This is a genomic window from Roseobacter sp. HKCCD6576-2, from assembly GCF_013179285.1.
In the GTDB taxonomy this organism is placed as follows: Bacteria; Pseudomonadota; Alphaproteobacteria; order Rhodobacterales; family Rhodobacteraceae; genus Rhodophyticola; species Rhodophyticola oceani.
This window is the reverse complement of the sequence record NZ_WVNW01000002.1, coordinates 509,892-737,273: the sequence shown is the minus strand read 5'-3', so window position 1 is coordinate 737,273 and position 227,382 is coordinate 509,892. Positions and strand designations below refer to the sequence as shown.

General features: G+C 60.8%; 211 protein-coding genes, 3 tRNA genes and 3 pseudogenes (2 of these 217 running past the window's edge). 114 read left to right on the top strand and 103 right to left on the bottom strand.

Annotated elements, in window-relative coordinates:
• Positions 1-428 carry the 3' end of a polyphosphate kinase 2 gene (ppk2, locus tag GTF44_RS10630; RefSeq protein ID WP_171559424.1) on the top strand. 508 nt of this gene lie to the left of the window's left edge, so the window shows 428 of its 936 coding nt (coding positions 509-936); the start codon falls outside the window, past its left edge; it ends in the stop codon at positions 426-428.
• A 69-nt stretch (positions 429-497) separates the two neighbouring features.
• On the opposite strand, the gene GTF44_RS10625 is transcribed toward ppk2 (GTF44_RS10630), so the two are convergent.
• Positions 498-971 (bottom strand): hypothetical protein, encoded by a 474-nt coding sequence (locus GTF44_RS10625; protein ID WP_171559426.1) that lies wholly within the window; start codon positions 969-971, stop codon positions 498-500.
• A gap of 189 nt (positions 972-1,160) precedes the next feature.
• Between GTF44_RS10625 and GTF44_RS10620 the strand changes: the two genes are divergently transcribed.
• From GTF44_RS10620 to GTF44_RS10610, 3 genes are all read left to right on the top strand, one after another.
• Complete coding sequence (locus tag GTF44_RS10620) at positions 1,161-1,823, top strand: DUF1007 family protein (RefSeq protein ID WP_171559430.1); 663 nt, start codon at positions 1,161-1,163, stop codon at positions 1,821-1,823.
• Positions 1,808-2,698: a nickel/cobalt transporter gene (locus tag GTF44_RS10615; RefSeq protein ID WP_171559431.1), complete on the top strand. Its 891-nt coding sequence runs from the start codon at positions 1,808-1,810 to the stop codon at positions 2,696-2,698. The genes GTF44_RS10620 and GTF44_RS10615 overlap by 16 nt, the downstream gene beginning before the upstream one ends.
• A 77-nt stretch (positions 2,699-2,775) precedes the next feature.
• Positions 2,776-4,131 carry an MATE family efflux transporter gene (locus GTF44_RS10610; protein ID WP_171559435.1) on the top strand — a complete coding sequence of 452 codons (1,356 nt, stop codon included), beginning with the start codon at positions 2,776-2,778 and terminating at the stop codon, positions 4,129-4,131.
• A gap of 94 nt (positions 4,132-4,225) precedes the next feature.
• On the opposite strand, the gene GTF44_RS10605 is transcribed toward GTF44_RS10610, so the two are convergent.
• A complete protein-coding gene (locus tag GTF44_RS10605; protein ID WP_171559438.1) occupies positions 4,226-5,599 on the bottom strand; it encodes a M20/M25/M40 family metallo-hydrolase in 1,374 nt (457 codons plus the stop codon).
• A 167-nt stretch (positions 5,600-5,766) separates the two neighbouring features.
• Between GTF44_RS10605 and GTF44_RS10600 the strand changes: the two genes are divergently transcribed.
• From GTF44_RS10600 to GTF44_RS10580, 5 genes are all read left to right on the top strand, one after another.
• On the top strand, positions 5,767-6,345 hold the full coding sequence (locus GTF44_RS10600) for a 5-aminolevulic acid synthase (RefSeq protein ID WP_171559441.1): 579 nt from the start codon (positions 5,767-5,769) through the stop codon (positions 6,343-6,345).
• A 203-nt stretch (positions 6,346-6,548) separates the two neighbouring features.
• Complete coding sequence (gene hemA / locus GTF44_RS10595) at positions 6,549-7,772, top strand: 5-aminolevulinate synthase (RefSeq protein WP_171559444.1); 1,224 nt, start codon at positions 6,549-6,551, stop codon at positions 7,770-7,772.
• Between the two features lie 235 nt (positions 7,773-8,007).
• Positions 8,008-9,243, top strand: coding sequence for a helix-turn-helix domain-containing protein (locus GTF44_RS10590; RefSeq protein ID WP_367383372.1), 1,236 nt, complete (start codon positions 8,008-8,010; stop codon positions 9,241-9,243).
• Between the two features lie 82 nt (positions 9,244-9,325).
• Positions 9,326-10,468, top strand: a complete 1,143-nt coding sequence (gene ispG / locus GTF44_RS10585) for a flavodoxin-dependent (E)-4-hydroxy-3-methylbut-2-enyl-diphosphate synthase (protein ID WP_171559446.1) — start codon at positions 9,326-9,328, stop codon at positions 10,466-10,468.
• 183 nt (positions 10,469-10,651) lie between these two features.
• On the top strand, positions 10,652-11,080 hold the full coding sequence (locus tag GTF44_RS10580) for a VOC family protein (protein WP_171559449.1): 429 nt from the start codon (positions 10,652-10,654) through the stop codon (positions 11,078-11,080).
• A 72-nt stretch (positions 11,081-11,152) separates the two neighbouring features.
• Here GTF44_RS10580 and GTF44_RS10575 read toward each other — a convergent pair whose 3' ends face one another.
• Positions 11,153-12,142, bottom strand: coding sequence for a carbon-nitrogen hydrolase family protein (locus GTF44_RS10575; protein WP_171559452.1), 990 nt, complete (start codon positions 12,140-12,142; stop codon positions 11,153-11,155).
• Positions 12,143-12,286: 144 nt separating this feature from the next.
• Positions 12,287-12,439, bottom strand: coding sequence for a hypothetical protein (locus GTF44_RS10570; RefSeq protein ID WP_171559455.1), 153 nt, complete (start codon positions 12,437-12,439; stop codon positions 12,287-12,289).
• Positions 12,440-12,570: 131 nt separating this feature from the next.
• Here GTF44_RS10570 and GTF44_RS10565 point away from each other — a divergent pair, with 131 nt between their 5' ends.
• Complete coding sequence (locus GTF44_RS10565) at positions 12,571-13,983, top strand: FAD-binding oxidoreductase (protein ID WP_171559458.1); 1,413 nt, start codon at positions 12,571-12,573, stop codon at positions 13,981-13,983.
• A 27-nt stretch (positions 13,984-14,010) separates the two neighbouring features.
• Positions 14,011-14,721 carry a VIT family protein gene (locus GTF44_RS10560; RefSeq protein ID WP_171559461.1) on the top strand — a complete coding sequence of 237 codons (711 nt, stop codon included), beginning with the start codon at positions 14,011-14,013 and terminating at the stop codon, positions 14,719-14,721.
• Here GTF44_RS10560 and GTF44_RS10555 read toward each other — a convergent pair.
• Genes GTF44_RS10555 through GTF44_RS10540 form a run of 4 tightly spaced genes read right to left on the bottom strand, consistent with a single transcriptional unit; the run spans position 14,709 to position 18,499 of the window.
• Positions 14,709-15,821: an N-acetylglucosamine-6-phosphate deacetylase gene (locus GTF44_RS10555; RefSeq protein WP_171559464.1), complete on the bottom strand. Its 1,113-nt coding sequence runs from the start codon at positions 15,819-15,821 to the stop codon at positions 14,709-14,711. The two genes, GTF44_RS10560 and GTF44_RS10555, sit on opposite strands and share 13 nt — an antisense overlap.
• Positions 15,818-16,660: a BadF/BadG/BcrA/BcrD ATPase family protein gene (locus tag GTF44_RS10550; RefSeq protein ID WP_171559467.1), complete on the bottom strand. Its 843-nt coding sequence runs from the start codon at positions 16,658-16,660 to the stop codon at positions 15,818-15,820. The genes GTF44_RS10555 and GTF44_RS10550 overlap by 4 nt, the downstream gene beginning before the upstream one ends.
• Before the next feature lie 39 nt (positions 16,661-16,699).
• The gene (locus tag GTF44_RS10545; protein ID WP_171559470.1) at positions 16,700-17,779 is read right to left on the bottom strand and encodes a Gfo/Idh/MocA family protein; all 1,080 of its coding nucleotides are present in this window, start codon (positions 17,777-17,779) and stop codon (positions 16,700-16,702) included.
• 15 nt (positions 17,780-17,794) lie between these two features.
• Positions 17,795-18,499, bottom strand: coding sequence for a UTRA domain-containing protein (locus tag GTF44_RS10540; protein WP_171559472.1), 705 nt, complete (start codon positions 18,497-18,499; stop codon positions 17,795-17,797).
• A 95-nt stretch (positions 18,500-18,594) separates the two neighbouring features.
• On the opposite strand from GTF44_RS10540, the gene GTF44_RS10535 reads away from it, so the two are divergent.
• Both GTF44_RS10535 and GTF44_RS10530 read left to right on the top strand, forming a co-directional pair.
• On the top strand, positions 18,595-19,749 hold the full coding sequence (locus GTF44_RS10535; protein ID WP_171559474.1) for an LLM class flavin-dependent oxidoreductase: 1,155 nt from the start codon (positions 18,595-18,597) through the stop codon (positions 19,747-19,749).
• Positions 19,749-20,642, top strand: a complete 894-nt coding sequence (locus GTF44_RS10530) for an aldo/keto reductase family oxidoreductase (protein WP_171559477.1) — start codon at positions 19,749-19,751, stop codon at positions 20,640-20,642. The genes GTF44_RS10535 and GTF44_RS10530 overlap by 1 nt, the downstream gene beginning before the upstream one ends.
• Here the strand turns inward: GTF44_RS10530 and uxuA are convergent.
• From uxuA to GTF44_RS10490, 8 genes are all read right to left on the bottom strand, one after another.
• Complete coding sequence (uxuA, locus tag GTF44_RS10525; protein ID WP_171559480.1) at positions 20,639-21,817, bottom strand: mannonate dehydratase; 1,179 nt, start codon at positions 21,815-21,817, stop codon at positions 20,639-20,641. The genes GTF44_RS10530 and uxuA overlap by 4 nt on opposite strands.
• On the bottom strand, positions 21,814-22,899 hold the full coding sequence (locus GTF44_RS10520; RefSeq protein ID WP_367383373.1) for an ABC transporter ATP-binding protein: 1,086 nt from the start codon (positions 22,897-22,899) through the stop codon (positions 21,814-21,816). Before GTF44_RS10520 ends, uxuA begins: the two co-directional genes overlap by 4 nt.
• A complete protein-coding gene (locus GTF44_RS10515) occupies positions 22,896-23,948 on the bottom strand; it encodes a carbohydrate ABC transporter permease (RefSeq protein ID WP_171559486.1) in 1,053 nt (350 codons plus the stop codon). Before GTF44_RS10515 ends, GTF44_RS10520 begins: the two co-directional genes overlap by 4 nt.
• Before the next feature lie 66 nt (positions 23,949-24,014).
• Positions 24,015-24,983 (bottom strand): carbohydrate ABC transporter permease, encoded by a 969-nt coding sequence (locus GTF44_RS10510; protein ID WP_145208557.1) that lies wholly within the window; start codon positions 24,981-24,983, stop codon positions 24,015-24,017.
• Between the two features lie 65 nt (positions 24,984-25,048).
• Positions 25,049-26,320 carry an ABC transporter substrate-binding protein gene (locus GTF44_RS10505; RefSeq protein WP_216364970.1) on the bottom strand — a complete coding sequence of 424 codons (1,272 nt, stop codon included), beginning with the start codon at positions 26,318-26,320 and terminating at the stop codon, positions 25,049-25,051.
• A 14-nt stretch (positions 26,321-26,334) separates the two neighbouring features.
• Positions 26,335-27,441, bottom strand: a complete 1,107-nt coding sequence (locus GTF44_RS10500) for a Gfo/Idh/MocA family protein (protein ID WP_171559489.1) — start codon at positions 27,439-27,441, stop codon at positions 26,335-26,337.
• A complete protein-coding gene (locus GTF44_RS10495) occupies positions 27,438-28,445 on the bottom strand; it encodes a Gfo/Idh/MocA family protein (RefSeq protein WP_171559492.1) in 1,008 nt (335 codons plus the stop codon). The genes GTF44_RS10500 and GTF44_RS10495 overlap by 4 nt, the downstream gene beginning before the upstream one ends.
• Positions 28,442-29,497, bottom strand: coding sequence for a Gfo/Idh/MocA family protein (locus GTF44_RS10490; protein ID WP_171559495.1), 1,056 nt, complete (start codon positions 29,495-29,497; stop codon positions 28,442-28,444). Before GTF44_RS10490 ends, GTF44_RS10495 begins: the two co-directional genes overlap by 4 nt.
• A 105-nt stretch (positions 29,498-29,602) precedes the next feature.
• On the opposite strand from GTF44_RS10490, the gene GTF44_RS10485 reads away from it, so the two are divergent.
• Positions 29,603-30,319 (top strand): GntR family transcriptional regulator, encoded by a 717-nt coding sequence (locus tag GTF44_RS10485; RefSeq protein ID WP_171559498.1) that lies wholly within the window; start codon positions 29,603-29,605, stop codon positions 30,317-30,319.
• Positions 30,320-30,328: 9 nt separating this feature from the next.
• Here the strand turns inward: GTF44_RS10485 and GTF44_RS10480 are convergent, their stop codons facing one another.
• Complete coding sequence (locus GTF44_RS10480) at positions 30,329-31,234, bottom strand: S9 family peptidase (RefSeq protein ID WP_171559500.1); 906 nt, start codon at positions 31,232-31,234, stop codon at positions 30,329-30,331.
• Positions 31,235-31,272: 38 nt separating this feature from the next.
• Complete coding sequence (gene putA, locus GTF44_RS10475) at positions 31,273-34,743, bottom strand: bifunctional proline dehydrogenase/L-glutamate gamma-semialdehyde dehydrogenase PutA (RefSeq protein WP_171559503.1); 3,471 nt, start codon at positions 34,741-34,743, stop codon at positions 31,273-31,275.
• Positions 34,744-34,864: 121 nt separating this feature from the next.
• Here putA and GTF44_RS10470 point away from each other — a divergent pair, with 121 nt between their 5' ends.
• Positions 34,865-35,335: an Lrp/AsnC family transcriptional regulator gene (locus GTF44_RS10470; protein ID WP_171559507.1), complete on the top strand. Its 471-nt coding sequence runs from the start codon at positions 34,865-34,867 to the stop codon at positions 35,333-35,335.
• Here the strand turns inward: GTF44_RS10470 and GTF44_RS10465 are convergent.
• Genes GTF44_RS10465 through GTF44_RS10455 form a run of 3 tightly spaced genes read right to left on the bottom strand, consistent with a single transcriptional unit; the run spans position 35,332 to position 38,673 of the window.
• On the bottom strand, positions 35,332-36,276 hold the full coding sequence (locus tag GTF44_RS10465; RefSeq protein WP_171559510.1) for an ROK family protein: 945 nt from the start codon (positions 36,274-36,276) through the stop codon (positions 35,332-35,334). The genes GTF44_RS10470 and GTF44_RS10465 overlap by 4 nt on opposite strands.
• 41 nt (positions 36,277-36,317) lie before the next feature.
• Positions 36,318-37,628, bottom strand: a complete 1,311-nt coding sequence (locus GTF44_RS10460) for a GH1 family beta-glucosidase (protein ID WP_171559513.1) — start codon at positions 37,626-37,628, stop codon at positions 36,318-36,320.
• Positions 37,629-37,641: 13 nt separating this feature from the next.
• Positions 37,642-38,673: a substrate-binding domain-containing protein gene (locus tag GTF44_RS10455; RefSeq protein WP_171559515.1), complete on the bottom strand. Its 1,032-nt coding sequence runs from the start codon at positions 38,671-38,673 to the stop codon at positions 37,642-37,644.
• Between the two features lie 259 nt (positions 38,674-38,932).
• Between GTF44_RS10455 and GTF44_RS10450 the strand changes: the two genes are divergently transcribed.
• From GTF44_RS10450 to GTF44_RS10410, 9 genes are all read left to right on the top strand, one after another.
• Positions 38,933-40,276 carry an ABC transporter substrate-binding protein gene (locus tag GTF44_RS10450; protein ID WP_171559518.1) on the top strand — a complete coding sequence of 448 codons (1,344 nt, stop codon included), beginning with the start codon at positions 38,933-38,935 and terminating at the stop codon, positions 40,274-40,276.
• A gap of 90 nt (positions 40,277-40,366) precedes the next feature.
• Positions 40,367-41,344, top strand: coding sequence for a carbohydrate ABC transporter permease (locus tag GTF44_RS10445; protein WP_145208580.1), 978 nt, complete (start codon positions 40,367-40,369; stop codon positions 41,342-41,344).
• 14 nt (positions 41,345-41,358) lie between these two features.
• Positions 41,359-42,516, top strand: a complete 1,158-nt coding sequence (locus GTF44_RS10440) for a carbohydrate ABC transporter permease (protein ID WP_171559521.1) — start codon at positions 41,359-41,361, stop codon at positions 42,514-42,516.
• Between the two features lie 15 nt (positions 42,517-42,531).
• Positions 42,532-44,196 carry an alpha-glucosidase family protein gene (locus GTF44_RS10435; protein ID WP_171559524.1) on the top strand — a complete coding sequence of 555 codons (1,665 nt, stop codon included), beginning with the start codon at positions 42,532-42,534 and terminating at the stop codon, positions 44,194-44,196.
• A gap of 32 nt (positions 44,197-44,228) precedes the next feature.
• Complete coding sequence (locus GTF44_RS10430) at positions 44,229-45,359, top strand: ABC transporter ATP-binding protein (protein WP_171559527.1); 1,131 nt, start codon at positions 44,229-44,231, stop codon at positions 45,357-45,359.
• A 90-nt stretch (positions 45,360-45,449) separates the two neighbouring features.
• Entirely contained in the window at positions 45,450-46,211 is a 762-nt protein-coding gene (locus tag GTF44_RS10425) for an SDR family NAD(P)-dependent oxidoreductase (RefSeq protein WP_171559530.1), read from the top strand.
• Positions 46,212-46,360: 149 nt separating this feature from the next.
• The gene (gene edd / locus GTF44_RS10420; protein WP_171559533.1) at positions 46,361-48,166 is read left to right on the top strand and encodes a phosphogluconate dehydratase; all 1,806 of its coding nucleotides are present in this window, start codon (positions 46,361-46,363) and stop codon (positions 48,164-48,166) included.
• A gap of 75 nt (positions 48,167-48,241) precedes the next feature.
• Positions 48,242-48,880: a bifunctional 4-hydroxy-2-oxoglutarate aldolase/2-dehydro-3-deoxy-phosphogluconate aldolase gene (locus GTF44_RS10415; protein ID WP_171559536.1), complete on the top strand. Its 639-nt coding sequence runs from the start codon at positions 48,242-48,244 to the stop codon at positions 48,878-48,880.
• Between the two features lie 158 nt (positions 48,881-49,038).
• Positions 49,039-49,650: an outer membrane protein gene (locus tag GTF44_RS10410; protein ID WP_171559540.1), complete on the top strand. Its 612-nt coding sequence runs from the start codon at positions 49,039-49,041 to the stop codon at positions 49,648-49,650.
• Positions 49,651-49,700: 50 nt separating this feature from the next.
• Here GTF44_RS10410 and GTF44_RS10405 read toward each other — a convergent pair whose 3' ends face one another.
• From GTF44_RS10405 to GTF44_RS10395, 3 genes are read right to left on the bottom strand one after another with little or no spacing between them, the layout of a single operon-like run.
• Entirely contained in the window at positions 49,701-50,528 is an 828-nt protein-coding gene (locus GTF44_RS10405) for an isocitrate lyase/phosphoenolpyruvate mutase family protein (protein WP_171559542.1), read from the bottom strand.
• The gene (locus GTF44_RS10400; protein WP_171559544.1) at positions 50,525-51,586 is read right to left on the bottom strand and encodes a bifunctional transcriptional activator/DNA repair enzyme AdaA; all 1,062 of its coding nucleotides are present in this window, start codon (positions 51,584-51,586) and stop codon (positions 50,525-50,527) included. The genes GTF44_RS10405 and GTF44_RS10400 overlap by 4 nt, the downstream gene beginning before the upstream one ends.
• Before the next feature lie 50 nt (positions 51,587-51,636).
• Positions 51,637-52,824 (bottom strand): pyridoxal phosphate-dependent aminotransferase, encoded by a 1,188-nt coding sequence (locus tag GTF44_RS10395; protein ID WP_171559547.1) that lies wholly within the window; start codon positions 52,822-52,824, stop codon positions 51,637-51,639.
• A gap of 247 nt (positions 52,825-53,071) precedes the next feature.
• On the opposite strand from GTF44_RS10395, the gene cysS reads away from it, so the two are divergent.
• The 4 genes from cysS to GTF44_RS10375 all read left to right on the top strand — a co-directional run bounded on the left by cysS (position 53,072) and on the right by GTF44_RS10375 (position 57,865).
• Entirely contained in the window at positions 53,072-54,613 is a 1,542-nt protein-coding gene (gene cysS, locus GTF44_RS10390) for a cysteine--tRNA ligase (protein WP_171559550.1), read from the top strand.
• 42 nt (positions 54,614-54,655) lie between these two features.
• The gene (cimA, locus tag GTF44_RS10385) at positions 54,656-56,278 is read left to right on the top strand and encodes a citramalate synthase (RefSeq protein WP_171559552.1); all 1,623 of its coding nucleotides are present in this window, start codon (positions 54,656-54,658) and stop codon (positions 56,276-56,278) included.
• 106 nt (positions 56,279-56,384) lie between these two features.
• On the top strand, positions 56,385-57,098 hold the full coding sequence (locus GTF44_RS10380) for a trans-aconitate 2-methyltransferase (RefSeq protein WP_171559555.1): 714 nt from the start codon (positions 56,385-56,387) through the stop codon (positions 57,096-57,098).
• Entirely contained in the window at positions 57,095-57,865 is a 771-nt protein-coding gene (locus GTF44_RS10375; RefSeq protein ID WP_171559558.1) for a squalene/phytoene synthase family protein, read from the top strand. Before GTF44_RS10380 ends, GTF44_RS10375 begins: the two co-directional genes overlap by 4 nt.
• A gap of 57 nt (positions 57,866-57,922) precedes the next feature.
• Here GTF44_RS10375 and GTF44_RS10370 read toward each other — a convergent pair whose 3' ends face one another.
• The gene (locus GTF44_RS10370) at positions 57,923-59,152 is read right to left on the bottom strand and encodes an MFS transporter (RefSeq protein ID WP_171559561.1); all 1,230 of its coding nucleotides are present in this window, start codon (positions 59,150-59,152) and stop codon (positions 57,923-57,925) included.
• Between the two features lie 120 nt (positions 59,153-59,272).
• Here GTF44_RS10370 and GTF44_RS10365 point away from each other — a divergent pair, with 120 nt between their 5' ends.
• Positions 59,273-59,893, top strand: a complete 621-nt coding sequence (locus GTF44_RS10365; protein ID WP_171559564.1) for a DNA-3-methyladenine glycosylase — start codon at positions 59,273-59,275, stop codon at positions 59,891-59,893.
• The gene (locus GTF44_RS10360) at positions 59,890-60,558 is read left to right on the top strand and encodes an alpha/beta fold hydrolase (protein WP_171559567.1); all 669 of its coding nucleotides are present in this window, start codon (positions 59,890-59,892) and stop codon (positions 60,556-60,558) included. The genes GTF44_RS10365 and GTF44_RS10360 overlap by 4 nt, the downstream gene beginning before the upstream one ends.
• A gap of 12 nt (positions 60,559-60,570) precedes the next feature.
• On the opposite strand, the gene GTF44_RS10355 is transcribed toward GTF44_RS10360, so the two are convergent.
• Positions 60,571-60,993, bottom strand: a complete 423-nt coding sequence (locus GTF44_RS10355) for a VOC family protein (protein ID WP_216364975.1) — start codon at positions 60,991-60,993, stop codon at positions 60,571-60,573.
• A 214-nt stretch (positions 60,994-61,207) separates the two neighbouring features.
• Here GTF44_RS10355 and GTF44_RS10350 point away from each other — a divergent pair, with 214 nt between their 5' ends.
• The 5 genes from GTF44_RS10350 to pgi all read left to right on the top strand — a co-directional run bounded on the left by GTF44_RS10350 (position 61,208) and on the right by pgi (position 66,745).
• Positions 61,208-61,804, top strand: a complete 597-nt coding sequence (locus GTF44_RS10350) for an HNH endonuclease (protein ID WP_171559569.1) — start codon at positions 61,208-61,210, stop codon at positions 61,802-61,804.
• A 51-nt stretch (positions 61,805-61,855) separates the two neighbouring features.
• Positions 61,856-62,815 (top strand): agmatinase, encoded by a 960-nt coding sequence (locus GTF44_RS10345; protein ID WP_171559570.1) that lies wholly within the window; start codon positions 61,856-61,858, stop codon positions 62,813-62,815.
• 178 nt (positions 62,816-62,993) lie between these two features.
• Positions 62,994-64,445 (top strand): glucose-6-phosphate dehydrogenase, encoded by a 1,452-nt coding sequence (zwf, locus tag GTF44_RS10340; RefSeq protein WP_171559572.1) that lies wholly within the window; start codon positions 62,994-62,996, stop codon positions 64,443-64,445.
• Positions 64,442-65,116 (top strand): 6-phosphogluconolactonase, encoded by a 675-nt coding sequence (gene pgl, locus GTF44_RS10335; protein ID WP_171559573.1) that lies wholly within the window; start codon positions 64,442-64,444, stop codon positions 65,114-65,116. The genes zwf and pgl overlap by 4 nt, the downstream gene beginning before the upstream one ends.
• Before the next feature lie 21 nt (positions 65,117-65,137).
• Complete coding sequence (pgi, locus tag GTF44_RS10330) at positions 65,138-66,745, top strand: glucose-6-phosphate isomerase (protein ID WP_171559575.1); 1,608 nt, start codon at positions 65,138-65,140, stop codon at positions 66,743-66,745.
• A 15-nt stretch (positions 66,746-66,760) separates the two neighbouring features.
• On the opposite strand, the gene GTF44_RS10325 is transcribed toward pgi, so the two are convergent.
• The 6 genes from GTF44_RS10325 to GTF44_RS10300 all read right to left on the bottom strand — a co-directional run bounded on the left by GTF44_RS10325 (position 66,761) and on the right by GTF44_RS10300 (position 71,892).
• Positions 66,761-66,834: transfer RNA gene (locus GTF44_RS10325), tRNA-Gly, on the bottom strand.
• A gap of 45 nt (positions 66,835-66,879) precedes the next feature.
• The gene (locus tag GTF44_RS10320; RefSeq protein ID WP_171559577.1) at positions 66,880-67,551 is read right to left on the bottom strand and encodes a hypothetical protein; all 672 of its coding nucleotides are present in this window, start codon (positions 67,549-67,551) and stop codon (positions 66,880-66,882) included.
• A gap of 13 nt (positions 67,552-67,564) precedes the next feature.
• On the bottom strand, positions 67,565-69,616 hold the full coding sequence (locus GTF44_RS10315) for an ASKHA domain-containing protein (protein ID WP_171559579.1): 2,052 nt from the start codon (positions 69,614-69,616) through the stop codon (positions 67,565-67,567).
• 22 nt (positions 69,617-69,638) lie between these two features.
• Positions 69,639-70,604, bottom strand: coding sequence for a methyltetrahydrofolate cobalamin methyltransferase (locus GTF44_RS10310; RefSeq protein ID WP_171559581.1), 966 nt, complete (start codon positions 70,602-70,604; stop codon positions 69,639-69,641).
• A gap of 13 nt (positions 70,605-70,617) precedes the next feature.
• The gene (locus tag GTF44_RS10305) at positions 70,618-71,547 is read right to left on the bottom strand and encodes a methylenetetrahydrofolate reductase (RefSeq protein ID WP_171559583.1); all 930 of its coding nucleotides are present in this window, start codon (positions 71,545-71,547) and stop codon (positions 70,618-70,620) included.
• Positions 71,548-71,580: 33 nt separating this feature from the next.
• On the bottom strand, positions 71,581-71,892 hold the full coding sequence (locus tag GTF44_RS10300) for a virulence factor (RefSeq protein ID WP_145208648.1): 312 nt from the start codon (positions 71,890-71,892) through the stop codon (positions 71,581-71,583).
• 236 nt (positions 71,893-72,128) lie between these two features.
• Here GTF44_RS10300 and GTF44_RS10295 point away from each other — a divergent pair, with 236 nt between their 5' ends.
• From GTF44_RS10295 to GTF44_RS10275, 5 genes are all read left to right on the top strand, one after another.
• On the top strand, positions 72,129-73,286 hold the full coding sequence (locus GTF44_RS10295; protein ID WP_145208650.1) for a Ppx/GppA phosphatase family protein: 1,158 nt from the start codon (positions 72,129-72,131) through the stop codon (positions 73,284-73,286).
• A 131-nt stretch (positions 73,287-73,417) separates the two neighbouring features.
• Positions 73,418-74,140, top strand: a complete 723-nt coding sequence (locus GTF44_RS10290; protein WP_171559585.1) for an RlmE family RNA methyltransferase — start codon at positions 73,418-73,420, stop codon at positions 74,138-74,140.
• 108 nt (positions 74,141-74,248) lie between these two features.
• Entirely contained in the window at positions 74,249-75,703 is a 1,455-nt protein-coding gene (gene guaB, locus GTF44_RS10285; protein WP_171559588.1) for an IMP dehydrogenase, read from the top strand.
• A 31-nt stretch (positions 75,704-75,734) separates the two neighbouring features.
• Positions 75,735-76,907: an RsmB/NOP family class I SAM-dependent RNA methyltransferase gene (locus tag GTF44_RS10280; protein ID WP_171559590.1), complete on the top strand. Its 1,173-nt coding sequence runs from the start codon at positions 75,735-75,737 to the stop codon at positions 76,905-76,907.
• A 97-nt stretch (positions 76,908-77,004) separates the two neighbouring features.
• Positions 77,005-79,368, top strand: coding sequence for an ATP-binding protein (locus tag GTF44_RS10275; protein ID WP_367383455.1), 2,364 nt, complete (start codon positions 77,005-77,007; stop codon positions 79,366-79,368).
• A 130-nt stretch (positions 79,369-79,498) separates the two neighbouring features.
• Here GTF44_RS10275 and GTF44_RS10270 read toward each other — a convergent pair whose 3' ends face one another.
• Positions 79,499-79,741, bottom strand: a complete 243-nt coding sequence (locus tag GTF44_RS10270) for a hypothetical protein (RefSeq protein ID WP_171559594.1) — start codon at positions 79,739-79,741, stop codon at positions 79,499-79,501.
• 168 nt (positions 79,742-79,909) lie between these two features.
• On the opposite strand from GTF44_RS10270, the gene recA reads away from it, so the two are divergent.
• From recA to GTF44_RS10255, 3 genes are all read left to right on the top strand, one after another.
• Positions 79,910-80,995 (top strand): recombinase RecA, encoded by a 1,086-nt coding sequence (recA, locus tag GTF44_RS10265; protein WP_171559597.1) that lies wholly within the window; start codon positions 79,910-79,912, stop codon positions 80,993-80,995.
• 171 nt (positions 80,996-81,166) lie between these two features.
• A complete protein-coding gene (gene alaS / locus GTF44_RS10260) occupies positions 81,167-83,857 on the top strand; it encodes an alanine--tRNA ligase (protein WP_171559600.1) in 2,691 nt (896 codons plus the stop codon).
• A gap of 3 nt (positions 83,858-83,860) precedes the next feature.
• On the top strand, positions 83,861-84,151 hold the full coding sequence (locus tag GTF44_RS10255) for a DUF1330 domain-containing protein (RefSeq protein ID WP_171559603.1): 291 nt from the start codon (positions 83,861-83,863) through the stop codon (positions 84,149-84,151).
• Here GTF44_RS10255 and GTF44_RS10250 read toward each other — a convergent pair.
• Entirely contained in the window at positions 84,148-84,759 is a 612-nt protein-coding gene (locus GTF44_RS10250) for a YitT family protein (protein WP_171559605.1), read from the bottom strand. The genes GTF44_RS10255 and GTF44_RS10250 overlap by 4 nt on opposite strands.
• Before the next feature lie 40 nt (positions 84,760-84,799).
• A complete protein-coding gene (locus tag GTF44_RS10245) occupies positions 84,800-85,258 on the bottom strand; it encodes an Lrp/AsnC family transcriptional regulator (protein ID WP_145208666.1) in 459 nt (152 codons plus the stop codon).
• 120 nt (positions 85,259-85,378) lie between these two features.
• Here GTF44_RS10245 and GTF44_RS10240 point away from each other — a divergent pair, with 120 nt between their 5' ends.
• Both GTF44_RS10240 and GTF44_RS10235 read left to right on the top strand, forming a co-directional pair.
• On the top strand, positions 85,379-85,585 hold the full coding sequence (locus GTF44_RS10240; RefSeq protein ID WP_145208668.1) for a DUF6356 family protein: 207 nt from the start codon (positions 85,379-85,381) through the stop codon (positions 85,583-85,585).
• 3 nt (positions 85,586-85,588) lie between these two features.
• A complete protein-coding gene (locus tag GTF44_RS10235; protein WP_171559608.1) occupies positions 85,589-86,383 on the top strand; it encodes a class II glutamine amidotransferase in 795 nt (264 codons plus the stop codon).
• Between the two features lie 4 nt (positions 86,384-86,387).
• Here the strand turns inward: GTF44_RS10235 and GTF44_RS10230 are convergent, their stop codons facing one another.
• From GTF44_RS10230 to GTF44_RS10220, 3 genes are all read right to left on the bottom strand, one after another.
• Positions 86,388-87,767 carry a DUF3179 domain-containing protein gene (locus tag GTF44_RS10230; protein ID WP_171559611.1) on the bottom strand — a complete coding sequence of 460 codons (1,380 nt, stop codon included), beginning with the start codon at positions 87,765-87,767 and terminating at the stop codon, positions 86,388-86,390.
• Between the two features lie 101 nt (positions 87,768-87,868).
• Positions 87,869-88,204, bottom strand: coding sequence for a multidrug efflux SMR transporter (locus GTF44_RS10225; protein ID WP_171559613.1), 336 nt, complete (start codon positions 88,202-88,204; stop codon positions 87,869-87,871).
• Between the two features lie 232 nt (positions 88,205-88,436).
• Positions 88,437-89,651: an NADP-dependent isocitrate dehydrogenase gene (locus GTF44_RS10220; RefSeq protein WP_171559616.1), complete on the bottom strand. Its 1,215-nt coding sequence runs from the start codon at positions 89,649-89,651 to the stop codon at positions 88,437-88,439.
• A 634-nt stretch (positions 89,652-90,285) separates the two neighbouring features.
• Here GTF44_RS10220 and GTF44_RS10215 point away from each other — a divergent pair.
• Positions 90,286-93,414, top strand: a complete 3,129-nt coding sequence (locus GTF44_RS10215) for an Ig-like domain-containing protein (protein WP_171559619.1) — start codon at positions 90,286-90,288, stop codon at positions 93,412-93,414.
• Here GTF44_RS10215 and GTF44_RS10210 read toward each other — a convergent pair.
• Together GTF44_RS10210 and GTF44_RS10205 are read right to left on the bottom strand one after the other, a co-directional pair.
• The gene (locus tag GTF44_RS10210; protein ID WP_145208680.1) at positions 93,411-93,671 is read right to left on the bottom strand and encodes a hypothetical protein; all 261 of its coding nucleotides are present in this window, start codon (positions 93,669-93,671) and stop codon (positions 93,411-93,413) included. The genes GTF44_RS10215 and GTF44_RS10210 overlap by 4 nt on opposite strands.
• A 12-nt stretch (positions 93,672-93,683) precedes the next feature.
• Complete coding sequence (locus GTF44_RS10205) at positions 93,684-94,337, bottom strand: alpha/beta hydrolase (protein WP_145208682.1); 654 nt, start codon at positions 94,335-94,337, stop codon at positions 93,684-93,686.
• Positions 94,338-94,510: 173 nt separating this feature from the next.
• Between GTF44_RS10205 and GTF44_RS10200 the strand changes: the two genes are divergently transcribed.
• The 13 genes from GTF44_RS10200 (at position 94,511) to GTF44_RS10140 (ending at position 105,272) form a co-directional block, all read left to right on the top strand.
• Entirely contained in the window at positions 94,511-94,972 is a 462-nt protein-coding gene (locus GTF44_RS10200) for an Rrf2 family transcriptional regulator (RefSeq protein ID WP_171559622.1), read from the top strand.
• Between the two features lie 58 nt (positions 94,973-95,030).
• The gene (locus GTF44_RS10195; protein WP_171559625.1) at positions 95,031-95,411 is read left to right on the top strand and encodes a hypothetical protein; all 381 of its coding nucleotides are present in this window, start codon (positions 95,031-95,033) and stop codon (positions 95,409-95,411) included.
• Positions 95,408-96,451 carry a cysteine desulfurase family protein gene (locus tag GTF44_RS10190; RefSeq protein ID WP_171559628.1) on the top strand — a complete coding sequence of 348 codons (1,044 nt, stop codon included), beginning with the start codon at positions 95,408-95,410 and terminating at the stop codon, positions 96,449-96,451. Before GTF44_RS10195 ends, GTF44_RS10190 begins: the two co-directional genes overlap by 4 nt.
• A gap of 101 nt (positions 96,452-96,552) precedes the next feature.
• Positions 96,553-98,073: a Fe-S cluster assembly protein SufB gene (sufB, locus tag GTF44_RS10185; protein WP_171559630.1), complete on the top strand. Its 1,521-nt coding sequence runs from the start codon at positions 96,553-96,555 to the stop codon at positions 98,071-98,073.
• 117 nt (positions 98,074-98,190) lie between these two features.
• Positions 98,191-99,099, top strand: a complete 909-nt coding sequence (locus tag GTF44_RS10180) for an FkbM family methyltransferase (protein WP_171559633.1) — start codon at positions 98,191-98,193, stop codon at positions 99,097-99,099.
• Positions 99,099-99,989 carry an FkbM family methyltransferase gene (locus GTF44_RS10175; RefSeq protein WP_171559635.1) on the top strand — a complete coding sequence of 297 codons (891 nt, stop codon included), beginning with the start codon at positions 99,099-99,101 and terminating at the stop codon, positions 99,987-99,989. The genes GTF44_RS10180 and GTF44_RS10175 overlap by 1 nt, the downstream gene beginning before the upstream one ends.
• A gap of 163 nt (positions 99,990-100,152) precedes the next feature.
• Complete coding sequence (locus GTF44_RS10170; protein ID WP_145208694.1) at positions 100,153-100,464, top strand: heavy metal-binding domain-containing protein; 312 nt, start codon at positions 100,153-100,155, stop codon at positions 100,462-100,464.
• Between the two features lie 60 nt (positions 100,465-100,524).
• Positions 100,525-101,280 carry a Fe-S cluster assembly ATPase SufC gene (sufC, locus tag GTF44_RS10165; protein WP_171559637.1) on the top strand — a complete coding sequence of 252 codons (756 nt, stop codon included), beginning with the start codon at positions 100,525-100,527 and terminating at the stop codon, positions 101,278-101,280.
• Positions 101,280-102,578, top strand: coding sequence for a SufD family Fe-S cluster assembly protein (locus tag GTF44_RS10160; protein ID WP_171559639.1), 1,299 nt, complete (start codon positions 101,280-101,282; stop codon positions 102,576-102,578). The genes sufC and GTF44_RS10160 overlap by 1 nt, the downstream gene beginning before the upstream one ends.
• Before the next feature lie 3 nt (positions 102,579-102,581).
• Positions 102,582-103,079 carry a YIP1 family protein gene (locus GTF44_RS10155; protein WP_145208700.1) on the top strand — a complete coding sequence of 166 codons (498 nt, stop codon included), beginning with the start codon at positions 102,582-102,584 and terminating at the stop codon, positions 103,077-103,079.
• 1 nt (position 103,080) lies between these two features.
• Positions 103,081-103,674 (top strand): Yip1 family protein, encoded by a 594-nt coding sequence (locus GTF44_RS10150; protein ID WP_171559640.1) that lies wholly within the window; start codon positions 103,081-103,083, stop codon positions 103,672-103,674.
• Complete coding sequence (locus GTF44_RS10145; RefSeq protein WP_171559642.1) at positions 103,674-104,894, top strand: cysteine desulfurase; 1,221 nt, start codon at positions 103,674-103,676, stop codon at positions 104,892-104,894. Before GTF44_RS10150 ends, GTF44_RS10145 begins: the two co-directional genes overlap by 1 nt.
• A gap of 301 nt (positions 104,895-105,195) precedes the next feature.
• Positions 105,196-105,272: transfer RNA gene (locus tag GTF44_RS10140), tRNA-Arg, on the top strand.
• Between the two features lie 402 nt (positions 105,273-105,674).
• On the opposite strand, the gene GTF44_RS10135 is transcribed toward GTF44_RS10140, so the two are convergent.
• The 3 genes from GTF44_RS10135 to GTF44_RS10125 all read right to left on the bottom strand — a co-directional run bounded on the left by GTF44_RS10135 (position 105,675) and on the right by GTF44_RS10125 (position 107,984).
• A complete protein-coding gene (locus GTF44_RS10135) occupies positions 105,675-106,121 on the bottom strand; it encodes an SgcJ/EcaC family oxidoreductase (protein ID WP_171559644.1) in 447 nt (148 codons plus the stop codon).
• Between the two features lie 53 nt (positions 106,122-106,174).
• On the bottom strand, positions 106,175-107,065 hold the full coding sequence (locus GTF44_RS10130) for an NmrA/HSCARG family protein (protein WP_171559645.1): 891 nt from the start codon (positions 107,063-107,065) through the stop codon (positions 106,175-106,177).
• A 97-nt stretch (positions 107,066-107,162) separates the two neighbouring features.
• Positions 107,163-107,984, bottom strand: a complete 822-nt coding sequence (locus GTF44_RS10125) for a LysR family transcriptional regulator (RefSeq protein ID WP_171559646.1) — start codon at positions 107,982-107,984, stop codon at positions 107,163-107,165.
• 139 nt (positions 107,985-108,123) lie between these two features.
• On the opposite strand from GTF44_RS10125, the gene GTF44_RS10120 reads away from it, so the two are divergent.
• Complete coding sequence (locus GTF44_RS10120) at positions 108,124-109,419, top strand: MATE family efflux transporter (protein ID WP_367383374.1); 1,296 nt, start codon at positions 108,124-108,126, stop codon at positions 109,417-109,419.
• 457 nt (positions 109,420-109,876) lie between these two features.
• Here GTF44_RS10120 and GTF44_RS10115 read toward each other — a convergent pair whose 3' ends face one another.
• From GTF44_RS10115 to GTF44_RS10105, 3 genes are all read right to left on the bottom strand, one after another.
• On the bottom strand, positions 109,877-110,338 hold the full coding sequence (locus tag GTF44_RS10115; protein WP_171559648.1) for a GNAT family N-acetyltransferase: 462 nt from the start codon (positions 110,336-110,338) through the stop codon (positions 109,877-109,879).
• 90 nt (positions 110,339-110,428) lie between these two features.
• The gene (locus GTF44_RS10110; protein ID WP_171559649.1) at positions 110,429-110,857 is read right to left on the bottom strand and encodes a GNAT family N-acetyltransferase; all 429 of its coding nucleotides are present in this window, start codon (positions 110,855-110,857) and stop codon (positions 110,429-110,431) included.
• A gap of 30 nt (positions 110,858-110,887) precedes the next feature.
• The gene (locus GTF44_RS10105) at positions 110,888-111,865 is read right to left on the bottom strand and encodes a LysR substrate-binding domain-containing protein (protein ID WP_171559651.1); all 978 of its coding nucleotides are present in this window, start codon (positions 111,863-111,865) and stop codon (positions 110,888-110,890) included.
• Positions 111,866-111,949: 84 nt separating this feature from the next.
• On the opposite strand from GTF44_RS10105, the gene GTF44_RS10100 reads away from it, so the two are divergent.
• From GTF44_RS10100 to GTF44_RS22535, 3 genes are read left to right on the top strand one after another with little or no spacing between them, the layout of a single operon-like run.
• A complete protein-coding gene (locus tag GTF44_RS10100) occupies positions 111,950-113,497 on the top strand; it encodes an MFS transporter (protein WP_171559653.1) in 1,548 nt (515 codons plus the stop codon).
• Positions 113,494-113,868 (top strand): nuclear transport factor 2 family protein, encoded by a 375-nt coding sequence (locus tag GTF44_RS10095; protein WP_171559655.1) that lies wholly within the window; start codon positions 113,494-113,496, stop codon positions 113,866-113,868. The genes GTF44_RS10100 and GTF44_RS10095 overlap by 4 nt, the downstream gene beginning before the upstream one ends.
• Positions 113,762-114,835 (top strand): LysR family transcriptional regulator, encoded by a 1,074-nt coding sequence (locus GTF44_RS22535; RefSeq protein ID WP_367383454.1) that lies wholly within the window; start codon positions 113,762-113,764, stop codon positions 114,833-114,835. The genes GTF44_RS10095 and GTF44_RS22535 overlap by 107 nt, the downstream gene beginning before the upstream one ends.
• Here GTF44_RS22535 and GTF44_RS10085 read toward each other — a convergent pair.
• From GTF44_RS10085 to GTF44_RS10045, 9 genes and pseudogenes are all read right to left on the bottom strand, one after another.
• Entirely contained in the window at positions 114,747-115,004 is a 258-nt protein-coding gene (locus tag GTF44_RS10085; RefSeq protein WP_171559659.1) for a DUF2274 domain-containing protein, read from the bottom strand. The genes GTF44_RS22535 and GTF44_RS10085 overlap by 89 nt on opposite strands.
• 3 nt (positions 115,005-115,007) lie before the next feature.
• On the bottom strand, positions 115,008-116,225 hold the full coding sequence (locus GTF44_RS10080) for a TrbI/VirB10 family protein (RefSeq protein ID WP_171559662.1): 1,218 nt from the start codon (positions 116,223-116,225) through the stop codon (positions 115,008-115,010).
• Positions 116,222-117,247: a P-type conjugative transfer protein TrbG gene (trbG, locus tag GTF44_RS10075; protein WP_171559877.1), complete on the bottom strand. Its 1,026-nt coding sequence runs from the start codon at positions 117,245-117,247 to the stop codon at positions 116,222-116,224. The genes GTF44_RS10080 and trbG overlap by 4 nt, the downstream gene beginning before the upstream one ends.
• Positions 117,244-117,843, bottom strand: a pseudogene (gene trbF / locus GTF44_RS10070) (conjugal transfer protein TrbF); the annotation flags it as partial. The pseudogene trbF and the gene trbG, both read right to left, overlap by 4 nt.
• Positions 117,836-119,638, bottom strand: a pseudogene (trbE, locus tag GTF44_RS10065) (conjugal transfer protein TrbE); the annotation flags it as partial. The pseudogenes trbE and trbF, both read right to left, overlap by 8 nt.
• 4 nt (positions 119,639-119,642) lie before the next feature.
• A complete protein-coding gene (locus tag GTF44_RS10060; protein WP_171559665.1) occupies positions 119,643-119,912 on the bottom strand; it encodes a VirB3 family type IV secretion system protein in 270 nt (89 codons plus the stop codon).
• Positions 119,912-120,208: a TrbC/VirB2 family protein gene (locus tag GTF44_RS10055; protein ID WP_367383377.1), complete on the bottom strand. Its 297-nt coding sequence runs from the start codon at positions 120,206-120,208 to the stop codon at positions 119,912-119,914. The genes GTF44_RS10060 and GTF44_RS10055 overlap by 1 nt, the downstream gene beginning before the upstream one ends.
• Positions 120,209-120,240: 32 nt before the next feature.
• Positions 120,241-121,212 (bottom strand): P-type conjugative transfer ATPase TrbB, encoded by a 972-nt coding sequence (trbB, locus tag GTF44_RS10050; protein ID WP_171559671.1) that lies wholly within the window; start codon positions 121,210-121,212, stop codon positions 120,241-120,243.
• 181 nt (positions 121,213-121,393) lie between these two features.
• Entirely contained in the window at positions 121,394-121,897 is a 504-nt protein-coding gene (locus GTF44_RS10045; protein WP_171559673.1) for an Lrp/AsnC family transcriptional regulator, read from the bottom strand.
• A gap of 98 nt (positions 121,898-121,995) precedes the next feature.
• Here GTF44_RS10045 and GTF44_RS10040 point away from each other — a divergent pair, with 98 nt between their 5' ends.
• Entirely contained in the window at positions 121,996-122,928 is a 933-nt protein-coding gene (locus GTF44_RS10040) for a DMT family transporter (RefSeq protein ID WP_171559677.1), read from the top strand.
• 31 nt (positions 122,929-122,959) lie between these two features.
• On the opposite strand, the pseudogene GTF44_RS10035 reads toward GTF44_RS10040, so the two are convergent.
• The 7 genes and pseudogenes from GTF44_RS10035 to GTF44_RS10005 all read right to left on the bottom strand — a co-directional run.
• A pseudogene (locus GTF44_RS10035) lies at positions 122,960-123,895 on the bottom strand (type IV secretory system conjugative DNA transfer family protein); the annotation flags it as partial.
• Positions 123,896-123,917: 22 nt separating this feature from the next.
• Complete coding sequence (locus GTF44_RS10030) at positions 123,918-125,675, bottom strand: DUF3363 domain-containing protein (protein ID WP_171559680.1); 1,758 nt, start codon at positions 125,673-125,675, stop codon at positions 123,918-123,920.
• A gap of 247 nt (positions 125,676-125,922) precedes the next feature.
• Positions 125,923-126,684: a lytic transglycosylase domain-containing protein gene (locus GTF44_RS10025; protein WP_216364978.1), complete on the bottom strand. Its 762-nt coding sequence runs from the start codon at positions 126,682-126,684 to the stop codon at positions 125,923-125,925.
• A gap of 3 nt (positions 126,685-126,687) precedes the next feature.
• A complete protein-coding gene (locus GTF44_RS10020) occupies positions 126,688-127,200 on the bottom strand; it encodes a S26 family signal peptidase (RefSeq protein ID WP_171559684.1) in 513 nt (170 codons plus the stop codon).
• On the bottom strand, positions 127,197-127,661 hold the full coding sequence (locus GTF44_RS10015; RefSeq protein ID WP_171559686.1) for a DUF2840 domain-containing protein: 465 nt from the start codon (positions 127,659-127,661) through the stop codon (positions 127,197-127,199). The genes GTF44_RS10020 and GTF44_RS10015 overlap by 4 nt, the downstream gene beginning before the upstream one ends.
• The gene (locus tag GTF44_RS10010) at positions 127,658-127,942 is read right to left on the bottom strand and encodes an AlpA family transcriptional regulator (RefSeq protein WP_171559687.1); all 285 of its coding nucleotides are present in this window, start codon (positions 127,940-127,942) and stop codon (positions 127,658-127,660) included. The genes GTF44_RS10015 and GTF44_RS10010 overlap by 4 nt, the downstream gene beginning before the upstream one ends.
• A gap of 238 nt (positions 127,943-128,180) precedes the next feature.
• Positions 128,181-128,603 (bottom strand): Rrf2 family transcriptional regulator, encoded by a 423-nt coding sequence (locus GTF44_RS10005; RefSeq protein ID WP_171559690.1) that lies wholly within the window; start codon positions 128,601-128,603, stop codon positions 128,181-128,183.
• A 93-nt stretch (positions 128,604-128,696) separates the two neighbouring features.
• Between GTF44_RS10005 and GTF44_RS10000 the strand changes: the two genes are divergently transcribed.
• A complete protein-coding gene (locus tag GTF44_RS10000; protein ID WP_171559691.1) occupies positions 128,697-129,626 on the top strand; it encodes a DMT family transporter in 930 nt (309 codons plus the stop codon).
• A 100-nt stretch (positions 129,627-129,726) separates the two neighbouring features.
• On the opposite strand, the gene GTF44_RS09995 is transcribed toward GTF44_RS10000, so the two are convergent.
• Together GTF44_RS09995 and GTF44_RS09990 are read right to left on the bottom strand one after the other, a co-directional pair.
• Positions 129,727-130,140, bottom strand: coding sequence for a DUF2285 domain-containing protein (locus GTF44_RS09995; RefSeq protein ID WP_171559692.1), 414 nt, complete (start codon positions 130,138-130,140; stop codon positions 129,727-129,729).
• Positions 130,127-131,323, bottom strand: a complete 1,197-nt coding sequence (locus GTF44_RS09990; protein ID WP_171559693.1) for a DUF932 domain-containing protein — start codon at positions 131,321-131,323, stop codon at positions 130,127-130,129. The genes GTF44_RS09995 and GTF44_RS09990 overlap by 14 nt, the downstream gene beginning before the upstream one ends.
• Positions 131,324-131,821: 498 nt before the next feature.
• Here GTF44_RS09990 and GTF44_RS09985 point away from each other — a divergent pair, with 498 nt between their 5' ends.
• From GTF44_RS09985 to GTF44_RS09975, 3 genes are read left to right on the top strand one after another with little or no spacing between them, the layout of a single operon-like run.
• Positions 131,822-132,208 (top strand): helix-turn-helix domain-containing protein, encoded by a 387-nt coding sequence (locus tag GTF44_RS09985; RefSeq protein WP_171567784.1) that lies wholly within the window; start codon positions 131,822-131,824, stop codon positions 132,206-132,208.
• A complete protein-coding gene (locus tag GTF44_RS09980; protein WP_171559695.1) occupies positions 132,208-133,437 on the top strand; it encodes a type II toxin-antitoxin system HipA family toxin in 1,230 nt (409 codons plus the stop codon). Before GTF44_RS09985 ends, GTF44_RS09980 begins: the two co-directional genes overlap by 1 nt.
• A complete protein-coding gene (locus tag GTF44_RS09975; protein ID WP_171559697.1) occupies positions 133,430-134,338 on the top strand; it encodes a hypothetical protein in 909 nt (302 codons plus the stop codon). Before GTF44_RS09980 ends, GTF44_RS09975 begins: the two co-directional genes overlap by 8 nt.
• Positions 134,339-134,569: 231 nt before the next feature.
• Here GTF44_RS09975 and GTF44_RS09970 read toward each other — a convergent pair whose 3' ends face one another.
• Positions 134,570-135,748, bottom strand: a complete 1,179-nt coding sequence (locus tag GTF44_RS09970) for a cysteine desulfurase family protein (RefSeq protein ID WP_171559699.1) — start codon at positions 135,746-135,748, stop codon at positions 134,570-134,572.
• A 153-nt stretch (positions 135,749-135,901) separates the two neighbouring features.
• On the opposite strand from GTF44_RS09970, the gene GTF44_RS09965 reads away from it, so the two are divergent.
• From GTF44_RS09965 to GTF44_RS09930, 8 genes are all read left to right on the top strand, one after another.
• Complete coding sequence (locus GTF44_RS09965) at positions 135,902-136,858, top strand: DUF4007 family protein (RefSeq protein ID WP_171559701.1); 957 nt, start codon at positions 135,902-135,904, stop codon at positions 136,856-136,858.
• Positions 136,859-137,001: 143 nt separating this feature from the next.
• Entirely contained in the window at positions 137,002-140,250 is a 3,249-nt protein-coding gene (locus GTF44_RS09960) for a hypothetical protein (RefSeq protein ID WP_216364979.1), read from the top strand.
• Complete coding sequence (locus GTF44_RS09955) at positions 140,243-140,782, top strand: hypothetical protein (protein WP_171559703.1); 540 nt, start codon at positions 140,243-140,245, stop codon at positions 140,780-140,782. The genes GTF44_RS09960 and GTF44_RS09955 overlap by 8 nt, the downstream gene beginning before the upstream one ends.
• Positions 140,775-141,416, top strand: a complete 642-nt coding sequence (locus tag GTF44_RS09950) for a class I SAM-dependent methyltransferase (protein WP_171559723.1) — start codon at positions 140,775-140,777, stop codon at positions 141,414-141,416. The genes GTF44_RS09955 and GTF44_RS09950 overlap by 8 nt, the downstream gene beginning before the upstream one ends.
• Positions 141,409-142,251, top strand: coding sequence for a phosphoadenosine phosphosulfate reductase family protein (locus tag GTF44_RS09945; protein ID WP_171559726.1), 843 nt, complete (start codon positions 141,409-141,411; stop codon positions 142,249-142,251). The genes GTF44_RS09950 and GTF44_RS09945 overlap by 8 nt, the downstream gene beginning before the upstream one ends.
• Positions 142,252-142,324: 73 nt before the next feature.
• Complete coding sequence (locus GTF44_RS09940; protein WP_171559728.1) at positions 142,325-144,133, top strand: ATP-binding protein; 1,809 nt, start codon at positions 142,325-142,327, stop codon at positions 144,131-144,133.
• The gene (locus GTF44_RS09935) at positions 144,133-145,761 is read left to right on the top strand and encodes a hypothetical protein (RefSeq protein WP_171559731.1); all 1,629 of its coding nucleotides are present in this window, start codon (positions 144,133-144,135) and stop codon (positions 145,759-145,761) included. Before GTF44_RS09940 ends, GTF44_RS09935 begins: the two co-directional genes overlap by 1 nt.
• Positions 145,762-145,768: 7 nt before the next feature.
• On the top strand, positions 145,769-151,153 hold the full coding sequence (locus GTF44_RS09930) for an FtsK/SpoIIIE domain-containing protein (protein ID WP_171559734.1): 5,385 nt from the start codon (positions 145,769-145,771) through the stop codon (positions 151,151-151,153).
• 16 nt (positions 151,154-151,169) lie between these two features.
• On the opposite strand, the gene GTF44_RS09925 is transcribed toward GTF44_RS09930, so the two are convergent.
• Complete coding sequence (locus GTF44_RS09925; protein ID WP_171559737.1) at positions 151,170-152,492, bottom strand: site-specific integrase; 1,323 nt, start codon at positions 152,490-152,492, stop codon at positions 151,170-151,172.
• A gap of 423 nt (positions 152,493-152,915) precedes the next feature.
• Between GTF44_RS09925 and GTF44_RS09920 the strand changes: the two genes are divergently transcribed.
• Complete coding sequence (locus GTF44_RS09920; RefSeq protein WP_171559740.1) at positions 152,916-155,702, top strand: DUF2339 domain-containing protein; 2,787 nt, start codon at positions 152,916-152,918, stop codon at positions 155,700-155,702.
• A gap of 17 nt (positions 155,703-155,719) precedes the next feature.
• Here GTF44_RS09920 and msrA read toward each other — a convergent pair whose 3' ends face one another.
• The 3 genes from msrA to GTF44_RS09905 form a co-directional block, all read right to left on the bottom strand.
• Positions 155,720-156,229, bottom strand: a complete 510-nt coding sequence (gene msrA / locus GTF44_RS09915) for a peptide-methionine (S)-S-oxide reductase MsrA (RefSeq protein ID WP_171559742.1) — start codon at positions 156,227-156,229, stop codon at positions 155,720-155,722.
• Complete coding sequence (gene msrB / locus GTF44_RS09910) at positions 156,226-156,675, bottom strand: peptide-methionine (R)-S-oxide reductase MsrB (protein ID WP_145208737.1); 450 nt, start codon at positions 156,673-156,675, stop codon at positions 156,226-156,228. Before msrB ends, msrA begins: the two co-directional genes overlap by 4 nt.
• A gap of 126 nt (positions 156,676-156,801) precedes the next feature.
• Positions 156,802-157,362, bottom strand: coding sequence for a DUF882 domain-containing protein (locus GTF44_RS09905; RefSeq protein ID WP_171559745.1), 561 nt, complete (start codon positions 157,360-157,362; stop codon positions 156,802-156,804).
• Positions 157,363-157,752: 390 nt separating this feature from the next.
• Here GTF44_RS09905 and GTF44_RS09900 point away from each other — a divergent pair, with 390 nt between their 5' ends.
• Genes GTF44_RS09900 through GTF44_RS09885 form a run of 4 tightly spaced genes read left to right on the top strand, consistent with a single transcriptional unit; the run spans position 157,753 to position 161,976 of the window.
• Positions 157,753-159,336: a murein L,D-transpeptidase gene (locus tag GTF44_RS09900; RefSeq protein WP_253261206.1), complete on the top strand. Its 1,584-nt coding sequence runs from the start codon at positions 157,753-157,755 to the stop codon at positions 159,334-159,336.
• Positions 159,337-159,371: 35 nt separating this feature from the next.
• The gene (locus GTF44_RS09895) at positions 159,372-160,466 is read left to right on the top strand and encodes a UDP-3-O-(3-hydroxymyristoyl)glucosamine N-acyltransferase (RefSeq protein WP_171559750.1); all 1,095 of its coding nucleotides are present in this window, start codon (positions 159,372-159,374) and stop codon (positions 160,464-160,466) included.
• 38 nt (positions 160,467-160,504) lie between these two features.
• Positions 160,505-160,768, top strand: a complete 264-nt coding sequence (locus tag GTF44_RS09890) for an acyl carrier protein (protein ID WP_145208745.1) — start codon at positions 160,505-160,507, stop codon at positions 160,766-160,768.
• Positions 160,765-161,976: a beta-ketoacyl synthase gene (locus tag GTF44_RS09885; RefSeq protein ID WP_171559753.1), complete on the top strand. Its 1,212-nt coding sequence runs from the start codon at positions 160,765-160,767 to the stop codon at positions 161,974-161,976. The genes GTF44_RS09890 and GTF44_RS09885 overlap by 4 nt, the downstream gene beginning before the upstream one ends.
• Positions 161,977-162,024: 48 nt before the next feature.
• On the opposite strand, the gene GTF44_RS09880 is transcribed toward GTF44_RS09885, so the two are convergent.
• Positions 162,025-162,675 carry an invasion associated locus B family protein gene (locus tag GTF44_RS09880; RefSeq protein ID WP_171559756.1) on the bottom strand — a complete coding sequence of 217 codons (651 nt, stop codon included), beginning with the start codon at positions 162,673-162,675 and terminating at the stop codon, positions 162,025-162,027.
• A gap of 419 nt (positions 162,676-163,094) precedes the next feature.
• Here GTF44_RS09880 and GTF44_RS09875 point away from each other — a divergent pair, with 419 nt between their 5' ends.
• From GTF44_RS09875 to GTF44_RS09855, 5 genes are all read left to right on the top strand, one after another.
• On the top strand, positions 163,095-164,657 hold the full coding sequence (locus GTF44_RS09875; protein ID WP_171559759.1) for a helicase HerA-like domain-containing protein: 1,563 nt from the start codon (positions 163,095-163,097) through the stop codon (positions 164,655-164,657).
• A 12-nt stretch (positions 164,658-164,669) separates the two neighbouring features.
• Positions 164,670-165,104 (top strand): RidA family protein, encoded by a 435-nt coding sequence (locus GTF44_RS09870; RefSeq protein WP_171559762.1) that lies wholly within the window; start codon positions 164,670-164,672, stop codon positions 165,102-165,104.
• Between the two features lie 94 nt (positions 165,105-165,198).
• Positions 165,199-167,181 (top strand): heme lyase CcmF/NrfE family subunit, encoded by a 1,983-nt coding sequence (locus GTF44_RS09865; protein WP_171559765.1) that lies wholly within the window; start codon positions 165,199-165,201, stop codon positions 167,179-167,181.
• Positions 167,178-167,636, top strand: coding sequence for a cytochrome c-type biogenesis protein (locus tag GTF44_RS09860; protein WP_145208756.1), 459 nt, complete (start codon positions 167,178-167,180; stop codon positions 167,634-167,636). The genes GTF44_RS09865 and GTF44_RS09860 overlap by 4 nt, the downstream gene beginning before the upstream one ends.
• A 72-nt stretch (positions 167,637-167,708) precedes the next feature.
• Positions 167,709-168,485: an enoyl-CoA hydratase-related protein gene (locus GTF44_RS09855; RefSeq protein ID WP_171559768.1), complete on the top strand. Its 777-nt coding sequence runs from the start codon at positions 167,709-167,711 to the stop codon at positions 168,483-168,485.
• A 43-nt stretch (positions 168,486-168,528) separates the two neighbouring features.
• Here the strand turns inward: GTF44_RS09855 and GTF44_RS09850 are convergent, their stop codons facing one another.
• The 6 genes from GTF44_RS09850 to GTF44_RS09825 all read right to left on the bottom strand — a co-directional run bounded on the left by GTF44_RS09850 (position 168,529) and on the right by GTF44_RS09825 (position 174,089).
• Positions 168,529-169,827, bottom strand: coding sequence for a branched-chain amino acid ABC transporter permease (locus GTF44_RS09850; RefSeq protein ID WP_171559884.1), 1,299 nt, complete (start codon positions 169,825-169,827; stop codon positions 168,529-168,531).
• Between the two features lie 5 nt (positions 169,828-169,832).
• Positions 169,833-170,843 (bottom strand): branched-chain amino acid ABC transporter permease, encoded by a 1,011-nt coding sequence (locus tag GTF44_RS09845; protein WP_171559771.1) that lies wholly within the window; start codon positions 170,841-170,843, stop codon positions 169,833-169,835.
• Positions 170,844-170,847: 4 nt separating this feature from the next.
• The gene (locus GTF44_RS09840; protein ID WP_171559773.1) at positions 170,848-171,204 is read right to left on the bottom strand and encodes a hypothetical protein; all 357 of its coding nucleotides are present in this window, start codon (positions 171,202-171,204) and stop codon (positions 170,848-170,850) included.
• A gap of 2 nt (positions 171,205-171,206) precedes the next feature.
• The gene (locus GTF44_RS09835) at positions 171,207-172,040 is read right to left on the bottom strand and encodes an ABC transporter ATP-binding protein (RefSeq protein WP_171559776.1); all 834 of its coding nucleotides are present in this window, start codon (positions 172,038-172,040) and stop codon (positions 171,207-171,209) included.
• On the bottom strand, positions 172,037-172,816 hold the full coding sequence (locus GTF44_RS09830; RefSeq protein WP_171559779.1) for an ABC transporter ATP-binding protein: 780 nt from the start codon (positions 172,814-172,816) through the stop codon (positions 172,037-172,039). Before GTF44_RS09830 ends, GTF44_RS09835 begins: the two co-directional genes overlap by 4 nt.
• 76 nt (positions 172,817-172,892) lie before the next feature.
• Positions 172,893-174,089 (bottom strand): ABC transporter substrate-binding protein, encoded by a 1,197-nt coding sequence (locus tag GTF44_RS09825; RefSeq protein WP_145208768.1) that lies wholly within the window; start codon positions 174,087-174,089, stop codon positions 172,893-172,895.
• A 198-nt stretch (positions 174,090-174,287) separates the two neighbouring features.
• Between GTF44_RS09825 and GTF44_RS09820 the strand changes: the two genes are divergently transcribed.
• On the top strand, positions 174,288-175,388 hold the full coding sequence (locus tag GTF44_RS09820; protein WP_171559785.1) for a PQQ-dependent sugar dehydrogenase: 1,101 nt from the start codon (positions 174,288-174,290) through the stop codon (positions 175,386-175,388).
• Between the two features lie 69 nt (positions 175,389-175,457).
• Here the strand turns inward: GTF44_RS09820 and GTF44_RS09815 are convergent, their stop codons facing one another.
• The 4 genes from GTF44_RS09815 to GTF44_RS09800 form a co-directional block, all read right to left on the bottom strand.
• Positions 175,458-175,955 (bottom strand): ureidoglycolate lyase, encoded by a 498-nt coding sequence (locus tag GTF44_RS09815; protein WP_171559788.1) that lies wholly within the window; start codon positions 175,953-175,955, stop codon positions 175,458-175,460.
• Positions 175,952-176,773 (bottom strand): bifunctional allantoicase/(S)-ureidoglycine aminohydrolase, encoded by an 822-nt coding sequence (locus GTF44_RS09810; protein WP_171559791.1) that lies wholly within the window; start codon positions 176,771-176,773, stop codon positions 175,952-175,954. The genes GTF44_RS09815 and GTF44_RS09810 overlap by 4 nt, the downstream gene beginning before the upstream one ends.
• Positions 176,770-178,197 carry an allantoinase PuuE gene (puuE, locus tag GTF44_RS09805; RefSeq protein ID WP_171559793.1) on the bottom strand — a complete coding sequence of 476 codons (1,428 nt, stop codon included), beginning with the start codon at positions 178,195-178,197 and terminating at the stop codon, positions 176,770-176,772. Before puuE ends, GTF44_RS09810 begins: the two co-directional genes overlap by 4 nt.
• A 61-nt stretch (positions 178,198-178,258) precedes the next feature.
• Entirely contained in the window at positions 178,259-179,647 is a 1,389-nt protein-coding gene (locus GTF44_RS09800; protein ID WP_171559797.1) for a uracil-xanthine permease family protein, read from the bottom strand.
• A gap of 137 nt (positions 179,648-179,784) precedes the next feature.
• Here GTF44_RS09800 and uraH point away from each other — a divergent pair, with 137 nt between their 5' ends.
• From uraH to der, 6 genes are all read left to right on the top strand, one after another.
• A complete protein-coding gene (gene uraH, locus GTF44_RS09795) occupies positions 179,785-180,138 on the top strand; it encodes a hydroxyisourate hydrolase (protein ID WP_171559800.1) in 354 nt (117 codons plus the stop codon).
• On the top strand, positions 180,139-181,371 hold the full coding sequence (locus GTF44_RS09790) for a urate hydroxylase PuuD (RefSeq protein ID WP_171559803.1): 1,233 nt from the start codon (positions 180,139-180,141) through the stop codon (positions 181,369-181,371). It begins immediately after the preceding gene.
• A 16-nt stretch (positions 181,372-181,387) separates the two neighbouring features.
• Positions 181,388-182,149, top strand: a complete 762-nt coding sequence (locus GTF44_RS09785; RefSeq protein WP_171559805.1) for an HpcH/HpaI aldolase/citrate lyase family protein — start codon at positions 181,388-181,390, stop codon at positions 182,147-182,149.
• Positions 182,150-183,190, top strand: coding sequence for a hypothetical protein (locus GTF44_RS09780; RefSeq protein WP_171559807.1), 1,041 nt, complete (start codon positions 182,150-182,152; stop codon positions 183,188-183,190).
• On the top strand, positions 183,187-183,636 hold the full coding sequence (locus GTF44_RS09775; RefSeq protein WP_171559810.1) for a YaiI/YqxD family protein: 450 nt from the start codon (positions 183,187-183,189) through the stop codon (positions 183,634-183,636). Before GTF44_RS09780 ends, GTF44_RS09775 begins: the two co-directional genes overlap by 4 nt.
• 85 nt (positions 183,637-183,721) lie before the next feature.
• Complete coding sequence (der, locus tag GTF44_RS09770; protein WP_171559809.1) at positions 183,722-185,173, top strand: ribosome biogenesis GTPase Der; 1,452 nt, start codon at positions 183,722-183,724, stop codon at positions 185,171-185,173.
• Between the two features lie 75 nt (positions 185,174-185,248).
• Here der and grxD read toward each other — a convergent pair whose 3' ends face one another.
• The 5 genes from grxD to GTF44_RS09745 all read right to left on the bottom strand — a co-directional run bounded on the left by grxD (position 185,249) and on the right by GTF44_RS09745 (position 189,754).
• Positions 185,249-185,608, bottom strand: a complete 360-nt coding sequence (gene grxD / locus GTF44_RS09765; RefSeq protein ID WP_171559806.1) for a Grx4 family monothiol glutaredoxin — start codon at positions 185,606-185,608, stop codon at positions 185,249-185,251.
• A gap of 14 nt (positions 185,609-185,622) precedes the next feature.
• The gene (locus tag GTF44_RS09760; RefSeq protein WP_171559804.1) at positions 185,623-185,859 is read right to left on the bottom strand and encodes a BolA/IbaG family iron-sulfur metabolism protein; all 237 of its coding nucleotides are present in this window, start codon (positions 185,857-185,859) and stop codon (positions 185,623-185,625) included.
• Positions 185,860-185,951: 92 nt separating this feature from the next.
• Positions 185,952-188,111 carry a phosphoribosylformylglycinamidine synthase subunit PurL gene (purL, locus tag GTF44_RS09755; RefSeq protein WP_171559802.1) on the bottom strand — a complete coding sequence of 720 codons (2,160 nt, stop codon included), beginning with the start codon at positions 188,109-188,111 and terminating at the stop codon, positions 185,952-185,954.
• On the bottom strand, positions 188,081-188,650 hold the full coding sequence (locus tag GTF44_RS09750; protein WP_253261207.1) for a GNAT family N-acetyltransferase: 570 nt from the start codon (positions 188,648-188,650) through the stop codon (positions 188,081-188,083). Before GTF44_RS09750 ends, purL begins: the two co-directional genes overlap by 31 nt.
• Before the next feature lie 189 nt (positions 188,651-188,839).
• Positions 188,840-189,754, bottom strand: coding sequence for a LysR family transcriptional regulator (locus GTF44_RS09745; RefSeq protein WP_171559799.1), 915 nt, complete (start codon positions 189,752-189,754; stop codon positions 188,840-188,842).
• Between the two features lie 171 nt (positions 189,755-189,925).
• Here GTF44_RS09745 and GTF44_RS09740 point away from each other — a divergent pair, with 171 nt between their 5' ends.
• Positions 189,926-193,333 (top strand): indolepyruvate ferredoxin oxidoreductase family protein, encoded by a 3,408-nt coding sequence (locus GTF44_RS09740; protein ID WP_171559796.1) that lies wholly within the window; start codon positions 189,926-189,928, stop codon positions 193,331-193,333.
• Between the two features lie 88 nt (positions 193,334-193,421).
• On the opposite strand, the gene GTF44_RS09735 is transcribed toward GTF44_RS09740, so the two are convergent.
• From GTF44_RS09735 to mazG, 9 genes are all read right to left on the bottom strand, one after another.
• Positions 193,422-194,039, bottom strand: a complete 618-nt coding sequence (locus tag GTF44_RS09735; RefSeq protein ID WP_171559794.1) for a TetR/AcrR family transcriptional regulator — start codon at positions 194,037-194,039, stop codon at positions 193,422-193,424.
• Positions 194,032-194,913 (bottom strand): polyphosphate kinase 2, encoded by an 882-nt coding sequence (gene ppk2, locus GTF44_RS09730; protein WP_145208809.1) that lies wholly within the window; start codon positions 194,911-194,913, stop codon positions 194,032-194,034. Before ppk2 (GTF44_RS09730) ends, GTF44_RS09735 begins: the two co-directional genes overlap by 8 nt.
• Before the next feature lie 54 nt (positions 194,914-194,967).
• On the bottom strand, positions 194,968-195,822 hold the full coding sequence (locus GTF44_RS09725) for an alpha/beta fold hydrolase (protein WP_171559792.1): 855 nt from the start codon (positions 195,820-195,822) through the stop codon (positions 194,968-194,970).
• Positions 195,823-195,874: 52 nt separating this feature from the next.
• Entirely contained in the window at positions 195,875-196,798 is a 924-nt protein-coding gene (gene metA / locus GTF44_RS09720; protein ID WP_171559789.1) for a homoserine O-succinyltransferase, read from the bottom strand.
• 36 nt (positions 196,799-196,834) lie between these two features.
• Positions 196,835-197,707, bottom strand: coding sequence for an ATPase (locus tag GTF44_RS09715; RefSeq protein ID WP_171559887.1), 873 nt, complete (start codon positions 197,705-197,707; stop codon positions 196,835-196,837).
• 62 nt (positions 197,708-197,769) lie between these two features.
• A complete protein-coding gene (locus GTF44_RS09710; RefSeq protein WP_171559786.1) occupies positions 197,770-198,693 on the bottom strand; it encodes a DMT family transporter in 924 nt (307 codons plus the stop codon).
• 104 nt (positions 198,694-198,797) lie between these two features.
• On the bottom strand, positions 198,798-199,799 hold the full coding sequence (locus GTF44_RS09705) for an OmpP1/FadL family transporter (RefSeq protein WP_171559783.1): 1,002 nt from the start codon (positions 199,797-199,799) through the stop codon (positions 198,798-198,800).
• 226 nt (positions 199,800-200,025) lie between these two features.
• Positions 200,026-200,928 carry a DMT family transporter gene (locus GTF44_RS09700; RefSeq protein ID WP_171559781.1) on the bottom strand — a complete coding sequence of 301 codons (903 nt, stop codon included), beginning with the start codon at positions 200,926-200,928 and terminating at the stop codon, positions 200,026-200,028.
• A gap of 77 nt (positions 200,929-201,005) precedes the next feature.
• On the bottom strand, positions 201,006-201,824 hold the full coding sequence (gene mazG, locus GTF44_RS09695; RefSeq protein WP_171559778.1) for a nucleoside triphosphate pyrophosphohydrolase: 819 nt from the start codon (positions 201,822-201,824) through the stop codon (positions 201,006-201,008).
• Between the two features lie 66 nt (positions 201,825-201,890).
• On the opposite strand from mazG, the gene GTF44_RS09690 reads away from it, so the two are divergent.
• Positions 201,891-203,054: a M20 aminoacylase family protein gene (locus tag GTF44_RS09690; protein ID WP_171559775.1), complete on the top strand. Its 1,164-nt coding sequence runs from the start codon at positions 201,891-201,893 to the stop codon at positions 203,052-203,054.
• 227 nt (positions 203,055-203,281) lie between these two features.
• On the opposite strand, the gene GTF44_RS22530 is transcribed toward GTF44_RS09690, so the two are convergent.
• On the bottom strand, positions 203,282-203,419 hold the full coding sequence (locus GTF44_RS22530; protein ID WP_367383460.1) for a hypothetical protein: 138 nt from the start codon (positions 203,417-203,419) through the stop codon (positions 203,282-203,284).
• Between GTF44_RS22530 and GTF44_RS09685 the strand changes: the two genes are divergently transcribed.
• The gene (locus tag GTF44_RS09685) at positions 203,354-203,530 is read left to right on the top strand and encodes a YjhX family toxin (protein WP_367383457.1); all 177 of its coding nucleotides are present in this window, start codon (positions 203,354-203,356) and stop codon (positions 203,528-203,530) included. The genes GTF44_RS22530 and GTF44_RS09685 overlap by 66 nt on opposite strands.
• Positions 203,531-203,566: 36 nt before the next feature.
• Positions 203,567-204,031 carry a GNAT family N-acetyltransferase gene (locus tag GTF44_RS09680; RefSeq protein WP_216364980.1) on the top strand — a complete coding sequence of 155 codons (465 nt, stop codon included), beginning with the start codon at positions 203,567-203,569 and terminating at the stop codon, positions 204,029-204,031.
• 72 nt (positions 204,032-204,103) lie between these two features.
• Here the strand turns inward: GTF44_RS09680 and GTF44_RS09675 are convergent, their stop codons facing one another.
• Positions 204,104-204,610: a flavin reductase family protein gene (locus GTF44_RS09675; protein WP_171559772.1), complete on the bottom strand. Its 507-nt coding sequence runs from the start codon at positions 204,608-204,610 to the stop codon at positions 204,104-204,106.
• A 133-nt stretch (positions 204,611-204,743) separates the two neighbouring features.
• Here GTF44_RS09675 and speB point away from each other — a divergent pair, with 133 nt between their 5' ends.
• The 7 genes from speB (at position 204,744) to GTF44_RS09640 (ending at position 210,334) form a co-directional block, all read left to right on the top strand.
• A complete protein-coding gene (gene speB, locus GTF44_RS09670) occupies positions 204,744-205,709 on the top strand; it encodes an agmatinase (protein ID WP_171559769.1) in 966 nt (321 codons plus the stop codon).
• Between the two features lie 97 nt (positions 205,710-205,806).
• Positions 205,807-206,721: a lysophospholipid acyltransferase family protein gene (locus GTF44_RS09665; protein WP_171559890.1), complete on the top strand. Its 915-nt coding sequence runs from the start codon at positions 205,807-205,809 to the stop codon at positions 206,719-206,721.
• A gap of 7 nt (positions 206,722-206,728) precedes the next feature.
• On the top strand, positions 206,729-207,544 hold the full coding sequence (locus GTF44_RS09660; protein ID WP_171559766.1) for a glutamate racemase: 816 nt from the start codon (positions 206,729-206,731) through the stop codon (positions 207,542-207,544).
• Between the two features lie 106 nt (positions 207,545-207,650).
• Positions 207,651-208,679, top strand: a complete 1,029-nt coding sequence (gene argC, locus GTF44_RS09655) for an N-acetyl-gamma-glutamyl-phosphate reductase (RefSeq protein WP_171559763.1) — start codon at positions 207,651-207,653, stop codon at positions 208,677-208,679.
• Between the two features lie 13 nt (positions 208,680-208,692).
• A complete protein-coding gene (gene ccmE, locus GTF44_RS09650) occupies positions 208,693-209,139 on the top strand; it encodes a cytochrome c maturation protein CcmE (RefSeq protein WP_171559760.1) in 447 nt (148 codons plus the stop codon).
• A 95-nt stretch (positions 209,140-209,234) separates the two neighbouring features.
• Positions 209,235-209,846 carry a holin-associated N-acetylmuramidase gene (locus GTF44_RS09645; RefSeq protein WP_171559757.1) on the top strand — a complete coding sequence of 204 codons (612 nt, stop codon included), beginning with the start codon at positions 209,235-209,237 and terminating at the stop codon, positions 209,844-209,846.
• Positions 209,837-210,334: a holin family protein gene (locus tag GTF44_RS09640; RefSeq protein ID WP_171559754.1), complete on the top strand. Its 498-nt coding sequence runs from the start codon at positions 209,837-209,839 to the stop codon at positions 210,332-210,334. Before GTF44_RS09645 ends, GTF44_RS09640 begins: the two co-directional genes overlap by 10 nt.
• A gap of 1 nt (position 210,335) precedes the next feature.
• On the opposite strand, the gene GTF44_RS09635 is transcribed toward GTF44_RS09640, so the two are convergent.
• From GTF44_RS09635 to GTF44_RS09625, 3 genes are all read right to left on the bottom strand, one after another.
• Positions 210,336-211,721, bottom strand: a complete 1,386-nt coding sequence (locus GTF44_RS09635) for a M20 family metallopeptidase (RefSeq protein WP_171559751.1) — start codon at positions 211,719-211,721, stop codon at positions 210,336-210,338.
• A gap of 94 nt (positions 211,722-211,815) precedes the next feature.
• Positions 211,816-213,021: a serine hydrolase gene (locus tag GTF44_RS09630; protein ID WP_171559748.1), complete on the bottom strand. Its 1,206-nt coding sequence runs from the start codon at positions 213,019-213,021 to the stop codon at positions 211,816-211,818.
• 118 nt (positions 213,022-213,139) lie between these two features.
• The gene (locus tag GTF44_RS09625; RefSeq protein ID WP_171559744.1) at positions 213,140-213,436 is read right to left on the bottom strand and encodes a hypothetical protein; all 297 of its coding nucleotides are present in this window, start codon (positions 213,434-213,436) and stop codon (positions 213,140-213,142) included.
• Positions 213,437-213,492: 56 nt separating this feature from the next.
• Here GTF44_RS09625 and GTF44_RS09620 point away from each other — a divergent pair, with 56 nt between their 5' ends.
• The gene (locus GTF44_RS09620; protein WP_171559741.1) at positions 213,493-214,248 is read left to right on the top strand and encodes a VOC family protein; all 756 of its coding nucleotides are present in this window, start codon (positions 213,493-213,495) and stop codon (positions 214,246-214,248) included.
• 157 nt (positions 214,249-214,405) lie between these two features.
• Here GTF44_RS09620 and GTF44_RS09615 read toward each other — a convergent pair whose 3' ends face one another.
• The 3 genes from GTF44_RS09615 to GTF44_RS09605 all read right to left on the bottom strand — a co-directional run bounded on the left by GTF44_RS09615 (position 214,406) and on the right by GTF44_RS09605 (position 218,700).
• The gene (locus tag GTF44_RS09615; RefSeq protein ID WP_171559738.1) at positions 214,406-214,921 is read right to left on the bottom strand and encodes an invasion associated locus B family protein; all 516 of its coding nucleotides are present in this window, start codon (positions 214,919-214,921) and stop codon (positions 214,406-214,408) included.
• A gap of 101 nt (positions 214,922-215,022) precedes the next feature.
• Positions 215,023-218,007, bottom strand: coding sequence for an autotransporter outer membrane beta-barrel domain-containing protein (locus GTF44_RS09610; RefSeq protein ID WP_171559735.1), 2,985 nt, complete (start codon positions 218,005-218,007; stop codon positions 215,023-215,025).
• A 603-nt stretch (positions 218,008-218,610) separates the two neighbouring features.
• Positions 218,611-218,700: transfer RNA gene (locus tag GTF44_RS09605), tRNA-Ser, on the bottom strand.
• A 217-nt stretch (positions 218,701-218,917) separates the two neighbouring features.
• On the opposite strand from GTF44_RS09605, the gene GTF44_RS09600 reads away from it, so the two are divergent.
• From GTF44_RS09600 to GTF44_RS09565, 8 genes are all read left to right on the top strand, one after another.
• Positions 218,918-219,808 (top strand): DUF2059 domain-containing protein, encoded by an 891-nt coding sequence (locus GTF44_RS09600; protein WP_171559733.1) that lies wholly within the window; start codon positions 218,918-218,920, stop codon positions 219,806-219,808.
• 233 nt (positions 219,809-220,041) lie between these two features.
• Complete coding sequence (locus GTF44_RS09595; protein ID WP_171559892.1) at positions 220,042-220,716, top strand: 50S ribosomal protein L21; 675 nt, start codon at positions 220,042-220,044, stop codon at positions 220,714-220,716.
• A gap of 12 nt (positions 220,717-220,728) precedes the next feature.
• On the top strand, positions 220,729-220,998 hold the full coding sequence (gene rpmA / locus GTF44_RS09590; protein ID WP_145208850.1) for a 50S ribosomal protein L27: 270 nt from the start codon (positions 220,729-220,731) through the stop codon (positions 220,996-220,998).
• Positions 220,999-221,162: 164 nt separating this feature from the next.
• Entirely contained in the window at positions 221,163-221,702 is a 540-nt protein-coding gene (locus GTF44_RS09585; RefSeq protein ID WP_171559730.1) for a GNAT family N-acetyltransferase, read from the top strand.
• Between the two features lie 87 nt (positions 221,703-221,789).
• Positions 221,790-222,824: a GTPase ObgE gene (gene obgE / locus GTF44_RS09580; protein WP_171559727.1), complete on the top strand. Its 1,035-nt coding sequence runs from the start codon at positions 221,790-221,792 to the stop codon at positions 222,822-222,824.
• On the top strand, positions 222,812-223,930 hold the full coding sequence (proB, locus tag GTF44_RS09575; protein WP_171559724.1) for a glutamate 5-kinase: 1,119 nt from the start codon (positions 222,812-222,814) through the stop codon (positions 223,928-223,930). The genes obgE and proB overlap by 13 nt, the downstream gene beginning before the upstream one ends.
• 67 nt (positions 223,931-223,997) lie before the next feature.
• Positions 223,998-225,266, top strand: coding sequence for a glutamate-5-semialdehyde dehydrogenase (locus GTF44_RS09570; protein WP_171559722.1), 1,269 nt, complete (start codon positions 223,998-224,000; stop codon positions 225,264-225,266).
• Between the two features lie 69 nt (positions 225,267-225,335).
• The gene (locus tag GTF44_RS09565; RefSeq protein ID WP_171559720.1) at positions 225,336-226,523 is read left to right on the top strand and encodes a PLP-dependent aspartate aminotransferase family protein; all 1,188 of its coding nucleotides are present in this window, start codon (positions 225,336-225,338) and stop codon (positions 226,521-226,523) included.
• Here GTF44_RS09565 and GTF44_RS09560 read toward each other — a convergent pair.
• Complete coding sequence (locus GTF44_RS09560; RefSeq protein ID WP_171559719.1) at positions 226,520-226,924, bottom strand: hypothetical protein; 405 nt, start codon at positions 226,922-226,924, stop codon at positions 226,520-226,522. The genes GTF44_RS09565 and GTF44_RS09560 overlap by 4 nt on opposite strands.
• Positions 226,925-227,184: 260 nt before the next feature.
• Here GTF44_RS09560 and GTF44_RS09555 point away from each other — a divergent pair, with 260 nt between their 5' ends.
• Positions 227,185-227,382: the 5' end (the start) of an ATP-binding protein gene (locus GTF44_RS09555; RefSeq protein WP_171559717.1), read on the top strand. The gene runs 849 nt beyond the window's last position; the window shows 198 of its 1,047 coding nt (coding positions 1-198); the start codon lies at positions 227,185-227,187; its stop codon lies beyond the right edge, outside the window.

Sequence of the window (227,382 nt, the reverse complement as noted above, 5' to 3'; positions counted from 1 at the left end):
CGGAGCTCGAACGGATGTTGGTGCGCTCCGGGATCAAGCTCTACAAATACTGGTTCTCGGTGACGCAAGAAGAGCAACGCGCGCGGTTTGCCAGCCGGGCCGACGATCCGCTCAAGCGCTGGAAGTTGAGCCCGATTGATAAGGCGAGCTTGGACAAATGGGCGGATTACACCGAGGCGAAAGAGGCGATGTTCTTCTACACCGACACCGCCGATGCGCCCTGGACGGTGATTAAGTCAAACGACAAGAAACGCGCGCGGATCAACTGCATGCTGCATTTTCTCGACAGCTTGGACTACCCGGACAAAGACCTGCGGATTGCCCATGCGCCGGATCCTCTGATCGTTGGGCAAGCGGCGCATGTGATCCACAATGCAGACCATATCCTGGGCACCTCGCTGCACCCCGATAAGCGGTATAAGAGCTAAACCAGCCGTATCAACACAAGAAAGGGCGGCTATTTGGCCGCCCCCATGATCTTTTGGCAAATGGGTGTGTCAGACGTCGGTTCCGCCCGAGGGGTCGGTTCCGATTCCGAAATGCTCGAAAAGCACCGCATCATCGACGATGTTCCGCTGATGCGCGACAGAGGCGATCGCCTGAAGCGCTGCCTCTTCTTGCGCGGTTAGGGTGCCCGCGATCTTTTCCGGAATTCCGGCTTCCAATGCGGCGATGATATCGCCATTCATCAGTTCATTTGCAGCGTTAAACAGGTCACCGGCCTGTTCTTCGGTCAGAGTACCGGCTTGGTAAAAGTCCTCGAAATCGGCCGAGGTGAACTGCACGAAGTCATCGCTCAGTTGCTGATTTCGGAGTTGTGCCTCGAGCCGGGACGACACATCGCCGATCGTGCTGTCGAGAACATCCGTCGTCGCAATCGCCATAGAGACAGCCGCGGCAGACAGGACCACCCAGTCAACTGAGATGGCGCCACTGTCTTCTTCCAGAAATTGTCTAAGATATTCAGACATTTTTCCATACCTCGCGACGTAAAAGTGCGATTCTCTTATGGGCTGCGAACTGGGCGTAATTGTGACCAATTGGGGGCCGATCTGACAACAATGCTTAGATATTGTTCACATTTGTGCTGGCGGCGAGAGTTGGCTCAAGGGCGCACGGAGTGGTTGCGATCTCTGCGATCTCAGACCTATATCGCTGGCATGGTGCGACGTATCTTGCAGTTTCTGGCGCTTGCCGCGGGCTTTTGGGCCGCACCACCGCCCGCACAGGCGCATCCGCACATCTTTATCGATGCAGGGCTAGAGTTGATACATGATCTCTCTGGCTCTTTGGTCGAGGTGCGGGTGACGTGGCGCTATGATGAGCTCTATTCGCTCCTCTTGCTGCAAGATTATGGTTTAGACCAAGATTTCGATGGGGCTCTGACTGAGACCGAGATTGCGGATACTCTTGGTTTCGATCTGAACTGGGGCGCCGGCTTTGAAGGGGGGCTCACCTTGATATCCGGCGGGCAGATGCTGGAGATCGGCGCGCCAGCACCGGTTTCGTTGATCCTGACTGAGACCGGACAGTTAGAGACCGTCCATCGCAGGCTTGTTTTTGGCGCAGCACCAAACCCTTCGCTCGAAGCCGCGATCTATGATCCGGAGTTCTACATCGCCTTTGAAATGACCTTACCAATGCAGGTCATCGGGCGCGATGGGTGCGCGGCCGAGCTTGTCCGGGCCGATCTCGATGCGGCCTATGCCGTTTTGCAAGAAGAGATAGAGCGAATTGGTGGCGCGGTCTCGGCAGAGGACAACTTTCCCGCTGTTGGAGCGATATTTGCGGATCGGGTTGTGGTGACATGCGCGGCGGACTGATCTGGCTTGCCATCGTCTTGGCCCTCGGGCTGGCTGCGCTGTTCCTGACCGGCGCCGATGATGCGCTTTATCGCTGGGCCTTAGCCGAGCAGCGCGACACGCAAAACGGCCTGGCCCGGGCGCTCCGCGCCTTGCGGGCTGGCGAGCCAGGGGCGTTGATCGCCTTTACCGGGCTTTGCTTCGCCTATGGGTTTTTTCATGCCGCTGGGCCGGGTCATGGCAAGATTCTGATCGGCGGCTATGGCGCGGCGCGGCGGGTTGGGCTGTGGCGGCTCTCCGGCATCGCGCTTCTGTCGAGCCTCGCGCAAGCCTTGACCGCGATTATACTGGTCGGCGCGGGTCTTTGGCTTTTGGGCTGGGGCCGCGAGCGGATGACGGGCCTGGCGGATGAGACATTTGCGCCGCTCAGTTTTGCACTGATCGCGCTGGTGGGGCTCTGGCTTGCCTGGCGCGGCGCGCGCGGGCTGATCCAGCGAGGCCATGCCCACACGCCAGGAACGGATGGCACTCGCAGCACCTGCGGTCATACCCACGCCCCGGATGCCGACGCGCTCAGCCAGGCCACAAGTTGGCGCGATGTGGCGATGTTGGTGGGCGCGGTGGCGATCCGGCCCTGCACCGGGGCGCTCTTCATCTTGATCCTGACTGCGCAGATGGGGATTTTCCCCATCGGAGTAGCCGGGGCCTTTGCCATGGGGCTGGGCACGGCCAGCGTCACGGTCGCCGTGGCGATCGCGGCGGTGACCCTCCGCGAAGGGGCGTTGGCAAGCCTGCCGGGCGGTGCTGCCATCGCCCGGGCACAGCCGCTTCTTGAACTCGGCGTCGGCCTGATTGTCGCGCTCTTGGCGGGCAGCTTGGCGCTGCAGGCGCTCTAGCCCAAGCGGTCCCATTCGGCCCGCGCGTTTCGTGACGTCTTGGCAAGCCTGATCTGGCCAGATAAGCCAGTCTGATCATGTCCCCGTTCCGCACTCATATGCGCGCCACCCTGGCGCTTGGCTTACCCCTGATCGGCAGCCAATTGGCCCAGACCTCAATCGGTCTGACCGATACGATCATGGTGGGTTGGTATGGCGTGCCGGAACTGGCCGCTGTCGCTCTGGGAGCCAGCTATTTCCATATCGTGCTGATTATCGGCATGGGGTTTGCGCTGGCGGTGATGCCGATGGTGGCCGCCGCGGTGGCCAATGACGACAAGACCCAGGCCCGGCGGGTGACCCGAATGGGCCTTTGGCTCGCCGCGATTTTCAGCGCGCTCAGCCTGCCGCTCTTTTGGTTCTCCGGCGCGCTTCTGCTGGCGCTTGGCCAAGAGCCGCAAGTGGCTGCCGATGCGCAGGATTATTTGCGGATTGCGGGCGGGGCGATTGGCTTTGCGGTGATGTTCATGGTGCTGCGCAGCCATCTCTCGGCATTGGAGCACACCAAAGTAGTGCTTTGGGCGACCCTTGCGGCGGTTCTGCTCAATGCCGGGCTGAATTGGGTGCTGATCTTCGGCAACCTGGGCGCGCCTGAACTGGGCCTGCGCGGCGCGGCCTTTGCCTCGCTTGGCACCCATGGGCTGATGTTCTTGGTCTTGGCGCTCTATGCGGCGTATGCCAAAGGTGTCGCCAACTACGACCTCTTCGCGCGGCTTTGGCGCCCGGATTGGGAGGCGTTTGGCCAGGTGTTCCGTCTCGGCTGGCCGATCGGGCTGACGCTGCTCTCCGAGGGCGGGTTGTTCATGGCGACGATGATCATGATGGGCTGGATCGGCGCGTTGGAGCTGGCGGCCCATGGCGTCGCGCTGCAGATCGTGTCGACAACCTTCATGGTGCATGTCGGGTTGAGCTCGGCGGCGACGGTGCGCGCGGGCCATGCCTGGGGGCGGGGTGATATCCCCAATCTCCGTCACGCGGCCAAGGCGGCTTTGATCCTCTCGGCGGTTATGGTCGGGATCACCATCGCGCTTTTCCTGAGTTTCCCGGGTCCACTCATGTCCCTCTTCGTCGATCCGATGGATCCGTTGCGGCCGCAGATCATCGCCATCGGCACCTCGCTTCTGGTCGTGGCCTGCCTGTTCCAACTGGCAGATGCGGCGCAGGTCATGGCGCTTGGCCTGCTCCGAGGCGTGCAGGACACCAAGCTGCCGATGTTCTATGCCGTCGTCAGTTATTGGCTGGTCGGCATCCCGTCGAGCTATCTCTTCGGTTTCACGCTCAATATGGGCGGGGTCGGTATCTGGCTCGGCCTGGTGGTCGGTCTTGTCCTGGCGGGCGGTCTGATGATGGCGCGGTTCTGGCGTGGACCCGCACGGTTGGCATCACCAGCCTGACGCCTCAAGCGAAAAAGACGCCAAGGGCAGGTCGTCACCGTGCCACTTGGCGCCCATGTATCGCGTGGCGCGCGACCAGCGCGCCTCCGCTGGGTTACTTTGCAAGACCGCCCAAGATGCGCGCCCAGGCCCGAATGCCACGATGGAAGCTCTCCAAATCGTATTTCTCATTCGGCGAATGCACGGCGTCATCATCTTTGCCAAACCCGGCCAGAAGGGCATCCATGCCCAGATAGGTTTTGAAATACCCCGCGACCGGGATCGACCCGCCGCAGCCGATATAGGCCGCCGGTTTCGGCCACTCCGCCGACAGGGCGCTCAAAGCCACATCGAAAGCCGGGTGGCTGGTATCCATATGTCCGGCGGGGGAGGCGCCATGATCGGTAAACTCCACCTCACAATCGGCGGGCAATTGCTCCGTCACCCAGGCCCGGAAACTCTCGCGCAGCTTATGCGGGTCCTGACCGCTGACCAGCCGGAAGCTGACCTTCGCATGGGCTTCAGAGGGCAGCACGGTTTTAAACCCGTCGCCGGTATAGCCGCCCCAGATCCCGTTGATCTCCGCCGTGGGGCGGGACCAGATCATCTCAAGCCCCGAGCGTCCGGCTTCCCCCGCCGGGTCCGACAGGCCAACCGGGCCCAAGAAACCGCCCGCGTCAAAGCCAAGCCCGTCCCACTGTGCTTTCAGCTCGGGCGTCAACTCCGCCACATCATCATAGAAGCCGGGCACCTGGATCACGCCATTCTCGTCATGCAGATTGGACAGCACATCGCTCAACGCCCGGATTGGGTTCATCGCGATGCCGCCATACATGCCCGAATGCAGATCGATCCGTGGGCCGGTGACCGTGATCTCCTCGCCCAGAAGCCCGCGCAACTGCGTCACGATGGCGGGGGTCTCCGCATCGAACAGCCCGGTGTCGCAGATCAGCGCGATATCTGCTGTCAACTCCTCGGCATTCTCTTCCAGGAAAGGGATCAGGGAGGGTGAGCCGCTTTCTTCTTCCCCTTCGAAGAAGATCGTCACCTTGGCGGGCAGGGTGCCGGTCTCCGCTTTCCATGCGCGGCAGGCTTCGACAAAGGTCATCAACTGGCCTTTGTCATCCGCCGCGCCCCGGCCACGGATCACCTTGCCATTTGGCGTTTCTTCGATGGCGGGCTCAAAGGGCGGTTTGTGCCACAGGTCGAGCGGGTCCACCGGCTGCACATCGTAGTGGCCGTAAAACAAGACATGTGGGCCGTCGCCCCCACCATGGGCCACGACCATCGGGTGGCCAGGTGTAGGCCGCACGGAGGCGTCCAATCCCAATCCGGTTAGTTCGGTCACCAGCCATTCCGCCGCCGCTTGGCAATCTGCGTCAAACGCCGGATCGGTTGAGATCGAGGGGATCCGCAGAAGCTCCATCAACCGCCCTGTGGCCTGATCCAGATCGCTGTCGATCCGCGCCAATACTGCATCCAATGACATTGGGTGTCCTTTCCATAAAACCGGGATTGCCGCGAACTCTACGCTCCGCTGACGGGATGTCCAGCGGTTGCCCGGGGCGGGGGAAGCCGCTACATGGAGAGACCGTGACGTTTGGGGGTTATGGCCCTTGTGGGACGTTGATTTCGGATGAGCAGAAGGAGAGGGTGATGCGCGCGATTGTTGGAGCTTTGGCCTTGGTGGGGCTGACCCTGCCGGCGTTTGCGCAGGATTTGCCCACGGGCCGCGAAGCACAACGCGAGTTGTTTTCAGCGCGCGGGCCGGCGGAGGGCGTGCTTGTACCGCATGATAGCCTGAACGCTGCCGAAATCGGGCTTCTGGAAGGGGCGGTGAGCGACGGGCTGTTGCCCGATATGCTCTATTATGGCGCGCTCGCGATTGCACCTGATGCGGGGCTGGCCAATCCAAACACAACCGCCGCCGTCGGAAACTATCATGATGAAGAGGCCGCCCGCGCCGCAGCCCTCGCGCAATGTGAGGCTGGCCGCGAAGACGGGGCAGAATGTGTTGTGGTGCTGGTGGTCCGCCCGCGCGGTTGGGAGCCGGGGGCGGCGATCCAGCTCAGCGCTTCGGCCAGTGCCGTTTTGCGGGGGGACTATCGCTTTGCGGATCGCCCCAAGGTTTTCGCGATTTCGCCAAGCACCGGCGCTTGGGGCTTTGGGCCGACCGACGAAGCGGCCAATTTAGATTGCGGAGTCGCGGATTGCCGTGCAATTATCGCCAATTAACGGCCCAGATACAGCCATGGGTTGATTCAAATCAAAGTGGGTTGCGCGGCAATTTGTAACTTGGCGAAGACAGCCCCACCGCAGTATCAGCGGTAAGACAGAAATGGCCGTTCGCGAAGGGGCGGCGCAAACAGACAGCCAGCGTCTTTTGGCCCAGGGGACCGGGGAAGGTACCTCCCGGGGGTCAAAGAAGGAGACAGCCAGTGAACTACGATACCGCGCTTGATACGGCCCTGAACCGTTTGCATGAGGAGGGCCGCTACCGGACCTTCATTGATATCGAGCGGAAGCGCGGTCAGTTCCCGCATGCGGTTTGGAACCGGCCCGACGGCACCAAGCAGGATATCACCGTCTGGTGCGGCAATGATTATCTCGGCATGGGGCAGCACCCGGTTGTTCTGAATGCGATGAAAGAAGCCTTGGACGCGACTGGCGCGGGCTCAGGCGGCACGCGGAACATCTCGGGCACCACAGTTTACCACAAACGGCTTGAGGCCGAACTGGCCGATCTGCATCAGAAAGAGGCCGCGCTGATCTTCACCTCGGCTTACATCGCCAATGACGCGACTTTAAGCACGCTGCCCAAGCTCTTCCCGGGTATGATTATTTACTCCGATGCGCTGAACCATGCCTCGATGATTGAGGGTGTGCGCCGCAATGGCGGTGCGAAACGGATTTTCCGCCATAACGACGTCGCGCATCTGCGCGAGTTGATGGCGGCCGATGATCCGGCGGCCCCGAAGCTGATCGCGTTCGAATCGATCTATTCGATGGATGGCGATTTTGGCCCAATTGAAGAGATCTGCGATCTGGCCGATGAATTTGGGGCGCTGACCTATCTGGATGAGGTGCATGCTGTGGGCATGTATGGTCCGCGCGGTGCAGGCGTGGCGGAACGGGACGGGTTGATGGACCGTCTGGACATCATCAACGGGACCCTGGGTAAGGCATTTGGCGTGATGGGCGGCTATATCGCTGCGTCTGCGAAAATGTGCGACGCGATCAGGTCTTACGCGCCGGGCTTCATCTTCACCACCTCGATCCCACCGGCGATCGCCGCGGGCGCGGCGGCATCGGTCAAGCATCTGAAAACCGATCAGGCGCGCCGCGATATGCAGCAAGAGCGCGCCAAGGTGTTGAAACTCCGTCTGAAAGCCATGGGCCTGCCGATCATCGATCACGGCTCCCATATCGTGCCGGTGATCGTCGGCGATCCCGTTCATACGAAGAAAATCTCGGATATGTTGCTGGCCGATTACGGGATTTATGTGCAGCCGATCAACTATCCGACCGTGCCACGTGGCACCGAGCGTTTGCGCTTCACGCCATCGCCGGTTCATGACCCCAAAATGCTGGATGGTCTGGTTCGTGCGATGGATGGGTTGTGGAGCCATTGCGCCCTCAATCGATCCGAGTTGAGCGCCTAAGATCCCGATCAGAACGCGCCTTCACCCGGGTCCCGGCTTGGGTGGATTGCATGCCCACAGTTAGGGCGCGCCCGTTATGCGCTGAATTACGCCGACAGTGATGCTGCGTTAACCGCTAGTGCACAGAGTTTTGCTATTGTGGTAAGGTGCCCGCCAAGTTGAGTGGTTTTGGGGAATCACTCTTTTGGGGATGACGGGCTGTTACAGCAAATCTGGCCACATACAGGCGAGTTACGTGGACCAGCATAAAAAACGGGGCAAGGCCAGTATGGGCCAAAACAGGGCAGAGGATCGGGTACAGGCTGTACCGTTCGAGGAGCTAGCCGCCCTCGAGGTCCCCCTGGGCGATCTGTTGCGCGGCGAACGCGCGACCCTCGGCAAATCTCTTCTTGATGTGGAACGTGAGCTAAAAATCAAGGCCGCCTATATCGCGGCCATTGAAAATGGCGATCTGTCCGCCTTTTCCTCGCAAGGGTTTATCGCAGGTTATGTCCGATCTTACGCGCGCTATCTGTCGCTCGATCCAGAATGGACCTTTGACCGGTTCTGCGGCGAAAGCGGGTTTTCAGGTGTGCACGGGTTTTCCGCACGTCAAGCGGTTGAGGCCAAACGCTCCTTGGCAGAGGCGCCGGGGCGGATCGACCCCAATGATGTGATCAAAGTAGCGCGGGTGTCGTTCACCCCGGAACGTGAGCGCCTCTTCTCCAATATCGAACCGGGCGCGCTTGGCTCCGTTTTGGTGCTGGTGGCGCTGGTTGCGGGCATTGGGTACGGGGCCTGGGCCGTATTGCAGGATGTGCAGCGGCTGCAATTTGCACCCGTGGAGCAGGCACCCGACACATTGGCTCAACTTGATGCACTTGGCGGCGCGGCCCCAGATGGCACGTTTGGCACGGGCTTGCCCGACGATGCAGCCACATCCCTTCCCAGGGCGGATGCGTTGGATCGGCTGTATCGCCCTCAGGCATTGGATATGCCCGTGATGACACCGCGCGACCAGCCCTTGGCAACGCTGGATCCCGATGAAGTTGGCGCATTGGCCCCGCCCGTGAATCGTCTCGCTGGCGCTGCTGCACCGGTCGAAGAGCTGCTTCCGGGCAGTGCTGTGCAAGTCACCGAGCGGACCGAGGATCAGGTTGTGCTTTTCGCGGTGCGCCCGTCTTGGGTGCGTGTGACCTCGGCCAGCGGCACCGTCATCTTCGAAGGGACGCTCGACGCTGGTGACAGCTATGAACTGCCGATCTCGGAGGTGCCGCCGACGCTGCGCGCGGGTAATTCCGGTTCGCTCTACTTTGCAGTCAACGGCGTGACGATGGGGCCCGCCGGGCCCGGGACCTCTGTCGCACGCGACGTGGTGCTTTCGGCGGATGCAATCTCAGACAGCTATGTCATAGCAGATGCCACAACAGACCCGGACCTGGCGGAAGTGGCCGCTCTGGTACTCAGCCCGGAGCCCGCTGTCGAGGAATGATGCCGCAGGCCGTTGTGCCTCTGCGCCCGTCGCTCTATCTACCCAAAGAGAGACAGTCCTTCTGACCGGAGCCGCGCAGCCCATGTCGCATAACCCGATCCGCCCGTGGCGCAATATCGACCGCCGGAAAAGCCGCCAGATCCATGTGGGAAATGTGCCCGTCGGTGGTGATGCGCCGATTTCCGTGCAGACGATGACCAACACGCTGACCACGGATATCAAAGGCACCATCGCGCAGGTGCAGGCCTGCGCCGAGGCGGGGGCCGATATTGTCCGCGTGTCGGTGCCCGACGAGGACAGTTCCAAAGCTCTGAAAGAGATCGTGCGCGAAAGCCCGGTGCCAATCGTCGCCGACATTCATTTCCATTACAAACGCGGCATCGAGAGCGCTATGGCGGGCGCGGCATGTCTCCGGATCAATCCCGGCAATATTGGTGACGAGACCCGCGTGAAAGAGGTGATCAAAGCGGCCCGTGACCATAACTGTTCGATTCGGATCGGGGTGAACGCTGGCTCCCTCGAAAAGCACTTGCTGGAGAAATATGGCGAGCCATGCCCCGATGCGATGATCGAAAGCGGGCTCGACCATATCAAGATCTTGGAAGACAACGATTTCTTTGAGTTCAAGATCTCTTGCAAAGCCTCCGATGTCTTTATGGCCGCCGCCGCCTATCAGGGCCTGGCTGAGGCGACCGACGCGCCAATCCATTTGGGCATCACGGAGGCGGGTGGCCTCATGTCCGGCACGATCAAATCGGCGATTGGGCTGGGCAGCCTGCTTTGGATGGGCATTGGCGATACGATGCGGGTGAGCCTTTCGGCCGATCCGGTGGAAGAGGTGAAAGTCGGCTTTGAGATGCTGAAAGCGCTCGGCCTGCGTCATCGCGGCGTGAACATCATCTCCTGTCCTTCCTGTGCACGGCAAGGTTTCGACGTGATCAGAACCGTCGAGACGCTCGAAAAGCGGCTCGAGCATATTAAGACGCCGATGAGCCTCTCGATCATTGGCTGTGTTGTGAACGGTCCGGGTGAAGCGCTGATGACTGATGTCGGCTTTACCGGCGGAGGGGCTGGGTCGGGCATGGTCTATCTGGCTGGCGCGCAAAGCCACAAGCTGTCCAACGATCAGATGGTTGAGCACATCGTCGAACAGGTCGAGAAGAAGGCCGCTGAGTTGGATGCCGAGCGGGCCGCAGAAGAGGCCGCGAGCAAGGCGGCGGAATAGCGCATCGTCCAGCGAGACTTATACTGGTAACGCGTGAGCCAGCTTTTCGGGCCGCAGAGGACCGCTCAATGGCAAGCCGTTGAGAGAAGCCGTGTTGCCCGGGTTTTGGACGTTTCAATTGTCCTCGCCCAGACCGGACCGCCAAGGCACACTAAGACGCCCAATTTCGTTTGGAGAATGACCATGGAATCCGTTGAACTGCATCGTGGCCGCCTCATCGACCACGTCCAACTCGTCGTCCGCGACTTCGCGGCGAGCCGGGAATTTTACACCGCTGTTCTGGACGTCTTGGACATTCCCATTGTCGATATGGCCGATGACGTCTTTTTTGCCGACGAGTTGGTCGTATCCTCGGCTGAGAGCCCTGCCGCGCTCGGCGCGTTGACCGGGAGGCACCACTTGGCGTTCCAGGCGAAAGACCGCGCCACGGTCGATGCCTTTTACGGCGCGGCGCTGGCCCATGGCGGGCGCGATAACGGCACCCCCGGCGAGCGGGCCTATCACCCGGGGTACTACGCGGCTTTCGTGCTCGACCCCGACGGAAACAACATCGAGGCCGTCTACCATGGCCCCGCACAGCGAAGTGCGCCATCGGTGGTCATCGGCTTTTAACGAGCAACCGATCATGTCTGAGTGATCGGCAGTAAATCCCGCCAAACGGGGCCGTCGGTGAAATGACAGACCTTAGTCGTCAAATCGAACCGGGCGCTGCCGGGTTCGATTCACGTTGAGTTGCAAGATATCTGGCCGTGCATAATGCCCAGATTGATCGAGGTTCTGCCGTTCGCCGCGGACGACGCCTGCGTCGATTTCGGCCACGATCAGGGCCTCCTCATCCACAACCGGATCAACCAACACTGTGCCATCCGGGGCCACAATCGTGCTGCCGCCGTTCGAGATCACATCGCCACCCGCCGCCACGATCTCGTCTCGGGCAAGCGTATCCTCGGGCAGGTCCGACACCCGCAGCAATCCACTGGCCGCGATCACATAAGACCGGCTTTCTTTGGCGATGAACACGGGCAGATCGCAGGTGTTATGGAGACCGCCGGGCCAGACACTCACATGCAAGCTCTCACCTTGCGCATAAAGCGCTGAGCGCGCAAGCGGCAACCAGTTTTCGTAGCAATTCAGCCCGCCCACACGGAACGGGCCGAGATCATGGACCCTTAACCCATGACCGTCGCCAGAGGCCCAGGCCAGCCGTTCTTCATAGGTCGGGTGCAGCTTGCGATGGACAGAGCCGATCTGCCCATCCGGCCCGATATAAACCAGCGTACAATAAAGGCTATGGCCGCCGCGATCCGGTGCGCGCTCCATCACGCCCAGATAGATCGCGATCTGCCGTTCGGCGGCCAAGGCACAAAGCGGCTCGAGATCGCCGCGCTCAATCACCACGCCCTGATCGACATAATGGGCATAGATCGCCTTCTGCTTCGGGTCATTGAAGCGCGCGCCATCCGTGCGCTCTATCCAAACCGGATAGCCCGGCACCAGAGCCTCGCCAAAGACGACGAGATCGCAACCCGCATCGGCGGCCTCCGTCGTCGCAGCCATCACTTTCTCCAACGTCGCCGCGCGGTTCAGCCATATGGGCGCGATCTGCGCGATCCCAACCGCGAGCCGGTCGCTTTCATGTCCGTCTGGTCTGATCTCGGAACGGATGATCTTCATGCCGGTGGCTCCCCTGTTGCGAAGAGCCGCTTATCATGGGGTAGGGCGCCGAAAAAGGGGCAGCCCGAAGAGCCACCCCTGATCGTCATGAAACTGGGTTGTACCGCGGGCAATCCACGGGTCGCGTAAGACACCTTCTGATCGTCAGGGGCCGACCCCCATCTTCTGCCGGGGGCCGCGCGGATGGGGGACAGTGCGGTTGATCCCGGCTAGGGCAGGCTCCCGCATCGGGAAGGTCAGGCGGGTGCAGAAAGTGTCGACCTCGAATGTGACGGCTGCGCGACAGAGGGACGACATGCACGTGATTTTCCGGATTAGATATCGGAGACTGGTGGACAATGGGTCGCTCCCATCCGGTCCACCGCCAATTGCCTCGCCCAAACCCGCCCGCTAATCTGTGCGTGGATTTCTTCGGGAAGGATCTGGCGATGGCCATTTTGGCGGATATGCCCCGCAATGAGGCGGGGATTGCCACCGCGCTCGGCATCTTGGCGCAACGGTTCGGGCCGCGGTTCGAGACCGGACAGGCGATGCGCGAGCAGCACGGCCACACAACGACTTGGCTCCGGAATCAGCCGCCCGATGGCGTGGTCTTTGCGCGTTCCACCGAAGAGGTGCAGGAGATCATGCGGGTTTGCGCCGAACATCGCGTGCCGATCATCCCATTTGGCACCGGCACCTCGCTTGAGGGCCATGTCAACGCCCCCGCAGGAGGGATCAGCGTCGATCTGAGCCAGATGGATCAGATCCTTGCCGTGAATGCCGAAGATATGGATGTGGTGATCCAGCCCGGCGTGACCCGGAAGGCGCTGAACACGCATCTGCGCGATACCGGGCTGTTCTTCCCCATCGATCCGGGCGCGGATGCCTCGCTTGGCGGCATGGCGGCGACCAATGCCAGCGGCACCAACGCGGTGCGCTATGGCACGATGAAGGACAATGTGCTGGCCCTGAAAGCGGTGTTGCCGTCCGGGGAGGTGCTCAAAACCGCCGCGCGAGCTCGGAAGACCTCCGCAGGGTATGACCTGACCCGCCTGATGGTCGGCTCTGAGGGCACGCTTGGCCTGATCACCGAGCTGACGCTGCGTTTGCAGGGCATCCCCGAGGCGATCTCAGCGGCGACATGTTCTTTTCCGAGCGTTGAGGCGGCGTGCAACACGGTGATCGCGACGATCCAGTTCGGCCTGCCGGTGGCGCGGATCGAGCTTTTGGATGCCCTGACGGTGAAAGCCGTAAATGCCTATTCCAAGCTCAGCTTGCCCGAGACGCCGCTGCTGCTGGTGGAGTTTCACGGCTCGCCGGCCGGTGTTGCGGAACAGGCCGCGAGTTTTGGCGAGATCGCCGAAGACTTTGGCGGCCATGATTTCCAAGCCACGACGCGCGAGGAAGACCGCAACAAACTTTGGCAAGCCCGTCATGATGCGTATTGGGCGAGCCTCGGCTTGCGCCCTGGGGCCAAAGGCATTTCGACCGATGTCTGCGTGCCGGTCAGCCGCCTGGCCGATTGCGTCACGGCGGCGCAAGCGAAAACCGCCGAAATGGGTTTTGTCGCGCCTGTCGTGGGCCATGTGGGGGATGGGAATTTCCACGTCCTCCTGCTGATCGATATGGAGGACAGCGCCGAAATTGCGCGGGCCGAGAACTTCGTCGGCTGGCTGAACGATCTGGCGATTTCGATGGACGGGACCTGCACCGGCGAACATGGGATCGGCCAGGGCAAAGCGCCCTATCTTGTAAAAGAACTCGGCGCCCCCGCGATGGAGGTCATGGCGGGGATCAAAGCCGGGATCGACCCGCTGAACATCCTCAACCCGGGTAAGATCGGCCTCCCGAACCCGTAAATCACCCTCGCCAGCCAAAGAGCCAGCATGCCACACGCGCCAGAGTATTCCGCTCACAAAGAACCGCATCTCTCGGGCCGGTCCGGCTGGCTCCGCGCCGCTGTGATGGGGGCGAATGATGGCATCCTGTCGACGGCCTCCTTGATTGTCGGGGTCGCCGCTGGCGGTGCGGACCGGGTGGAGATGATTTTGGCGGGTGTCGCCGGGATGGTTGCAGGCGCGATGAGCATGGCAGCGGGGGAATATGTCTCCGTCTCCTCCCAAGCGGATGTGGAACGCGCCGACATCGCACGCGAGAAGGCCGAGTTGACCCGCAATCCGGACGGCGAGCTGCGCGAGTTGGAAGCGATCTATGAAGAGCGGGGCCTGAGCCAGGCACTGGCGGCGCGCGTCGCGCAAGAATTGACCCAAGCCGATGCGCTTGGCACCCATCTGCGCGATGAGATCGGGCTGACAGATCTGTCGCCACCGCGGCCGTTGCAAGCGGCGTTAGTCTCCGCTTTGACCTTCGCTTTGGGCGCAGCCGTGCCTCTGACTGTCTCCGCGATCAGCCCGATTGCTTCGGTCTTACCGCTGGTCGGCGGCGCAACCTTGGTCGCTTTGGCAATACTTGGTGCGCTTGGGGCTCATGCGGGCGGGGCGCCGAAATTGCGCGCGGCAGGGCGGGTGATGCTTTGGGGCGTTCTGGCGATGGCGGCGACGTCGGCAATTGGTGCGCTGGTCGGTCAGGCGCTGTGATCGTGGGGCCTGAAGAAGATCGCTTCGCCATTGTCAAAGCTTGTGATCCCATCAGCATCTGAGACGCAGAACTGCGCGCGAGTACCATCGGCAATCCGGGCCGGCGCGCCGGTCAGAAGACGCCAAGGCCGATCAAATGCGAATGGTAGCGTGTCCACGGGCGGGCGATTCAGCACCTGGGCCAGATACATCACGCTATCAAGCAGGCTGGTATCGGCACCGGCCAATGTACCATCCGCCAGGGTCAGGCGCCCCTCCCGCCGCTGAATCGCCCGACCGTTCAACTGAAAACGGGTTACATCGGTTCCCGCAACGGCCATCGCATCGCTGACAAGCATCAAAGCATCGGGACGGGCGCGGGCCGCCAGACGCAAGCAGGCGTCATGCACATGATGCCCATCCGCGATCAGCCCAAAGGCCTCCGCCCGGTCCAGTGCGGCCCCGACCAGCCCCGGGGCCCGATGATGCACCCCCGACATCGCATTATAGAGATGCGTCGCCATCCGCCCGCCGGCGTCGAAGGCGGCGATCGCCATGTCATAATCGCAAGCGCTATGCCCGAGCGAGACGGTGATGCCAGCCTCAGCTAAGGCGCTGATCTGTGGCAAGCTGACCTGCTCAGGCGCGAGCGTGATCATCAAACTTCCAAGCCGTGCTTTCGCGTCAAGATACAGCGACAGATCGGCCTCGGTCATCGGTCGAAGCTTTGCCGGATCATGCGCGCCAGGCACCGCCAAATGCGGCCCCTCTAGATGCAGGCCCAACAGCCCTGGCTCATCCGCCATCGCCTGTGCCGTTAGGTCGATCACCCGCGCCGTTACCTCCATGCTGTCCGAAATTAGCGTCGGGAGGATAAAACCCGTGCCAAGCCTGCGATGCGCGGCCATGATCCGGCGGATATCGGCGGCGCTTTGGCAATCGCCCAGCATCAGACCATCGCCACCATTCACCTGGAGATCCACCAATCCGGGGAAGACGGTTTTCGCTCCGGGGATCGCCACACTCTGGCTGATGCTGGCCACATGGCCATCGGCGATTTCGATATCGACGCCTTTGCGCCAGCCGTCGCCGTCAAGAATATTCACGCCTTTCAGGATCATGGCAGCGCGGCCGCCATTGCCAATGCGCCATCCAATGCGGTGTCTTTGGGCGCAACCAGGCTCACGCGGAGGGGCTCCGGTAGAAAGGGAGTCAGCGCTTGGCCAAACCCACCCGCGATGACCAGGGGCGCACCGGTTTCATGACCCAGATCTTCCAGGCCCCGGCTGATCTCCGCCATCGTTTCGGAGAGGAGCTGTTGCCCGGTTCCGGTTTCGGCATGGTCCAACACCAAGGGCGCAAGCGCCGCATAATCGCTTGGGTCCGCATCTTGCAGTGTGAGCAGCGGGTGTGGGGCCAGCCGTACCATCACGACCTCCGACAGCGCATCTGTGGCCATCCGGCCCTCGCTGGCCTGCAAGCTCACGGCAACCAAACGCCGCCCGAGCCAAGCGCCCGAGGCTTCATCGCCAAGCTGAAACCCCCAACCGCCGAGATGGGTCACCGTCTCGCCCGCCTTGCGGATGAAAAACGACCCTGTGCCAAGACTGACCAAGGTGCCATCCGCCCCGTCAAACGCGCCATGAAGCGCGGTGACGCTGTCATCGACGATCTGCGCGGGGAAGGGCAGGCGGGCAGCCAGATCCTTGGCCAATTCTGGCAAGCGGCAGCCTGCGATCCCGGCGCAAATCCGGGCGCGGGGCAAAACCGCGCGGGTCAATCCAGCTTGAGATAAGCCGCGGCCCAGTGTTTCCGACAGTTCGATGGCGGCTCCGGCGGGGTCGGTGAACGCATTGGCCGGCCCGCCATTGACCCGCATCACCCCGCCACCGGGCAAACGAATGGCCACGCGGCAGCCGCTGCCGCCGCCATCGATCCCTATGGTGATCCGCGCTCTCATATCCGGCAATCTATGCGGGCCAAAGGGTCTCCGCCAGTCTTAGAGCGTTACAACCCGCGCCTCGCGCGCCGCCTCTTGCGCCGCAAGCCCCATGCGGACGGCGGCGATCCCGTCGCTCAGGCTGACCGCCGGCGCTGTGCCGTCCTGGGCCGCTGCCAAAAACAACTGGTGTTGATAAAAGGTTGCGCCGTTATGGTCACCTGCGTCAAGCAAGGTTGGATCGACGGGGATTTCCATCTCGCGCGGGCCTTGCGGAGCACGTGGGCTGACGATGACTTTCGGGGTTGGGGCCGGTCCCAAATGAGTGGGCCAGAACCGCCCGGGGCCGGGCACAAGCGCTTCGATCTTGCCGGTTGGCCCAATTGCGGAAAGCTCCTCTTGATAGCGCGCGCCTTCTGCGAACATGCATAATTCCAACATGCCCCGCGCGCCGTTGTCAAAATCGACGATCACATAGCCGCTGTCCCAGATGTCTGGGGTCATACCCTGATATTGTTCGCTCAAATGGTTCAGGACCTGTCCTGCGCTGGCCATGACGCGCACCGGTTCAGCGCCGAGGGTCACCCGCATCAAATCAAAGAAATGGCAGCATTTTTCGACCATCGTGCCGCCGGTTTTCTGGTTGAAGCGGTTCCAATCTCCGACCTTCTCCAAGAAGGGGAACCGATGCTCGCGAATGCTCAACATCGATACGCCGCCGGTCTCCCGCTCGGCCAAATCGAGGAACTTCGCGATTGGCGGCATATAGCGATATTCCAACGCCACCCAAATCAGCGCGCCATAGCTCTGTTCCAACCGTTTCAATCGGGGCAGTTCTGCCGGATCAGTATAGACGGGCTTCTCGACCAGAACCGGTAGGGCGCGGGTCGCTGCAATCTCCTCAAGCTGCGCCAGGTGTTGATAATTCGGCGTGGCAATCACCACGACATCCACATCGTCCCGCGCCACCAATTCGGAGATACTGTCGCAAGCGAAAGCGTCGGGAACCAAACCCAAAGCCTGCGCCCGCATGCCCGGGTCCGGCTCGACAATCGCGCGCACCTCACAATCGCCCAGAAGGCGGATGTTGCGGATATGCTCTTGCCCCATCATGCCGCAGCCAATGATGCCGTATCTCATAGTCGTGTCTTTCTGCTAGCTGATCCGTGCGACGTAGCATGCACGGCTTGTGTTCACCCAAGAGCGAGAAAACTCGATGGGGTCATTGGCTTGGCTCCAGGTTCGACGTGCCACCAAACAGGCTGGCGCGCCGGAGGGCAGGCCAATCTCGTCCGGGGTCCAATCCGGTGCCGTATCGACGCCCACCCGATCCTCAGCCCGGAGGATCGCGAGTTTCAAGGTCTCGCGGTAGTAGAGATAGAGCGATTGGCTGAGCTCGTCGGCGGCGAGTGTTTCGGTAAATCGCCCGTCGAGCCAAATCTCCTCGGCCGAGACCGGTTGCCGGTTGAGCGACCTGACCCGCCGAATGCGCCAGGCGAACGGGGTGTCGCTGCCCAGATCGGGGATATTGTCTGGTTTCGCTTCCCGCGACACGTCCAGTACGCGCGCTGTTGGAAAGCCGCCGCCTTCCAGCAGTTCCAGACGGAAAAGCGCGTAGACGCCCCCAATCTCGCCATTCGCACGGATCGTGTTGCCCGACCCTTGGCGCCGCTCAAGCAGCTTGCGGGTCTCCAATTCGGCTAACGCCTTGCGCAGGGTCATGACCGATACACCATGCTCGGCGGCCATCTCGCGCTCGGGCGGCAGGCGCTGCCCATCGGCCAAGCGCCCCGCCGCGATGTCGCGGATCAGCATCTCGCTGATTTGCAAATACGCCGGAAGCGCGCCGGGCTCGGTCACCTCTCACGCCCTCCCGCGTGGAAATTGATATAGCATTGATCTACTCTAAAGCGAGTGCTACGCAAGACAAAACTGCGCATCCGGGGAGGATAAAGATGACAGTTGTGCCCGTGACATCCGCCGATTTGGACGCCGCCGAGGTCTCTTGGTTCGCCGCGCTTTGTTCCGATGATTATCAGTTTCTGGGCGTGCCCGATGGTGATCTGCGCTCATCGTGGGCGCATTGCTCGTCGATCCTGAAGGAGGCGGAGGCGCAAGGCTTCCGCAATATCCTATGCCCGTCGAGCTATCAGGTGGGCCAAGATACCCTCAGCTTTGTCGCGGGCTGTGCCCCGATCACGGATCGGATCAACATGTTGGCCGCGGTGCGTTGCGGCGAGATGCAGCCGATCATGCTGGCCCGCACCATCGCCACGCTGGACCATATGCTGGAGGGGCGGCTGACGGTGAACATCATCTCCTCGGATTTCCCCGGCGAGGTGGCCGAAAGCGGGTTCCGCTATCAACGCTCGCGTGAAGTGGTGGAGATTCTGAAACAGGCTTGGACCCAAGATGAGATTAACTACGAGGGTGAAGTCTATAATTTCCAAGGCTTAACCACCGATCCGGCGCGACCCTACCAGATCGGCGGGCCACTCTTGTATTTCGGCGGGTATTCCCCGGCGGCTTTGGATCTCTGCGGGCAGCATTGCGACGTTTATCTGATGTGGCCCGAGCCGAAAGAGCAGATCGCGGAGCGGATGAAAGCCGTTAACGCGGTGGCGGAGCGCTATGACAGAACGCTCGATTATGGGCTGCGCGTGCATATGATCGTCCGCGATACCGAGGCGGAGGCCCGAGAATACGCGGAGTATCTGACCAGCAAGCTGGATGACGAATATGGCAAACTGATCCGCGACCGGGCGCATGACTCGATCTCGCTTGGGGTTGCGCATCAGGCGAGGGCCCGCGAGCTGGCGGATAAATTCGGCTATGTGGAGCCGCATCTCTGGACTGGGATCGGCAGGGCGCGGTCGGGCTGCGGCGCGGCGCTTGTCGGCTCCACCGACCAAGTGCTCTCCGAGATCGAAGCCTATCAGAAAATGGGCATCCGCGCCTTTATCTTCTCCGGCTATCCACATCTCGACGAATGCCGGCATTTCGGCGAAAAGGTGATGCCGCAGTTGAAGACCTGTTCGCTGCCGCAGGAATACGGTCGGGTGCCCAGAGAGACCCCGGCGACACCTTTGGGCGCGGGAGAGCGACGCTGATGGAACGGATAAAGCTGGCCGATGATCTGGATTTCTCGCGGTTGATCTATGGGATGTGGCGGATCGGGGATGACGCCGACACCTCGGCAGATCATGTGCAGTCCAAGGTTGAAGCCTGTCTCGCGCAGGGCATCACCACGATGGATCAGGCCGATATCTACGGCGATTACGGGGCCGAAGCGATCCTTGGCGCGGCGTTTCAAGCGGCTCCTCGCTTGCGAGATCAGGTCGAGCTGGTGACCAAATGCGATATCATCGCGCCGATTGGGAAATATGCCGACAAGCGGGTGAAATACTACGACACCTCTGCCGCGCATATCACCGGATCCGTTGAGGCGTCTTTGCAGTTGATGCAGACAGATCGGATCGATTTGCTGCTGATCCACCGGCCCGATCCGCTGATGGATCACCACGAGACCGGCAAGGCTCTGGATGGTCTGGTTCAGTCCGGCAAGGTCCGCCACGTCGGGGTATCGAATTTCAAACTGCATGACTGGACGCTGCTGCAATCGGCGATGTCCACCTCGCTAGTGACTAATCAGATCGAGGTCAGCGTGCTTTGCCATGCGCCCTTTACCAATGGCGATATCGCCTGGATGCAGGAACGGGGCATCCCGCCGATGGCCTGGTCGCCGCTGGCGGGCGGGGCGTTGTTTGGTCCCGAAGGAGCGGCGGTGCGTGCGGTTCTGGACCGGATTGGCGCGGCGCATGGTGTCGGCGCGGATGCGGTTGCCGTCGCCTGGCTCTTGGCGCATCCGGCGCGGATTATGCCTGTTCTGGGGACAAATAATCTGAATAGGATCAAGAAGATCAGCGATGCTCTTAAGGTAAACCTGGATCGCGAAACTTGGTTTGAGATTTATACGGCGGCGCTCGGGACCGAGGTGCCTTAAGACAGGGCCGCGATCACCCCGCGTAACTCTGCAAGGCCTTTCATCCGACCAATCAGCGGGTAGCCGGGTTGCGATGCGCGCCGATGGTCATCCAGCAGATCATGGCCATGATCGGGCCGCATCGGCAATTCCCAGTCGGCGCGGCCTTCGGCTTTGCGGCGATGTTCCTCGGCCAGAAGGGCGCGGAGCGTGGCAACCATATCGGTATCGCCGGCCAGATGATCGCTCTCCATGAAACTGACCCTGTCGCCATTCCCATCACGTCGCGTGTTCCGCAGATGCACAAAATGGATGCGGGACCCGAGCGTGTCGACAAAAGCGACCGGGTCAAAATCGGCCCGGACGCCAAGCGAGCCGGTGCAGAAGGTCACGCCATTGGCGGGCAGGTCGACGGCCGCCAGCACGGCGCGATAATCGGCAAGGTCGGACATCACCCGGGGCAGGCCCATCAGCGAAAAGGGCGGGTCATCGGGATGACAGCACAGGCGCAGACCAAGCCCTTCAGCAACCGGGGCGACCTCCGCCAGAAAGTCGATCAGGTTTTGGCGCAGCCGCCTGGCGTCGATCCCGGAGTAGGTGGCGAGCAGGGCGCGCACATCGTCCAAACTCCAGCTGTCATTTGCGCCGGGCAAGCCCGCAACGATGTTGTTCACCAACTGCGCACGGGCGGTGTCATCTGTCTCGGCAAAGCGCCGCGCGGCATCGGCCCGAACCGCGTCGGCGTAATCCTCCGCCGCTCCAGGGCGCGCCAGCAGATGTAGGTCGAACATCGCGAAATCGGTGAGGTCGAAGCGCATCGCCGTGCCGCCATGGGGCAGGGGCGCCCGCAGGGCGGTGCGGGTCCAGTCAAGGACCGGCATGAAATTGTAGCAGATTGTCTTAGGGCCCGTGGCGGCCAGGTTGCGCAGGCTGTCTTTGTACGCGGCGATGTGGTCACGCCAGGGGCCAGTTTGGGTTTTGATCGCCTCCGACACCGGCAGGCTTTCGACCACATCCCAGGTCAGGCCCGAGCCGGTTTCGATCTCCGCCTTCCGCCGCGCGATCTCGGCCTCAGGCCAAACCGCGCCGGACGGAATGTGATGCAGGGCCGAGACAATGCCCGCCGCGCCCGTTTGCCGGATTTCAGCAATCGAGATCGTGTCCGCCGGGCCGAACCAGCGCCAGGTCTGCCTCATGGCGCCTCGCGGAGCGTCAGGGTTGTGTCGGTGTCGAAGAGATGCACCGCGTCTGGTGCGAAGCTCAGCGCGACATTCTCGCCGGCCTGCACCTGGGTTTGGCCCGGGTTATGCACCGTCAGCCGCGTGCCATCGGCCAATTGGCCATAGAGATAGCTGTCGCTGCCGAGCTGTTCGACGGCGCGGACCTGGATATGGATCGACCCATTCGGATCGGGCAGCAGGCTGTTCGGCCGCACACCAAGCGTGACCTTCTCGCCCGCCCGATGGGCAAACCCGGTCACCGGCAGGCTGACCTCTTCGCCCGTATCCAGCGTCAGAAGCGAGCGGTCGGCGCTATGCACAACCCCGGTCATGAAGTTCATTTTCGGCGAGCCGATGAACCCGGCGACAAAGAGATTATGCGGATCGTTGAACAGGTCGAGCGGGCGGCCGAATTGCTCCAGCTCACCCAAGCGCAGCACGGCAATCTTGTCGGCCATGGTCATCGCTTCGACTTGGTCATGGGTCACATAGATCATCGTGTTGCCCAAGCGTTTATGCAGCGCCGAAATCTCTCCGCGCATATCCACGCGCAACTCCGCATCAAGATTCGAAAGCGGCTCGTCAAAGAGGAACACTTTCGGCTCGCGCACCACGGCCCGGCCAATCGCGACGCGCTGCCGCTGTCCGCCAGAGAGGTCTTTGGGGCGACGATCCAGAAGCATATCGATCTGCAACATGCCCGCCACGTCGTTGAGTTTGCTTTCGATTTCCGCGCGCGGCGTCTGGATGTTTTCCAAGCCAAAGCTGAGATTTTGGCGCACCGTCATATGCGGATAAAGCGCGTAGGATTGGAACACCATCGCCAGGCCCCGATCCGCCGCGGGGATCTTATTGACCACCTCACCGCCGATTTCGATATCGCCGGAGGTCACGCTTTCCAGCCCCGAAATCATCCTCAGAAGCGTGGATTTCCCGCAGCCCGAGGGCCCGACAAAGACGCAGAACTCGCCATGCTCGATCGAGAGATCGATGCCCTTGATCACCTCCGCCGCGCCATAGGCTTTGCGCAAGGATTTCAGCTCGATGGATGCCATCATTTCCCTCCTGTCGAGGCGATGCCGGTGGCGATGTATTTCTGCAAGAACATGAAGACCATCGCGATGGGCAGAAGTGTCAAAACGGTCATCGCCAACAGGCTGGACCAATCGGTTTGCAACTCGCCCTGGAAGGAGTTGAGCGCCAGTTGCAGGGTGAAATTCTCGGTCTGGGTCAAGACGATCAACGGCCAGAGGAAATCATTCCAGCGCCACATGATCGCAAGGATCGCCAGAACCGCGATGGCGGGTGCCGAAAGCGGCACGATGATCCGCCAGAAAATCTTCCATTCGCTGGCCTTGTCCATCCGGGCGGCGTCGAGAATCTCATCGGGGATGGTGATCATATATTGCCGAAGCAGGAAGACACCCGTGGGCGTTGCCGCGCCGGGGATAATGACACCCCATAAGCTGTTGAACATGCCCAATTCCGTCACGATCAGGAAGAGCGGCACCAAGACCACCGTCTGCGGGATCATCAATGTGCCGATGACCAGGAGCAACACCACTGTGCGTCCGCGGAACTCATATTTCGAGAGGGCGAAGGCGGCCATGGAGTTGACCAGCAGCATCAGAAGCGTCGCCGTGACGGTGATGAAGGTCGAGTTCCAGAAGAATTGCAGGAAATTGAACCGCTCAAACAGGCCCGCGTAATTCTCCCAGGCCAGGGAGACCTGTTCCACCGGCTCGCGTTGATCGATGGTCACGCGCAGCCGTTCTTCCGGGTTCGCCGGGTCGACCATCTGCGCTTGCAGACCGACGCGGCGCACCTGGGCGAGAACACGCCCCTCAAACTCGCCATCGGTCATCAAGAACAGTGGCAGCGGCTCCTCATAGCCATCCACCATCAGGGTTTCTTGCTGATAGGGCAGGAAGGTGGGCGGGAAACGCTGCAAATCCGCCTCGGTTTTGAACGAACTGAGCAGCAGCCAGATCACCGGGAAAAACATCAGGAAGACGCCCAAGGCCAGATAGCCATAGGTGATCCAATCGGTCCAATCGAGGCGGCCATTGCCGCGTGTGGCCGTCAAGAACTCCCAAACACGGCTCATGATGTGCCCTCCGATGTCGAGATACGGCCCTTGATCTGCGCCATGGCCGCGTCGCGGTTCATCTGCTCACCCATTGACATTTCTCCGGTTGACCCAGAGCTGCACCAAGGTGAGCACCACCAGCACACCGGCCACCATTAGCGAGGCGGCTGCCGCGAGGCCGAAGAGGCGCGGCGCTCCGGCGAAGCCTTCTTCATAGATGTATTGGATGATGAAGGTTGTGGCCGTGCCCGGGCCCCCGCCGGTGAAGGCAAAGACCTCATCGAAGGTTTGCACCGACCGGATTAGGGCCAGAACCAAAACCACCAGCATTGTGGGTGACAGCAACGGCAGCGTGATCCGCCGGAAGGTGCGCCACGGGCTGGCCCGGTCCATCAGCGCGGCCTCATAGACGTCGCGCGGGATCGCTTGCAGGCCCGCCAGCAAGATCAGCGTATAGAACCCCATATGCGCCCAAACCGTCAGGAACACCGTCCAGGCAAAGGCCCATTCCGCATCGATCAACCAGTTGAACCCGCCGAGGCCGGTCCAATCGAGAAACGCGTTCAACACGCCCTCGCGTTGCAAAATCCATTTCCAGATCAGCGCGACGACAACCGGCGACAGCAGCACCGGGAAGAAGAAGACCGAGCGGAAAAATCCGCGGGCCTTGATCTCGCGGTTCAAGACCAAAGCGGTCAGCAAAGAGAAGCCGACCATGAACCCGACTTGCAGCGTCACAAACCACAGCGTGTTCCACACCGCGCGCCAGAATTTATCATCGCGACAGGAGTTCGGATCGAAATGATTGGCACAATCGGCCAGTGTCGAGAAATTGCGCCCGCCCACATAAGGCCGATCCGACAAAAGCACGTTGTCGCCGCCGGTCATCGCATAGGCGATGTTCAAGATGACCGGCAGGAAGGCAAACAGGGCAAAGAGAACCAGATTGGGCAGCAAGAACACCCAGGCCAGCCGGTGGATGCCAAGCATCCGTTGCAGCGCCACCATCGGGATTTCGATGAGACGCATGATGGGGGAGATGATGCGGAGCATAGCCGTCACGCCTAGGGCAAAGGATCTCAGGCGCGGCTTGCGCGCCTGAGATCGGAGAGGAGCCGTTAGTTGGCTTCGGCCATAGCGGCCTCAAGATCGGCCACGGCGCGTTCCATGGCCTGCTCCACGGTCAACTCGCCAACGATGGCTTGGCTGACACGCTCAACCGTGATGCCAAACATCGCCCGGTTGCCGGCATAACCCTGATAGGCAAAGGCGGCTGGGGCTACATCTGGCAGATCGCCCGCGAACGCGTTCAGTGCGGCCTGAGCGGCGGGCGAGGCACCCTCATACTCAACCCCGGCACTGGCCACGCCCAAATGCGCGGGCAGGTTCGAGGTGCGCGCGGTCACTTCGGCATAGATGTCTTCCTGCGCCAGGAAGTCGATCACGGCGGCCACGGCTTCAGGATGCTCGGTCTGTTCAAACCCAACGATCCCCGCGCCACCCGGCATGCCGGAGCAGGCGCCGGCCGGGCCACAGGGGCTGCCAACCACTTGCCAGTCGAAGAAATCGCCAACCTGGTCGTTCATCCGGTTCACCTGCCAGGAGCCGGAATAATAGAAGACCAGCTCGCCATTGATGAACTCTTGCGCGGCGTCCTGATAGGTCTGACCGCCTTGGCCAGCCCAGACATCGCGCGCGATGGTGCCGTCTTCGTGCCAATCGACAAATTGCTGCACAAAGGCGGTGAAGCCGTCATCCACCAGGATCGCCTCGCCATTGTCGTCAAACAGCGCTGCACCGTAGGAAATCGCCGGGCCTGCCACGCGGTGGCCAGAGCGGTCGATCGCCATCGGGAAGTCGGTATCCGTCGCCTCAGCCACGGCACGGGCCGCCGCGGCCCAGTCTTCCCAGGTCGCATCCTCGCCCGGGATAACGACACCAGCCTGTTCAAAGAGCGTCGCGTTGACGAAGGCCCCGGTGATGGTCAGCTGGCTGTGCATCCCGTAGATACCGGCGTCGTCCGGCCCGCCGCGATACCAGCCAAGCGTGTCGCCGAAGCTGGAGGCCCAATAATCCGCATCCACATGCGGCGTCAGGTCGAGATAGTATTCATTCAAACCGCCCAGGTCGGTGACCTTAGCGATATCCGGCCCGGTACCTGCGGCCAATTGCACTGGCAGGTTCTCCAGGATCGCCTGATAGGGCACCACATCTATGGCCACAGTGATGCCCGGATTGTCGGCCTCGAACCGGCTCAAGACATCTTCGTAAACTTCGCATTCATTGCCGTCCGAGTAGCACATGAAGCGGACTTCCTGCGCCGAGGCGGCGCCGGCGAGGGTTGCAAAGCCTGCCGCCAGGGCAGTCGTCGTCAGTATCTTATGTTTCACGTTTCTAATCCTCCCTATGGAATACGCGATTGTTTGACATCGTCATTCATTCCGGTGGTGCCTTGTTCCGGCACCCAACCGGTGTAGCTTGCCGCGTTTGCGGCGAGCGGTAAAGCAATCCTTTCGCCCGAGCGGGCGGCGCTATAGATCGCGGTGACCAGTTCGATTGACCGGCGACCATCGTCTAGCGTGACCTCGCGGCCCGTATCTCCCGCGATGGCATCAGCAATCGCCGCGAAGTAACCGACAAAGCCCGATTTGATCCCGCGCAAGCCCGCGACGACCGCATCCACCTCCCCTTGGCGCGCCGGATCACGCGCCGTGAAGCTCCATGTGCCCTCCGCCGGGGCATAAGGCAGATCGCCGCTTGTCGCGGTCAGATGTTCAAAGACCAAACGCAATCGCGTGGTGTCACTCGCAGCGCCGAGCGTAATCGCGCTTGTGGCCAAGGCGCCGTTTCCAAACTGCATTGAGATCGCCGCGCAATCCTCTGTTTCTATGGCATTTACCCGCGTCGCGACCTGGGCCGAGAGCGCGGCGACAGGCCCAAAATACCGGCAGAGCAGATCGTGATTGTGGATCGCATGGCCCAGAACCGCGCCGCCACGTTCGCCCTCCCATGTCCCCCGCCAAGGCACCGCGTAATACTCCGCCCCCCGGTTCCAATGCGTCTCCAGGCTGGCGACTTGCGGCGCGCCCGCCAGCCCCGCCGCGATAAGCGCGTCCAGCGCCGCCGTGCCCGGGCCATAGCGATATTGAAAGACCGGAAACACTCGACCCGGCGCACGCGCTTCCGCCTCCGCCAGCGCATCGCAGTCCGCCAAGGAAGGCGCGATCGGCTTTTCGCAGATCACGTGTTTTCCGGCCGCAAGCGCATCCATCGCAATCGGCACATGTAGATGCGGCGGCAGGCAGATATCGATCAAATCGGTCTCGGCGTCGCGCATCACCGCATTAATATCGGTCGTGACCTCCGGCCCTGTATCGCCGCCCAGGATCGTATAGGCTCGCGCCGTGTCCAGATCGCAGATCCAGCGCACTTGGAATTGGCCGGGCAGGGCGCGATACCCTGCCAAATGCTCCCGCCCGATCCCGGCGCCGATGATCGCGACCCGGATCATGCCCGCGCCTCCGCCATCTCTTGTGCTTTCAGCCCCAGTTCCATCACTTTGAACGCATGGGCCTGCGGCATCGCGGTTTCGGTCCGATCACGGATATCGGCGGCGAGGCGTGCGAAATAGGGCAGGCCCGCATCGGAGGCATCGATATTCTCGCAGCGGGTGCCGTTCACCAAAACCAGATGGTCGGTGCCGTCGCGCCCGCCCACATCGACATATTTCCTCAGCTCAATATAGCCCTCGGTGCCCAGAATGGTCAGCCGCCCATCGCCCCAATTGGGCAGCGCATCGGGCGTGTACCAATCGACCCGGATATAGCCATGCCCCTCGGGCGCGCGGAGGGCGATCTCGCCAAAATCTTGCAAACCAGGGTCGGACGGATTGGCGAAATTCCCGACCGAAGCCAGCGTGATCTCCGCATCCGTCGCGCCGGTGAAATAGAGAAATTGGTCGATCTGATGGCTGGCGATATCCGTCAGGATGCCGCCATAAGCGTCGCGCTCGAAAAACCAATCCGGCCTGGTCGGGCGATTCAGCCGATGCGGGCCAAGCCCCACGGTTTGCACCACTTTGCCAATCGCACCCTCGGCAACCAACTCGGCGGCGCGGGTCACGCTTGGCACTTCGAACCGTTCCGAGAAATCCACCGACCAGATGCACCTGGTCTGCGCGACGCAAGCCTTGATCGCCTCCAGTTGTTCAAGCGTCGTGCAGCCCGGCTTGTCGACCATGACGTCTTTGCCCGCCTCCATCGCCGCGATGGCCAGCGCGGCACGGTCGCGCGGGATGGCCGAGATCAGGATCAGATCGATCGTTGGATCGTCGAGCAATTGCGCCTTGTCCATCGCGCGGGGCACACCTGGAAAGCGCTTGTCGAACCCGTCCAGCGTGCCCGGGTTGCCGTCGGTCCACCAGCCCACAAACTCCGCGCCCGCCACGATCATATTGCCCGCCATCCCATAGATGTGCCGGTGATCCAAACCGAGGGCTGCGAACCGTAAACTCATACATGTTCTCCGAGTGTTACAATGCGGCCCTCATGTGCGGAGAGCGTGATTGCATCGATCAACCGGTGGCTCTCTAAGGCCTGCCGTCCGGTCACCAATGGCGCGCGCGATTGGCGGAGCGCGTCGGCAAAATCTTCCAAGATACTTTGGTGCCACTCATGGGTGAAGGCCATCGGATCGGCCCCGCCGCCGGTGCTGGCCGTCGCGCCAAAGCGCTCAACCCGCCCGTCCCGCCAGGAGACGGTCAGCACGCCTTCGCCCAGATGCAGGCTCGCCCGCTCGAAATGCAGCGTGATGGTTTCCGCCGCCCCCGGAAAACTCGCGGTGGAAGCAACGAGGGACCCCGCAGCGCCATTTTCAAAGCGCAAGCCCGCGCTGGCGAAATCCTCCGCCTCCATCTGGTGGAACCGCGTGGTGGCGGTCATCGCCTGCACCTCGGCCACCGGGCCCGTGAGGCTCAGCGCCAGATCGATGGTATGGATCGCCTGACTGATCAAGACTCCGCCGCCGTCGCGTTCATAAGTGCCGCGCCCGGGTTCGTCATAGTAGGCCTGATCGCGCCACCAGGGCACCGCGATCTCCACCAGACCGAGGGGCCCGAGTGTGCCGGAGGCCACCAATTCGGTCGCTTTGAGCGACGCCGCCCGCATCCGGTGTTGAAAGACAATGCCCAGGGTCGCATCTGCCGCCTCGCAGAGGGCCACAACCGCCTCGGCTTCGGCCCCGGTCCGTGCCACGGGTTTCTCCAAGAGGATCGCTTTACCAGCTTGGGCCAGGGGCGCGATCAGCTCTGCGCGGGCATTTGGCGGCGTGACAATGATGGCCGCATCAATCTCGGCATCGTCCGCAATGGCCTGCGCATCGGCATAGATCGTTGGCCGATATCCCAATTCCGCCTCAGCCTTGGCCGCAAACGCCTCCGCACTCTCACGCCGCCGGGCGCAGATCGCGGCTAGGCGCAGGGCAGGGCGCGCATCCCGGATCGCGAGCAGATGGGTCATCGCCACCATGCCCGTGCCAATCAAAGCGATATTCAACGGGGCCGAGCCCATGCGCGCAGATCTCCCTCCCAGATCACCCCATTCCTGCACGCCCCACCGCCATTGTCAATAAACCTGTATACCGGTATGCTGGTTGCGAGGAGACAATTCAAACCGATGCCGCCCCGTAAGAACCCGCTTGATCTGACGGCGATCCCCTTCGAGGGGTTTGAGCCGTCCGGCCCGCCTGCCGATCAGATCTATGGCCATATCCGCGCGGCGATCCTGCGGATGGAAATCCCGCCCGGCAGCCTTCTCTCCGAGACCGAAGTCGGGTTGAGATTTGGCGCCAGTCGAACGCCCGTGCGCGAGGCGTTCACCCATCTGCGCGAGGCGGGGTTGATTGTAACCCGCCCGAGCCGGGGCAATTTCGTCACCCGACTGTCGGAAAGCCGCCTGCGTGAGGCGCAATTCCTGCGTGAGGCGATTGAGTTGGCGGTGGTCGCGCGGCTTTGCACGGTTGGGATGCCGGAGACATTCGTAACAGAAGCCAAGCTGAACCTCACACGGCAAGCCACTGCAATTGCGGATAACAATGATATTGAGTTTCAAGATCAGGATGACCATTTCCACGCCATTCTTGCCGAAGCAACCGGCTATCCCCGTGTGCCGATCCTTCTGGCGCAGGAGAAGACGGTATTGGATCGGCTGCGGGTCCTATCGCTGAGCGATCGGGGGCACAAAGCGCGGCTTTTGGCGGAACATGGCGATATCCTCAGTGCCGTGCGCGTGCGCGACTTGGCGCAAGCGCAAGCGGCGATGACGCACCATCTCGCCTCGGTCCTCGACCTGATCTCTGATCTGCGCGACAGCCATGGCGATTATTTCGAATAGTCGCGCCGCTTACAGCCGCCGATCCAGGAACTCCAAAACCCGTGCCCGCATCGCCGCGCTTTCCGCATGGCCAAGATCGGTCTCGATATGGGTTTCGAGCATGTCGGCAGTGCCCGCGGTTTCATAGGCCGCGACTAAATCCGCGAGGCCCGCCTCAAATGCCTCTGGCGGTGTGCTCCAATCCTGCATTCCGGCGCAAACCAGTTGTGCCCGCGGCGCGGTCAGCCCGGCGATTTGCCCCGACCGGGCGATTGTGAACAGCCCCGGAACCATCATGTAAATCCCATGCCCGTCATGGGCGCCAAGCGCCACGAGCGTCTCCAAATCAGCGAAGCAGCACATCGAGACCGTGGCTTTGACCTGCGGAGCCAAAGCGCCGAGCCACCAAGCGTGCGTGCCGCCCATCGACAGGCCCATGACGCCAAGCCGCGACTCGTCGATGTCGACCTGGGCGGCCAGCCAATTCAGACCCGCCGCGAGTTCCGCCAGCATCTGCCCAAAAAGCGGTTTGCTCGCCCAGAGACCGGCCTTCGTCCTCGCGCCTTCGCCGGGAGATGCCCGTTCTCCGAAACAGGGCATCTCCAGACACAGGGCCGCGGTGTTCTGTGCCACGAGATCGGCGGCATAGGGCGCTTGAAAGGCGGGTCGCCCGGCGATCAGTTCCTCGCGCCCGATGGTGTAGGTGTTCCCATGCGCATGGCAATAAAGCACGGCACGAACCGGCGCCGCTCCTTCTGGCGGATGCAAGAAATAGGCTGGAATGACCTCTCCCGCGGTCGTCGTCAGCTGCAGGTCGTCCAGATGCCATCCCCCGAGATCGGCGCGCGCCAGCCGCGTGGCTTCCACGATTTCTGACGTGCCGATCTGGTTCCCCAGAAGGGCGTGAATCTGGTCGATCTCGGGGGCTTCGGTCATGTTGTCAGCTAAGGCCCAAGCCGCCGCCCTTGGCAAGCCTAACCGGAGGCGGCCAGCAGGCTGGCATTGCCGCCTGCCGCTGTCGTGTCGATGCAGATATGGCGCTCCAAGATCAGGCGCGGGGCCGGGTCGGCCTCGGCGATCAGCGGGATCAACGCCCCGTCACGCCCGGCGAGCGCTTGGCGCAAGGGCCGCAACACGCCGTCTTCCGCCCAGATCACCACCGCATCGATCCCGGTCAGTTGCGCCAATATCTCAGGCGTTACAGACCCATCCAGCCCGTCCTTTACCCCCGGCGCGACGACCAGCGCCGTGTTGCTCAAATCGCCGGCGATCTGCGCCTGTTGCATCGCGGCCTCTGCCGTTGGCCCCAAGCAGAGAACCCGCCCGCGGGCATAGGTGGCCAGCCGATTTGACTCGCCCGTCGGTCCGGGCAGGTCGTTTGCCGTCAGCGGTGCGGGGTTTGGCGCGGGAAGCGCCTCCAGGGCGGCTTGGACCTCGGCCAGAGTAAGCGCACGACCAGTGCCCGCCGCCTCTTGTCTGGTATCACTGCGGGTGAAACGTGGCACGTAGTGCGGCCCACCGGCTTTCGGCCCGGTGCCAGAAAGCCCTTCGCCCCCAAACGGTTGCGAGCCGACAATCGCGCCGATCTGGTTCCGGTTCACATAGGTGTTTCCGACCTGCAATCGCGCGCAGACCGCCTGCACCCGATCATCGATCCGGCTGTGCATGCCGAAGGTCAGGCCAAAGCCCTTAGCGTTCACCGCATCCACGACGGCGTCCAACTCATCGGCGGCAAACCGCGCCACATGCAGCACAGGGCCAAACACCTCGCGTTCCAAATCCGCGATCCCGCCAGGTAGGTCGATGACGGTCGGCGGCACGAAATACCCGGTCTCTGGGGTGGGCAGGGTTTTCAATACACGCCGCCCCGCCGCGGCCTCTGCGATATGACCCTCGATATCGGCTTTGGCGTCGGCGGAAATCACTGGCCCGAGATCTGTCTTCAAGGCCCACGGGTCGCCCAGAACCAACTCATCCATCGCGCCGTAAAGCATGTTGAGGAAGGGGTCGGCGATATCCTCTTGCACATAGAGCATCCGCAGCGCGGAGCAACGTTGGCCCGCCGACTGGAACGCGGAGGTCAGGATATCCCGGATCGCCTGTTCCGGCAGCGCGGTGGAATCGACAATCATTGCGTTGAGCCCACCGGTTTCCGCGATCAGCGGCGCGGTCGGGTCCAAGTTGTCCGCCATCGCGCGGTTGATCCGTTGCGCCGTCGCGGTCGAGCCAGTGAAACAGAGGCCCGCAATGCGCGGATCGCTAGAGAGGCCCGCGCCGATCACCGATCCGGGGCCGGGCAGCAATTGCAGCGCCGCGCGCGGCACGCCCGCGTCATGCAGCAGTTGGACGGCGCGGAACGCGATGAGCGAGGTCGCCTCCGCCGGTTTGGCAATCACCCCATTGCCCGCGGCCAGCGCGGCGGCGATTTGCCCGGTGAAGATGGCCAGCGGGAAGTTCCAAGGCGAAATGCAGGCAAAGACGCCGCGCGGCGGCGCGGTGAGCGTCTCGGCCTGAGCCGCGTAATAGCGCAGGAAATCCACCGCTTCCCGCAGCTCCGCAATCGCATCCATCTGGGTCTTACCAGCCTCGCGGGCGAGCAGCGCGAACATCGCGCCGAAATGCGCCTCGTAAAGGTCGGCGGCGGCGTTGAGAGCCTTGGCGCGCGCCGCAGCAGGCGCGCTCCAGGGCATGGCATGACCAAGGGCGACCTCCAAATCAGTGTGATCGGCTTCTTGCAACTCGCCGACCCTATCAGAGGGCTGCGCCGGGTTTCTCACCTCAAGACTTGGTCCGGATGGCGCGCCCCCCGCCATGAGCGGATAGGCCTGCCAGCGGGTGGTCTGAAACGGGGTCCGCGCGGCGTCGATCTCCGCCAGATCATCGGTGTCGCGCAGGTCCCAACCCCGGGAATTGCGCCGCTCAGGTTGAAACAGGTCCGCAGGCGGGGCGACCGCCGGGTTTTCGCCGAGGGTTTCGAGGACTGAGAAAGGATCGGCGGCGACCTCTTCCGGCGCGACCGTGTCATCAAGAATCTGGTTCACGAAAGACGAGTTCGCGCCGTTTTCCAACAAGCGCCGGACCAGATAGGCCAGAAGATCGCGATGGGCGCCGACGGGTGCATAGATCCGGCAGCGGGTGGCATTGGCCTTGAGCACCTGGTCATGCAGCGCTTCGCCCATCCCGTGCAGGCGTTGAAATTCAAAGGTTTGTGGGTCATCGCTCATCTTAATGATCGCGCCAACCGTGTGGGCGTTATGGGTGGCGAATTGCGGGTAAATCCGGTCGGTCATGCCAAGCAGTTTCCCCGCACAACACAGATAGGCCGCATCCGTCGCCGCTTTGCGGGTGAAGACAGGGAAATCGGCCAGGCCCTCGACTTGTGCGCGTTTGATCTCGGTGTCCCAATAGGCCCCTTTGACAAGCCGCAGCATTATCTTCCGATCCAGCCCCTCCGCCAGAGCGTAAAGCCAATCGATCACTGCTGCGGCGCGTTTGCCATAGGCCTGGACCACCACGCCGAACCCGCCCCACCCGGCCAGCGCCTCGTCGCGCAGCACCGCCTCGATCACATCGAGCGACAGATCCAGCCGGTCGGCCTCTTCGGCGTCGATGTTAAGTCCCATCCCGGCCTCGCGTGCTTGCAAGGCGAGGCTGCGGGTGCGCGCGACCAGTTCGGACATCACGCGATCGGTCTGGCTGACCTCATAGCGGGGATGGAGCGCCGAGAGCTTGATCGAAATGCCCGGGTTGTCGCGAATATCGTCGGAGCGGCATTCCGGCGCCAGCCGTGCAATCGCCGTCTGATAGGCCGCGAAGAAGTCGTCGGCATCCGCTTGGGTCAGCGCCGCTTCTCCCAGCATATCAAAGGAATAGGTGTATCCCTTCATCTCCATCTTGGCGCCGCGTTTCAGCGCTTCATCCATCGTCTGGCCCAGAACGAATTGCTGCCCCATCTCCCGCATGGCGCGGCCCACCGCCACCCGGATCACCGGTTCCCCCAAACGGCGCACGGCCCCCCTAAGGACGCTGGCCAGACCCTCGCCATCTTGCAGCACCTTGCCGGTCAGCATCAGCGCCCAGGTCGAGGCATTGACCAGCGATGACGAGGAATTGCCCAGATGTGCGCCCCATTCCGAGGGGGCGATTTTGTCTTCGATCAGCGCGTCCATCGTCTCCGCATCGGGCACCCGCAAGAGCGCCTCGGCGAGGCACATGAGCGCGATGCCTTCCCGGGTCGAAAGCCCATATTCGGCCAGAAACACCTCCATCAAGCCTGGGGCGCTGTCCTCGCGCAGGCCGCGCACCAGGCGCGCGCCGCGCATGGCTGCGGCGGCGCGTGTGGCGGTATCAGGACCGGCCTCAGCGATCAGATCCGTCAGAACATCGGTTTCGGGGGCATGCGCCAGAGCGCGAATGCGGGTGCGGAGTGGGGCAAGCGGGGACATGGGCGGCCTCATCAAAACAGGGGTTGCCTCAGGTTACCTCGGAACTGTGCGGGCCGTCTGCCTTGACTTTTGCCTGTGGCGGGCGTTTGTCCTGAAAGTGAGCGAAGAACAGGGAAGCTGGATGTCAGATATATCGGATAGCGGGCCACTTGATGTCTTCGATCGGAAAATCCTGCGGATTCTGTCGACCGATGGGCGCATCCCGGTCACCGATCTCGCGCGGCACGTCGGCTTATCGAAAAGCCCTTGTCAGGTGCGGGTCAAACGGTTGCAAGCGCAGGGCTACATCCTGGGCTTCCGCGCGGTTTTAAACCCCGCGAAACTGAACCGGGATCACGTGGCCTTTGTCGAGGTGAAGCTGACCGACACCACCGAGGCGGCGCTTGGGGCTTTCAATACAGCGGTTCATAAGGTGCCCGAGATCGAACAATGCCATATGATCGCCGGCGCGTTCGACTATCTTCTGAAGGTGCGGACCAGCGACATGCGGGCCTATCGACGGGTCTTGGGTGAGGTGATCTCGGCCCTGCCTCATGTGGCCTCCAGCTCGACCCATGTGTCGATGGAGGCCGTGAAGGACAGCGCGTTTTAGAGATGCACCAGATGCGAGGCGCATCCCGTCAGCGCCGCATAGTCATCCGTGACCACGGCCACACCGAATTGCTGCAAAAACGGTCCGAACCGGCCTTTATCCTGCATGGCTTCGGCAAATCCGAACCGGGCGAGATAGGGCGCGAAAGCCCGGCTAACGCCGCCGACGAGATAGATCCCGGCAAAGGGCAGGTGGATCAGGGCCAAATCGCCCACCACCGTGCCCAAGAGCCGGACAAAGAGACGCGCGGTGGCTTCGGCCTGGCTGTCACCGGCCTCAAGCCCGGCCATGATTTCGGCTGCTGAGAGTTTCGTGTCATGGAGGAAGTGGTGCATGGCTTCCAGACCGCGACCGGAGAGCGCTTCTTCCACGGCGGCAAAACCATGGCTGTCCAAAAGCCGCGCCGCCAAGGCCGCGCCATCGGGGCCTTTCACCGGCAAGCTGATATGACCGCATTCCGAGGGTGGCACAAACCGGCCCATCGCGGTGTCATAGATCGGCGCGGCGTTGAAGCCGGTGCCAACGCCAACGACCAGTTTCGCTGCCTGACCGCTCACATCGGGCTGCGCCACGACGGGCGTCACCATCTCGGCGGCCAGATGGCCAATCGCGTGACCTTGGGCCTGCAAATCGTTCAAAACGGCGACTTTTTCGGAGCTCAGCACCTCCGAAAGCATCGCCCGGTCGACCCGCCAGGAGAGGTTGGTCAGCTCCGCCACACCGTCATGCACAGGGCCCGCTGCGGCGACGCAGACGCCGGCGATCTCGCCATGATCGGTGCCCGTGTCCTGAAGATAGCGCCGCAACACCTCTGCCAGATCGGTCGCCTCGCGATTGGCATAGCGCCGGACACTGTCACTATCGACAACCTTGCCGCTGGCCAGCGCCACGCGCGTATTGGTGCCGCCGATATCGGCCACAAGCGACAGGGCAGAGGGCATGGGCGGGATCCTTCGTGACGAGTCTCTGGTACGCGCGGCGTCTAGCGCCACCATTTAGCTAGCGCCTGATAAGATGCTTTCGGTGTCCGCTGCAAGCTGTCGAAGTCCACATGGACGAGGCCAAAGCGTTTGTCATAGCCCAATGCCCATTCGTAATTGTCCATCAGCGACCAGGTGAAATAACCCTTCAGCGGAACGCCCTGGGCAATTGCCTCGCGCGCGGCATCCAGATGCCGGGTCAGGTAGGCGATCCGCGCCGTATCGGGGGTGTTATGCGTGTCCGGGTTCGCCATACCGTTTTCGGTCACATAAAGCGGCAGGTCGCCGGTATAGTCCGTGGCCGTGCGGATCAGAAAGTCGCGCAGGCCTTCGGGATACACTTCCCAGCCCATCTGGGTCTTCTCCAACGGCCCATCCACCTCGCGGTAATTCGGCCAGGGCCCCGGCGCGTGATCGATCAGCTTTCGTGTGTAATAATTCAGCCCCAACCAATCCAGCGGCGCGGCAATCGTGTCGAAGTCGTCTTGCCAGCCGCGGGGCAGATGCGCGCCAAGCCCAACCAGAACCTCGGTCGGATAGCTCCGTTTGAACAAGCCGCCCAGGAAGAAGCGATTGTAAATCGCATCATAGGTTGCGGCGGCGCGCAGGGTTTCGGGCGTCTCGCGCGCCGGCTGGCTCCATTCGAAATTGCAGACCGCGCCCAGGTTCGACATGCCGAGATCCCGCATCACCTGGATCGCCTGGCCATGAGCCAGAAGTACGTGATGCATGGCGCGCGCCGTGGCGCGAACATCGCGCAGGCCTGGCGCGTGATGCCCATCAAAATGGCTGAGCCAACCGACACACCAAGGCTCGTTGATGGGCGCGGCGGACCAAACCCGGTCGCCGATCCGGCCCATGATCGTGGCGGTGAAATCGGCAAACCAACCGGCAATATCGCGGTTCCGCCAGCCGCCCAGATCGGCCAGAGCGCTTGGAAGTTCCCAGTGATAGAGCGTCGCCGCCGGTTTGATGCCGCGTTCCAGCAATCCATCGACCAACCGGTCGTAGAAATCCAGCCCGGCCTCATTCACCTGGCCGCGCCCGTCCGGTAAAACCCGCGCCCAAGAAGTCGAGAAGCGATAGGCATCAGCGCCGAGATCAGCCAGCAAATCCAGATCCGAATTCATCCGGTGGTAGTGATCGCAGGCCACGGCGCCGTTTTCGGCGCGCACAACATTGCCGGGCGTGGCGGCAAAGCTATCCCATTGCGTCGGGCCCGCGCCGCCAAAGCCATGGCCCTCGATCTGATAGGCCGAGGTGGCGGTGCCGAAAACAAAGCCTTCGGGGAAATCTGCACGGGTAAAATTCATATCACGACGTCCTTTACGCGGTGTCGACAGGGGCGGGCCCGGTGGAGCGGCCGACGGTCAATTCGGGTTCCCACAGCTCTTGGATAACGGGCTGATCGGGGCTGTTAATGAGGTTGATCAAAATCTCGGCGCAGCGTCGCCCGGCGGCGCGGATCGAGGAGCGTGTGGCGGTAAAGGCCGGCCCGTCCGCGTCATTGTTGAGGTAAGACAGCACATCGTCATGGGTGATCAGCGACACATCCCGGCCCAGCACCAAACCGCGATCGGCGACGGCCCGGCGCACCCCGACCGCAGGGATGACGGAGGAGACCAAAAACGCGGTGGGCCAGACATCGCCCGCCAGCATTTCGGTCGCCGCGCTATACCCATAGCCTTCGGTCATCACATCGGAGCGCATCCAATCGGGATTCGGTGCCAACCCACGGGCCCAAATCGCCTCACAAAACCCGGCGCGACGGCGCGCGGCGAAGTCGAGATTTTCCTGCCCGTTGATCAACGCGATGCGTTTGTGACCGAGATCGAGCAGGAAATTCGTGGCTTTGCGAAAGGCCGACAGATTGGCCACGTCAAGCCAGCTAAACCCGTCGGGCTCTTGGGTGCGGCCATGGACCAGGAAGGGCAGGCGAAGCTCCTGCAAGAGGCCAATCCGCGCGTCATTGGTTTGTGGTGATTGCACCATCACCCCATCGACGGAGCCATTGGCCGCCATTTGTCGATAGGCGCGTTCCGCTTCGCCGTCGGAGACAATCGAGAGCAGAAGGTCATAGCCCTCGCGCGCGTAAACCTCGCCAGCGCCGGCCAGAAAATCGGCGAAAATCGGGTTCACCATCTCGGCCTTGCCGGTCAACGGGATCACATGGCCGATGGTCATCGCGCGACCGGTCGCCAGGCGCCGTGCCCGCGAATTGGGCTGATAGTTGGCGGCCTGCGCAGCGGCCAAGACCCGCGCGCGGGTTTCCTCCCGCACTTCCGGATAGCCATTCAACGCCCGGCTGACCGTCGTCTGGGACAGGTTGAGCGACTCAGCCAATTGTTTGAGATTCATCGCCAATTCGGGCCTCAAAGCGCTTCGAAAACAGAGGGTAGACTAGGCGCGCCTTGCCGCGCTTGTCAAAGGTTCAAAATCCATGCGTTTTTCTGCACCTGCAAAATAGACCGTTATTTTTCAGGGGAATATGACAAGATGGATTGACTCAGGACGTCGCTTGGCGGAGGGTGCAAGAAGCTCAAAGCGCTTTGAAGATGCTTTGACGTGGAGGGATACCACGCGACCGCGACGGCGGCGCGACATTTGGGAGGTACCAATGAAACACTCACTTTACACCGGCGCGGCGATCCTGGCTTTGACTGCCGGGATGGCCCAGGCCGATGGCCATATGGTCTTCGCTCCGGGTGAGGGCGATTTTAACTGGGAGAGCTATGAAGCTTTCGCGGCGGCCCATGATCTGAGCGGCCAGACGCTGACCATGACCGGCCCTTGGACCGGGCTCGACGCAGAGTTAGTTGAAAGCGTCGCCGCCTATTTCGCCGAAGCCACCGGCGCCACCGTCCAGTATTCTGGCTCTGACAGCTTCGAACAGGATATCGTGATCGCGGCGCAGGCCAATTCCGCCCCCAATATCGCGGTCTTCCCGCAGCCTGGCCTCGCCTCCGACATGGCCGCGCGCGGTTTTCTGACGCCGCTGGCCGATGGCACCGCCGATTGGGTCCGTGACAATTACGCTGCCGGGCAGTCTTGGGTCGATCTGGGCACCTATGCCGGGCCGGACGGCGCGGATGCGCTTTATGGCTTCTTCTATAAGGTCGATGTGAAATCGCTGGTCTGGTATTCACCGGAAGCCTTTGATGAGGCAGGCTATGACATTCCCGAAAGCATGGAAGAGCTGCGTGAACTGACCGACCAGATCGTGGCCGATGGCAGCACCCCGTGGTGCATTGGCCTGGGCTCTGGCGCGGCCACGGGCTGGCCCGCGACCGACTGGGTGGAAGACATGCTGCTCCGCACCCAAGCGCCCGAGGTCTATGATGCCTGGGTCGCCAATGAGATTCCGTTCGATGATGAGCGGATCGTGGCGGCAATCGAAGAGTTCGGCAGTTTTGCCCGGAACGACGATTATGTCGTCGGCGGCGCGGCGGCCGTGGCCTCGACAGATTTCCGCGACAGCCCCGGCGGCCTCTTCTCCTTCCCGCCGGAATGCTACATGCACCGCCAGGCATCGTTCATCCCAACCTTCTTCCCAGAAGATTCGGATAGCGCGTTCTTCTACTTCCCGGCCTATGCGGGCCAAGACCTGGGCAACCCGGTTCTGGGTGCGGGCACGCTGATGGCGATCACCAATGACTCGCCGGCGGCGCAGGCCTGGATCGAGTTCGTGCAGACCCCGATCGCCCATGAAGTCTGGATGGCGCAGCAGGGCTTCCTGACGCCCCATAACGGCGTGAACACCGATCTGTTCCCGACCGATAGCCAGCGCGCGATGAACGACATCCTGCTGAACGCGACGACCTTCCGCTTCGACGGGTCCGACCTGATGCCGGGTGAGATCGGCGCGGGCGCGTTCTGGACCGGCATGGTCGACTACACCACCGGCGCGGATGCGGCTGAGGTCGCTGCCGGTATTCAGGAGCGCTGGAACTCCATCCAGTAAGGCCCTGAAGACGTAAGACATTCCCCGATCCGCACCGCGCGGGTCGGGGGCATAAAACACCCGAAAACGGGATCAGGGAGGATCTGCCCCATGTCACCACTCGTCCAAGGTGCCATCACCATCATCATCGGTGTGGGCGGCTGTATCGGCTATTTCTACTTCGCCAATATGCTGCTCGACAAAGTGATCTTCCCGGCGCGCGGCAATGATGCGGGCCGCAATATCAACCGCGCCAATCAGGTCCGCCCCTGGCTGTTCCTCTTCCCGGCGATCTTCGCGCTTGGCCTCTACCTGGTTTATCCAGTTGTCGGCTCTTTCCTGCGCTCGCTTTACAACCGGGCGGGCGACGAGTTTATCGGCTTCGGCAATTACGCCAATCTGATCGCCGATGAGGGCTTCCGCACCGCGTTCTTCAACAACTTCCTCTGGGTCCTTGTGGTGCCTGCGATGGCTACCTTCCTCGGCCTTTTGGTGGCGCAGCTGACCGACCGGCTTTCCTGGGGCAATATCGCCAAATCGCTGATCTTTATGCCGATGGCGATCTCTTTCGTCGGCGCCTCGCTGATCTGGAAATTCGTCTATGCCAATGACCCCGATATCGGGATCATCAACGCTGTGCGCGCTTCGATGGGGATGGAGAGCCTCGACCCGCTGCAAATCCCGTTTTGGAACAATTTCTTCCTGATGGTCATTCTGATCTGGATTCAAACCGGCTTTGCCATGGTGATCCTCTCGGCCGCGCTGCGAGGTATCCCTGAGGAGACTGTCGAGGCCGCGATCATTGACGGGGCGAACCCGTTCCAGGTCTTCTTCAAGATCAAGGTGCCGCAGATCATGGGCACCATCGTGGTTGTCTGGACCACGATCACCATTCTGGTGCTGAAGGTGTTCGACATCGTCTACACCATGACCGGCGGCAATTTCGGCACCGATATTTTGCCCAGTTACATGATGAGCTTCATGTTCCGCGATGATGGCCGGGCGACCGCCGTGGCCTTCGTGATCATGCTGGTGGTTCTGCCGGTGATGATCTGGAACATCGTGCAAGCGCGCAAAGAAATGCGCTGAGGGGGAGCAGAGATATGGATAGCATCGCTGGAACCAAATCCTCGCTCACCTGGGCCGTGAATATCTCGGTCGTCGTGCTGGTGGTCTTATGGCTGATTCCGACCATCGGGCTCTTGGTCTCGTCGTTCCGCGACCGGGATCAGATCTCGGCCTCGGCCTGGTGGGAGGCACCCCTGCCTGTGGAACAGGCCTATCGCCTGCGGGCCGAAGGGGAGGTTCGCCAAGATGGCGGGCTCTGGGTCATCGAGGGCAATGTCTTCGACGCCTCCGAGATGGTCGAAACCTTCCCGGCCGGGTCGGAGCATCCGCCGGTTGCCGCCTTTGGCATCACCGGGCGGGAGCCGGGCGCGACGGCAGCAGGGCAGGAAGCCGAAAACCGCGATGGCGGCACGTTGGTGGTCAATGCGGACGGCTCCTATGTCTTCACCACCAATGAAGAGCCGGGGGATCGCCCGCCAAGGATTTATGTGGTGGCCGAAACGCCGCCGGAATTCACCACGGAGAATTACAACACGGTGCTCGGCGGCGATGGTATGGGCCAGGCCTTCATCAACACGCTCACGGTGACAATCCCCGCCACGGTGATCCCGATCTTGATCGCGGCCTTCGCGGCCTATGCCCTGGCTTGGATGGATTTCCCGGGCAGGGGGCTGTTAATCGCGGCGGTGGTGGGACTCTTGGTGGTGCCCCTGCAATTGGCGCTCGTGCCACTCCTGAGCCTGCACCAGCAGGTCGGCATCGGGCAGAGCTTTGTGGGCATCTGGCTCGCCCATACGGGCTTTGGCCTGCCGCTCGCGATCTATCTGCTCCGAAATTACATGGTGGGCCTGCCGCGCGACATCATCGAAAGCGCCAAGGTCGACGGGGCGACGGATTTCCAGATCTTCACCAAAATCATTCTGCCGCTCTCGTTCCCGGCGCTGGCCAGTTTCGCGATCTTCCAGTTCCTCTGGACCTGGAATGACCTGCTGGTGGCGAAAGTCTTCCTGCCGTCCTCCGATGAAAGCTGGGTTATGACGGTCCGGATCGCCGATGACCTTCTGGGCTCGCGCGGCGGCGATTGGGGTATCTTGGCCGCTGCCGCCTTCGTGTCGATCGCCGTGCCGCTGGTCGTCTTCTTCTCAATGCAACGTTACCTGGTGCGCGGTCTCCTGGCCGGCTCCGTAAAATAAGGTCGGACGAAACGAATGAACCTGATGCAGGATCTCGCGCCGGAAACCGTGCTGGCGCATGACAAAGACTGGTGGCGCGGGGCGGTGATCTATCAGATCTACCCCCGGAGCTTCCAGGACAGCAACCATGATGGGATTGGCGATCTGACCGGCATCATTCACCGGTTGCCGCATATTGCCGATCTGGGTGTCGATGCAATCTGGATCAGCCCGTTCTTCCGTTCGCCCATGCTCGATTTCGGCTATGACGTGAGCGATTACCGCGATGTGGACCCGATGTTCGGCTCGCTTGGCGATTTCGACGCTTTGATCGCGCGCGCCCATGAGTTGGGTCTGAAAGTGCTAATCGATCTCGTGCTCAGCCACACCTCGGATCACCACGCCTGGTTCCAGCAATCCCGCGCCTCCCGCGACAACCCGAAAGCTGATTGGTATGTCTGGGCCGAGGCCAAACCCGATGGCAGCCCGCCCAACAATTGGCTGTCGATCTTTGGTGGGTCAGCCTGGGAATGGGATGGCGAGCGGATGCAGTACTACCTGCACAACTTCCTCAAGCAGCAGCCCGACCTAAACCTGCACAACACCCAGGTGCAGCAAGAACTGCTCGACGTGGCCCGCTTCTGGCTCGACCGCGGCGTTGACGGCTTCCGCCTTGATACGATCAATTTCTACTTCCACGACCCGGAATTGCGCGACAACCCTGCGTTGGCACCCGAAGCCCGCAACGCCACGATTGCGCCCGAGGTGAACCCCTATAACTGGCAAGATCACCTCTATGACAAGAACCAGCCGGAGAACCTGGAGTTCCTGCGCCGGTTCCGCGCGCTCTTGGATGAATACCCTGCCGCCACCGCCGTGGGCGAGGTGGGCGATGGCCAATATGGGCTGCAAATTCAGGCCGATTACACCTCGGGCGGCGACAAGGTGCATATGTGCTATTCGTTCGAGTTCCTCTCCGGCATCGCGCCCACCGCCGAACGGGTCGGGCAGGTGATCACCGATTATGAGGAGACCATTGGTGATGGCTGGGCCTGTTGGGCCTTCTCCAACCACGACGTTGTGCGCCACCCCTCGCGCTGGAATCTGGGCGAAGAGGCGCGGCGGCTCTATGCAGGTCTGCTGCTTTGCCTGCGCGGGTCGGTCTGCCTGTACCAGGGCGAAGAGCTTGGCCTGACCGAGGCCTATGTGTCTTATGACGATCTGCAAGACCCCTATGGCATCCGCTTCTGGCCGAAATTCAAAGGCCGCGACGGCTGCCGGACGCCGATCCCCTGGGTCAGCGACAATCAAAATGGCGGTTTTTCCGATGCGAAGCCGTGGCTGCCGATGGCGGTGGAGCATCTCAACCGCTCCGTCGCCAATCAAGAGTCCGAGCCTGGCAGTACTCTGGCCTTCTACACCGCGATGATCCGCTTCCGCCGGTCTTATCCGGTTCTGGCCAAAGGCGATTTCCGTTTTGTGGCCTCGGCGGATGGCATCGTGTCGTTCATCCGGGCGTATGAGGGCGTGCAGATCCTCTGCGCCTTCAACCTCACCGATACCTCAAAGCGGATCAACCTACCGGCGGGCGACTGGCGCGAAGACAAAGGCGCGCCGTTTGCCGCCGCATCCACCGATGACGGGGCGGTCACGCTGCCCCCATACCAAGCCTATTTCGGCGTTCAAGACAGCGCATCCTAAGCGCCGCAAAAGACAAAAGGGAGGAGACACCAATGGCCGAGCTCAAGATGACCGATGTCGCAAAGGCTTATGGCGACGTGCAGGTGCTCAGCAATATCAACCTGGAGATTGACACTGGCGAGTTGATCGTCTTTGTCGGCCCCTCCGGCTGCGGGAAATCCACGCTGCTGCGGATGGTGGCGGGGTTGGAAAAGATCACCGGCGGCGCATTGGAGATTGATGGCCAGGTGGTCAATGACGTGCCCCCGTCTGAGCGCGGCATTGCGATGGTGTTCCAATCCTATGCACTCTATCCGCATATGACGGTGCGCGATAACATGGCCTTCGCCCTGAAAATCGCCGGTAAATCTAAGGCCGAGATTGATGAGGCGGTCGAAGCCGCCGCCGAGAAGCTGCAACTCACCAATTTCCTTGACCGTTTGCCCAAGGCCCTCTCGGGCGGGCAGCGGCAGCGGGTGGCCATTGGCCGCTCCATCGTGCGAGACCCCAAGGTCTATCTCTTCGACGAGCCGCTTTCCAATCTCGACGCCGCGCTCCGCGTCGCGACCCGGATCGAGATTGCGCAACTCAAAGAGCAGATGCCCGACTCGACGATGATATATGTGACCCATGACCAGGTAGAGGCGATGACGCTGGCCTCGCGGATCGTGGTTCTGGCCGGGGGCGGGATCGCGCAAGTGGGCAGCCCGCTTGACCTTTATGAGCGTCCTAACTCGAAATTCGTCGCGCAATTCATCGGCTCCCCGGCGATGAACCTGCTTGGCGGCGAGATCGTTGGCACCGGTGAGACGACGACGCTGAAACTCAATGAGGGCGGCGGCACGATCACCTCTCATTACCCCTCCAAACCGGAAGATATGGGGGCGGTTGTTGAGGTCGGTATCCGGCCCGAGGATATGATCGAAACGGACGCCGCTGATTTCGCCTATCAGGCTCGGGTGAATATCACCGAAGCCCTGGGCGAGGTCACGCTGCTCTATTTCGAAAAATCCGCGCCGGACCATGACCCGGTGATCGGTAAGCTCGCAGGCATCCACAAAGACCTGCGCGGTCAAATGGTGAAACTCACCGCCGCGCCCGAAAAGGTGCATGTTTTCAAAGACGGCGTGTCGCTGCTCTACCGGGATCAGGGCGTGTTCTTGCCGGGCGTGCAGCCACATTAAGCGCGTCGGCGGACGCCGCCCGCGTTGAATTGACCGGCCTGCTCATTTCTTGTAACTGAACACCTGTTCAATTCTTGGGAGGGCAACGCCATGGACATTACCCAAAGCAAATCCATCGTCACCGGCGGAGCCTCGGGCCTGGGTGAGGCCTGCGTCCGGTATTTGGCCGGGCAGGGCGGGCACGTTACGATCTTCGACCTGGGTGCTGCGCGCGGCAAAGCCATCGCGGCGGAGCTGCCCGGCGTGACTTTTGTCGAAACCGACGTGACCTCGGAAGAGGGCGTGGCCAAAGCCGTTGCGGAGGCCAGCGCGGCCATGGGCGGGATCACCGCCGTGATCAACTGCGCCGGTATCGCGACGGGCGCAAAAACCGTGGGCCGCGACGGCGCGCACCCCCTGGGGCAGTTTCAGAAAACCATCGACATCAATCTCGTCGGTGCCTTCAACGTCTTGCGGCTCGCCGGTGCCGAGATGGTCAAAAACACGCCGAATGCCGATGGCGAACGTGGCGTGATCGTCAATACCGCCTCGGTCGCGGCTTTCGACGGGCAAAAGGGCCAGGCCGCTTATGCAGCCTCCAAGGCGGGCGTCGCGGGCATGTCGCTGCCGATCGCGCGGGATCTGGCCTCGCTCGGCATCCGCTGCATGGCGATCGCACCGGGGATTTTCCGCACGCCGATGCTGGAGGGTCTGGGGCAAGAGATCATGGATGGCCTTGCGGCCGATGTGATTTTCCCCAAACGCCTGGGTCAACCCGAAGAGTTCGCCCGGCTGGCCGGGTTCATCATGTCCTGCCCTTATCTGAACGGCGAAACGATCCGGCTTGACGGCGCGCTACGCATGCCCGCGTGAACACCTCCTAAAGAAACCACCGGATAGGTTACGAAAAATTCCGGATCGCCTAATTTTCGTAACCTATGGTCCGGGCTGCGGCGGAAAACCCTCTGGCACCGTTAGCGCTAACATGTTATGCAGCGCGCATCGGAACCCAGGAGCGAGTCATGCCGCTTAACGACCGCATTGCCCAGATCACAGACCGTATCGAAACCCGCTCGCGCGAGACCCGCAGGACCTATCTTGAGCGGATGCGTCGCGCCGCCGAAGACGGCCCGCGCCGGGCGCATCTGAGCTGTGGCAACCAGGCCCATGCCTATGCTGCGATGGGCGATGACAAGGGCAGCTTGGTGGCGGAACGCGCACCCAATCTGGGTATCGTGACCGCCTATAACGACATGCTCTCTGCCCACCAACCCTTTGAAACATATCCGGAAAAGATCAAGGCCGCGGCGCGGGCGGCCGGGGCCACGGCGCAGGTTGCGGGCGGCGTGCCCGCCATGTGCGATGGCGTGACCCAGGGCCAGGTCGGCATGGAGTTGAGCCTGTTTTCACGCGACGTCATCGCACTGGCCACCGGTGTCGCGCTCAGCCACAACACCTTTGACGCGGCGGTCTATCTCGGTGTCTGCGACAAGATCGTCCCCGGCTTGGTGATCGCGGCGGCCACGTTCGGCTATCTCCCCGGCATCTTCATTCCCGCAGGCCCGATGGTCTCCGGCCTGCCCAATGATGAGAAAGCCAAGGTTCGACAACAGTTTGCAGCGGGTGAAGTCGGACGCGAAACGCTGATGAGGGCCGAGATGGACAGCTATCATGGCCCCGGCACCTGCACCTTCTATGGCACGGCCAACTCCAACCAAATGTTGATGGAATTCATGGGGTTGCATCTTCCCGGCGCATCTTTCGTGAACCCCGGAACGCCGCTTCGCGAGGCGCTCACCGCTGCGGCTGCCGAACGCGTCGTCTCGATCACTGGACTCGGAAATGACTACTGCCCGGTTTGTGACATCCTCGATGAAAAAGCCTTCGTAAACGGGATCGTCGGGCTGATGGCGACCGGCGGTTCGACCAATTTGGTCATTCATCTGGTCGCCATGGCGCGCGCGGCGGGGGTGATCCTCGACTGCACGGATTTCGCCGATATCTCGGCGGCGACGCCGCTGATGGCGCGGGTTTATCCAAACGGTTTGGCCGATGTGAACCATTTCCACGCCGCAGGCGGGCTTGGCTATATGATTGGTGAGCTGCTCGATGTGGGCCTCTTGCACTCCGACACCGAAACCGTCGCAGGCACCGGGCTTCGCCGCTACACCGAAGAGCCGAAACTGAAGGACGGCGCCCTGACCTATGAAACAGGCGCGGGCGAGAGCCTGAACCCCAAAATCCTCCGCCCAGCCACCGATCCGTTTCAGGCCACCGGCGGGTTGGCCGAGCTGCGCGGCAATCTCGGGCGTGGCATCATGAAGGTGTCTGCCGTCGCGCCGGAACGCCATGTGATCGAAGCGCCTGCCATGGTTTTCGAAGATCAGGCGGATGTCAAAAAAGCCTTCCAAAACAAGGAACTCAATCGCGACGTTGTGGTCGTCATCCGATTCCAAGGTCCAAAGGCCAATGGGATGCCAGAACTGCACGCGCTGACGCCGATCCTCGCGGTCCTGCAAGACCGCGGCCACAAGGTCGCGCTGGTGACAGATGGCCGAATGTCGGGCGCGTCCGGCAAGGTGCCCTCCGCGATCCATGTCGCCCCGGAAGCGCTGGATGGCGGTCTCATCGGCAAATTGCAGACTGGCGATCTCCTCCGCGTCGACGCCACCAAAGGCACATTGGACGTCCTCACCCAAGGTGTCGCCGATCGCCCCGCTGCCACACCGGATCTCAGCGCCAACAGCCACGGGATTGGCCGCGAGATGTTCGAGATATTTCGCCAAACCGCAGGCTCCGCAACCGATGGCGCGGGCGTGGTGGTCTGATCTTCTCTGCTTTATAAATATCCCCGCCGGAGGCATCCGAAAAATGCCGCGTGCCCGAGCCGAAAGGATGATCCATTGACCCCGCAACAAGCGAGCAAGAAAGCCCGAGAAATCTGCGCCTTGGCCCCGATTGTCCCGGTGCTTGTTGTCGAAGACGCCGCGCAAGCAAGGCCCCTGGCCGAGGCGCTCGTTGCCGGCGGTTTGCCCGCGTTGGAGGTCACCCTCCGCACCCCGGCAGCGCTGGAGGTGATTGCCGAGATGGCGCAAGTGCCCGGCGGTGTCGTTGGCGCGGGCACGCTTCTGACCCCGGCGGATGTGGCGGCGGCGAAAGAGGCGGGCGCGCAGTTCGGCGTTTCGCCCGGCGCAACGGATCGGCTCCTTGCGGCCTGTGAAGAGGCCGACTTGCCGCTTCTGCCAGGTGCTGCGACAGCCAGCGAAGTGATGGCGCTTTATGAACGCGGATATGACATGCTGAAATTTTTCCCGGCGGAGGCGTCAGGCGGCGCGCCGGCGCTCAAAGCCATTGGCGCGCCTATCCCGCAGGTGAGCTTCTGTCCAACCGGCGGTGTGTCACCCAGAAACGCCCAAGACTACCTCAGTTTAGCCAATGTGATTTGCGCCGGGGGAAGCTGGGTTGCCCCAAAAGATGCGGTGACAAGGGGGGATTGGGGCCAAATCACGTCACTTGCGCGTGAGGCCGCGGCCCTCGGCTAAGGTCAGCCGAAACCCCGCAAAACTGGCGGCGAAGCCTTGCCAGATTGGCGATTTTGCCGATCTGGTTCAAAAAGATGATCGAAATCTGCATCGCTTTTGGCCCGCCGCGTCCCCAAGTTTGCCGCATCGCGCAAGACATAATGAAAAGGAGTCGCTCGATGCGTAAACGATCTCTTCTCGCTCTGCCCATGGCTGTGGCCGTGGTCGCCGGAACAGGCCCGGCCTTGGCAGGGAACCTGGAGGAACCGCAGCCGGAGCCGATGGTGGTGACCCAAGCTGCGCCGGTCTTCGCTGGCAATGACTGGACCGGGTTTTATGCCGGTGGTCAGCTTGGCTATGGCGATGTCGGCACCAGCGGCGCTGCAAACGTCGATGGAGACGGTGGCTTTGGCGGCTTGCACGCCGGCTATAACTGGGATTTCGGCAATACCGTGATCGGTGCCGAAGTTGATTATGATTTTACCGAGTTCGATTTGGATGCAGGCGCAGGCTCGATTGACGATGTCCTCCGCCTGAAATTGCGCGCCGGGTTCGATGCGGGCAATTGGCTCTACTATGGCACCGTCGGTGCGGCGCAGGCCAATGCCGAGATTGGCGGCGTCGATCGGGACGATACCGGCTGGCTCGCCGGTGCGGGCGTGGCCTATGACCTCGGCAACAACTGGTTGGTCGGTGGCGAGGTTCTCTACCATGAGTTCGAGGATTTCGACTCCACCGGCATCGACGTTGATGTGACCACGGTCAGCGCGCGTGTGTCGTATCGCTTCTGATCCAGTGTATAATCCAGGAGCGGGCGTTGGGATGACCAGCGCCCGCTTTTCTATTTGGTCGGTGCGGTGAGCATCGCGGCCAATTTCCGGCCCCCAAACCCGTTCGCCAGAGCCGAAAAATCACCGTCATCAAACATCGTAGTGGCGGCGTCATAGATTGCCCGATGGGTGACGCTGGCCAGTGCCGAACCAAGCGAGATGCGAGCCACACCAGCGGCGGCAAACGCGGCCCGGCTGACCTTGGTGTAAGGGCCGGCGGCCAGGGCGTTTACCGGCGCAGGACTCGCGGCGCAGAGCCGGGCCAGGTCTTCCATGCTTGGCGGGATCGGCGTGTAGACACAATCGGCGCCCGCCTCCGCATAGGCCAGACATCGGCGCATCGCTTCGTCCATGTCATACTGCCCGGTCAGAACGCCATCGGCCCGGGCGCAGAGCACGATATCGCGCGGCGCGGCGCGGGCGGCGGCCACAGCGGAGCGAATCCGTGCGACGGCGTCATCAAACGGGTAAGGGCTTTGCTCGGGCAGGGCGGTGTCCTCGATTGAGAGCCCGGCCAGCCCGGCCTCGACCGAGAGGCGCACCGTTTCCGCGCAGTCTTCCGGCGCATCGCCAAACCCGTTTTCGAAATCACCGGAGACCGGCAGGGGCGTGGCCGCGACCAGATCGGCGGCATGGGCCAGCGCCTCATCACGGGTGACCGTGCCGCCGTCAGGGCGGCCAAGGGTGAAAGCATGAGCGGAGGAAGAGGTGCCAATTGCCTGCGCACCCAGATCCGCCAGCATCTTGGCGCTGCCCTGGTCCCAGGCATTGGCGAGGATGAAGGGATTTCCAGGCTGATGCAGGGCTCGGAAGGCGGGGCCGGGGTCGTGACGGGTCATGGGGTCTCCTGTGGTGGGCGGGCATAACTGAGTTCGGTTTTCAGCAGTTGATCCTTGCGCCAAAGCCCGCCGCCATAGCCGGTCAGCGCGCCATCTGCCCCGGTGATCCGGTGGCAGGGGACAAGGATCGCGATGGTGTTGGCACCATTGGCGCGGGCCACGGCGCGGACGGCTTCGGGGCGGTTGAGGATCGTCGCGAGGTCGCTGTAGCTCTTCCGTGTCCCTGCCGGGATGGTTTGCAGCGCGGTCCAGACCTGTTGCTGAAAGGGCGTGCCCGGTTGGCGCAGCGGAATATCGAACCGCGCCTCTGTGCCGTCGAAGAAGCGTGTGAGCTGCGCCTCCACCTGGTCGATCACATCATTTCGCCCGAGCGCCAACCTGCCGTGGCTGTCTTTCAGAAGCCGTTGCAGCGATTTCGGCAGACCTTTGCGATCGATGAACTCGAGCAGATGTAAGGCGTGCAGACTGGCCACGGCAATCATTGGCCCAAGGGGCGTGGCAATCCAATCGGCGGTGAGGGGACCGCCGCTCCGCAGTTGACCGGGTGGCAGGCCGAGAAGCCGGGTCACGGCCTGGCGAAATGCATCGGGCGAGTCGAACCCGGCGTCGAGTTGCGCGTCGATCACCCGCCCGCCTTCCGCCAGCGTGCTGAACCCGGCGGCCAAGCGGCGATGGCGCGCCATTTCCAGAAAACTCAGACCAAAGGCGCGCTTGAAGGCCCGGCGGAGGGTGGATGGATCGACGCCCATCGCCTTGATATCCGCTTCCGACCAGCGATGCGTCGGGTTCGCTTCCAGCGCGTCGATCAAACGCGTCACCATCGGTTCTGGATGCGCCAGCGGGTTACACCGTTTGCAGGGCCGAAACCCGGCGCCGAGACAGGCGGCGGCGCTGTCGAAGAAGCGGCAATTCTCCTGCTTCGGTTTGCGGGCGGGGCAGGAGAGGCGGCAAAACACGCCGGTCGAGCTGACACCCACAAAGATTTGGCCGTCATAGGCCGGATTTCGGGTCAGCAACGCCTCATACAGCGTGTCAGAATCAGGTGTGGTCATCAGCATGGCACCACCCTAACGCGGGATATGCGGCCTTGCTGCCGGAAATCGGGCGTTTATTCCACGGCGGGGGTCGCGGCCCGGGCGGTTGCAAAGCGGATCAACCGGCTGGCCGCCTCGGCGAAGGCGTCATCTGGCAGGGTCAGCGCCACACGGATATGGCCCGCCGCGGCGTCGCCGAAGCTTTCGCCCGGCATGACGGCGATTTTCTCGGCATCGAGCAGGGCATTGGCAAAACCCTCGCCGGTCAGACCCGTGGCGCGGATATCCAGCATCGCATACATCGCGCCTTGCGCCGGGACCGCGCGGATCACCTGCTGCCCCGCCAAAAGGGCGTTCAGGATGTCGCGGCGGCGACGGAAGGGTGCGCCAATCTCAGCCTCGAATTCCGCACCCAAGGAGAGCGCGTAAAGCCCGGCATCTTGGATATAACCCGGCACGCCATAGGTCGTATGCGTCGCCAAGGTGATCAGCCGGTCGATCACCTCTGCCGGCCCCGCAACCCAACCGAGCCGCGATCCTGTCATCGCGTGGCTCTTTGAGAGCGATCCAACCACAAGCGTTCGCTCCGCCATACTGGGGAGGGCGCGCGGGCTGATATGGTGGCCATCCCAGACTTGCGTGTCATAGACCTCGTCGGAGATCAGCCAGAGGTCTTGCGCCTCGGCAACTTCCGCAATTCCGGCAATGGTATCGGGAGTGTAGACGACGCCTGTGGGGTTGTTGGGCGTGTTGATCAGCAGGCTCTGCGCGCCTTGCGCGGCCTCCATCAGCACGCCTTTCCGCGGCTGGAACCCGTCTTCGGGGCGGGCCTGCACCGGGACCGCTTCGGCACCCACGGCGCGGATCGTGCCGGGATAGGTGGCGTAATAGGGGTCGATGAAGAGCGCGCGATCCCCTTGATCGCAGGCCGCATGGTGCGACGCGAAAAGCGCGGCCTGACCGCCCGGGGTGATCAGGATGTTGTCTGGCGTGGTTGGTACGCCTGTCCGGTCGCTCAGGCGTTTGGCCACTGCCTCCCGAAGTTTCGGGATGCCGGGAACCATCGCATAACCCGTATGCCCATCCCTGGCCGAGCGGAAGATCGCTTCCAGAATTCGGGTATCGGTGCGGATGTCGTGCTCCCCAATCGTCAGCTCCAATACCTCTTCGCCCGCCGCGATCATCGCCCGGGCCCGGATGAAAAGGCCCCAGCCATCGTCTTCGGTGCCAGTGAGCGTGCGGATGCGGGTGGAGGGTTGCATCGGTATTCCTTGATCTTGGGACTCGGGCGCAGATGGGCATGGGGCAAAGCCGAAGGCAAGAGGCTTGATTCAGGTGCTCTCCGCGCGTATCACGAAGCCCATGATCAAGAAGATGACCCAGATTTGCGGGATTTGCATTCCCACCTGACATATGTCGGCGGGCCGGTCTTCTTTGTTTTCCTTACATCTTGAAGCTGCTAGGTCCGCCGGGCACCCCACGTTTGTGGACCGAAGAAGGCGAGAGTTGATGGTTGAGATCCGTCTGAAGAACACGAAAACCCGGACCGTGGAGCGGTTTGAGCCGCTCGATCCGAAGAATGTGCGGATGTATGTCTGCGGGCCGACGGTTTATGATCGGGCGCATCTGGGCAATGCCCGGCCAGTGGTGGTGTTCGACGTGCTGTTCCGGCTACTGCGCCAGGTTTATGGCGCGAATGCAGTCACTTACGTGCGGAACTTCACGGACGTGGAGGATAAGATCAACGCCCGCGCCGCCGAGACGGGGCGCCCGATTTCCGAGATCACCGAAGAGACGATTGGCTGGTATCTCGACGATATGGGCGCACTCGGCACGTTGGAGCCGACCCATATGCCGCGTGCCACCGATTACATCCAGGAAATGGTCGATATGATCGCGGATCTCGTTGCCAAGGGCCATGCCTATGAAGCTGAGGGCCATGTGCTCTTCCGGGTGCGGTCCTACGAGGCCTATGGCGCGCTGTCGGGCCGATCAGTCGATGACATGATCGCGGGCGCGCGGGTTGAGGTGGCGCCCTACAAAGAAGACCCGATGGATTTCGTGCTTTGGAAGCCGTCGACCGAGGATTTGCCTGGTTGGGACAGCCCTTGGGGTCGGGGGCGACCGGGCTGGCATATCGAATGCTCGGCCATGTCTTATGAGCTGTTGGGCGAGAGTTTCGACATCCATGGCGGCGGGATTGATCTGCAATTCCCGCACCATGAAAACGAGATCGCGCAATCGTGCTGCGCCCATCCGGGCGGCGGGTTCGCAAAGGTCTGGATGCATAATGAGATGTTGCAGGTCGAGGGCAAGAAGATGTCCAAAAGCTTGGGCAATTTCTTCACCGTGCGGGACCTGTTGGATCAGGGTGTGCCGGGCGAGGTGATCCGCTTTGTGTTCCTACACACCCATTACCGCAAGCCAATGGACTGGACCGAAAAGAAGGCGAAGGAGGCCCAGGCTACCTTGCGCAAGTGGCGAACGCTGACAGCCGGAACTGAACCTGCCGCCAGCGCTTCTGCCGTAGTCATTGATGCACTCGCTGATGATCTGAATACGGCAGGTGCCGTTACTGAGTTGTATCGGCTGGCCACTGCCGGAGATGCGGCGGGGCTGCTCGCCTCCGCTCGTCTGATGGGGCTGTTGACCGACGAGCTAGGAGCTTGGTTTGCGGCGGAGCAGGAGATCGACAAGTCTTTTTTTGCAACAGAAGTTGATGCGTTAATGGCGCTTCGAAGCGAGCTCAAGGCCATCGGAAAGGATCGGTTCAAGTTAGGTGATCGCGAGGGCGGCGAGGAAGCCTTCGCGTGGTCCGATAAGGCGCGTGAGGCATGCGAGGAATTTGGTTTCGCAATAATGGACCTGCCAGACCGTTATGAATGGGAACTGGGCCCGAAATTGCGCCGGTTCGGTATAGTTAACACAAGTCTGGGCGGTCAGGTGGTTTCCACCAAAACCAAAGCTGATCTATGGGGCGAGGTGTTGAAGCGTTTGAAAGCCTACCGTTTGAATTTGAGAAGGCACATGGAAGAGCGGGATTGGTTGTGATGGATGCAAGCCAGTTAGGGCGTTGTCTGGGGAGGGATCTTCATGTCTAAGCGCCTTTATCTCTACGACACCACACTGCGCGATGGGCAGCAAACTCAAGGCGTGCAGTTCTCGACGCCTGAAAAGATCCGCATTGCCGAAGCGCTCGATGGGCTCGGGCTTGATTATATCGAAGGCGGTTGGCCCGGTGCGAACCCAACCGATAGCGGGTTTTTTGACGCTGCTCCGAAGACCCGCGCCACGATGACCGCCTTTGGAATGACCAAACGTTCAGGGCGCTCGGCGGAGAATGACGAGGTTTTGGCGGGCGTGTTGAATGCGGGCACATCGGCGGTCTGTCTGGTGGGTAAATCCCATGTGTTTCATGTGGAAACCGCGCTTGGTATCAGTCTGGAGGAAAATCTCGACAATCTCTCGAAGAGTTTCGCACATCTGGTGGCGCAAGGCCGCGAGGCGCTGTTTGATGCGGAGCATTTCTTTGATGGCTACCGCGCCAATCCCGACTATGCGCTGTCTTGTCTGAAGGCCGCTTTGGAGGCGGGCGCCCGGTGGGTTGTGCTCTGCGACACCAATGGCGGGACCTTGCCCGAGGAAATCCACCGGGTGGTGCGCGAGGTTATCGCGGCCGGTATCCCGGGCAACAAGCTTGGTATTCATACCCATAATGACACCGAAACCGCTGTCGCCGGGAGCTTGGCCGCCGTCGATGCGGGCGCGCGGCAAATCCAAGGCACGTTGAACGGACTCGGTGAACGCTGCGGCAACGCCAATCTGACCGCGCTCATTCCGACGCTTTTGCTGAAAGAGCCTTATGCGAGCCAGTTCGAAACCGGGATCAGCGTCGACGCTTTGGAGGGTCTGACCCGGGTTAGTCGGATGCTGGACGATATCCTAAACCGGGTGCCACAACGCCAGGCGGCCTATGTCGGTGCCTCGGCCTTTGCGCATAAGGCGGGGCTGCATGCCTCGGCGATCCTAAAAGACCCGACCACCTATGAACATGTGGAGCCAGGCGTCGTCGGCAATGCCCGGATTATCCCGATGTCGAACCAGGCGGGGCAGTCGAACCTGCGCCGTCGCTTGGCCGAGGCCGGATTGGATGTGGCCAAGGACGACCCGGCGTTGCCGCGCATTTTGGAAGAGATCAAGGCGCGCGAGGATCAGGGCTATTCCTATGACACGGCGCAGGCGAGTTTTGAGCTTCTGGCGCGGCGTCAGCTTGGCCGCTTGCCGCAGTTTTTTGAGGTGGAGCGCTACCGCGTGCTCTCGGAGCGGCGGCGCAATGCCAAGGGCGGGATTGTTGTCGCCTCCGAGGCCGTCGTGACCGTGCGGGTCAAGGGCGAGAAACGCACCAGCTTTTATGAGAATGAAAACCCTGCCGAAATCCAAGATGCCGGGCCAGTGAATGCGCTGGCGCAAGCGCTTGGGCAGGATTTGGGGGTCTATCAAAGCTATATCGACGACATAAGGCTGGTCGATTTCAAAGTGCGGATCACCAATGGCGGCACCGAAGCGGTGACCCGCGTGATCATCGATAGCGAGGATGGCACAGGGCGCCGCTGGTCCACGGTGGGCGTCTCAGCCAATATCGTAGATGCGAGTTTTGAGGCGCTTTTGGACGCGATCATGTGGAAGCTGGTGCGCGATGGAGCACCGGGAGCATGAGTGTCACGAAGGTCCTGTTCGCCTTGGATCGGCGGTTTCGGTTTGACCGCATCGGGCGCGCAGGTTTGCGTGCGCGCGGCGGTGTCGTGAAGCGGTGTAAGGCGGCATGAACAGCGCGTTTTTCAAATTGCACGCGGATTTGCCGCGCGAGGGCCCGGGCGAGACGGCAGATGTGGCCTGGGCGGCGGAGATCGCGGGGATCGGACCCGACGCTCGGATTTGCGATGCGGCCTCGGGGCCGGGCGGCGATATAGGCGCGCTGCTCCGGGCTGCGCCGGAGGGGCATGTGACGGCAATTGATGCCCATGCGCCGTTCATCGAGGCGGCTCAGGCGCGGTTTCGGGACAATGCCCGGGTCCGCCTGCAGGTTGGGGATATGTCTGCCCTGAACGGACCTTTCGACCTGATCTGGTGCGCGGGCGCGGTCTATTTTTTGGGGATCGAGAATGCTCTATCGGCTTGGCGCGCGGCTTTGGCACCGGGCGGGGCGGTGGCGTTTTCGGAGCCATGTTTCTTCACCGATAATCCATCGGAGGGCGCGCAAGCCTTTTGGCAGGGCGAGGGCGTTGTTGTGCGCGATGCGGCGGGCATTGCCGATCAGATTGCGGCGACAGGGTATCAGACACTGGCGACGCGGCGGCTCTCCGATGTCGCTTGGGAGAGCTACTATCGGCCCATGGAGGCGCGGATTGCCGCGCTGAAACCCGGGGCGGAGATCGCGTTGCAAGAAGTCCTCGACGAGGCCGAGCAGGAGATTGCCGGGTGGCGCGCGCATCGGGCGGAGACCGGGTATCTTTTGTCTGTGGTGCGGCCGCTATGACATTGGATGCCTGCGCCGCATTGGTGGAACGGGCCGACCCGGACCGGTTCTTGGCAACGATGGCCGCCCCGCCCGCGGCGCGGCAGGTGCTCTTCCCACTCTACGCGTTCAATGTCGAGGTGAGCCGCGCGCCCTGGGTGACTGAGGAGCCGATGATCGCCGAGATGCGGCTGCAATTCTGGCGCGATGTGGCCGATGAGATCGAGGCAGGTAAGCCAGCGCGGGCGCATGAGGTGGTTGCGCCTTTGGCGGCGATTTTGCGGCCCGAGGATGGACGGCTGTTGGACGAACTTGCGGCGGCCCGCCGGTGGGACATCTATAAAGATGCCTTTGAGGATCAGGCGCATTTTGATGCCTATCTGAACGCGACCAGTGGCAATTTGATCTGGGCAGCGGGGCGGGCTCTGGGTGCAGACGATGCAGCAGAAGCGCCGATGCGCGACTTCGGGTTTGCGATGGGCGTGGCCGGGATGCTGCGCGCCGTGCCTGAACTGGAAGCGCGCGGGCGGGTGCCGCTTTTGGATGGCACACCGCAAGGCGTCCGCGATTTGGCCGGTCGTGGATTGGCGGCTTTGGCGGCGGCGCGGGCGCGCCGGGGGGATGTACCAAAACTGGCGCGGCCTGCGCTTTATGCGGGATGGCGGGCCGAAGCGACGTTGAAGGCCGCGCAGGATCTGCCGGAACGGGTGATCGAGGGCAAGCTGGATGAAAGTGAGTTTGCCCGGCGGGCGCGGTTGCTCTGGGTCACCAGCAGCGGACGCTGGTAACCGGAATTTTCAAAAATTCCGGCACGAATTCTTGCAAGAATTCGGCTCGCCCCAGTGTCAGGCGATTTCGCTTTGGGGACGCAGGGACAGCCAGATCAGGGCGGCACCCGCGAGGGTCAGGAACGGGATCATCGCGATATTGACGGCGGTCCAGCCCGCTTCTGCATCAACGCCAGAGGTCATCAAAATGCCGGAGGTCAGCGAGGCGACAGTGACACAGCCAAAGACCATGAAGTCATTCATGCCTTGGACGCGGCCCCGCTCTTCGGGGGCATGGGCGGATTGCAACATCGCGGTTGCGCCGATGAAGCCGAAATTCCAACCCACGCCGAGCAGGATCAGGGCACCGAAGAACTGGTAGAGTTCAACCCCGGTCAAGGCGATGACCCCGGCCCCGGCCAAGAGGAAAAGGCCGATCGCGACGATCCGGGTTGCGCCGAAGCGCGCAATCAAGTGGCCGGTGAAGAAAGAGGGGGCGAACATCGCGATCACATGCGCCGAGACGATATCGGCGGCATTGCCGGTGGTGAACCCGCAGCCAACAACGGCCAGCGGTGTTGAGGTCATCATCAGGTTCATCAGCGCATAGGCGACCATGCCGCAGATCACCGCCACAGCGATGCGTGGATCGCGCAGAAGGTCGAGCCGAGAGCGCGCCGGGGCGGCACCGGGTTTGGGTTTTGGCGGCGTCGGCAAATCCAGGAACAGGAACATCGCCATGCCGACGAGGTTGATCAATAGAGCCACGGCATAGGTGCCCATGAAAGGCACGACCGTCATATCGGTCGTGACTTTTACGAGCTGTGGACCGATCAGGGCAGAGATCAGGCCGCCGGCCATGACATAAGAGATGGCTTTGGGGCGGAAGGCTTCCGACGCGGTATCGGCGGCGGCGAAACGGTAGAACCCTTGCGCCGACATGTAGATGCCGGTGAAATAGGAGCCGATCAGGAAGATCGGGAAACTGTCGATATAAAGCCCGTAGGCCGCGACCATCGAGCCGATGGCCCCGCCGATGGCGCCAACAAAGAACCCGGTTTTCCGGCCAAAACGTTGCATCACCGACGAGAGCCACGGTGCCGTGGTCATAGACCCAAAGACGATGAGCGAAATGGGCAGGGTGGCGAGCGCCGGGGTTGGGGCGATCATCAAACCGGCCAGACCGCCGACCACAAAGATCATCGTGATCTGGCTGCCCAAGATCGCTTGGGCGGCAACCAGGACGGCCACATTGCGTTTGGCGCGGGTGTCGTCGATTAGGATGTCGGGGGCGGTCGCGTCACTCATGGCGCAATGCGTATCGCAGCGGTTGTGCGGGGTCCAGTCACATGTGAGATGTGAGAGCGTCGGAGCGAGGGGCCAGCCCCTCGCGCTCCCCGGGATATTTTTGAAGCAGAGAAGGGGCAGATGCGGATACGGGATGCAGCGGATTTAGAGCGGGGGGCGGCGGCGCTTATGCGCCTGGAGCCGCGGTTTGGGCCTGTTTTATCAGAGGTGGGCGATTTGCCTTTGCGGTTGCGCCCGGATGGGTTTGCCGCGCTGTTGAATGCGATTGTCAGCCAACAGGTGTCGACCGCCTCTGCGGCGGCGATCTGGGGCCGGATGGAGGCGGCGGGGCTGATTGACGCAGCGGCGGTGCGGGATGCAGACGATGCGGCGCTGAAGGCGGTGGGGTTGAGTCGCCCGAAGATGCGCTATGCCCGGGCACTGGCCGAGGCGGATCTGGATTATGCCGCACTTCGGGAGATGTCGCCCGCGGAGGTGGTGGCCGCGTTGGTCAGGCTGCCAGGCATTGGCCGTTGGACTGCGGAAATCTATGCGAAATTCTCGCTTGGTCATGCGGATGTGTTTGCGGCCGGCGACCTAGCGCTTCAGGAGGCCGCACGGTTGGTCTTTGACCTGGAGACGCGGCCAAGCGAGGCGGAATTGCGCGAGATGGCCGAGGCTTGGGCGCCTTGGCGCGCGGTTGCTGCGCGCGCGCTTTGGGCCTACTACCGGCTGGCAAAAGGCCGAGAGGGGATCAGGTGACACGCGTATTGGATTTTGGGCGCAAAAACGCGCAATCGGGCCAGGCCGATAGTTTGGTGATTTTCCTGCATGGCTATGGCGCCGATGGGAAGGACCTGTTGGGTTTGGCCGATCCTTTGGCGCCGCATTTGCCGAACACGGTGTTTGTTGCGCCGGATGCGCCCGAGCGTTCGGCGATGAACCCGATGGGGTTTCAGTGGTTCCCGATCCCTTGGATCGATGGATCAAGCGAGGAACAGGCCGAGGCGGGCATGGCGCGCGCGGTGGAGGATCTGGATGCATTTTTGGATGCCGTGATGGCCGAGGAAGGTGTTTCTCCAGACCGGGTGGCCTTGGTGGGGTTCAGTCAGGGCACGATGATGAGCCTGCATGTCGCGCCGCGCCGGGAGGCGGAGTTTGCCGGTGTCGTCGGCTTTTCCGGGCGGCTCCTGTCGCCGGAGACACTGGCTGACGAGGTGAAAATGACGCCGCCGGTGCTGTTGATCCATGGCGATCAGGACGATGTGGTGCCGCCGCAAAGCCTGCCCGAAGCGGCGGAGGCGTTGCAGGCAGCGGGGTTCGATGTTTATGCCCATATTATGAAGGGCACAGGCCATGGCATTGCGCCGGATGGGTTGAGCGTGGCTCTGGCCTTCTTGCGGGATCGGTTCGGGATCGAAAGCTAACGCAAAGGGCCTTTAAGGGGCCCAAAGTTTTGGCTCTGCGAACTCGATCGAGTTGCCCGCAGGGTCGCGGGTATAAAGCGAGCGCGCGCCATTCGTCCAATGAAAATCGGACTCGATCTCATGGCCCGCGGCGTCCAGCACGGCACGGATGGCGGTGATCTCTGCATCAGAAGCTGAAAAGCATACATGGCCGGGGCCAGTCGCGCCATGGGGGGGTACTGGCAGAGCGTCCGGCGCTGGTGGATGGCGCGTCTGGTCGGGATTGAAGATCAACAAGATCGTCGCGCCGACGCGAAAGAACACGTGCCGATCCCCCGCGCGCATCAAGCGGGGCAGGCCCAGGACCGTGCCATAGAACTGCTCGGCGGCATCAAGATCGTCGACATAAAGGGCGGCTTCGAGAATGCCGGAGAGCTCTGGTATGGCGTCGGTCATGGGCGCAGCGTAGCGCGCCGCCGCTTTCGATGCCAGAACCTGTGGATAACGTCACAAATCTGTCAGAGAGCGCCTGTATCTCTTTTCATGCAAACCACAGCATATTGCGGGGGTTGCCAGAGGCGGAAGCCTATATATAGTCATGACAATGCTGGAGCGGGGCGCTCGCTCTGGTGCCGAGATTGCGGCAGGCAGTGCGAGAACGGAGTCACATATGACCCTAGTTGGCGACGGCGATTTCAGGACCAGCTTCGTGAGAGAGGCAGGCGGGCTACGGCAGCACCCGGCCTTGGTTTTGAACGCTGATTATCGGCCACTTTCCTATTATCCTTTGTCGCTCTGGCCTTGGCAGGATGCGATCAAGGCGGCGTTTTTGGACCGGGTGCAGATCGTTGCGGAATATGACGAGGTGGTGCGGAGTCCGACCACGGTGATCCGAATACCCTCGGTCGTGGTGTTGAAAGACTATGTGAAACCTCAAAAGCGCGTGGCCTTCACGCGCTTTAATTTGTTTCTGCGGGATGAATTCAGCTGTCAGTATTGCGGCGGGCGGGGTGATTTGACCTTTGACCATGTGGTGCCGCGCGCCAGGGGGGGGGTGACGTCTTGGGAAAATGTGGTCGCCGCCTGCTCGCGCTGCAATCTCAAGAAGGGCTCGAAGAGCTTGCGACAGGCGGGGATGGCACTGCGCAAACCACCGCGGCAACCGGCATCGGAAGAGCTGCGCAATACGGGCCGGAAATTCCCGCCAAACCACCTGCATGAAAGCTGGCTCGATTTTCTCTATTGGGATGCCGAACTGGAGGCGTGACGGGGCCGGATCGGGCTGCTAGCGTCGGCCCGACCAAAGGAGGCGCTGCCCATGTCCGATCCGTTTTTCTCTCCCCCCTCCGGGACTGACTTGCCGCGCTATGCGGGGGTGCCGAGCTTCATGCGGTTGCCCTATCTGACGCCGGACGATCCGCGCCGGGCAGAGGTGGATATCGGGTTTTTCGGGCTGCCTTGGGACGGGGCGACGTCGAACCGGCCTGGTGCCCGGCATGGGCCGCGCGGGCTTCGCGATGCCTCGACGATGATCCGAGCGATGAACCGAGCGACCGGGCAGTTGCCTTTCGAGGCGGTGGCCTGTGCCGATCTGGGCGATGTGGCGATGAACCCGGTGGATCAGGATCAAGCCATGGGTGATGCGGAAGCGTTTGTTTCCAATATTTTAGCGCAAGACATTCGACCGATCATGGTGGGCGGTGACCATCTTTGCACGCTAACTGTTCTGCGCGCGCTCAAAGCGCAGCGGCGCGCGCCCTTTGGCCTGATCTTGCTGGACAGCCACACGGATCTTTACCCGGCCTATTTCGGGAGTGAGACGCTGACTCACGGCAACCCGTTTCGTCAGGCGGTGATTGAGGAACTGATCGACCCGAAGCGCAGCATGATGATCGGGATGCGCGGCACATCCTATAACAACGAAGATTTCGAGTTCGGCCAAGCGCATGGCCTCAAGATCGTCCCGATCGAGGCGTGTTTTGAGCGCGGATTTGATGCGGTGATGGCGGAGGCCCGTGAGATCGTGGGCGATGGCCCCACCTATGTGAGCTTTGATATCGATTTCATTGATCCGACCTATGCGCCGGGAACCGGGACGCCGGAAATCGGTGGCCCGACCAGTTTTCAGGCAGTCCAATGCGTTCGGGCGCTGCAAGGGCTTGATATTATTGGCGCTGATCTGGTCGAAGTGTCACCGCCGTTCGACCCCTCGGGGGGGACGTCTTGGGTTGGGGCCTCAATTCTGTTCGAGTTGCTCTGTGCGATGCTGCCAAAATAACCGGGCTTTGAGACAGATTTACGCGGCGCGGCCGAAAACCGCGCCTGCGCCACGCGGTGCCATTGTGATGGTGGTTGAGTTTGCTAGACTTGATGTGCCGGGGCCTGTATGAGCGGGTCTGTGGCGTAGTTAGCGCTAACATTTGCCATATCCGAGGCGGCAAACTTCAGGAGAACACATGGTTTCGCGCGTTATTCCGGTGGATCCCTTCGATCTGGTGATTTTTGGCGGCACCGGGGATTTGGCCCGGCGGAAGATCTTGCCCGGGCTGTATCGACGCTTCTGGGCCGGACAGATGCCCGAAGGCTCCCGTATCATCGGCGCAGCCCGTTCGGAGCAAGGCAGTGCCGCTTGGCGGGACTTCGCGCGCGGCGCGATTTTGGAGTTCGTCTCCAAAACGAAGCACGACACGGCCATGATCGACGCCTTCCTGGAGCGGCTGCACTATGTTCCGGTCGATGCCCGTGGTGACGGTGGCTGGAAAGAGCTGGCCGGGATGATGCGCGATGATGTGATTCAGGCGTTTTATTTCTCGGTTGGACCGGGCTTGTTTGGTGATCTGGCAGAACGTCTGCATCGCTTTAAGATCGCCTGCGAAACCTGCCGGGTTGTTGTAGAAAAACCCTTTGGCCGGGATCTTGAAACGGCCCGAGCGTTGAATGCGACCTTGGCGGCGCATTTCCAGGAAGAGCAGATTTACCGGATCGATCATTATCTTGGCAAAGAGACGGTGCAGAACCTCATGGCGGTGCGCTTTGCCAATGTGCTCTTCGAGCCGCTCTGGAACGCACAATATATCGACCATGTGCAAATCACCGTGGCCGAAGAAGTCGGCGTTGGGGGGCGGGGTGGCTACTACGACAAATCGGGCGCGATGCGCGATATGGTGCAGAACCACCTGATGCAGCTTCTTTGCCTGACGGCGATGGAGCCGCCAAGCCGGTTTGAACCCAATGCGGTGCGTGATGAGAAGCTGAAAGTGATCCGGGCGCTTGACCCGCTTGGCCAAGCCGACATCGTGTGCGGCCAATATGCGGCGGGGACGGAGCCGTCCTATCTGGAAGATGTGGACGACCCCGAGAGCCGGACCGAGAGTTTCATTGCCTTGAAGGTGCATGTGGCGAACTGGCGCTGGAACGGGACGCCATTTTACCTGCGCACGGGCAAGCGGATGAAGGCGCGGAATTCCGAGATTGTGGTACATTTCAAAGAGCCGCCGCATTCGATTTTCGATGCCGATGCGGGGAGCCGCGCCAATGTGCTCTCGATTCGTTTGCAGCCTGATGAAGGTATGGACCTGCGCGTGACGATCAAAGAGCCGGGGCCGGGCGGGATGCGCTTGGTCGATGTGCCGCTCGACATGAGCTTCGCCGATGCGTTGGGGCCAGAGGCGGCGGATGTGCCGGACGCCTATGAACGCCTGATCATGGATGTGATCCGGGGCAATCAGACGCTCTTCATGCGGGGCGATGAGGTGGAGGCGGCCTGGGCCTGGACCGATCCGATCATCGCGGAGTGGACGGATCGCGGCGACCGACCGCTGCAATACGAACCGGGGAGTGCCGGGCCGGAAGACGCGTTGATATTGTTGCACCGGGATGGGCGGCGCTGGCGGGAGATTGCACCATGAGACATCTGGTTGAATACCCTGATCGCGACATGATGATGTTGGATTTGGCGGATATGCTGGCCGGCGAGTTGGCCGATTGCCTGCGCCGCCATGAGACCGCCAGTTTCTGTGTGCCGGGCGGCTCAACGCCGGGGCCAATTTTCGACGTGTTGAGTGAGCAAGCGCTGGATTGGGACCGGGTTGCGGTGTTTCTGAATGATGAACGGTGGGTGGCTGAGGATGATCCGCGGTCGAACACAAGGCTGCTCAAAGAAAGGCTTTTGATATCAAAAGCCGCCAAGGCAAACTTGATCCCACTATACGCACCAGCCACGGCACCAGAAGATGTCATCGATACACTCGCGGTCGGATTTGAACGGCATCTGCCGATCTCGGTTCTGGTCCTCGGCATGGGAGCCGATATGCATACGGCGAGCCTTTTCCCTGGTGCGGATCGGCTGGCGGAGGCGATGGCGAGCGACGCGCCGGTCTTGATGCCGATGCGCGCCGAGGCGGCGGGCGAGCCGCGGATCACGCTCACCGCGCCGGTGCTGAACGGGGCGTTGTCGAAACATATCGTCATCTTCGGGACCGAAAAGCGCGCGGCGTTGGAGCGGGCGGCCCATCTCGACCCGATGGACGCGCCCATTCGCGCGGTCTGGTCCGATGCCACGGTACATTGGGCCGAATAGTCACATAAAGGAAGAGCGGCCATGTCGATTTGGGATGAGCTGAAGGCCCATCGTGCGGCAAAGTCCGGACGCCGGATCTTGGACTTGTTTGAGGATGAGAGCCGAGCGGAGAGCTTCTCACGGCGGAGCGATGGGTTGCTGTTCGACTTCTCCAAAACCGCGATTGATGGCGGGGCTTTTTCGCTGTTGCTGGAGTTGGCGCGGAGCGCAGAGGTGGAAGCCAAGCGCGACGCGATGTTTGCGGGGCATCGGATCAACGAGACCGAGAACCGCGCGGTGCTGCATACTGCGCTCCGCGCGCCGGGTGGCGCGATCAATGTGGATGGCCAAGATGTAATGCCGGGCGTGTTGGAGACCCGGGCGCGGATGGCGGCCTTCGCAGAGGCGGTGCGTGACGGCCGCGAAACCGGGCAGGGTGGGTCTTACACGGATGTGGTCAATATCGGCATTGGCGGCTCCGATTTGGGACCCGTGATGGCCACATTGGCGCTCGCGCCGTGGCATGATGGGCCGCGTCTGCATTACGTCTCGAACGTCGACGGGGCGCATATTCAGGATACGCTCAAGGGCCTCGATCCGGCGCGGACTTTGGTGGTTGTGGCCTCCAAGACCTTCACCACGATCGAGACCATGACCAATGCCGAAACCGCGCGCACCTGGATGGCAGAGACTGTGGTTGACCCGGCGGCGCAGTTCGTCGCTCTGTCGTCAGCCACCGAGAAAACGGGCGCCTTTGGCATTCCTACTGAACGGGTCTTTGGTTTCGAAGATTGGGTCGGGGGGCGCTATTCGCTTTGGGGGCCGATTGGGCTGGGGATCATGTTGGCCGTGGGGTCTGAGGCGTTTGAACAGATGCTGGCCGGTGGGCACGCGATGGACCGGCATTTTCGCGAGGCGGATCTGGCCGACAATCTGCCGGTGCTTCTGGCGCTGGTCGGGATTTGGCACAATCAAGTCTGCGGTTATGCGACACGCGCCGTCTTGCCGTATGAACAGCGATTGCTGCGATTGCCCGCCTATCTTCAGCAGTTGGAAATGGAGAGCAACGGCAAGCGCGTGGCGATGGATGGCAGCGATCTGGAGACCCATAGCGGGCCGGTCGTTTGGGGCGAGCCTGGGACCAATGGTCAGCATGCGTTTTATCAGTTGATCCATCAGGGCACGCGGATCGTGCCCTGCGAGTTCCTGCTTGGCATTGAGGGGCATGAACCCGAACTGGTGCATCAGCACAGGCTGCTTGCGGCCAATTGTTTGGCGCAATCGGAGGCGTTGATGCGGGGGCGCACGCTTGATGAGGCGCGCGCCTTGATGGCCGCGAAGGGGCTGGGCGGCGCAGAACTGGAACGCCAGGCCCGGCACCGGGTTTTCCCCGGGGACAGGCCCTCGACAACACTGCTCTATCCGCAGCTCACGCCGTTTGTGCTGGGCCAGATCATCGCGCTTTATGAGCACCGTGTGTTTGTCGAAGGCGTGATCCTTGGGATCAATTCCTTCGATCAATGGGGCGTGGAATTGGGCAAAGAACTGGCCGTCGCGCTGGAACCGGTTCTGGCGGGTGAGGCCAGTGGTGCCGACAAAGATGGATCAACCCAGCAACTCGCCCGGGTCTTGCGAGATGGCGGTCTTTAGCAGTTAGTGGAGATTTGGAGCGGGTAACGGGAATTGAACCCGTAACTTAAGCTTGGGAAGCTCGCGTGATACCTTTTCACCATACCCGCAGAGATGTACCGGATAAGCCGCTGACCTCGGCAGGTCAAGGGGCATCACGACAGCCAGCCCAATTGCGCCAACCCGCCCCAAGCCAGATGCCAGATTGCATAAAATCCGAGCCGCATGGACAGCATGGCCAGAAAGCCGAAACGCAGAAATATGCGTAATTGCAGCAGGTTAAAGAGCATTATGTAAGTCGCGATGAAGATGGTGATGATCGGGTCCGTTTGGGACATGCCGACTTGCATCGCCACTTCTAATGTTGCGACCGCGAGGCAGCAAAGCATCCTCCATGCGCCAGGGCTAAGCGGCCATATCAGGGCCAAAACAGCCAGAGGCAGAAGGTGGAGCGCCGTCTCCGCCAGAACCGCCATCCCGGCGTAATAAAACGGGGCGGCGGGCCATGGCACGTGCAGATCGGGCGGAAACGGGTCGGCGACAAGATCAAGGCCAATCGGCAAGAGCGCGAAACTACTGCCCATTAGCAGGAGGCGAAGATAGGGCACGGACCCGCGCGTCTGGTCGGCTCGCGCCCCGCGCCGGTTTAGTATGACGAGCGCAGTGACGCCAAGCGGTGCCAAGCCCAAGAAAACCGCCCAAGCTGGCCATGCGCCGAAGAAACGCCGGCCTGCCTCCGGGGAGGTGATCTCAACATAGCCCAAGGCCAAGCATGCGGCGGTGACGCAGATCAAATATGCCGGGAGATCGCGCGCCGCCTGTCTCATCCGTCACACCCTGTTAAGCCCGCCGCCGTCGCCTCCGCCCGCCGCCATTGCTCCCCGATTGCGCACCAGACGCGCCGAAATGCACATCCGGCAGCGGCGCGACCTTGGCGAGATCCGGGAATGGATCTGTCGCGTGTGGGATCGCGTTGGCATTGACGAAATGCTCCTGGAATTTCGGCTCCACAGCGGTTTCGATCTTGTGAATCTCGCCCACGGTCTGTTCGATCTTCTGCCGCGCCGCGCGATTGCAAAGCGCGATCCGTGCGCCATGCCCGGCGGCGTTGCCCGCGCTTGTCACCTTGTCGAGCGGCGCATCTGGGATCATGCCCAGAACCATGGCGTGTTTCGGGCTGATATGGGCCCCGAAGGCCCCGGCCAGGACCACGCGGTCGACGCGATCCACCTCAAGTTGATCCATCAACAGCCGGGCACCGGCATAAAGCGCCGATTTGGCCAGTTGGATGGCGCGAACGTCGCCTTGGGTCACCGTGATGCGTGGCCCGCCATCGGCACTGCCATCGTGGATCAGATAGGCGTTGGTGCGGCCTTCGGGCTCGGCGCGGGCCGTGCCAGTCTGTTCTGCCGATCCGATCAGGCCCGACGGGTCCAGGAGGCCCGCCATGCGCATTTCGGCCACCGCTTCGATGATGCCCGAGCCGCAAATTCCGGTTACGCCGGTGACGGCTGTCGCTTCGGCAAAGCCTGGATCGTCAGACCAAAGATCGCTGCCGATGATGCGGAACCGTGGCTCCTTGGTATCTGGGTCGATCTCGATCCGCTCAATCGCGCCGGGCGCGGCCCGTTGGCCAGAGCTGATCTGCGCCCCTTCGAAAGCCGGGCCGGTGGGAGAAGAACAGGCCAGCACCTTCTCCTTATTGCCGAGTAGAATCTCGGCATTGGTGCCAACATCGACCACCAAGACCAAATCTTCGGATTGGTTCGGGGCCTCACTCAGCGCGACGGCGGCGGCATCGGCGCCGACATGGCCCGCGATACAGGGCAGCAGGTAGACCTGTGCCTCGGCATTCAGTGCGGTGAGGTCGAGATCGCGGGCGGGCAAGGTGAGGCTGCCAGAGGTCGCCAGCGCGAAGGGGGCCTGGCCCAACTCGACCGGATCAATGCCCAAGAACAGGTGATGCATGACCGGGTTACAGACAATGACCGTTTCCATAATCAGGCTGGCGTCAATCTCGGCCTCGGCGGCGATTTCGCCGGCCAATGTGTTGATCGCCTCGCGGACCGCATTGGTCATCTCGACGTCGCCACCCGGGTTCATCATCACATAGGACACCCGGCTCATCAGGTCTTCGCCGAAGCGGATTTGTGGGTTCATCAGGCCGGAGGAGGTCCGCACTTCGCCGGTCACCAAGTCACACAGATGTGCTGCGATAGTGGTCGAGCCCAGGTCGATGGCCAACCCATAGAGACCGCCCTCATGCAAGCTGGGCCAGACATCGAGGATCATGGTTTTATCTGAGTTCGCAGGGGTATGGAGGGCGACGCTCACCTTCCACTCGCCCTTACGCAGGGCCGGTTGCAACTTGCGCAAGACGGGCAAGCCCGCAGTGACATTCTCAATCTGCCACTGCTCTCTCAGCGCGTCTTGCACGCGTTCCAGATCGCCGGATGGCTCATGCATATCCGGCTCTTGCACCTCGATCAGCACCAATCGCGTGGCCGGGTCCATTGTGATCGGTCGGGCGGAGGCCGCTTTGCGGACCACTTGCCGGTGCACTTGGCTCTCCGGAGGCACATCGATTACCGCGTCGCCCTGAAGGGTCGCTTGGCACCCGAGGCGGCGGCCCTCTTTCAACCCGCGCACGCGGTCATAGCGCTCCTCGACCGCGTTCCATTCCGAGAGAGCGGTCTCACTGACCGTGACCCCATGTTTCGGGAAATCGCCGAAGGAGGGCGCGACTTGGCATTTTGAGCAGATGCCACGCCCGCCGCAGACCGAGTCCAGGTCGACACCCAATTGCCGCGCGGCGGTCAGAATCGGCGTGCCGACCGGAAATCGACCGCGTTTGCCCGAGGGCGTGAAGATGATGAGGGGGTCCTGGGTCATAGCTGCGCCGGCTCCGTCCAGGTCACGCCCGGCGGCGTCCGCCACGCCGCCCGCCGCGCCCACCACCGGCGGACATCGCGGCCTTTGCGGCTTCGGGGAAGGGGGTGCCTTCCTTCACGGCCTCAAGCACCTTCGCAAAGCCGATCCACTTGCCGCCATTGGCGTCGTGGTTCATCAGGAAATTGGCCGCGTTCACCGCCTCCATCTCCACCGGACGGACCGGGTTCATGATCGCGCTGGTCATGCCCGCGCCAATCGCCATGGGCAGGAAGGCCGCATTGATGCCGTGCCGATTGGGCAGGCCGAAGGAGATATTTGACGCGCCGCAGGTCGTGTTCACGCCAAGCTCTTCCCGCAGTTTCTGCACCAAGGTGAAGACCTGCCGCCCGGCCGTCGCCATCGCGCCCACGGGCATCACCAACGGGTCGACCACGATGTCATGGGCCGGGATGCCAAAATCGGCGGCGCGTTCGACGATTTTCTTCGCCACGGCGAAACGGACATCGGGGTCTTCGCTGATACCGGTATCGTCGTTGGAGATCGCGACCACGGGCACGTTGTATTTCTTGACCAGCGGCAGGATCGCCTCAAGTCGATCTTCCTCTCCGGTGACAGAGTTCAGAAGCGGGCGGCCTTCGGCCAGTTCCAGGCCTTTCTCTAGCGCGCCCGGCACTGAACTGTCGATACATAGAGGAACGTCCACAAGCCCTTGAACAAGCTCGATCATCTTGCCCATAAGGGGCGGTTCGGTCTCATTCGGGTTCGGGTTGGAGTTATAGACCACGCCCGCATTGACATCGAGCACCATCGCGCCACAGGCGACCTGTTCCAGCGCGTCTTTCTCAACCGTGGAGAAGTCCCCGGCCTCAAGCTGCGCGGCCAGGATTTTGCGGCCCGTGGGGTTGATCCGCTCACCGATCACGCAGAACGGCTCATCAAAGCCGATGGTGACGGTTTTGGATTTGGACTCGAGGACGGTACGGGTCATATGGCTTCCCTGCTCAGGTGTTGGCGGGGCGGGTTGAAGCGCCCCCATTATCGATGGCCCATTGGGCGTTGGTTTTGATGCCCCCCAAGGGGAAGAAATGCACCGCCTCGATGTTGAAATCGGGCGTCGCGGCCTTGTGGGCGGCGAGTTTTGTCAGGATATCGGTCGGCTCAAACGGCAAGAGCAGCTTGGTCACGTCTTTGGCGCGTTTCTGCAGCACGTCGAGCGAGGGGCCTACGCCGCAGGCAATCGCGAACCGGATCAGTGTTTGCAGCTTGGCGGGGCCCGCGACGCCGATATGAATCGGCAGGCGAATGCCCTCGGCGGAGAGCCGGTTGGCCCAGGCGATCACTGGGTCCGCTTCGAAGGCGAATTGCGTGGCAATGGCCATCTGCGCGTCGGTGCGTTCCGAGAAGGCTTGCTTCCAGCGGAGCGCCTCCATCACCATTGCATCGCCGCCATCGGGGTCAATGTCGCGATTGCCTTCCGGGTGGCCCGCCACATGCAGGCGTTTGAACCCGGCCTTGTCGAAAAGTCCGGTTTCGATGAGTTGCATCGAGCTTTCGAACTCTCCGGCCGGTTTGGGTGGGCCACCGGCCAGAAGCAGCGCCTGATCGACGCCAGCCTCGCTTTGGTAGCGATCAATCCAATCCGACAAAATGGCTTCGTTGGCGATGATCCGGGCCGGGAAATGCGGCATGACGTTGTAGCCATCGGCCGCGAGACGGGCCGCGGTTGCGACCATATCCTCAATCGGCGTGCCTTCGATATGAGCGATATAGACCCGGGTGCCTTCCGGCAGCAGCGCGCGGAAATCTTCGACCTTTTCGGCGGTCCGCGGCATCACCTCGATGGAGTAATCCTTGAGGAATGTCTCGAGTTCCGGATTGACGGGTTTGGCCGAATCCGGTGTCGCGGGGCGTTTGAAATTCAAAAGGGCCATCAATCTCTCCCAGGGTGATGTCGGTGGCATGTGTTAGGCCGCCTTGTCGTTATCCCATCCGTCATTGGCGATCAGGGCTTTGAGCCGGTCTTGGTCATAGCTTTGGTCCAAGGTTTCGGCCTGTACCCGCGCGATCTCATCAGGGTCACCGTCGACCTCAAACGGCTCCGCCTTCCGCCAATCGGCCAGATAAGCGTCATCGTCTTTCGCACCGACCTTCATCGCGCAGCGGTCAATCGCCTGCTCGAACCGTTCGGGCAGGGGGGCTTTCGATCCGCGACGGCCTTTGCCGACGATGATCTGGGCCGGAATATCGCGCCAATAAACAATGGTGACAGCGGGCATAGGCGAATCCTCTTCTCTGCCCGTCACCATATGAGCGCAGGCCAGACCCACCGGGCCTGTTTTCGACATCAATTGGGGCCGGAGCGACCCCGGGAGAGTCCTAACGGGTTCGCGGCGCGCAGGCGAGGTGCGGGGAGGGTCATAATTCTCATGATCATCTTGAGGTGCGGCAAGAGCATTGTGAGATCGCGCGTGGATCGTTACATTTGTCGCAACTTATGAATTCGGAGGGGCCGATGTCGCGCAAGCGTCCTCACGGTGCCGGCCCGTTCCCCAGACCCGTTGCGCCGGTGACCCCGGTTTCGACCCCGCCTGTTGAACGTAACCCCGCACCCAAATCACGCCCGGATCCGGCGGATCTTTATGCTGCGCTGGATTTGGGCACCAACTCGTGTCGCATGTTGATCGCTCAACCCAAGGGCAATCAACTGCATGTGGTGGATTCCTTTTCCAAATCGGTACAGTTGGGTCAGGGTCTGGAGGCCTCGGGGCGGCTCTCGCGCAGTTCGATGGCGCGCGCGGTTGGGGCGTTGAAGATCTGCCAGCGGAAATTGGCGAAACATCATGTGCGAAGCGCGCGGCTTGTGGCGACCGAAGCCTGCCGTCGGGCGGTCAACGCGGATGATTTTATCGCCGTGGTGAAGCGCGACACGGGGCTGGAGCTGGAGATTATCGAGCCGGAGGAGGAGGCGCGTCTCGCGGTTGTCTCCTGTGCGCCTCTGGTGTCGACCCGGACCGAGCAATTGTTGGTGGTCGATATCGGCGGCGGGTCGACGGAATTGGTCTGGATCGATCTGAGCCGGGTGCCCGCCTTGGAACGGCCACGGGCGATTATGCGGCTGCATCATGGCTTCGATCACAAAGACAGTGTGTTCCCACGCGCCAAGGTGGTGGATTGGATCTCCGTGCCTTTGGGGGTGGCGACGCTGAAAGACATGTATTCGGATGTGGCGGACGATTCCGGGCGCTTTGCGTTGATGAGTTGGTATTTCGAAGAGCAATTGGCAGCGTTCTCGCCCTATGACGATGCGGCGGATCAGGCGCGCGAGGGGTTTCAGATCATCGGCACCAGCGGCACGGTGACAACCGTGGCGGCGAGCCATCTGGGTCTTCGGCGCTATGACCGGAATAAGGTGGATGGCTTGCGGATGACCTCGGATCAGATTGATACGGTCATTCAAGGCTACCTGAGCCTGGGCCCGGATGGGCGACGGCGCGACCCGCGGATCGGGCGCGACAGGCAGACGCTGATCATGTCGGGGGCGGCGATTTTGCAGGCTTTGTTGCGGGCCTGGCCGACGGACCGGTTGAGTGTGGCGGATCGGGGGCTGCGTGAGGGGTTGCTTTATGCCCAGATGTCGTCAGATGGGGTGTTGGAGGACGGACCGCTTTGAGGGATTGCGCCCGTGCCTGTGCGGCACGTCGCGGTGGGGGCGCCCGCGTCAGCCCCTAAAGGGGCCTCCATGGGCGCGGTGCCTCCGGCGGGGATATTTTTGAAGCAGAGAAGCAGGGACCTGAACGCAAGATGGCGAAGGGCACAAGCGGGCGCGGGCAGCGCGATTTACGGGTGAAGGTGAAGACGGCGCGAGGGCGGAAGCTCAGCTCGACGCTGTGGCTGGAGCGGCAATTGAACGACCCCTATGTGAAGCGGGCCCAGGCTGAGGGGTATCGCGGGCGGGCCGCGTTTAAAATCTCGGAATTGGATGACAAATATCGGTTTTTGGTTCCGGGCGCGCGGGTGGTCGATTTGGGCTGCGCGCCTGGTGGATGGTGCCAGGTGGCAGTCAAACGGGTCAATGCGCTTGGGGAGAAGCGTGGCAAAGCCGTGGGCCGTGTGATTGGGCTGGATTTGCAGGAGGTGGAGCCGATTGCGGGGGCCGAGATCCATCTGCTGGATTTCATGGAAGATGGGGCAGATGATCAGGTGAAGGCGTGGTTGGGCGGCAAGGCTGATGTGGTGATGAGCGACATGGCGGCGGCCTCTTCGGGGCACAAGCAGACAGATCATTTGCGGATCATGGCGCTTTGTGAGGCGGCGGCGGAGCTGGCCTTTGACGTGCTGGATGAGGGTGGGACTTTCGTGGCGAAAGTCCTGGCGGGGGGCGCCGAGGGCGAGTTGCAAAAGCGCCTGAAGCAGAGGTTCACGAAAGTCGCGAATGTGAAGCCGGGGGCCAGCCGTGCGGACAGTTCGGAGAAGTTTGTGGTGGCCACTGGGTTTCGAGGCCAATCGGACGAGACTGAGGACTGACGGCAGAAATCCGGGCAAACTTGCGTATCTCCCAGATTTAGGGGTTTCCCTCCGGCGCGCCCCATGAGAAAGACACGTGCCAACTGAAACTCCCGCTGGAGGTCCGAGATGGAGATTCGTGAGGCGCTTACCTTTGATGATGTGCTGTTGGTCCCTGGGGCCTCCTCCGTTCTGCCGAGCACGGCGGATACGCGTACACATGTGACCGCCTCAATCGCGCTGAACATTCCTCTTCTCAGTTCAGCGATGGATACCGTGACCGAAGCGCGGATGGCGATTGCCATGGCGCAGGCGGGTGGCATGGGGGTGATCCACCGCAATCTCGATATCGAGCAACAGGCCCGTGAAGTGCGGCGGGTGAAGCGGTTTGAGAGCGGCGTGGTCTATAATCCAATCACGCTGCGACCGGATCAAACGCTAGCCGATGCAAAAGCCTTGCAAGAGCGGTATCGGATCACCGGCTTCCCCGTGGTCGACGAAGATGGCCGGGTGATGGGTATCGTCACCAATCGCGATATGCGGTTTGCCCGCGATGATGCGACGCCGGTGCGGGTGATGATGACGGCCGAATATCTGGCGATGCTGGAGGAGCCAGCGGATTTGGACGAAGCGCGGAGCCTGATGCAGGCGCGGCGGATCGAGAAGCTGTTGGTGGTGAGCAAAGAAGGCCGCCTGACCGGGCTTTTGACGATCAAAGATATCGAGCAAGCGGTGTTGAACCCGACGGCTTGCAAGGACGAGTTGGGACGCCTCCGGGTTGCGGCGGCGACGACGGTGGGCGATGCCGGGTTTGAGCGGTCGGAGGCGCTGGTCGATGCGGGCTGCGATCTGATCGTGATCGATACGGCGCATGGGCATTCCGAGGGCGTCGGCCAGGCCGTTGAACGGGTCAAGAAGCTGTCGAACGCGGTGCAGGTTGTGGCGGGTAATGTCGCGACCGGTGAGGCGACGCGGGCTTTGATCGGGTCCGGGGCCGATGCGGTAAAGGTCGGGATTGGACCGGGATCGATCTGCACAACGCGGATCGTGGCCGGCGTCGGCGTGCCACAACTGACCGCGATCATGGATTGTGCCGAGGCGGCAGCCGCAACCGGCACACCGGTGATTGCCGATGGCGGCATCAAGTATTCGGGCGATTTTGCCAAGGCGATCGCGGCGGGGGCGCATTGCGCCATGGTCGGCTCGATGATCGCCGGGACCGATGAGAGCCCCGGAGAAGTCATTCTCTATCAAGGCCGTAGCTTCAAAAGTTACCGTGGTATGGGCTCGCTTGGTGCGATGGCCCGGGGCTCAGCAGATCGGTATTTTCAGAAAGATGCGGCCAGTGACAAACTGGTGCCCGAGGGGATCGAGGGGCAAGTGCCCTATAAAGGCAGCGCGGGCGCGGTGATCCATCAGCTTGTTGGCGGGCTCAGGGCGGCGATGGGCTATACCGGCAGCGCGACGGTTGCCGATATGCGCCAAGGCGCGCAATTCGTTCGGATCACCGGATCGGGCCTGAAAGAGAGCCATGTGCATGATGTGCAGATTACGCGTGAAAGCCCAAATTATCGTTTGGGATGAGTGTATTGTGGGCTGATCTTCGAATTCTGGCATGACACCTGCAGCCCGCTATGCTGCGGCCATTACCGTGTTGGACCGTTGGCTCGACGGGGTGCCGGCTGAGAAGGCCCTGACCGGATGGGCGAGAGGCGCGCGCTATGCCGGGTCGAAAGACCGAGCCGCGGTGCGGGATCATGTCTTTGATGTCTTGCGGATGAAGGGGCGTTGCGCCTGGCTCGGCGGGGCAGAAACAGGTCGGGGCCTGACCCTCGGGCTTCTTCGGTTGCGCGGGGAGGCGCCTGCGGAGGTGTTCACAGGTGATGGATATGCGCCGGCGGCCTTGACGCCAGAAGAACAGACGCCGCCTGCGGACGATCCAGAGATCGACCTTGATGTGCCGAATTGGCTCATGCCTGCGCTGCAAGCCCGGTTTGATCAGGATCTCCCGCGCGCGCTTGTTGAAATGGGCAAACGCGCGCCGGTCTATCTTCGTCTCAATCAGAGGAAAGCCGATGCGTTACAGGTGATTGACCGTCTGCGTTCCAGTGGTGTTGAGGCCGTCGAAAGTGCTGACTGTGCAACTGCCTTAGACGTGTGCGCGGGCGCCCGGCAACTGCGTCAGGCATCCGCCTATCTCGATGGGCTGGTGGAGATCCAAGATCTCTCGGTGCAGCGGGCGATGGGGGTCATTGATTGGCCTCTGAAAGGACGTGTCCTGGACTATTGCGCCGGGGGCGGCGGCAAGGCTTTGGCCATCGCGGCCATTTCTGACGCGGAGATTACGGTCCATGATGCCCATCCGAAGCGCATGGCAGATATCCCGGCGCGGGCGACGCGGGCAGGGGTCCGGCTGAACATGCGCGAGACAGACGCTCTCGCAGCTGAGGGTCCGTTCGATTTGGTGCTGTGTGATGTGCCCTGCTCGGGAAGTGGTACATGGCGCCGTGATCCGGAGGCAAAATGGTGCCTGACGCCGGATCGATTGGCGGAGTTGTGCCAGCTCCAGGCCGATATTTTGGAGAAGGCGGCGGCGTTGGTTCGGCGCGGAGGTCGGATCGTCTATATGACCTGCTCGCTGTTTCACGATGAGAATGAAACGCAGATCTCTGGCTTCTTGGCGCGCAATCCGGATTGGCGGCAAACGGTCCAGCATTTTGATACCCCGTTGACCGCATCGGACGGTTTTTTCGTCTCGGAGTTGACGCAGCTCTTAGAGACGCCCTAAGAATCAAGGATGTGGCGACAATGAACCGCCGATTTTAAGACCCGTTTAATTATTTGTTTGCGAAATAGGGTGTGACGAATCGGATTGGAGGTTGGCTGTGGCGGATCAGGCGGTTGTGCCCGAGAAGTTAGCTGTGCCGATTGGGGCGGCTTCGCGACAGTCGTGGTTGCTCTTCGGATTGGCAATCGTGTGTGCGGGCCTTGCCTGGTATGTGCCGTCGCAGGCTGGATCTCTAATGCTGTTCGCGGCTTCTGGCTCTATTATTGCTGTCGCGATGCTGCTGCTGCTGACATCACATTTCCAAGTGAAGCGTGATCGCCGGGCTTTGGTGCAAGCGGCAGATTTGATTGATCTTGATCCGGCCCCGTGTTTTTGCACCGATGAGTATGGGGCCATTGTGGCTCAAAATCTTTCGGCGACGGAGCGGTTCGGTGGCCGAATGGGGCAGTCAATGTCCCAGGCTCTGTCTGGCCTGTTGATCAATGCCCCCGCAGCGGTGTTTCGGCAGGAAACCGCTCTGGTGCGGGAGCGGATGGCGCGCGAAACACTCGTGACACGGCGCGGCCACGTACGCGTGACAGCGCATCGCGTCGGCAAAGGTGCCCTCTGGCGGCTGGATGAGAGTGTCGAAAGCGCTCATCGCAGTGGCGACCACATCGCGCTGCCGATGATGGTGGTCAGTCCGAATGACACGATTCTGTCGATGAATGATGCGATGCGCGACACGCTCGGGCGGCGGGCGCGGAGACTTTCCGAGGTGTTTTTGAAACTGCCTCTCGTGTCGGGGCAGAGGCGGAGCGTTCAGACTGCGACCAAGACCATCGATGTGCTCCCGGTAGAGGTCAGGGCTGTCGACGGGCGCCGCGAGGTCTACTTGCTCCCTGCGGGCGGTCAGGCCGGCATCAACGATGATGGTGTCGCCGCGCGGGCCTTTGAGGCACTGCCTGTCGCATTGCTCCATATCGGGGGCGATGGCGAGGTTCTGGCTTTCAACCAACATGCGCAGGCGCTCCTCGGCCTCACGCCTGGTGAGGGGCCTTATCTGTCGGACTTGGTCGAAGGTCTCGGACGGCCGGTCGAGGATTGGATCCGCGATACACTTGAGGAACGCATTCCGCATCGCCCAGAGGTGCTGCGTGCCAAGCGCCGGGAAGAAGACTGTTTTCTCCAAATCACGCTCGGGCGGATCGCCACTAGCAAAGGCCCGTCGCTCTTGGCCGTGCTTCACGATGCAACAGAGTTGAAAACGCTGGAACAGCAGTTTGTCCAAAGCCAAAAGATGCAGGCGATTGGCGAACTGGCGGGCGGTGTCGCCCATGACTTTAACAATCTGCTCACTGCGATCACGGGACACTGCGATCTTCTGCTCTTGCGCCATGATCAGGGTGATCCGGATTACGGTGATCTCGTTCAGATCAACCAGAACGCCAACCGCGCGGCGAGCTTGGTTGGGCAGCTACTTGCCTTCTCTCGCAAGCAGACCTTGCAGCCTGAGCTCTTGGATTTGCGAGACACGATGGGGGAGTTGACCCATCTCCTAAATCGGCTGGTTGGCGAGAAGGTTCAGCTGCACCTGTCTCATGACCCTGCGCTTTTGCCGATCCGCGCAGATCGGCGTCAACTCGATCAAGTTTTGATGAACATTGTGGTCAATGCGCGGGATGCAATGCCAGACGGTGGTGTCATCGATATCGAAACACGCATGGTTCGGTTGCCCGAGCCTTTGCGAAGGGATGAAGCAGAAGTTCCTGCCGGACAATATGTCAGCATTCGCGTCAGCGATGAGGGTGTCGGCATTGCACCAGACAAGCTAAGTCGGATTTTTGAGCCGTTTTATACGACTAAGGGTGTCGGCGAAGGTACGGGTCTGGGATTGTCCATGGTGTATGGGATTATCAAGCAGACCGGTGGCTATATCTTCGCCGATAGCACCGTGGGGCAAGGAACGACATTCACGATATACTGTCCTGCCCATGATCGACTCGCCGACGAGTTTGCGTCGCCAACAAAAGAGCGGCACATGTCGCCGGCTGAGCTCAGCGCCATAGATGCTGTCTCCGCAACCACTCAATCTGAACCGCCTGTAGTCAGCCCGACGGATGGCGTTGTCTTATTGGTCGAGGACGAAGCCCCGGTTCGGGCCTTCGCCTCCCGAGCCCTTCGGTTGCGAGGGTACACCGTTCTGGAGGCTGAAAATGCGGAAGAGGCTTTGGAAAAACTAAGAGATTCGGCCCTGGCCATCGATGTCTTTGTGACAGATGTTGTGATGCCAGGTATGGATGGGCCGAGTTGGGTTCGGGAAGCGCTCAAGAGCCGTCCGGGAGTAAAAGTGGTCTTTGTTTCGGGCTATGCCGAAGACGCGTTGGACAAGACCAGCGAAGAGATTCCCAATTCGGTTTTCTTGCCAAAGCCGTTTTCCTTGTCGGATTTGACAGAAACGGTACAGCGCCAGTTGCATTAGCGATGGTCCGCGGTCTTTCTTAGTGGCGAAGACTGTCTACCGGGTGCTCGGACCAGAGCTGAACTTACTAGCTTGCGTCAGGTGTCTTTGACGGACAATCACGGTGGTCGGCGATATCTGAACAGACTCTTCAGCTATAAAAAACGCCTCCTGTATAGGCCAGTTTCCAGCACATGATGCCCTGGTTTTCAGAGAATCCTGACAAGGTCTCGCAATGCTGGACGATGAAAACACACTTCATCCCAGTTGGGTCGAGAATCGCGGCGCTGCTATAGGCATAAGCGCCGTCTCCAACGCAGCCGTTCCGGCTTTCGGCGGGGCAAAAAGAGCACAAGTTTTGCGTCCAAAACGAGAGTAGATTGTCGTTTTGCATCAGTGTTTCTTGCGGTAACGCGTCCTTAACCCTTCTCAAGAAAGACTGGAACGCGCACGATTTTACTTGAAATGTTCTTCTTTTGTGCGCATCCATGTGCAGAACAAGAGGCGAACATAGAGCATCATTGCCGCCCCCATGGCGGTATGAAATAAGGGATCAACACTCATGGCAATGGCGAACCTTCTGGACATGACCGACCGAAAATCCGCGGATAAACAAAAAGCGCTCGACAGCGCCCTGGCCCAGATCGAACGCCAGTTCGGCAAGGGCTCGATTATGAAGCTCGGCGACGAGAATGCCGTCCAAGAGATCGAGGCGACATCGACAGGCTCGCTTGGTCTCGACATTGCGCTTGGGATTGGCGGGCTCCCGAAAGGTCGGGTCGTTGAGATTTATGGTCCGGAAAGCTCGGGCAAGACCACATTAACCCTGCACGTCGTCGCGGAGGAGCAAAAGAAGGGCGGCGTCTGCGCCTTTGTCGATGCGGAACATGCGCTTGATCCGCAATATGCGCGGAAGCTTGGCGTCGATCTGGACGAGCTGTTGATCAGTCAGCCGGACACTGGTGAACAGGCGCTGGAGATTGTCGATACATTGGTGCGCTCTGGTGCGGTAAATCTGGTGGTGGTCGACTCGGTCGCAGCGCTTACGCCGAAATCGGAACTGGAAGGCGACATGGGCGATAGCTCGGTCGGCGTTCATGCCCGCTTGATGAGTCAGGCCATGCGCAAGCTGACCGGATCGATCAGCCGGTCCAACTGCATGGTGATTTTCATCAACCAGATCAGGATGAAGATTGGCGTGATGTTTGGCAGCCCGGAGACCACGACCGGCGGCAATGCGCTGAAATTCTACTCCTCCGTCCGGCTTGATATCCGCCGCATCGGTGCACTCAAGGATCGCGACGAGGTGGTGGGCAATGCGACCCGCGTAAAAGTGGTTAAGAACAAAGTGGCGCCGCCGTTCAAACAGGTTGAGTTCGACATCATGTATGGCGAAGGCATTTCCAAAATGGGCGAGCTGCTCGATCTCGGCAACAAGGCCGGTGTGGTCGAGAAGTCCGGTTCTTGGTTCTCTTATGGTGATGAGCGCATTGGCCAGGGTCGGGAGAATGCCAAACAATTCCTGAAAGATAACCCGGCCATTGCTCTGGAAATCGAAGACAAAATCCGCGCCGCGCATGGGTTGGATTTTGACATGCCCCCCGGCAGTGCCAAAGCGAGTGCCGATGAGGACATGATCGAAGATTAATCATCCCCCGGGCGAAACGCCCGTGTGATCAGCAAAACGCTGAACCAGGAAAGGGCGCGGTGAAACCGGCGCCCTTTTCGTTTGGCGTTGGCCTATGCATAGATTGTCCTGTGGACAGTCCCCCGGCGCCTCGCTACATCCAACAGACCAGCCCTAGTAGAGACGCCCGCCATGGCCAGCCTGAACGATATTCGCAGCACTTTCCTCGACTATTTCGCCCGCAACGGGCATGAGGTTGTCGACAGCTCTCCGCTTGTCCCGCGCAATGACCCGACCCTGATGTTCGTGAACTCCGGGATGGTGCAGTTCAAGAATGTCTTCACCGGCATGGAGCACCGCGACTATACCCGCGCGACGACAAGCCAAAAATGCGTCCGCGCCGGCGGCAAGCACAATGATCTGGATAATGTCGGCTATACCGCCCGGCACCATACTTTCTTTGAAATGCTGGGGAATTTCAGCTTCGGCGATTATTTCAAGGAAGAGGCGATCCCCTATGCCTGGGAACTGATCACCAAGGACTTTGGCATCGACAAGAGCCGACTGCTGGCGACGGTGTATCATACGGATGACGAGGCCTTCGACATCTGGAAAAAGGTTGGCGTGCCGGAAGATCGGATCATCCGGATCCCGACCCATGACAATTTCTGGCAAATGGGGCCAACAGGTCCGTGCGGCCCTTGCACTGAGATTTTCTACGATCATGGTGATCATATCTGGGGTGGCCCGCCGGGAAGTCCCGAGGAAGACGGTGACCGGTTCATCGAGATCTGGAACATCGTGTTTATGCAGAATGAGCAGTTCGCCGATGGCTCGATGGTGCCGCTCGATATGCAATCGATCGATACCGGTATGGGCCTGGAACGGATCGGCGCGCTGCTCCAAGGCAAGCACGACAATTACGACACGGATTTGATGCGGAGCCTGATCGAGGCGAGCGCGCATGCGACCTCCGTTGACCCCGATGGGCCGAAAAACGTGCATCATCGGGTGATCGCGGACCATCTTCGCTCCACGTCATTTCTGATCGCCGATGGGGTGATGCCGTCGAATGAAGGGCGCGGCTATGTGCTGCGCCGGATCATGCGCCGAGCGATGCGGCACGCGCATTTGTTGGGCACGAAAGATCCGTTGATGCACCGTCTGGTGCCGGCTTTGGTGAGCCAGATGGGCCAAGCCTATCCTGAACTTGGCCGGGCGCAGGCGTTGATCACGGAAACGCTGAAACTGGAGGAAGAGCGGTTCCGGACCACGCTGGATCGCGGTTTGCGGCTGCTCGACGAGGAGTTGGGCGACCTGGCGGAAGGCGCGGACCTGCCGGGCGAGACCGCGTTCAAGCTCTATGACACCTATGGCTTCCCGCTGGATCTGACCCAGGATGCGCTGCGCGAAAAAGGGCGCGCCGTGGATACCGAGGGGTTTGATGCGGCAATGGAGGCACAGAAGGCCAAGGCGCGGGCCGCCTGGTCCGGCTCCGGCGAAACCGCAGATGCCGCGATTTGGTTCGATCTGAGCGAGACCCATGGCGCGACCGAATTCCTCGGCTATGACACCGAGACGGCGGAAGGGGTCGTCTTGTCGATTGTGTCGGATGGCAAAGAGATCGCCCAATTGGGCGAAGAGGGGGGCACGGCCTGGGTCTTGTTCAACCAGACGCCATTTTATGCCGAGGCGGGCGGCCAAGTGGGCGACCACGGCTATGTCCGCATTCTCGAAGGCACCCATGAGGCCTCGGAGATGCGCTTCACCGGCCATGTGAGTGATGTGCAGAAACGCGGCGATGGCCTGTTTGCGCATCATCTGACGGTGGATAGCGGTCATCTTGAGGTTGGCGACGCCGTTCGGCTTGAGGTGGACCACGCGCGCCGCGACACGATCCGCGCCAATCACTCCGCGACGCATCTGTTGCACGAGGCGCTCCGCCGCGCGCTTGGCGATCATGTGGCGCAGCGGGGCTCGCTGAACGCACCGGACCGGTTGCGGTTTGACTTCAGCCACTCCAAGGCGTTAACGGCGGCGGAACTGGACGCGGTGGAAGAAGAGGTCAATGCCTTCATCCGGCAGAACGCGCCGGTTGAGACGCGGATCATGACACCGGATGCCGCGCGCGATCTGGGCGCGCAGGCGCTCTTTGGTGAGAAATACGGCGACGAAGTCCGCGTCGTCTCCATGGGCATGCTGGATGGCTCGGGCAAAGGCGGTGATGGCCGGACCTATTCGATCGAGCTTTGCGGCGGCACCCATGTGCGCCAGACCGGCGATATCGGCGTGTTCGTCACGCTTGGTGACAGTGCGTCGAGTTCCGGTGTGCGCCGGATCGAGGCGCTGACCGGGGCCGCGGCGTTTGACTATCTGTCAGGGCAGGAGCGCCGTTTGGCGGAGGTTGCCTCGGTGCTGAAAGCGCCCGCAAGCGAGGTTCTGGACCGGGTGACGGCCCTGCAAGAGGAACGCAAGAGCCTGTCGAATGAGGTCGCGCAACTGCGCAAGCAATTGGCGATGGCGGGCGGCGGCGTGGCCGCGCCAGAGGTGCAAGACGTCAACGGGATCGCTTTCCACGCGCAGCTTTTGAGCGGCGTGACAGGTAAGGACTTGCCGGGTCTGATCGATGAACATAAGGCGCGGCTTGGCTCTGGTGCGGTGCTTCTGATCGCCGATGCGGGCGGCAAAGCGGCGGTCGCGGCGGGCGTGACAGATGACCTGACGGGCCGGATCAGCGCCGTTGATCTGGTGAAAGCCGCGGTGCCGGAACTGGGTGGCAAGGGCGGCGGCGGTCGTCCGGACATGGCCCAGGGCGGCGGCGCGGATGCAAGCAAGGCCGACGCCGCGATCAAGGCGGCCGAAGCCGTTCTAGAGGGAGTGTAAGAGATGCCCGGAGCGTTTTGGATTGCCCATGTGACAGTGACCGATGAGGTGGCCTATATGAAATATGCCGCACTCGCGACGGATGCGATCGCGGCCCATGGTGGCGAGTTTCTGGCCCGCGGCGGTCGCGCCGTACAAAAGGAAGGCCGCGCCCATCCGCGCAATGTAGTGGCGCGCTTCCCAAGCGTTGAGGCGGCGGAGACCTGCTATCACTCTGACATCTATCAAGAGGCGCTCAGCCATGCGCGTGGCGCGTCGGAACGGGATTTGGTGATTGTCGAGGCGCTCGACTAGCGCCCGATATACCGATCTTGGCGGTGGTTGACGCCAATCATCACGTTGACCACCACCGCACCAAGCAGTGACCAGCCGACAAGCGGCAGGGGCAGCACAAAAAGCGCGGCGGCAAAGAGGGCGATGTCGAAGCCCAGTTGCACCCATCCGGCCTGAAGCCCGACACGATCTTGCAGCCAGAGGCCCAAGACGCCGATACCGCCAAGCGACGCGCCATGACGGAAGAGCACCATCAGACCCAGTCCGGTTATTGCGCCCGCAAGAAGTGCGCCGAATGCCGGGTTTAGGTGCTCAAACGCAATCAGCCTTGGGAAGAGTTCCACCCAGATCGAGGTCATCGCCACGGCAATCGCGGTTTTGATCGTGAAACGTGGCCCAAGGCGCAGCCAGGCCAAGATGTAAAATGGCAGGTTGACCGCGAAGAACAGCAAGCCGATGGGCCAACCCGTGACATAGCTGAGCAAGACCGCGAGCCCGGCAGTCTGGCCGGTGATCAGGCCCATATGGGCCAGAAACACCAAGCCAAGCGCGCAGAGCGCGGTGCCCAGAAAGAAGGCCTGAACATCCTCGATAAGGCTGTGCGATAGGGTCTTATGCGGCTCCGTCATAGCGCGCCTGATCGCAATCCCAGGCCGCGCCGTCCATGCGTCAGAGTGGCAGGGCGGCGGTGTCTTTCAACTCTTCCATCACGAAGCTGGCGGAAACATCGCTGAGATCAACTTTCTGGATCAGCCGTTGATAGAGACGGTCGTAATCCGCCACATCCGCAACCCGCGCGCGGATCAGATAATCCAAGTCACCGGTCATCCGATAAACGCCCATGATCTCGGGCATCTCGCGAACGGCGCGGGCGAATTTGTCCAACCATTTGGCGTCGTGATGCGCGGCGTGGACTTGGATGAAGACCATCAGGCCGAGGCCCAGTTTCGCGGGATCGAGCAGAGCCACGCGCCCGGTGATGATCCCCCGCGCTTCCAGCGCACGGACCCGGCGCCAGCAGGCATTGCGTGAGAGGCCGACGCGGGTTCCCAACTCTTCCAGCGGGATATCTGCCTCGCGTTGCAGAACGCTCAAAATCTGACGATCTATCGTATCAAGTTTCTCCATGATTCGATGTATAGTGTGAAAATATCCCAATATCACGCCCTCAATCGCGACAGATTGGGAAGCAATCTCAACCACTGCATGGCAAAATCACCCTGCGAACAGAGTTTGAGGAGAGCGCCCATGATCACCCGTATCTTTTTGAGCCACCCCCGTCAGGTGGAAGAAAGCTATCTGGAACACGCCGCGTTTGCGGGCCGGTTCTCGGGCAAACTGTTTTTGGCCAGTTGCGCGGCGGCGGTCCATGCGGTGATCCCGTGTCTGTTTGAAAAAACGGCGAGCCGGATGATCGCGGATATGTATGCCAAGACGCATAATCGCGGGCAGTAATCTATGTGCCGATGGGTCGCCTATACGGGCGCGCCGGTGTTTTTGGAGGATCTCGTCTCCAGTCCCGGTCATTCGCTGATTGAGCAAAGCCAGCACGCCACGGAATGCAAGACCGAGACCAATGGCGACGGGTTCGGGCTGGCTTGGTACGACGCGCGGCCTGAGCCGGGGCTCTATCGCGATGTCTATCCGGCCTGGTCCGACACCAATCTTCGTGCGATTTGCGCCCAGGTGAAAGCGCGGCTGTTCCTGGCCCATGTGCGGGCCTCGACCGGCGCCGCGACCAGTCGGAACAACTGCCATCCCTTCGTGAAAGGGCGGTGGTCCTTTATGCATAACGGACAGATCGGCGGGTTCGAGGCGTTTCGCAAACAAGCCGATATGGCGATCCCGGATGATCTCTATAATGAGAGAAAGGGCGGGACTGATAGCGAGGTTCTGTTCTTGCTGGCGCTTGCGGCGGGGTTGGAGACGGCCCCGGGAGCGGCCATGGCCGAGGCTGTCGGTGCATTGGAGGCGATGTCGCGCGCCAAGGGGCAGGGGCCGTATATGCGGATCTCGGCGGCGTTCAGCGCTGGGGAGGCGCTTTATGCGCTGCGCTATTCCTCCGACCATATCGCGCCTTCGGTCTATTACCGCTTCAGCGACAGCCGCCAGGGATGGGCGGTCGTTTCCGAACCGCTGGAAAGCGATCAAAGCGGCTGGCAGGAGTTACAGCCCGGCCATATGGCGCGCTTCGTCGGGCGCGACGTGCAGGTCACGCCCTTCGCGCCAGTGATGCAACCGGCGGCGGCTTAGGCAGTTAGTCGCGGGCGTAAAGCTCCGACTCCGCGCCGAGATAGCCGTTCCAGGCGAACCAATAGGCGATATGACCGGCAACGCGGGGCAGGCTGCGGCCATCATCGGCTTCCAGCGCGTCTTCGGTGACGCGCCAGGTCATGCCATCATTCGATGTCAGCGTCTCGGTGTCGCCGGAGAAGGTCAGATCACCACGCTCATAGGCGCGGACGCTCCGTCGATCAGCCTCACCGATCAGCACCAAGGACGTGTCGAGCATGCCGTCGTTCAGCACCATCTGATCCGCGAATGCGTCCAGCGGCCAGGCTTTCGCGCCGCCGAATTGCCGGATGCCGAAGACATAGTCTTTCTGCAGATGTTCGGATTGGTCGACCAGTGTCGGGAACATCAGATCGTCTGAGGCGAAATAGTCGCGATAGACCACGCCGGAGCCGTAATTCCGCGAAAATCCGGTGTTGAGCGAGAGAATCTGCGTCTCGGGATTGGCCGCGCGCCAGGCCTCCCAGGTGTCGATCACCACCGGGCGCTCTCGCAGCCGGATGCCACTATCGACCAGCGGGCCAACAACAGGCTCCCCGGTGAACTGGTTCCAGAGCGAATGGGTGGCGCGGTCGAACATCAGTTTGTTGGAGCGGTAGAGAAAGCCGGAGGAGCCGAAAATGAAAGGCTCCGCCCGCGCTTCGACTTCGGTTTCGAACAGAATGCCCGCGCCGCAGAGCGTGCAATAGGCCAGTGCCACGGGGACGCCGCCGATCACCTCGTTAAACATCTCATGCCAGCCCATGATCCGAAGCGGATAGGCCCGCGCATCGCCATTGATCGAGACGCCGAAGACCAGATCGTCGGGGCGCATATACTCAGCCTCGGCGGCAGTTATGAGGTCGGGATTGTCGAGCGAGGGGATGCCATCCTTCCGCACGCCGCCCCAAGTGATTTCCTCAAATCGGATCCGCATCCGGTCGCGCTCCAGATATTCCGGGCGCAGGAAGGCCGAGAAATTCGGGTCGATTTGGAGGAAGAGCGTGCGTTTGACCTCAACGAAACTGGGATGCGGGATGACCTGTGGGTTGGCCTCCTGCCACAGCATCCAGTCAAACCAGCCGCGCCTGTCGGGCTCTCCGGTGACATGTTGCAGCGCGGCGTCGATTGCATCGGGCGAGATCGGCGTGAAACGGAGTGCCGTGATCAGCCCCGCGGCCATGTCAGGGTTGCCACGGGTGTGGATGAACTCAAGCGCGGCGATGAAGTCGCTCGGGCTGCCATAGATCAGATCGTATTGCGCCCGAAACAGCGTGTCGAACTCATCTGAGGTCTGGGCCAGAGCGGTGATCGGGGTGAGGGCCGCGCTGGCCGAGAGCGCGGAGAAATGGCGGCGGGTGAGCATGGGCCGGGTCTCCTTTGATCGGCGGGTAGCGCAATCATGCGCCCGGCTGGCTTCACATGCATCTGACGTTCGGGTGATCGCGGGTGCCTCTCGCCCGCTGCTCAGTGGACATTGGTGGAGGAAAACACATTGATCACCACGATCCCCGCGATGATCAGCGCAATGCCGACCAATGCTGCAAAATCGATCCGCGGCCCGAACCAGACCAGCCCAACCGCCGCGACCACAACAATGCCGAGCCCCGACGCTTGCGCGTAGGTAATGCCGACCGGCATGTATTTCAGCGCAAGCGTCAGGAAGTAGAACGAGCCAGCAAAGCCCAGGATAACCAAGAGAGACGGCCAGAGGCGGGTGAATTGTTCGCTCGCGTTTAGGGCCGAGATTGCGATGGTCTCGCCGATGATGGAGAGGGCGAGATAGAGGTAATGCGTGGGCATGGAGGCAAGTGCTTTCAAACGGGTGTGGGACGGGCAGGGAGAGCCGAAACGCGGGCGGCGGTAAGTGGCCTGTTGCCCGCAGCAGGTCGCGCCTCGCCAGATGGGCCTAGGGGATCGCGGCGCGTCTTGGCGGCAATAGGGCAATCCATCGGGATGAATAGAGGTGAGCTATTAAAATCAAAAAAGGCCGCCCTGGGTCGGGCGGCCTTCGATCTCTTGAAGCCTCTCCGGTTTAACCGGCGAGCGCCTTGTTCAGGTTCTCGTCGATCTTCTCCAAGAAGCCCATCGTGGTCAGCCATTTCTGATCGGGGCCGACCAGGAGGGCGAGGTCCTTGGTCATGTCACCGGCCTCGACCGTATCCACGATGACCTTCTCCAGCGTCTCGGCGAAGTTCATCAACGGCGCGTTGTCGTCCAGCTTGGCGCGGTGTTTCAGGCCACCGGTCCAGGCAAAGATCGAGGCGATCGAGTTGGTCGAGGTCTCTTTACCCGCCTGATGCTGACGATAGTGGCGGGTGACGGTGCCATGGGCCGCTTCGGCCTCCACGATCTTCCCATCGGGCGTCATCAGTTGCGAGGTCATCAGACCAAGCGAGCCGAAGCCCTGCGCGACAGTGTCGGATTGCACATCGCCATCGTAGTTCTTACAGGCCCAGACAAAGCCGCCGGACCATTTCATCGCCGCCGCTACCATGTCGTCGATCAGGCGGTGCTCATAGGTGATGCCAGCGGCTTCGAACTTCTCTTTGAACTCTTCCTCATAGACCTTCTGGAACAGCAGCATGAACTGACCGTCATACTGTTTCAGAATGGTGTTCTTGGTCGACAGATAGACAGGCCAGCCAAGCGACAGGCCATAGTTCATCGAGGCGCGGGCGAAATCCATGATCGACTGATCAAGGTTATACATCCCCATATAAACGCCCGAGGAGGGCGCCTTGAACACTTCGCGCTCATCGACCGTGCCGTCTTCGCCGACGAATTTCATCGTCAACGTGCCCGGCCCGGGGAATTTCATATCCGTCGCGCGATACTGATCGCCATAGGCGTGACGGCCGATGACAATCGGCTGCGTCCAACCCGGCACAAGACGCGGTACGTTTTTGCAGATGATCGGCGCGCGGAACACAACGCCGCCCAGGATGTTGCGGATCGTGCCATTGGGCGACCGCCACATCTGTTTCAGGCCAAACTCTTCAACGCGCGCCTCATCGGGCGTGATAGTGGCGCATTTGACGGCGACGCCGATCTCTTTGGTCTTTTCGGCGGCATCGATGGTGATCTTGTCATTGGTCGCATCGCGGCTTTCGATGCCCAGGTCGTAATAAAGCAGATCCACATCCAGATAGGGTTGGATCAGCTTCTTCTTGATGAAGTCCCAGATGATCCGGGTCATCTCATCGCCATCCATCTCGACGATGGGGTTCTCTACCTTGATCTTCGACATCTGCCGTGTCCCTCATATGTGGTGAAGCATTCGATTGCGCGCGGTCTAACGGAAACCATTGCATCTGGGAAGTGGGTATACCGATGTATACCGGCGTCGTGATGTCGCGGAGGGTTTCGCGATTGGATTATCCCGTCTCACAAACAGGATAGCGCTATCGGCAGATTAACGCTTGCTTGAGCGCCTGCGCGTCTGGTTAATTAACTCGTTGCCGTTGCGTAAGTCTCGCGTGTTTTAGCTGTTTGGCTTTTGTCGCGCCCGAGGCTCGGCAAGAGCATTATGTGAGGTGTGAGGGCCGCCCGTGAGACTGTTACCAGTATGGGCCGCAGCTTTGGCGGTGACTGTTTTCTCCGGGCTTCTGCCTGTGTTCGGACCCGACCGCGTCGAGGCGCAAGTCATTGACGCCACGTGCTCGGAGGACACCCTGTCCAGTCCAGCCATCTTCGATGGGTCGTTCCTCAGTAGGAACACTATCGTGAGACAGGACGGCGTCTGTGGCTCCTCATCGGCTTACGCAGCTTTGATTGGCCTTTCAATCGGTCGTGGAGGTGTCGGCGGTCGCTTAAGGGTTAATGTTGGTGGCGCGGATAGTCCGTTTGTATCACCAACCTGCACGAGCGCCGCCGGAGGGCCGGTGACGGGCGACGTTTTTGCCCTTGATACGCTTCATACCTGTGTCGCCGAGTTCGACTTTGGGGGCCAGAGTCATGCTTTCTCTTACACCCTTTTCGGCACGATCACCGACAATGGGAATGGCACGTTCCGTGGCACGGCCACACGTGGGGTCGCCACCTACACCCGCACCCCGCCGCCGACGCTCACTCTCGCTGTGGATGCATTTACGAACAACACGTTTGATGTGACATTGACCTCAGATGTGGCGCTAGACGGCGCGTCGATTGCGGCCAGCGATCTGACCATCACGCCGGTCGGGCTCGGCACGATATCAAACCCGGTCTCTGGTGCTCCGGTGCGGGTGTCGGACACGGAGTACAGGTTCCCGATCACTGTCGTTGGGAGGGGCGACCTCGAGTTTCGGGTTGCCGCGGGTGCAATCAACGGCGCAACCGGGCTTGCCAATACCGCGGCGTCCAACACCGCATCCACGAATACCAATGACGAGCGCCCGACCGGGGCCTTTTCAGGCTTGGCCAGCACCGTGGGGCTGGCTGGGGATCAGGTGACCATCACCTTCAACGAACCGGTTGGTCTTATCATTGAGCTTTTGACGCTGAACAATCTCCGCGCGTCGAACCTGCTAAGTGGGGACGCCCTGACCTACACCTTCGATGTCGAGCCCATTGCAGATGGCCCTGCCAGCATATTCCTGCCTGCCGGTTTGGCCGCCGATCTCGGCGGGAATAGCACTTTGGCTGTTGGGCCGATCACCACCAATGCCGTTGTCTCAAGGCCCGAGATCACCTTGGCCTCCACCCAGGTCAATGGGCCGGTCGGGCGGAGCTTCACGTTTGACATTACCCGGCCTGGTGGCGGGCGCTATCGGATTGATGGACCGGCGGGTTTTCCGGGCGAGATCACGAACTTTTCCATAACTGGCTTTGCGTCGAACCCTGCTGCGGGCCGCTTCACCATCGCGGGGGAGGGCGGCGGCGGGCCGGTGGTCGTCAGCTTCCCCGAAGGCGCCTTCACCGATGACGAATCGGGCAATCTCAGCCTTGCCTTCGCCCCCCTCGAACTTGCCAATTTCGACCTGACCGCGCCGACCCCGACGATCACCTTTGAGGGGTATGATCTGGAAAACACCTTCACGGCGCGGATCACCTGGGATGAGGATGTGACGGGGTTTGAGGCCGGGGACATTACGCCGGTGAATGCGACGCTTGGGGCTTTTGCGGCGGTGAATGCGTCGGAATACACCGTTGAGGTCACCGCGATTGACCTGTCGACCGCGCCCTCGATCAACATCGCCCCGAATGTGGCCACCGATCTGGCGGGCAATGACAACGTGGCGGCGAATGGCGTGCCGCCCGGGCCGGATGGGACCGCGCCGACACTCAGCATCATCGGGCTGCCAACGGACGGGTTTGGCGGGCCGCAGACGGTGACACTGACGTTTGATTTCGGTGAGCGGGTGTTGGGCTTTGAGAACAGCGACATCGCGGTGACTGGCGGCACGCTTGGCGCGATCTCTGGTGGGCCTCAGGTCTGGACGGCGGAACTGGATATCCTGGGCACTCAGGATGTGAGCGTGACCGTTGCGGCGGGCGCGGTGCTTGATGCCAGCGGCACGCCGAATGCCGAGACCCGCGCGGGCAGCGCCGCTGATGCCGATCCGCCCACGGTGCAGATCACTGGCGCGCCGGGCTTCCCGGGCGATCCCTACACGCTTGATATCTTGTTCTCCGAGCCGGTCGCGGGCTTCGTTCTGGGCGATATCCAGGCCTCCGGCGCGGCTGTCTCCGACTTCACCAACACATGCGGCAGTGACCCCTGCGCCAGTTTCAGCATCGTCGTGACGGCGGAGGCGGATCGGCTCTTTACCCATGCGGTGGATATCCCGGCCGGCGTCGCGCAGGATGCGGCGAGCAATGACAATCTCGCCCTGGGCTTCGCCCCGCCGTCGCCAGATGGGACAGCGGCGCTGCCGGTGATCACCGGGGTGCCGGAGGGGTTCACCGGCCCGGTCTCGGCCACGATCACCATCGATTTCGGCGAGCCGGTGGTTGGGTTTGACGGCACGGATGTGACGATCACCGGCGGCACGCTTGGCGCGCTGACCGGCGGGCCGCAGATTTGGACCGGAGAGCTCAGCGTCACCGGCGATGCCGATGCTGTTGTGAGCATCGCGGAGGCGGCGGCGCAGGATGTCACTGGCACGCCGACCGCCGCGGCCAGTGTCACCGGCGCCTTCGGCAGTTCCGATTTGGCGGCGGAGTTGATCCGGGAGTTTATGAGCGCGCGCAGTGCGGCGCTGCTTGGGTCGCAGCCGTCGGTGCGCGGCTTTCTGACGGGGCAGAGCGCGACCGGGGCGCTGGAGGTAACGCGCGGCCAAGGCACCATCTCTCTGCAGACCGGCGGGCGTGCTCCGGTTTGGGCGGCGCTGGAGGCCAGTTGGAGCGAGCTGGAGGAGGCCGAGTTGAACTACGCCTTGGCCACGCTCGGCGCGCATACCTGGCTGAGCGAGCAGGCGCTGGTGGGCGTGATGCTGCAATATGACATCGCCGAAAGCGAGGATGGCGCGGCGCGTCTGGAGGGCACCGGCTGGCTGGCGGGGCCGTATTTTGCTGCCGCTTTGGGGCCGGGGCCGGTCTATGTTGATGGCCGCTTACTCTATGGCCGGACCGACAATGAGATCAGCCCGGTGGGCACCTATACCGATGCGTTCGAGACCGAACGCTGGCTGGCGACCTTGGCGGTCTCGGGCCGGATTGAGCGGCCGCAAGTGACCTGGTTCCCGAGCCTCGAACTGGCCTGGACCGAGGACACGCAAGAGGCTTATACCGACGGCTTGTCCAACACCGTCCCGGAACAGACCGTGCGCCTGGGGGAGTTGGCCGCCGGGCTAGATTTTGAGCACGCCCTGAACCCAACCACGCTGCTGCTCGGCGGGGTCTCGGCGATTTATGCCGATAGCTCAGGCGGCAGCGCTGGGATGGACGGCGCACGCGGACGGCTTGACTTCGGCCTGCGCCATACCGGGCACGACGGGATGAGCTACGATCTCAGCGCATTCTATGATGGGCTTGGAACGCCCGACTACCGCGCCCATGGCCTCGAACTCACCTTCCGCTTCGCGTTCTAAACGGGCTTGGCCGTTTGTTCTGAATCGCCCTGCCGGGCCGCGCGGCCCTTGGCCAGTTGCTCGGCCAAAAACCGCCGCGCGCGTGCCTCGGCCATCCGAACACGAACGGCGGTCCGAAACGCCTCTTCAGTTGAGGGAGACGATGCGCCGATCACCTCCGCCACGCGGTTCGGCAGAAGATCATCATCCAATTCCTCGGCCGCCGCGATGACGTCTTTGGCCAATTTATCTGCGAGCTCATCGACAATATTGCTCATCGCGTGAGGCCTTTAGCGTGTGGTTTCCGTCAGGCGGCGGCGAACATAGGTCTGAACGCTCTCGATCATCGGGTCCATATGCGGGTCTTCGAAGAAGTGACCGGCGTTTTCCATCTCTTCATGGGTGATGGTGATGCCTTTTTGCTCATGCAGCTTGTCGACCAGGATCCGGGTATCTTGCGGCTTGGCCACGCGGTCCGAAGAGCCGTTGATGATCAGGCCCGAGGCGGGGCAGGGCGCGAGGAAGCTGAAATCATACATATTCGCCGGGGGCGAGACGCTGATGAACCCCGTGATTTCAGGTCGACGCATCAAGAGCTGCATGCCGATCCAGGCGCCAAAGGAGAAGCCCGCGACCCAGCAATGCTTTGAGTTCGGGTTCATCGACTGCAGGTAGTCGAGGGCGGAGGCAGCATCAGACAGCTCGCCGATCCCCTGATCATATTCGCCTTGGCTGCGGCCCACGCCACGGAAGTTAAACCGGAGGACGGTGAACCCCATATTGTGGAACGCGTAATGAAGGTTGTAGACCACCCGATTGTTCATCGTGCCGCCAAATTGCGGATGTGGATGCAGGATAATCGCGATTGGCGCGTCCTTGGCCTTTTGCGGGTGGTAGCGACCCTCGAGCCGACCTTCTGGGCCGGGGAAAATGACCTCGGGCATTATGCCTCCTTCATGGTGTTCGGGGTGCGGTGGCTTGACGCGGCGCCTGACGCAACCTAGAACAATTCTAAACTCCGGGCGAGCCGGACAAAACGGGTTGATGGCAGTTAAGCGCCCCGTTCGGAAAGGTCAATCTTTTGGCGTGATTTGCGTCAGTTGCGAAGGTGGCGGACATGAAACTCAGCACCAAGGGACGTTATGCAATGGTGGCCTTGGCCGATTTGGCCTTGCAGCCCGAACAAGAGCTGACCTCGCTGGCTGAGATTTCCAAGCGACAGGATATCTCGCTGCCCTATCTTGAGCAGCTCTTCGTGAAATTGCGCCGTGCGGGGTTGGTCGAGTCTGTTCGTGGTCCGGGGGGCGGGTATCGCCTGGCGAAGCCGCCATCGCATATTCGTGTCGTCGATATCTTTTCCGCAGTCGATGAAACGGTGAGTGCGATGCATACCGGGGCGGGCGCCTCAGGGGGCATTTCGGGCAGCCGGGCGCAGAGCATGACCAACCGGCTTTGGGAGAGTTTGAGCGCCCATGTCTATGTCTATCTGCATCAAACGCGGCTGTCGGATGTGGTGACCAATGAGCTGACGCCTTGCCCGGCAGTGCCAACGCTGTTCGAAGTGGTCGATGAGGCGTGAGTGAGCCGATCAACCAAGCCCCCAAGATAATCTCGGTCAATCCCGATGATCGATCTGGATGGCCGGGAGTTTGACACGCCCGTTCCGTCAGGCGGGCTTCGGCATGATGTTTGCGTCCCGCTTCAGCGATCAATCGGATCGCCGCTATATGAGCGAAGCGCATTGCCTGCTTTACATGCACCGCCGGACCGCAAGCGTTCAGCAAGCATTGGATCGTCGCGGAAATGTCTTTGGTCGGGTTTATAACATGATCACCGGCGCGAATCATCGCTATGTCATTTTGACGGGTCATGTGCTCGACACGGTTCTGCGTATCGCTGAAGAGCCTCGTTTGGATGAATGCCAGCGCAGCGGCACCTATAAGGTTCGTCTTGATGTGGCGGAAGCCTTGCTTGCGAAGTTTACCAATTACATGCAGAAGGCGGGGCATCTGCGATGAGCCGTATCTATCTCGACCACAACGCAACCATGCCGCTGCGCCCTGAGGCGCGGGCGGCGATGATTGCGGCGATGGATGTCTCGGGCAATCCGTCTTCGGTCCATGCCGAAGGGCGCGCGGCGAAGGCCGTGGTTGAAACAGCGCGCGGCCAGATCGCCGAAGCCTTTGGGGCGCAGGCCGCCGATATTGTGTTTGTCTCGAGCGCGACGGAAGCGGCGGCCTTGGCCTGCGCCGGGCGCGATCTGCGCGGATCCGCAGTTGAGCATGATGCGGTGCGGGCCTGGATCAGCGATACATTGGCCGTGGACGCCGCTGGTCATGTGAAGATTGAGGACCCGGCGCGGTCGGTCCTACAACTGGCCAATTCCGAAACGGGTATCCTGCAAGACCTGCCCGATGGGCTCGCCGTCAGCGATATGACCCAAGCCTTTGGTAAAATCCCTGTGGCCTTTGATTGGTCGGGTGTCGATATGGCGCTGATCTCGGCTCACAAGCTGGGTGGGCCAAAGGGAATCGGCGCTTTGGTCCTACGCCGGGGCCTGGATGTCGAGGCGCAGATCAAGGGCGGCGGGCAAGAGATGGGCCGCCGCTCCGGCACAGAGAATATCACTGGCATTGCTGGATTTGGGGCCGCTGCAGTGGCTGCCACACAAGATCTTGAAAATGGGGTCTGGGAAAAACTTGCCAAACTTAGAAATATTCTAGAAACAACTCTGGACCTCGGCACTAAAGAGACTATTTTTGTCGGGAAAGACGCGGATCGCCTTCCAAACACCTCCTGCATCGTGACGCCGGGCTGGAAAGGGGAGACGCAAGTGATGCAGATGGACCTGGCCGGTTTCGCGATCTCCGCGGGCTCTGCCTGTTCCAGCGGCAAGGTCAAATCCAGCACGGTTCTGCGTGCGATGGGGATGAACGAGACAGAGGCGTCCAGCGCCATTCGTGTTTCACTCGGACCGGAGACGACCGAAGAAGAGGTTTCGCGCTTTTGCGAGGCTTGGTTGAACGCCCATGCCCGGTTTCGGGCGCGGGTCGCGTAACAGGATAGAGCCATCGGCGATGTCCTTAGGAAACGGCGCGACCCGGGCATAGTGGTAAATCAGGGCGGCGCGCACCGCCCCAGGAACGAACGGGATACCCCATGACAGCACTCGACACGGATATTCGCGACGGTGTGGACCGCGAGACGGTGGAAACCGTCCAGGCCATGGGCGGCAAATACAAATACGGTTGGGAAACCGAGATCGAAATGGAATACGCGCCCAAGGGCGTGGATGAAGACATCGTGCGTCTGATCTCGGAAAAGAATGAAGAGCCGGAATGGATGACGGATTGGCGTCTGCAGGCGTTCAAGCGCTGGAGGCAGATGGATGAGCCGGAATGGGCGATGGTCCACTATCCGCCGATCGATTATCAGGATCAGTATTACTATGCGCGGCCTAAGAGCATGGAAGAGAAGCCAAAATCGCTCGATGAGGTCGATCCGAAGCTTTTGGCGACCTATGACAAGCTGGGCATTCCGCTGAAAGAACAGATGATCCTGGCCGGGGTCGAAGGCGCAGAGAACGCGCCAGCCGAGGGGCGCAAAGTCGCCGTCGACGCGGTATTCGACTCGGTGTCCGTTGGCACGACCTTCCAGAAGGAGTTGAAAGCGGCGGGCGTGATCTTCTGCTCGATCTCCGAGGCGATCAAAGAACATCCCGAGCTGGTGAAGAAATATCTCGGCTCCGTTGTGCCGATCACCGACAATTTCTTTGCGACGCTGAACAGCGCGGTCTTCTCCGACGGGTCGTTTGTCTATGTGCCGCCGGGCGTGCGCTGCCCGATGGAACTCAGCACCTATTTCCGGATCAATGCCGAGAATACCGGGCAGTTCGAACGGACACTGATCATCGCCGATAAAGGCTCTTATGTCAGCTACTTGGAAGGCTGCACCGCGCCGCAGCGTGACACGCATCAGTTGCATGCGGCTGTTGTGGAACTGGTTGCGCTGGAAGATGCGGAGATCAAGTATTCGACGGTTCAGAACTGGTATCCGGGCGATGAAGAGGGCAAAGGCGGAATCTATAATTTCGTCACCAAACGCGCCGATTGCCGTGGGGACCGCTCGAAAGTGATGTGGACGCAGGTCGAAACCGGCTCCGCGATCACTTGGAAATACCCGTCCTGCATTCTGCGCGGCGAGGGCAGCCAGGGGGAATTCTACTCCATCGCGATTGCCAACAACATGCAGCAGGCCGACACTGGCACCAAGATGATCCATTTGGGCAAGAACACCAAGTCGCGGATCGTCTCCAAGGGGATCAGCGCGGGTAAGGCGCAGAACACCTATCGCGGGTTGGTGTCGATGCATCCGAAAGCTAAAGAGGGCCGCAACTATACCCAGTGCGACAGCCTTTTGATTGGCGATCAATGCGGGGCGCATACGGTTCCGTATATCGAGGTCAAGAACAACTCCGCCCGGGTTGAGCATGAAGCGACCACCTCAAAGGTCGATGATGATCAGCTGTTCTATTGCCGTCAGCGCGGCATGGATGAAGAAGAGGCCGTGGCGCTTGTTGTGAACGGGTTCTGTAAGGAGGTGCTGCAAGCTCTGCCGATGGAATTTGCCATGGAAGCACAGCAGCTTGTCGCGATCTCTCTGGAAGGGTCGGTAGGCTAGGCCTGGGCTGAAACGCGGCTCGGACGATCAGATGAAATGGGAGCCAATCTGTTATGCAGGACCGTCGAACGACGTCGTTCGTGGTATAGGTGCTGCTGATGGCAATGGAGGGGCATAATGGCAGACAGATTGGCCAATCGCAGAACCCGATTTCTGATTGAATCCTTGGCGCTTGAGCGCCCCATGCACATTGTGGATGTGGGGGCTAATCCGTTTGGTGCTCGACCGGATTACGATCCTTTGCTGAGCCACGGGTCGGCTCAGCTTTGGGGATTTGAGCCGAACGAAAAAGCCTTCGCCGAATTGGCCTCCCTGAAAGACGAGAGCCGCACTTATCTGCCTTACGCGGTTGGCGCACCAGGCAAAGCGCGCTTCTATTCGCATAAGATTTCGACGCTGTCGTCTTTGTATAAGTTTCGGCGCGCCGCCGCGGATTTCATGGGCAAGGGGCATTGGTACAAGCGGGAGATCACAGAAATCGAGGTCGATTTGGTGTCGCTTGACGATGTTGATGAAATTCCGTCGATTGACCTGCTGAAAATGGATGTGCAGGGCGCGGAGTTGGACGTTCTCAAGGGCGGGAGAACGAAGCTCACCGAAGCGATTGCGGTGATACCCGAAGTGGCCTTCTATCAAATCTATGAAGGTCAGCCGATGCTGCGCGATGTCGACGCGGAACTCCATGAGCAGGGGTTCGTTTTGCACAAGATCCTGTTTCAGAAGCCCGCTTTGCTGCCGAGTTCACAACGCAAGCAGTTGCATCCCCGTCTTGCGGCGAGCCAATCGATTGATGGCGATGCGGTCTATATCCGCAATCTGGAAGACAAAGAAGCAGTCAGTACCGAGGCGCTGAAACGGCTCGCCCTGGCCGCTGATACCGTCTTCAAAAGCTTTGATCTTTGCCTGATGTGTCTGGATGAGCTTGTGCGCCGCGAGGCGGTCGAACGCCGGCTCCCACGAGTTTATGTGCGCAAGCTGCCTGAAGAGTTGCGGATCATGAAACCAGCGGTTGAGGCGAGCAGTTGATGGCCGGAGCAAATGCCAACCGGCGCGCGGTGTTGACCGAGGCGTTGCAGCCCTCGCGAGTGATGCGGGTGTGCGATGTGGGGGCGAACCCGCTCAGCGATCCGCCGTATAAGCCGCTGCTTAAGGCGCAGAAATGCCATGTTTATGGGTTTGAGCCGAACCCGGAGGCCTTTGACGACTTGCAAAAGGCCAAGTCGGATCATGAAACCTATTTCAAAGACGCGGTGGGTTTGCCCGGAGACCGGATTCTCCATCTGCATCCCTGGCCTGGCTTTTCGTCGCTCTACCCAATGGACCGGGCCGCGCTGAAATCCATTGGCAAAGAGAAATGGATCCGGCCTGCCAAGACCCAGGAGGTGCCGCTCCGGCCCGTGACCTTGGATATGTTGGCTGAGTTGCCGCCGATCGATCTGCTGAAGATGGATTTGCAGGGTGGTGAGTTGGAAGTTCTGCGTGGCGGCGTCGGTAAACTGTCTGAGGCCGTGGCTGTCGTGACCGAGGTGCGGTTTCATCGGATTTACGAGGGCGAACCACTCTTTGGTGATCTCGATCAAGAGCTGCGGCGCCAGGGCTTTAAGCTGCATAAGTTCATGTTCACCAAATCGGTGATGATGCCGCATGAGCACGAAGACAAGGTGCTGCGCCCGCGGATGACGAGCCAATTGCTGGACGGCGATGCGGTCTATATCCGCGATAGCGACTGGGCCGAGACGCTGAGCGATGATCAGTTGATCTATCTGGCGCTCGCCGCCGATACGGTGTTCGACAGCCCCGATATGGCGTTGTTATGCCTTGATATTCTGACCGGCCGGGATCGTCTTTCCGCAACGCTTGCCGATGTGTATATCGCCACATTCCCGGAGCATCAGCTGCGTAAGGAGGATGCGTGATGGCTCAGCCAATCCCAGTTCTGGCCCTCTCGAAGGTCGACATTTGCCTGATGCGGCCAATTAGTGGTCGTCCCCCTGCATATGCAGGGGACCCGAACGCGGCACATCTGCGTTTTGCCGATCGGATTGAACAGAGCCAAAATGACCGTGACGGAGAAACACTATGATCGTGACCACAACCCCCTCGGTCGAGGGGTATCAGATCGCCGAATATCACGGCATCGTCGTCGGCGAGGCGATCTTGGGGGCCAATGTGTTCCGGGATCTCTTTGCGGGGATCACCGATATCATCGGCGGGCGCTCGGGCGCCTATGAGCAAGAGTTGGGCAAGGCCAGGCAGGTGGCGCTTGATGAGATGCAAGATCGTGCCACGGCGCTAGGGGCCAATGCGGTGGTTGGCGTCGATCTGGATTACGAAGTGATCAACAACATGCTGATGGTTTCGGCCTCCGGCACGGCTGTGCGGCTCGGCTGAGTTGTGGGAAATCAAGGGCCATGCGCGAACGGTCCGTAACGAAAGATGGGAAGAAGAAATATGCTAGAAATCAAGAACCTGCACGTCGCTCTTGAAGAAGAGGATAAGGCGATCCTGAAAGGTGTGGACCTGACTGTAGAGGCGGGCAAGGTGCATGCGATTATGGGGCCGAACGGCTCTGGCAAATCCACGCTCAGCTATGTCTTGTCCGGTCGGGATGGCTATGAAGTCACCGACGGGGCAGCCTCGCTGGAAGGCGAGGACATTCTAGAGATGGACCCTGAAGAGCGCGCCGCCGCTGGCCTGTTCTTGGCATTCCAGTATCCCGTCGAGATCCCCGGCGTCGGCAACATGACCTTCCTGCGCACCGCGGTGAACGCACAGCGTAAGGCGCGTGGTGAAGAAGAAATGAGCGCGGCGGAGTTCCTCAAGGTGATCCGGGAGAAAGCCAAGGCGCTGAAGATCGACGCCGAGATGCTGAAACGTCCGGTCAATGTCGGCTTCTCTGGTGGTGAGAAAAAGCGCAACGAAATCCTTCAGATGGCGATGCTTGAGCCGAAAATGTGCATCCTGGACGAGACCGATTCCGGCCTCGATGTGGATGCGATGAAGCTGGTCGCCGAAGGTGTGAACGCGCTGCGCGATGCGGGCCGGGGCTTCCTGGTGATCACCCATTACCAACGCCTGCTGGATCATATCAAACCCGACGTCGTGCATATCATGGCCGATGGTCGGATCGTGAAAACCGGCGGGCCCGAGCTGGCGCTTGAGGTTGAGCAGAACGGCTATGGCGATATCTTGGCGGAGGTGGCGTAATGGCGTTGGCTGAAGCCAAAACCGACCTGACCGACGCGCGTCTGGCCGGGTTGCAGCAGCCCATCGGGGCGGGATGGGCCAATGAGGCGCGCGCCGATGCCGAAGCGCGGGTGCGGCGCATGGGCCTGCCGACCCGGCGCGACGAGTATTGGAAATTCACCAATCCGGCGACGCTGACCCAACCGTCAGCGCCCGAGGCGGCTGTGTTCGAGGGTAATGACGAGACGCCGCTTTATGACGGGATCGACCGGTTGAAACTGGTCTTTGTCGACGGAGTTTTCGACTCCGAAGCAAGCGATGACCTTGCAATGGAGGGTGTCGAAGTCGAATTGCTCTCCGATGTGCTGACCAAAGACATCCATTGGGCGAAAGATCTCTATGGTGTGCTGGAAACCCGTGGCCAAGACCCGGTGAACCGCCCGCTGGCGGCGCTAAACACGGCCTATGCCACAAATGGCGTTGTGGTCCGTGCAACCGGCAAGGCGGCCAAGCCGATCAGCTTGATCTATCTGCATCAGGCCGAGACCTCTGATGCCATCTTGCACCATCTGGTGAAAGTGGAAGAGGGGGCCGAAGTCACGATCCTGGAAAACGGGCCCGCCGCGGCGCGGTTCAACAAATGCATGGAGATCGAGATCGCCGATACCGGCACCTTCCATCATGTTCGGGCGCAGGGCCGCGATCATGAGCGCCGGGCGGTGACGCATATGTTCTCCCGCCTCGGATCGGAATCGACCTTCAAGTCTTTCACACTCACGGCCAATGGCGTGCTGACCCGGAATGAGAATATCATCGAGATTGCGGGCGATGACGCGATCGCCCATGTGGCGGGCGCGGCGCTTGGCGATGCTGCGAATGGTGCATTTCATCACGATGATACGGTCTTCATTACCCATGATGCTGAACGCTGCGAAAGCCGTCAGGTGTTCAAAAAGGTGCTCCGGAACGGGGCCGAGGGCGTCTTTCAGGGCAAAATCCTGGTCAAACAGGGCGCGCAGAAGACTGACGGGTATCAGATCAGTCAGGCGCTTCTCTTGGATGAGGACAGTAGTTTTCAGGCCAAGCCGGAGCTTGAGATTTACGCCGATGACGTCATCTGTTCGCACGGGTCCACGACCGGGGCGATTGATGAGGAGGGTCTGTTCTATCTTCGCTCGCGCGGTGTGCCGGAGGATCAGGCGACCGATCTTCTGGTGCTGGCCTTCCTGGCTGAAGCCATCGATGAGATCGAGGATGACCGTCTGCGCGAGGACATCCTGATGCGGCTGCAGCAGTGGCTGGAGCGGCGGCACGGGTAAGACATGGCGGTGACGTCCGATATTCTGCAAACCTGGCGCCGTCCGCGCCAGGTAATCCGTCGTCTCCTCGATATGGGGCGGCGGGAAGATCGGGCGTTGATCTATCTGATGCTGGCTTGCCTGCTGATCTTCGTGGCGCAATGGCCGCGGCTCCAGCGGGAAGCAATGTTGGACTCAACCGTGCCTCTGGAAGGTCTCTTGGGTGGCGCGCTGTTCGGCTGGCTCTTCGTTGCGCCAATCCTACTTTATGGGATCGGCACCCTCAGCCATCTCGCCGCCCGGTTGTTCCGCGGCCAGGGCAGCGCCTATGCTGCCCGACTGGCGCTGTTCTGGACGCTCTTAGCAACCAGCCCGGGGTTTTTGTTTCACGGGCTGATCATGGGCTTCATTGGGCCGGGCCCTGCGCAAACGCTGGTTGGGGCCGGGTTGGTCTTGGCCTTCCTCGCAATCTGGGGCATGACGCTGACCGAGGCGGAGACCGCCCCGGAAAGGCAGGCGTGAGATGACCGATATGGCGACCCTTGGCGGCTTGGTGCGATTGGCCCGCGACACGGTGCGGGACCCGCGCGAAGGTGCCGCGACGGTGTTGAGTTTCGCCCCGCCGCACCAGGCGCTTTGGCTGATGTTTGCGCTGGTGATCGTGATCACCATCATTCTCGGCTCCGTTGTCGATCTGATCACCGACCCGATCGAGGGGGCGGTCCTGGTGTTTTCGCCGGTCACGCTTGGCCTGATCCAAGGCGCGCTGCTCTTTGTGATGATCCAGGCGATCCACCATATCGGGCGGGCCTTTGGCGGAACCGGGCAGTTCCATGAGGCGCTGCTCTTGGTGATCTGGCTGCAGTTCATCTTCATCTGCGTTCAGATCATTCAGCTCGTCGCCCTGATCATCGTGCCATTTCTCGCGCCACTGATCACCATTGCCGCCATGGCCCTGTTCTTTTGGCTCTTGGTGAACTTCATTGCCGCGCTGCATGGATTTCACTCGCTTGGACAGGTCTTTGTCATGGTGATCCTCTCGATCATCGGGATTGCGTTTCTCGCCAGCGTTGCCCTGACCATTCTGGGCGTATCCGTGCCACAAGGAGGCATCTGATGTATGATGTGGAGCGCATCCGCGCTGATTTCCCGATCCTCGCGCGGGAAGTGAACGGCAAGCCGCTGGTCTATCTCGACAATGGCGCCTCGGCGCAGAAGCCGCAGGCCGTGATCGACACCATCACCCAGGCCTATTCGATGGAGTATTCCAACGTCCACCGGGGTCTGCATTACCTGAGTAACCTGGCGACCGAGAAATATGAGGCTGTGCGTGGCACCATCGCGCGGTTCTTGGGCGCGGCTGACGAACAGGAGATCGTCTTTACCTCCGGCACCACCGAAGGGATCAACCTCGTCGCCTATGGCTGGGCGATGCCACGGATGCAGGCGGGCGATGAGATCATCCTCAGTGTCGCTGAACATCACGCCAATATCGTGCCCTGGCATTTCCTGCGGAAGCGACAGGGGGTCAAGCTGGTCTGGGTCGATGTGGATGCCAATGGCGACCTCGATCCAGAGGCGGTGCTGGCGGCGATCACGCCGCGCACGAAACTGATCGCGCTGACCCATATGTCGAATGTGTTGGGCACGGTCGTCGACGTGAAATCGATTGTCGCCGGAGCGCAGGATAGGGGCGTGCCGGTATTGCTGGATGGCTCGCAATCGGCCGTGCATATGCCGGTCAATGTCGATGAGATTGGCGCCGATTTCTATGCGATTACCGGGCACAAACTCTATGGTCCCTCGGGCTCCGGGGCGATCCATATCCGCAAAGAGCGGATGGCGGAGATGCGACCGTTCCTGGGCGGTGGCGATATGATCCGAGAAGTGCATCGCGATCAGATTACCTGGAACGACCCGCCGATGAAGTTCGAGGCCGGGACGCCGGGGATTGTGCAGCAGATCGGACTTGGTGCCGCGCTCGATTACATGATGAGTATCGGCATGGACCAGATCGCGGCGCATGAAGCGGCGCTGACATCTTATGCGAGATTGCGGCTGGATGGGCTGAATTGGCTGAATGTGCAGGGAAATTCGGCGACGAAAGGCGCGATCTTCTCTTTTACGCTGAGCGGCGCGGCACATGCCCATGACATCTCAACCATTCTCGACAAGAAAGGTGTCGCCGTCCGGGCCGGCCATCATTGCGCGCAGCCATTGATGGAGCATCTGGGCGTCACGGCCACCTGTCGCGCGAGCTTTGGGATGTATAACACCGAAGCAGAGGTCGACACGCTGGTCGATGCGCTTGAACTGGCGCATGAGCTTTTCGCCTGAGTAACACGCTGAATCTGAGGTGACGACGGATCAATGGCTTCGTGCGTTTTCTCAATTCGGTCAGCCCCAGGGCGGTTCCTGATTGCAGCGCCCGACACATCTCGCTATAGGTCGCACCCAAGGCACCTGTAGCTCAGCTGGATAGAGCGCTGCCCTCCGAAGGCGGATGTCAAGTCTGGCGAAGTTTGAAGGTGCTGGAAGAAAGAAGTGACGAAACAACGGCTTGGGCGAATGTCGGGTTCGCTCTTCAAGAGGCCGAAAATCTCGCGTAAGCATGGCGTAAGCATCTCGCGAACGGTATGCACCCGTAGCTCAGCTGGATAGAGCGCCGCCCTCCGAAGGCGGAGGTCAGAGGTTCGAATCCTCTCGGGTGCGCCAATTTCCTCCATAAAATCAAAGCATTAGAAGTTTCCGCTAATTGGGAAACAGTGCTTACGCGCTGCTTACGTGGCCATTTTGCGGAAGCAAGCGGTTCACTCGGACGCGCTGAAACATCGATCAACCCGTTAAGCCTTGCTGCGCCCCTGGGTTCGAATCTCACGTGGCCCACCACCTGAGAAATGGTTCGCCACGATGCGACTGCGCGCTCGATAGCGCGCCGCCACCGCCAAAGGTTCGACTCTCATCCGGCGGGCCATGCGAGTCAATAATGCGAACTATTCATTCGCCATCGCACTACGCTAGAGATACTGCAGAGCACGATTAAGCTTGATGCTTTCAACAGGCCTCGCGACCCTTCGGTGATGCCGTGTTGAGCAACAGTGCGGAACTGAAGCCAAGTCATGACCGATAGCTGGCGGGGTGGAAGCCATCACCATCCCGGACATGGGTGTCCGCGCCTTCAACCCGGTCGGTGTTCTGGCAACTGACGATTTCGAATCCAGACGGCCCCCGCCGCGTGACCATCGAGATGACAGCCACGCGGCGGCCTGCTTCCGAGCCGCCCAAGCCCGACTGACCGTCAAGGGTCGAGACGGTGTGGACGATATGAATGTCTGTCGTGAGGTCGCGCACGGCCAGTTCAATGATCTCGACCCTGGCGTTCTGGAAGATGCGCCGGAAGCCGTAAGCATGCGCCTTGCGAATGGCCTTGCGGTTGCGCCACCACAGGCCCACGACATTGACGAAGTCGGCATCCTCGGCAAACAGAGCGCCGATGCCGTCGGCGTCACCCGCGTTCCAGCGGTCGAAAAAGGCCCGAGCAACAGCTTCTCCGCTTTCGAACATGGCTTGTTTCCTCCCGCTACGGTGGTGATCAAGGGACCGTTGCCGCTCTCCGGTCACACCGTCTTGGCTTTGGTGTCCTCACCCCAACCGGCGCTTTTCAGATAGGTCTCGAAATCCATGGCATCAGGATTGAAGCGGCGCATATAGGCAGGACCCCCATCCATACCGAACGTGTCGAAATAGCGATACATCAGCATGAGTTCCTCTCCTTGTTCGGCGACGCACTGTTCCCAGCTCATCTGCTCGTAACGCAGCGTCTGGCCGGTGATGCGCGACAGGGTCGCGGTGATCTCGTCCATGGTCGAGACGTCACCGGCGAGCGGCATGATATGTCTGGTCCAGATTTCCGGGTGCTCGAAGGCCGTAACGGCCATGGCGGCGATGTCGGCGACAGCGACCTGCCGGTAGAGCGTATCCGGCCGGATCGGATAGCGCACGACACCGCTTTCCAGGATCGCCCGTCGATCCCATTCCCAATTGTCCATGAAGGCGGCGGGCCGAAAGACGGTCCAAGGCGTATCGAGGGCGCGGACACGGGTTTCGACCTGCCATTTGCTGTCCAGATGCGGGACGGCGGTGTTGCGATCCATCGTGGAGGCACCGCTATAGACGATGTGTTCGATTCCGGACGCGGCTGCGGCTTCCGTCAGGTTGAGGCCCTGGCGCAGTTCGGCTTCGACACCGGCTTCCAAAAAGTCCTGAACCGAGAACAGCGCGCCGGCGCCGGCAAGCGCGCGATCGAGAGAGATGCGGTCTTCCAGATCGGCGCGAACCACCTCCGCGCCCTTTGCGGCCAGTTCTTGGGCGGCCGGCTTATCGGGGCTACGAGTCAGCGCGCGAACCTTATGGCCTCGCGCGAGAAGGCGTTTGGCAACGGCGCCGCCCTGTTTGCCGGTCGCGCCGGCGACGGCGATTGGACGATCGTGAACCTTGGTATTCGACATCTGACAAGCTCCCTGCATGGATGATGCGGGGAAAATAGATGTTGCAATTTAGCTTATAAGACCTTCCATCGCGCACTTGACGCGCATTATTGCAGCATTAGGGCGTAACGCGTTTCATCGTCTGGACAAAGGCCTGCACCTTGGCAGACCGGTGCAGGTCTACATGGGTCACCGCCCAGACCTGTTCGTGCCAATCGTCTTGCGCTGGCGCCAATTCAATCAGCCGCGCATTCTCGGCCATCGTCCAGGGCAGGAAACCCGCGGCGCTGCCAGCACGCACGGTGGCCCACAGAGCCGCGATGCTGTCACTGGTGATGACGATCTGCTCAGCCGGGATTGTCTCACGCATCCATTCGAAATAGGGCGTGAACGGGGCGTGACGCCCCGGTCCGGCGAACCGATTCCTATCGGTTCCAGGCCCGTACAGGCCGACCGGCAAGCGCTGGACCGGCAGGACGACATTGTCGGGGTGCCCCGGTTTGGGGCCGATGCGGAAGGCGATATCGGCTTCGCCGTATTCCAGCTTTAGCACCCGGTCGCTGCTGACCAGATGAACGCGGACGCCGTCATGTTCGCGCTGAAATACCTCGATGATCGGTAGGATCGTCGGGACCAGCACATCGACGCAGGTGACGGTGAAGACACCCGTCAGATCGCCGGCGCTCCCCTTGGCCAGTCGAAAGAGTTCACCGAATTGCGCGTCGGTCGCATCGGCGATGCGCAGCAGGTCACGGCCCAGATCGGTCGGTGAAAAGCCGCGGGCATGGCGCTGGAAGAGCTTTGCGCCGAGCGCGGTTTCCAGGGCGTCGATATGGCGAGTGACCGTTGCCCGATGCACGCCAAGCGCCTCCGCGGCGGCGCTGATAGTGCCTAGACGGGCTACCTGCGCTGCCGTTCGAATCTCGTCCCAGTTTTCCATGTCGCATCAATGCGCATATGACGCGCATTACCTAAACTTGTGAGCATTGACGTATCATTATGTAACCGGGCTCAGGATTTCAAATCGGAGCCTCCTCGTGTCCAGAAAAATCGCTTCACAGCCCGGTCGGCGAGCCATCGTGTCAGAAGGTCCACCGCTCCTGCGGCTGGCCGTCCCGGTCATCATCGGCCTGATGTCCGGGACGCTGATGGGCGTCGTCGACACGCTGATGATCGCCCCCCTCGGCACCGATGCGCTGGCGGCGATCGGTCTTGCGACGAGTGCTCTGATCATCGTCTATTCGGGTCTGTTCGGCCTGTTGTCGGTTGTTGCCGTTGCCTTGGCTCAGGCCCATGGCGCGAAGGACCAGCATGCGCTTGCGGCGCACCTGACGAGTGGGATGGTGTTGGCGACGATGGCATCACTGACGGTGGCCGGAGCAATGGTATTGGCTTTTCCAGGGTTTTCCCGGCTCACGTCATCGCCAGCGGTGCTCGACGCGCTTTTCCCATATTGGTGCGCCGTGGCGGCGATGACTGTGCCTTATGCTCTTTTCGGCGTGTTTCGCGGCCTCTACAACGCCGTCGATCGCCCTTGGGCCGCCGTATGGATCGGATTGGCCGGTGTGGCTCTCAACATCCCGCTGAACTGGCTCCTGATCTATGAGGCCGACCTGGGGCTCTTGGGTGCCGGGCTGGCAAGCTTCGCCGCCAAGAGCATAACCCTTGTGATCGCCATATGGCATTGGCGGCATGCGCCGGGCATCGCCGCTCATCGGCAGACCGCCCGCTTCAACTGGGCGTACGTGTTGCGCCATGTGAAGGAGGGTTTGCCGGTCTCTCTCGGCAGTCTCGGCGAGGGCAGCGCCTATGCCGCCACAGGGCTGATGATGGCCTTGTTCGGCGCCGTCGCACTTGCCGCAAACCAGGTCGTCCATTCCATCGGCGCGATCATGTATATGGTGCCGATGGGCATGACGGCGGCCGTTGCCATCCGCATGGGTCAGGCCGTGGGGGCCCGGGAGGTCAGCCGGTATCGCCCAATCTTTCTGGCCGCAAACGGCGTCGTTCTCGCCTGGGCGGCATTGGTGTTCGCACCACTCCTGGCCTTTCGCGATGACATTGCTGGCGCGCTCAGCACCGACCTTGAAGTCATTGCCTTGGCCGTGCCGATGTTCATGACCATGGCCTTCATCCAGTTCGCCGACGGGCTCCAGTCCATCGCCCTGGGCGCCTTGCGAGGGCAAACCGACAATCGTGTCCCGAACGCGATTACCATCTCGGTCTACTGGGCCGTCGCGCTGCCGCTCGCTTATGCCGTCGGTTTCGTCCTCGGCCTCGGCCCGAGTGGGGTTCTGGCGGGCTACGCCATCGGTGTGCTGACTTCGGCCCTGATCCTTCAGGCGCGGTTCTGGAAAAGGACGCGAGCGGCATAGGTCACAATACAGGACGTGCCAAAGCAATCAGATGATATCTTGTACACATAAACCTGTCACCAAGTCGTACTGCAAAGACAAGCCATCGCGCGCGATATCGTACAGAGACGGGCATAGGAGTATGGCGGGCCACGCGAGTCGATAACACGAACTATTCCTTCGCCATAGCACTACGATAGAGCGACCGCCCGATGCGCCCTAATGCTCAAAACTTCGAAGTTGCGCTCAATTGCCCGACGCTCACACGCTAACGGTCAACTATCTAAGCGCTTGTCGGCTTAAGCGGTTTGAAGCCCACAAAATGATTGAAGCTATCTTGGCATCGATCGCGGTCGAGCGGAGCCGGTACTCACATGTCCAGTGTCGATTACAGATCGCGCTTTGGAGTTTGCATGTTCTACTGGGAAGCGGCTTGGTCTCTGGGCATTGCGGCTGGGCAAAGCCGACCGGACGATGCTTAGAGCGTCTTCACCATGGGCTGGCTGCTCCGAATTCCGCGTATCTTTGCTTCACCCACATCCTGATAGCCCGCAGCTCGATAGAACCGATGCGCGGTGCGGGTGCTTTCCAGCCTGCTTCGGTCGTGTCCCTTCTGACGCAGATGCTCTTCCATGGCCGTGAGCACAGCCTTACTCACGCCCTGGAACCGGGCCTGAGGCGACACGTAATTCAACAGGATATCACCGCTTGTCGAGACCGCGCCGACGCCGACGATCGCCCCATCCTGTTCGGCCACCATCACGGTGACATCGGGCGCGTCGATCCAGGTTCTGACGTTGTCTGGCGTTTTGTTGGCCAACCATTGGTCGAGGGTCTCAGCATCATTTTCATGGTCTGCGACGCACAGTTTCTCGATGGATTGGCGAAGGGCATGGCAGGCCGCTTCGGCGTCTTTTTCTTCAGCTATGCGAATTCTCATGGTCAGCCCTCAACGCGACCGAATGATGAAGTCATCATTTGAAAAAATGATGCCCCGATGCCTGCGACTCCGAATGACGCCTGCGGCTTCTCACGCACGTGTTTCCATCCGGTTCCAGTCAGGGTGGAACATCGCGGGCTCATCGGCCTCACGACATTGAAAGCCCAACGACCGATAGAACGGCTCCGACCCTGCATTGGCGTGCAGGGTGACGAACGCCGTCGAATGGGCGTGTTGTGCAAGCCAGTCGAGCACATCCCGCATCAATCGACGGCCGACACCCTGGTCCTGAAACTCCGGACGCACCGCAACGTCGACGATCTCGAAGAAGATGGCACCGTCGCCGACGATGCGTGCCATGCCGATCAGGTCCTCCTGATGGTGATGGGCGGTCACACCATAAAGGGAGTTGGTCAAGCCGGCCGCGACGACCGACTCGTGCGGCGCCGACAGCCCGGCGGCAGCACAAAGCGCCAGATAGTCTTTCGGTGTGGGGACGCCTTCATGCAGTTCAATCATTGTTCAAACCTGCAGGATCTCTGTGTCCCGTCAACGCCGAAGGGCTGGCTCGGCTCCGTTTGTCACAGCGCGACCGCGAGCGTTCAGGCGGGTCAACGACACTTGTTTCTGCGCATAGCCCAGCAGCCAGGAGCGGAAGCTGCGAAGCGCTGGCCGGGTCGCGTGTTCGGGCGGGTAGGTCAGCGCATAGGTTTGAGGGATCGGCAGCGCGCGCTCGAAGGGGGCGGCGAGTACGCCGGCTTGGATGTCGTCTACAACGAGCGTGCTGACGCCGAGGGCGAGGCCGTGGCCGTGCCGTGCCGCTTCAATCGCCAAGTGGCAGGCGCCGAACTGTATGCCGTTGAGCGCGCCGAGCTGGCTCACTCCGGCGGCGCGTAGCCAGTCCTGCCAGCCGGGCATTGGCGGCTGAACCGATCCGTCGGTCACATGCAGGAGCGGCGCGTTGGTGACGGCCGCGGCATCGCCGAGCACAGCATATCGCTCGAGAAACGCTGGACTGCCCACCGCGACGAGCCGGTTCTCAAACAGGCAGTCGGTCTTGAGGGTTTGATCGGTGCTACAGCCGAAGACGATCGCCGCATCGGCGCCGTTCCGCTCCATATCCGGCGCATCGGTAGGAGTGAGCGTCAGGTGTACGTCTGGGAAGCGCTCACGAAACTTCGGCAGGCGCGGCAACAGCCAAAGGCTCGCAAAAGATGGCGGCACCAGCAGCGTCAGATGCTCTGCGCCGCACTGGCGCAGCTTGGCGACCGACATCTTCAGGCAATCGAAGCTCTCCGAAAGATCGTGCGCGATCCGTGCGCCTTCCTCGGTCAGCGTGACTGAGCGGTGGCCGCGCCTGAACAGCACGACACCCAGCTCCGCCTCCAGATTGCGGATGCGATGGCTGATCGCTGTCGGCGTCAGGCCGAGCTCGTCCGCTGCGCGCGCGAAGCTCAAGTGCCGCGCGGCCGCTTCGAAAGCCTGCAAACCATTGATTGAGGGAAGGCGATCATTTGTTTCTGGCATGAACTGATCTCATCTCATCACCGCCGATTTCAGCACAAAGCACGCTTTCAATGAACTATCTGCATCCAAGAGCGGAAAGCAAGGATGATGCAGATGGTGCTTGAACCGGTGGAACAGCGCGCAGGTATGTGGCGAGGTGGGCTGATCCTGTTCAGCGTTTGCGTCGCGGCGGTGTCGCTGACCATCGATCTGACCATCATCGGCGTCGCGCTCGATCCCATCGGCCGATCGCTCGATGCCAGCTTCGCTGAACTGCAATTTCTGATCGGCGCCTACAATGTGCCGTTCGCAGCGCTGTTGCTGATCTCCGGCGTGTTGGCCGATCGATATGGGCGGCTCAAGCTGTTCATTGTCGGCAATGTCTTGTTCGCACTGTTCGCGCTCTTTGCCGGCCTCTCGGCCAGCATGGAGACGCTCAACACCTGGCGCGCCCTGCAGGGGCTCGGCGCGGCGATGATCATGCCAGCCTGTTCGGCGCTGATCGCCCATGGCTTCCAAGGCCGCGCCCGTGCCGTCGCGTTCGGGGCCTTCGGCGCATCTTTCGGCCTGGGCACCGCCATTGGCCCGCTGATCGGCGGCATGCTGATCGAATGGCTCGACTGGCGTTGGGTGTTCTTCATCAATGTGCCGATCGCCGCCGTGATCCTGCTGGCGACCATCGGTGCGGAGGAATCCCGTGATGCAGATGCGCCGCCCGTCGACTGGCTCGGTCTCGGTTTCTTTTCACTGGGGCTGTTCGGTTTTATCTGCGCCCTGATCCTGGCCCCCGATTGGGGTTGGGCCGCTCCGGCGATGCTCGGCCTGATGGCGGTCTCGCTCTTGCTGATCGGGGGCTTTCTGGTCGTGGAGGCACGCAAGGCCGTTCCGTCCTTCGACCTTGCGCTGTTCAAGACGCCGACCTTCACCGCCGCGCAGGTGGTCCTGCCGGTCGGTGTGTCCTTCGCCTTCATCACGCTCCTGTTCTACCTGCCGTTCTACCTTCAGGGGCTCGGCGGTTTAGGCCCGATGCAGTCCGGCTTGGCGCTTCTGCCGCTCACGTTGCCCTCCTTCTTCGCGCCGTTCCTGGCGGGATGGCTGGCCGGATTCCTCTCCTTCCGGCTGATCGCAGCGGCGGGGCTCGCCATGCTCGGCGTCGGCACGCTGCTACAGTCCACGCTGACGCCCGGCGCGCCCAATCTGACCGTCTTCATCGGCATGGCGCTTGCTGGCTCCGGTGTCGGGATCGTACACGCGGTCAATGACAATCTCGCCGTCAGCACTGCGCCGCCCGGAAAGAGCGGCGTGGCAGCCGGCATGCTGCACACCATGCGGCTGTCGACCGAGACGGTCGCCATCATCGCCGCCGGCGCGATCATGGTCACACTGACGCTCAGTCAGTTGCAAGCTGTCGTTCCAGGCATCGGCGAGGACGCCGCCCGGCTGGTGGCGCGCGCCGACATTGCCGGTGCCGCCGCGCTCGTGCCGGATGCCGATGCCCGAGCCTTCACCGCCCTGGCGACCGAAACCTCGGCAGCGGCGCTGCGCTTGGTGCTCATGGGTCTCGGCACGGTGGCGATCTTATGCGCAGTGCTCGCCGCGCTGCTGATACGCCAGCGCGACATTCTCTCCCCAACCGACGAGGACACCCCATGACATCCGTCCAGACACCGGAGGACATGAGCCCTGCGCTCGCGGCCGCCTTCAATGCCCGCGATCTCGACGCCATGGCCGCGCTTTACGAGGACGAAGCCGTTCTGATCGACGAGGCGGGCGCGAAGCATCAGGGCATCGCCGCCATCAAGTCAGCGCTCAAAGACATGCTGGAGTCCGGCGGCGTCATGACCTCCTCGGCGCGCCTTGCAGTGATCGTGGGCGACATCGCCCTGTCCGGCGCCGATTGGTGGCTCGACCCAGGCGATGGAGGCGAGACGCTGGAAGGCCGTAGCCTGGAAGTGCTACGCCGCCAATCCGACGGAAGCTGGCGCTATCTCATCGATTGCCCATCCGGCTTCGACAAAGGCTAGCATGACCGACCGTGCGCCCGTTCCCTGTTTGCAGCGCATGGAGTTCTATGACCTTCGGGTCATGCTGACGGTCGCCGAACTTGGGAGCTTTCGAAAGGGAAGTCAGTTTCTGGGGATTGGTCAGTCAGCAGTATCTCGGCGCTTACAGAAGCTTGAAGACATGCTTGGCGTGTCTCTCTTTGAGCGACGCCCCGCTGGCGCTCGCCTCACAGGCGCCGGTTGGCAGTTCGCAAATCGGGTTAGGCCTTTGGTCCAAGAATTGGATGAAGCCATCCAAGCGGCTCTTGCGGCGGGTTCCGCAGGACGGGGTCATCTAAGTCTCGGACTGATCGCCTCGCTTTCCCAGGGTCTTATCCGAGAGCTTAGTGCCGACTTCATTGCACAGCACTCTGAAGTCGATCTGTCGATCATTGAAGCCGAACGTGGCGAACTTCTTACTCTGCTAAGCCATCGCCGGCTCGACGTCGTCTTGGCGTCTGGCGCGTTCGTTGGCGATGTTGGCGACAGTTTCGTTCTGACCCGAGAACCGATCCACATAGCCTTGCCAGAATCGCACCGGTTGGCGTCTCAGGTTCGGCTGTCTTGGAGCGACGTGCGGCAGGAACGTTTCGTCGTCAGCGCCACTGAGCCCGGACCAGAGATACATGATTACCTTATCGGTCGATTAGCGAAGCTCGGCCATACTCCAAACGTGACTCGGCACCGGTGCTGTCGCGAGGGAATCATGAATCTCGTCGGCTTAGGCTTAGGCTTGAGCTTGGTTGCAGACCATTGGTGCGGAGTCGCTTACCCCGGCGTCGCTTTTCGACCCATAGGACAGCCCGATGAGCGAGTTCCATTTTCGTTGTTGTGGCGCCCGGAGAACGACAATCCGGCGCTTAGGCGGTTTGTGAGCCTGGCGCGGGTCCACGCGAGGAAGGCGGCTTCTGACGGCGCTGCTTCGCAAAGGCCCGATCCGTTGCCATGAACCGCGCCAGCATGGGTGCGATCAGCTTCGCTGGTTCGAGAGTCTGGCCGGTCTCTCGGGCGAGCGCATCGGCATAAGCAACGAGATCGCGGTGGACGTCGGCGGGCAGTTCCAGCGCCACCTTTACGGGCTTGTCGTCGGGAATGGGTCCGAGCTTCAGTTTCGTCATGGCTCAACTCTCATAGGGTTCGAGGATCAGGTCGCGGGTGACCATCACACGGACTGGGAAACCGGGCCGGATGGTCAGCGTCGGCGGCACGGTGAGTTGGCGCCGCACGATCTCGTCACCGGCGCGGCCGACCGTGTCCTGCGCGCCATCCCGTATCGCTTCGGCGATCTCGTTGTCATCGTCCTGACCGAATTCGAGACCGATGTTGAGGATGGTCGCGAGACCCGCGGCGCGGAAGAGCTGGCCCCAGTGATAGTCGACGCCGTCTTCGAGCCCGGCGTAACCGGCCTCGTCGGCGCCGGGCTGGCGTTCCAGCACGATCGACCGGCCATTCGGCAGGATCAGCCTGTTCCAGACCAGGAGCACGCGGCGCTGGCCGAAGGCGACGCGGCTGTCATACTCGCCGATGAGCCGCGCACCTTGGGGAACCAGCAAGAAGCGCCCGGTCGGGCTGTCATAGATGTGCTGTGTCACCTGGGCAGTAATCTGGCCGGGCAGATCGGAGCGCAGGCCGGTCACCAGCGCGGCGGGGATCACCGCGCCGGCTTGCAGCACATAAGGGCTCACCGGATCGGTGAGACGTTCGCCGCTTGTCGTGCGCCGGTCGACGGGCTCGTCGAGAAACGCCTGTCTCTGGTCCACCGCGTCCGGTTCCGGCGCGGGCTGCGCGACCGCCGGAAACACGGTCTGCGGATCGATCCGCGGACCCGTCGGGGTGGCGATGTCGAGTGTGCTTCCATCCTGGGCCGTGCTGGAATCATGGAACAGGGTGCTGAGCCGCGCCGCCTCTTGCTCCTGCAAACGCATCTGTTCTTCCGGATCCATGGTCGGGCCCGGGGCGACCGGCGCCGCCGGGACGGGCTCGCCGCGCTCCCGCGCCGCGAGAACCGGACGCCCGAGTTCGCCAGGCAGCGGCGGACCGAGTTGCGGAACCTGGCTGTAATCCTCGGGCAGCGACAGAAGCTCGTCGGCGGTCGGCACACGATCGGTGTTGAACAATTCCGTCGGCCCTTCGCCGCGTTCGGCGTCCTGCAAGGCGACGATGAGGACTGCGCCGAGCGCCAGTCCGCCGACGGCGGCGAGGATGCCGAGGGTCTTGCGCGACAGCCGCATCACGCGCGGCGGATCGGGCCGCAGGCGCAACTCCGCGGCGATCTCCGCCTCCGGGCGCGGACGCGGCCGGACCTCCTTTTCCTCCCGGCCGTCTTGTGGGTCGCTCATGACTCGCCCCGGACTTCATGGCGGTCTGGCGTGCGCCTGACCCCATCGGTGCGGACGATGCGCACCACCTGCTGACGATCGCCAAGCCGCAGCTCGGCGGCAGCGAACAGCCGGTCGACGATGATGTAGTTGCGGCGGATGCGGTAGTTGACGAGTTGGCCTTCGCCTTCCGGCCCGATGATGAAGAGCGGCGGCATCTCGCCCTGGCCAATGCCGCGCGGGAACTCGATGAAGACCTGCCTCCTGTCGTCGAAGGCGCGGCGCGGGCGCCAGGGCGGCCGATCGCCTTCGATGCGGTAGCGGAACCGGAGACTGTCGAGGGTGATGTCGCGGCCGATCGGCAGCGTGGTTTCGGCGTCCCGGTTGTTTCGGCGCAGCGCGATCAGTTCGTCTTCCGGGTAGCGCCAGGAGACCGACGCCATATAGGCGCTCGGATGGGCTCTTAACTCAAGATGATAGGTCCGCCGGTCGGTGTTGATGACGAGATTGGTGACGATGTCGGGTCGGGTCGGCTTGACGAGGATATGCGTGCGCTGCGTGTCGCCCGAACCGCTAATCGTGTCGCCGATGATCCAGCGCGCTGTGTCGCCGGCTGCGATCGGACCATTGCCGACGAGGCTTTCGCCGGGCTGTAAGGCGATGTCCGTGACCTGTCCGGGCGACGAATAGACCTGATAGAGCGCGCCGGCGCTGTAGGGATAGAGCTGGACGGCATTGATGAAGCCGTCGCTGACGGGTTCGATGCGGGCGGCGGCGTTGGCCTCTTCGATCCACTCGGGCGGCTCGCCGGCTTCGGGTAGTGGACCGCCGTCTTCCACCGACATAAGCTGTCCGGGAAGCGGTAACGGCACGGGCCGCTCGACCACCTCGACCGGACGGGCGGGTTCAGGCAGAAGCGTCGCCTCGATCGGCGGCTCGTCATACTCGATCTGGGGCGGACGGAATGTGGAACACCCGGATAGCGCCGTTGCCGAAAGAAGGATGGCCGGTAGGACGGCAGAGTGAAGGATCTTGTTGTTCATTGGGCGCTCTCCCGTGACCAGTTGATGGCGTGAACGAAAATGCCGAGGGGATTGCTGCGCAGCCCTTCGGCGTCTCGGGGCGGCTGGACCGCGATGGTGAGGATCGCCGTCCAGCGTTCGGTCGCTGCGAGCTGGCCGTTCTGGTAACGGCGCTCGATCCAGGCGATGCGGAAGCTGTTGTCTGAGGCGCGGATGACGCTGGAAACCTCGACGGAGACCTGCGTGTCGCCGACCCGTGCAAAGGGATCGTTGACGCGAGCGTAGTCGTTCAGCGCCAGGGCGCCGCGGTCGGTGGTGAAGTCGTAGGCGCGCAGCCAGCTCTGGCGCAGCACGATCGGATCGGCCGGGACCTGCCGGACATTCTCGATGAAGCGGGCCAGGTGGAAGGCGATTTGCGGATCGGTCGGCCGATAGTCCGCGGTCGCGGGCGCCACGGCCTGGGCCTGTCCGAGTTCGTCCACCTCGACAACGTAAGGCACGATTGTGCCTTGGGTCGATTGCCAGGCCAGCGCGCCCGCAAGGCCGCCGGAGAGCGCGAGACAGCAGAAGGCCATGAGCCGCCAGTTGCGCGCCTGCACGCGCGCCGACCCCCAACGCTTCATGCTCGGCGTCAAGCAACCGGCCGAAGGGGCCGCCGATGCAATAGGGTTGCAGCGCGCGTTTGAGGTCCTGCGATTGCAGGAGCACGGACAGGCCGGTGAGCGTGCGCTCTTCGACCGGCGCGGAGGCGAGCGAGGTCAGCGCTGACCAAAGATGATCCTTGGCGGTCGGATCGATTGCGACGCCTTCTCGCCCGAGCAGACCGGCGAGCCAGTCCTGCGCCCAGCTTCGCTCGGCGGCATCGTCGATCCGCGCGAGCGGCTGCAGCGAGACTGCGTCCTCCGGGTCCAACAGAGCGCCCGCCAGATCCTCGAAATCGCCACCTATGGCGAGGGTCGCGCAGCGGATAGAGCCGCCGAAGTCGAAGGCAAAAACTTGGGCTTGGTCGTAACGGCGGAACTGTAACGCCATCAGCGCCAATAGGACGCTCTTGCCCGTGCCGGTTGGCCCGATGGCCAGCGTATGGCCGACATCGCCGACATGGGTGGAGAACCGGAACGGCGTCGAGCCTTCCGTGTCAGCGAAGAACAGCGGTGGACCGTCGAGATGATCGTTGCGCGCGGGCCCGGCCCAAACGGCAGACAACGGGATCATGTGGGCGAGGTTCAGGGTCGAGATCGGCGGCTGGCGAACATTGGCGTAGAAGTGGCCGGGCAGCGACCCGAGCCAGGCTTCGACCGCGTTCAGGGTCTCCGCCATACAGGTGAAATCACGACCCTGAACGATCTTTTCGACGGCTTTCAGCTTAGCTTCGGCGCGGCGCTCATCCTCGTCCCAGACCGTCACAGTGGCGGTGACATAGGCCGCGCCTGCAAGGTCGGCACCAAGTTCCTGCAACGCCTCGTCGGCGTCGGCAGCCTTGTTGGCGGCGTCACTGTCCATCAGCGTGGAGGCTTCGTTGGTCATCACCTCCTTGAGGATCGCGGCGATGCCCTTTCTCTTGGCGAACCATTGCCGGCGGATGCGGGTGAAGAGCTTGGCGGCGTCGGTCTTGTCGAGGCAGATGGCGCGGGTTGCCCAGCGATACTCGAACGCCTGACCGTTGAGTTCGTCGAGTAAGCCAGGCCAGGTCGCAGTCGGAAACCCAGTGATCGTCAGCGTCTTGAGATGCGAGTCCCCCAATCGAGGGGCCAGGCCGCCGACGAGATTGCAATCGGCGAGCAGCGCGTCGAGATACATGGGCGTCTCGGGAACGCGCACGCGCTGGCGCCGCGTCGAGATCGTCGAATGCAGATAGGTCAGCATCTCCCCGTCGGAGAGCCAGTTTGCTTCCGGCATGAAGCCGTCGAGTAGGCCCAGGAGGCTGTCTGTTCGGGTGACGAAGCTGATCAGATGCTCGCGCGGGTCGGCGCCGCCGTCTTCGGCGCCCTCATAGAGCCAGCGCTCGGCGCGGCTCGCATCGTCCGCCGGCGGCATCCAGACCAGCGTCAGGAAATAGGCGCTCTCGAAATGCGACCCGGCCTCTTCAAACTGCGCGCGGCGTTCGGCGTCGACCAGGGCCGAGACCGGATCGGGAAACTCTGAGAGCGGATAGTCTCGGGCGGGGAGCCGTTGCGCTTCGACGAAAACCGCCCAGCCTGAGCCGAGCCGCCGGAAGGCGCTGTTGAGGCGCCCTGCGGTCGCGACCAACTCGGCCGGTGTCGCTGAATCCAGGTCTGGTCCGCGAAACCGCGCCGTGCGCTGAAGGCTGCCATCCTTGTTAAGCACGACGCCGGGCGCGATCAGTGCGACCCAGGGCAGGAAGTCGGCGAGCTTGGACGCTTTGGAGCGATATTCGGCGAGGCGCATCATCGGCTCACACCTCGAACCAGGTCGGAAACCGGAGATGCCGGCGCGTGACGTCGACGATGTCCGGGTCACGCTTGGCAGCCCAGACCGCCAGGAGATGCCCGACCAGCCAGAGCAACAGGCCGACGATCCAGAGCCGAAGGCCCAGACCGACGGCGGCCGCCAGTGTGCCATTGGCGATGGCGATCGCCCGAGGCGCTCCGCCGAGCAGGATCGGCTCGATCAGCGCGCGGTGGACGGGAGCGTAGAAGCCGGGGATGTCCTCGCCGGGCTCCATCAGATGAGCGCTCCGCCGCCGAAGTCGAAAAAGGTCAGGAAGAAAGAAGACGCCGCAAATGCGATCGAGATGCCGAACACGATCTGCACTAACCGCCGAAAACCGCCGCTGGAATCGCCGAAGGCGAGCGTCAGCCCGGTGATGATAATGATGATCACCGCGACGATCTTGGCGACCGGCCCTTCGATAGATTCGAGGATCGCTTGCAGCGGCTCCTCCCAAGGCATGCCGGAGCCGGCCGCATAGGCGGGACCGGCGGCCAGAAAGACGCCGAGCGCGAAGGTCGCCGTATATATTGGCCAGCGTGGAGTGAGGATGGATAGTCTGGTCACGGAATGTCTCCTTCTGCGGGGTTGAGGGCGTAATCGCCTTGGGTGTCGAGGCCGGTGACGCGGGCGAGTTCGGCGAGGCGCCGGTCGGCGCCCCGGCCTGCGAGCACGGCGACGAGGTCGATGGTCTCGGCGATCAACGCACGGGGAACGGTGACCACGGCTTCCTGGATGAGTTGTTCGAGACGGCGCAGCGCGCCGACGGCGGAGCCGGCATGGATCGTCCCGACGCCGCCCGGATGACCAGTGCCCCAGGCCTTAAGGAGATCCAGCGCTTCCGATCCGCGCACCTCGCCGATGGGGATGCGGTCTGGCCGCAGCCGGAGCGATGAGCGCACGAGGTCGGAGAGTGTCGCGACACCGTCCTTGGTGCGCAGCGCGACAAGATTGGGCGTCAGGCATTGCAGTTCGCGCGTGTCTTCAATGAGGACGACCCGGTCGGAGGATTTGGCGACTTCGGCGAGCAGCGCGTTGGTCAGCGTCGTCTTGCCGGTGGATGTGCCGCCGGCGACCAGAATGTTTCGGCGTTCGGCGACCGCGATGCGAAGCGCGTCCGCTTCGGCGCCGGTCATGATCCCGGCAGCGACATAATCGTCGAGGGTGAACACCGCGACTGCGGGCTTGCGGATCGCGAAGGCCGGTCCCGCGACGACCGGCGGCAACAGGCCCTCGAACCGCTCTCCCGTCTCGGGCAGTTCGGCGGAGACACGCGGGTTGCCGGCATGCACCTCGGCGCCGACATGGTGTGCGACCAGCCGGACGATCCGTTCACCGTCGGCGGGCGCCAGTCGCTCGCCAGTGTCCGCGAGACCTTCTTTTAGACGGTCCAGCCAAAGACAGCCGTCCGGGTTGAGCATGATCTCGACAACAGCCGGGTCATCGAGCCAGGCGCCAACATGCGGCCCCAGCGCGGTGCGAAGCATGCGGGAGCCGCGCTTGATCGCTTCTGTTCTGAAAGGTTGGACGGTCATTCGCGGCCCCGCAGTTGCTTCGGGGTCAACTAAGAAGACCGCTATTGGGCGATGATCAACAGACGTGAAGGCGTAGTAGTGCCGTGGCGCGGAAGGACAGGAGTTCGGCGGATCGGTGGCATAGAGGTCGGCTTAGCGGGCTTTGCTGCCATTTGATTAGGGTCCGCTCTCAGACCCAGTACTAGAGCTCGACCAAACGCTCTTCGACCGGTGACGACTGAACAACAGACGAGTTCGTCGCACCGAACGGCACGATCCGATCGATCACGGCCTCCATCTCGGCCACGTCGCGGACATGTGCCCGCGCAACGAAGCAATCCTCGCCGGATACACGATCACAAGCGACAATCTGTGGCGTCTCCTGGATCGCTTCAATCATGTTCTTCATCTCACCTGGCAGCGGACGCGCACGGATCAGGATCGTCAGTCCGTAGCCAAGGCGGGCCGGGTCAATGCGAGCGCCGTATCCGGTGATGATGCCGACATCCTCAAGGCGCCGCACACGGTCTGCCACGCTTGGGGCGGATAGACCCACTCGGCGGGACAACTCGGCACGAGGAATGCGGGCATCCGCGCAAAGCTCGCGAAGAATCGCTGCGTCGATCTTGTCGAGGCCACTTTCTTCGGATCGAAGGCTATCGATAGATCGATCCTTCTTTTTTGCGTCTAGTTCAGTTTTTGACATAGCTGATCTCCATATCGAAGTGCTATTCTGCCTTGCATTATGGATGTATGCCAGATCAAGATCACGCAAACCCCGCTCTCGCGAACGCCTCGGGAGCCATGTCGCGCCTGTCCGAGGCCGTTCCTCCGCACGCATGGTTCGGCGTCTCCGCCGTTTTTCACTATCTCGGCCCGGCTTTCGCGGTCCTGTTGTTCCCTGTCGTCGGCGTGCTTGGTGTCGCGTGGTTCCGTATCGCGTCGGCAGCTTTGGTTTTCGCTCCCATCACGAAGCCTTTGCGTACCTTCAAGAAATCAACACCCCGCGAGTGCCTTCTTCTTCTCGCGCTTGGCGGCTGCCTCGCGGTGATGAACAGTTCTTTCTATTTGGCATTGGACCGGTTGCCGATCTCGCTGGTCGCTGCCATCGAGTTTGTCGGCACCATCGGTATCGCCCTCTGGGGCCTTCGCACCGGGCGCAACTATCTGGCCTTCGCCTTGGCCATCATAGGTGTGGCCCTTCTGATTGACGTGCCGTCGCTTCTGGCAGCAGATGGTCCTGAGCTGACTTCTGACCTTCTTGGCCTGTTCTGGGCGGTCCTGAATGGGGCGCTGTTCGTTCTCTACATCATCCTCGGCCACAAGATTTCCGAAGGTGGCGCATCGGGCGGTGTGGAACGTTTGGGCGCTGCCATGACGGCAGCCTTCATCTTCGTCATGCCCATCGGCTTCCTGCAAGCCCTCGACGCCTTCGGCGCGCCTCTGCTAGTGCTGGCAGGCATCGGCGTCGGCATCTGTTCGTCCGTCATCCCCTATGTCTGCGATCAGCTCGCGATGGCCCGTCTGCCACGCGCCAGCTTTGCGTTTCTGCTCGCTCTCTTGCCCGCGACTGCCACGATCATCGGCGTGATCGTCCTGCGCCAGATACCGAGCGCCGTGGATGTCCTGGGCGTGGTCCTCGTCATGGTCGGCGTGGCTGTGCACAAGCCCGCGCAAATGCAGTCTGCGACGGCCAAGGTGACTGATACCGATCTTTCGCCGCACCCTGGCGAATGAGCGGGTTGGGCACGACGCGAACCCTCGCCTGGGCGACGACCGGATGCGGCCGGTCGCCCAGATGCGGCGTCTTCATCATCGCGGTTAGCGTCGCCTCGATCGGTCGACGGGGATCGGAAAGGAAGGCGGCGACGTCAGCGAGCGTCTTGTCCGCCTCCGCGTAGAGGACGTGGAGGATCGCGCCGACCAGGAGCGCATGACTGGTCTTTTCCCAATGGTTCCGGCGTTCGAGCAGACCTTCGGGATCGACCAGGATGTCGGCGACGTTCTGGACGTCGCGCACTTCGCTGTCACCGCGCCGGACTTCGAGCAGTGGATTGTAGGCGGCGCTGTCGGCATTGGTCGGATCGAAGAGCAGCACGCGGCTGAAACGCGACCGCCAGCCGGCCGTGAGCTGCCAGTTCTCGCCCTTGATGTCGTGGACGATCGCTGAGCCCGGCCAGGTCAGGAGCGAGGGCACGACCAGCCCGACGCCTTTGCCCGACCGCGTGGGCGCGAAGCAGAGCACATGCTCTGGACCGTCGTGACGCAGATAGTTCCTTTCGAACCGCCCGAGGATCACGCCGTCCGGCTTCAAAAGGCTGGCCGCTGCCACGTCCTTCGTCTCGGCCCAGCGCGCAGAGCCGTAGGTGGTGATGTCGCTCGCTTCGCGGGCGCGGAGGATCGACAGGAAGATGGCGACAAGGATGGAGACGATGCCGCCCGCGCCGGCAATGATCGCGCCTTCGACGAAGACGCGTGGCGCATAAGCGTCGTACCAATACCACCACCAGAAGAAGGCGGGCGGTACGTAAACAGGCCAACCGAAAAGCGAGAACCATGGTTCGCCGAGCTCGGGTTGGAAGCCGAGCCGCCACGCTGTCCACTGGGTTGCCGTCCAGACGAAAAGCACGGCGACCAAGGCGACGATCAATATCTGTCCCCAGAGGATTGTCGTGGCGGGTGATTGCGGATCGCGTTTTGTCATGAAGGCCTCTTTTCTCGGCGGCTCAGATGGCTAGCCCGCGCTTGCGGCCGAGCGACCAGTCAACACCACCGCCCGGCGTGATGGTCCCGGTCACGCTCTGGCCAAGATGTTTTTCGAGCTGCGGCTTCCAGGGGACGAGTTCGAAGCCCAAACCGTTGTCGAGCATGGCGAAGCGGCCCGAGGCGAGATCGAGGCGCTGGCGGTATACGCCGGCGACCGTGTCGCCTTCACCGCTTTGGTGACGTTTCAATCCGGTCTCGGCTTCGAGCCTTGCGGCGACGGTCGCCAGTTCCCGCTCGCGCAACGTTTTGAGGAGGTCGCGGGCGAAGTTGATACGGTCGCCCTTGCGGGTGGCGAGACCGTCCGCCAGCAAATGATCAGCCCGCCGTTTCAGCGCCGTGGACACCTCGGCGCCGAAGCCTCCTTCGCTCAGCGGCGCCCGGTTGCGCGCAAGCTGCAAGCGATCAAGCCAAGTGGCCCCGTCGGCGGTAACCTGCGCTGCGAGCGAGAAATCGGATCGCCCAACCAGCGAAAGGCGCTGACGGCCACCGTCGCGCGCGATCCAGTTTCGTGTTTCGACAATGCCGCCGACGGGTGTGTCGCCCGTCCTCTCCAGATCGGAAATGCGCAGATGATGGACGCGGCCGTCGACCCCGTCGATGACGGCATAGGCCTCTCCCTTCAACTCGTTATGAAGGCCGCGATCGACCAGCCGGCCGAGGATCGGCTCGGAAAGCTCGGCTTGGATCGCGAAGTCAGTAAGAGGCCGCTCGACCCCGGCGCCCATCGCCCGGTGCATGGTCTTGATGATGTCGCCACGTATGGCGAGTTCGCGCAACGTGTCTTCGACGCCCGGCTTCAGCGTCCAGACAGCAGGAGCCAATTTGTCCGCGACACCCAGACGCTCCAGCGTTTGGGCTCGGCTGATCAGCCGTCGGCGCATTTCGGGGTCTCGCGGTTCCGGCGATCCAGGCCGCAGATCGGCGACCCCGGCATTGTCGTCGGCGAGGCTGCGCAAGGCTTGGTCAAGGCCGGTCCAGCGCTCGGCCTTCATCTCGGCGTCGAGCCCGGCGGCGATCTCACGCGCCGACCGTGGCCCAAGCTCCAGCGTCACCAATTCCTCGGCGCGGGAGCGGAAACCGCGGCTGATGTAATCGCGTGAGATGACGAGATCCTTGTCATCGTCCGCCTTGCCGCGCACGAGAACGTGGATATGCGGATTGTCGGTGTTCCAATGATTGACCGCGATCCAATCAAGCTTGGTCCCGACGTCGCGCTCTGCCTGGGCCATGAGATCGCGCGTGAAGGCGCGGACGTCCTCCATCGATCCAGCGTCCTCGGGCGAGACGATGAAGCGGAAATGGTGGCGGTCGTCTTCGCAGGCCGAAGCGAAAGCCCGCTCGTCGGCGGTGTCGCCGTCGCGGTCGAACATGGTCGCATTACGCCCGTCTCGGGTGACACCCTCGCGCTTCAGATAGTCAATGTGCTTCGCCAGCGGCGCCGACCGGAACCTCTGTCCGCGATGCCGGACGATCCGCGCCTTGATGACGACGCGCCGCTGTGTGCGTGAGAGCCCGCGCGTCGCCTTGACGAAGCGGCCGCGTCCGAAGCGTGAACTGCGCCCGTGCTGCCTGGGGCCGGAGAAACGATAACCGGTGTGCCCGGCCTTCTTGGCCGCGCGCATGACTTGGTTGACGAAGCTCTTCGCCTGCTGGCCGCGCGTCCCGCGATCGCGGATGCGCCCCGGCCGAATGCGCAGGTCGTTATCGCGATTGCTCATGGCGTTCGCCGCCCTAGAAAACAGGTGGCACGGTGAAAGTGCTGGAAAATCAGTAGGTAAGCGATGTGCGCGGCACTGCGGTCCTTCGCAGGGTGGGTAAAAACATCAACAACAACAACGCCGTAGCGCCAATTGGCGCGCGGCCTTTTATCTCGCCCTCCAGCCGTTGGTCGGCTCTCCGATCCCCGCACTCCACGTAAACACGCGCTGGTCCGCACCGGAGCATTCCTTAGTGCGACACAGGATTTCACGGTGAAACCTCCGCTTGGGGACCAATGAACAGTGCGTTCGGAGGTTGCGTAGGTCCTTCGTCGTCGGCACGCGATGTGCTTTCGGAGGGGGTGCCGACCGTCTCTTGATTGGGTGGTGAAGCTGTTGTTGCAGCGTCGCCGAACTGCTCAATGAAGAGCGGTGCTACACGCCAATCGGAGACGATCGGAGGCCCGTTGTCCTGCACACGCCCTGCATCCGGCCGCTCAATAAGCGGCGCGAGGCGGGCCACATAGGCGCGCGTCTCGCGCGGCAAGGGGCGACCGGTCGAGAGGTGTTCGGCGTAGCGCCCCGGCCCCGCATTATAGGCGGCGAGGAAGCCGGGTGACCCAAAGCGGTTGTACATGGCGCGCAGGTAGGCGGTGCCGGCCATGATATTGTCTCGCGGGTCGAACGGGTCGTCGCCGAGACCATGGGCAGTGGCAAGTTCGTCCCAAGTGCCGGGCATGATCTGCATCAGGCCCATCGCACCAGCCTCGCTGACGGCGCCCGGATCGCCCGCGCTTTCTGCCTGCATCACGGCACGTATCCAGCGCTCGGGAATCCCGAAACGCTGTGACGCCTCGGCAATGATCGCGTCAAGCGACGCCTGGGAGAATGCTACGGTGATGTCCGTGACGCGCGGGGTAAGCGGCTCGCTTTGAGCCATGGATGGCGTGCTTGTGAGCAGCATTGAGAGCGCGATGGTGGTGATCGTGGCAACGTGCAGGCGATGGCCGGAAAGAAGAGGAAGCGGCATGGCTCAGCCTTCCCGAATCCAGATCGGGGTCGCCTGGCCGAGAATTGTTTCCGCACCGATAGGCCCGAAATAGCGGCCGTCGAGGCTGGCCCGATGATCCGCGTTGAGGAGGAAGATCTCGCCGTCGTTGAGGATGCGGCAGCCTGCCCAGACGGGCAGCGGACGGCCGAGCCGGTCGCGCTCGTGCGCCTCGGCGACGGCCTTGACGTCTATGCGGATGCTGCTCCCGTCACGGCAAACCTCTGCCCCGGGCAGCGCGGCAATGCGCTTCAACAGTGGCGTGTCGCGACCGAGATAGCGGTTCTCGATCAACCAGGATTCAAGCGCCTTTGGTGGCCGGACGGCGACCAATGCGCCAACATCCAAGGTGTCGATCGGCGTCACGATGTAGAAACCTATCGGAACGCTCGGAGAAGGATTCCAGAGCACGAGTGGACAGTTTCTGACCACAACGGAAGCGCCGATCAGGGCGAGGCCGATGACCGTGGTGAAGAGAATGCGGGGGGAACGGATCATCTGCCGACGTCCCGTCGCATCAGCCAGGCACCATGTCTGAGCTTTGTGTAAGGACGTGGTTTGAAAGCGCCGGTCAGGCGATTGTGGACGTGTCGCCAATGGTCCGGACAGGCGTCCTCGGGAGCGATCCCGAGCGCTTCAACTTGATCGATGGCGTTGAGCGCCGGCTCGACTTTCGGCCATCCGGTGAGGCGCAGGAGGATTTCCCCGCCGGGGGTGACATGCGGGACGGTCGAATAAGGCTCGCCTGGGCTGACGGCACGCAGGATGTCGATCCGGCTTTCGACCGTGCCATAGTCGTTCGACGACCACCGCACGAAGGCGAAGACGCTTTCCGGATCGAAACCGACGGTGCTCCGGCTGCGGCTGTGAATTGTCTCTTGAGTGATGCGGCCGAAGCGGATCCAGCGCTCGATCCGGCCTTCGATCCACGTCAGATCGACGGTGGCTCGGCCGGTCATCTGTGCGTCTTGTCCGCATAGGCCGGCGCGATGGCCGCATGCCTCTTAGCGGGCAGAACCTCATCACCGGTGTCGTCAGAGGTGGACGTCTTTTCGCCGCGACCGACCCAGGCCTGCAAATCCTCAACGGCGTAAACAACGCGTCCGCCGATCTTCGAATAGCGCGGCCCGGTGCCGTAGGTGCGGTGTTTCTCCAGCGTTCGGCCGGAAAGGCCGAGAAAGCGGGCAGCTTCGGGGGTTCTGAGATAGCGCGGGGGAAGGCCGGCATTGGGATCTGGCATGAGTGCACCTCCAACGGTTGGCGAGCGCCACGGGTTGCGGCGACCTGTTGGAGGCAAGAAAAGCGGAGAAGTATCCGTTGAGGGGATGACGAGTTGGGAGCGGCGGAATCGTCACTCCTGACGACTTGGAGACGACGCGGACAAGAAATGGCGATCCAAACCGTCGTGTTTCGAACCAGCGACCGTTTGGGCCCCCGGCCTGAAAGATGTTGCGGTCGGGACGTAGCTTCGTTTTAGGTCATGGCCTGCGCAAGACAGCTCCAAGCCTGGAAATCGGCACACGCGAAAGATGGTCCGTAAGCGTGGCTTCTGCTGCGGAAAGTGCGGCATCCACTTCGGTACGAAGTTCACGTTCTACAAGGCATTGGGGCGGATTGTCGGTGCCGTCCGGGTCCGGCCGCATAAAGCGCTCTCCAAGCGCCAGGTACACATCCGTAAGGCTGATATCTTCCGGCGCGTGCGCCAACAACCAGCCTCCACGCGGGCCTTTCTCGGATACGAGAAGACCAGCTTCCCGCAAAAGCCCAAGGACGCGCCGCACGAACACCGGATTGGTTTGGTTGTGTTCGGCGATCTCTGTCGAAGTCCGCGGCTGGCGTGGCTCTGCCGCCATGTGGCCGAGCGCGTGCAATGCGAGGGACAGTCTGGAATTCCGTTTCATGACCAAAGTGTAACTTTTTCAGTTGCGGAAGTCACGCTTCCAAGATAGATCGCATATTCGCAACTGAAGAAGTTGCGAATATGAAAGCACGCTATGACCATTTCTCCCGACTTCCTTGCTGGTCCGCGCCTCGCGGTTATTGCGGCCTTGTTTTCGTTCAGCGTCGGGCCGGTCGGAGTGGTCGTCCAAAAATGGCTCGTAGCCTCATTTAGTCCTTTCCTGATTGTGGCCGTGCAGATGACGGGTGGCGCTGTCGTTCTTTGGGCCATCCGGTACTTCGCCTTTCCGAAGGCCAGTGTCTCGCGCGCAAGTATGCTGAAGGGCTTTGGCTTGGGCGTTCTGCACCCTGGCAGTTTTATGATCGTCTATACCGCGGCAAGCGGTTGGCTCGACAGTGTGACTGCCGTGCTCCTGCTCGCATTGGTCCCGGCCTTAGTCGCCATTGGCGGGCGGCTCGTGCTGAAAGAGGCGTTGCGCCCGGTCGTGTTGGTTGGCATCGCAGTCAGTCTTGCGGGCCTTGTCGTCCTCGTATCTGAGCGCGACGTGACTGGCTCTAACGAACCACTCGGTTTCCTGCTCGGCATTTTGGGTCTAGTTCTCGCGAGCGGATCGGTCATTGCGGGGCGCGCGCTGAACACCGGGGCTGTCCTGCCCTGGTTTGTTCTCGCCCCATTGCAGGTGACGGGCGCGGCTTGTGTCGCATGGCTGGGCGTGCTGGCAACGGGGACCAGCATCCATGTTTCAAGCATCGCTGAGAATGCGGGGGCTTTCCTGTACTTGGTGCTTGGCATGACCGCAGCCAGCTACTTCGCCTATAACTTCGCGCTTTCGCTCTTGCCAACACCCGCTTTAGGTTTGTTATCTGCGGCAGGTCCTGGCGTTGGGGCGCTGGCCGCAGCGATCATCTTCGCGACATCCATCGGCACTGTCGCACTTCTTGGCATAGCTGTGATACTCTTCGGTGCGGCTCTACCGTCTTTGACGGCTGTGATCGCCCGACGGAAAGCCGAACCCAATAGTTGAGAAGAGCCGGAGCGGCGTTCGCATTGTCGTCATTGGGTATTCGCTTCTTCAGTTTTTGGAACCACATTCAACGAAGCATGAATGCTGCTTAAGCTAGGATTCAGCGATCTCGGCGTGCAATCGATCGGCCTGAATTGCCGTTGAGCAGCATGCGGTAGCCGTCCTTGATCAACATGCGGCCGTGCATGGCGAGACGAGCGATCTGCGCCTTGAGCGAGCTTGTTTTCCATGGTTCTTGAGACACACGGCGGCTGCCGAAAAAAGCACTGGCGATGGTCCGATAGCTTGCGCCCTCTCGCCTCCCGTCGATGGTTCGGAGCGCGCGTTTGAGGCGTTCGCGCCGCTGGCGGGTCAATGGCGGGTCTGCGGTGTTGCCGATCAATTGAGTTCGCAGACGATGCGCGGCGGCAACTCGAACGGGCCAGTCGTCATCGATCGGGATGACAACGCTTAGCGAGTCAGACTCGATATCTGCGTCGGTTCCAACGACAACGGGACCGTCATGCAGACGCACCCAGGATCACCCATCTCAAGCGCTTCTCCATGGTGAGGCGCGCGTCCTGCTGCGGTTTCGACCGCGCGACGGCGGTGATGCCCTGCACGAAGTCGAACACGCTCTCGGGCGGACGCCCCTCCTCGGCGAGGACGGTCTCGACGATTTTCGCTGTCTCCGCCTTCGAGAAACCGCGCTTCCGCAGGAAGTCGGTGCGGTCCTCGTCGCTGCGCGCGACGATCCGTTCGCGGGCCGCGCGGATGCCCCGGATGAAAGGTTGTGGTGAGGAGTCCGCGAAGCTGGTCAAGGCCGGGGCCGCCTCGTGGGCGAAGCGGTTGGCGGCGTATTTGGAATGCCGGATCGTGATCTCCTGGAAGTCCTCGACGCCCCAGAGATTGCGGTTCTGGCACACGGCGCGGAGATAGAAGCTCGCAATGCCGAGCGTCTTCGCACCGACCTCCGAGTTCCAGCAATAGAAGCCGCGGAAGAACAGGTCGGGCGAACCGTCGGGCAGCGTGCCTGCCTCGATCGGATTCCTGTCGTCTACCAGCAACAGGAAGACGTCGCGGTCCGAGGCGTAGAGCGTGGTCGTGTCCTTGGTGACGTCGACCATCGGATTGTAGACGCCCGTCGACCAGTCGAGCACGCCCGGAACCTTCCAGCGCGTGTCGCCAACGCCGTCGCCCGCGATGCGCTGGACCGCCGAGACGAGTTCATGATCGTAGATGCGGCCATAGTCCGGGCCGGTCACAGCGCGAAGTTCTGTGCGCCCGTTGGCGACTTCCATCGTCTTGACCTGCTCGGCGCGGTGGTTGGTCAGGCCATATTGCAGATTGATGCCAGCGAGCGGCGCCGGGAGCTGACGCAGATAGGCCGCCGGGGCGCTCACCAGGCTCGCGAGCTGGCCGAAGCTCCAATGGGTCGGCGCGATGGGCGCCTCCGCGTCCGGCAGGACGAGCGCCAGCTTCTCCGGATCATCGCGATGGGCGTCGACGCGGATCGCCGCGCTCTCGACGGTTCGCGTCTTGCTCCGCTCGGCCCGGCCCTTCACCGAAGCGTAGAGCTCCGAAAGCGAGAGATACTTCTCGTCGTCGGGCCGGGAAAACCATTCGGACGATACCCGCCCATTATGCCCGCCGCGGGACACATCCACCTTGTAGCCGCCGCTCTTGGGACGGCCGTTCGTGATTTCGATTGCTGTCATGGCTTGTTCTCCATGACGGGCGGCCCGAGAGCCTCTCTCTCGACCTTCAACCCGTCACGGCGACAGCCGTGGCCCTTTTGCTCTGGCCGCCTTGCATGACATGGCGGCCTTGCGCCACACCGGCGCGCCGCGCGCCGCGTCAGGGATGGACGCCCGTCAGGGGGAAGACCCATCAGGGGCTTCCGCTTCGCCGACAGCCCGGCCCGCAGGGAGACGCCCGTCTGAAGCCTTGACTGATACAAAACCTCCTACAACAGGGCCCGGAGTTGGAGGAAAGGTATCATTCCCGCCATTAGATCGACTGCGTGGAATCGATCTTCCCAGCCGACGCTCCCAATCTGCGGGCTACAAGCTTCCAATCAGCGGTGCTGTCCGAAGCGTGTAGACAGATTTCGGACAGAAATGCCTCTGACCGCTCATCCGCCAATCACCTTGCCAATTGGGCGAAATTGCACTATCAGTCATATTTGACGGTTAAATAATGTTTGGACGTCAGATATGGCGGTTAAAGTGAACTCAGTAAGCGCACGCCGAGCCTTGGAGGCTCTGGGAGCAAATATCAAGACGGCGCGTTTGAAGCGGCGCATCTCCGTGAAAGGCTTTGCGGAGCGGATCGGCGTGTCCGAAAGCACGGTGGCCCGGCTCGAGAAAGGCGATGACGGCGTGAGCATCGGCACGCTCGCCATGGCGTGTCTCGTCCTGGGCGAGATCGACCGCATCTCAGACTTCCTGGACGCGGGCACGGATGACACCGGATTGCTGCTCGACCGGGAAAGCCTGCCCAAGCGCATTGATCGCAAGCGCACGCCGAAGTCGTCGAGCAAAGGCCAGGACAAGGTTACTCCGATCGCTGATGGCGATGACGAGGAAGGGGTCGGTTTCTGATGCCCGAGGCCATCGTCGCGCTTGGCGAAGGGAAACGGATCGTGGGGCGCCTGCGCTTTGAAAGCGACGGGCGTCGCCAGCATTCGCAGTTCGAATATGATGCGGCGTGGCTGGCGGCCGAGGATCGCTTCGCGCTCGCGCCGGGACTGCCGCTGCGCGAGGGCAGCCACTTTTCATCCGGGAAGGATGACAAGCGCTCGGCGTTACCGGGCTGCTTTGCCGATGCGGCGCCAGATTCCTGGGGGCGCGCGCTTATGACCAAGGCCTTGGGCGGCGGCCTCAGCGAGTTTGACTATCTCGTCCTGTCAGACGACCGCACGCGGCAAGGAGCGTTGCGCTTTCTGGGCGAGGACATGCAGCCGCTGTCCGATCTGATCCCGCCCATTCCCCGGCTTGTCGAACTGGAACGCCTGCGCACGCTCGCACAACGCTTCGAACAGGATCCGGGCGGGGCGGAAGAAGAAGCGCGTGATCTAGCCGGTGTCGCCGGATCGCTGGGCGGTGCGCGGCCCAAAGCCAATGTCGAAGGCAATGGGCATCTCTGGATCGCCAAATTCACGTCCGCACAGGACACCAAACCGGTCGAGCGCGCCGAAGTGGCGACCCTGAAGCTGGCGCGCATGTGCGGGCTGCGCGTGGCCGAGGCCCGGCTTGAGCTGCGCGACAGCGACAGTCCGATTGCGCTAATCCGACGGTTCGACCGCCGCGGCGACATGCGCATTCCTTATATCTCGGCGCGCACCGCGCTGGACTGGCAGAGCGAGGACGGAGGGTTCTACACCGACATCGCCGATGTCATCCGCCAGATTTCAAGCAAGCCGGTCGAGGACCTGCACGAACTCTGGCGACGGATCGTTTTCACCATCCTGGTATCGAACAGGGACGATCATCTGAAGAACCATGGGTTCATCTATGCTGGCGGCGATCGCTGGCGCTTGTCACCGGCTTTCGACATCAACCCATCGCCTTCCCGGCACCGCGTTTTGGAAACTGGCATCATCCGGGGTGGGCCGTTCGATGCGTCGATGGCGATTGCACTTGAAGCAAGCGAGTTTTTTGACTTTGCACCCACCGATGCCAGGCAGCAGACATTTCAGATGGCCGAGACGCTCGCCAACAACTGGAAGCGAACCCTGCGAGATGAAGGCGCAACGCCGGACGATCTGCGGACCTACGTGGATGCGTTTGAGCATGTCGAGGCCGAAAAAGCGCTCGAATTAGGTGGCTAAGGCGAACCATAAACTTCTTGAGAGCGTGCAAACGCTGCAACGCGAGCCCTTCTTAAAGCTCTTCAACGAGCTTGGGGAGACCGACAAGCGGGTTGGGCTAGTATCGCTGCGGGCCCATCTAACCAGATTGGCCCGTCTTTTCGGGACGCTTGGCGCGACCACGGATGACGAACATTGGAGCGGTTGCTGGTCCAATATACACATGGCTGCAGCACTGCAGGGCGTGGAAATCGACACGGATATTCATGGGGATGCTATGTGGTGTGGCCCAGCCTCTGATTTCGAGTCGGCCAAGAGTGAGGTTGTCGGTCGGTTTGTGGCGGGCCGTCTAACTTTTGAAATGGTTTTCCACGCATACGAGATCCTTGGCCAGTATTTATGTAAGAAAACCAGATCTGCGACGAGTCAGGAAATTTCGAGACGCCTGATGGCAGATGAAAGGCACCAGCCGCTTTCAGGCCTCCGATGCACAGTCATAGAGGCCATCCAACATTTACCAGTAGCTTTCGATTCGACGACGAACGACGCCCGACGTGCTATCGTCAAAGGCTCCTGGATTGGACTAGGGGCTGAGAATATTCGGCAGTTTCGAAATGCGCTCGTGCATGGAAGGCTTCAAGTGCCAGACCCATTGGATTGGGGTAAGAATGCGGAAGACCGCACCGCAGACGAGCAGTCCGAACTGTTCCGATGGCAGATCAGATTATGTCTGATGCTTATTCAGATTATGAGCTATCGAGCCGCCGGCTCGGTGATGTTGGACACGCTCAGCAACGAGTTTAGCGTCGAGGAACTCGCTTTCAGCTTGCACATACAAAGTCGACATGTCGATGACGAAGACGATCCCGACGAACCAAGTCTCGATGGCATTGAGGCAGCTCCCCGCTTTGACGGATGGTAGTCGTTTGGAGCTGTTTGAAGATAGTTGCGAGTAGTTACTCTAAATCTTCGGCTCGCGTTGATCTCTCGAATCTTGTTTTGATCCATTCAATAGACCCATCCCGCATTACTTGCAGCCAGTCATCAAGCCTCCAGGGCGCCTATAAATTCCCGCGTATTAAAGCTGAACAGGAGCTGAGTGAAGTAATATTCAGCCCATAATTTGGTCATTTTTCCAGTAAAACGTAAGAATCTACACCCTAATTTCGGAGTTGCACTGGCTTAGAGCTTGCTCGATAAGATTGACGGCATCATTGATATCACTATCGGTTGTTTGCCGCCCGATGCTGAAGCGAATAGATGAGTTTGCCTGATCTCCTGTGAGACCGATGGCGCGCAATACATGTGACGGTTCTGGAATTCCCGATGTACAAGCTGAACCGGTTGAGGCGGCAAGCTGCGGCTGCAGAAATTGCAGGATTTCCGCTGCTTCGAATCCATTGAACTGAACGTTGGCATTTCCTGGGTGACGACGATTACTTTCAGGACCATTGAGGCGAACCGGCCACGAAAGGTTATGCAATTGGTCCACAAAGTCTGAAGTTCGCCTTCTCAGCTCTCCGCGCTCACAGTCAGAACTAGTCAAGCTCACCAAGCTAACTGCTTCCGCCATTCCGACACAGAGAGGGACCGGAACCGTACCGGAGCGCAAGTTGCCTTGCTGGCCTCCTCCATAAATCTGTGGCTCGATATGAGCGTGCAAATCACGACGGACATATAGCGCACCAATACCTTTGGGACCGTAGATCTTATGAGCCGAGAGGCTTAGAAGATCTACAAGTGTGCCGATCGCACTCATTTCGATTGCGCCGGGCGCTTGCGCGCCATCGCAATGCAATAATGCACCGGACTTTCGAACAAGTTTTGAAATGGCTGGAATGTCCTGAATCGTACCGATCTCGTTGTTTACCAAAGCAATAGAGACGAGTAGGACATCTTCTGACAGCTCCTTTTCAAGGACCATAAGATCGACGAAACCCTGCGCGTCCACCGGAAGATATTGCACCTCATATCCAAGTTGCTCTCTTAGGGCGCGGCTCGCCGCGAGGACACATTTATGCTCTGTTGCTGCGATGAGGACCCGACGCCGTCTGTCGCCAGTAGCGCGGCGTCCAAGGCCAAGCAGGGCGAGATTATTTGCTTCGGTAGCGCCGGACGTGAAGATGATTTCGTCGCCGTCCGCGCCAATTAATTCGCCAATTGTCGCGGCCGCCGTTTCAACCGACTGCAATGATTCCCATCCCAGCACATGATCTGCGGAATGAGGATTTCCGAACGTCTCTGCGAAAAAAGGCGACATTTTCGCAAATACGCGAGAATCGACAGGTGTCGTTGCTTGATGGTCAAGATAGATTGTTTGGCCAATTCTCATTATTTTACAATCGCATAGACATCGTTCCAGTGGTTTTCTCGGCTGTCTCTCCGAGATTTTCAGTCTGGACGATCCCTCCAGCTTAGTTGACCCTAGCACAGAGGTTCGCCTACAGTCGACCTGGAGGGTTCATCCAGTAGGCCGGGGAGTACGATGGCGCGCGGACCGCTATTTCAAGACAGTTATAGCCCGCAGTTTTCGGGGCACGAGACTTTTCCGCTGCGTTATGGGTGGCTGAAGAAGGCCTATGACCGCGTCGCTGAGACCGAAGGCATGCCGGAGAATCGGGCGGCATGTTGGGATGATGAGGCGATCGCTCGGTTCGGTGTCGGCAAGAACATGGTCGCGTCGATGCGTCATTGGGCGAAGGCGGCGGGAATCATTGAAGAGCCAACAGTAAATAGTGTGCGCACGACCGGGCTTGGCCGATTGCTTTTCGGTGCCAGGGGGGTGGATCCCTTCATGGAGCACCCCGCAAGCCTTTGGCTTGTCCATTGGCAGCTAGCCGGCCACGCCGAAAAGACCACATGGTTCTGGGCTTTCAGCCATTACCCCGCAGTTACATTCGAACGCGAGAACTTCATGAAGAAGCTCGACCGCCTCGCCAAGGATCGGAATTGGTCACGCGTGGCGCAGGCAACGCTCAAGAACGACGTAGCCTGTTTCATCCGCACTTACGTCGCGCGGCCGCCGTCGGGCAAGGTCGGTCACGACGATGCGTTGGAATCGCCTCTCACAGAACTCGGTTTGATCAAAGCCATCGGAAAGAAGGACGGATTTCGCTTCGTGCGCGGTGCAAAGTCGAGCTTGGGCGACGGCGTGTTTACCTATGCCCTGCTCGATTTCTGGTCGCGCTATTCGGGTGCCGCGACGCTTTCCTTCGAGGCGATCGCTCATGCTCCTGGGGGCCCGGGTCGCACGTTTCTCTTTGACGAAAACGACGTCGCAGATCGGCTGGTAGGCCTCGAAGATGTGACGAGTGGAGCCTTGCGATGGTCTGAGGCCGCTGGACTCAAACAGGTCGTGCGCAACACCGAGATCGACGCTTGCGCTGCGTTGGCGTTGCTAGCGGGAGACTATGTAGAACCGGGTGCGAGGGAAGCTGCCTAATGGCTCTGAACGAGCATGTTTACATCGCACGACGATTTCTGAGGTCCATCCGCATCGACTCCGATTTGGGGGATGCCACGGCGCTTGAGGGTTTTGTCTGTCCGCAATCTTCGGCTGCTGTTCTTTCGACAATGGCACGGCATGTGTCAGAGGCAGGCCAAGGCGCCTTCACCTGGACCGGTCCTTATGGCAGCGGCAAGTCGAGCCTGGTCGTCGCTTTGAGCTCGCTGCTCAACGGTGATCCAACCCTCAAGAAGCAAGCGGCAAAGGTCTTTGGCAAGACATTGACCAAAGAGATCCACGCAGCCCTTCCCACTGGGACCAAAGGATGGCGTATCCTTCCGGTTGTCGCCCGTCGTGACAATCCGGTGACGGTGATTGGAGAAGCCGTTGGGCGTGCGGGTCTCGTATCGAGGCGTCCGCGTGGCGGTTGGACTGAAAGCAATCTCATTTCCGCCTTGACGGAGGCGGCGGCCGAAGCGCCGCGCTCGCACGGTGGCTTGCTTCTGGTCATCGACGAGATGGGCAAGTTCCTCGAAGGCGCGGCGCAGGACGGTTCGGACATCTATATCTTGCAGCAACTGGCCGAGGTCGCTTCGCGTAGCAAGGGCCGGTTTCTGATTGTCGGTGTGCTCCATCAAGCTTTCGATGAGTATGCGCATAGGCTATCGCATGAATCGCGCGATGAGTGGGCTAAGATACAGGGCCGCTTCGTCGATCTTGTGGTTGATACCGCTGGCGAAGAGCAAATCGACCTCATCTCACGAGCCATCGAAAGCGACCATCGACCGAAGCTGCCGGGTGCAATCGCGACGACTGTGGCGGCTCAAGCCCGGCGGGGACGCGCAGACGATGCGGAGCGCCTCGCTGGGATGTTGGAGGATTGCTGGCCTTTGCATCCGGTTGTCGCCTGTCTCCTGGGGCCGATTTCCCGACGTCGTTTTGGTCAGAACCAACGAAGCATTTTTGGTTTCCTGAATTCGTCGGAACCATACGGCTTTCAGGATTTTCTGCGCCAAGCCGATGATGACCAAATCTACGGACCCGAGCGGTTGTGGGACTATCTGCGAACCAATTTGGAGCCGTCAATTCTTGCTTCTCCGGATGGCCATCGTTGGGCCCTTGCTGCTGAAGCACTTGAACGCTGTGAGGCGATCGGGGGTGATGAGCGCCACATCAAGGTTCTAAAGACGATCGCTGTTGTTGATCTGTTCAAGGAACGGTCGGGCCTGGTCGCCAACTCGGAACTGCTTGGCGCATGTTTTCCCGAAATTTCGGCCAAGTCGCTCGCAAAGACATTGGAGGACCTCGACCGCTGGTCTTTTACGATCTTCAAAAAATTTCTTGATGCACGAGCAATTTTTGCCGGTAGTGATTTCGACATTGAACGCGCGGTTCTCACCGCCTTGGACGAGATCGACGAGATCGATTTTAGCGAGCTGAAGGCTCTCGCTGGTCTTCAGCCAATACTGGCCAAACGCCACTATCACGAAACAGGTGCGCTGCGGTGGTTCGACGTGAACATCGTTCCAGTGAGCGGCGTGGTCGCCTTTGCCGCAGAAACCCGTCCAGTGAATGGTGCCATTGGCCAATTCTTGCTGGCAATTCCGACGGAAGGCGAAGACGAAGGTGTGGCGGAGGAGCTTTGCCGTAAGGCTGCACGCTACAGCGATGAATGGGACTTCGTCGCTGGCATATCCAAGCGGTCTTGGGCTGTGGTTCCACTGGCTCGCGAGTTATTCGCTCTCGAAAACGTCAGCAACGATCATCCAGAGCTTCAAGGTGATGCAGTCGCAAGGCGTGAGGTTTCTGCTCGACTGGCCTCTTTGCAGGCCCTTCTTGAGACTGAGCTTAACAAAGCCTTCGACAATGCATTGTGGTTCCGAAAGAACTTCCAGCCGAAACGCTTACGCCAAGCCGATTTGAATGGCGTCGCATCTGAGCTTGCCGACACGAGGTTTAAGAAATCGCCGTGCCTGCATAACGAATTGCTTAATCGACAGAAACCGTCAAGCAATGCCATCGCGGCACAAAACAACCTTCTTCGGCGCATGGTTCTGAATGAAGGCGAGCGCCGGCTTGGAATCGAAGGTTTTCCTGCCGAAGGTGGGCTGTTTGCATCCGTCCTGGAAGCGACTGGCCTTTACGCTCAGGACGAGGACGTCTGGCGGTTCGTAGCGCCGCAGGAACCGGCTGCTGATCCCTGTCGGTTGGGTGCGATCTGGACGATGGCGACTGACTACATCCGACAGCATGCCAAACGCACAGTGGCGATATCTGAACTGTTCGAGGAATGGCGCAAACCGCCTTTTGGGGTGAAGGACGGGCTGATGCCGATCCTCGCCGTAGCCTTCATTTTGTCGCAGCGCGACCGGCTCGCTGTTTACCGTGACGGCATCTTCCGATCCAGGTTCGACGACGTGGATGTAGAGCTGCTGGCCAAGGACCCGGGTTTCATTCAATTGCGATGGATGGATCTGTCAGATGTCTCCCGCCGCCTTCTCTCGGGCATGGCGGAAGTTGTGCGGAGCCTAGATGATTCCAATGATCTCGTTCATCTTGCCCCCATCGATGTTGGGCGTGGGCTCGTTGCGATCTATGATCGGTTGCCGCAATGGACAGCGCGCACCATGCGCTTGTCGACAAACGCAGTGAAAATTCGGGATCTGTTCAAGCGCGCCCATGATCCCAACCAGTTTCTTTTCGATGACATCCCCGGAACGCTGGGAGAGGACGTAACGCTCGGCAACGAAGACGCCCTTCGACGCATCATCGGGAGCGTTCGCGATGGCTTGGGGGAGTTGGCTGCCGCATACCCGTCCATGCTTCAGCGTCTGCGTGATCTAATGCTCGCCGAACTGCAGGTCCCGAACGTGTCACCCCAATCGCTGGCTGAGCTGCGTGAGCGCGCGGAGAACATTCGCCAGTTGGCGGGCGATTTTCGACTAGATGCCTTTGTGGGTCGGTTGGCCCAGTTCGATGGCAGTGAGGAGAGTTTCGAAGGGATCGCCAGCCTCGCCGCCAACAAGCCACCTCGGGATTGGGTGGACCCCGACCTGGACCGGGCGACGGTGGAACTCGCGGAACTCGCTCAGAAGTTCCTGCGTGCTGAAACCTATGCGAGAGTCAAAGGCAGGCCCGACAAACGACATGCGATGGCGGTCGTCGTCGGTATCGATGGCCGCCCCACGCCGGTTTTGGAGGAGTTCCAGGTCGTAGAGACTGATCGAGCAGAGATTGACGTGCTAATCGCGCAAGTCAGGGACGTCCTGGAAAAATCGCAGCTTAAGCAGCGCAATGTCATCCTTGCTGCGCTGGCCGAATTGACGTCGAGCTACATGCAGGCCTCAGCCACGACCGGAACAGACGCGAGGCTGGTTCAACATGACTGACCCAAAGTCTCGCGAGGAGCTCTGCTACGTCCAGAATTTCGAGCAGTTTAGGAATCTAAATGCGCAGATGAACCACATCCCCGCGCTTGCAATGACGCTCACGGGAGGTCTTTGGTTTGGTGCCGGCGCCACTGAGAATCTTGATATCGAGATTCGGTTCGCGCTGCTCATGTTGGCCGGGTTCAGCAACCTAGCATTGATCTTGATCGTCTATCGCATTCGTGACGTTCTGGAGAGTTACCTGGAGCGCATCGAGACCTTTCATCCGTCGAGCTTCGCGGGGGGTACCCCCAAAAATCCGCGGCTGCCTTGGCTTGGCAGCTACAGCATGATTACGATTTTTTGCGTGCTCATGCTGTTGGCCGCAATGTTCTCATTCATTGGCGCATTCTGGAAATACTGGCCTTTTGAGATCTGCGTTTGGTGGGGCGTTGCTGCGCTCAGTCTTCTGTTGCTCGGCTTGTATCTTCTTATCTTCCGGCAAAGCTCGGCGAACGATCAAACAAACGCAGCTGGAGATGAGAGTGCTTAGCGTGGCTTCCGGCAGCACTGAGAGCGAAACCGATCAATACTATCAGGATCATGCGCTCGCCTACGCAGAGTCCACGCTTGGTGTGGACATGTCGGAGATTTACGGTCTCTTTCTTGGTTATTTGCCAAGGTCCGCAAAAATCCTCGACGCGGGCAGCGGTTCAGGGCGCGATACTCTTGCCTTCAAGAACCTTGGATACGATGTCGATGCGTTCGATGCGTCACCGGCACTTTGCGCATTTTCGACGCGACTGACGGGAGTGCCAGCGCGGGTTCAAACGTTCCAGGATTTTGAGTCTGAGCCCGTCTATGACGGAATTTGGGCTTGCGCCTCTCTGCTCCATGTCCAGGCGGACGAGCTGGCCGACGCAGTTTGTCGACTGGTTCGTGCGCTCAAGCCAGAAGGGGCGCTCTACATGTCTTTCAAGCATGGCTCAGGCGAGCGGCTTTCGGCAGACGGGCGCTTCTATCTCGATATGGATGAGGGTCGTTTGCGCGCCGCGGTGAACGACGTTGCCGATGCACATCTGTGTGAGATCTGGGTTTCGCATGGCGAGGGTACCCGAAGAGGTCGGGATGCATGGCTGAATGCCATTTTGGTAAGGAGTCCGGGGGCAAACAGTAATCGTGGGTAGATCCGTCTCAGAAAAACATGTTCTTGGATTGTCTGGTGGGCGCGATAGCGCCGCACTTGCCGTGTATATGCGGCAGCACCATCCTGAGCTTCAAATCGAATACTTCTTCACTGATACCGGTAAAGAGCTTCCCGAGGTCTACGAATATCTTGGTCGTCTCGAAGGGTTTTTGGGACAGCCGATTCTGCGTCTCAATCCCGATCGCGATTTCGACTTTTGGCTGAAGCAGTACAATGATTTCTTACCGTCGCCACAAACTCGCTGGTGCACACGCCAACTCAAGCTGCGGCCTTTCGAGCAATGGCTTCGGCCGATGTTGGACGATGGCGCAACAATCCACAGCTATGTGGCGATCCGGAGCGATGAAGAGTATCGGGAAGGTTATGCTTCTAAGCACGACAGGCTGATTGTCCAACTTCCATTCAAAAACGCAGGCATAGACAAGGCGGGCGTCATCGACATTCTTGATGGGGCTGGCCTCGGGCTTCCCGACTACTATTCCTGGCGGACCCGTAGCGGCTGTACCTTTTGCTTCTTCCAACAAAAGATCGAATGGGTCCGGTTGAAAGAACAACATCCGGAAGCATTCAAAGAAGCCAAGGCCTACGAGAAAGATGCGGTCGCACACGGCTCCCCTTTCACGTGGAGCCAAGGAGAATCGCTCGATGATTTAGAGCGTCCCGAACGTGTCGCGCAGATCAAGTCTGACCATGAAAAGAGAGTTGAGCGCTTGCGATCAAAAGTTCAGGCCAATCCGTTGAGAGCTGACAAGGAGCCCATTGATATTGATGATCTCTATGGGAAGGCCAAGATGTGCTTAGCTTGCCACAAATGAAGCGTGCTTATTACAGTGGAGCCAGTTCAATTTTACTGGTGGCGGTAGATCGCGCCGATGCCGCGGGGGGAAAATGGCACAGAACGAACTAGTCAATTTCCTTGCCGCCTACGGACCCACCTCAGATGGGAACAATATGTACGACGAATTCGTCGTTGCTGCGGCCGCGAAAGCCGGCGTCAATCCCATCGCCATTCCTGAGAAGCGCTCCGACGAGATTCTCAAAGACCTGACTGCGGAGCAGCCTCGCTCGGTTATCCTCACCGGCACAGCCGGTGACGGCAAAACCTACACTGCACGTAAAGTCCTCGAGGCGTTGTCGGGCAGCAGCGCGACCTGGGGGAATACGCAGGAAACATATGAGTGGGTCGATCCCAAGTCTGAACGACGCATCGTCTTCGTCAAAGACCTCAGCGAACTGGAGGCGACGAGCAAGGGAGCGGTCATCGCTCGCATGGTGGCAGCCTTCTCAGATCCGGTGTCGACTGAGCATTTTGTACTTTGTGTGAATGACGGGCACCTCCTGCGCACTTGGGAAGAACACATCAAAGGTGATCCGCGGGGCGAACGGATACTTGCAATCTTTCGGGAGCTTTTGAGGGACGATAAGGACATACCGCCTGACGGCATGGCCTTTCGGCTCATCAACATGTCCCGCACTTCGCATGCGGCTACAATCGACGCGATTATCGAGCAGGTCTGCAATCATCCTGGCTGGAACGGCTGTGCGGAGGGGTGTTCCACTCAAACTGCCGGCAGCTGCCCAATTCTTATCAATCGAGACGTCCTTTTGAAGCGGGAGAGCGCCAGCTTACGGAACCGCCTGCGTGCTCTTGTCGAAATAGCGGCAGCCGATGAAAGGCATCTCTCGATCCGTCAGATAATCATTCTGATCGTCAACGCGCTCTTGGGCGATTCCAAGAACCCTTATCAGACACCGCTGATGAATTGTGCCCGCGCTGAACAGCGTGCTGCAACTGAAGAATATCAATATACCAATCCCTACAACAACGTCTTCGGAGAGAACCACCCCGTATCCCGCCGTCTGCAGCACTCGGCATTTGCGGCCCTTTCCGAGTTCGGCATCGGATTCGAAACGAATAACTTCTTTGATGATCAGCTACTCGATGTCGATCACAACGCCATGCCAATCGACCACCCGCAATACGGCGCGGCGAGCTATCAGCGGTTGCGAGCTAACTATCGTGAGAACCCCAGCGCCCATATTCGAGACCTCCGTAATGCGCTCACGGCACAGCGTCGACGTTTGTTCTTTGAGTGGCCCGACCCAAGCAGCGATGCGAGAGAGAAAAGTCCTTGGCAGCTTACGGTCCACAGCTATGGGGACCTCTACCTTAACCTACTGAGTCTGGAAGGTGCCCGCGACGGCGACCTATTTTCGCTCACACGCCCGAAAATTATCAAAGGGCTAAACCGTGCGCTGACCGGATCCCTCACCGAGACTGCGGATCGGCTTTGGTTGACGCAGCCATCGGGCGTTTACAAGGGTGCGGACATCCCAATCCTCGTTGCCAACCCGATAGGTTGGAAGAGCAAGCCCTATTGCTTGAACCTTGAGGCGCCGAACCATCCCGGACGGCCGCCGAGCTTGGAACTCATTGCGGCGTATCCGACTAGACGGGTGCTCACGAAATTGCCTCTGACGCCGACGCTCTTCGAATATCTCATGCGCGTCCATGACGGTGCCCTTCCCATGAGCTTTTCAAACCAATGTTTCCAAGATGTCAGGAGTTTCCAGATTCGGTGTGTCGGCGCGATCCTCCATAATGAGGGAGAAGACACCCTCGATTTCAAAGCGGTCGATACCAGCGGAGAGTCTCTCGGCGAGCGTGTCATAGGTTCGTTGGGGGAAGAAGTCTGATGCTCGACACCATTGTGCAGGACACTCCCTCGCTCAAATCGAATCTTGGAGAGGATGGAAAAGGTGCTGACACCCTGATGTGGGTGCAGGAAGCCATTTTCGGGCATCGGTTCGTCGAGGAGCAGTTGCCATATATCTTGGTTCTCGAAGTCCTCGCTATCTGCCGCGTCCTTCAATTAGGGGACGATGGGCGGCACTACGAAGAAACCAGGATCTTCAATCATCCGGTAGCAGCCTCGGACGAGCATGAGAACGTCACAATTCCCATCGTGAAGTCAGTTGCTCTGAGGTATGTCCTCTTCAAGGATCGCTCGCTCGACATCGTCGCGAAAGACCCGCAGCTATCGCCGGAGGAGCGCCTCGGGGCCTGGATCACAGCCTTGAACAAGGGCTTTGCCAACGAGGTCAGGTCGGGCAGTCCGGTGAACTTCGAGTACCTGCGCTCCCGATTTGGCAACCGCTTCGACGATGCGCGCCAAGCGGTGAAGATTCTGCAGGGTCTCGAGATCGATGTCCTCAACAACCGCCGCTACACATCGCGGTTTCTTGCGCCGCGCGGTGCCAACCTTATTCTGAACGACGTTGACCAGAAATTTGTTGCCGACCGGATGTTTTTTGGCCGTGGCGGCGAGATGGTCTACCTGATGCTCAGCCGGTCGTCCCTGGCAATGGAACTGGCTCCCGTGATCGCAGAGCAGTTCTTGTCAAGCAGGGATCCGATCGATCGGATCGCGGCCAAGTTTATTCCGGATGCACCCGATCGCACAGCGGGCGGCTCTATCGGTTATCTTCCCAAACGCGAACACTCTGCCTACGAGCGGATGGCTGAAGACTGGCATGCGATACTGACACTGAAAGAACTCCCCCCTCCACAAAAGTTCGAACCGCTGTTTCGTATGACCGCGCTCAATCTAATGCGCTACTTCGCAGAGCGCGGACAGGTGGTTGCAGGAAACAGCGTCGTTGATCCTATCCCGCTCGACATGCTCGGCGGTCGAGACGCCAACCTTCGAGATGTTTCAAAGGCGTTTTTGCGTAGACACCGTCAGGTCATCGAAGACGCTGTTGAAAGCTATATCCGCAGGAAGATCGAACCGACACCGGCCTGGGAAGCGGCACTGAAACAACCGGACAATGCGATGCAGTCGACCCAAGCGCTTGAGGTCATTCAGCGTACATTCGACGCGCATCGGTGGAGCTCAAAATCCGAGAGCATTCGGTCACCAGAGGCATGGTTGGCAGCGTTTATTCATGACGCGAAGCGCCGCAGTCGGAACAACATCTCCACCATGATAACGCCGCTTGGAACCAATTCCGGGTTTGTGGTTGCTCGGCGCGGCGCCGGGACGTGGTTTGCTTCTTCCGATGACTTTCTCGAGGCATTGGTGCTTGCCGTCGTCAAACGGCCAATCACAATCTCGGATTTCCTTCAGCAATTGTACGAGCGGTACGGAATCGTTGTCGGGCCAGAGGAATCGCGCAGAGCGTTTTCGGTTCCGCCCTGCGATATCTCGTCGTTTGAGGAGAATATCAGAGCCTTTGAGCGCCGGCTGACGGGTCTGGGCTACGTCAAACGCCTTTCCGACGACTGCGCCTTTGTCTCCAACGTCTATCTTGGGTCCGAGTAGGTCGAGAATGAACACCACCACTATGATTAAAAAGGTCGACTTTGATCCGATCGCCGAGCGTGCAGACCTTGTCGGTCGGGTCGTTTGGGGAATGGTCCTTCAAGAAGCTGATCGCAAAGCAGGAAGGGTGCTGCTTCAATTGGTCGGCATGCGGCCTGAGCACCTTCTTGGCGTGGCTTCAAACTTTGCCGAGATTGAAGGCAAGTCCGTCAAGCTTGCGATCTCGACTGACATCGATGGCGATCTGACCGACCGACTTGAAGACCGCTTCAAGACTACGAAGCCAGCCGTACACTTCCGGCATCTCGATGAAGCCGAGGTGATCCTTTTTGCAGTTACAGACAGTCAGCGAGACACGGTCGGATCGAGTTTGGGGCAGGTCACTCGGCTTGATCGCAACGCCATTCAAGACAAGAGCGAGCTTTGGCTTGATGCCATCCTCGACACCCTCGGGGCGGCCTTGAAAGGCGAAGAGCAGCGTACGTGGATTCGCGCAATGCTCATCGGCCTTGATCAGTCTGGTATCACGAAAGAGCTCGATCAGTTCGCGGAATTTGTCCGCCGGTTCGTGGCTTTGAACGAACATACATTGCCTAACCGGCTTCGGTTGTCTGCTCCGGCTCTCAGGCTTCCCAGGGCTTGCTTTGGCCCCATTCCGGCTCAAGGACTGGATCAGAGGAAGTTGGTTCAGGATTTCAGGGCCATGTTCCGAACGGCTGATCGCGACCTTTCTAGTGTGCCCTACCTGTTGGACAACAAGGAGTCGCGGCTCGATGTTGATCCTGTTCTCACCTATCTGACAACCAATCGACCGGATTTCAATTCTCAAGAGGTCAAAGCAGCTGAGGCCATCGAAGCACTGATTGCCGACCGCAAGAACCTGCGGCACGGAGAGTGGCGAGAGAGCCAGGAGCAGTTTTGCGAGGCCGTCGAATGGAACGACTTTGGCAAGTCTGTTTTCGCGATCAAGGCACGCAAGAAGGCGCTGACGTTAAGTCAGCGTACCCGCGATTTCATAAGAGACGAGTATCCCGACCGTCTTGATGAAACGACGGTAACTTATCTCGAAGAGCTTGAGGCTGGCACTAATTCCCCAGAGCAGGACCAGGACTTCTTTGCGAGTTGGCAGGACCCGATCCGCACGATCAAGGACAAGAAACTCTACGAGTCCTGGCGACGCCACTTATTCACCGATGAGGTGAGAGAAGCTGACCTTCTGTCAGTGATGGTTAAAGGCATTCGGTCGCTACTCATCAAGAACGCGTCTGACGATGGCGTTATCGCATCGAACGCCATCATCAATATTAAGATCAAAAACGCAGAGAAGACGTCGGCGTGGGCTGACCTTAACCCTCGACTAGTGAATTTACTCCAGCTGGAAGGCCGACTGATTGAGAAATCGCTCGACCAGCATGTCAGGTTCGAGTTCGGCAAGTGGCTCGAGGCCAAGGGCGAGAACACCGGACAGAGTGTGCCAGCAAATCAAATTGAGTTCGAACTGCGGCTGGAAATAGATGGCGAGATAAGCCCGACACAGGTTCGGATGTTCTGGCAACCGGGACATCAAAGCATGGCCCTGAGCTGGGCAGAAGACATCGCCGAGATCAAGAAGGGCGCAGCTGGAGGACGCACACGCTACGTGGCCGCTCCGTTTGATCTCAAGCAAGGAGGTGCGGTCGGCGGAATGCCAGCATCCTTGCGCGACACCTCTAGCTTTATTGACGTCGCTGGCACCGAAAAAGGCCGGATGGCCAATCCGACCGAATACGGGGTCGATGACGACGCTTTCGAGATCATAGCGGACAGGCTCAACCGCGCCGTTGGCGCACGCACTATCGATGCGAGTGCGCGTGACGCCGTGGGCGCCGCTCTTGAAGAGTTCCGCAAAGCGTTTTCCGCGGCTCTTCTGCACCTGCACGACGATCCGTCAACGCTCTACGGGACCGATCTCATCGAAGCCCAAGCCAGCGCGTTTGGACGACTTTGTGACGTGGCCCGTGCAAAGCTCGCACATACGAACTCAGTTCGCGAAACCCTTTTGCGCCCAATCGTTGAGTTCGCGATCCTGCCTGCGAGCAATGGACTAGCAGCAATCATTCCGGCCTGGCATCCGCTTCGGCTTCTCGAACGGAAGGCCAAGGCACAGGATCTTTCCCTTTTTGTTGATCTGGCCATTCGAAACGAAAACACGTCCGTGGATGGGTTGGAACGGGCCGCTGATGAACAGCAACGCATCTTTGGACAGTGGTTTTTCCCAAAGATCGTCTCGATGGGACTTGCTCCTTTCGTGACCGTCGAGGATTGCGGCGGATACAGCCTCGCGGTTCCGGTCGACTCCAAGCTTTCGAGCGAACAGAAACTCGAGTCTACGGCGGAGATTGCGTGCAAGCAATTCATGAACGCATCGGATCGCTTTATCGAGCTTAACCCTCACGAGGAGGGAAACTTCTCGACGGCACTGTACAATGCCGATGCGGTTAGCCTCGCCGGTCTAGTGGCCAAAGAGCTCGAGAAGCGCATGAGCCAAAAGAGCCATCTTCGTGCGAGTCTGCTTATCACGCATGACAGTCCGGAGCGCCTTAGGGACGTTTATGCCAAGCAGAACACACGCTTAAGCGGAAGTAATTTGGACGAGGTCACGGAGGGATTTCTTTCACGCCTGCGGGTGGGAGTCGGCAAGGGTGGGACAGTCGAGCTCGGGCGTCGTAGCAATATAGACGTCGTTTATCTTCACGATGCCTATTATAAGCACGCAACGATGGCCTGGGAGTTTGTTGAGGGCATCTCCGAGGCGTTGCCCGAAGCGATCGACTTTCGCAACGCCGCGCTGCCTCGCAGGCGGACGGATTCGGACGCCTTGGGCAATCTCGCAACACAAGCGATTGAGGTTTACATGATGGCGTCGCGACCGCCGCGTGCGGCCGCGCAATTCACTGATCTCTGCTATGTCGCGGCAAACGATACGCGGGTAATCCCAGACGAGTCTCGGATCGTTCCGATCCAGCGTATTAATTGGGACAACCAAGACATTTCCCGGACGATCCGCCGCGCCCATGAATTGGGGGAGTGGGTCATCAGCGTAGACACGATGTCGAGCCGGCAGATGTTGGCATCGAACGGGATCAAAGTCATCCGTGACGTGCAATTGCCAGATGCTGACATGCGCGTGCTGGTATCGTCACGTGAACCCAGTCCAAATCTTGTTCGGCACTTGCGATTGGACTTCGAGTCCATGCAGGATCAATACTTGAGCCAGAATGCAGCGTCGTTGGCGCAAACTTCCATTGCAACGGTAGTCGAGGTTTGCGGGCAAAAAATCCTGTCGTCGGCGAAATCGAGAACGACTGCACGTGAGATCATGGGCCTTGCCGCGGCCACTAGCATCATCAACCTTGAAAAGACCGTGAGGGACGTTCGCCCAGTGTGGTTCTCACTGGACGACAATCAGGCGTTCTTTGGGCTTAAGGGCCGGATGGCGGACACTCTGGCATTGGCGATCCGCAAGGAAGGCGGCAGGTTCGTTGTCGCAATGACCGTTGTAGAGGCTAAATGCGTGGGGCAAGTGTCAGAGGCAATTGAATCGAAGTCAAGCCGCGACCAAGTCGCCTCAACCCTTGCGACGATTGAGGCCAATTTTGTCACGCAGAAGGACATCATGTCCAAGCGGGCTTGGGGGCGGCAGCTGCTCTTCTTGATGTCGCTTCGGCCAGACTACATTCACTTCTTCGCTGACAACTCGGAGTTGGAAGAGTTCCGGCAAGCTATTGCCGATGGAGACATCGACTATTCGGTTGATGGTCGCTCGGTCGTTGTCGTCCATGATGATGTGTCCTTGCCGGATGACATAGGAGTCCGCGCTTCGGAGAAGAATGACGCCGTTGTGCAGTACACGATCAAGCAGCGAAGCTTCTCCCAGATCATGCAGCATCTCGAAGATCCTACGACGGCTCCGGTGCCACAGTTGCCGTCGATGCCAGCGGGTCACGCCTCAGCTTTGCCCGCGCAGCGTGAGGTGGCTTCCGCTGCGCCCCCAGCATCCGACGAAAGGGCTGACGAACGATCAGCGGACTGTGACCAGTCGGTTGAACCCGAATTCGAAAACCCATCTGCAGTGGATGTCGCGACGGGGTCGGAAGTCCCTGAAGTGGATCAAACAGCGCCGGCGGTTCAGGAGATCGAACGCAATGAGGCACTACCTGCTAACCTTGAAAAGGTCCTTCGGGAAATCGCGGCACGGAAAGGTTATGGCGACCAAGTAGAAGCCGAGGCGGAGTTCGCAGATGTCACTGCAGTCAATCTTCAGGCAGCGCTTACCGATTTTGGAATGACAGCACGGTTTTCAGAGCCACGCACGATTTCGACGCCGAACGGCGTGTTGGTAGGTTTCGCGGGCCACAACACACTGACGGTATCAAAGCTCAATCAAAAATTGCTGGAGCTCAAGACAACCCACGGCCTCGACGTCACCGACATCCGAACGGGGCTCGGGCGCATCTCCCTTTTTGTGGCCACACAACAGCGAAGAGTAGTTGATCTGGCTCGGGTCTGGCTCGAAGCGGAGTGGCCGAACTCGGCGCCACGGGAAACGTCGAGTTTCCTCTTGGGACTCCGTGAGGACACCGGCGAACCACTTTGGCTGAATTTGCGCGGTGCGTTTGGGGGCAATGAAGAACATGCGCCACACACACTGATCGCTGGGGAGACTGGCAGCGGAAAGGGTGTGCTGACGCAGAACCTGCTGCTGCAGATGATCGCATTGAATGCCCCGGAAAGCCTCAAACTGTACCTGATAGATCCCAAAATGGGCGTCGATTTCCCTTGGATCAGCGATGCCCCGCATATGGCTCATGATATCATTACCGACCAGGATGAAGCTGAACAGGTTCTCAACACGATCGTCGCGGAAATGGATCGACGATATGAGCTGATCAAGGCAGAACGTGTTCCCAAAATATCTGAGTATAACGATGTCGTGCCGCCACAGGACCGACTGCCGTACATATTCGTCATTCATGATGAGATGGCCGATTGGATGGCTAGTTCCGACGAATATCGGAGGGTCATTCAGAGCACGATGACCCGTCTTGCTTCCAAAGCGCGTGCCTGTGGCATTCACGTTGTGATGGTTACACAACGAGCAGCTCAAGATGCGATCCCGCCAGGTATCCGAGACAACCTAGGGAACCGCCTAATTTTGAAGGTTGCCAGCGAGGCAGGATCGAACCTTGCGCTTGGTATGCGTGGTGCAGAACGACTGCTCGGCAAAGGGCATCTTGCCGCGAGGCTCGCTGGCGACAAACCGGCCGGGGAAGAGTACTTCGTAGCGCAGGTTCCTTTTGGATCGACCGATGAACTCGCGCGGTACGCGGAGAGCCTTTTCGATAGAGAGTGATTAGCATCCGTCGCAATTATCCTGCGGGTCTAGCCTCTGTCAGCACTTGGTGGATGGCATTCCTGCGTGTCTGCCGGTCAAGCGTGTATGTGTTTCGCCTGAACTCGACCCCTTCAAGGAGAGCTTTCACATAGCCTGAAACTGTGTCCGCGGCCATGATCAAGGTAGAATCGAGCGTGTGGACATACTTGCTCGTGACCGAACCTTTGGCATGACCGATGAGTGCGGCGATGGTGATTTCGGTGAAGCCGAGATCATTGGCGATACTGGCAAAGCTGTGCCTTAGTACATGCGGTGTGACATCCCACAGTGGTGTGTCTGCGAAGAGCTTCTTCCAGCTCTGGGGAAAGTTTCCGACTGCGTTGTCCTCACCTTGGCCGGGAAAGACATATGTTCCCTCCCGCTTCAGGCGCGCGGCCTCAAGATAGTCGATGACCGGAAGGCCAACCGGGCGCACGGAAGCGCCTTCCTTGCTGTCTCTCAGTCGCAAGCAACTGCCTTCAATATCCACCTCGCTCCATCGTAGGTTGATGATCTCGCCACGCCGACAGCCGGTCAGGGCGATGAGGCGAAGGATCTCGGCGTGGATGCCGTAGTGGCTGTCATGCTGCATGTCCTTAAGAAGTCGACCCAGCGTTCGATACTCCGCCTCGCTCAACCGCCTGTCTCGCACCTTGTATCTCGGCTTTTTGAGGCCATGAGTCGGGTTCTGGTCGATGATCCCTGCGTCGATCGCGTAAGTGAAGATGCCGCCGAGGAGACCCATCGTACGGATCGCGGTGCCAGGACCGCCCGTGACGATTGCTTTGCCACGCAACTTCTCCGTCTTCATCACGACACGCGTTTTACCGGCGATTATGTCCTTCATGAGATTGTTCATATCCGGCTTTGTGATGTCCTTGATCCTCCGCGTGCCGAGCAACGGGATGATGTGCCGGCGAATGCGACCGATGTCTGTTTCGATCGTTTTGGGCTTCTTCGGCCGTCCGCCTTTGCCAAGGATAAGGCCCGCCTCCATGTCAGCGATATATTGTTCACAAAGTTGTTTGACGGTGACGGCGCGCCTTTCCTCCGCTCTTTCCGTCGCAGGATCTTCTCCTTGCGCAATCTGCCCAAGCAGGGCCTTTGCTTCCCGCCGTGCAGTCTCCGGCGTCCAAATGCCGTGTATTCCGATCGTATATCGCCGCGAGCGACCTTTAGCTCTATACTGCAGGAGGTAGCTTCGCTTGCCGGAGGGATAGACACGAAGACCGAAACACGGCAGTTCGTCGTCCCATACGACATGGCCTTTGCTTCTTGGTGTTATGGACTCTACAAATCGTTTCGTCAGTTTGCTCATGCTCCGGTCCTTCAAAAGCCCCATTTCACGCAAGCGACACGCAAGTGAGCGGGCGGAAATCAAGGCGTATTGTCGGATAGAGACTTCGGAGCGCTGATTTGAGAAATCTAGTGTTTTCCGTTAGTTATCGTGCTCTGGCGTGCTCTATCGCGCAATTCGGAAAGGTCATTTGACCAGCTCCGAAGGCAGAGGCCAGAGGTTCGAATCCTCTCAGGTGCGCCATTACTCATACTGCGACTGTTGAGTGTGATTGCTGCCAAGGCGCGGTCACGTTGATCCCGATAGCTATTTGCTCCTAACCGCATTATGCGGCCACCGCAGCAAACCTACGGGAAACCTCCATTGCGCAAGATTAGCTCTTGTTTCGCAGGATGGAACCGCTACCCAATTGATAGATTGGTTTAATTCCTGAGCAGGTGCGTTTTGGAAGGTTTCTTTGTCCTACTCGGCTTGGTCGTTTTGGCCATTCCCTTTGCGGTCGTTTATCTCCTGGTCGCCAACGCGCGCTTGACGCGGCGGGTTGCCGATCTGGAGCGGCAATGGGCCGACCTAGACGGAGTGCCGCGCCAAAAGGATGCGGTTCCTGAGACGATGGCCGCGGACGCAGAAACGACCTCACCGGTCGCCACACCCCCTCCTGCGGATCCTGCCGAGGAGGCGGTCAAGACACCACCGGCGTCGGGCCCATGGCAGGGGGGCAGGGCGTCTCGTCCGTCGTCCCCCGATGTGCCGCCTGCATCGACGCCGCTGCCGCCAGCACCCTCCGAGCCCAAGTCGCTGTCCGCGATTGTGCGGGACAAGCGGCGAAATCGTTTCGGGGATTGGCTGAAAGAGAATTGGTTCTACGCAGTTTCCGCCCTGTCCTTGGCCTTGGCCGGTGTCTTTTTGGTGCAATACGGGATGGAGCAAGGTCTGTTGCCGCCACCTGTTCGCGTCTTGGCGGCCCTTGCGTTCGGAGCGGCCTTGATCGCCGCGGGCGAAGTGATCCGCCGACGTTATGGCGATGATGAAGCCGCCACGACGGCGTATCTCCCCTCGACCTTCTCTGGTGCGGGCATCGTGACCCTGTTTGCCGCCATTTTGTCGGCTCGCGTTCTCTATGACCTCATTGGGCCCGAGATGGCGCTGGTCGGGATGATGGCGGTTGGGGCCGTGGCCATAATACTCGGCTGGTTCTACGGTCCGCTCTTGGCGGGTGTCGGGATCATCGGTGCGATGGCCGCGCCTTTCGTGGTCGGCGGATCGAGCGAGAATCCCTCCTGGCTCTTCGGCTATTTTGCGGTGGTCACATTGGTCGGGCTCGCGGTGGATGCGATCCGGCGTTGGGCCTGGGTCACTGTGGTCTCGCTTGTGATGGCCTATGGTGCGGGGTGGATGGTGCAAGCAAGCGCTGCGCCAGTCACCACGGTGCCCTATGTGATCTATCTTGTTGGTCTGATGCTTGCGGCGATCGCGATCCCACCTTTGCGGCTCATCCCGACCCATGCCGGGGCAATGTGTTTGCAGGCGATAATCCGAGCCAGCGCCTCGTCCAAGTTCCCCGAGTTTCCGACCTATATCGTCGGCGGCGCGGTTGTTGCGAGCACGGGCTTCATCGCGCTGATCGATCAAAGTACCGCCGCCGATTTTTGGCTGATCATTAGTGTTTTGACGGTCATCACGCTTGCCCTCTTGATCTGGGCGCGGGGGGCAGAAGCCTTGGCCGATCTCGTGGCTGTTCCGGCGGTTACATTGCTCTTGATGTCCGTTGCGCAGTCCGAAGGCGGGGTGGTGAGCCGGGCCTTTCGAACCATTCCCGAAAATGCCGAAGCCGGGATGCCTTTAACCGTCACATGGTTGGTTGGGATCGCCATGCTGATCACCGCGACGTTTGGGTGGCGCGCGCTGACGGCATCGCGGTACAAAGTGATCTGGGGCGGGGCCGCAACGCTTTACGCGCCGGTCATGGCAATCCTTCTGGAGCTCACCTGGCGTCCTGCCGAGGTCATCGGTGCGTATCCGTGGGCGCTTCATGCCGCCGCGATTGCGGGGGTGATGGTCCTTCTGGCCGAGCGGTTTGCGCGGGCGGATGGCGCGGATCGATTGCGGGTGTCTTTTGCCACGCTGTCGTCGCTCGCGGCGCTGTCTTTTGCCTTTGTGATCATCTTCAGTGACGTGGCGCTGACGTTGGCCTTTGTGGTCACCGTGGTTGCTGCGGTCGCGCTTGATCGCCGGTTCAATCTGCCTCTCATGACGTGGTTCGTCACCATTGGCATCGGGGCGATTGGATATCGCTTGATTGTGGATCCGGGTCTCGACTGGGCGCGAACGGCTCCGCTCGCGGAGGTCGTCTTGGCCTATCTCGGCGCATTTGCGGGTTTCCTCGGCGGGCTTTGGCTGCTGCGCGACCGGGACAGGATGCAGATGCGCATACTGTTGGACAGCGCGGCGTGGTCCACCGGCGGCGTGCTGATCTCGCTTCTGCTCTATCGATTTGTGCGCGATGCGGCGGGTGTGGATGCGGTGACGACCCATTGGTCCGCGGGGCTTCACGCGGTCATTTGGCTTGTCTTGGCGCTTACGCAGGCGCGAAGGCTGCAACTTGGCGGCCCGTTTTATACACTGCGTCTTATCTTGGCCGGGATATTTGGCACCATTGCGGCGGCGGCAATGGTGCTCGGCATCGTGTCCTATAATCCGCTTTGGGCGGTCGGAGATGGGCGTGTCTTGGGGCCGGTCCTGATCAACTCGCTGATCCTCGGCTATCTGCTGCCCGCGCTTGTGCTTGGGTTCGGCGCTTGGCGCTTGACGTCCCTGCCGAAAAACATCCGCCTTGGGCTGGCTGCAATTGCCTTGGTGCCCGCGATGGTGTGGCTCTTTCTGGCGATCCGACATTTTTGGCAGGGCGCGGACGGCATGGCCTTGCCGGGCATGGGGCAGGGCGAGCTTTACAGTTACACCATCGTGCTGCTGGTGATCGGTGGTGGACTCTTCTACCAATCCTTGGCGCGGGGGGCTGCGTTGATGCGCCGCGCCGGGATTCTGGTCCTGGGACTCGCGATTGCAAAGGTTTTCTTGGTGGATATCTCGGGCCTTGGCGGCTTGATCCGGGTCTTCTCGCTTTTGGCACTCGGCCTGCTGCTGGCCGGGCTGGCCTGGCTCAACAGATGGGCGCAGGCGAAACATGCGCCGCGCGCTGATGACGATGACGGGGATGGGCCAGAGGTGTGACCCCCGGCCCATCTTGGTTATTCGGCCGCCGTCTCGCGACGGGGTAGGACCCAATCGGGCCGGATGAAATGGCAAGTATAGCCATGCGGAATGCGCTCCAGGTAATCCTGGTGCTCCGGCTCGGCTTCCCAGAAATCGCCGACCGGTTCGAGTTCCGTCACAACTGGCCCAGGCCAGAGACCGGAGGCGTTCACATCGGCGATGGTATCCAGCGCGACCTGCCGTTGATCCTCATCGACATAATAAATCGCGGAGCGGTAGGAGAGGCCGATATCATTGCCCTGACGGTTCAGCGTCGTTGGGTCATGGATCTGGAAGAACAGTTCCAACAACTCGCGGTAACTGACAATCGCCGGATCGTAGATAATCTCGATCCCTTCAGCATGGGTGCCGTGGTTGCGATAGGTCGCATTGGGGACGTCACCGCCGGTATACCCGACTCGCGTTTTCAAAACGCCGGGGCGCTTGCGGATCAAATCCTGCATGCCCCAGAAGCAACCACCGGCCAAAACAGCGCGCACGCTCATGCCACATCCTCCACTTGGTCGAGATAGGCGCCATAGCCTTCGGCCTCCATCTCATCGCGATGGACAAACCTGAGCGAGGCGGAATTAATGCAGTAGCGGAGGCCGCCGCGATCCTGCGGCCCGTCCGGGAAGACATGGCCCAGATGACTGTCGCCATGGGTCGAGCGCACTTCGGTCCGGATCATCCCGTGGGAGACATCGCGGAGTTCATTGATATGGGCGGTCTCGATCGGCTTGGTGAAGCTGGGCCAGCCGCAGCCGCTTTCATATTTATCAGCGGACGCAAAAAGCGGCTCACCAGAGACGATATCGACATAGATGCCGGGCTCTTTGTTGTTCAACAGCGCGCCGGTGCCCGGGCGCTCGGTCCCGTTTTCCTGTGTCACCCGATATTCTTCTGGGCTCAGCTTGGCGAGGGCCTCGTCTGTCTTAGCGTAGGCGGTCATGGGGTTCCTCCAAGTCATCGGCGTTGGGCCAAGATATGGGGGCAGGGCACGCAATGTCCAATCGTCAAACACAGAAAGGCCCCGCAAAACGGGGCCAGATCAAGGGATTGTGTTGTGAGAGACGGGTTAGCGGCCCCAGGTCCGGACCGGACCGCAATCCATATGGACGAAGTTGGACCCGGAATAGCGGCCAACGCCGCCTGCGTTACACGCTGCGGCAGCGCGGGCAATCTGGCTCACGCTGCGCGAATTGATCCGAAGATCGGCGGCTTCACCTTGCATATGGCGAGAGTTCCGCGCCACACCGCGCGACCGGGAGCGCAACATCGCATTGGTTGCTGGCGAGCGGTAGCCGGAGAGCAGGGTGTAGGGCTCGGATGTTTCCAGCAGATTATGGGCAGCGGCCATGATGTCGATCGTGCGCGTGTCGATCGTGCGGACTTCATTGCGCCGCCAGTCGCGCATATGAATGTTGATCTCGTCGAGGGCCGGGCCGACATAATCGCCATCGATCCAGTAGATCATATCGAGGCTTTCGCCGGTGCGCCCATTATACATGGCCAGTTTGCGGATATCGCCGGCGCCGCGCAGAAAGCCAAATGCATTCGCCATAACCGGTGCGGCCGTTACAGTGGTGGCCGCGAAAGCGCGCAACAACGCGCGCCGCGTAAACGCTGATTTTGTCATTGAAGTCTGTGCCCCATCTCGTCTTCTGCCCGTTCCGTCGCACATCATGCCGCTTTTTTGCGGCTATCTCGCGTATCCATCCCCACAGATGTGGTGTTCATGACACAAACGAGACAAATCTTAAAGTCTCACTCTTCCCTTTTGGCCAATTGGTCGCGGATTTCGGCGATATTTCGCCAAGCTGTGGCAGAATCGCCGTCCAATCTGCGAGGCAGCCGAGATCAATTTCGGCCGTTGCAGTCGGGGAACAGTTTTCTATGTTCTTGCTTTATTCCAAGAGGCTTGCGATTTTGTGAATAGACAGGATAAGGGCGCAGGCGGCAGGGTGGTCACGAGGGCGTGATCCGCGACACGAACAGGTATTTGATTATGATGACACGAAAATTTTCTATGACACTGACCGGTTGGATTGCAGGATTTGCCCTGCTGCTGGTCTTGGCTTTGCCGCAAAATGCGGCGGCGCATCACCACACGGCGCTTCGTCAGTCTATTGCTGAGGCGGCTTCCTCTGACGAAGCTCTGGCGGCATTCTATCGGGAGCGGAACTTCGAGCCGATTTGGACCACCAGCGACGCGGCAGAGCGGCGCAACGCACTTCTGGCGGCGCTTGATCGGGTTGAGGATCACGGGCTGCCGGCATCGCGTTATGACGCGGACCTGTTACGCCAAACCTTCCGTGACGCCACGAACCCCTATGCGCGCGGTCAGGCCGAGGTGCTCGCCTCGCACATGTTCCTGCAATACGCTCGCGATGTGCAGTCCGGTATGTTGGAGCCCGACGACGTGGTGGCCGATATCGTTAAGGATTTGCCGCGCCGCGATCCGCTGGAGCAGATCACTCAGTTCGTCTCGGCCAACCCCCATGAGTTCATCCGTGACCTGCCGCCAAGCCACCCGGAATATGTCCGCTTGATGCGCGAAAAATTGCGCCTGGAGCGCGTGTTGGGTGCCGGTGGCTGGGGGCCGACCGTACAATCCGGTGCACTTGAAATGGGCGACAGTGGTGAGGGTGTCATTGCGCTGCGCGACCGGTTGATGGCGATGGGCTATCTCGAGCGGTCCGCCACCGCGACCTATGACGGGGTGTTGCAGGCCGCCGTTCAGGCGTTCCAAGCCGATCATGGGCTGACACCAGATGGCGAGGCCGGAGCGGCCACCTTGGCCGAAATCAACGTTGGGGTTGAGACACGTCTTGGACAGATCATCCTCGCGATGGAACGGCAGCGCTGGATGAACCGCGAGCGGGGGGACCGTCATATCTTGGTCAACATCGCCGATTTCCATGCCTATGTGATTGATGGGGAGCAGGTGAGCTTTGAGACCCGGGTTGTGGTGGGCCATCGCGACAGCGATCGCCGCACGCCGGAATTCTCTGACGAGATGGATCACATCGTGATCAACCCAAGCTGGAACGTGCCGCGCTCGATCACGGTTGGCGAGTATCTGCCGCAAATGCGGGCCAACCCCGCCGCGGCGGGGCATCTGCAGCTGATGCGGGGCGGTCGTGTGGTGAGCCGCGAAGGGATCGATTTCAGCCAATACACCAACCGGAATTTCCCCTTCGATCTGCGCCAGCCACCGGGCAACAGCAATGCGCTTGGCGAAGTGAAGTTCATGTTCCCGAACCAGTGGAACATCTATCTGCATGATACGCCGTCGCGGAACCTCTTCGACCGGCAAGTGCGGGCCTATTCCCACGGTTGCGTCCGCGTGCATCGCCCCCAGGAATTGGCCTATCATCTGCTTGCCCTGCAAGAGGCCGATCCGCGGGGGTTCTATGGCCAAATCCGCGCCTCGCGGCAGGAAACCCGGGTGAATCTAGAAGACCCGGTGCCGGTGCATCTGGTCTATTGGACCGCCTGGATCACACCAGAAGGCCGGGTGAATTACCGCGATGACGTCTATGGCCGGAACGCGCTGCTCTGGCGGGCAATGCAAGACGCAGGGGTGGCGGTCCGGGCTGTCACCAGCTAAACCTCTCGCCGCACGGATTTCGTAGGGCGGCGGGCATGAGCCATACAATTAAAGAGATTGCAGCGGCGCTTGGGGCGGAAGCCTTCGGCGCCGTTGATCTTGAGGTGACCAGTTTGGCGGAGCCCACGGTGGCCGGTGCCGATCAGCTTGCCTTGGCAATGTCCGAGAAGTTCATCGACGGCTTGGCTGAAGGGCAGGCCCGCGCTGCGGTTTTGAGCGCTGGCACAGACTGGCAGGCGCTTGGCTTGCAGGCAGCGATTCTCGTGTCGCGCCCACGCTATGCCTTGGCCGGGCTGACGACAGCGATGGATGCCGGGCCGCAGATTGCGCCAGGACACCATGCAACCGCGGTCATTGATCCGAGCGCCGAGATCGGGGACGGCGCTGCGATCGGGCCCTTTGTGGTGATCGGAGCGGGAGCGACGCTCGGGGCGAACGCGAAGATCGCCGAACATGTCAGCATCGGTGCGGGCGCGGTGATTGGCGATGACGCGGTGATCCACGCAGGCGCGCGGATCGGCGCACGGGTCAGTGTTGGAGACCGGGTCTTTATCCAACCCGGCGCGGTGATTGGCGGCGACGGCTTTTCTTTTGTCACACCGGAGAAATCCACTGTCGAGACGGCGCGCGAAAGCTTGGGCAAAGCCGACGCCCCCGCCGAGGCGCAAAGCTGGACCCGTATCCACTCTCTTGGCTCCGTCACCATCGGCGATGATGTGGAGATTGGGGCCAATTCAGCGATTGATCGAGGCACGATTTCGAATACCGAAATCGGCGATGGCACCAAACTCGATAACCTGGTGCATATCGGACATAACGTGCGGATCGGGCGCGATTGTCTGATCTGTGGTCAGGTGGGCAGCGCGGGCTCGGTCGTGATTGGCGACCGCGTCGTGTTGGGCGGGCAATGTGGCCTCTCCGATAATATCACCATCGGAGATGACGTCGTCGCGGCGGGCGCCACGAAAATCTACTCAAATGTGCCTGCGGGCCGCATGTTGATGGGCGCGCCGGCGGTGAAAATGGACACGCAGGTTGAAATCTATAAAGCCATGCGCCGTTTGCCCCGCGTCATGAAGACCGTGGATGCTTTGCAGAAAGCCGTTTTCAAGCGCGACCAGAATGACTAAGTGATCGGGTGAAACCAAGACCCCGAGGGACGGAGCAGATGGCCGATAGCGTTCAAGACCAAGTGATCGCGATTATTGCGGAGCAGGCCGTGTTGGAGCCTGGCGATGTTGCTCTCGATAACTCACTCGAAGACCTGGGTATCGATAGCCTCGGCCTGGTCGAGTCGATCTTTGCGATAGAAGAAGCCTTCGATATTCAGGTGCCGTTCAATGCCAATGAGCCGGATCAGAGCGATTTCGATATTTCGAGCGTCGCGGCAATTGTGAAGGCGGTTGAGGGGCTGGTGGCCGACCAAAAATGAGACGGGTTGTCATTACCGGGCAGGGCACGATCAACGCTCTGGGGCAGGATGTGCCCTCGACACTCGAGGCCATGCGCGAAGGGCGCTGCGGCATTGCCGAGTTGGAGCTGCGCGATGTGGACCGGCTGTCGGTCAAGATTGGCGGGCAGGTCAAAGACTATGACCCCGAGGCGCTGTTCAATCGGCAGCAGATCGTTCTTTATGACCGCTTCACGCAGTTCACCTTGATCGCCACGAAAGAAGCGCTGGAGCAGTCGGGCCTCCGCTTTACCGGCGAATTGGCGGCGCGGTCGGGCGTGGTACTTGGCACGGCGGCGGGCGGTGTGAACACCTGGGATGAGAATTATCGGACCGTTTATGAAGAGGGTAAAAACCGGGTTCACCCGTTTGTCGTGCCCAAGTTGATGAACAATGCGGCGGCCAGCCATGTCAGCATGGAATACAATCTCAAAGGGCCGTCTTTCTCCGTGTCGACCGCTTGTGCGTCCTCCAACCATGCGATGGGTCAAGCGTTTCAGATGATCCGGACGGGCATTTGCGACGCGATGGTCACTGGTGGATCAGAGGCGATGTTGACCTTTGGTGGGGTCAAAGCCTGGGAAGGGTTGCGGGTGATGTCGAAAGACGCATGCCGCCCGTTCTCAGCAACGCGCAATGGGATGGTCCAAGGCGAAGGCGCCGCTGTCTTCGTCTTTGAAGAATATGAACACGCCAAGGCGCGGGGTGCCGAAATCTTGGCGGAAGTGGTTGGCTTCGCGATGACCTCGGACGCCGCCGATATCGTGATGCCGTCGAAACAAGGCGCCGCACGGGCGATTTCGGGCGCGATGCGGGATGCGAAGCTGAAGCCAGAAGATATTTGCTATATCAACGCCCACGGCACCGGAACGGCGGCCAATGACAAGACCGAATGCGCCGCCGTCGCAGATGTGTTCGGCCATCACGCCGATGAATTGATGATCTCCTCGACCAAGTCCATGCATGGCCATTTGATTGGTGGGACCGGAGCGGTTGAGCTTCTGGCCTGTGTCATGGCCTTGAAGGACGGGGTGATTGCCCCAACGATTGGCTATGAAGAGCCGGACCCGGAATGCGCGCTGGACGTTGTGCCGAATGAGGCCCGGGAGGCCAAAGTTAAGGCCGTGCTATCGAATGCCTTCGCATTTGGCGGTCTCAATGCTGTTCTGGCCCTGCGCGCGGCGCCTTAACAAAAAAGGCCCGCGCAATTGGCGGGCCTTTCGTTGATTTCAATCCTACTATTCTTGCAGCGCTTCAAACGCGGCTGATCGTTCGATCAGATCGTTATAGGCGGCGGTGAACCCCGTCAGCGAGGCGCTCAACTCCACAACCTGATCGGGAGCGGGCAGGGGCACGATGCTGACAACGGCGTTTGCACCTGCGCGGAACGCGGCAATATCAGCCTCACTGAGGCCAAGACGGACAAAACAGCCGATCTGTTGGCAGAAACTGAATGGATAGCGCTGCGCTTGGCCGCTATCGATTCTGAGCTGCAGCTGCGGCAGCAGCAACGTATCCAGCGGTGTGACAATCGTCGCGCCGGCAATGACGTTGCCCTCATCCGGGATGTCGAAGAGGTTGAACTCCGCTACGGGGTTACCGCCTTCATCGCTCAGCAACTGATACATCTGGCAGGGTTCAGGCTGCCCCTCTTCAACGCGAATGCAGCGGATTTCCCAAGCGCCATGGGTGGCGGAGATATAGGTGCTGCCGATGCCATTGGGGTCTTCCACCGGCGTGCCCAAGGACAGGCCCGTCTGCGGATCAATTGTCGGATCGGTCTCGACCGCGGCGTCTTCCGCGCCATCTGTCGCGGTGTCTTGCGAGAAGGCCGGGCCTGCAAGCACAAGGGCCAGAAGGGCGGGAATAAGGGGCAATGCGGGTTTCATTTCAACATGTCCTTTTGCAGGTTGCTCTGCGTATATCGGTGGTTGGCTAGCATGGGAAAAGGCCGCTGTCAGGGGCAAAATGTGTGCCGCGGCGGCAATGGCGCTTCAACGCCTGCACCAATAAGAAAAGGGCCCGAGTGACGAGCCCTTTCCTAGATTATTTTCTCTCCCTGTCGGACTGGCCGACGTTGTGGCGGTGACGCTAGTCCAGCAATCCTCACAGGTCAACAGCCGATATGATAGTTTTTCTATGGGCCACAATCGCAGAAAAAACCGCGCCCAACAAAGGGGCGCGGCCAGTCAACAGGGAGGAAACACATACCGCCCGTCACAGATGGGCGGGCACATCCACGAGACTGGCATCGAATGGTTAAGAATGTATTGTGATGACAGAAAAACCTTTGGGACAGGCAAGACATATGAGTGATGGCATCTTTATCGGCGGTGGCGGCACGGACTATGCCGAGCCGCAGCACCTTCTTCTGAAATACGCCAATCGCCACGGATTGATCGCCGGCGCAACGGGCACTGGCAAGACGGTCACGCTGCAAATTCTAGCCGAGATGTTTTCCGCCCAAGGCGTTCCCGTGTTTTTGTCGGATGTGAAAGGTGATCTGTCGGGCCTTGGGGCGAGCGGGACGGCGGAGTTTAAGCTGCATGAGGCGTTTACCTCGCGGGCCGAGACCATACAGTTCGCCGACTATGCCTATCGCGCGTTCCCCGTAACGTTTTGGGATCTCTATGGTCAGGCCGGTCACCCGGTGCGCACCACAGTGTCTGAGATGGGGCCGCTTTTACTGTCAAGGCTGTTGGAACTCTCCGAGGCGCAGGAGGGGGTGATGAACATCGCCTTCCGTGTGGCCGATGAGCAGAGCCTGCCGCTTTTGGACCTGAAGGATTTACAAGCGCTCCTGGTCTGGGTCGGTGAAAACCGGCAGGATTTGAGCCTGCGCTATGGCAATGTCTCCACCGCCTCGATTGGCGCGATTCAGCGGCGGCTGTTGGTGTTGGAGGGGCAGGGCGGTGATCAGCTTTTCGGCGAGCCGGCGCTGGATCTATCCGATATCTTCCTGACCGATGAGGCCGGGCATGGCCGGATCAATATCTTGACCGCCGACAAGCTGATGGGCGCCCCGCGGCTTTATGCAACCTTCCTCCTTTGGCTGTTGTCGGAGCTGTTCGAGACCCTGCCCGAGGTGGGCGATCCGGACAAACCGAAGCTGGTTTTCTTCTTCGATGAGGCCCATCTGCTGTTTGACGACGCGCCGAAAGCGCTGGTCGATAAGGTCGAGCAGGTGGCGCGTTTGATCCGCTCGAAAGGCGTGGGGGTCTATTTCATCACCCAAAACCCGGCCGATGTGCCGGAAGACATCCTGGGCCAGCTTGGCAATCGCGTGCAACACGCGCTGCGCGCCTTTACAGCAAAGGACCGGCGCGAGCTGAGGCAGGCGGCGGAGAACTATCGCGAAAACCCCGATTTCGATACGGAAGACGCGATCCGCGAGGTCGGCGTGGGCGAAGCCGTAACCTCGATGCTGGAGCGCAAAGGCATCCCCGGCGTGGTGCAACGGACCTTGATCCGCCCGCCATCGTCGCAACTTGGCCCGATTGCCGATGCGACCCGGGCTGCCCTTATGGGCATGTCGCCCGTGGCCGGCAAATATGAGGCGTCGGTGGATCGGGAAAGCGCCTTCGAGATGCTGTCGAAACGCGCCGAGGACGCCGCCAAGGAAGCCGAAGAGGCCGAGGCCAAGGAAGAAGAGACCGAGAGCGCCGCCGAGCGGGAATTCCGCGCCGGGCGACGGTATTCCGGCAGTCGGGTCAGTCGCTCAAGCGCGAAACCTGCCGCGACCCGGCGCCGCTCAAGCCGCAGCGACAGCATTGGCACGACTTTCGCCAAAAGCTTCGCCCGGCAGCTTGGCACACGATCCGGGCAGGCCCTGGTGCGGGGCGTTTTGGGCGGGCTGTTCCGAGGCCGCTGACAAGGGAGAGATATGGCCGAAAGCGTAAACCCTGACGGTATCTGGCCGCCGTTCGGCGCCTTCTCTCAGGTGGTTATCGCCGGAGAGGGGCAGGTGGTGCACCTGAAAGGCCAAGTCGCGCTTGATCAAGACGGTGAGATCGTTGGCGCGGGCGATATGGCGGAGCAGACCAAGCAGGTTCTAGAGAACATCAAGACTTTGCTGGCCTCCCTCGGTGGCCGGTTGAGCGATGTCGTTTCGCTCACCCAATACACCACCGATCTTGGCGGGTTTGTGGAGATGGGGGCGCTCCGTGCCGCCTATTTCACAGCGCCCTATCCGGTGACGACCACCGTCGAGGTTGCGGCGCTTTATCATCCCGACCTGCTGTTGGAGATCCAGGCGGTGGCCGAAATCCCAAGAGAGCGGTTTCGGCGACCCGAAGGCGCATTGCCGCTGCATGGCTGACGAAATCCCGACCCGCGACACCAACGCGCAATCCTATCCGATCTCAACGCGCTATCTATTGGCGCATCGCCCCCCGGCAGCATAAGATAGAGACATGATCGTAGAACTCGGACATTTCGCCCTCGTCTTGGCCTTCATGGTGGCCATCTTCCAAATGATCGTGCCGATGATTGGCGCCGCCCAAGGCCGACCGGGCTGGATGGCGGTGGCCGATCCCGCCGCAACGGCGCAGTTCGTGCTGACCGCGATCAGTTTCGGGGCGCTGACTTATGCGTTTGTGACCTCGGATTTCTCGCTCAGCCTTGTGGTGAACAACTCCCACACCCTGAAACCGATGATCTACAAGATCACCGGGGTTTGGGGGAATCACGAAGGCTCGTTGCTGCTTTGGGTGCTGATCCTGACACTGTTCGGTGCGATGGCGGCCTGGTTTGGCAAAGGCCTGCCGCCGACATTGCGCGCCCGGGTGTTGGCGGTGCAATCTTCCGTCGCCGTGGCGTTTTTTGCCTTTATCCTCTTCACGTCGAACCCGTTCCTGCGGCTCGAAACACCGCCGTTCAACGGTCAGGATTTGAACCCGCTTCTGCAAGACCCCGGTCTCGCGTTCCACCCGCCGTTTCTTTATCTCGGCTATGTCGGCCTCTCGATGGCCTTCTCTTTTGCCGTAGCGGCCTTGATCGAAGGCCGGGTTGATGCGGCTTGGGGCCGGTGGGTGCGGCCCTGGACGCTTGCGGCTTGGGTATTCCTCTCCATTGGCATCGGGCTCGGCTCCTGGTGGGCTTATTACGAGCTTGGTTGGGGCGGGTTCTGGTTCTGGGACCCGGTGGAGAATGCCAGTTTCATGCCATGGCTGATCTCGGCGGCGCTGCTGCATTCGGCCATCGTTGTGGAAAAGCGTGAGGCTTTGAAAAGCTGGACGATCCTTCTGGCGATCCTCGCCTTCGGCTTCTCGTTGATCGGCACGTTCATTGTGCGCTCCGGCGTGCTGACCTCGGTTCATGCTTTCGCAAATGACCCGGAGCGGGGCGTCTATATTCTCGGCATTCTGGTTGTCTTCATGGGCGGTGCGCTGCTGCTCTTTGCACTCCGCGCCGGGATTATGGAGGCGAAAGGCGTCTTCTCGACGGTCAGTCGGGAAAGCGCCTTGGTGGTCAATAACCTGCTTTTGGCGGTTTCCTGCTTCGTGGTGTTCATCGGCACGATCTGGCCCCTAATCGCAGAGATGTTCTTTGACCGGACGCTCTCCGTCGGGCCTCCCTTCTTCAACGCGGCCTTTATACCGTTTGTGATCCTCCTGGCCATCGTTTTGCCGATCGGCGCGATGCTGCCGTGGAAGCGCGGCAAGATTGGCCGGGCGATGCGCCCGTTGATCGGTGCGGCGGCCTTGGCTGTGGCGGCGGTGCTCTTCACCTATGCGATGTTTACCGGCGACTCTGCGCTTGGTCCGCTGGTCATCGGCCTCTCGGTCTGGCTGGTCGCGGGCGCTGTGGTTGATCTCTGGTCCCGCACGGGCCGGGGTGATGTTCGCAACCGCCTTTCACGGCTCACACGCCTGCCGCGCGCCGATTGGGGCAAGGCGACGGCCCATGCGGGCTTTGGCCTGACGATGTTTGGGATTGCCGCGCTGACCACTTATCAGATCGAAGATATCCGCGTGGCTCAAGAAGGCGAACCGTATCAGGTTGGCGCCTATGAGATCGAGCTTGTGGAGGTCCGTCGCCTTGAAGGTCCGAATTACCTCACGACGATGGCGACCATCCAAGTGACCGATCATGGCGAGGTGCTTGATCTGCTCTATCCCGAGCGGCGCATTTACCCGGTGGCGGGGATGCCGACGACCGAGGCCGGGATCAACAATGGCTTCACCCGCGATGTGTATGTGGTGATCGGCGATCCGCAGGAAAACGGCGGATGGGCCGTGCGAACCTATATCAAACCCTTCGCCAATTGGATCTGGGGCGGCTCGATCATTATGGCGCTTGGCGGCTTCCTCTCGCTCAGTGACCGGCGGTACCGGGTTGCGGCCGGGGCGGCGAAAGCCAAACGCGCGCCCATCGGCGGAGTACCTGCCGAATGATCCGCGTTGTCCTGCTCAGTCTCGCGCTGCTGTTGCCTTTTGCAGCTGGCGCGGTGCAGCCTGACGAAATCCTCGACGATCCGGTTCTGGAGGATCGTGCCCGGGACATCTCTGCCGGGCTGCGCTGCCTTGTGTGCCGCAATGAGAGCATCGACGAAAGCAATGCCGAGCTGGCCCGCGATCTGCGTCTCTTGGTGCGCGAACGATTGGTCGCGGGGGATAGCGATCGAGAGGTCGTCGACTTCGTCGTTGATCGTTATGGCGAATATGTTCTGTTGAACCCGCCGGCACGTGGATCGACTTTGATCCTCTGGCTCGCTGGCCCGGCGCTTCTGCTGCTCGGCCTCGGTGTTTCGATCAGTTTTTTGCGTCGCCGATCACAGGCCACGGCCCCGGATGAGGCGGCGTTGAGCGATGACGAGGCCGCGCGCCTGGCAGAGATTATGAAAGACTGACGCCGCGTTTCCGCTTTCCTGAACTGATCGGTTTGCTATGGTCCGCCGGGAATAAGGAGCGCGGAGACGGCCATGCAATACGAAACCATCACTCTAGATATCACTGACGGGATCGCGACAGTCACCCTGCGCCGCCCCGATGTGATGAATGCGCTCAACACCCAAATGCGGGCCGAGATCACCCATGCGGTGGGCAATGCGGGCAATGAGGCGCGGGTGGTTGTGTTGACGGGCGAGGGGCGGGCGTTTTGCTCCGGCCAAGATCTCGGGGATCGCGCCAATGTCGGTGACATCAATCTCGAACGGACGCTCCGCGACGAGTATATCCCGATGCTGATGGCGATCGTTGATTGCCCGGTGCCGACGATTTCCGCGGTGAATGGTACGGCCGCGGGGGCGGGGGCCAACCTGGCGCTGGCCGCCGATGTGGTGATTGCGACGGAAAGCGCGAGCTTCATTCAGGCCTTTGGCCGGATCGGCCTGATCCCTGATGCAGGGGGCACTTATGTCTTGCCGCGCCAGATCGGGATGGCCAAAGCCATGGGCGCTGCGCTTTTTGCCGAGAAGATCACCGCGCAACAGGCCAGCGATTGGGGCATGATCTGGGAAGCGGTGCCGGATGACAGCTTTGCCGCCCATTGGCAGGAACGGGCCGCTTATCTGGCCAACGGGCCAACAGTCGCGTTCAGCAAGATGAAAGAGGCGATGCAGGCGAGCTTTGGCAACACGCTCTCCGAGCAACTGCTTCTGGAAGGCAAGCTGCAAGGAGATTGCGGTCGGACCCGCGATTTCAAAGAGGGCGTGTTGGCCTTTCTCGAAAAACGCCCGGCACATTTCGAAGGCCGATAAGCTCAGGCGCGCCGGAAAACGGAAGTCTTCCGGCGCCTTGACCTTAGCGTTCTGGGATCAACCCACGGGGGCTGAACCGCAGCACCAAGAGCAGGATCAGCCCCATCGTCAACAGTCGCATATGCGCCGCGCTGTCGAGCAGATGCTCGCGCAGCCCACTGTCTTCCGCCATGCCTGCGGTAATGGTCTGCATCAGGAACAGCCCGATCGGCTCCACCTGAATCCAGAGCCACCAGATCAGGAACCCGCCGAGCACCGCGCCCCAGTTGTTGCCAGACCCGCCGACGATCACCATCACCCAGATCAGGAAGGTGAAGCGGAGCGGTTGATAGGTGCCGGGCACAAGCTGGCCATCGAGGGTGGTCATCATCGCGCCCGCGAGACCGCAGACCGCCGAGCCGAGAATGAAGATCTGTAGATGCCGGGCTTTGACATTCTTGCCCATGGCCGAGGCGGAGATCTCGTTGTCTCGGATCGCCCGCATCATCCGGCCCCAGGGCGAATTCAGCGCCTTCTCTGACAGCCAGATCAGCGCCAGAAGGACGACAATGAACAGCGCCGCATAGGCCAGCTTCACGGTGATCGTTGAGGCGGTAACGGGGTCCGACCCGACATTCTGCGCGAGCGCCAGGAAGTTCTCATTGGCCTGCAAGTCGATCTCGTAAGGCACGGGTCGGGGCAGGCCGGTGACGTTCTTCACACCACGCGCCAGCCAATCCTCGTTTTTCAGAACTGCAATGACGATCTCGGCAATGCCAAGCGTGGCGATGGCCAGATAGTCGGAGCGGAGACCCAACGCGGTCTTGCCAATGATCCAAGCCGCCCCGGCCGCCAGGAGCCCGCCCACGGGCCAGGCCAGCACCACCGGCAGTCCCAGGCCTCCGAGATACCCGGTCAAGGCTGGATCGACGCTTTCGACGGCGTCGACGCCGGCATCGAAGACCGCCCGGAAGATGAAGAACCCGGCCACAAGAATGACCGTGATCGCCAAGCCGCGCAGTCGCCCGGGCGGCATTTTGCTCCAGACCAGAATGGCGCCGACAATCGTGGCCGCGCCCAGAACAAGACCGAGCAGAACCTGAAGCCCGCCTGCGGCCCAGGCCTCATTAACCGGCGGCATGGAGACCAGAACAGCCGCAAGCCCGCCCAGGGCCACGAACCCCATAACACCAACATTGAAGAGCCCCGCATAGCCCCACTGCATATTCACGCCCAAGGCCATGATGGCCGAGATCAGCCCCATGTTGAAAATCGTCAGCGCCGTATTCCAGGATTGAACAAAGCCGGTGCCGATGAAGAGAACCCCCACCAGCCCGAAAAGCAGCATGTGTTTCGGCTCCATCGTTTTCATATCGATTTGCCTTTCATGATGCCTGTCGGTCGGAACAGAAGCACGATCAACAAGATCCCAAAGCTGACCGCGAATTTGTAGTCGGTGGACAAGAGCTGCAGCAGCCCGGCGGGTTCCCAGCCTTCCGGCGCGAGATAGCCGACCACTTTGCGGAAGGCATAGGTCACGCTGATCTCCGAGAAGGCGATCACAAACCCGCCCAGGATCGCGCCAAGCGGGTTGCCAAGCCCGCCGACAATGGCCGAGGCGAAGATCGGCAGCAGAAGCTGGAAATAGGTGAAGGGTTTGAAGCTTTTGTCGAGCCCATAGAGCACACCGGCGGTTGTCGCCAGCGCGGCCACGATCAGCCATGTATAAAGCACCACACGCTCGGGGTTGATACCAGAGAGCAGCGCCAGGTCTTCATTGTCAGAAAAGGCGCGCATACTTTTGCCGGTTCGAGTGCGGTTTAGGAACCAGAATAGAAGGGCCACGGCGATGATGGCGACGACGATGGTCAGCCCTTGCGAGGTGCGGAAGGCGAGCCCCTCGTCCAGCCCGGTCATCTCGCGGAAATTCCGCGCCGAGATGATGAAACGTTCGCCATCGGCAAAGCGTTGGTCGTCGACACCGATGATAAAGCGGACGATCCCGTTCAGGATGAACATCACGCCAAGCGAGGCGATCACATAGATGACCGGTTTGGCCTTCTGCGCCCGGTAGAACCTATAGACCACGCGGTCCGTCCCGATGAGCAACAACCCGGTGGCGGCAATCCCGATCGGCAGCGCCAGAAGCGCGGTGGGAAGCGGGCCGAGCGACACGCCCGCACCTTGCAACATCCAGGTGACGAGGATCGTGACCATTGCGCCAAACGCCATCGTGTCGCCATGGGCGAAATTGGAGAAGCGGAGGATGCCGTAGATCAGCGTCACGCCCAGAGCGCCAAGCGCAAGCTGTGCCCCGTAAGCCGTGGCCGGGATGATGACGAAATTGGCGAGCGCGACAAACGCGTTTAGGAAATCCATGGGTCTACAGGGCCTCGCAGGTTCCAAAATAGGTGACGGCCATGGCGGCGCCGTCGAAGATATGCGCCGTCATCAGCGCTGTGCTGTCGGCCTCGACCGTGACCATCTCGGCCAAGCCGGATGGCCCGGCGCTGGCATAGCTGGCAGGCAGGGTGCCTTCCGGTGTGAGCCGGGTGACGGGGGTGTCTCCTACAACACTGGACAGGAAGAGTTGCCCCTCATGGTCGGCGGCTAGGATTTCGATCTCATAGGCACTGGCCTCGCACCCATCGCCCGCGATGCACTCGACGGTGAACTCGCAGGACCACGGCTCGGCCAAGGCGGGCGCCGCAAGCGATATGAGGAGGGAGCCAAGCAGCATCCTCATCCGCCCAAGAAACTCTTGCGGACTTCAGGATCGGCGAGCAGCTCTTTGCCGGTACCGCTATACGCATTGCGGCCCTGAACCATCACATAGCCTTTATCCGCAATCTCAAGCGCTTGGCGGGCGTTTTGCTCAACCATCAGGATCGGAATACCGGTGCGGGCGACCTCAATGATCCGGTCAAAAAGTTCATCCATCACAATCGGCGAGACGCCCGCGGTCGGCTCGTCGAGCATCAAGACCTTGGGTTGGGTCATCAGCGCGCGGCCCACGGCCACTTGCTGTCGCTGGCCGCCGGAAAGCTCGCCTGCGGCCTGATAGCGCTTCTCCTTCAGGATCGGGAACAGGGTATAGACCTGCTCCATCGTGCCAGTGATGTCGTCGCGCCGAATGAAGGCGCCCATCTCAAGGTTCTCTTCGACGGTCATCGAGGTGAAAATGTTCGAGGTCTGCGGCACGAAGCCCATCCCCTTACCGACGCGCGCTTGCGGCGTCAGACCGGTGATTTCTTCCCCATCCAGCAGCACTTCGCCTTGGCGCAGGTTCAACATGCCAAAGACTGCCTTCATTGCAGTGGATTTGCCTGCGCCATTCGGGCCGACAATCACCGCAATCTCGCCGGGTTCTACGGCGATGGTGCAGCCATGCAGAATATCCGCGCCGGAGCCATAACCGCCAGTCATCGCGCGCCCTATCAGGAACGGATTGTCGCCCTCGACCGGCTGTGCGTGGCCGCCGGGTTTGACCGGATCGCCCATGCTTGGCGATGGCGGGCGGGTGATCGAGCGGTCTTTGTTGCCGCGATCTTCGTCATAAGGGTTTCCGGCGCTCATGCGGTGGCTGCCTTGTTCTTCAGACCGGTGCCCAGATAGGCTTCGATCACTTGCTCATTGGCTTTGATCTCGTCGATCGTGCCCTCGGCCAGCACGTGGCCTTCGGCCATCACGATCACCGGATCGCAGAGGCGGCCAATGAAATCCATATCATGTTCGATCATGCAGAAGGTGTAGCCACGCTCTTTATTGAGCCGCAGGATCGCATCGCCGATGGTGTTCAGAAGGGTCCGGTTCACACCCGCGCCAACCTCATCAAGGAAAACAACCTTGGCATCCACCATCATCGTGCGACCCAGTTCGAGCAGTTTCTTCTGCCCGCCGGAGACCATGCCCGCCGGATGATCGGCCAGATGTTCGATGGTCAGAAATTCGAGCACCTCGTCAGCCTTGGCTTTCAACGCGCGCTCTTCCTCGGCGATGCGTTTGCGGCCAAACCAAGTGTTCCACAAGCTTTCGCCCGACTGCCCTTCGGGGACCATCATCAGGTTTTCCCGACAGGTCATGGAACTGAACTCATGCGCGATCTGGAAGGTCCGCAAGAGACCTTTCGAGAACAGCTCATGCGGGAGAAGACCGGTGATATCTTCACCGTCCATGATCACGCGGCCAGTCGTAGGTTGAAGAACCCCTGCGATCACATTGAAAAGAGTTGTTTTTCCGGCTCCATTTGGCCCAACCAACCCGGTGATCGACCCGGTTTCGATGGTGAGTGAGGCGCCATCCACCGCGCGGAACCCGCCAAAATGCTTGTGCAGGTCTTCGACGACAATCATCTGTGCATATACCCCCAAAGAGAGCAGCCCGGATGGTTTCCGGGCTGCCCCAATCTGTATCTCAGATCAGCAAAGATCAGCGGAACTGCGCTGTGGTGATCTCGCCGCCTTGGATTTCGATCTCGCGGTAGTTGCCAGCGCTTTCGCCGGGGCCGATCAGTTCGACAGCGGAGGCACCGACATAGTCGATGTCTTCACCGGCGGCGATCAGTTCCAGTGCGCGGCCAAGCTCACCCGGCTGGATCGGCTCGCCAGGGGCGTTGGCGACATCCATCAGGTGTTCGGCATAATCCGCCGGCGTGGTCGAACCTGCGGCCTGCATGGCCAAGAGGATCAACGCGGCGGCATCATAGCTTTCCTTGGCAAACGGCGAGGTGCCGTCGAAGCCAGCTTCTTCCGCCATACCGTGGAAGATGTCCGCGCCCGCGCTGTCGGTGCCTGGATGCTGGCCGAAGGAGCCATCGATGTCGGAGCCGAAATTGTCGGTCAGCGCTTGGCTCACCATGCCGTCGGGGAAGACGAAGGTGTCAAACGCGCCGGTGTCGAGCGAGGCCTGGATGATGCCGGACCCGCCTTGGTCGACATAGCCTGCGACGACGAGAGCTGCGCCACCCGCCGAGGCGAGCGCGCCGACTTCAGCGGAGTAGTCTGCGCGGCCATCTTCATGGGCGGCGACCAAGGTGACAGTGCCACCCGCGGCCTCGAAGGCGGCGGCGAAGCTGTCCGCCAGGCCCAGGCCATAGTCGTTATTGGTGTAGGTCACGGCGACTTCATCGATGCCGCGATCCATGATCACATTGGTCATCACCTGACCCTGGCGCGCATCGGACGGCGCGGTGCGGAAGAAGAGGCCATTGTCTTCTACAGCTGAGAGCGCCGGAGAGGTGGCCGAGGGCGAGACCATGACCATGCCGTTCGGCACGGCCACATTGGACAAGATCGCCGTGGTCACGCCAGAGCAGTCAGCGCCGACAATGCCCGCGACACCATCGGCGGTGATCAGACGTTCGGCGGCGGCAGTGGCGGCGGCGGCATCGATGCAGGTCGAGTCCGCGCGGACCGAGGCGACACTCATGCCGTCCATCAGATTGCCGCTTTCGGTAACCTCGGCCATCGCCAGTTCGGCGCCATCGGCCATATGCGGGGTCAGCGATTCAATCGGACCGGTGAAGCCCAAGATCACACCCAGAGTGACGGAGTCGCCATGGCCTTCGGCGAGCGCACCAGTTGCCATGACTGCGGTGGCCGTGGAGGCCAGCAGAATTCTTTTCATATTTTTCTCCCTGTTTGGATCCGAAGATCCGGTCATGGCGAAAGATTAGTCCGGGCCAAAGCGATTGAAAAGGCGAAAAGATCGGGCGGATTGCCGGTTTCTCCACGTAAACCCGGCTGTTTCACGATCCGGAAAGCGACCTGGTATGTGGAAGGCCGAATCCTAGATCAAAGAGCAGATTTCATTTCGGAGGATATCATGCGCCATTTCTTTGCGGTTCTGTCTCTTAGCCTCGTCATGTCCACAATGGGAGAGGCCCAAACGGTGGACAGTTCCGCAGGGCCGCTGGAGATCACGCCGATTGTGACAGGGCTCGACGAGCCGTGGGCGGTTGCGTTTTTGCCGGAGGGTGGCTTTCTGGTGACCTTGCGCGGCGGCGAGATGTGGCGCTTTGCTGACGATGGATCTGTGGCGTTGGAAGGCTTGCCGCCGATCGCCGTTGACGGGCAGGGCGGGCTCTTGGATGTGATGGTGCCCCGGGACCATGCGCAATCGGGCGAGATTTTCTTCACCTTCTCGATGCCGCAAGGACGGCATGCAGGCACTGCTCTGGCGCGGGCCCGATTGCTGGAAGATCGGCTTGAAGATGTGACGGTGATCTGGGCCTTGGAGCCCGGCAGTTCCGGTGGGCGGCATTTTGGCAGTCGAATTGTCGAGGGGCGCGACGGGTATCTGTACGTGACCGTTGGCGATCGGGGGGATCGACCCTCGGCCCAGGATTTGAACGTCGAAAATGGCAGCGTGATCCGAGTGGCGCGCGATGGGTCCGTGCCGGGCGACAATCCGTTTGTGGGTCAAGCGGGGGCTCAGCCAGAGATTTGGTCCTATGGCCATCGTAATGCGCAAGGTGCGGCGTTGGACCCATCCGGGCAGCTTTGGGTCGTGGAACATGGCGCACGCGGCGGCGATGAGGTCAATCAAGTGCGGCGCGGGGCGAATTATGGCTGGCCGGTGATCGCCTATGGGCGGCATTATTCAGGCTTCAGGATCGGTGAGGGGACCGAGGCACCGGGCATGGAGCAGCCGGCGCATTATTGGGATCCGTCCATCGCGCCCTCGGGCATGGCCTTCTATGAGGGCGATTTGTTCCCTGAATGGCGGGGCGATCTGTTGGTTGGGGCCTTGGCGTTCGATTTGATCTCCCGGCTCGACCCGGATCAAGGCATGGCGGAGGTGGAGCAGATCGAAGCGCCGGAAACCTCCCGTGTGCGCGATGTACGCGTGGCCCCCGACGGCTCGATTTGGTTTTTGTCAGTGAATGATGGCGCGCTCTACCGGATGGCGCCGGTCGGGCAGTGATCCAGCGGCGCCGCTGACGCGGCATTGTCTTTCTGCGCGCCCGTGGCAATGTGAGCCCGGTTCGAGAGGTCAGGTAGGCGCGGAGATCGTGATTGGTTCGGCCAGCCAGTGTTCTTCGAGATTGTCGCCCGGGCCGATCCGGTCGATCACGGCAAAAAGCCCCGGCGCGTGAAGCGGTGTCAGCACGCCATGCCATGTGCCGCGTGCGAGATTGATACCTTGGCCCGGGTTGGTCAGAAACGCGACAGGCGTGCCCGGAACGCCTGAATCATCCGGGGCGACGATCACCAGAAACGGATGCTCTGTCATCGGCAGGAAGGCTTGGCTCCCCAAGGGATGCCGTTCCAACATGTCGAGTTCGTAGGGCAGGCTGCGCGGTTTGGCTTCAAATAGGCTGATCCCGGCTTGGCCGGATTGGAAATCGAGCGTCGCGCGGTCGTGGAACCGGCCGCAGAGCCCCTGGTTGATTAGCTTGTCCGGCGCACCGGCGGCTTCAAGCACCTCTCCGAACGGGGCGAAAGCCTCCGCAGTCAAAGGGATGACGGTGATCTGTCGTGGTGTGGTCATCGCAAGCTGAGCTTCGGATGGCGGTTGACGTCTTTGTAGAGTAGGTAGCGGAACCGGCCCGGCCCACCCGCATAACAGGCCTGCGGGCAGAAGGCGCGGAGCCACATGAAATCCCCGGCTTCCACTTCGACCCAGCTTTGATTGAGCAGGTACACGGCCTTGCCTTCGAGCACATAGAGCCCGTGTTCCATCACATGGGTTTCCGGGAAGGGGATCGCGCCGCCGGGCTCAAATGTCACGATGGTAACATGCATATCGTGGCGGAGGTCCTCGGGGTCGACGAAACGCTGCGTGCCCCAAGCCTCGTTTGTATCGGGCATGTACTGGATCGGCGTCTCGGTCTCATGGGTGACGAACGCTTCCGGTACGTCGACACCAAGGGCGGGTTCATAGGATTTCCGAATCCAATGGAAGGTCGCCGGCGCCGAACCTTGATTGGAAATTTGCCAATCAGCCCCAGGTGGCAAATAGGCATAACTGCCGGGGATCATCTCATGAGTCTGGCCCGAGATGGTCAAGGTAAAGCCGCCGGAGGTGACGAAGAGGACCGCCTGACCGTTCGGGTCGGGTTCCGGCACATCGCTGCCGCCGCCTGGGGCCAGTTCTACAATCAATTGCGCGAAGGTCTCGGCAAAGCCGGTGAGCGGGCGTGCGAGGATCCATGCGCGGGTCTTGGTCCAACCCGGCAAGGCCGATGTCACGATATCCCGCATAACACCATGCGGGATCACCGCGAAGCTTTCATGGAACTGCGCCCGCGTCGTGGTCAGCGCGGTTTGCGGCGGCAAGCTGCCGGGCGGCGTGGCGTAGTCGGTCATGGCAGAAGCCCTTTCAACCGATGCAGAGCAATGCGTTCGACCTGGGTGCAGGCTTCGGCAAATTCGGTTTCGGTGTCATTATGCAAGCGGCGCTCGAACGCGGTCATGATCGTGGTCTTGGTGTGGTCACGCACGGCGATGATAAATGGAAACCCGTGTTTCTCGACATAGGCCGTGTTGAGCCGGGTGAAGACCTCGTGCTCCGCCTCGGTCAGTGCGTCGAGCCCGGCGCTGGCTTGTTCGGCAGTGCTGTCTTCGGTCAGCCGTTTGGCAGCGGCGAGCTTACCTGCGAGATCAGGGTGGGCTTTCAAAACGTCAAGACGTTCGGTGCGCGAGGCGCTGCGGAAGACGCGGGCCATCGCGTTCGCCAGGCCAACCGCTGTGTCATGAGCAGGGCTAAGCTCCAATTCATGCGCGCGTTCTGCGACCCAAGATGAATGCTCGAATATCGCCCCATAAGTCTCTGTGAATGTGTCTTTATCCATTTCAGACGGGCGCGTGACTTGGCCGGGCGCAGGGTGGGTCGCGATCCAGTGTTCCGCGATATCGATCCGGCGGGCGAACCAAACCTCTGCATGCGATTTGGCGTAGTCTAGGAACCGTTTCAACGCCATGATCCGCCCGGGTCGCCCGATCAGTCGACAGTGCAGACCGATCGACATCATCTTGGCCGCGCCCGCCTGACCTTCGGCATAGAGCGCATCGAATGTGTCGCGCAGATAAGCTTCGAACTGATCGCCCGCATTGAAGCCTTGCGGCGTGGCAAAGCGCATATCATTGGCATCCAGCGTATAAGGAATGATCAGCTGATCGTGACCACCAAATCGGCTCCAGTACGGAAGGTCATCGGCATAACTGTCAGAGACATAAGCAAAACCTCCAGTCTCGGCGGCCAGGGCGACGGTGTTTGTCGAACACCGCCCGGTGTACCAGCCGCGTGGCGGGGTGCCGGTCACTTCGGTATGAAGACGGATCGCCTCGGCCATCTCCGCCTCTTCCGCTTCGCGCGAGAAGTCTTTGTATTCAATCCATTTTGATCCGTGGGACGCAATCTCCCACTCCGCCGCTTTCATCGCCTCGACTTGTGCCGGGGAGCGGGCGAGGGCGGTGGCAACGCCATAGACCGTGACGGGGATTTCCATCTCGGTGAACAGCCGATGCAGCCGCCAGAACCCGGCGCGCGCGCCGTATTCATAGATCGACTCCATATTCCAGTGGCGCTGCCCTGGCCACGCCGCTGCGCCAACGATCTCGGATAGGAATGCCTCGGAAGCTGGATCGCCGTGGAGGATGTTGTTTTCGCCGCCTTCCTCGTAATTCACCACGATTTGGACGGCGATCTTGGCACCTTTCGGCCAATTGCTCTTCGGTGGGATCGGGCCGTGGCCGTGCATATCCCGCGGGTAACGTGGCGTCGTCGTCATGGATCCTCCAGGTTGGTCCGGACGGTGTATGCCGAAGATCGGTGCTCCTACAAGGGGTCGGTTAGTCGGGCGCGTCTTCTTTTGGGTCGGCGCGGAGGCGTTCTGGCAGAACCAGGTTGAGAAGGATGGCGAGGGTGGCGGCGGGGACCAGGCCACTGGTCAGGAGGACGTGGACCGTCTCGGGCAAATGTTGCACGGCCTCTGGTTCCAACTCCAATCCCAGGCCGAACGATAGCGAGACCGCAAAGATCAACATGTTCCGCTGGTTCCATTTGACCTCTGAGAGGATCGAGATCCCGGCCGCCGCGACCATCCCAAACATGACGATGACGCCACCGCCTAAAACCTCTATGGGAATGGTGCGGATCACAGCGCCGACTTTCGGGATGAAGCCGCAGAGGATGAGAAAAAGCGCGCCGATGGTGACGACATGGCGGCTCATCACGCCGGTCATCGCGATGAGGCCGACATTTTGCGAGAAAGAGGTGTTGGGCAGGCTGCCGAAGACACCGGACAGGAGGGTGCCGAGTCCATTGGCGAAGGTTGCGCCGGTGATTTCGCGGTCGGTCGCTTGGCGATCGGCGCCGGTCTTGGTTATGGCTTCCACGTCGCCGACAGTCTCAACGGCAGACACAAACGCCATCAGGCAGAAACCGAGCGCCACGGCGATGGAGAACTCAACGCCATAGCGGAAGGGCTGGGGGAGGGCGAAAGCGGCGGCACTGCTCCAGCTTTCGGTGATGGCGGCTGGCGGCAGTAGGCCTGTGCCGAGCGCATAAAGATATCCGGTTAGCAGCCCGACCAAGACGGCAGAGACGGAGAAGATGCCTGGGGCGAAAAACTTGACACCCAGGGTGACCACCACGACGAGGAGCGCCGCCGACCAGCTGTGCAGATTGCCATAAGCCTCGGTTCCGATGGCGGCGGTGCCACCGGCGGCGTATTGGATCCCAATCTCCACCAGAGCCAGGCCGATCATCATGACCACCAAGCCGGTGACAAGCGGCGGCAGGGCAAAGCGGATGCGGCCAATAAAGAGACCAAGTACGATGTGGAACAGGCCGCCAACAATGATCCCGCCATAAAGGGCGGCCAGCGCGTCAACGCCGCGACCGGCAACAACCGGGATCATGATGGGCAGAAAGGCAAAACTGGTGCCTTGCAAGATTGGCAATCGCGCACCAACCGGGCCAAAGCCGATGCTTTGCATCAGCGTGGCGATACCGGCGAAAAGCATTGCCATTTGAATGAGATAAAGAAGCTCTGGCAGATCGGGCGAGCCGGACCCAAAACCGAACCCGGCCGCGCCCGCCACGATGATCGCTGGCGTGACATTGGCGACAAACATCGACAGCACATGCTGCAGCCCAAGCGCGACCGCCTGACCTGTGGGCGGCATATAATCGGGGTCTTGAAGCTGCGCTTTGGTGCCGATGCTGCGCGATGACATGGGGGCTCCTTTCTGGGTTGGTTCTGTATTTGACTAGGCGGTCAAATCTTCTTAGGCCTTGATTTCGGTCAAGGGTTTGCCGGATGCTGCGGTGTCGGCCCGGATATCCGACAGGCGATGACTGATGGAGGGATCAGGTGGCAGGATTTTTGACGACCCATGTGCTCGATACGGGCCGGGGCTGCCCGGCGGAGGGGGTCGCGATTTGGCTCTACCGTGTCACCGGCAACAGCCACAGCAAGATCGCCGAGACCGTGACCAATGCCGATGGCCGAACCGATGGCCCGATCCTGCCCGCCGAGACATTCACCACCGGGACCTATGAGTTGATCTTTCACGCAGGCGATTATCTGCGGGCAACGCGGCAAGCAGGCGCGGAGCCCTTGTTCCTCGATCAAATCCCGATCCGGTTTGGCATGGCCGAGGATAGCCACTACCACGTGCCGTTGCTGCTGTCGCCCTATGGCTATTCGACCTATCGGGGCAGCTAGATGGACCAGACGATCCTCCTCCACTGGGCCGAATTCGCCGTCAGGTGGCTGCATGTCATCACCGTCATCGCCTGGATCGGCTCGAGTTTCTATTTCATCGCGTTGGACCTTGGGCTGCGCCGCGATCCGAAACCCGCCAGCGGGGCCGATGGCGATGAATGGCAGGTCCATGGCGGCGGGTTCTATCATATTCAGAAATACATGGTGGCTCCGGCGGAGATGCCCGAGCATCTGGTCTGGTTCAAATGGGAGAGCTATGCCACCTGGCTTTCGGGTGTGGCGCTTCTGGCCCTGGTCTACTGGATGGGGGCCGAGCTTTATCTGATCGATTACAACGTGATGGAGTTAGTCACGTGGCAGGCGGTGCTGATCTCGGCTGGCTCTTTGGTGATCGGATGGGTGATCTATGACGCGCTCTGTAAATCACCGCTTGGCGACAACCCAACCGTATTGATGCTCCTGCTCTTCATCATGTTGGTCATCATGTCTTGGGGCTATACGCAGGTGTTCTCGGGCCGCGCAGCGCTGCTCCATCTGGGCGCGTTCACCGCCACGATCATGACGGCGAATGTGGCGATGATCATCATCCCGAACCAGAAAATCGTTGTCGCCGATCTGAAGGCGGGCCGAACGCCGGATGCGAAATACGGCAAGATCGCCAAGCTCCGCTCGACCCACAACAACTACCTCACGCTGCCGATCATCTTCTTGATGTTGTCGAACCACTACCCGCTGGCCTTTGCTTCGGAGTATAATTGGGTCATCGCCAGCCTGGTCTTTTTGATGGGCGTCACGATCCGACATTTCTTCAACACCATGCATGCCAAAGGTGGGATGCTTTGGTGGACCTGGGGCGCGACAGCGCTTATTTTCGCGGTGATTGTCTGGCTGTCTGTGCTTCCGCTCAATCGGGATCCGCCGATCGAGGAGGCGCGCCTGTCGCCACTGGCCGAGCGGTTCGCGGCGCATGAGGATTTCCCGGATATTGCCAATACGGTGCTGGGCCGCTGTTCCATGTGCCATGCGCAAGAGGTGTTTTGGCCGGGCATCGCCGTGGCTCCGCGCGGCGTTCACTTGGAAACGGATGCAGAGATTGCCTCTCAAGCCCGGGCGATCTACCTTCAGGCGGGCGTGACCCACGCCATGCCCCCCGGCAATCTGAGCTTCATGGAAGAAAGCGAGCGCGCGGCGATCCGGGCGTGGTATCGCGAGGTGACGGGCGGGGCGCTCTGAGAGTTTTGGAGGACGAATGCCGGCACCGATAAACCCCCTGAAGGCCGCTTTGAAAGCGGGGCAGTTGCAGCGCGGGCTCTGGCTAAGCCTCGGTTCTGATCTTGCGACCGAGATCGCCGGGCAGGCCGGGTTTGACTGGTGCTTGATCGATGCCGAACATGGCCCGTTTGATCCCGGTACGCTCCGAAGTCAGTTGATCGCACTGGCCGGAACCGGCACCGCGCCGGTGGTCCGCGTGCCGATCAATCGCGATTGGGTGTTGAAACAGGTGCTCGACCTGGGCGCGCAGACAGTGCTGGTGCCAATGGTAGATACCGAGGCCGAAGCGCGCGCCGCGGTGCGCGCCTGCCGTTACCCGCCCGATGGCGTGCGCGGCTTTGGCGCGGGCGTCGCGCGTGCCGGGGCTTTTGGTGCGTATGAGAATTACCCGTCCAATGCGAATGATGAGATTTGCGTTCTGGTTCAGGCCGAAAGCCGCGCAGCGCTCGACAATCTCGACGCGATTTGCACGATGGAGGGGGTGGATGGTGTGTTCATCGGTCCTGCCGATCTGGCCGCCGATATGGGCTATCGCGACGACCTAAATAACCCCGAGGTCTTGGCCGCGATTGATGCCGCGATTGGCAAGATCACCGCCTCCGGAAAGCCTGCTGGTATCATCTCGTTCGCGCCAGAGATGCGGGCGCATTATGCCGATCTCGGTGTGACCTTCCTCGGCATGGGTAGCGAAGCGGTGGAACTCGCCACCGCGCTCCGGTCTCTGGCGCAGGAACGCTAGATGGTCACGCTCCGTCATGGCGATGCGCGGCTGATCTTTGATCCGGCTGTGGGGAATATACCGCTCTGGGAGGTCACCGGCCGCAAGCCGCTCCATGCGGCCCCTTGGCGGGATGAGCCAGAGATCCAAGAAAACCATGACATCCCGCTGGTCAATCGGCGCCTCGCGGGCGATTTCCTCTGTGCACCCTTCGGCTTGGACGATGTGGAGGGCGACCCGATCCATGGTTTTCCGGCCAACAGCATCTGGGAGCCGATGGCGCAAGATGTGGCCAATGCGCAGTTTCGGTTGCAGGCCCGCGTCAGGGGGGCGGTGATTGAGAAAGACCTCCGACTTACCGGGCCGGTGCTCTATCAAACCCATCGGCTGAGTGGCGGGGAGGGGCAGATCACGCTCGCGCACCATCCGATGAGCCATACGGCGGCGGGCGGGCGGCTCAGCTTCTCCCCCAAACGCGCCGTTTTGACCGACCCGATGCCGCAATATGAGGGGCGGAATCTGTGGGCGCTGAACCAGATCCAACCCGATTTGCTCTTGCCTTGCGAAGATGGCTCGGATTGGGATCTGCATGTCTACCCGGCGGGCCATGCCGTGGAGGATTTCGTGATCCTGGCCGAGGCGCGGGAGAGCCGTTTGGGCTGGACCGTCCTGATCCGGGAGGCGGAGGATGACATGCTGTTGGTCCTGAAAGACCCGCGTGTTTTGCCGATCACCATGCTCTGGATTTCCAACGGTGGCCGCGATTTCAGCCCGTGGAACGGCCGGCACACCGGGGTTTTGGGCATTGAGGACGGGATAGCTGCGGGCGGGATCGGCCTGGCCGCGTCCACGCGCGAAAACCGCCTCACCGCCATGGGCATTCCAACCTGTCTGACGCTTGGTCCAACCCATCTGATCCGTCATGCCATGGTGTCCCTGCCACGTCCGCCAGGGTGGGCCAGGGTGGTTGACATCCAGGTCGGCGGGGCGGCGCTCACGCTGACCGAAGCGTCGGGCGAAACCATCTCTGTGCCCTTTGACGAGGGGTTCTTTCCAGCATGATCTTGGTCGATGCAGATGCCTGCCCTGTGAAGGAGGAGATTTATAAGGTCGCCTATCGCCACAAAATGCCGGTGCGCCTCGTGGCCAACCAATACCTGCGCCACCCGGAGCATCCGTTGATCTCGATGCAGATGGTCTCGGGCGACTTTGACGCCGCTGATGATGCGATTGCCGAGGCCGCGAGGCCTGAGACACTGGTCATCACCGCCGATATCCTGCTCGCGGAGCGTTGCATCGCGGCTGGTGCATCGGTGATGAGTCCGAAGGGCGGGGCCTTCACCGCCAACAGCATCGGCACACAAGTCGCCACACGCGCGATCATGGCCGATCTTCGCGCAGGTGTAGACGGGCAGGGGATCGGTGGCCCCGCGCCCTTTTCCAAGGCGGATCGCTCGCGGTTTTTAAACGCGCTGGAGGTGGCGCTCCGCAAACTGCCGCGCGGATGAGTATTTTCGCGCCAAAGCCGCGGATGTCTTTTCAAGCTCCGGGCTTTGCGTTAGGACGCGCGTCTTGCATCAGAAAGATCAGGTCATGAGTTTTACCCTCGCCATTATCGGGCGGCCCAATGTGGGCAAATCCACGCTGTTCAACCGTTTGGTTGGCAAGCGCTTGGCCTTGGTCGACGATCAGCCGGGCGTCACGCGAGATTTGCGCGAAGGCGCGGCACGCTTGGGCGATCTACGCTTCACCGTCATCGATACGGCGGGCCTGGAAGAGGCGACCGATGACAGCCTGCAAGGCCGGATGCGTCGGCTCACCGAACGGGCGGTTGATATGGCCGATGCCTGTCTTTTTTTGATCGACGGGCGCGCCGGGATCACTCCGACCGATGAGTTGTTCGCTGATCTCCTGCGCAAACGTGGGGCGACCGTGATACTGGGCGTCAACAAGGCCGAGGGTCGACAGGGCGAGGCGGGTGTCTTGGAAGCCTATGGCCTGGGCCTCGGCGATCCACTGGCGCTATCTGCCGAGCATGGCGAAGGCATGGCCGAACTGGCCGTGATGTTGGCGCCTTTGGTCGAGGCGGCAGAGGCGGCATCAGAAGAAGCCGAAACCGATATTGATTTGGAAGAGGGTGAAGAGGGCGCGCGGGTGATCACCGCCGCCAAGCCGCTGCAGATCGCGGTTGTGGGGCGACCCAATGCCGGGAAATCGACCCTGATCAACCAGATCATTGGCGAAGAGCGACTGCTGACTGGCCCCGAGGCGGGGATTACACGCGACTCGATCTCCGTGCCGATCACCTGGGGCGGCACGCCGATGCGGATCTTTGATACCGCTGGTATGCGCCGGAAAGCGAAGGTGCAGGAGAAGCTGGAAAAGCTCTCGGTCTCGGACGGTCTCCGCGCGGTGAAATTCGCCGAGGTTGTGGTGGTGTTGCTCGATGCCGCGATCCCTTTCGAACAACAAGACCTGCGGATCGCCGACCTCGCGGAACGGGAGGGCCGCGCCGTGGTCGTCGCGGTCAATAAATGGGACCTTGAAGAGCACAAACAGGAAAAGCTGCGGGATCTGAAAGAGGCCTTTGAACGGCTTCTGCCGCAGCTCAAGGGTGCGCCGCTCATCACGGTGTCAGCGAAAACTGGGCGGGGGCTTGATCGGCTGCACGCGGCGATCTTGAAAGCCCATGAGGTTTGGAACCGCCGGGTCCCGACCGCTACACTAAACCGCTGGCTCACCGGTATGCTGGAGGCGCATCCGCCACCCGCCCCAAGCGGCCGCCGGATCAAGCTGCGCTATATGACCCAGGCGAAGACCCGACCGCCAGGCTTTGTGGTGATGTGCTCGCTGCCCGAAAAGCTTCCGGAAAGCTATTCGCGCTATCTTGTCAACGGGTTACGGGAAAGCTTTGACATGCCGGGCACGCCAATCCGCCTGCATATGCGCAGCCAGTCGGACGCAAACCCCTATAAAGATCGCAAGAAATCGACGCCTTCCCGGCTCAACAAACATGTTCGCCGGGGCGCCACAAAAAAAGGCTAACCCGATCCGGCTCGGCCCTTCTCTGCTTCATAAATATCCCGGGGGTCTGGGGGCAGCGCCCCCAGCCGGATGCCGTCAGGCATTCGCCTCGCGAATTTTGTCCGCCGCGGCCTTGTCATAGGTGACGCCTTCGGTGTCGAAGAGTTGATCCAACTCGCCCGACAGAGTCATCTCGGTGATGATGTCACAGCCGCCGACAAACTCGCCTTTGACATATAGCTGCGGGATTGTCGGCCAATCGGAATAGTCCTTGATGCCCTGACGGAGCTCTTCATCGGCCAAGACATTCACATCCGAATAATCCACCCCCATGAAATTCAGCACACCGGCCACGCGGGAGGAGAACCCGCATTGCGGCATCGCTTTTGTGCCTTTCATGAACAGCACCACATCATTGGCGGTGACGGTCTCTTTGATCGTATTTTCTGCGCTCATGTCGCGTTTTCCTTTTATTCCGGTGCTTTGGTTGTCAAAGCTAATGCATGTAGCTCGCCTTGACTGCCGTCCATTTTGCCTTTCAGGGCCGCATAGACCGCGCGTTGTTGCTGCACGCGGTTCTTGCCGCGAAAGCTTTCGTCGATCACTTCCGCCGCGAAATGCGCGCCGTCATCGCCTTGTACAACGATCGTGGCATTAGGAAAGCTCTCGCGGATCAGCGTCTCGATATCGTGGGCGGAGATGGCCATTCAGTAATCCCTGACTGTTTCACTTGTGAAGATAGAGAGGCAACCCGACCCGTGCAAGCCGATGGCTGGGACAGAACCGGGATTGTCGTGCCTCAGGCAAAGACGTCGGCGAAGGCGCTCCGGTAGAGGTCGGTAAGTTCGGAGAGGGGCGCCTCGGAACCACCGATCCGCACAGCATCGCCGCCAAACCGACCGACTGTGGTCAGCGGCACGCCGGCCTGACCTGCCGCGACCATCAGCGCCTCAGCTTTGTCATAGGAGCAGGCGATGAGATAGCGGGCCTGATCTTCGCCGAAGAGCGTGCCCATGTCGCTGGCATCAAGGGTAACGCCGACCCCCGCGGCTTCAGCCAGTTCAAACGCCGCCAACGCCAAACCACCATCGGAGAGATCGGTGCAGACATCGACCCAGTCTCGATTGTCGCGGATGAAGTCGCCATGGCGCGCCTCGGCCTCCAGATCAACCATCGGCGCATCGCCGTCTTCGCGGTTGAAGACTTCGGCCAGAAGGGCGGATTGACCCAGATGGCCTTGCGTGTCACCGACCAAAATGGCCAGATGCCCCTCGCGCACCTGCCCGCCGATCAGATCGTCGATATGCTCCAACAGGCCGACTGCGCCGATGGTCGGCGTCGGCAAGATGCCTTGGCCATCGGTTTCATTGTAAAGTGAGACATTGCCCGAAACGATGGGCATATCCAGCGCCGCACAGGCCGCGCCGATACCTTTGATCGCGCCGACGAACTGACCCATGATCTCTGGCTTTTCGGGATTGCCGAAATTTAAGTTGTCGGTGCTGGCCAGTGGTTTCGCCCCGATGGCGGTCAGGTTGCGATAGGCTTCGGCGACGGCTTGTTTGCCACCTTCGACCGGGTTCGCCTTCACGTAGCGGGGCGTTACATCCGACGTGAAGGCCAGCGCCTTGTCGGTGCCATGGACCCGCACAACGCCTGCGCCTTGGCCCGGATTGCGGATCGTGTCGGCCATGACCATCGAGTCGTACTGTTCATAGACCCATTGCTTGCCCGCGTAATTGGGCGAGGCCAGAAGCGCCTTTAGCCCGTCGATCGGGTCGATCTCGGGCACCGGGTCCATCTCCGGCGCGGGCTCGGTCGGGGTCCAGGGGCGGTCATATTCCGGCGCGGTCGAGGCGAGTTTCGACAGCGGCAGATCGGCTTTCACCGTATTGCCATGTTGGATCAGAAAACGATCCTCGGCGATGGTTTCGCCCACGATGGCGAAATCCAGGTCCCATTTCTCGAACACCGCTTTGGCTTCGGCCTCCAGCTCGGGGTTCAGCACCATGAGCATGCGCTCCTGAGATTCCGAGAGCATCATCTCATAGGCGGTCATGTTTTCTTCGCGCACCGGCACGCGGTCGAGTTCAAGCTTGATGCCAAGATGGCCTTTGTCGCCCATTTCAACGGCGGAGCAGGTCAGGCCCGCAGCGCCCATATCTTGGATTGAGATCACAGCACCTGTCTGCATCAGTTCCAAGCAAGCTTCGAGCAGGCGTTTTTCGGTGAACGGGTCGCCGACCTGGACGGTCGGGCGCTTTTCCTCAATCGTGTCGTCGAATTCGGCGGAGGCCATCGTCGCACCGCCAACCCCGTCGCGCCCGGTTTTCGCACCAAGATAGACCACCGGCATGCCAACGCCGGACGCAGCGGAGTAGAAAATCTTATCCGCATCGGCCAGGCCTGCCGCAAAGGCGTTGACCAGGCAGTTGCCGTTATAGGCGGCGTGGAAGCGAACCTCGCCACCCACAGTGGGTACGCCGAAGCAATTGCCATAGCCGCCGACGCCTTCGACGACGCCATGGACCAGTTGCCGGGTTTTCGGATGCGAGGGGTCGCCAAAGCTCAGCGCGTTCATCGCCGCAATTGGGCGCGCGCCCATGGTGAATACGTCGCGCAGGATACCGCCAACGCCCGTCGCGGCACCCTGATAGGGCTCGATGTAAGACGGGTGGTTGTGGCTCTCCATTTTGAAGACCACCGCCTGACCGTCGCCAATATCGACCACGCCCGCGTTTTCACCGGGGCCGCAGATCACTTGCGGGCCGTCCGTCGGCAGGGTGCGGAGCCATTTCTTTGACGACTTATAGGAGCAGTGCTCGTTCCACATGGCTGAGAAGATGCCCAGCTCGGTGAAACTCGGCTCCCGCCCGATAATCTCGAGGATGCTGGCATATTCCTCGTCGCTCAGCCCGTGGGCCGCAATCAGATCGGGCGTGATGGCCGGGTCTTGCATGATGAGACTGTCCCCAATTTGTTTGCGCCCGTCTTTAGGCCATGGGGCCGAGGGGGGGAAGGGGGGCAAAGCGCGCGGCGGAAGGTCAGCGATGTGGGGCGGTCAAATCCGGGATGGCAGGTTTCCCCGGACTGGGTGAAGCCAAGGGCGCGGAACGTGGCATGGTTTTCGGTCAACTCGACGCGGGTTTGCAGCGTCAAAGCGGTGGAGCCGAGAAACTTGGCGCGGCTCAAGGCGGTCTCGATCAACGCGCGGGCCAACCCCTGGCCGCGATGTTCGGGGGCGGTGGCGAGTTTGCTGAGATAATATGCGCTTCCTTGGGCCTGACCGAATAGGCAGGCGATCGGTTTCGGTGCACGGATCAGGAAAAGGTCGTTGTGCGCCGCTATCGCGCGGAGGCTTTCCGGTGTCATCCGCGTGAAAGAGGAGGGTGGGGTGATCCGGCCCTCCATCGGGCCGAAACAGGCCGTGAGAAGAGTGAACAGATCGGGCCAATCGTCAAAATCTGTCGGGTTTGTTTCCACCATCGAAACGGGCATCTGCGCTCCCATTTGCCAAAAAAAAGGCCGAGACGAATCTCGGCCAAAGTCCAACAGGGAGGTAGGGATGATCTCGTTTGCACTAAATCATCCACTACTGCCCAATTAGTCAGCAGGTTAGAATCGTTCAAGGGGTTTTCTGCCGCGCCGCCGCATTCCTGCTATGTCTGTGGCGCATAGCCCACATCTTTACGTTGCGTCAGATGCGACCGCATCGCGTCGCCGACGACGATAAGCGATGACCTCGTCAGAGACAAAATCACGGAACACTTCGATCCGTTTCGAGTGGCGCAATTCCTCGGGATAGGCAAGGAAAACAGGGACTTCGTTGCTTTCCACTTCCGGGAGGACATGGACCAGTTCGGGGAAATCCTCGGCCAGGTAATCGGGCAAAACGCCGATGCCCAAGTCATGGATCACCCCTTGCAACACGCCAAAATAGTTATTGACGGTCAAAAAACTGCCGATCTCATGCGACATCACCTCGCGCACGAGCACGGCGCCCGCGCTTACTTGGGCACTTTGCACGTTTTGGCTGATCAAACGATGGTCGCGCATGTCGTCGAGCGAGACCGGCGTGCCATGCGCCTCCAAATAACGTGGCGAGGCGAAGAGGCGCATGTTGATCGTCATCAGTCGACGGCGGATCAGATCGGCCTGAGACGGCTCTTTCATCCGGATCGCCACGTCCGCCTCCCGCATTGGCAGGTCGAGCAAGCGTTCCTCGAGCATGAGGTCGATCTTCAGATGTGGGTATTTGTCATAAAGCTGCGGTAGTCGCGGCGCGAGCCAGAGAGAGCCGAAGCCGATGGTCGTTGTCACGCGCAACTCGCCAAACACCTCCTCCTCGCTGTCCCGAATGCGCGCGGCGGCGGCATCCAGCCGTTTTGACATCGATCGGGTGGCATCAAACAGCAACTCGCCCTGTTCGGTCAGGATGAGACCGCGGGCATGACGGTGAAACAGCGTCGTGTTTAGGCTTTCTTCCAGCGCGCGAATCTGTCGGCTGACGGCGGATTGGCTCAGATGCAGCGAGTCCCCGGCATGGGTCAGGCTGCCCGCATCGGCCACGGCATGAAAGATCCGCAGCTTGTCCCAGTCCATCTCCCGTCTCCCTTTGATAGCGCCATCGTTGCCGCGCTTTCAGACAGATAACGGGTCGGGCAGGTCTTGCAAACGGGGAATTGAAGTCGGGCTTGGCAGAAATGGGTTTTCAGGTCAGCACTTTTGACCTATACTCGTTGCATTGACATCATTCCGGGAGGGGAGGACCGAATGGGCGTCCAGCATGTTTCGCTAGAAGACCGCTTTGATCTCACCAAATCGCCCGTGCTGTTGAACGGCACGCAGGCGTTGGTCCGCCTGATGATCGCGCAGAAAGAGCGTGACCGGGCGGCGGGCCTGAACACGGGTGGTTATGTGACGGGTTACCGTGGCTCCCCCCTTGGCGCGGTGGATTTGCAGATGGCGCGGGCGCAGAAACACCTGGAAGCCTCTGATATTCTCTTTCAACCCGGCTTGAACGAAGACCTCGCGGCCACCTCGCTTTGGGGCAGCCAGCAGGCAGAGCTGCGGGGCGAAGGCAAATATGACGGTGTCTTTGGTCTCTGGTACGGCAAGGGGCCTGGCGTCGATCGCTCCGGCGATGCGATGCGCCATGTGAACATGGCCGGCACCTCGGCCCATGGCGGGGTGATCATGGCTATGGGGGATGATCACACCGGTGAAAGCTCCACCACCTGCCACCAATCGGATTGGGCGATGGTGGATGTGCATATGCCGGTTCTCAGCCCGGCCGGGGTGCAGGAAATCCTGGATTATGGCGCATATGGCTTCGCGCTCAGCCGGTTTGCAGGCGTTTGGGTTGGACTGAAGGTGATGAAAGACACGGTGGAAGCCACTGGTGTCGTCGATGGCCGCGCCGACCGGATGCAGTTCGTGACGCCGGAGTTTGAGATGCCACCGGGCGGGCTCAATATTCGGCTCAACGATCATTGGATCGATCAAGAGAAGCGGCTTTTGGAGTATAAGCGCTTCGCCGCCGAAGAATTCGCACATATCAACAAGATCGATAAACGCGTTCTTGGCAAATCTGGGGCCAAGATCGGTTTCGTCGCGGCGGGTAAGAACTGGCTCGATCTGGTTCATGCGCTGGAGTTGCTTGGGATCGACGCGGCCGAGGCTGAGCGGCTTGGCATCACCACCTATAAGATCGCGCAGACCTGGCCGATAGATATGAAAGGTGTGCATGCCTGGGCCGAAGGTCTCGACCTGATCGTCGTGGTGGAAGAAAAGCGCAAGCTGATCGAGGTACAGATCAAAGAGGCGATCTTCGATGACCGGCGCGGTCGCCGCGTCTATGGCTATAAGAAGGGCGGCGACGGGCCGATCCTTTTCCCGTCGCATTATGCGCTCGACCCGCTCGATATCGCCGAGAAGCTGGGCAATATTCTCATCGAAGAGGGCCGCCGGACTGACCGGATCGAAGCCGGGATCGCCAATATTATCGAGGCGCGCCGGGCCGATAACGCCCCGGATCTGGCGCAGCGGACGCCTTGGTTCTGCTCGGGCTGCCCGCACAACACCTCGACCAAAGTGCCTGACGGATCGCGCGCGGGGGCGGGCATCGGCTGCCACGTGATGGCGCTCTGGATGGATCGGAACACCGAAGGCTACACCCATATGGGTGCGGAGGGCGTGAACTGGGTTGGCGAAGCACCGTTTTCCAAACGCCCGCATGTGTTCCAGAACCTTGGAGAAGGGACCTATAACCACTCCGGCATCTTGGCGATCCGCGCGGCCTTGGCGGCCAAGACCAACATCACCTACAAGATCCTCTATAATGACGCGGTCGCGATGACCGGCGGGCAGGACAATGAAGGCGATCTCAGCCCGCAACAGATTGCCCAGGAACTTGTCGCGATGGGCGTCAAAAACATCGCGTTGATCTACGACCCCAAGGAAGACATTGATTTCTCGGGCTTTCCAAAGGGCCTACCGCGCTATGAACGCGATGAGTTGATGAATGTGCAGGACCGGATGAAAGAGGTTGAGGGCGTCTCGGCCATTATCTTCATTCAGACCTGCGCAGCCGAGAAACGCCGCCGCCGCAAGCGGGGCACCTTCCCGGATATCGACAAACGGGTTTTCATCAACACCGATGTCTGCGAGGGTTGCGGCGATTGTGGGGTGCAGTCGAACTGCGTGTCGATTGTGCCGGTCGAAACCGAGTTGGGGCGCAAACGCGCCATTGATCAATCGACTTGCAACAAGGATTTCTCCTGCGTCAAAGGGTTCTGCCCGTCTTTTGTGACCCTCGAAGGGGCGCAGGTGAAGAAACAAGCAACCGCCGAGGTCGATATCGGCGAATTGGCGATGCCGACACTGCCCGAGATCGACGGAACCCATAACGTTGTCATCACCGGCGTTGGCGGGACGGGCGTGGTCACAATTGGCGCGATCATGGCGCAGGCGGCGCAGATCGACGGCAAAGGCGCCGGTATGATCGAGATGGCGGGCTTGGCGCAAAAAGGTGGGGCGGTGCACATCCATCTGCGCTTGGCCAATGCGCCCGACGATATCTCTGCGATCCGCGTGGCGACCGGAGAGGCGGATGCGGTCATCGGCGGCGATTTGGTCGTCTCGGCCGGGGCGAAAACCCTCGGCTTGATGACGACAGGGCGCACTGGGGCCGCCGTGAATTCCCATGAAATCACCACAGGCGACTTCACACTGAACACGGAATTCCGCATTCCAGGGAAAGACTTAGAGGTCGCCCTTCAAGCCCGTCTCCGTGATCGGCTGAGCCTTTTTGATGCCACCGAACTGGCACGTGTCCTGATGGGCGACTCGATCTATTCCAACATGATGACCTTTGGCGCGGCCTGGCAGATGGGCCTGGTGCCGCTCAGCTATGAGGCGATCTTGGCGGCAATCGAGCTGAACGGCACAGCGATCGAGCGGAACAAACGCGCGTTTGAGTTGGGCCGTTGGGCGCATCTTAACCCGCAAGAGGTGACGAAGCTGCACAAGCCGACACTGGTCGAGAAGCCGAAGTCGCTCGACGAAAAAATCGCGTTCCGCAGCGATCACCTGGTGCAGTATCAAAACGCGGCGCTGGCCAAACGCTACCGTAAGCTGGTCGATGGTATCGATGACTTGCGTCTGAAGGAAGCGGTGGCAAAGGGCTATCATAAGCTCTTGTCTTACAAGGATGAATTTGAGGTTGCGCGCCTGCATTTGGACACCGAAGCCAAGGCACGGGCGCAGTTCGATGGCGATCTGAAATTCACCTATCACCTGGCCCCGCCGCTTTTCCCAGGAAAAGACCCGGCACGGCGCCCAAAGAAACGCGAGTTTGGTGCCTGGATCAGCACGGCCTACAAGCTGCTGGCTCGGATGAAGCCGCTTCGCGGCACGCCGTTCAACCCGTTTGGCTATACCGCTGAACGCAAGATGGAGCGCTCCCTGATCACCGAATATGAGCGGGACATGGCGGAGATATTGCCGAAGGCTGCGCCGGAAACGCTGGATACCGCCGTGGCGCTGGCTGAACTGCCCTTGAGCATTCGCGGCTTCGGCCCGGTGAAGGAGAAAAACGCGGAGAAAGCGGCCAAGCAACGAACCGATCTGCTTGCCAGTTTCCGGGCGGGCGGCGCCCCCCTGGCCGAAGCCGCAGAGTAGCGCCGCTGCGGCACTGCAGGGTCGTGCCTTCTCTGCTTCTTAAATATCCCCGCCGGAGGCATCGGAACAGATGCGCCCGGCGCGGCGCTTATTGATCAGGCGCAATCAGCCCCAAACCGCGCAGGTAGATCCCGATCCCGCTTTCCAATAGGTCTTCGGGCGGGAAGGGCGCATTGCCACCCGGGCGGCCCCGGGCGAAAAGCTCGACAACGCCATGGCTCAACGCCCAGATATGCGCGCTAAACATCGAGGGCGGCGGGCGTTTGCCAGGCGGGATATGTTCCGAAAGGGCTTCGGCTGCGCGTTCCAACACGTCGCGGGATTTGGTGGCAGCGGCGGCCAGTTCCGGCGTTTGATTGGCCGAGAGCCCGCTTTCAAACATCGCCATGTAGTGACCGGGGTATTTGCGCGCAAATGCCAAGTAAGCCCGCCCCGTGGCTTCAAAGGCGGCGAGCGCCGTCGGTTTACCCTCGTTAAACGCAAACTCCATCAAATCGGCAAAGATTTCATGGCCTTGCCGGGCGCCTTCGGCAATCAAATCCTCGCGCCCCTCAAAGTGCCGATAGACCGCTGCCGGCGTCACGCCGGCGTTTTTGGCGGCCTCGGATAGGGTCCAACCGGTCGGCCCTTTCTGCTCGATCAGCACAAGGGCGGCCTCAACAAGGGCTTGGCGCAGATTGCCGTGATGATAGCCGCGTTTAGGCATGGGCGCGATCTGCCCACATCTCTGGTCCGCCGCAAATCTCGGGGTCTGGGTGCGAGACAACCTTATCCTTGCGCCCGTCATAGGGCAGGCCTGAGAGGATTTGCCGGATCACCGAGAGCCGCGCGCGGCGCTTGTCATCGGAGCGGACCACGGTCCAGGGCGCATCCGCCGTATGACCCAAGCTCAAGGTCTGGCCGATCGCATCGGAATAAGCGTTCCATTTCTTCAGACCTTCGACATCGATCCAGCTCAGCTTCCATTGTTTCAGCGGGTCTTTCTCGCGGTCAAGGAAGCGGCGCAGTTGTTCCGCCCGGCCAATATTCAGCCAAATCTTCACCAGATGGATGCCATCTGCGACCAGCATTTGCTCGAAATCGGGCAATTGGTGGAAAAACACATTGCGCTGCTCGGGCGTGCAGAAGCCAAACACATGCTCGACCACACCGCGATTGTACCAGCTGCGGTCAAACAGCCGGATCTCGCCCGCGGCGGGGAGATGGTGGATATAACGCTGAAAATACCATTGGCTGGCTTCACGGTCCGTGGGCTTGGAAAGCGCGACAACGCTGGCCACCCGCGGGTTGAGGTTCTCCCGCACGCGTTTGATCGCGCCGCCTTTGCCCGCCGCGTCGCGTCCTTCGAAGACCACGGCGATGCGTTGGCCAGTATCGCGGACCCAGGCGTGGCATTTCACCAGTTCGATCTGCAGCGCCTTCAGGTCGGCCTCATAGGCCGCTTTGTCCATCCGGGTGTCATAGGGGTAGCTCGCGTCCAAGACGCTGTTCTTATCGGCGTTCTTGATCGCCGCGCGGATCTGCTCCGGCGCTTCTTCGCGGTAGAACTGGGTGATCGCGCCATCGAAGGGTTTACCCATGCGCTGCCTCTTTTTTCTGCTCGTCCCTGGGTTCAATATGGCGGTCGGACCGACTTAGCGCAATCCGGCGCGGCTCACGGCACGCTGAATTGCGGCGAGTGCGGCATCGGGGTCAGCGTGGTGGGGCATATGGCCAACCCCTTGGAGAACCGTCAAATTGGCGCCCGGCACCTGGGCTGAGAGCGGCTCCGAATGGGTGGCCAGGGGCACGGTATCGTCCGCCGTCCCATGGATGATTTCCAAGGGCAGGGTGAGCGTGTGATAGCGCCCCGACATCTCGGTCACATGGGTCAGAAGGCTGTTCACCTGCCGGCCATTGGCCCGCAGAACCGCGCTTTGCAGGGTCAATTCGGGGCGGATATGGTCGAAATAGCCATCGGGCACAGGGTCTGGGTCAAATATGCCGGTGATCGCATTCCGGGTTGCGCCGCGCGGGGCCAGATTTGCGATGAGCGGTACAATCGTGATGCCGCCGAGCCGTGAGGCGGTGATCGGATAAAACGCCTCCAAGCCGCCCTCCCAGGGTTGGGTTGCGCCCGCCAAGGAGACCACGGCGGCGGCCTGATCGGGATGGTTCAGCGCCCAGGCCATCGCGACGGCACCGCCATAGGAATGGCCGACAATCACCGCTTGTGTCACGTTCAACTGCGTCGCAGCTTGGGCGAGCAAGGCCGCCTGATCCGCCGGGCTTTCATTGTCGCGCCCGAGCCCGTCGGACAAGCCAAGCCCGGGCCGATCAAACGCAATGACCCGATTGGTTTCGGCAAGATCTGGGGCCAAGCGAAATGTGAAGTCCCTCAAGTTGCCGCCCGCGCCATGGAGCAAGATAACCGTCGGCCCCGAGCCTGCCTCCCAAACATGAATATCCAAGCCCTGAACCTGGATGATCCGGCTGTTCGGGTCGCTCATCTCTGGCCGGCCGCAAGCCGCGACAACAAGAAAGGCCAGCCCAAACAGAACATTACGTGCCGATCTTCGACATATCGAAATTGGTCGTTTGATAAATCTCATTGATCCAATTGCCATAGAGAAGATGGGCGTGGCTGCGCCAGCGGTTGGTTGGGTCGCGTGTCGGGTCATCCTCGGGGTAGTAGTTCACCGGCACCGCAATTGGCGTCCCGGTCTCCACATCGCGATCATATTCCTGTTTCAGCGTGCCGCTGTCATATTCCAGATGATTGAAGATATAGAGCGCCCGGTGGGCCGCGTCCTCCACCAAACAGGGGCCAACCTCATCACTGCCGATCAATGTTGTGAGACCGGCCGCCGCGTCGACTTCGGGGGCCCGCATCTCGGTCCAACGCGAAACAGGGATTAGCACGTCGTCGGAAAAGCCCCGGAGATAAGGCGAGGCGGGCGCGAGATTGCGATGCCGGAAACAGCCAAAGGCCTTCTCCGACAACATATGTTTTGGAACATCGTGAAAATGATGGATCATCGCCATGCCGCCCCAGCACACGCCGAAGGTGGAATGCACATGGGATTGCGTCCAGGCGAAAACCTGTTTCAACTCCTCCCAATAGGTCACCTCTTCAAACGGCAAATGCTCGATGGGTGCGCCGGTGATGATCAGCCCATCGAATTTCTCGCCTGAAGCGGCGACCTCGGCGAAAGGGCGGTAGAACGCCTCCATATGCTCCGCTGCGGTGGTTTTGGTCTGATGTTCCGACATGCGGATCAAGCTCAGATCGATTTGCAGCGGGGTCGCGCCGATCAGTCGGGCGAACTGCGTCTCGGTTTGGATTTTCTTCGGCATCAGGTTCAGCAGACCGATGCGAAGGGGCCGGATATCCTGCCGCGCGGCGCGGTTCTCACCCATCACCATGACACCTTCGCGCTCCAGTTGGGCATAGGCGGGCAGGGTTTCTGGCAAAGTGATGGGCATTTGTCTGGTCCTTGGCGCGTCGGGCGAAGGCTGGATTTAGGCCGTTTGACCGCGCCTGCCAAGGGCTTGAGCGATCAGCGCGGTGGCATCATGCGCGTCGCGGATCGTGGCAACCTCATCGGCCTCAACCGTCACGCCCCAGTTTTCCGCCATCGCTTGATACAGTGGCGCGCGATGCGCCAGCGCTTTGGCATAGGCGAAACGGACAAACGCATCTGGATCAACATCACCCGGCAATACATTGTTTTCTTTTAGATATGCGTGCCATTGAGCCGTGAGGAATGCGGGCTGGTAATACATCGGCTTGGGCGCCTGATCGAACCGCCGGATCAGGTCATCCGTATGTGCGTCGCTGCCTCTGATCCAGACCATCAGGCTATGCGCCGAGAGCGTGCTCAGCACATCGTCGTCCGGGTCCGACGGGGTCACGACCTCGCAGATCGATCCGCCGGTGTCGCAGATGAAATGCGGATAGTTATAGAGATCCCGCGCCCGGGCGATGAAACTTGGCGTGTCCAAAAGCGCGTTGATTTCCGCGCGGCGATGCAGAGCCTGACGGCGTTCATATTCGTCGAGTGGCAAGCCGCCTTTGGCAGGGTCGCCGGGTTTGCCCAGATAGGTCGAGAGTGGGGCGAGATTATCGAAGGTGATGTTGGAGCCGATATAGATCGAATCCGAGCGCAGCAATTCGGCCAGAAACGGCGTCTGCATCGCGATCCGTTTCAGATTGTCGGCGATGTGTTCGCCCATATAGGCGGTGCCGATGCGGTAATCGATCGAGTAATGAAACCAGTCACCCGCGCTGCGGAGCAGGTTTGCCAGATGGGTCTTGCCCAGACCGGACATGCCGAACACCAAGAGGCGCTTCTCCGGCGCGTCCAGCCAAGCCTGTGGGGTCTCATAGATCAGCGTCATGCGCGGGCGCCTCGTAAAACAGGCCTAACCCCTAGCGCTTGCGGCAAATATCGTCATCAAGATTTTTCAGGCCCGGACGATTTTCGGAACATCTGTAACATCCGACCATCAAGGATCATCAACCCAAGAGCGAGCAGGGCGAAGCCCGCGAAGGCCTCTGGTGCCAAGCGTTCGCCCAAGACAACCGCACCAAGGATGATTGCCACCGGCGGGATCAGCAGGGTCACGATCATCGCATTGCCGCTGCCCGCCATGCTGAGCACGCGGTAGTAGAGCAGATAGGCAATCGCCGTGCCGAGGATGGCGAAATAGCCGATAGCCGCGAAGGTTACGGGCAGTTGCGGCATCTCAGGTGCCCCGTCGACGACCCAGGCCAGCGGCAGCATGATGACGGTCGCGCCGGTCAACATGCCCGCCGCGGCGACTTGGGGCGCAAGCCCGCTAAGATAGCCGCGGGCCCAGGCTGCGGCGAATGCGTAGGACACAGTGCCGCCGATCACGGCAAGCTGCGCCAGGCTGCGAATGTCGAAACTGGCGAAACTGTCGAGCCCGATGGCCACGGCCACACCGGCAAAGGCAATGCAAACACCGATCCCCCGGCGGGGGGTGAGCCGTTCATCCCGAAAGAACATCGCGGCGACGAGCACACCAAAAATCGCGGTGGCGGCGTTGAAGATCGAGGTTAGGCCGGTCTCAATGAACTGTTGCCCCCAAGCCATGAGCGTAAAGGGGATGATGTTGTTCAGGATCCCCATCATCAGAAACGCCCCCCAAATCTTCGGACTGCGGGGGATCTCCAAGCCACGCCAGAGGACATAGATCCAAAGCAGCAGGGTCGCCCAGAACACCCGATGTGCCACCAGGGTGAACACTGGCACCTCTGCAAGAGCCAGCTTTATGGCGAGAAACGAGGCGCCCCAGATTAGCGCCAGAAGCGCCATCTCTGCCCAGGCCCGTGTAGATAGGGATTGCTGTGTCATGCCAGGGGTCTAGCAAACAGACGATGTCCTCGCGACCCGGAACATGCGGCAAAGAAAAACCCCCGCGCGATGCGCGGGGGTTTTCATCTTAAGCGAAACAGAGATTAGAAGCGGAACCCGACGCGAAGGCCGATCCCAAACACTTCGTTGTCGGTGAAATTCACCGTTGTTGGGCCAGGCCCGATTACGGTTTGGTCGCCTGGCATGCCATAAGTTATGCCACCTGAGATCGACATATTATCGAACTCATACTGTCCAGCTAGAGTAATGGTATCGAGGCCTGTTGTCGGCGACAGTGCTGTGTCACTTGGAATTGTGCCATCGGTCCGATGCGTGTAGGAAATTGAACCCGACCAATTCTCGTTAAGGCGCCGCCCGATACCAATTGTATAAGTCGTGGTGTCGGAGGTGAAGTTTACATACTGTGCTGCTGATCCGGTGGCTGAGCCCGGCACAGTCAGATTAAACCCATCCCAGAATTGGTGGCGAACTGAGCCGAATAGCAAGGTGTTCTGAGCGATTCCAGTCTGAAATTCAAGGTTAATGCTTTCCGGGAACTCAACGTCAAAAACCTGTGTCGTCGGTGCGCCGGGCGGCAGGATGACCGTTTCTGTCGCTGTGAACTCAACATCGATGCTCGAATGATATGTCAGAGCCACGCGCAGCGCGATATCAGGACGCTCATATGCCACACCGACAAGACCACCAAAACCGAGATCACTATCACCTGTGAGGTTCGCAAATTGGCCATTCACACCGGTAAGGATGCTGCCTTCGGCGCTCAGCGCTCTTATCCCAGCATGGGCGCTGAAACCATTACCGAACTCATACCGACCGACGATGGTCGCAGCATCAGTCTCTACTGTCGCGTTCCCCCCATTGAAGATGCTCGCTGCGGGATATTCAACGCTGGCACCGAAAGGCTGATCATAGATCAGAGCAACGGAGAACTGTTCATTAAACCGGTGCAGATAGCTGAACCCGGCCTGTGTGTAGTCGCCAAGCGGGTTATCGATGCCTGGCGTATTGGCCTCTGGCGATACTCTTCCGAAGGACAGTTCGACATAGTTGCCGGACGGTCCCACATCTTCGAACAGCACACGCATGGACTGATCTGTCCGACTGATATCTGCGCTCGCGATGGATGTGGTGGCCAGTAGGGCCGCGCTTGCTGCGACGAAAATTCTCATTGCTCTCCTCCCCGAGAGATGTCTTCCCAATTCTGCACCTAGGATAGGCGCAAGATTATTACGTGGGTCAAATGTTCCCTGGCGTCAGGTCGCTATTGACGTAAGGGTCAGGCCAGATTCGCCGTTATTTGTGTCAGATATGTTACAGTTGCTTTCTGGCACGATTGCGGCGCGTTTCATCCAGGATATTCGCATAATTCGCAGCAAAGATTAATGCCGCGCCCAAAAACACCGCCAATTGCAGGGGTTCATCATAGAGGATCATGCCCACCAGCGCGATGGCGGGCAGGCGGACAAAGTCGACCGGCATGACGACGCTGGCGGGGGCAATGCTGAGCGCCATCGTCATGCAGAAATGCGCCGTCAGGCCCGCGATGCCAACCAGGACAACCCAAGGCGCAACCGACAGGCTTGGCAGCGCCATCTCGCCATCGATCAGACAGACGACCAGACCAAAGGCCAATTGGATGGTGGCGAGGTAGAACAGGATGCAGGTGATGCTTTCGGTGCGAGTCAGGAATTTGGTGAAAATCGCGGTCGCAGCAAAACAGATTGCGGCCAGCGCGGCGGCGATCATCCCCGGCGAGAGCGGTACGCTGCCGGGTTGCAAGACGATCAAGACGCCGACAAACCCCAAGATGCCCACACCGATTTTGAGCCGTGTGAGGCGTTCGCCCAGAAACAGGGCCGCCAAGATCATCACCCAAAGGGGCGAGGTGAACTCCAGAGCGAAGACTTGCGCTAGGGGCACGACCGTAATGGCGTAGAACCAGAGGTTTTGGCCGGTGAAATGGGCCAGGTTGCGGATGCCGTGCAGGCGCAAGTTGCGCCGGGTGATCTGCCCCAACGTGCCGGCCATCCCACCAATTGCCAGCACAAGGATCAGGCTGACCGCCGACCGGTAGGTCATCAACTCAAACGTATCGAGTTCGACGGCCACGGCGCGGCCCGCAACGGCCATTGCGCTGAACGAGATGATCGCGCCGATCATCCAGATTGCCGCACGACCGGGGTTTGAGGCCGGTGCCACTGCTATCTCGCTCATCTCTGATACTCCCTTTCAGCCAATCGGCTGAACCGCCTCAATGCCGATCTTTCGGCGGCGGGGCAAGCGGCGCGCTGCTATAATCCGTTTGCTTTTGCTTGATCCCAAAGCGCATCCATCTCGGCCAAGTCGCTCTCGGCAGGGGTACGGCCCAAATTGGCCAGCTCCGCTTCGATATAGGCGAACCGTCGCGTGAACTTGCCATTGGCAGCGCGCAGGGCCTCTTCGGCGTCGACACTGAGATGACGGGCGAGATTGGCCATCACAAAAAGCAAGTCCCCCATTTCCTCCGCGATTTGCTCAGGCGGCATGTGATCTCGAGCCTCGGCCAATTCGCGGGCCTCTTCGGCGATTTTATCAACCACCTGGCCAATCTCAGGCCAATCAAATCCCACCCGGGCGGCCCGTTTTTGCAATTTCTCCGCCCGCATCAGCGCAGGCAGATGACGCGCGACATCATCAAGCACCCCACTGCGGGCTTTCCCCGCGCGCTCCGCGGCTTTGATCGTCTCCCAATCCCTTGTTTGCTGTTCGGCGGATTTCTCGCGGCTCTCGCTGCCAAAGACATGCGGGTGGCGCGCCACCATCTTGTCGGAAATGGCATCGGCGATGGAGGCGAAGTTAAACAGGTCCCGCTCGGCCCCGATCTCGGCGTGATAGACCACTTGCAGCAAGAGATCCCCCAACTCGCCCTCAAGCTCGTCCCAAGCTTCGCGTTCAATCGCGTCGGCGACCTCATAGGCTTCCTCAATCGTATAAGGCGCGATGGTTTGAAAGCTCTGCTCGATATCCCAGGGGCAGCCGGTGTCCGGGTCCCGCAAGCGCCGCATGATCTCCAGCAGGCGCGGCATTCCGCCTTTGGGGTCGTGGATCAGGATATCGCTCTCGTCGCGCATTGAAGCCTCTCGAATTTTGCGACACTGTTTCGAGGTTCCGGTTGCGTATCAAGGGGAGAAACCACCATGGCCGTCATCAATCGTATCGCGGGCTTTGCAGATGAGATGACAGCTTGGCGGCGACATCTGCACCAACACCCGGAATTGCAATTTGACTGCCATGAGACGGCCGGATTCGTCGTTGCGCGGTTGCGCGAATTTGGCATCACGGAGATCCATGAGGGGATCGCGACGAGCGGGGTTGTGGCCATTATCGACGGGCAGGGGGCGGGGTCCACCATCGGGCTGCGCGCGGATATGGATGCGCTGCCAATTGAGGAGGCGACGGGCTTGCCGCATGCCTCGACCAGCCCGGGAAAAATGCATGCCTGTGGCCATGACGGGCACACCACAATGCTGCTTGGGGCCGCAAAATATCTGGCCGAGACGCGGAACTTTGCCGGTCGCGTGGCGTTGATCTTTCAACCCGCAGAAGAAGACGGCGGCGGGGCCAACGTGATGTGTCAGGAGGGGATTATGGAGCGGTTCGATATCGCCGAAATCTATGCGCTTCACAACGTGCCCGGTCTACCCGAGGGACGGATGACGACGACGCCCGGCCCGATCATGGCCGCCGTCGACACGTTCCATATCTATGTCACAGGCGTCGGCGGGCATGGCGCCATGCCCCATGAGACGAAAGATCCGATCATCGCGGCGGTCGGTATGGTCCAGGCGATTCAGACCATCGTGTCGCGGAACCATTATGCGGCGGATGATTTGGTGGTGTCGGTCACACAAATCCACAGCGGGACGGCCGATAATGTGATCCCGGCGGAGGCCTATATCTGTGGCACGGTCCGCACCTTTGACCCTGAGGTCCAGGCCATGGTGAAGCGCCGGATGGAAGGCATCGTGGCGGGGCAAGCTGCGGCTTATGATGTGGATGTGAAGCTCGACTATCGGGCAGGGTATCCCGCTACGGTGAATGACCCCACCAAAGCCGCCTTCGCAAGCACGGTGGCGGAGCAGATCGTGGGTCCAGAGAATGTCGACGGTGCTGCCGGGCGCGAGATGGGGGCCGAAGACTTCGCCTATATGTTGGAACGCCGGCCCGGAGCCTATTTGTTTCTAGGCCAGGGGGATAGCGCCGGATTGCACCACCCGGAGTATGAATTCAACGACGCTATTGCACCCATCGGGGCGAGCTTTTTTGCGAAACTTGTTGAGTCGGCACAGCCTGTGGCGTGATCGAGGTTTTGGAAGCAGGCTTCACGGTTCTTTGTTGAAATATCTAGAACGTCTGCTTGCCAGAAACCATTCGTGGCACTATGCCGACCTTACGTACTGCACTGTGCAGAGCGATGGAGATTTTATGTCTACGATTGCGGCCCGCCGCTAAGGTCCACCTGATTGGACCAACCTGAACCAGAAGACTTCCGCGCGCGGTGCCGGAAGCCTTTTTGGCTGACATAAGATCAAGAGACAATCCATTGAATATCTAAAAATACGAACAGCGTGTTTTGCACGTTCTGACGCAAGGTGGAGCCATCCACTTTGAACGCATAACGAACGGCAATATGCGCGATGTTTCCTGCTTCAGACGCGGCGGCCATGTCTTGGCTGATTGCTCGCTGAAGGCCTTTGACCGCCTGAAAAAGAGGCGGCTCATCCGACCCGAAAGCGGACGACCCGACGCGCCACACGGCGCGGCATTCGTTCCGTAAACCCCGAATACGACACCCGATAAGGACATCCAAACAATGACAAACCCAATCATCAAAGCCACTTCAACCGACGATATTGCCGGGCTTCAAGCCGTGTTAGATGGGACCGAGCTTTTCCCAAGTGAGATGCTGCCGGACATGCTGGCGCCTGCCTTGGCTGGCGAAACAGAGGCCTTTTGGCTCACCTGCCTTTGCGACGGCGAGGCCGTTGGCCTGTGCTACACAGTTCCGGAAGACCTCGCTGACGGCACCTGGAACATGCTCGCGCTTGCGGTACGCCCAGATCTGCAAGGCAAACGCATCGGCGCGGCCTTGGTCAAGGCGGCGGAAGAGCGTTTGAAAGACAGGGGTCAACGCATCTTGATCGTGGACACATCCAGCTCCGACGACTTCGCGCTGACACGGAAGTTCTATGCCCAAAATGGTTACGAAGAAGAGGCGCGCATCCGCGACTTCTGGGCGGACGGTGACGACAAGGTTGTTTTCCGTAAGGCCCTTTGAAACTCACGCCCCTCGCCGTCCTCATGGCGGGGGGCACACAAAGCTGACTTTCGGCTCAGAGCCGCTATTCGCCTAGTGCTTCTCGGCCCTAAGATATCGCCGCATGCCGTATAGCAACGGGCTGCCTTCTGGGGCAGTCACGACCTTATCGACCGCGCCGATGCAGATGTGGTGGGTGCCGTGTTTTTCCGCAGAAACCAAGACGCAATCGAAGCTCACCAGAGCCTCAACCAAACGCGGGGCACCCGATGGCATCGCCTCGATCTTGGTGCAGTTGAACTTGTCGCCACCGGGCGCGGGCAGGCGGCTGGAGAACACGTCCGACACGTCATTCTGATCGATCCGCAGCACATTGATGCAAAAACAGCCATTTTCCAGGATCAAGGGCAGGGCGCTTGATGATGCATTTACGCAGGCCAACATCGTCGGCCGTTCACCATCGGCCGAGATCGACGTCATCGCGCTGACCGTGACACCCGCGCGCCCGGCGGGCCCGTCAGTGGTTACCACGCTGACCGAGGCTGCGGCCCGGCTCATGCCTTCGATAAAATCGTCGCGCAATGTGGGTGTATCGCTCATCTGTCGTCTCCGCCCGTCCCTAAGTCGCCTGCATGCCTCGGCTGAGACATAGGTGCAAGCGGACGGGTGTCATTATTCGCGCTTGAGTTTTTTCCGCCTCGTCTGCCAGATGTGGCAAAGCGGAGGGCGCGGCATGGCATTGGAAGACTCAAAAACCCAAGTGGATCTGGCGCTGACCCGAGAGGGGCTGAAGGGTCTGGCCCATGAAAACGCTTTCGGCGGCATCCCTAGTTTTCTGCGTCGACGCTACACCAAAGACCTGACCGGCGTCGATGTGGCGATCACCGGCGTGCCATTCGATCAGGCGGTGACCAACCGTTCCGGCACACGGCTTGGCCCGCGTGCGATCCGAGAGGCGTCGTCTTTGCAGCCGTTCGACCCGCCTTATGGCTGGGACGGGTATTCGCCGCTGGAAGAGCTGGCCGTCGTCGATTACGGCGATTTGGCCTTCGATTATGCCCAGACTGGCAGTTTCCCAGAGTTGCTACAGGCCCATATCGAGCGGATTTTGGCCGCCGATGTGGCGGCCATCTCGCTTGGTGGGGATCATTCGATCACCTTGCCGATCCTGCGCGCCCATGCAGCGAAACATGGACCGCTGGCATTGATCCAGGTGGATGCGCATACCGATACCTGGCCGGAGTTCGACTCCAAAACGCGGATTGACCATGGGACCTTCTGCTACACCGCGGTGAAAGAGGGGCTGATCGATGTGGCGCGCTCGGTCCATGTGGGCATCCGTACGGTGGTTGAGGACAATCTGGGGATCGAGATTATCGACGCGCGGCAAGTGCATGAACGCGGGCCTTCGGCCATCGCCGAGCGGGTGCGCGCCGTGGTGGACGATGCCCCGGTCTATCTGAGCTTTGATATTGATGGATTGGACCCGGCTTTTGCCCCGGGGACCGGAACGCCGGTTTGGGGCGGCCTCAGTGCGGGCCAAGCGGCGATTTTCCTGCGTGATCTGGCCGGGATCAACTTGGTCGGCGGCGATGTGGTCGAGGTGTCGCCGCCTTATGACGCCGGCGGGATCACGGCGGTTGCCGCGGCGCATGTCGCGATGGAGCTCCTATGCCTTTGGGGGTGGACCCGGCGCTGAAGACACGGGTGGCGTTCAAACCTGGGCGAGCCTACTAGAAAGAATCGCCGAGGGGGCCTATGCCGAATGCAGGGACTCCATCGGACGCGACGGCATCATGACCGGACGGCAACGATCATCGGAAAAGAGACAGGTGGCACGCGAGATCAGCTATGCCTCCTCCGCCGCCTCGCGTGGTGGGCGGGCGATGATCCGGGTTCTGGAAAACGCGACCGGGCGCCTTGGCCTGATCAAGCTGGCCGACGGCTATGATGAGGATGTGCGTCAGGGCCGTGATTTCTGGGAGGTGATGGTCGAGCGCTATGGGTTGGAGCTGGAGATAACCGGCGGCAGCCTCTCGAACATCCCTGCCGAGGGGCCCGTCGTGGCGATTGCAAACCACCCATATGGCATTCTCGACGGGCTGATGATGGGCCATATCCTCAGCAAGGCGCGGGGCGACTTCCGCATTCTGGCTCATCGCGTGTTTCGCAAAGCGGAAGATCTGGACCGGATCATTTTGCCGATCTCCTTCGACGAGACAAAAGAGGCGGTGCAGCTCAATATTCAAACCCGGAAAGATGCCCTGCGCTACTTGGCCGATGGCGGGATTATCGGGATTTTCCCCGGCGGGACGGTCTCAACCGCGAATAAGCCGTTTGGCCGCCCGATGGACCCGAACTGGCGTGGCTTCACGGCGCGGATGATCGCGAAATCCGAAGCCACAGTCGTGCCGATCTATTTCGATGGCCATAACTCACGCTTGTTTCAACTAATGAGCCATCTGCACTCGACATTGCGTATGGGGATGCTGATCAAAGAGTTCCGCGCGCGGATCAACTCGCCGGTGAAAGTGGTGATTGGGGAGCCGATCCCGCGCGCCGATCTCGAACCATATGCAAAAGATACCCGCGCAATGATGGATTTCCTGCGCGAAGCAACCTATGGGTTAAGCCCGGATCCGCTGAACCCAAGCGAGATCGGGTTTGAGTTCGAAGACAAGCACCGGGACGGGCCCCGGGAAAGGTATTGAGGCGCAGATGGCCGTCGGAATTTTTGACAGCGGGTTGGGCGGATTGACCGTGCTGGATGCGGTAAGCAAGCGCCTGCCTGAGGTGCCGTTTGTGTATTTCGGTGACAATGCGCATACGCCCTATGGGGTGCGCGATGCCGATGACGTCTATGAGTTGACCACGGCCGGGGTGCAGCAGCTCTTCGACGCCGGGTGTGATCTGGTGATCTTGGCCTGCAATACGGCGTCCGCGGCGGCCTTGCGCCGGATGCAAGAGGGCTGGGTGCCAGAAGACAAGCGCGTCTTGGGGGTGTTTGTGCCGCTGATCGAAGCGCTGACTGAGCGGAATTGGGGCGACAACTCCCCACCACGCGAGGTTGCCGTGAAACATGTGGCACTTTTTGCAACCCCCGCAACGGTGTCGAGCCGTGCCTTTCAGCGGGAATTGGCGTTTCGCGCCATAGGCGTAGACGTCGAAGCTCAACCTTGTGGTGGTGTGGTCGACGCGATCGAAGATGGCGATATGATCCTTGCCGAAGCCCTGGTGCGAAGCCATGTGGAAGCGTTGCAACGGCGGATGCCGAAGCCGGAGGCCGCCATTCTTGGCTGCACCCATTATCCGATCCTGGAGGACGTGTTCCGCGATGCACTTGGCGCCGATGTGGCCGTCTATTCGCAAGCCGATTTGGTGGCCGAAAGTCTTGCCGATTACTTGGAGCGACATCCCGACAAACTGGGCGCCGGGACCGAGGCCAAGTTTCTGACGACCGGGGACCCAAAGCGGGTGGGGGCGAAGGCGGTTCAGTTCCTGCGACGCTCGATCTCATTCGATGCGGCGGCCTAGCAGCCAGCGTTCCATCAGACCGGCCAGAGGGTCAGTAGTGATCCTGATTTGATCCCACTTCCGAATTGGCATACTCCCCGCGGAGTACCATCACGAGGCCAAATCCATGACCCATTCCATCGCCATTCTCGGCGCCTCCGGCTATACCGGCGCAGAGCTTGTTCGGCTGATCTCGACCCATCCCGAGCTGCGCATTGCCGCGCTGACTGGGGATCGCAAAGCCGGGATGGCTATGGGCGATGTGTTCCCGTTCTTGCGGCATCTGGACCTACCTGTGCTGCAGAAGATCGATGAGGTGGATTTCTCTGCCATCGATCTGGCGTTCTGCGCGCTACCGCATGCCACATCGCAGAATGTTATCAAAACTTTGCCGGACGATCTTAAAGTCATCGATCTCTCCGCGGATTTCAGGCTCCGTGATCCGGAGGCCTATCAAAAATGGTATGGCAAACAGCATGATGCGCCCGAGCTACAGGCAGAGGCTGTCTATGGCCTGACCGAATTCTATCGGGATCAGATCAAGACGGCGCGGCTGGTCGCGGGCACGGGCTGCAATGCGGCGACCGGGCAATATGCGTTGGTGCCGCTGCTCAAGGCCGGTGTGATCGACCCCGATGAGATCATCATCAATCTGATCACCGGCGTTTCCGGGGCAGGGCGGAGCCTCAAAGAAAACCTGCTGCATGCGGAGCTGTCGGAAGGCGCGAATGCCTATGCAATTGGCGGCACCCATCGGCATTTGGGTGAATTTGACCAGGAATTCAGCGCCTTGGCCGGTCGGCCCGTGCAGGTTCAATTCACGCCACATCTTGCGCCGATGAACCGGGGCATCCTCGCAACCGTCTATGTCAAAGGCGATGGGCAGGCGGTCTATGAGGCGCTCAGCCAGGCCTACGCAACGGAACCATTCATCCAGGTGCTGCCTTTTGGCGCAGCCCCCTCGACACATGACGTGCGCGGGTCCAATTATGTGCATGTCGGTGTGGCGGCGGACCGGCGAGATGGGCGCGCGCAAGTTTTTGTGGCGCTGGATAATCTGACCAAAGGGTCCTCTGGCCAGGCGTTGCAAAACGCCAACCTGATGCTGGGGATCGCGGAGACGACGGGGCTGACCATGGCACCGCTCTTTCCGTAAAGAGGAGGTGGCCATGCGAGGCCTAAAGAAACAGCGCCGGATTCAAGTGATCATGCTGGCGATTGTGTGTCTGGCCGGTGCTGCCGCGTTGATCGGTTATGGCTTCCGCGATGGCATCAACTTCTTCCGCCCGCCATCGGATATCGTGGCGGCCCCGCCACCGCCGACCGAGGTGTTCCGCATCGGCGGCTTGGTCGAGGATGGCACCTTGGTGCGTGGCCAGGGCGAAACCATCACCTTTAACGTGACCGACGGCGGCGCATCCGTGGCGGTGGCCTATACCGGCGTGTTGCCCGATCTCTTCGGCGAGGGCGAGGGGATGGTTGGCACCGGATCCTATGTGGACGGAGTGTTCCAGGCGACCGAGATCCTGGCACGCCATGATGAGACCTATATGCCCGCCGAAGTCATCGATGCGTTGGAAGAGCATGGGATGCATTACCTTCCTGAAGAAAGCTGAGATACCCCAAGGTTTTTGGCGGCGGCTTTAGCCTTTCTTTACCTTTCTGCGACAGTCTTTCCCTCAGTTGAACCACTGAGCATGGAGGGCGAACCATGCAGTCGGTTCACCAAATTGCATCCGAAATCCTCGACCGCGAAGGCGGTTTTGTGAATGACCCCGACGATCCCGGCGGTGCGACGAATTTTGGCGTTACGATCCACACGATGCGGCGCTTGGGTCTCGATCTGACCGGCGACGGCACGGTGTCGGTGGCCGACGTCCAAGCGCTGACCCGGGCGCAGGCGCAAGAGATTTTCATTGAGCACTACTTTGAACGACCCTCGATCGACCAGCTGCCCGACGTGCTGCACGCGACCGTGTTCGATATGTATGTGAATGCCGGGGCCAATGCGGTGACGCTTTTGCAGCGGTTGCTGCGGGATATGGGGCTCGAGATCATCGTTGATGGGGTGATTGGGCCGCAGACAATCCGCGCGGCCCACGCGGCTGAGACGCAGGCGCCCGATCATCTGGTCGATGCCTATGGGATCGCCCGGCGGAACTATTACTACCGTTTGGCGGATCACCGTCCAGCGAGCCGAAAGTATGCCCGCCGCCGGGATGGGGGCAAAGGCGGCTGGATCCGGCGGGCCGAAGAGTTCATCTCGCCCCGCTACCATCTGAGCGATGCCGAACATCACGCCCGGGTGTCGGCATGGGATTGATCAATCGCGTGATTGGTGGTGCGGCGGCGACCCGCGCCTTGGGGGAGGCTGCGGAGGGCGTCGCGGAGGTGTTCGTGCCTTCGGCGACCCGTCGTATGGAACTGAGCGCCGAGGCGCATCGCGCCGCGTTGGACAGCCATTCGGAAGAGTTCCAATATGTTCGGCCAGGTCTTTTTGACCGTTTTGTCAATGGACTAAACCGCATGCCGCGGCCGATGTTGGCGCTAGGGACCCTCGGGCTCTTCATCTATGCGATGGTCGATCCGGTCAGTTTTGCCAGCCGTATGGTCGGGCTGGCGGAGGTGCCCGAACCCCTCTGGTGGCTTCTGGGCGCGATCGTCAGTTTCTATTTCGGCGCGCGCGAGATGTATTACTTCCGCAGCCCGCATGCCCCCGCCGATAATCGGCCACCCGAACCACGCCCGGCGCGCGACGACAATCCCGCGCTCTCGGCTTGGCGGAACGAGGTGGCGCGGCGCGCCCGGTGAATTAGGGTAGATAGGCGGACCGATCCGCCGCGCCCAGATCCCAGAACAGGCCGGTCATCATGCCAAGTGCATCGCGCAGGACGGCGGCCGGCAGATGTTCATTCGGCGCATGTTGCGAACAGCCAGGATAGGAATGTGGCACCCAAATCGTCGGCAGGCCCAGAATGTCGGTGAAGATGTCATTGGGCAGCGACCCGCCAAGCGACGGTAGGGTGGCGGGCGCTTTACCGGTTGTCTGCTGCAACGATTGCGCCGCGAACGCAACCGCGGGGTGATCGGCGGGTGTTTGGCTGGCCCGAAACGCGCCGCCCTCCGGGGTAATCTCCACATGGGCAAAGCCGTGCGCGTCCAGATGGGTGCGAAGGGCCGGTAGGATGCCGTCCGGGTCAACACCGGTGACATAGCGCAACTGGAGCCAGGCATGGGCCTCGGGCGGGATCGCATTGACCGGCTGTTCCGGGGTGCCGCAGGTGAAAGCGAGAATCTCGGCCGAGGACCAGGCGTGAACCCGCTCGGCAGGCGTCAGCCCCGGCTCGCCCCAATCTTGATCGACCTCACCGCCCACGGGCACAAGCCCGGCCAGGGCCGCGCGGGCGGCGGCGGGGATGTTATTTGGTTTCCAAGCCTCAATCTTCAGATAGCCATTAGCATCGACAATGCTCGCCAAAGCGTTGGCCAGCTCAAACCCGGGATTGGCCACCGCACCGCCGAAATTGCCCGAATGACGGCCGCCAACCCGGCGGCGGATGCTCAGCTTCATCGTAAGTCCGCCACGTGCGCCGAGAAACAGCGTCGGGTGATCCGCATTGAGGCGCGGCCCATCGGACGCCACAAGCAGATCGGCGGCAAGGCGGGATTTGTTTTCGGCGCATAACCGAGCCAGGCCCGGAGATCCCGCTTCCTCGCCCATCTCAAGGATCAGTTTTAAGTTCACACCGAGATGCCCCCGCGCAGCGATCACGGCGGAGATGGCGGAGAGATTGATCAGATGTTGGCCCTTGTTGTCGGCCACCCCCCGTCCGAACCAGAGCCCATCCGCATCCGTCAATTGCCAGGGGTCGCGGTCGGCATCCCAACGCCCTTCCATGCCCGGCACTGTGTCACCATGGCCATAGCTGAGGATGGTTGGCAGGGCGGGGTCTTCGATCCGCTCGGCCAAAAGAAAGGGCAAGCCGCTTTCGGGATCGGTCAAGACCTCGGTTTTGAATCCTAGAACATCGAGCTTGGCGATGATCGTGTCGAGATATGCTGTAAGATGCTGCCCGGCGCCGGGCGCGGCGCTGTCGGATGGAATTGCGACGAGTTCGGCGAGGGCATTGAAAAACCGGCCATCATCAAAGGCGTCATGGGCGAGGGTGATGGCATCGGCGCGGGTGGCGGGGGGCATGGAGGCTCCGGATCAATAGGGGGGACGATCACTATAGAGCCAATCTCCGAGTCTGGGATCAAGACCCGATCGCGCACGCCACCGGCTTGGGACGTCACTCGCCGGCGAGGTCTCGGGCGATGGCGCGGAAGGCGGCGATGGTTTCATGGTCGTTATCGTCGAAGTGATAGTCGGCGCTGGTCTTGACGATCACCACCTCCCGAACCGGATCGACATAGATATACTGCCCCCAAATGCCAATCGCGGTGTAATCGCCCTGCGGCTCCTCAGGAATCCACCAGTGATAGCCATAGCCGAAGGTCCAGGATGAGGCCGGATTGTCTCCCGGTTCAAGATGCGGCGCCGATGGCGTGACGGATGCCGCGACCCAATCGGCAGGGACGATCTGTTGCCCGTCCCGAGCCCCATTTTGCAGATAGAGTTGACCAAAGCGGCCATAATCCCGCAGCGTTGCATTGAGGCAGCAGAGCGGCAGGACGTCACCGGCGCGATTGGTGCTCCAAAACGCATCCGCTTCTGCCCCCATCGGCCCCCAAAGGCGGCTCTGCAAATACACATGCGTTGACATGCCCGTCGCCCCTTCCAGCGCGAGGCCGAGGGCGATGCTGTCTGAGCTGATATAGTTGTTATACTCTCCGGGCGGGCGGAGCGCGTCTTGACCGTGAATCGTCTCGGCAAGCGGCGTGCCCATCGGAAAGCTGACAAACAGCATATTCACGTCTGACATCGGATTGTCGTAATCCTCGTCAAACCCGATGCCCGATGACATGGTCAACGCATCCTCAATTGGCACAGCGCCATAGGCCGTCCCGGCCAGCGCGGGCACATATGTCTCGATCGGGTCCGTGATATCGGCGATATGGCCTTCGTCGATCGCGATGCCAATCAGTGCGGAGAGGACGGATTTCGCAACGGACCAGGACGTGAATTGTGAGGTCTCATCACCGCCCAGATAATAGCTCTCATGGGCGATCTGACCTTGGTGGAGCACGAGAAAGCCGGTGGTTTCCGTGCGCTCTAGGAATGCCGATAATGCGAGATCTTGGCCATTGAAACCATAACTCTCGGGCAAAGCACGGGGCGCGGTTTCCAGCGCCCAAACCGGGCCGCTGCGGCTCACGGGCTCGAAGGGAAAGACAGCGTCCATGCTGCGGAAATTCGCGACGCGATAGTCATCCGCGAAGAGCGTAACACCGACCCAATAGGGGCTGTTTCGCAGCCAGATATACCCGGCGATGGCGATGATCAGCAACGCCCCCAATAGCCAGAGAAAAATGCGAGAAGTCTTACGTAAGGTCATGATAATTGAGGCCATTTAGGGATGCGTCCAACGCGCTCATCATATCGCAATTGGTCCGTTGCGAGAAGCTAAACGCTGCAGCCGCGGCGCGATAATCCGATGGGACTTTCCTATCTAGTCAAGCCTTCTTGCCTTGCTCCATCTGCTTGGCTTGAAGCGATACCCACCAGACAAAACCGGCCCCGAGCATAAACACCCCGAAGCCCGCGAAAAACAGACAGATAAATAACATCGGGTTCATCATCATATCCACCTTCGTTGATCTCCATTCAGAACATGCGCCGAAAACTACGGGCTGAGAGAGCGGGCGGCGATGACATGTGTCAAAGAGCCGATGTTTCGCGCGCCAATCAGCATCGTTTGCAGCGCGTTGCGTATCGCGCATCATCGAACCGACAGGTTTGATCTTGGTCAAGGCAGAACCCCGAGGCTGTGACATGTATCGGGAAAACCAACCCGGATGATGGTGCCATGACTACTGAAAAACGAGGTCGGATCGTCTGGCACGATCTGTTTACGCCCGATGCCGAGCGGTCCAAGCCCTTCTACCAAGACGTCGCGCATTGGAGCTACCTTACTGAACACGCGACGGATTTTGCCTGGGGCGGTGGCGAGAAAGACTTCACGCTTGCCCTGTTGGATGGCGAAGCCGGGGCAGGGATCATCGATCAGACGCCCGGACCGGTTGTTGGCTGGATTCCCTATGTCGAGGTCGAAGATGTGGATGCCACGGCTGCGCTTGCGGCGGACCATGGCGGGATGATCGTCAAGCCGCCATTCGAAGTCCCCGGCGTTGGCCGCAACTGCGTCCTGCGCGACCCGGACGGGGCTCATATCGGGATTTCGCTGTCGCGTCATGCGTTTCCTGCCCCGACAAAGCAGTTTGCGGCGGAGCGGTATCTGAACAGCGTGGGCGGCTTTCCGGCAACATTCTACCATCGTCTTTTTGGATGGGAGGCGGCGGAAGATCTTTCCATTTCGGCGAAAGATAGATCAATCACCTTAAATGGGGAGACGGTAGCGTTCTACGATGGTGGCGATGATGCGTCCGATACGGCGCCGCTTTGGGTCCCAAGCCTTCGGGTCGGGGATTTGCCGGAGGCTCTCAACCGCGGACGCCTCGCCGGTGCCACCGTCCTGCGGCCAGCGAAAGGGGCGCAGCAGGACGCCCGTGGCACGCTGCTTCGCGATCCAACTGGGGGGCTGTTCTCATTGGCCGTGGGGTGATCTTGGGCGCAGCGATCCGAGAAAGTCGTGAGCGACGCATCGGGTGCCAAGGCAGATTAATCAGAGAGTGTGGACTGATTGAGTTGGTTGCGCATTGACGGTTTATGGGGGGCGAGCAAAGGGCGGCGGCTCTGATATCATGCGCCGCCCTTTGCCATTAAGAGTCTTGCAGTCGGTTCCAAGCATTGGTGAAGCCAGCAAGCGAAATCTCAACGATAAAGGGGGCCTCATCGGCGCTGGTCATCTGGATTTGAGCGATACTTCCACGTCGCAGCAAACCGACTTCCTCGTCCGTGAGTGTGCCGCGGGCAAGACACCCGGCGGGCAGGCAGGTCCGGAACGCCAGAACTGCGACTTGGCCTTCTTCGACATCGATTTGAACACCGCCGGAAAGAAGCAGCCCAAAGGGTGTCAGGATGACCAGATTTGCGTCATCTCCATCAGGTTGGAGCACGACGCTCAAAACCCGCTGCCCGCTATCTTGTTGCTGTAGCTGCTGCGACATTTCGCAGAGCTGCCTCTCAAGCGGTTCGCCTGCGGCGTCCACGCTGACGCAGTTCACTGTCCAAGCGTCATAGGTTTCTGTGACTGTGCTGGGCAGCGGCGCCGTCTGTTGCGCAAAAGATAAGCCTGGCACCAAGGCCAGGACGATGGAAAGGGCGAGAGATCGCATCAGCAGGGGGTCCTGTTTGTTAGGGGAGGGTGCCTCCGCCAGTGCAGGCGGGGGCGATGTTGATGGTGCTACGTTGCAGTTTTGGCACCGCATCCGCTGGATCAGAAGTCCATTCGGAATCCTGCCGAAAGGCGCAGGCCCCGATTGTCCGAGGAGGCACCGCCCAGAGCGGTTCGGTAGCTGGCCTCACCATAGAGAGACTGCCCCGGGGCAAGCTGCAAATCGCCGCCAATGCCGATTTCGGCCCAGGTGGACTCGGCCTCTGCCGACAGATCGGCGCCAGCGACATTTGTGGTCTGCGCGCCGGACAGGTCATGCCAGATATTGCCGATGGCATTGAACTGACCACGGTCGGTGACGTCCGTTTCATAGGCCAGACCAAGCCGGGTCACCAAGGTGTCATTGGTTCCCGGGTCCACCGCATTGCCGTCCTCGTCGGTCATGGCGTCGCCATCGACCATGCCCCATATCATCTGCGCTTGCGGGGTCAGCGTACCGCCGCCAGCAAGGGTGATGCGCTGCCCGATCTCGGAGCTGATTGCCAGAGCTTGGCTGTCATGTCCGGTTGCGAGGGTGCCAGCTGCCGACGAGGCGATATCACTGGAGATCCAGTTCGCTTGACCTTGGATATCGAGATACAAGCCTGTGCCACTGAACCAGGTGCCGGTCGCCCCGATCCCATAACCATCGGCGTCAATCTGACCTGTGCCACTCGCGCCGCTCATATCGGCGGAGATCTGACCATATTGCATGGTTGCCCCGATAACCCAACGGCCGATGCCATTGGTTTCCAGGTCGAAATCGGCCCCGGCTTGCAGGCCGGTCTGGGTGCTTTCATAGCTGATGCCATCCTCGGAAGAGGAGGGGGTCGTGTCCAAACGATCGCCGACAAAGCGCACCCACAGCTCTTGGCCTTCTATAGATGACCGCTGGCGCACACGCTGCTGCATGGTCGGCAAGTTGTTGAACCCGGCAAGAACCAGGGGAAGGCCCTCATAGATCGCGCCGGTGCTGCTGAGTTGGCCGGTGGAGCGCAGATACCAATCCAGATCGGTTGTGTCCTGATCCAGGTCATAGAGGAACGCGCCGCTGGTCACGGGGCCGGTCGCCAAAGCAAAGGCATCGGATGGCGATGCAAGCCCATCGGTATCCACAACAAGAATCTCGTTACCGCTTGCTGTCGTCGTCGAGACATCGACAATCTCAATCGACGTCACGCCCGACACAGCGCCCTGAACCGTAAGGGTGTCTGCAGTGTCAGCGGCAAAATCGACATCGATCAAAAGCCGACCGCCGCCGGTGTAGTCGCCAGATACGGTCACTGTATCAGCGGCGGTACCGTTCTGAAGTGTAACAGTTCCCGCATTGGTTAGGTTGCCACCATCAAATATGCCAGCACCTCCGAAGGTAAACAGGTCGCGAACAAAAGAAAGGGTGCCGCCAACATCGACGGTCGTCGTGCCAGCCGTCATCCCGAAGTTGTCCAACGTTATGGCTGACCCTGCTCCGATATTGACCTGTTCCCAGTTGTCGATATTCCCCCCCCCAAGCGATCCACTGGATCCGACAAAGGTCAGGACGTCAACAGAGCCATCCGTTGCGTCGATGTCATCACCACCATCAAACTCCGCATCCGTGTCAAAGCTCCCGCCAGCGAAGGTCAAGTTGTCGGAACCGTCACCTAGGCTGATATCACCGGCAACCGAGGCGCCCGTGTTAACGAGTGTCTCTGAGTTGCCGCCATCATTTGAAATGGCAAATCCACCGCTGCCGCCTCTGACATCGGCACCCGTGTTCAATGTGATGGTGGCAGTGGTCCCGCCCGTCACTGTGAGAGTGCGGATGCCGTCACCCCTTCGTGACGTTCCGCCGGTTACGATGTCGCTCACCGTGATGTTCAGCGCACCCGACCCACGATTGTCCGCGGAGATCGCGTGTTGTCCACCGGTCACGTCGTCTGAGGCGTCGATCTCCATTACCCCCGTGGCGGCATTCGTGTTTACGGCCAGAATGCCCGCATTGCCGCCATCCACTACTCCAGACGTCGTTACTCTCGTGAGGCCGGTACCATTATTGGTGACGCTGATACCTGTAACACTACTGGTGACACTCGTCGCCGAAATGGATACATCGCCTGTGCTAATGCTCTGATTGAACGCAAAGATGCCCGCTTGGCTGGTTCCTTCAACGGCGGCCGTGCTCACGATGCTGATGTTGCCGCCATTGGCATTTTGCGCCCGGATCCCTTGCGCCCCACCGGTAACGGTGTCTGAGGTCTGGATCACAAGATCTCCGTCATCCTGTTGGGTCGCATCAATCGCATAGTTGCTGCTACCAATGACCTGACCACCAGTGGTAATCGTGAAATCGTTTACCCCAACACTGTTCCCATTTGTTGCCCGGATGCCATTACCGCCAGCCGAAACGGTTGTGCCCGCCGCTGTTGAGATCGTCAAAGCCCCGGTGTTATTGTTTGCAGAAATCCCGGTACCTCCGCTGCTTAGTCTGCCGGTCACATCCCCACCAACGTCGATCGTGCTCCCCGACCCGAGGCCGGTGTTGTTGAGTGCGATGCCAGTCGAGTTAACCCCGGTGATGGCTCCAGTCGTTACAACTGTTACGGTGCCGCCGTTGTTGCGAACGCTGAGACCCTGATTCAGTCCGGTTATCGTAGAAGAATTCGTGTCGGTGAAAGTGACGCCGCCAGTGCCTTGAATATCGATGCCGTTGACTTCGCTGTTAGAGCCTCCAGAGTCGGTGCCGGTCGTGGTGTCGTTCCCAAAACCAGCGGCGGTCTCAACCGAGACTGCTCCGCCCGTGTCAATCACCACCTCTGCATCTGAACCGCCGACGTCAGCCGGGCCCGAGCAGCTAAAGACGCCCGGCGATGTTTCAACACAGGTGCCCGCGAACCCTGCACCCGAGGACACGAAGAGTGTTGGCATTGCCAAACCGGTTGCCAGAGCCAGCGCCCGCAAGGAGCAAGACGACAGGAGCCGTCCACCGGTCGGCGATATGGATGCGACCTTACCTTTCCACTTCGTCAGACGCCCGCTGGACGGACGCAATTGTACTGTGATCTTCATCGTAACTACCCTTTCGCCTCAGTCTTTCAATCTTTTTCGAGTTAAAATACTCAGATTGATTGATTAACTTTTTAACTGAAATATTTTCAATGTCAATGAATGTTGCGGAAGGGCATGATGTAAGCGTTCATAAGTGACGCTGATATGTTGGCGGGACGGAGGCACATAACCCGAAGCGCGTTAGGTCACTGGTTTCTCGCGCATAATGGACATTGCAACCCGATCTGACGATGTCCGGTAGCGGTCTTGCGAGAGCGAGAACGCCTAAAATTAATCTTATATAGAGAAAAATGTCACTTTCGTGCGGTTGTGTGGTGGAGTAAGGTCGCATCTTCTGTGCCGAAATCGGACGACAATTTGATACGCCTGATAAGCCGCCTATCGGCGATGCTCTGATCGCGAAAGCGAGACATCTCGCAGAAGTCGGTCAGCACCTTAGGTCTATCAATAGCGGAGTTAGATGTGATCAGGTCGACCCGACAGCGCGGCCATAAAAAACATTTATGATTAAAAAACGACCGACGGCGAACGGCATCGGTCGCAATAAGACCTTATCGAGACGGTCGGGCCGCCAAAAGGCAAAGCCGGGTTCGTTTTCGAAGGTGGCGGAGAGACAGGGATTCGAACCCTGGGTAGGCTTGCACCCACAACGGTTTTCGAGACCGCCCCGTTCGACCACTCCGGCACCTCTCCGCGCTTAATCAGGGGTCGTGGAGCGGGGGAATAGCCGCAGCCGTGCGCCCGCGCAAGGGGGGTCTTGCCGACAAGTTTGCCGCGCGCCAGAAAGCCGGACCGGCGGAGCTTCGCTCAACTCTTCGAGACGGGCGCCGTTTGGCGGTGGATTTCCGGCGCCCACTTGCCCATGTTTTAGAGAAAGATCGGGTCGTGACGGCCCCAACAAGGAGAGCCCATGTTGCGTGCATTGCCATTCGCCACCTGCTTTACTTTGAGTGTCATGGCCGGAGCCGCTTTGGCGCAGACCGCGCCGGAGACACCGGTGGAGGCCCAGATTGCGCCGGGCAGTGTGATCGCGGCGGAGAACCCGGAGCTTTACACCCTGTTTCAGGCGATTGGGCTTTACGACGTGTTGGAGATCATGTCGATCGAGGGCATCGATTATGCCGATGATCTGGAAGCGGAGATGTTTCCGGGGCAGGGCGGGGCCGCCTGGCCTGCGATGGTTGCGCAGACATACAGTCTCGAACGGCTGACGCAGGATTTCGAAGCGGCGGTGCCGGAAGATGCGTTCAGCGCCGATGAACTCGACACTCTGAACGCATTTTTCGCAACCGAGATCGGGCGGCGCATTGTGGAAGGTGAGATCCTCGCCCGGCGCGAATTCATCGACCCGGTGGTGGAAGAGGCCGCCAATATCGTGTTTCGCGAGGAGCTGGCCGCAGAGAACCCGCGCATCGATCAATTGCGCGCCTTCAACGACGCCAACGCCCTGATCGATTTGAATGTGGCGGGCGCCTTGAACTCGAACTTCGCCTTCTATCGCGGGCTGGTGGATGGCGGTGCCTTTGACGTCGAATTGCCCGAGGATTTGATGTTGGCGGAAGTGTGGAGCCAAGAACCCGAGATCCGCGCCGAAACGGAGCTTTGGCTCTATTCCTATCAAATCGTTGCCTATGATGCGCTCAGCGATGCGGATATGGATGCCTATATCGCCTTGTCAGAGAGCCCCGCCGGACGCGTGTTGAACCGCACTTTGTTTGCGGCCTTCGATGCGATGTTCGAGGCGGTGAGCTATGATCTCGGCGCGGCGGCGGCCTTATTTGTCGCCGGCGAAGAAACCTGAGCTGCGCGGCGGGTCTGGGCCCTTGGTACGGGACCCGTAAAACCGCTGTTGCATCGCTTGACAGCAGCGCGAGGCTCGGGCATATGCAGGCCTCTGTCGCCGCCGGGGTTCCCTGCGGCTGTTTTGATTTGTCGAAGATGTCCCGAGAGGGGCACGCAGCCCGAGGCGCGGTTTGATCCGCGAGAACACCCGAAGATGGGGGCCACAGGGCGCGGGGTAGAAGGAAGATGATGATGTTTGCGGTCCTGAAGACCGGTGGCAAGCAGTACAAGGTGCAGTCCGGCGACGTTCTGCGCGTGGAAAAGCTGGCCGCAGCGGCGGGTGACACCGTCCAATTCAATGAGATTCTGATGCTCGGCGGCGACGCGCCTGTGCTGGGCACGCCGAATGTGGACGGTGCCGCGGTGCAAGCCACGGTGATCGACCAGATCAAGGGCGAGAAACTGATCCATTTCGTGAAGCGCCGGCGGAAGCATTCGTCGAAGCGCACCAAGGGTCACCGTCAGCAACTGACGCTGCTTCGGATCACCGACATTCTCGCCAAGGGTGGTGACAAAACCGGTGTGATGGCTGCGGTTGGTGCCGGCTCTGCGCCTGCAGTTGCCGCGGAAGCGCCGAAGGCGAAAGCCAAACCCGCCGCGAAAGCCAAGGCGGAACCGAAGGCCGAAGCCGCCCCGAAGAAAGCCGCGCCGAAAGCCGAAGCAGCCGTCGGTGGCGACGATCTGAAACAGCTGTCGGGTGTTGGTCCGGCGCTGGAGAAGAAACTGCTGGCCGCTGGCGTTACAACCTTCGCACAGATTGCAGGTTGGACCGCGGACGATATCGCTGCTATGGACGAGAAACTGTCGTTCAAAGGCCGGATCGAGCGCGAAGGCTGGGTCGAACAAGCCAAGAAATTGGCCGAGTAAGGAGAGAGACACATGGCACATAAAAAAGCAGGTGGCTCCTCGCGCAACGGGCGCGATTCTGCCGGACGCCGGTTGGGCGTCAAGAAATTCGGTGGGGAACTTGTGATCCCCGGCAATATCATCGTGCGTCAGCGCGGCACCAAATGGTGGCCGGGTGAGGGCGTGGGCATGGGCAAAGACCACACAATCTTTGCGACCGAACAGGGCCATGTCACCTTTGCCAAGGGCTTCAAAGGTCGTACCTTCATTTCCGTCATGCCAGCTGCCGAGGCCGCTGAGTAACGTCGAACCTTATAGAAAATTTGGGGGGTCGGCGGAAACGCCGGCCCCTTTTTCATTATTTGGTTACTGCAAGTGGGAGACCCTTGCGACCGCCCCCATCGATCGCCACCTGAGAAGGGAGGCAGGAGAAACATAAGGGGATCTGTTTCGGAGGAGGAACAGGCATGAGACAAGAAACCATCATCGCGCAGGCCGTGATCGACACGCCGCGTTTTGTGCTGCGCCCGATCCGCAAATCCGATGCGGGCCTGATGACAATGTATGCCTCGGATCGTCGGGTCGCCGATATGACCTCCTCGATCCCACATCCGCTGCCGCCCGGGACCGTCGAGCTGTTTATTACGAGCGCGTTGGACGCGGAGCGGACGGAGCATGTTTGGGTGATGGATGCCTCCGAAGATGGCGGCTCCGAGCTGTTGGGGGTGATCTCCCTCAAGCAGATGGATCGCAACCAGTCCGAGATCGGCTATTGGATTGCGCCAGGCATGTGGAACACAGGCCTCGCCTCAGAAGCGGTTGCCGCCCTCGTCGCGGCAAACCCCTTGGGCAACACCACGGTTTTTGGCAGCGTCTTTCAGGACAACCCGGCCAGTGCACGCGTTCTGACCAATGCCGGGTTCGATTATCTGGGCGATGCAGAGGCGTTTTCCGTCGCGCGCGGCGCCAAGGTGGCAACCTGGACCTACCTGAAAAAGCTGCAATAGAGCACATCTGGGTCGGGGATGACTTGAGCCCCGGCCCAAACCTCTCTATCGCAGGGGCCGCGCGACCCGCGCCCGGAGCCTGAGCCGATGAAATTCCTCGATCTAGCCAAAGTCTATATCCGTTCTGGCGGCGGTGGCGGCGGGGCTGTGTCCTTCCGGCGGGAGAAATACATCGAATATGGCGGGCCCGATGGCGGGGATGGCGGGCGCGGCGGCGATGTCTGGGCCGAAGCCGTGGATGGACTGAACACGCTCATCGATTTCCGTTACCAGCAGCATTTTTTCGCCAAGAACGGCCAGCCCGGTATGGGCAAGCAGCGGACCGGCAAAGACGGCGATGATATCGTGCTGCGCGTGCCGGTTGGCACCGAGATCCTAGAAGATGATGAAGAGACGGTGATTGCCGACATAACTGAGGTGGGGCAGCGGGTGCTGCTGGCCAAGGGCGGCAATGGTGGTTTTGGCAACCTGCATTTCAAATCCTCCACCAACCAGGCCCCGCGCCGGGCCAATCCCGGGCTTGAGGGAGTGGAGCGTACAATCTGGCTCCGGTTGAAGCTGATTGCGGATGTTGGCCTCTTGGGGCTGCCCAATGCGGGCAAATCCACTTTTCTGGCCGCGACGTCGAACGCGCGGCCCAAAATCGCCGATTATCCATTCACCACGCTGCACCCCAATCTCGGGGTTGTCGGCGTCGACAATGCCGAATTTGTCGTGGCCGATATCCCCGGTCTGATCGAGGGCGCGCATGAGGGCCGGGGGCTGGGCGACCAGTTCTTGGGCCATGTGGAGCGTTGCTCGGTGCTGCTGCACCTGGTTGATGGCACGGCCGAGGATGTGGCGGGGGATTACCGCACCATCATCCATGAGTTGGAAGAATATGGCGGCGATCTTGCATTGAAGCCGAGGGTGACGGCCCTGAACAAGATCGACGCGCTGAGTGATGAGGACCTGGCCGAGAAACGCGCCGCTCTGGAAGCCGTCGCCGGACCGGTGATGGAGATGTCTGGTGTCGCCCGCACCGGCCTAGTCGATGTGCTGCGGACCGTGCGGGCGCAGGTCGATGCGGACCGCCTGAGGTTGCGTGCCGAAACTGAGGACCCCGGACCGTGGCGCCCCTGACCCCCGACCTGACCCAGGCCAAGCGCCTGGTGGTGAAAATCGGCTCGGCGCTTCTGGTCGACCGGGTCAGCGGTGCGCTGAGAGCCGATTGGCTGAAGGCCTTGGCCGAAGATGTGGCGCGGATCAAGGCGCGGGGTGCGGATGTGATCTTGGTCTCGTCCGGGTCGATTGCGCTTGGTCGCGGGGCATTGAGCCTGGGCGAGGGCGCTTTGTCATTGGAGCAGGCGCAAGGCGCGGCCGCGGTCGGGCAAATCCGGCTCGCGCGCGCCTATGAGGAGGCGCTGGCGCCGCATGAGATCACCACGGCGCAAATTCTGCTCACCTTGGACGATAGCGGCGATCGGCGGCGCTATCTCAACACGCGGGCGACGCTTGGCGCGCTGCTGAGCCTCGGTGTGGTGCCAATTGTGAATGAGAATGACACGATTGCGACCGACGAAATCCGCTATGGCGACAATGACCGGCTGGCCGCGAATGTGGCCGTGATGGCAGGCGCCGATCAACTGGTGTTGCTCAGCGATGTGGACGGGTTCTATTCCGCCAATCCAGGCGAAGACCCGTCAGCCAAGCGGTTCGACTTGATCGAGGCGATCACGCCCGAGATCGAGGCGATGGCGGGCGATGCGGGTTCGGGCCTGTCCAAAGGTGGTATGAAGACCAAGCTGATGGCGGCGAAAACCGCAACGGTGGCGGGCTGCGCGATGGCGATCACCGAAGGCTCGGTTGCGCGCCCGCTGAACGCGCTGGAGCAAGGCGGCAATGCCACTTGGTTCACCGCCACGCTCGACCCGCAAACCGCGCGGAAACGCTGGATCGCGGCGATGAAGCCGAAAGGTGCACTGACGCTCGATGCTGGGGCTGTTGCGGCTCTGGGCCGGGGCAAATCGCTGTTGCCCGCCGGGATCACCAGCGTCACGGGCAGCTTCAAACGGGGCGATCCGGTGGAGCTGGATGGCCCGGATGGGTCCCGCCTTGGGCTTGGCTTGGCGCGCTATACCGCTGAAGAGGCGCGCGCGATTGCGGGGCATCATAGCCGCGAGATTGAACCGATCTTGGGCTATCCGGGCCGCGCGGCTCTGGTGCATCGCGACGATATGGTGCTCTGATCCGCTCTCTTTCCCCTGCGACCAATTCCGCCTATCCTAACCGCTCAGACCCGTCATGAGGTTCGCTATGAAAGACCTGACCGATAATATCCCCGCCTTGATGGCCGAGATTGGCCAGCGCGCGAAAGCAGCTGCTGCAGACCTGGCTTTTGCGCGACCAGAGGCGAAAGAGGCGGCACTGAACGCGGCGGCGGATGCGGTTTGGGCGCGCCGCGCCGAGATCATTGCCGCGAATGAAAAAGACATGGCGTTCGGCAGTGAGAAGGGCCTGAGCGCCGCGATGCTCGACCGGCTGATGTTGGACGAAGACCGGGTGCAAAGCATCGTGACCGGCCTCCGCGCCGTGGCGGGGCAGGTCGACCCTGTGGGCCAGACCATCACCGAATGGGACATGGAAAGTGGGCTACATATCAAGCGCGTCCGCACGCCGCTTGGCGTAATCGGCGTGATCTATGAAAGCCGCCCGAATGTGACGGCGGATGCGGGCGCGCTTTGCCTGAAATCGGGCAACGCCGTGATTTTGCGTGGCGGGTCCGAGAGCTTTCATTCCTCCGGGCTGCTGGTGGACTGTCTAAAAGACGGGCTTCGCGCTGCCGGGCTGCCCGAAGACGCGGTGCAGCGCGTGCCAACCCGCGACCGGGCGGCTGTGCAAGAACTCCTGACGATGACCGAGACCGTCGATGTGATTGTCCCGCGAGGCGGCAAGGGCCTGGTAGGGTTGGTGCAGCGCGAGGCGCGGGTGCCGGTCTTTGCCCATCTCGAAGGCATTTGCCATATCTATATCGACGCCGCCGCCGACCCGGAGAAGGCGTTGAAAGTCACCTTGAACGCCAAGACCCGGCGCACGGGGATTTGTGGCGCCGCCGAGTGCCTCTTGATCCATCGTGATGTGGTCGAGACGATCGGGCAGGGGGTGATCAAAGCGTTGATCGATGCGGGCGTCGAAGTGCGCGCCGATGCGACCTTGGCCAAGATCGACGGAACGGTTGCCGCTGAGGGCGATGATTTCGGGCGCGAGTTTCTTGATATGGTGATCGCCGCGAAAGTGGTGGACGATATCGACGGCGCGATTGCGCATATCCGTGATTATGGCTCGAACCACACTGATGCGATTATCACGGAGGATGACGCGGCGGCGATGCGGTTCTTCACCCGGCTCGATAGCGCGATCCTGATGCATAACGCCTCGACTCAATTCGCCGATGGCGGGGAGTTCGGCATGGGCGCGGAGATTGGGATCGCCACGGGTAAGATGCATGCGCGCGGGCCAGTGGGCGCCGAGCAATTGACCTCGTTCAAATATCTTGTAACCGGTGACGGAACGGTGCGGCCGTAACGCTGCCCGTTCCCCACTGACCGACATCCGCGGCGGCGCGCCGTCGCGGTTAATTCTGTGAGATTTACCATGACTGACCGCCCCAATAGCCGCCCGGAAACCCTTGTGCGCCGGACGGCGTTTCCTGAAAGCGTCAGCCGGGCGGTGGTCACGCCTTTGCAGCAATCGGTGGTCTATGCCTCGCCCTCGCCGGATGCGCTCGATGCGCAATATGAAGGTACGACGAAGGGCTATACCTATGCCCGTGAGGGGCATCCCAATGCGGAAGTGCTCGCCAGCAAGATCGATATGCTTGAGGGCGCGACGGGTGGCTTGATCACCGGCTCCGGCATGGCGGCGGTCACGGCGGTTCTGATGGGGCTTCTGAAAGCGGGCGATCATGTCTTGGGAGGCGATCAGCTTTATGGCCGTTCGCTCCGGCTGATGAGCCAAGACCTGCCGCGCTTCGGCATTACGACGGGGCTGGCCGACCCGACCGATGCGGCCGCGTTTGAAGCGGCGATCACTCCCGAAACCAAGATGATCCTGGTGGAGGTTGTCTCGAATCCGACGCTGCGCGTGGCGGATATGGAGGGGATCGCCGCGCTGGCCCGGAAACATGGCCTCCTCTTGGTTGTCGACAACACCTTCACAACGCCGTTCGGCTACCGGCCCTTCGACCATGGCGCGGATGTGGTGATTCATTCCGTGACCAAGCTTTTGGCCGGACACTCCGATGTGACCCTCGGATATGCGGTTGCGAAGGACCCGGTGCATCAGAAAGCGATCTATGACTTTGCGGTCACAACAGGTCTGACGCCGAGCCCCTATGAATGTTGGCTGGCCGAGCGGGGCCTCTATACTTTCCCACTGCGCTTCGACTGTGCCGAGGCCAATGCGCGCGCGCTGGCCGATCATCTGGCAACGCTGCCAGGTGTCGAAACCGTGCTCTATCCGGGCCGGTCGGATCACCCAGACTTTGCCCGGGCACAAGCGCTGCTTGGCGGGCGCGACGGCAATATGGTGAGTTTCGTCATCAAAGGCGGTCGGGCCGAGGCGAACCGGATGATCGAGGCGGTGCCGCAACTGGCCTTTGCGCCCACGCTTGGGGATGTGGGTACAACGGTGTCTCATCCGGCCAGTTCCTCGCACCGGGCCTTGACACCAGAAGCGCGCGCGGCCCTTGGCATGACCGAAGGGTTTTTCCGCGTGTCGGTGGGGATCGAAGAGATTGAGTTGCTGAAGGCTGATTTCAGCCAGGCTTTGGCCGCCGTCTAAAGCGAGTGCAGCGGTGACGAGCCGTCGAGCACGATCATATCGAAATTCAAATCGGGCGACTGCGCAGCGACTTCCCGCCGGATCAGATTGGCGCTTGGCAATTTGTCGACGAGCGCCAGATAGCGCCCGCGATACCCGGACTCGGTCAAGAACTGCGCCATATCGAGCGCATCGAACATGGGCGTCACGAGCGGTGACAGGATCAGCAACGGGGCATGGGTGCCGATTAGCGTGACATTGCCCAACATCTCATAGGAGACGCGCTGGACGATGGAGTTTGGCTCCAACACATGGCGCGGCAACAGGTCGATGACATTGGCACTCAAGGCAACAGCCAGGACAGAACGCACCTGACCATCACGTGCATCCCTGGCCTCGTGGCGCAATGCGCGCTGATCCATCGGGCCGTCCATCATGTGCCTCGCATGCCGAAGCATGTCCTTATGTTCGATCTGCGTCTGCTCTTTCGAAACAGGCCGCTCCGTTGTCACGGTTGCAGATGAAAGCAATCTAACGGTTTCCTTGCACTTGAAAAGGGGTGGGGCGCGATTTTCTGATATATGCGCGTAAAAGCTCGCAATGACGTCGCGCCATTGTGGAGCTTCGCAAAAGTCGCTATCGCGACGACACGAATTATTTTGAGTTCTGAAAGGCCTGAGCCATGCCCGATATTGTCATCGGTAGCCTGCTGGAGGCGGTTCCGGAACCGATGTTGCTGTTGGATGCGGCAGGGCTGATCCGGGCTGGAAACGCCCCGGCGACGGAGCTTCTCGGGGACTGGATCATTGGCCGGAATTATGTGACCGCGCTTAGACAACCTGCATTGTTAAGTCGGATCGAAGCCGCCTACGCCACGCGC

Bases quoted from the DNA above. Each gene is read 5' to 3' on its own strand.
- GTF44_RS09680 (WP_216364980.1), top strand. From the start codon at position 203,567: ATGACAAACCCAATCATCAAAGCCACTTCAACCGACGATATTGCCGGG.
- GTF44_RS10435 (WP_171559524.1), top strand. From the start codon at position 42,532: ATGAACCTGATGCAGGATCTCGCGCCGGAAACCGTGCTGGCGCATGAC.
- GTF44_RS10350 (WP_171559569.1), top strand. From the start codon at position 61,208: ATGACCCTAGTTGGCGACGGCGATTTCAGGACCAGCTTCGTGAGAGAG.
- GTF44_RS09840 (WP_171559773.1), bottom strand. From the start codon at position 171,204: ATGCTGCTTGGCTCCCTCCTCATATCGCTTGCGGCGCCCGCCTTGGCC.
- GTF44_RS09635 (WP_171559751.1), bottom strand. From the start codon at position 211,721: ATGCCCCCCGCCACCCGCGCCGATGCCATCACCCTCGCCCATGACGCC.
- GTF44_RS10310 (WP_171559581.1), bottom strand. From the start codon at position 70,604: ATGACCCGTACCGTCCTCGAGTCCAAATCCAAAACCGTCACCATCGGC.
- GTF44_RS10485 (WP_171559498.1), top strand. From the start codon at position 29,603: ATGCCGCCCCGTAAGAACCCGCTTGATCTGACGGCGATCCCCTTCGAG.
- GTF44_RS10625 (WP_171559426.1), bottom strand. From the start codon at position 971: ATGTCTGAATATCTTAGACAATTTCTGGAAGAAGACAGTGGCGCCATC.
- GTF44_RS10465 (WP_171559510.1), bottom strand. From the start codon at position 36,276: ATGCCCTCTGCCCTGTCGCTTGTGGCCGATATCGGCGGCACCAATACG.
- puuE (WP_171559793.1), bottom strand. From the start codon at position 178,197: ATGACGACGACGCCACGTTACCCGCGGGATATGCACGGCCACGGCCCG.
- metA (WP_171559789.1), bottom strand. From the start codon at position 196,798: ATGCCCATCACTTTGCCAGAAACCCTGCCCGCCTATGCCCAACTGGAG.
- purL (WP_171559802.1), bottom strand. From the start codon at position 188,111: ATGCAAGACCCGGCCATCACGCCCGATCTGATTGCGGCCCACGGGCTG.
- GTF44_RS09710 (WP_171559786.1), bottom strand. From the start codon at position 198,693: ATGACACAGCAATCCCTATCTACACGGGCCTGGGCAGAGATGGCGCTT.
- GTF44_RS10250 (WP_171559605.1), bottom strand. From the start codon at position 84,759: ATGACGGAGCCGCATAAGACCCTATCGCACAGCCTTATCGAGGATGTT.
- GTF44_RS09640 (WP_171559754.1), top strand. From the start codon at position 209,837: ATGGGATTGATCAATCGCGTGATTGGTGGTGCGGCGGCGACCCGCGCC.
- GTF44_RS10395 (WP_171559547.1), bottom strand. From the start codon at position 52,824: ATGCAACCCTCCACCCGCATCCGCACGCTCACTGGCACCGAAGACGAT.
- GTF44_RS09780 (WP_171559807.1), top strand. From the start codon at position 182,150: ATGGTCACGCTCCGTCATGGCGATGCGCGGCTGATCTTTGATCCGGCT.
- GTF44_RS10550 (WP_171559467.1), bottom strand. From the start codon at position 16,660: ATGAGAGCGCGGATCACCATAGGGATCGATGGCGGCGGCAGCGGCTGC.
- guaB (WP_171559588.1), top strand. From the start codon at position 74,249: ATGGAGATTCGTGAGGCGCTTACCTTTGATGATGTGCTGTTGGTCCCT.
- GTF44_RS09700 (WP_171559781.1), bottom strand. From the start codon at position 200,928: ATGAGCGAGATAGCAGTGGCACCGGCCTCAAACCCCGGTCGTGCGGCA.
- pgi (WP_171559575.1), top strand. From the start codon at position 65,138: ATGTCGATTTGGGATGAGCTGAAGGCCCATCGTGCGGCAAAGTCCGGA.
- GTF44_RS10030 (WP_171559680.1), bottom strand. From the start codon at position 125,675: ATGAGCAATCGCGATAACGACCTGCGCATTCGGCCGGGGCGCATCCGC.
- GTF44_RS10020 (WP_171559684.1), bottom strand. From the start codon at position 127,200: ATGATCCGTTCCCCCCGCATTCTCTTCACCACGGTCATCGGCCTCGCC.
- GTF44_RS10235 (WP_171559608.1), top strand. From the start codon at position 85,589: ATGTGCCGATGGGTCGCCTATACGGGCGCGCCGGTGTTTTTGGAGGAT.
- GTF44_RS10170 (WP_145208694.1), top strand. From the start codon at position 100,153: ATGATCGTGACCACAACCCCCTCGGTCGAGGGGTATCAGATCGCCGAA.
- GTF44_RS09985 (WP_171567784.1), top strand. From the start codon at position 131,822: ATGGCGGTTAAAGTGAACTCAGTAAGCGCACGCCGAGCCTTGGAGGCT.
- GTF44_RS10570 (WP_171559455.1), bottom strand. From the start codon at position 12,439: ATGTCGTCCCTCTGTCGCGCAGCCGTCACATTCGAGGTCGACACTTTC.
- GTF44_RS10545 (WP_171559470.1), bottom strand. From the start codon at position 17,779: ATGAGATACGGCATCATTGGCTGCGGCATGATGGGGCAAGAGCATATC.
- GTF44_RS09560 (WP_171559719.1), bottom strand. From the start codon at position 226,924: ATGGATCAGCGCGCATTGCGCCACGAGGCCAGGGATGCACGTGATGGT.
- der (WP_171559809.1), top strand. From the start codon at position 183,722: ATGAGTTTTACCCTCGCCATTATCGGGCGGCCCAATGTGGGCAAATCC.
- msrB (WP_145208737.1), bottom strand. From the start codon at position 156,675: ATGACCGCCTACGCTAAGACAGACGAGGCCCTCGCCAAGCTGAGCCCA.
- GTF44_RS09830 (WP_171559779.1), bottom strand. From the start codon at position 172,816: ATGATTGTCGTCGAAGACCTGCACAAGCATTTTGGCGGGTTCCGCGCG.
- GTF44_RS09895 (WP_171559750.1), top strand. From the start codon at position 159,372: ATGAGCCATACAATTAAAGAGATTGCAGCGGCGCTTGGGGCGGAAGCC.
- GTF44_RS09835 (WP_171559776.1), bottom strand. From the start codon at position 172,040: ATGAGCGCCGGAAACCCTTATGACGAAGATCGCGGCAACAAAGACCGC.
- GTF44_RS10110 (WP_171559649.1), bottom strand. From the start codon at position 110,857: ATGATTGAACTGCATGAAGGCGTCCCCACACCGAAAGACTATCTGGCG.
- GTF44_RS09570 (WP_171559722.1), top strand. From the start codon at position 223,998: ATGAAAGACCTGACCGATAATATCCCCGCCTTGATGGCCGAGATTGGC.
- GTF44_RS22535 (WP_367383454.1), top strand. From the start codon at position 113,762: ATGGAGGCGAGACGCTGGAAGGCCGTAGCCTGGAAGTGCTACGCCGCC.
- GTF44_RS10315 (WP_171559579.1), bottom strand. From the start codon at position 69,616: ATGACCCAGGACCCCCTCATCATCTTCACGCCCTCGGGCAAACGCGGT.
- GTF44_RS09885 (WP_171559753.1), top strand. From the start codon at position 160,765: ATGAGACGGGTTGTCATTACCGGGCAGGGCACGATCAACGCTCTGGGG.
- GTF44_RS10345 (WP_171559570.1), top strand. From the start codon at position 61,856: ATGTCCGATCCGTTTTTCTCTCCCCCCTCCGGGACTGACTTGCCGCGC.
- putA (WP_171559503.1), bottom strand. From the start codon at position 34,743: ATGTCCCCGCTTGCCCCACTCCGCACCCGCATTCGCGCTCTGGCGCAT.
- GTF44_RS10445 (WP_145208580.1), top strand. From the start codon at position 40,367: ATGTCACCACTCGTCCAAGGTGCCATCACCATCATCATCGGTGTGGGC.
- GTF44_RS10575 (WP_171559452.1), bottom strand. From the start codon at position 12,142: ATGAAGATCATCCGTTCCGAGATCAGACCAGACGGACATGAAAGCGAC.
- GTF44_RS09740 (WP_171559796.1), top strand. From the start codon at position 189,926: ATGGGCGTCCAGCATGTTTCGCTAGAAGACCGCTTTGATCTCACCAAA.
- GTF44_RS09630 (WP_171559748.1), bottom strand. From the start codon at position 213,021: ATGACCTTACGTAAGACTTCTCGCATTTTTCTCTGGCTATTGGGGGCG.
- GTF44_RS09660 (WP_171559766.1), top strand. From the start codon at position 206,729: ATGGCCGTCGGAATTTTTGACAGCGGGTTGGGCGGATTGACCGTGCTG.
- GTF44_RS10480 (WP_171559500.1), bottom strand. From the start codon at position 31,234: ATGACCGAAGCCCCCGAGATCGACCAGATTCACGCCCTTCTGGGGAAC.
- GTF44_RS10145 (WP_171559642.1), top strand. From the start codon at position 103,674: ATGTATGATGTGGAGCGCATCCGCGCTGATTTCCCGATCCTCGCGCGG.
- GTF44_RS10515 (WP_171559486.1), bottom strand. From the start codon at position 23,948: ATGAGCCGTGTTTGGGAGTTCTTGACGGCCACACGCGGCAATGGCCGC.
- GTF44_RS10355 (WP_216364975.1), bottom strand. From the start codon at position 60,993: ATGACCGACGCCATACCAGAGCTCTCCGGCATTCTCGAAGCCGCCCTT.
- GTF44_RS10380 (WP_171559555.1), top strand. From the start codon at position 56,385: ATGAACAGCGCGTTTTTCAAATTGCACGCGGATTTGCCGCGCGAGGGC.
- GTF44_RS09705 (WP_171559783.1), bottom strand. From the start codon at position 199,799: ATGCGTGTGCTGTTCGAAGATGTGGGACCGTCCGGCAACTATGTCGAA.
- GTF44_RS10245 (WP_145208666.1), bottom strand. From the start codon at position 85,258: ATGGAGAAACTTGATACGATAGATCGTCAGATTTTGAGCGTTCTGCAA.
- GTF44_RS09750 (WP_253261207.1), bottom strand. From the start codon at position 188,650: ATGCCCGTTTCGATGGTGGAAACAAACCCGACAGATTTTGACGATTGG.
- GTF44_RS22530 (WP_367383460.1), bottom strand. From the start codon at position 203,419: ATGGCCGCCGCGTCTGAAGCAGGAAACATCGCGCATATTGCCGTTCGT.
- GTF44_RS09725 (WP_171559792.1), bottom strand. From the start codon at position 195,822: ATGAGCGACCCGAACAGCCGGATCATCCAGGTTCAGGGCTTGGATATT.
- zwf (WP_171559572.1), top strand. From the start codon at position 62,994: ATGGTTTCGCGCGTTATTCCGGTGGATCCCTTCGATCTGGTGATTTTT.
- GTF44_RS10305 (WP_171559583.1), bottom strand. From the start codon at position 71,547: ATGGCCCTTTTGAATTTCAAACGCCCCGCGACACCGGATTCGGCCAAA.
- recA (WP_171559597.1), top strand. From the start codon at position 79,910: ATGGCAATGGCGAACCTTCTGGACATGACCGACCGAAAATCCGCGGAT.
- GTF44_RS10175 (WP_171559635.1), top strand. From the start codon at position 99,099: ATGGCCGGAGCAAATGCCAACCGGCGCGCGGTGTTGACCGAGGCGTTG.
- GTF44_RS09775 (WP_171559810.1), top strand. From the start codon at position 183,187: ATGATCTTGGTCGATGCAGATGCCTGCCCTGTGAAGGAGGAGATTTAT.
- GTF44_RS09815 (WP_171559788.1), bottom strand. From the start codon at position 175,955: ATGACCACACCACGACAGATCACCGTCATCCCTTTGACTGCGGAGGCT.
- GTF44_RS09745 (WP_171559799.1), bottom strand. From the start codon at position 189,754: ATGGACTGGGACAAGCTGCGGATCTTTCATGCCGTGGCCGATGCGGGC.
- GTF44_RS10490 (WP_171559495.1), bottom strand. From the start codon at position 29,497: ATGGGCTCGGCCCCGTTGAATATCGCTTTGATTGGCACGGGCATGGTG.
- GTF44_RS10370 (WP_171559561.1), bottom strand. From the start codon at position 59,152: ATGAGTGACGCGACCGCCCCCGACATCCTAATCGACGACACCCGCGCC.
- GTF44_RS10290 (WP_171559585.1), top strand. From the start codon at position 73,418: ATGGCGAAGGGCACAAGCGGGCGCGGGCAGCGCGATTTACGGGTGAAG.
- GTF44_RS10200 (WP_171559622.1), top strand. From the start codon at position 94,511: ATGAAACTCAGCACCAAGGGACGTTATGCAATGGTGGCCTTGGCCGAT.
- GTF44_RS10440 (WP_171559521.1), top strand. From the start codon at position 41,359: ATGGATAGCATCGCTGGAACCAAATCCTCGCTCACCTGGGCCGTGAAT.
- GTF44_RS10220 (WP_171559616.1), bottom strand. From the start codon at position 89,651: ATGTCGAAGATCAAGGTAGAGAACCCCATCGTCGAGATGGATGGCGAT.
- edd (WP_171559533.1), top strand. From the start codon at position 46,361: ATGCCGCTTAACGACCGCATTGCCCAGATCACAGACCGTATCGAAACC.
- GTF44_RS10375 (WP_171559558.1), top strand. From the start codon at position 57,095: ATGACATTGGATGCCTGCGCCGCATTGGTGGAACGGGCCGACCCGGAC.
- GTF44_RS09965 (WP_171559701.1), top strand. From the start codon at position 135,902: ATGGCGCGCGGACCGCTATTTCAAGACAGTTATAGCCCGCAGTTTTCG.
- GTF44_RS10060 (WP_171559665.1), bottom strand. From the start codon at position 119,912: ATGGAGCCCGGCGAGGACATCCCCGGCTTCTACGCTCCCGTCCACCGC.
- GTF44_RS10045 (WP_171559673.1), bottom strand. From the start codon at position 121,897: ATGTCAAAAACTGAACTAGACGCAAAAAAGAAGGATCGATCTATCGAT.
- GTF44_RS10150 (WP_171559640.1), top strand. From the start codon at position 103,081: ATGACCGATATGGCGACCCTTGGCGGCTTGGTGCGATTGGCCCGCGAC.
- GTF44_RS10430 (WP_171559527.1), top strand. From the start codon at position 44,229: ATGGCCGAGCTCAAGATGACCGATGTCGCAAAGGCTTATGGCGACGTG.
- GTF44_RS10015 (WP_171559686.1), bottom strand. From the start codon at position 127,661: ATGACCGGCCGAGCCACCGTCGATCTGACGTGGATCGAAGGCCGGATC.
- GTF44_RS10130 (WP_171559645.1), bottom strand. From the start codon at position 107,065: ATGTCGAATACCAAGGTTCACGATCGTCCAATCGCCGTCGCCGGCGCG.
- GTF44_RS10300 (WP_145208648.1), bottom strand. From the start codon at position 71,892: ATGCCCGCTGTCACCATTGTTTATTGGCGCGATATTCCGGCCCAGATC.
- cysS (WP_171559550.1), top strand. From the start codon at position 53,072: ATGGTTGAGATCCGTCTGAAGAACACGAAAACCCGGACCGTGGAGCGG.
- grxD (WP_171559806.1), bottom strand. From the start codon at position 185,608: ATGAGCGCAGAAAATACGATCAAAGAGACCGTCACCGCCAATGATGTG.
- GTF44_RS10240 (WP_145208668.1), top strand. From the start codon at position 85,379: ATGATCACCCGTATCTTTTTGAGCCACCCCCGTCAGGTGGAAGAAAGC.
- GTF44_RS09990 (WP_171559693.1), bottom strand. From the start codon at position 131,323: ATGACAGCAATCGAAATCACGAACGGCCGTCCCAAGAGCGGCGGCTAC.
- GTF44_RS09825 (WP_145208768.1), bottom strand. From the start codon at position 174,089: ATGAAAAGAATTCTGCTGGCCTCCACGGCCACCGCAGTCATGGCAACT.
- GTF44_RS10555 (WP_171559464.1), bottom strand. From the start codon at position 15,821: ATGATCCTGAAAGGCGTGAATATTCTTGACGGCGACGGCTGGCGCAAA.
- GTF44_RS09880 (WP_171559756.1), bottom strand. From the start codon at position 162,675: ATGAAACCCGCATTGCCCCTTATTCCCGCCCTTCTGGCCCTTGTGCTT.
- GTF44_RS10210 (WP_145208680.1), bottom strand. From the start codon at position 93,671: ATGAGCAATATTGTCGATGAGCTCGCAGATAAATTGGCCAAAGACGTC.
- ppk2 (WP_145208809.1), bottom strand. From the start codon at position 194,913: ATGGGTAAACCCTTCGATGGCGCGATCACCCAGTTCTACCGCGAAGAA.
- ispG (WP_171559446.1), top strand. From the start codon at position 9,326: ATGTCGCATAACCCGATCCGCCCGTGGCGCAATATCGACCGCCGGAAA.
- GTF44_RS10470 (WP_171559507.1), top strand. From the start codon at position 34,865: ATGTCAGATATATCGGATAGCGGGCCACTTGATGTCTTCGATCGGAAA.
- GTF44_RS10040 (WP_171559677.1), top strand. From the start codon at position 121,996: ATGTCGCGCCTGTCCGAGGCCGTTCCTCCGCACGCATGGTTCGGCGTC.
- GTF44_RS10495 (WP_171559492.1), bottom strand. From the start codon at position 28,445: ATGAGTTTACGGTTCGCAGCCCTCGGTTTGGATCACCGGCACATCTAT.
- GTF44_RS10205 (WP_145208682.1), bottom strand. From the start codon at position 94,337: ATGCCCGAGGTCATTTTCCCCGGCCCAGAAGGTCGGCTCGAGGGTCGC.
- GTF44_RS09600 (WP_171559733.1), top strand. From the start codon at position 218,918: ATGTTGCGTGCATTGCCATTCGCCACCTGCTTTACTTTGAGTGTCATG.
- GTF44_RS10510 (WP_145208557.1), bottom strand. From the start codon at position 24,983: ATGCTCCGCATCATCTCCCCCATCATGCGTCTCATCGAAATCCCGATG.
- speB (WP_171559769.1), top strand. From the start codon at position 204,744: ATGGCATTGGAAGACTCAAAAACCCAAGTGGATCTGGCGCTGACCCGA.
- GTF44_RS09790 (WP_171559803.1), top strand. From the start codon at position 180,139: ATGGACCAGACGATCCTCCTCCACTGGGCCGAATTCGCCGTCAGGTGG.
- sufB (WP_171559630.1), top strand. From the start codon at position 96,553: ATGACAGCACTCGACACGGATATTCGCGACGGTGTGGACCGCGAGACG.
- GTF44_RS10615 (WP_171559431.1), top strand. From the start codon at position 1,808: ATGCGCGGCGGACTGATCTGGCTTGCCATCGTCTTGGCCCTCGGGCTG.
- GTF44_RS09905 (WP_171559745.1), bottom strand. From the start codon at position 157,362: ATGACAAAATCAGCGTTTACGCGGCGCGCGTTGTTGCGCGCTTTCGCG.
- GTF44_RS10270 (WP_171559594.1), bottom strand. From the start codon at position 79,741: ATGCAAAACGACAATCTACTCTCGTTTTGGACGCAAAACTTGTGCTCT.
- GTF44_RS09595 (WP_171559892.1), top strand. From the start codon at position 220,042: ATGTTTGCGGTCCTGAAGACCGGTGGCAAGCAGTACAAGGTGCAGTCC.
- GTF44_RS10560 (WP_171559461.1), top strand. From the start codon at position 14,011: ATGCCACACGCGCCAGAGTATTCCGCTCACAAAGAACCGCATCTCTCG.
- pgl (WP_171559573.1), top strand. From the start codon at position 64,442: ATGAGACATCTGGTTGAATACCCTGATCGCGACATGATGATGTTGGAT.
- GTF44_RS09645 (WP_171559757.1), top strand. From the start codon at position 209,235: ATGCAGTCGGTTCACCAAATTGCATCCGAAATCCTCGACCGCGAAGGC.
- GTF44_RS10610 (WP_171559435.1), top strand. From the start codon at position 2,776: ATGTCCCCGTTCCGCACTCATATGCGCGCCACCCTGGCGCTTGGCTTA.
- GTF44_RS10295 (WP_145208650.1), top strand. From the start codon at position 72,129: ATGTCGCGCAAGCGTCCTCACGGTGCCGGCCCGTTCCCCAGACCCGTT.
- GTF44_RS09845 (WP_171559771.1), bottom strand. From the start codon at position 170,843: ATGGATTTCCTAAACGCGTTTGTCGCGCTCGCCAATTTCGTCATCATC.
- GTF44_RS09735 (WP_171559794.1), bottom strand. From the start codon at position 194,039: ATGCCTAAACGCGGCTATCATCACGGCAATCTGCGCCAAGCCCTTGTT.
- GTF44_RS10620 (WP_171559430.1), top strand. From the start codon at position 1,161: ATGGTGCGACGTATCTTGCAGTTTCTGGCGCTTGCCGCGGGCTTTTGG.
- GTF44_RS10500 (WP_171559489.1), bottom strand. From the start codon at position 27,441: ATGATCCGGGTCGCGATCATCGGCGCCGGGATCGGGCGGGAGCATTTG.
- GTF44_RS10535 (WP_171559474.1), top strand. From the start codon at position 18,595: ATGACAGTTGTGCCCGTGACATCCGCCGATTTGGACGCCGCCGAGGTC.
- GTF44_RS09930 (WP_171559734.1), top strand. From the start codon at position 145,769: ATGAACACCACCACTATGATTAAAAAGGTCGACTTTGATCCGATCGCC.
- msrA (WP_171559742.1), bottom strand. From the start codon at position 156,229: ATGAGCGTGCGCGCTGTTTTGGCCGGTGGTTGCTTCTGGGGCATGCAG.
- GTF44_RS09615 (WP_171559738.1), bottom strand. From the start codon at position 214,921: ATGCGATCTCTCGCCCTTTCCATCGTCCTGGCCTTGGTGCCAGGCTTA.
- GTF44_RS10530 (WP_171559477.1), top strand. From the start codon at position 19,749: ATGGAACGGATAAAGCTGGCCGATGATCTGGATTTCTCGCGGTTGATC.
- GTF44_RS09850 (WP_171559884.1), bottom strand. From the start codon at position 169,827: ATGGAGCCGAAACACATGCTGCTTTTCGGGCTGGTGGGGGTTCTCTTC.
- ccmE (WP_171559760.1), top strand. From the start codon at position 208,693: ATGCGAGGCCTAAAGAAACAGCGCCGGATTCAAGTGATCATGCTGGCG.
- GTF44_RS09980 (WP_171559695.1), top strand. From the start codon at position 132,208: ATGCCCGAGGCCATCGTCGCGCTTGGCGAAGGGAAACGGATCGTGGGG.
- GTF44_RS09675 (WP_171559772.1), bottom strand. From the start codon at position 204,610: ATGAGCGATACACCCACATTGCGCGACGATTTTATCGAAGGCATGAGC.
- trbG (WP_171559877.1), bottom strand. From the start codon at position 117,247: ATGAACAACAAGATCCTTCACTCTGCCGTCCTACCGGCCATCCTTCTT.
- GTF44_RS09620 (WP_171559741.1), top strand. From the start codon at position 213,493: ATGACTACTGAAAAACGAGGTCGGATCGTCTGGCACGATCTGTTTACG.
- GTF44_RS09925 (WP_171559737.1), bottom strand. From the start codon at position 152,492: ATGAGCAAACTGACGAAACGATTTGTAGAGTCCATAACACCAAGAAGC.
- GTF44_RS10450 (WP_171559518.1), top strand. From the start codon at position 38,933: ATGAAACACTCACTTTACACCGGCGCGGCGATCCTGGCTTTGACTGCC.
- GTF44_RS09820 (WP_171559785.1), top strand. From the start codon at position 174,288: ATGCGCCATTTCTTTGCGGTTCTGTCTCTTAGCCTCGTCATGTCCACA.
- GTF44_RS10460 (WP_171559513.1), bottom strand. From the start codon at position 37,628: ATGAATTTTACCCGTGCAGATTTCCCCGAAGGCTTTGTTTTCGGCACC.
- GTF44_RS10230 (WP_171559611.1), bottom strand. From the start codon at position 87,767: ATGCTCACCCGCCGCCATTTCTCCGCGCTCTCGGCCAGCGCGGCCCTC.
- GTF44_RS10320 (WP_171559577.1), bottom strand. From the start codon at position 67,551: ATGAGACAGGCGGCGCGCGATCTCCCGGCATATTTGATCTGCGTCACC.
- GTF44_RS09690 (WP_171559775.1), top strand. From the start codon at position 201,891: ATGGCCGTCATCAATCGTATCGCGGGCTTTGCAGATGAGATGACAGCT.
- GTF44_RS10115 (WP_171559648.1), bottom strand. From the start codon at position 110,338: ATGAGAATTCGCATAGCTGAAGAAAAAGACGCCGAAGCGGCCTGCCAT.
- GTF44_RS10565 (WP_171559458.1), top strand. From the start codon at position 12,571: ATGGCCATTTTGGCGGATATGCCCCGCAATGAGGCGGGGATTGCCACC.
- cimA (WP_171559552.1), top strand. From the start codon at position 54,656: ATGTCTAAGCGCCTTTATCTCTACGACACCACACTGCGCGATGGGCAG.
- GTF44_RS09785 (WP_171559805.1), top strand. From the start codon at position 181,388: ATGCCGGCACCGATAAACCCCCTGAAGGCCGCTTTGAAAGCGGGGCAG.
- GTF44_RS09935 (WP_171559731.1), top strand. From the start codon at position 144,133: ATGCTCGACACCATTGTGCAGGACACTCCCTCGCTCAAATCGAATCTT.
- GTF44_RS10410 (WP_171559540.1), top strand. From the start codon at position 49,039: ATGCGTAAACGATCTCTTCTCGCTCTGCCCATGGCTGTGGCCGTGGTC.
- GTF44_RS10160 (WP_171559639.1), top strand. From the start codon at position 101,280: ATGGCGTTGGCTGAAGCCAAAACCGACCTGACCGACGCGCGTCTGGCC.
- GTF44_RS10125 (WP_171559646.1), bottom strand. From the start codon at position 107,984: ATGGAAAACTGGGACGAGATTCGAACGGCAGCGCAGGTAGCCCGTCTA.
- alaS (WP_171559600.1), top strand. From the start codon at position 81,167: ATGGCCAGCCTGAACGATATTCGCAGCACTTTCCTCGACTATTTCGCC.
- GTF44_RS09890 (WP_145208745.1), top strand. From the start codon at position 160,505: ATGGCCGATAGCGTTCAAGACCAAGTGATCGCGATTATTGCGGAGCAG.
- GTF44_RS10025 (WP_216364978.1), bottom strand. From the start codon at position 126,684: ATGCCGCTTCCTCTTCTTTCCGGCCATCGCCTGCACGTTGCCACGATC.
- GTF44_RS09760 (WP_171559804.1), bottom strand. From the start codon at position 185,859: ATGGCCATCTCCGCCCACGATATCGAGACGCTGATCCGCGAGAGCTTT.
- GTF44_RS10155 (WP_145208700.1), top strand. From the start codon at position 102,582: ATGGCGGTGACGTCCGATATTCTGCAAACCTGGCGCCGTCCGCGCCAG.
- GTF44_RS09955 (WP_171559703.1), top strand. From the start codon at position 140,243: ATGACTGACCCAAAGTCTCGCGAGGAGCTCTGCTACGTCCAGAATTTC.
- GTF44_RS09585 (WP_171559730.1), top strand. From the start codon at position 221,163: ATGAGACAAGAAACCATCATCGCGCAGGCCGTGATCGACACGCCGCGT.
- GTF44_RS10105 (WP_171559651.1), bottom strand. From the start codon at position 111,865: ATGCCAGAAACAAATGATCGCCTTCCCTCAATCAATGGTTTGCAGGCT.
- GTF44_RS10095 (WP_171559655.1), top strand. From the start codon at position 113,494: ATGACATCCGTCCAGACACCGGAGGACATGAGCCCTGCGCTCGCGGCC.
- GTF44_RS09865 (WP_171559765.1), top strand. From the start codon at position 165,199: ATGATCGTAGAACTCGGACATTTCGCCCTCGTCTTGGCCTTCATGGTG.
- GTF44_RS09610 (WP_171559735.1), bottom strand. From the start codon at position 218,007: ATGAAGATCACAGTACAATTGCGTCCGTCCAGCGGGCGTCTGACGAAG.
- GTF44_RS10190 (WP_171559628.1), top strand. From the start codon at position 95,408: ATGAGCCGTATCTATCTCGACCACAACGCAACCATGCCGCTGCGCCCT.
- GTF44_RS10580 (WP_171559449.1), top strand. From the start codon at position 10,652: ATGGAATCCGTTGAACTGCATCGTGGCCGCCTCATCGACCACGTCCAA.
- GTF44_RS10425 (WP_171559530.1), top strand. From the start codon at position 45,450: ATGGACATTACCCAAAGCAAATCCATCGTCACCGGCGGAGCCTCGGGC.
- GTF44_RS10365 (WP_171559564.1), top strand. From the start codon at position 59,273: ATGCGGATACGGGATGCAGCGGATTTAGAGCGGGGGGCGGCGGCGCTT.
- GTF44_RS09855 (WP_171559768.1), top strand. From the start codon at position 167,709: ATGCAATACGAAACCATCACTCTAGATATCACTGACGGGATCGCGACA.
- GTF44_RS09860 (WP_145208756.1), top strand. From the start codon at position 167,178: ATGATCCGCGTTGTCCTGCTCAGTCTCGCGCTGCTGTTGCCTTTTGCA.
- GTF44_RS10180 (WP_171559633.1), top strand. From the start codon at position 98,191: ATGGCAGACAGATTGGCCAATCGCAGAACCCGATTTCTGATTGAATCC.
- obgE (WP_171559727.1), top strand. From the start codon at position 221,790: ATGAAATTCCTCGATCTAGCCAAAGTCTATATCCGTTCTGGCGGCGGT.
- sufC (WP_171559637.1), top strand. From the start codon at position 100,525: ATGCTAGAAATCAAGAACCTGCACGTCGCTCTTGAAGAAGAGGATAAG.
- GTF44_RS10225 (WP_171559613.1), bottom strand. From the start codon at position 88,204: ATGCCCACGCATTACCTCTATCTCGCCCTCTCCATCATCGGCGAGACC.
- GTF44_RS10080 (WP_171559662.1), bottom strand. From the start codon at position 116,225: ATGAGCGACCCACAAGACGGCCGGGAGGAAAAGGAGGTCCGGCCGCGT.
- GTF44_RS10010 (WP_171559687.1), bottom strand. From the start codon at position 127,942: ATGCCAGATCCCAATGCCGGCCTTCCCCCGCGCTATCTCAGAACCCCC.
- GTF44_RS09875 (WP_171559759.1), top strand. From the start codon at position 163,095: ATGAGTGATGGCATCTTTATCGGCGGTGGCGGCACGGACTATGCCGAG.
- GTF44_RS09870 (WP_171559762.1), top strand. From the start codon at position 164,670: ATGGCCGAAAGCGTAAACCCTGACGGTATCTGGCCGCCGTTCGGCGCC.
- GTF44_RS10005 (WP_171559690.1), bottom strand. From the start codon at position 128,603: ATGAAACGGAATTCCAGACTGTCCCTCGCATTGCACGCGCTCGGCCAC.
- rpmA (WP_145208850.1), top strand. From the start codon at position 220,729: ATGGCACATAAAAAAGCAGGTGGCTCCTCGCGCAACGGGCGCGATTCT.
- GTF44_RS09565 (WP_171559720.1), top strand. From the start codon at position 225,336: ATGACTGACCGCCCCAATAGCCGCCCGGAAACCCTTGTGCGCCGGACG.
- GTF44_RS10085 (WP_171559659.1), bottom strand. From the start codon at position 115,004: ATGACGAAACTGAAGCTCGGACCCATTCCCGACGACAAGCCCGTAAAG.
- GTF44_RS10000 (WP_171559691.1), top strand. From the start codon at position 128,697: ATGACCATTTCTCCCGACTTCCTTGCTGGTCCGCGCCTCGCGGTTATT.
- GTF44_RS10135 (WP_171559644.1), bottom strand. From the start codon at position 106,121: ATGTTCGAAAGCGGAGAAGCTGTTGCTCGGGCCTTTTTCGACCGCTGG.
- GTF44_RS09970 (WP_171559699.1), bottom strand. From the start codon at position 135,748: ATGAGAATTGGCCAAACAATCTATCTTGACCATCAAGCAACGACACCT.
- mazG (WP_171559778.1), bottom strand. From the start codon at position 201,824: ATGCGCGACGAGAGCGATATCCTGATCCACGACCCCAAAGGCGGAATG.
- GTF44_RS09900 (WP_253261206.1), top strand. From the start codon at position 157,753: ATGACACTGACCGGTTGGATTGCAGGATTTGCCCTGCTGCTGGTCTTG.
- GTF44_RS09800 (WP_171559797.1), bottom strand. From the start codon at position 179,647: ATGTCATCGCGCAGCATCGGCACCAAAGCGCAGCTTCAAGACCCCGAT.
- trbB (WP_171559671.1), bottom strand. From the start codon at position 121,212: ATGACCGTCCAACCTTTCAGAACAGAAGCGATCAAGCGCGGCTCCCGC.
- GTF44_RS10100 (WP_171559653.1), top strand. From the start codon at position 111,950: ATGATGCAGATGGTGCTTGAACCGGTGGAACAGCGCGCAGGTATGTGG.
- GTF44_RS10280 (WP_171559590.1), top strand. From the start codon at position 75,735: ATGACACCTGCAGCCCGCTATGCTGCGGCCATTACCGTGTTGGACCGT.
- argC (WP_171559763.1), top strand. From the start codon at position 207,651: ATGACCCATTCCATCGCCATTCTCGGCGCCTCCGGCTATACCGGCGCA.
- GTF44_RS09810 (WP_171559791.1), bottom strand. From the start codon at position 176,773: ATGACCGACTACGCCACGCCGCCCGGCAGCTTGCCGCCGCAAACCGCG.
- GTF44_RS10400 (WP_171559544.1), bottom strand. From the start codon at position 51,586: ATGCTGATGACCACACCTGATTCTGACACGCTGTATGAGGCGTTGCTG.
- GTF44_RS10605 (WP_171559438.1), bottom strand. From the start codon at position 5,599: ATGTCATTGGATGCAGTATTGGCGCGGATCGACAGCGATCTGGATCAG.
- GTF44_RS10195 (WP_171559625.1), top strand. From the start codon at position 95,031: ATGGCCGGGAGTTTGACACGCCCGTTCCGTCAGGCGGGCTTCGGCATG.
- GTF44_RS10600 (WP_171559441.1), top strand. From the start codon at position 5,767: ATGCGCGCGATTGTTGGAGCTTTGGCCTTGGTGGGGCTGACCCTGCCG.
- GTF44_RS10405 (WP_171559542.1), bottom strand. From the start codon at position 50,528: ATGACCCGTCACGACCCCGGCCCCGCCTTCCGAGCCCTGCATCAGCCT.
- uxuA (WP_171559480.1), bottom strand. From the start codon at position 21,817: ATGAGGCAGACCTGGCGCTGGTTCGGCCCGGCGGACACGATCTCGATT.
- GTF44_RS09940 (WP_171559728.1), top strand. From the start codon at position 142,325: ATGGCACAGAACGAACTAGTCAATTTCCTTGCCGCCTACGGACCCACC.
- GTF44_RS10255 (WP_171559603.1), top strand. From the start codon at position 83,861: ATGCCCGGAGCGTTTTGGATTGCCCATGTGACAGTGACCGATGAGGTG.
- GTF44_RS09665 (WP_171559890.1), top strand. From the start codon at position 205,807: ATGACCGGACGGCAACGATCATCGGAAAAGAGACAGGTGGCACGCGAG.
- GTF44_RS10455 (WP_171559515.1), bottom strand. From the start codon at position 38,673: ATGAATCTCAAACAATTGGCTGAGTCGCTCAACCTGTCCCAGACGACG.
- GTF44_RS10520 (WP_367383373.1), bottom strand. From the start codon at position 22,899: ATGATGGCATCCATCGAGCTGAAATCCTTGCGCAAAGCCTATGGCGCG.